The following is a 194,910-nucleotide window of genomic DNA, read 5'->3' as shown; positions in this document are numbered from 1 at the left end:
AGGCGTAGTCGAGCAGGTCAAGCTCGAATGGGCAGCACAGGTCCCATGGGACAACGTTTCCGCACAGGTTCACTATGTCTACAGGAAAGACCCCGCAGGAAACTTCAACAGGATCGCTGAAGTACCGGTCTCCGACGGAAAGTTCACCTACACCGATGACGGAACAGATCACTTCCCCCAGGACGGCAATACCTCTACTACCATACAACCCGACCAGGAGTATTGCTACCGCGTCGAAACGGCTGGGTCCTATAACAGTCCAAAGGTAAGGCCGGACAAGCTCTTCAACTTCTCACAGGAGCTCTGCGCTATACCTTCCGATACTTCCAAGCCATGCGCCCCCGTTCTCACACTCGCTCCCCTGGATTGCTCCAAAATGGAGCCAGGCACATGCCAGGACCAGGGATATACCAACGACCCCAAATGGACTTACCCCCAGACCTGCGATATCCAGGCAGTGACCGCTTACCGCGTCTATTTTTCAAGGTATGAAGGCGAAGAGTTCAAACTCGTGGGGACAGTGCCCGCCGCATCCGGCGCTGAAGGTGTTTTCCTCCACCAGGGCCTGTCTTCCTATGCAGGATGCTATTATGTAGTGGCCGTCAACAGGTTCGGTGAGGAAGGACCGAAATCAAATATCGTATGCAGGGACAACTGTGCCCTCATCGCTTTCCCAAATGCATTCTCGCCAAACGGTGACGGGAAAAATGATACCTTCAAGCCCATCGGGTGCCCGTCTTTCGTCATGTCGGTCAACTTCAAAGTCTACAACCGCTGGGGCGCACTGGTATGGCAGTCCAAAAACGCCGAAATCAACTGGAACGGCAAAAGCTCCGCAGGAACCGACCTCCCGGCAGGACAGTATTTCTACGAGTGCGAAGCCACCATCGAATCTACTACCAGGAACGGGAAAAGCACTACCATGAAAGGATGGATACAACTTTTCAGGTAAGCTTTCCGGGCAAGGCATAAAAAAAAGGGGCGTCGCCCCTTTTTTTTATGCCTTGCCCGGAAGTGATCCCTTCAGGATTTCAAGCGCTTCCTTATACCCCTCAACGATCAGCCTGGAAATATCTTCGCTGGTAAACCGCGTAAGATCCAACGCCGGTGGTTCATTGGGCCGGATCACCCTCACCGAAACATTTTCTCCTCTCAGTATCGCCCGTTCCGCATAAATTCTCGCCCACATGATATCCGAATTCACGTTTTGATTGACCGTTATATCCTTAATCCTCTGGATCAGGTTAACCAGGTTATGGGCATTGAACGCTTCCCGCTGGTACATTTCAAAAGCATGGCATGCTACAATCACCACTTCGGTGGCGCCGTCTTCAAAAGCAGGCCTGACGGGTATTACCTCGCGCAAAGCACCATCTACGTAAAGGTCACCGTTTTCCCCGATCCGGACCGGCGGCATCATCATGGGAATAGCGGAGCTTGCAAACAGAAAACCCATGTAGTCCGGGTCTGAAGGCGATACATAACGCATTTCGCCCGTGTTGATGTTGACTGCGCCTACCTTGCTCTTAACCGGAGATTTTTTGAGAATGTCCAGGTCGATTTCTTCCTGCACCAGGGCATGCAGCGGGGTCGGGTCCAGGAGCCCCTCAAATTGGCTCATCAGTGTATTTACCCCAAGGGAAACCCTTGAACGAAGCGTTCCTACCACCTGGGGACTGTTGATTTTTTTTATCCAGAATTCCATCAGGAGCCTGGCAGCCTGCTTCCAGTTTACCTTTCCGTCAGATTCCATTTGCCTGGACGCCTCATGGACCAGGAAGGTGGTGTTAAGCGCGCCTACCGATATCCCATAAATCATATCGGGTTCAAATCCGCTTTCGAGTACTGCTTTAATCGCTCCTACCTGATACGCCCCCTTCATTGAGCCACCGCCCAAAATCAATGCTTTCATCTGTAAAAAGGGTTTGAGTGATGAGCCGCCGCGGCGGACCACGGCGAGGTAAGGCGCCCCGGACCGCACGTCCTCCAGCTCATGCCTGCTTCATAATTAGAAAAAAATTAAAAACCTTTCCGGCGCCGACTACTCTGCTTTGGCGCCCAATAGCTGCAATAGCGGTCAACGGTTCGCAATATTAGAATGTTTTTGCTACAATCCGCACGATCTCCCACCCGGGCACGAGGTTACCCACCGCCCGCCGCGGCGGTCCATTCCATAGTTCACTCTTCGATTCCCAAAAGTTTTTTGCAACTTTGGGGGCGAATCGCCCTAATTGTCTTATGCCCCTTTCTATTAGCGAAATTCAGGAACCTATCGCTGCCGAAATGAAAGCTTTTGAGCCGAAGTTCCGTGAATTCATGAAGAGTGAGGTTCCGTTGCTCGATCAGATTATGAACTACATCGTTCGGCGAAAAGGCAAGCAGCTTCGCCCGATGCTGGTTTTTCTATCGGCCGGCGCTTCGGGGAAGATCACCGAATCTACCTACCGCGGCGCATCTATGATCGAGCTATTGCATACCGCTACTCTCGTACACGACGACGTGGTGGATGACGCCAACTACCGGCGGAGCTTTTTCTCTATCAACGCCCTTTGGAAAAATAAAATAGCCGTATTGGTGGGCGACTACCTGTTTGCGAAAGGATTGTTGCTGTCGGTCAATCATTCGGAACATACCATTCTGAAGCTGGTTTCCACAGCGGTCAGGGAGCTGGCCGAGGGAGAACTGCTGCAGATGGAGAAAGCCAGGAAACTGGATATATCCGAAGAGGTGTACTACGAAATCATCAAAAGGAAAACGGCGTCGCTCATTGCAGCCTGCTGCGCCGTGGGCGCAAGCTCTTCCGGTGCGGATGAAGACATGGTGCGCTTGTTCCATGAGTTCGGGGAAAATGTAGGAATTGCCTTTCAAATCAAGGACGACCTCTTCGATTATGGTGATCTGGATGTAGGAAAACCACTGGGTATTGACATAAAGGAACGGAAAATGACACTTCCGTTGATTTTTGCGCTCAACCAGTCAGATCGCAGTACCAAACGGAATATCATCGGAATTATCAAAAACGAAAGCCACAAGCCTGCCAAAGTCGCGGAAGTGATCGCTTTCGTCAAAGAAAAGGGCGGAATTTTATACGCCCAGGACGAGATGCAGCGCTACGTCGAAAAGGCCATGTCCATTCTCGATAAAACACAGCTTTCCCCCCCCCACAAAGAAGCATTACAAAAATTGGTTCTGTACACGGTCAAACGGAACAAATAGATAACTCCCCGACCAGGAAATCTTGAAATACAATTGCGATAGTGATGAGAAAAAAAATCCTGTTATTGCTGTTCCTTAGCGCAGGGCTCGTTTCCGCACAGCCCAAAAACAATCCTGCACCTGCTTCCGGCGACGTCCCCAGACCCAAGCTCGTGGTCGGGATTATTGTCGACCAGATGCGATACGATTACTTCTACCGCTACTATGAAAAATATGGGAAAGGCGGCATCAAAAGGTTTCTCCGCGACGGCTTTACGGCCAGGAACAACCACTATCATTATGCGCTTACGGTAACAGCGCCCGGGCATGCTTCGGTCTACACCGGTTCTGCGCCCGCTATTCATGGAATTGTCGGGAACGACTGGTACGATCCGATCACCAAAAGAGCGGTTTACTGCGTAGAAGACAGCACCGTAACGGTAGTAGGAAGCAACTCGGAAGGCGCCGGGAAAATGTCACCACGCAATCTGCTGGTATCCACCATCCCGGATCAGCTTAAGGTGGCCACCAATTTCCGGTCGCGAACCATCGGCATTTCCATAAAAAACCGGGGCGCTATTCTCCCGGCCGGCCATACTGCCGATGCGGCCTATTGGTTTGATTCCAAAACCGGGAATTTTATCACAAGCACGTTCTATATGAAGGAGCTGCCGGGTTGGGTAAAAGAATATAACGACAAAAAATATCCCTCGCAGTATGCGCAGAAAGGCTGGGAGACGCTGCTTCCGATTGAACAATACGAAGAAAGCACCGCGGACGACCAGGCATGGGAACGTAAAAATACCGGTGAAGAAAAGCCCGTTTTCCCGCACGCCCTGGCCGGCATTTCCGGGAATGTTTTCGGAACCGTCTCCTCTACGCCCTGGGGAAATACGATGGTAAAAGACATGGGACTCGCCGCCATTAAAAATGAAAAACTTGGCAAGAACAAATTTACGGACTTCCTCGCGCTCAGTTTTTCTGCAACCGATGCCGTAGGACATCAGTACGGCCCCAATTCTATTGAAGCTGAAGACGTTTATCTCCGTCTGGACAGAGATTTTGAAGAAATATTCAACTTCCTGGACGGGTGGGTAGGAAAGGAAAACTACACTGTGTTCCTCTCCGCTGACCACGGTGTAATGGAAGTTCCGGCATTCTGGAACTCCAAAAAATTACCGGCCGGCACCATGAGCGAAAGCAGTATTGTCAAAACCGTAAAAAGCGCCATGAAGGAGGCGTTTGGCGAAGGAGATTTCCTGAGAGCGGCGGAAAACTACCAGATTTACCTCAACCATGAAGAAATGGACAAAAGAGGGATCTCCCAGGATGCCGTTGCCAAAGTAATCAAAAAAGCACTGATCAGTGATCCGGCAATTGCCGACATTCTCAATTTGAAAAACCTGAACAACGAACAGCTTACTGATTACCAGTTGGGTCTGTATAAAAATCTCGTCAACGTAAAACGCAGCGGCGACTTACAGATCGTACCAAGACCGGGCTGGTTCCCCGGAAGCGGAATGGGGACTACGCACGGCTCGCCCTATAATTACGATACCCATGTTCCGTTTGCCATGTTCGGCTGGGGCGTCAAGAAAGGGGAAACCCTCCGCAGAACCTACGTAGCGGATATCGCGCCGACCATAGCAGCGCTTCTTCACACCCTGCCACCAAACGGCAGTATCGGAAACCCTGTGGTGGAGGCGCTGAAATAACCCGTTGTTTGTTTGAGCGGAAAGTTATTTGCCCAAACACCCTGGAGGGTGATTCATAAAAATCTATAGAATGCCAGTTGCTGAAAATTAGCAACTGGCGTTTTTTTTTTTGAGGTGGTGGGGGTCGGAAGGTGGAGAGTGGAGGGAGGGAGGAGGTGGGAGCCGGCCGGAGGGTGACACCGGACGGGTCATCCTGAGAAAAAAGTTTTTTGCGAAAACACCTTGTATCGGAGATGACAAATAGATGTTGTCAATGGAAGTCAATGGTAGCGCATCTGCCGGATGGTCATCCTGAATGGAACGCAGTGGAACTGAAGGATCTCCTGTTGCTGTAAAAAAGTCCTCTAAAAGGGATTGGGTGCAGGGACTGGGAGATCCCTCCACTGCGGTCGGGATGACCCTCCGGGTGGAGCGGCGCCAAACTTGTTGTTGTCAATGGTAGCGCATCTGCCGGATGGTCATCCTGAATGGAACGCAGTGGAACTGAAGGATCTCCTGTTGCTATAAAAAGTCCTCTGAAAGGGATTGGGTGCAGGGACCGGAAGATCCCTCCACTGCGGTCGGGATGACCCTCCGGGTGGAGCGGCGCCAAACTTGTTGTTGTCAATGGTAGCGCATCTGCCGAATGGTCATCCTGAATGGAACGCAGTGGAACTGAAGGATCTCCTGTTGCTGTAAAAAAGTCCTCTAAAAGGGATTGGGTGCAGGGACCGGGAGATCCCTCCACTGCGGTCGGGATGACCCTCCGGGTGGAGCGGCGCTATCCATCGTGTTGTCAATGGTAGCGCATCTGCCGGATGGTCATCCTGAATGGAACGCAGTGGAACTGAAGGATCTCTTGTTGCTGTAAAAAAGTCCTCTAAAAGGGATTGGGTGCAGGGACTGGGAGATTCCTCCGCTGCGGTCGGAATGACCGTCCGGTACGAATGACCATCCGGTACGAATGACCGTCCGGTACGAATGACCCTCCGGCGTGAGTGCCGTCATTCCGAGCGCAATGCAGTGAAGCCGAGGAATCTCCACCTCTATAAACCAATCCCCACCCTTCCCGCTTCAGGGTTACGCTTCCTTCCTCAATTCCGCGTAGTACCTGAAAAAATTAGGAATGGTTTCAATACCCTTATAAAAATTGAATAGCCCGTAACTTTCATTCGGTGAATGCAAGGCATCTATATCAAGACCGAAGCCCATCAGCACGCTTTTCAATCCCAGCACCTCCTCAAACAACGCAACGATAGGAATACTACCTCCCCCGCGCGTCGGGATCGGCACTTTCCCGAATGATGCCTCCATAGCCATTGACGCTGCCTTGTACTCCAGCGAGTCGGTTGGGGTAACATAAGGTAACCCGCCGTGATGGGGCTTCACTACCACCTTCACCGATTTCGGCGCAATCGATTCGAAGTGTTTTTTGAACTTAGCTTCAATCTCTTTATCTGTCTGGTTCGGAACAAGCCGCATCGAAATTTTCGCATAAGCCTTGGCGGGCAGAACTGTTTTAGCGCCTTCGCCCGTATAACCTCCCCAGATTCCGTTAACATCCAGCGTAGGCCGCACAGAAGTCCTTTCAATGGTTGTATACCCTTTCTCCCCTTCCACTTCGTCAATACCCAAATCTTGCTGATAAGCGTCCAGGTCAAAAGGCGCGTCGTTGAGCGCGCTCCTTTCCGCTGTGGTCAGCTCCGTTACCTGGTCATAAAATCCCGGAATGGTAATATGCCCGTTTTCATCTTTCAATGAAGCAATCATCCGGCAAAGCACGTTGATCGGGTTGGCCACTCCACCGCCGTAGACGCCGGAATGAAGATCCCTGTTCGCGCCTGTCACCTCTACCTCCACATAGGTCAGGCCTCTCAGCCCCACTTCGATAGAAGGAACGTCATTCGCGATAATGCTGGTATCTGAAATGAGAATAGTGTCGGCTTTCAACAAATCCTTGTGTTTCCGGACAAACTCGCCCAGGTGGTCCGACCCGATTTCTTCCTCTCCTTCAATCATGAATTTAACATTACAGGGCAGGTTTTTGGTAGCAACCATAGCTTCAAATGCCTTGACATGCATATAGAATTGCCCCTTGTCATCACAGGCTCCCCGCGCATAAATACGCTCATTCTTAATGACCGGGTCAAAGGGGGGAGAATCCCACAATTCATAGGGGTCCGCCGGCTGCACATCGTAATGTCCGTAAACCAATACGGTGGGGGCATCCGGATCAACTATTTTCTCACCATAGACGACAGGATGGCCTTCAGTCGCGAATATTTCGGCCCGGTCGGCTCCTGCCGCCAGGATTTTATCCTTTACAAAAGTAGCGGCACGCAGCATATCGGGCTTGAACTTGGAGTCGGCACTCACCGACGGGATCTTCAGCAGCTCTACCAATTCCTCAAGGAAACGCCCCTTGTGTTCGTCAATGTAAGCTTGAATAGACATATTTAGATTTGCTAATGAATTAAAATAGCGCTGAACACTCGTTCAGCGCTATAAAAATAACGAAGAAATAGCAGTTCCCTAACGCTTTCCCTTGTCTTTCCGTACAAAGAGCTTAACACGGTTTTCACTCCCGTTCAACAACCGGACGATGTTCTTCTGATGTGTAAAAACCACCATCAGGAACATTGCGAAACCGAAGATAACCAGGGAAAGCTCCGGCTTGCCGAAAACGCCCAGCAGCAACAGTACCGGGAAGGCCAAAGTTGCCAGAATGGAGCTCAATGAAACATATTGAGAAGCAATCAGCGTCAGGATAAAAATGGTAATGCAGAGCAGCGCCAGCTCCGGATGAATAGCCAGTACCATTCCAAGCAGCGTTGCAACGCCTTTTCCACCTTTAAAATTGACATAAACAGGAAAGATATGGCCGATGATAGCCACAATCCCGAATATAAACTGGTAAGTCAGTATCTGGTCATCGGTGATCAGCCCGAAATAATAGAGCAATACAGCCAACATGGTGGCGGTCCAACCCTTCAAAACATCAATCAACATCACTACTGTGCCTGCACGCTTTCCCAATACCCGGAAAGTATTGGTAGCACCTGCATTTTTACTTCCAAACTTCCTGACGTCAATGCCAAGGTAGCCGATCCCATACCAAACGGACGAAGGAATAGAGCCCAGAAGATAAGCGGCAATCACCATTAACAGAGTCATTAACAAAGACATAGACAAAAATTTTATTAAACCGGATTGTACCGGGTATGGATAATACGTCAAATCTACTCCAAGTCCGTCACAATACCATGCATTTTTAGCATTTTAATAAGATTTTAATTTGTCAGAAACCTTCTGCCTTCTCTTCTTTTTTGGTCGATTCTTTTTTCTGAGTGGTTCCTTTCGCCGTTTTCTTTACGGCTTTAGCCTTCCGTTTTGCCTGCGGATAGGTAGTATTAAACTTATCTACAAAAGCCATCTTGTCATCAGGTGAAAGCGGTACCAGCTGCATGTCTTTTGACCGGGCTTTTGTTGCCGAGACCTTGTCATTGAAGCCATAGTCCGAAGAAACTACACCCAACATATTTTCAGCATAGTCAAAGAAGTACCATAACTCCGGGGTGATTTCCAGTAACAGACTGAATCCCTCCTGGCCGGCGTCTGTCCGGATTTCTACAAGCCCCTCCGCCTGAGCGTTGATGTCATTGGTCCCCAGGTTGGAAATCCCCATCCGCTCCGAACCGTAAAAAGATTTGGTCGCTTCCGACCAGTGGAGGTTCACGCTTGACAGCACGATCGGGAGGTTAAATACCGGCGAGGCTTCGGTCAAAGGCTTGTGTTCCGCAGCAAGTTTGTCAGCGTACACTTTGGTGGCAGCTGACCCGATCAGGGCTTCCAGCTTTCCGAAAAGGCGTTCCTGGTTTTCTTCGGCCGGGTCATTATTTTGCTCCTCCAGGTTCGTCGCCACGATTTTGGCGGCCATATCAGGCAGGATGGGCGTCAAAGCAGAAAACCTGAGTCCCAGCAACGCGTTGACGTCCAGTCTCATGCTGTCAATCTGGGCCTGGCCTTTCCCGGCCGCCAGGACCCACTCCCCGGGGCCAAACCCGAGTTTCCCCGAAAAATTGAAAATTCCTTTCGTATCCTGGAACTCTAGTACCGTAGCAGGTGGCACAAGGGTATCGGCCGTGTTTTTCTGCGTAATTTTAAAGGACCTCGACTCACCATCGTAATGCATCTGGCCGGAAGCCGCAAAAAAATCCTGGTCCCTCGAATCATCCTTCGGAGAAAGAAAAGTCGGATAGATACCGCTTCCAAAACGGTAATGGAGACCGGCCGCAAGCGGGGCGCCTTCGGCATTTACCAACTGCGGATCGACTTTGAGAGAAATATTAGCCCCGGGCGCTTCTTTATAAGCAATCCAGGAACTTTCAAGAGTCGGACGCTCCTTTAACATCGGCCGGATAAACCCGTCCAGGTTAAGTGAGGGCCGGTTAGAGGCAAATAAAATCTCCCCTTTGTAAGCAATTCCCGGCGCCAGTCGAAGTTTATCGGTCTCCTCTATATGAGCGACTGCGGTCGTATAAAAGGTCTCTGCAGCCGCAGCTTTTGCTTTGCTCTCCCTTTTTGAAGAAGCCATTGCCGGCTCAGCCTTTTGCAGCTCAAAATTACCGAGTTTGATATCAAAAGTGTCTTTCGTCGCGGTGATGTACTGATAGACGGCCGACCCTTCCAAACTGTTTTTAGAATGGATTTTTATATCGGCGTTGTACATACGATGCGAAATGCCCATCGTATCTACAACGATCCGGGCCTTTTTAAAAGGCGTCAGCTGCCCGGTGGCATCGATGGTGACCTGCCCCTTATCCGGAACAATGTTCAGGCCGGTGGAGTTGACGTAAGGCACGCCGGAAACGGACATCTCCTTTTTATCGACCGAATAAACGGCATCGGTCCCGGTGAATTCGAGGCTATCCTGTTCGGGCATAAGTGAACGAAAAACCGCTGGTGCGCCACTGCTTTTCATCGTAATTTTTCGCGTTTTCGTATCCCATACCGCCGATCCGATCGACGTGTAGTAGTTGGCCATCGGCAGCTCGATACCGGAGGAATCTCCGGAAAACCCGTCTTCTTTTTTACTGAGCTGAACAACGCCCTTGTCAATAGAAAAATCAATATCAACCCCTCTGGCGCGAAGCAATGAAGCACCCTCCGCCTGCGCAGTTGCGTGCACGTTCAAAGTAGCATTGCCAGCCTGGAAACCGCCCTTCTTGAACTGGATATTTTCAGAAGCCAGCTCTGAATCGGCGCGTTTTAACACTCCATGCCCGAAAAGTCCCTTGGTTCTCAACACGAGCCCGCCTTCCAGTTTGGTCGTTCCGTTGTAAAAGTCGAACGCATTCCCCCGTGTCTGCAGTAACATGCTGTCGGCCTGAGGCAACCACGTCATAGTGAACTCTTTCAGATCAGCTTTCGGAAAATACACGCCCCCGATGGTGCTTTCGGTCAGCTTCGCGCTCTTTCCGCTTGCCACCAGGGAATCCGTTGCCAGGACCATCTTCTCCGCCTGGAAACTCCCGTTCAGGTAGTTAAGATTCCCCTCGCTCTGCAAACCGTTATAGTCCATTGAAAGCTTCGGAGCTTTCAAAAGTGCCTTCCCCTCGTAAATTTTTACGCCTTCCTTGGGCAGGGTGTACTCAAAACCCAGTGACGTATCCGGCATTGACTTCAGGTTTGTTTTCAGCATGGGCAGGATACCGGCCGAATGAAACTCACCTACAAACTCTATATCCCGTTTATCCAGCCCGCCCACATCCAGCTCGGGCACGCTGAAATAAACTTCTTTCGGGTAAGCCCAGGCGCCCCGCCGGGCCTGGTCAAAATGAATCACCACGCCGTCCGGGATATGGATCCGGGGAGAGCCCGTAGCACCCTTCTGCTGCCCCGATTTGTTCTTGGCGTCGCTGAGATAAAAAGTACCCGCCTTGTCGTACTTGATACTTCCGCCCACTTCACCGCCCTGTCCTTTGGCGTACTTGTCATGCGGCACATAGGTAATCGAGTCCATGTCCGTCATGTTGATAAAAAAGTCGTTATAATTGAACCGGATATTCCGTCCTGCAAACTTGAAATTGCTCGACTGCAACCGTCCGTTCATGGTAAAATCCCGCCCTTTTCCCATCACCATAATCCGGTCGCTGGGGCTTCCCTTTATTTTCAATGAGTCACTGATCGTAAACCGTTCCACGCCCCGGATGGTCATCAGCGTATCCTTCATTGAAATAGAAGCATTGACCAGCTTTTCATTGGACGGGAAAATGGAATTAAGCGTAAAGTTGTCGAAGTCGGCCTTGTTCGCATTGGCCATAATATAAAAAACAGCCCGCCTGGTAAGACCATATTCGTCAGTATCAGGAAAATACTGGAAGTACCCCTCGAGCGTAAGTCTTTCGAGCATCCGCCTGACAATGGGCGGCTGGCGTTTTACCAACCGCGCCAGCTCATCGGGATGAAAAGTTTGTTTTTTTTGCTGCTGCAGATATCCGGCCGCCGCCAGCAAAGGCTGGAAGCCGAACTCCTGGCTCATCTCCTGCAACCTGCCTTTCCTGAAGAAATCCATAGACTCCATCCGCAGCGGGATTTCGGTCTTTCCGGACACCATATAAAACTGGAACTCACCTTTTCCCAACTCCCACCGGGCCGATTCCGACCACACATACATTTTGTGGTAGGTATCAATATACGGGAGGGACGAAAATTCACCTTTCGACGGCCTGGTGAGATAAAGCTTCCCGGCCTCATCATCGTATCGGAGCATTACGCCCTGGTGGTAAACAGAATCAGCTCCCAGTGGAAGCGTAAATGTCGCCAATTCCGAAGAAACCTTCAAAGGAGACAATGAAAACCGCTGGCTGGTAGTTTTAAACACCGGTTTCCCTTCGAAACTCACTATCACCCGGGAAGGTTCGCCACTAAGGGAGGAGCTGAACATTTCGTGGCCTTGCAGGTAGTAGCCGCCCTGGTAGGCAATATTCTTGTTAAATTCGGAAAAAACTGCGTCATTCCTGTAGGAGATAAAGCGTGGAAAGCCGGTTGAGGGCTTTCCGGCGGCTTTCTTAATGCTTTTGTATTCGAATACTCCCGTCACCGGCGATTTCAGCCTGGCGTCGTGTATTTCAGTTTTTTCAGCTTTGAGAGTCGGTACGGCGGTTTTAAAAGCATAATCGGCGAGCTGTACATAAACCAGCGAATCCCCGGCTGATTTCCAGTCAAATCGCCCGCCGTTCCCTACAAATATGCCGTTGTGAAGCGAAACGCTCCCGGTGCTGGGGCCAAAAACAACTGAATCTCCGTGTGCAACCATCGCAAACGACGCATTTTGCAGATCCAGCAAAGCTCCTGCCAGCACCGGCAGCTCTGCTTTCGACGCGCTTATTGAATCACCGACAGGCGTATCCCAGCCGTCGGCTACCGGTGTCGCCGGCGCATCTTTTGCCGGGGCTTCAAACCTGAAACGGTACTGACCGGCGGTCAGGTACAGTTTGTTGAAATTGCTTTGGTACAAGAGCTTTTTCTCCAATACCAACTGCGTAGTCTGGAGCGCCTGGAGAAACTCTTTCGAATTGTACCGCTCGGCCGCATGATCAAGCGCGATCAGGAAACCGTTAACGTCACCCTGTTGCCCCAGAAGCGTCTGCACATTCGCTATAATCAGGTATAGCGCCGGCCCGGGTTTGTGGCCCTTCGCCGCCATGTTCCTGAACAAACTGATAAATTGTTGTCGCTGTGTCTGGTTGAGCCCGCTGTTCCATACACCCTCCAGTCCTTTCATTGACTGTATGTAGGTCGCGTTACGACTTCCTTCCATTACTTTGCGTAACTCCCCGATAAATACTTCCGCGTCTTCCGAGAACCGGATGTTCTGAGCCTGCGCCGGCCTGCCTGTCATCGCAGTAAAATAAAGCAGGAGTAAAAAGCTTCGGACCAGGGTTACCGGCCTTATTCCGGAGAAGTTATCGTTCATGCTCAATCGCCGTCAAGTGATAATGTAGTAGGTCATTTCCTGAAAGTCATAGTCGCCCATTCATTCCGCGTATTCATACCTGCCTGCCGGAGGCCCAATTTTTCTCCGCAGGCTTTAAGGGCTGGGGCATCGGCCTCGTAGAAGCCGCTGATCACCAGCCAGCCCCCCGCCTTCAGATGCTGGTTATAGTCAGCCATTTGTTCCAACAGGATATTCCGGTTGATATTGGCCAGGATGCCATCAAATTGCCTCGTCGCCGGTACGTCCGAAATTGTCCCGAGAAATACTTCGAAGCCCTCTCCGGCCTGGTTCAGCGCCACATTCTCCTTCGCATTTTCCACTGCCCATTCTTCAATATCAAATGCAAGTACTGACCTGGCTCCCAGCTTCTTACCTAAAATACCCAGTATCCCTGTTCCGCTGCCTACGTCCATCAGGTCCGCTCCTGCATGGGGTAAATTAAGCTGCTCCGCCATTACCAGCCAGGTAGTTTCATGGTGCCCGGTACCGAACGACATTTTCGGGTTAATTTGCAACTCATACCTGAACCGTTCATCCGGGGCATGGAACGACGCCCTTACCCTGATCTGATCCAACACTTCAATCGGCGCGTAATTGCTTTCCCACGTTTGATTCCAGTTTTCTTTTTCCAACGTATTTACCGAAAATGCTATTGCAGCCTGGTCCATATATTTGGATAAGACCCCTTTGAGCAGGTTTTCGTTGAAATACGCTTCGTCAATGTACGCATTCAGACCGGTGTCCGTTTCGACAAAGGACTCATATTCAATTTCAGCAAGCTCGGCAATCAGGATCTCTGTAAAATCCGGGTCCAGCTCCAGCGACACTTCTATGTAGTTCATTTTTGAGATGTGAGGTTTGAGGTGTGAGCCGTGAGCCGTGAGATTCCTCAAACCTCATGGCTCACAGCTCACACCTGAACAAATAAAAACCCGCGAATTGAATGCGGGTTAACCGGCACGAATGCCATTAAGCTATAAAACTAAGCAATTGGCTGGTTTACAACAATGCCTACGATTTCAGAATCACAATTTCGACGCGCCTGTTTTTCTGTCGCTGTTCGTCAGAGCCTCCTTTCGCAACGGGCCGGGTCGGCCCAAAACCTTTGGTTTCAATACGTTCCCCGGCGATCCCCTTACCGACCAGGTATTGTTTGACGGATTCAGCCCGCTGCCTCGAAAGTTCCACGTTCTTATCAAAATCACCAACACTATCGGTATGGCCTTCCACCCGGATTTGCAAATTCGGGTTTTCGGCCAGGATCCTCACAAAACCGTCCAGTTCCCCGAAGGATTCGGGAAGAAGTTTGTAAGAGGAAGTTTCAAAATAGATATTTTCCAGCGTAAAAGTCTTTCCTTCCGTCAGTGGAGACAAACGGAAATCGTGTTCAAACGTACGTTGTCCTGCCGGAGCTTCCGCGGGATCCAATTGCCAGATTTCATCGCCAAACCCCTTTGCAGACGCTTTGAAAGTATATATCTTACCCGGCTCGAGGGCAATTCTGAATTTCCCGGAGCGGGTAGTGATTCCGACCGTATCTCCCTCATCGACGAAACTGATGGTAGCAGCAATCGGTTGACCCGTTTCGCTATTGAGCACCGCGCCGGTCAGACCGTTAAGGCCGGCGTCGGCCCCGGGATTCTGCTCAGGAACCGGTTCTGCCGAAACGGCTTCGTCCTCCTTTTTTTCAGGCGCCGTTTTTTTTGGAGTTTTTCCCGGAACCGGATTCTTAATATGAATCCCGTAGAAATTCCAGGCCACTGTATTGCCCGAGCTCTTACCTTCATAAAAATCTATGATTTCGATCCCCGGCGTTACAGGCTCAAAATAGGCTACAAACTCAACGACCTCACCGGATTCCACCGACTTGCGTTCCGGATTGGTCGGAATACCTTCGGCCCGCAGGAATTTAAATTTGGTATTGATATCCCCGGGTTTGTACAGGCGGGTATTGGGATCGATCCATATCTCAGGCCGGTTGGATTCAGGCATGTAAAACCTGCGCAGCTGAGGCGGGATATTCCGCGGTGCGGCTTCCGGAGTTCCTTGTTTGTCTTCGAACCGGAGATAAATCGCGGTATGGGCTTTGGTTATTTCTACCCGTGTAATATGTACATAGTTGACACTGGCCTCTTCGACCTCCGGGTTATTGGTCACCACTTGCGCCAATGACGCGGATACAGAACCAGATACTGCCAGAAAGAAGATAAAAAAAAGCTTGCTTTTCATGAGAATGAGGTTTGAGTGATGAGCCTTGAGGTGCGAGGAAACTCATACCTCGCTACCCGGGCCTCACGCTTACCCCTCATAAACGCAAAAGGCGAAGTCTTAGTTTGTTAAAAGATGTTAAAACTAAAACGTCGCCTATCCCGCTAATTATCAAGCAATTAAAGAGCAATATTTACTCTTTTTGAACCCTTACGGCGTTGTCGCCCCGGGAGGTTCTCTCGGTTTCAAAAGACACCTTATCGCCCTCTGCTACCGGCTGTGAAAGCTCGTTTCTGTGGAAGAAGATTTTCTCTTTGGTTCTATTGTCAATAATAAAGCCAAAGCCTTTGTCACTAAAAAACGACACCACGCCGGTTTTCCGGGTTTCCTCAGGCGCAATGGGAGCAGCTCCCAGTTGTATGTCCTGGACGTTAATTTCTCTCTTACGCCCGGTCGGCGGCGGAACAGTCGTCAGGTTGCCGTTCTCGTCCACATAGGCCATCATTTCGTCAAGGCCCTTTCCTTTGTCGTTATTAAGCCTGCGCTCTTCAATTCTCTGGGCCTTGTCCTGTTTCTTTTTTTGTTTTTTTTCTCTTTTCTCCTTCTTTGAAAAAGTTTCCGCCATTGTTTGAAGTAAAAAAATGGTCAGCCGGACTAAGCCGGCGTTTTAACCACTTGCATGTTAAATCCTATCAGTTTCTGAATATTCTTTAAATCAACCCTTTCTTCTGCATCGCAAAATGAAATGGCCACACCGTTGTTGCCCGCTCTGCCGGTTCGCCCGATCCTGTGTACATAGGTTTCCGGTACGTTCGGCAACTCATAATTAATCACATGCGGTAACTGGTCAATATCGATCCCCCTGGCCGCAATATCGGTGGCAATCAATACATTAATCTTACAGCTTTTAAAATCCTCGAGCGCCCTTTGCCGGGCATTTTGAGATTTATTGCCATGGATAGCAGCAGCACCGATTCCTTTTTTGCCCAGCCTTTTCGCCAGTTTGTCGGCGCCGTGCTTGGTCCTGGTAAATACCAGCGAACGGTTCACCGTATTGTCGCTGAACAAACGGATCAGCAGGTCTGCTTTTTCGTTCTTGTCTACAAAATAAACCGATTGCGATACCGTCTGCGCGGTCGATGATACCGGGGTCACACTTACTTCGGCAGGGGTTTTCAAAATAGATCCGGCAAATTTCCGGATCGCGGGCGGCATCGTTGCCGAAAAGAAAAGCGTCTGCCTTTTGACCGGCAACTTTTCCAGGATCCGCTTCACGTCGTGCACAAAACCCATATCCAGCATGCGGTCGGCTTCATCCAGTACGAGCACCTCTACTTTCGTCAATTTGATGAACCCCTGCTGGTAAAGGTCAAGCAGCCGGCCCGGGGTCGCCACCAATATATCAACCCCTTTTTTCAATTGTTGTACCTGCTTCCCCTGGGGGACGCCTCCAAAAATCACCAGGTGGCTGAGTGAAAGATACTTGCTGTAAGTGGCGAAATTCTCGCCGATCTGGATGGCAAGCTCGCGGGTAGGAGTCAGCACCAGGGCACGAATGCCGCCGGTACCCGGCTTATTCTGCAGGTTCTGCAAGGTCGGGATCGCAAATGCTGCTGTCTTGCCGGTCCCGGTCTGTGCACATCCCAATACGTCTTTTCCCTCAAGAACATGGGGGATGGCACTTTGCTGAATGGGAGTTGCACTGGTATACCCGGCTTCACTGATTGCCCGCCGGATCGGGTCTATAAGATTTAATTCCTGAAAATTCATGTATCTGTTTAATGTTTAAGCGATGACCGCTATTGCGGAGCGCCCTGTGGGACAAGTCGTTTTTAGCTGCATAGACCAATGAGAACACCATTCTGGTGATCATACAAACTACATCCTTGAAACTCTTATACTGTTTAGCAGACCCGTTTAAAAAAAAGAAGTTCAGAAAAACGGCAGCCGGAAAAGCAATAACTGAGAAAGAGAATTTAATTCTAACCTATTTCAGAAGTAGCAGGACAGAGGCCTTGGTAAAACTAACCGTACACAAAGGTACGAAACATTTCTGTAGAAAGCTATTATGGTTGGTCCAGAATATATGCGGTCCAGAAAGCAGGATCATACTTCTCCCAGGCATGGCACCCGAAAGGCAGCTTGCCTTTTGTGATTTCCAGGGAAGCCGCCGGGCTTTTTTCGAAGGAGAATTCCAGCGCCGTCCGCCATTGCGGCAATTTCATAAAGGGCTTGAGCGGCTGCAGCCGGGTGCTGGCAAGCGAAAACAGCATGTCCTCGTTGCCTGGCCAGGCCGGGAAAAAAAAATTGTACAGCTTTATGAGGCGCTTCATGGCAGAAATTTTCCGCAGCGACAAGCCACCATTAAAGACCAGGCGATGAGAATCGAGCGCCTTGGCATACTGTGCAGCTTCCCCTTCCGGCAAACGTTCAAAACCCTGGTGCAGCGCAGGCGCGCCTACATAATCATATCCCCGTGCGCACCATTCAGCCAGCCGGTCTTCAAAAACATAGGCGTCAAGCTGATAGAGCAGCATATAGTCATAGTCAGCAAAAGCCTCATAAAACCGGGCCGAAATCATCAACCGGTTGTAGTCTGCTATACTTTTGAAATATCCCGGATCGAACCGTCGCTCAATGGCCCTGTTCCCGCAAAAATGCTGTATGGCCGCAAGATCCAGATCAGCCGGGGACAACAGTACAATAGGCCAGCTACCCAGTACTTCCAGGCACCGGCTGAGCGAAACCTTCTCAGCTTCTTCCAGAAACGGCCTGACCACAGGTATAACAACAACAGCTCGCAACATTTTCGCTATTCCAATAAATCCCCGAGAAAAGGCAGCCACCAATGCTCGCTGCTCAATACGTAACGCCCGCTGACCAGTTCCCGGAAAACCGGCGCCACACGAAGCAAACGATTGGAGGGCAAGCCGGCGCGTATTTCGAAGTGCTTTTGAAGATTGGCCAGCCCCTGCAGAGAAGCCGGCGTTATTCCGTCTATCGCCAGCAGCGCATGGTATACGTTCTTCAGCAGGGAAGAACGACTCAAAATAGGCGCCATTTTTTCTTTCCGCCCCCGCGACCAACGGTCTTTCATCGTCACCGGGTCTGATTTCTGCCCAAACCCGACCTGCTGACTGGCGTGTACCCGGTAAGAAAGAAGCGGCTGGTCAATGAAACCTATTTTATTCAGCACACCAAGTGCAAGCGCCATCCATGCGTCGTGGATATAGGGGCCCAGATGCGTGGGGAATGGTGTTAGCAGATCGAGAACGGACCTTCTGATCGCCAGGGTCGCTCCCGTCACCACGTAGTTCCTGAACAAAACTTCTTTTGCATTCCCTGCCTGCCAGACCGCCTGCCGGGCCTGGTTGAACCCGAAATTATCCCAGAGTCGATGCGGCAATTTCGTCCCGTCATCATCGATCAGGTTGGCATCGGAAAAAACAGCATCCAATTCCGGACGACCGGCCAGGAACTCTACCTGGGAACGCACTTTGTCGACACCCCAAACATCGTCCTGGTCACACAAAATCAGTATATCCCCCTTGCACAGCAAGAGGCATTTTTCAAAATTTTTGGTGGATCCGAGATTAACCTCGTTCTCATGAATATGCACCGGGAACGGTGCATTACGCGCAAACTCCTCCAAAATCTCCAGCGTTCTGTCTTTCGAACGGTCATCGCAAACTACGAGCTCCGATACGGGTTCGCTTTGCTGCGCTATACTGGCTAACTGTTGTGTCAGATACCTTTCACCGTTGTAGGTGCACATGGCAACCGAAACCCTCATTTATATCTAAAACAGTTTATTTCCGGCAATTGAAAAATTAATCCGCGAATCTACGAAACAATTTATCAGAATCCGACTCGCTTTCCGGGCACCCTGACAGTTTGCGGAATCCGGCGGCATTCACCTTCAACCCGCCAAGTATCAGCTTTATCCGGAACAGGTTCTGCTAATTATCGAAAAATAACGATCTTTGACGGCTTGTCGGGTCAGCGCTCGGGATTGAACGCTCTCCCCGGCTTGTACAGGCGTAAAAGCAGCATGAAAACGAAGGGGGTAAGAAAAAACAAAATTAATATTGTCACACTGGGTTGCTCGAAAAACCTGGTGGATTCGGAGGTTCTTTTCACGCAGTTGAAAGGGAACGGATATGACGTGGAACATGAGTCCAAAAAAGACGATTCCCAAATCGTTGTGATCAACACCTGCGGGTTTATCGACGGCGCAAAAGAGGAATCCATCGACACCATTCTCCGGTATGTAGAGGCGAAAGAACGCGGGTTGGTCGATAAAGTCTACGTAAGCGGCTGTCTTTCCCACCGGTACAAAGACGAACTTTCGGTCGAAATACCAAGCGTAGATGCCTGGTTCGGCACCAACGAGCTGCCGCGTATGCTTAAGACCCTAAAGGCGGATTACAAGCACGAGCTTGTCGGCGAACGCCTTCTGACTACGCCGGCACACTATGCCTACCTGAAAATTGCCGAAGGCTGTGACCGGCCATGCAGTTTTTGCGCCATACCGCTTATGCGGGGCAAACACGTTTCCCGCCCGGTGGAAGAATTGGTAAAAGAGGCGCACTCCCTGGCTAAAAAAGGCACAAAAGAGTTAATTCTGATTGCCCAGGACCTTACCTATTACGGCCTGGATTTGTACCGGAAGCGCAACCTTTCCGATCTTATGCAGCAGCTCGCCGACGTGGAGGGAATCGAATGGCTCCGGCTTCAATACGCCTACCCTGCCGGTTTCCCGATGGACGTATTAAAGGTGATGCAGACGCACCCTCATATTTGCCACTATCTCGATATGCCGCTTCAGACCGGCTCTACCGAGATTCTCCAAAAGATGCGACGTGGTATTACCCGTGAAAAAACCGAAGTACTGATCGACCGGATCCGTCAGACGATACCCGACATAGCGCTGCGTACTACCCTTATCGTGGGGCACCCGGGAGAAACCGAGGCGCTTTTTGAAGAAACCTACGAATTTGTCGAAAAAACGAGATTCGACCGGCTTGGAGTTTTCCAGTATTCGCACGAGGAAAACACCCATTCCTATGAATTTGAGGACGATGTCCCGGCGGAAATTAAGCAGGAGCGCGCCGATTCCGTAATGGATTTGCAACAACGTATCTCGTGGGAACTCAACCAGGATAAAATAGGAAAAACCTTCAAGGTGCTGTTTGATCGCAAGGAAGGCGGTTATTTTATCGGGCGCACACAGTTTGACTCGCCTGAAGTTGACAACGAAGTTCTCCTGCCCGCCCAATCCTATGTCCGGTTGGGTGATTTTGCCAACGTACGCATTACACATGCAGAGGAATTTGACCTGTATGGAGAATTGATTAACTAATACTAAATTTGTTCCGATTAGCGAAGGGACTACCCTTCTTCCAGTAGTTTTCCAGTAAACAACAATGATTCAGCGTATCCAGTCAGTATTCCTTTTAATAGTGGCGCTCGCCATGGGAGCCTTCATAGGGCTACCCGTGTGGCACAAAACAGCCACAAATGGCGAGCAAAGCATTTCTCTTGATGCTTTTACCATCAGGCATCAGCTCAACAGCGTCCAGGCGGAAGTAGAACCGGTATATTATCACCTGATTCTTGCTGTCCTTATAGCGGGAGTGGCGCTGTTCGCCCTTTTCAAGTACAGGAACAGGCTCCTGCAGTCTGCCTTGTGCGCCGTCAACTCCATTTTAATGACCGTCCTGCTCGCTTCCGTGGTGTACCAGACCATGTTCCGGGCCGGGAAACTCTTCGATCCCGAATCAAAAGGAGAGTATGAATACGGGTTTTATGCACTGGTGATCAGCATGCTTGCCAATGTGCTGGCCAACCGGTTTATCAGGCGCGACGAAAAGCTCGTTAAAGAGTCCAACCGTTTCCGCTGACCCGGTCATCACCGGTCATTGTACATCGGAAACAAGGCCTTCCCTGACCAGGTCGTGCAAGTGAACGAAGCCTTTCAACAGTTTTCCTTCCGTTACCAGAAGTTGGGAAATACTCTTCGACTGCATCAGTTCGAGCGCTGCAATGGCATCTGTCTCCGCTGAAACCGTTACCGGGTTCCGGGTCATGATATCGCAGGCCAGGAGTTCAAAAAGTTGGCCGGTGTCTCCCTGCGTCAACATTCTACGCAAATCGCCGTCTGTAATAATTCCCTGGAGGAGGCCATCGCCGCCAAGAACCGCGGTAACACCAAGGCATTTGGAAGTCATTTCCACAATTACCTCCCGCAGCCCCGCATGAAGCGGAACAACCGGGATCGGGTTGGAAGGGTAAATATCCGCCACTTTCAAATGGAGGCGCTTGCCCAGGGTTCCGCCCGGATGGAAAACAGCGAAATTCTCGGGGGTAAAATCGCGAAGCTCGGCAAGGCACAGCGCCATGGCATCACCCATCACCAGGGCAGCGGTAGTGCTCGACGTCGGGATTAAATTGTGGACATCCGCTTCTTGCCGGACAAAAGAAAAAATAACATGATCGGCATGCGTTGCCAGGTAAGACGAGCGGCTTCCGACCATCCCGAGAAGCGGAACCCGGAGTCGCTTCAAAAACGGGACCAAAGCTTTGATTTCAGGTGTATTGCCGCTTTTTGAAATGGCCAGAACCACATCATCCGCTCCTACCATACCCAAATCACCGTGGATGGCGTCAGCGGCATGCATAAAAATGGCGGGCGTACCGGTAGAATTGAAAGTACCTACCATTTTCTGGCCGATCAATGCGCTTTTACCAATGCCGGTCACCACGAGGCGCCCTTTGGCATGTAGAATTTTTTCGATTGCCTGGTCAAAATCATCGTCCAGGCATGAAACCAATCCGGAAATGGCTGCAGCTTCATCTACAATGACCCGCATTGCCACTGATTTGATTTTTTTTACTAATTTCAAACTAAAGTTTTTTTGTAAGAAAACACACAGGACCTGATGGAAATTAATGGCAAAGATATGAACTTTGAAAGGACTCATTTTTAGTATTAAACATGATAGAACAGGAAAACCAACCGGTACTCAGCGAATCCCTAAAAGCCAGGCTCAAAGAAGTTTTTGGTTTCAGTCAATTCAGAGGCGACCAAGAACCAATTATTGAGAACATCTTAAAGGGAAAAAACACCTTCGTCATTATGCCGACGGGTGCCGGAAAATCCCTCTGCTACCAACTCCCGGCCGTTGTAAGCCGCGGTATGGCGATTGTTATTTCGCCGCTGATCGCGCTTATGAAAAACCAGGTCGACCAACTTAGTGCTTTCGGTATCAATGCCCAGTTCCTGAATTCCACGTTGAGCAAAAGCGAGATGAACAAGGTGAAGAAAGATGCGCTCGACGGCACCCTGAAACTCCTGTATATCGCTCCCGAGTCCCTTAACAAGGAAGAGAACCTGGATTTCCTTCAGAAAATAGAAATTGCCTTCGTCGCCATCGACGAAGCACACTGTATCTCCGAATGGGGGCATGACTTCAGGCCGGAGTACCGCCGCATCAGGGGCATCATCGACAACGTGGGCGATCTTCCGATTATTGCGCTTACCGCCACAGCGACGCCGAAAGTACAGCTTGATATCCGGAAAAACCTCCACATGGAAGAAGTGGAGACCTTCAAGTCGTCTTTCAACCGCAAGAATCTTTATTACGAAGTACGTCCCAAAAAAGACGCCCGGAAACAATTGATCCAGATTATCCGGACACACAAAGGAAAATCGGGTATCATTTATTGTCTCAGCCGCAAAAAAGTGGAAGAGATCGCCGAGCTCCTGAAAGTCAATGATATCAAGGCGCTTCCCTATCATGCCGGGCTTGACGCCAGCGTCCGGATGAACAACCAGGATGCGTTCCTCAACGAGGAAGTGGATGTAATTGTAGCCACGATTGCCTTCGGAATGGGGATCGACAAGCCGGATGTACGTTTCGTGATCCACTACGACGTTCCCAAGTCGCTGGAAGGCTACTACCAGGAAACAGGACGGGCAGGGCGTGACGGCCTGGAAGGAAACTGCATCATGTTCTATCGCTACGACGATATCCTGAAGCTGGAAAAGTTTAATAAGGACAAAACGGTAACCGAACGCGACAATGCCAAGCACCTGCTGAATGAAATGGTGAGCTATGTCACGCAGGGCGTTTGCCGGAGAAGACAACTGCTCAGCTATTTCGGGGAGGTGCTGGACAAGGACTGCGGATTTTGCGACAACTGCATCCGGCCCACCGAAAAGATAAAAGTCCAGGATGAAGCCATCCTGGCCATTAACGCCGCCCTGCAAACCGGGCAGCGATTTGACGCGGAACATCTCGCCGGTGTTTTGACCGGCCAGGAAAACCAATACATCAAAAGTTACGAGCACAGCAAGCTGGATGTATTCGGAAAAGGGCTCCAGTTTAACGAATCACCTGAATTCTGGGCTTCTCTCTTCAGGCAATTGTTAATCCTCGGTTACTTCGAAAAAGACCTCGACAACTATGGCGTGCTGCGGGTGACAGAAAAGGGAGTCGTGTATTCGAATGACCCTTACCCGGTTACCATCAGCAAAGACCACGATTACGAAGCCGAAGGCGAAAACGACGTCCAGGAGAAAGAAGTTTCGGGCGAAGCAAGCGCCCACGCTTACGATGAGACCCTTCTCGGGATGCTGAAAGCGCTCAGGAAAAAGGTGGCGAAGGAGAAAAACCTCCCTCCGTATGTCATCTTCCAGGACCCGTCCCTTGAGGAAATGTCGACCACCTACCCCACTTCCCAACAGGAAATGGCACAAATAAACGGTGTGGGGCTGGGGAAAGTACAGAAGTTCGGCAAGCCTTTCCTGGAGCTTATCAACACGTATGTTGAAGAAAATGACATAGAAACGGCAAAAGATGTCGTCATCAAGTCAACAGTCAATAAATCAAAGATCAAGATTTACATCATTCAGCAGGTAGACCGGAAAATTAACCTGGAGGAGATTGCGGAGGCAAAAGGGATTGGAATGGATGAGCTGATCGAGGAGATAGAACATATCTGTTATTCCGGCACCAAACTGAATCTTGACTATTACATCAACCAGGTAATGGACAAGGACAAGCAGAATGAAATTTATGACTATTTCCTCACGGCTGAAACTGATAACATCGCACATGCGTTAAAAGAATTTAGCGGCGAAGACATTAGTGAAGAAGAGCTAAGGCTCATGCGCATCAAATTTCTCTCCGAACTCGCCAATTAAAATCAATGCTTTTAAAACAGGGGATATCCTCCTGTATTTCGTTAATTAACACTAAATGAATATACTTATTTTAGGTTCGGGGGGAAGAGAACATGCATTCGCATGGAAAATTGTACAAAGCCCGTTATGCGACGACCTGTTCGTCGCCCCCGGCAACGCCGGAACGGCGAAAATCGCCAGAAATCTGCCTTTCGCAGCCAACGATTTCGAAGCGGTAGCAAAAGCCATTACGGAACACCGGATTGATCTAGTCCTGATTGGCCCCGAAGAACCTCTGGTCAATGGTATCGTCGATTATATCAAATCATTACCCGAGCTGAAGCATGTGAAGCTGATCGGCCCCGATGCCATGGGCGCCCAGTTGGAAGGAAGCAAGGACTTTTCGAAAAATTTCATGCAGAAGCATGGAATACCGACCGCCGCTTCCCAGACTTTTACCCCTGAAACCCTCAGCAAGGGGCTGGAGTACTTGCAGCAGCACTCCCTCCCTATCGTATTGAAGGCCGACGGGCTTGCGGCCGGCAAAGGCGTCGTGATTGCCGAAACAGTAAAACAGGCAGAAGGAACGCTTGTTGAAATGCTGATGGATCGCAAATTCGGCGATGCAGGCAAAAAGGTAGTGATCGAACAGTTCCTGAAAGGTATCGAACTCTCTGTTTTTGTACTTACCGACGGAAAAAAATACAAAATCCTTCCCGAAGCAAAAGACTACAAGCGTATCGGAGAAAACGATACAGGCCTTAATACCGGGGGGATGGGAGCTGTTTCGCCTGTGATCTTCGCCGATGAAGACTTTATGCGCAAGGTGGAGGAGAAAGTAGTAAAACCCACCCTGGCGGGCCTGCAGGAAGAAGGCATCAAATACGTAGGTTTCATCTTTATTGGCCTGATGAACGTCAAAGGAGAGCCGTACGTAATTGAATACAACGTTCGCATGGGAGATCCCGAAACGGAAGTGGTGTTGCCCCGGCTCCATTCCGACCTGGTCCCGCTGTTGATAGCAGCCTCCAAAGGGACAATCGAAGACGTGGAAATGACCATTTCGCCACAGGTTGCGGTAACTACCGTCCTGGTTTCGGGCGGCTACCCCGAAGCCTATGAAAAAGGCAAGGTGATCGAAAACCTGGAAAAATGTGAGGACGTGATGACTTTTCATGCCGGTACCCAATTTAACGGGCAGGAAGAAATCGTTACCGCCGGCGGCCGTGTGCTGGCTGTGACCGGTATGGCGAATTCAATCGAAAACGCCGTGATGAAGTCTCAGAAAGCAGCGCACACGCTGCGTTTTGAGGGGAAATATTATCGAAGTGACATTGGAATTGACCTGATCCGCTACCGGGATTAGTCAAATAAACATACAGAACTATGGGATGTACCTCATGTGCCGTGGGCGGTTTCGCGAGCAGTGGAAAAGTAGCAGGATGTGCCAGCGGAGGATGCAGCTCGGGCGGATGCAATAAAATGAATTCCTTTGACTGGCTGAGTGATATGGATATTCCGCAGCAAATGCGGTTCAATATCGTCGAGGTTCGGTTCAAAGGCGGCCGGAAAGAGTATTTCCGCAATATCAACCACCTGGACCTGTACACCGGTGACATGGTGGTCTGCGAAATGACCAACGGCCACCACATCGGCTCAGTATCCCTGCAGGGCGACCTGGTAAGGCTTCAGATGAAACGGAAGCAGGTACCGGTCAACGACGATATCAAGAATATCTTCCGCAAAGCAAGTCAGAAAGACCTGGAAAAGCATACGCAATCGCTGGCGCGCGACCTGCCGGCCATGTACCGCACGCGTGAGATCGTCAGGGAGCTGAAGCTGAATATGAAAATGTCGGACGTCGAGTTCCAGTCGGACAATACGAAAGCCACATTCTTTTATTCCTCTGAAGAACGGGTCGATTTTCGCGAGTTGATTAAGGTGCTGGCCAATGAGTTCCGCGTACGGGTTGAAATGCGGCAAATCAGTCTCAGGCAGGAAGCCGGCCGTCTCGGTGGTATCGGCTCTTGCGGTAGAGAATTGTGCTGCTCTACCTGGATTAACGATTTCAAGAATATTTCAACTTCTGCAGCCCGCTATCAGAACCTGTCGCTCAACCCCTCCAAGCTATCAGGGCAATGCGGAAGGCTCAAGTGTTGCCTGAACTATGAGTTGGAGACCTACGTGGATGCGCTGAAAGATATCCCGAAGGTAGAGTCCACCCTGAAAACGCAAAAAGGCGAAGCTTCGCTTCAAAAGACCGACATTTTCAGGAAAATCATGTGGTTTGGTTTTAGCCAGGAAGCCAACTGGTACCCTGTTGCCATTCCCGACGTGATCAAAATCATGGAGATGAATAAAAAGGGGATCGTTCCTGAATCGCTGGAGGTCCTCGAGCCGCCTGTCCCCGTCAAGAAGGGAGAAAAGCGTACAGAAAACCTCAATGCCGACCTGGTAGGGCTTGATAAAAAGTACAACCAGGATCAGAAGAAAAAGAAAAAGAAAAAGCGAAATCCAGACAGGCAAAAGGCTGCTGCGGCTGCTAAAGAGAAAAAATCGGCAGAATGAACCCCTGTGTCCGAAAGCTGTGTAAAATAGCCGGGAAGGATAGCCGGACCATTTTGGGGCTGATGTCGGGTACCTCACTGGATGGCCTTGACATCGCCTTGTGCCGCATCAGCGGATCCGGGCCGGGGACGAGGCTGGAGCTGGAAAGGTTTACCACCGTCCCCTACGAAGAAAATATAAAAGCTGAAATCCGCAAGGTCTTTGCAAAGCCGCATGTCGATTTCCAGCTTATGTGCGTACTAAACCCGTTTATTGGACGGCTACACGCGAGCCTGATAAACGCGGCGCTCGCCGAATGGGGCATATTGCCTGACGAGATAGACCTCATTGCCAGCCACGGGCAAACCGTTTTTCATGCTCCACAGGCGCAGCACGGGTGGGGACAATATCCCAATGCGACTTTACAGATCGGCGACGGCGATCACATTGCCGTACAGACCGGGATCATTACCCTCAGTGATTTCAGGCAAAAGCATATCGCCGCCGGCGGTGAAGGCGCGCCACTGGCCGTATACGGCGACTATTTACTATTCAGCAGCGCGACCGAAAACAGAATCCTGCTGAATCTGGGAGGCATCGCAAATTTCACGTTTCTTCCGGATGGCAGCCGGCCTGAGCCCGTTTTCACAACCGATACGGGTCCGGGCAACACCCTCATGGACGGCCTTGCGCAAACCTGCCTGGGCCAGCCTTTTGATCCGGATGGAACGCTGGCTACCAGCGGCAGCGTAAACCCGCAGCTTTTATCAAGTTTGCTGACCAATCCCTTTTTCGGACAGCCTTTCCCGAAAAGCACCGGTCCGGAAGTCTTCAACGCCAGTTACGTGCAGGCGGCCCGGGAGCAAACCGGGACTACCGATATTGCCCCGGCAGACCTCATGGCTACGCTGGCAGAGTTAACTGCTGTCACTGCCACGGAAGCTATTCTGAAATGCATTGACGGGCATGGCAAAACCGTGGTATATGTAAGCGGGGGCGGCGCCAACAACCCCCACCTTGTCGCCACAATTGCAGAAAAACTTGGTGACATTCCGTTAAAGCCCATGAGCGACCTCGGTGTGCCCGGCGACGCCAAGGAAGCCGTACTTTTCGCCGTATTGGCCAATGAAGCAGTCGCTGCGCCGAATCCGGCGCCGGGCAGCCCAGAATTCGGCATTGGCCTTGGCAAAATTTCCCTGCCCGGATAAAAACAACCCAGAATTGGTATATTAAAAAAATGCAAGATATCGTCATCATAGGAGGTGGAATCGTAGGACTCGCGACCGGCTATCACATCCTGCTGAAAAAACCAGGCGCAAAAGTAACCATCCTGGAAAAGGAAGACCGTGTAGCAGCCCACCAGACCGGGCATAACAGCGGCGTTATACACTCCGGGCTTTACTATGCGCCGGGAAGTCTTAAAGCCACCAACTGTATAAGGGGCTATGAGATGCTGCTCGATTTTTGCCGGGAAGAGGAAATCCCGCACGAACTGTGCGGGAAAATTGTGGTAGCCACCACCGCCGACCAACTCCCGCAGCTCCGGAAACTGTATGACCGCGGAATGCAGAACGGTCTTACACAGAACCGTAAAATCAGTGAAGGCGAACTGAAAGAGATAGAGCCCCACGTCAAAGGTTTGGAGGGGATCTGGGTTCCTTACACAGGTATCATCGACTATTCGGAAGTAAGCAGGCGATATGCTGATAAAATTCGTTCGTTAGGCGGGGGAATTGCGTTTAACCGGAAAGTCACCGCTATCCGTCACGGTGAAGGGCAAACCGAAGTAATAACCGAAGGAGGCCAGGCCTACCCGACCCGGTTGGTAGTGAACTGCGCAGGTCTCTATTCCGATAAGGTAGCACAGCTTACACAACACGACCCGGTAAAGGTCAGGATTATCCCCTTCCGGGGTGAGTATTACCAGATAAAGCCGCAACGCGAGCACCTTGTCAAAAACCTGATCTACCCCGTCCCCGACCCCAACTTCCCATTCCTGGGCGTGCACTTCACGCGGATGATCGGCGGCGGGGTGGAGGCCGGTCCCAATGCAGTTTTCGCCTTCAGGCGGGAAGGCTATAAAATGAGTGACATTAATATCAAGGAAGTTTATGAGAGCTTCGCCTGGCCCGGCTTCCGGAAAGTGGTGGGTAAATACTGGCGTACCGGGCTCGGCGAAATGTACCGCTCATTGTCGAAAGCCGCATTTACAACTGCATTACAGGCGCTAATTCCCGAAATCGTGGAAGAAGACCTTGTACCGGGAGGTGCGGGTGTTCGTGCCCAGGCCTGCTCCTATGACGGCGGTCTCCTTGACGATTTTGCTATCATAGAAAATAAAACGGCTATCAACATATGCAACGCGCCGTCACCGGCGGCAACGTCTTCGCTTTCAATCGGAAAAACGGTTGCGGAAAAGGCGCTGACAAGGCTTTGAGTATCCGGAGGTGTGTGCGTAAGCCATTGCGGCCATAAACTCCCGGTATAATATCATACACCACCGCTTCCGCTCTTTGCCCGTTGGTGACAATCCGGTCGTTCCTTCTTCTCTTATACAGGAAGATAAAAAACGGTAAAAACCCCAGCAACGCCACGCTTATTAATAGAATGTTCAGCATGTTCATTCATTGTTTTGCACGCGTACTTTTTATTAAACTATTTTTTTATAACTTTTTCCAAGCTCCCGGCCAAATCCCCGGTAGCAAACTTTATTTTTTCTATACGTTCCAGACAACGGGTATCCGGTTTCGCTGCGGGGTTTTGCAAAAAAGATCTTACCAGATTAAAGGAACAATCATTATAATGCATGGCGGCATGGGATGCATTGGGCACCTGGCTTCCGTAAAACGGCTGCCGAAAATCCCCCCTGGTCCGGTACAAAATTAATTGAGACAAACCCGGTAAATCGGAGTGGTCGACCACCTTATTAGGGAACAACAAACCTTCTGAGCAATGAAAACTGACAGGCGTACATTCCTGACACAGGCAACCCTGGGGGCACTTCAATTGGGTATGCTGACCCGGCTTTACGGCCGCGAAACCGTTGTGCTGAAAAAAGGGGCGATGCCGCGCAGCTCACCGGAAAGGCAGGGGTTCGCGTCGCGCTCTATCCTTGACTTTGTCGAGGCGGTCGACACGCACAACCTGCACAGCCTCATGATCCTTAAGAACGGGCATGTCATTACCGAAGGGTGGTGGGCTCCTTATGCGCCGGAATACAAACATACGCTTTATTCACTGAGCAAAAGCTTCACTTCCACCGCCATAGGTCTGGCAGTCGGCGAAGGGGAACTCCATACCGATGACAAAGTCATCTCCTTTTTCCCTGGCAAGCTTCCCGCGGAAATAAGCCCTAACCTCGCGGATATGCGTATCAGGCACCTGCTTTCAATGAGTACCGGACATGCTAAAGACACCACCGGACAATTCAGGGAACCGGGTAATAATGACTGGGTGAAGGCCTTCCTTGCGCAACCGGTAACCCATCAGCCTGGAACCCACTTTGTATATAACAGCGGAGCAACTTACATGCTTTCGGCCATTTTAGAGAAGGTTACAGGACAAACACTGACTGCCTACCTTAAACCGCGCCTTTTTGATCCGCTTCATATCACCGATTTCGATTGGGAGACCGACCCGACCGGTACCGAAGCCGGAGGATGGGGGTTGCGGCTGAAAACGGAAGACATTGCGAGGTTCGGCCAACTTTACCTGCAGGAAGGCGTGTGGGACGGGAAAACCATATTGCCCGCTGCCTGGGTGAAAGAAGCTACCACAGCCCATATCATACAACCCGGCAAAGAAGAAGACAGGCCCGGCAACGACTGGCTTCAAGGCTATGGGTACCAGTTCTGGCGTTGCCGTCACAACGCCTACCGCGGAGACGGGGCTTACGGACAGTACTGCATCGTCATGCCGGAACACCAGATGGTAATTGCAATCACCAGCGAAACAGGCGATATGCAGAACATACTCAACCAGGCCTGGAAATACTTGCTTCAACCCGGACAAAAGGCCGGCAGCAATGAAGCGCTTCAGAGAAAGCTGGCCGCTCTTGCCCTGCCGCTTCCCAAAGGTAATCAGGAAGCAATTTCTGCCGCACACCTGAAGGGGGCCGGCTTTTCAGTCGCACCAAATACCCTTGGCATCAGCAGGCTAAAGATCGATCTCTCAAAAAAGGACGGCGTACTGTCGATAACGGACAAAAAGGGAAAGCACAACATCAGTTTCGGTCTAAACGGGTGGAAAGGAGGAGAAACTACCTTTCCCATCGAATGGCTGAAGCTCATTCCAACGGCCATTCCCGGTAATCCGCCGCTGTACACCAGTGCATCGGCTTCATGGAAAGATGACCGAAACTTCGAAATTATCTGCCGGTTTGTCGATACGGCACATTATATGCTCCTTCGCCTTACCCTGAAAAAGGAGGATGAAGTCGTTGCCGAATTTACGCAGAGCATTTCGCTCCTGGGCAACGACCCGAAACCCTATGCAACCCTGAAAGGGAGGAAACAGTTGTAACTTCCGCAGCTTCCTAAAAATCAACTTATAACCAACCTGTTCGTGAACCTCCTTTATTTCGATATAATCGGCAGAAGCGTAGCCGTGTATCTGTTCATGCTGCTGGCAATTCGGCTTACCGGGAAAAAAGAACTCTCACAACTCAATACTGCCGACGTGGTGCTTATCCTGCTGATCAGCAATTCCGTTCAGAATGCAATGGTCGGGACGGATACCAGCCTGGCCGGTGGATTAATAGCAGCCGCAGCCCTGTTTCTCCTTAACTACCTGCTGAAAAAATGGTTGTTTAAAAATGAAAAATTCCGCAGGCTTCTTAACGAAAAGCCCGAAATCCTGATTCATAACGGGAAACTGGATTTTGACATGCTAAGCAGGTTAAGCATTACCAACGAAGAGCTCCAGGAAGCAATGAGAGAGCATGGTGTAGAACGCTATGCCGATGTAAAGCTGGGAATGCTTGAATCTGACGGTAATATCAGCATCATCTCAGGTTCCGGGACCCTGAAACATACCCAGTTCAAACGCAAACACTCCCACAAAACCCTGGGTACACTCGACAATTAAGAGGCCGATTCGGCCGGTTACAATTATATAAAAATTTTATAAAGTAAGCGATTTGCTGTATCTTCAACCCTTATCCATCAACTTCAAAAAAGCATGTTCATTCCAAACTTTAAAAACATTTTTTCTCTGACTTTCGTCTGGCTAAGCTGTGCTTTTTCAGCAATGGGGCAGGCGCCTGTTAAGAGTAAATATGACCCCCACACGCTCTTTCACCCCCTCTATAATTCCCAGCCGGGAAATGAGTTCCGCGCTGCCAGCGGTACACCGGGGGCTGCTTACTGGCAAAACCGCGCGGATTACAAGATCGATGTAACGCTCGATGAAAACAAAAAAATGCTCAATGGTACGGTTGAGATCACCTATAAAAACAACAGCCCTGAAGAGCTACGGCACCTCTGGCTCCAACTGGACCAGAATTCTTTCAACACCGCTTCAAAAGGAGGTAAGACGACCCCGATCACCGGCGGACGTTTTGGAAACGTTGATTTCAATGGCGGCAATACGCTCAGCGAAGTAAGCGTGCAGCAAGGCAAAGGGAAATGGCAGGCAGCCCGGTACATTGTGGACGACACCCGTCTCCAGATACGCCTCGACCACCCGGTCCTACCCAAAGGTGACGTTATTAAAGTGAAAATAGGATTTTCCTATACTATTCCCGATTACGGATCTGACCGTACCGGTATTCTTGATACCAAAAACGGGACCATCTTCGAAGTGGCACAATGGTACCCGCGTATGTACGTATACGATGACATCGAAGGATGGAACGTTATGCCCTACCTCGGCGCCGGAGAATTCTATCTCGAATACGGAGATTTCGAATATGCCGTTACGGTGCCCTGGGATCATATCGTGGCCGGATCCGGCGAGCTGATAAACCCCGCTGAAGTACTGACCAGGGAACAGATTGACCGCCTGGCCAAGGCTTCCAAAAGTGACGCTACGGTGTTTATCCGGACTGCTGAGGAAGTAAAGGACCCTGCGTCCCGCCCCAAACAAAGCGGTATGCTGACCTGGAAATTCCGCTGCAAAGAAGCACGGGATATCGCCTGGGCAACTTCTAAAGCCTTTATCTGGGATGCGGCTAAAATGAACATAGCGGGTGACAGGACGGCGCTGGCACAATCCGTTTACCCCGAGGAGTCTGCAGGCGATAATGCCTGGGGACGGTCGACCGAATATGTAAAAGGTTCCATCGAATTCTATTCTCAATATGTAATGCCCTATACCTACCCGGTAGCTACCAATGTAGCCGGTCTGGTAGGCGGTATGGAATACCCTGGAATTGTATTCTGCAATTATTCGGCAAAGACCGACCGGCTATGGGGCGTAACTGACCATGAATTCGGGCACAACTGGTTCCCGATGATCGTCGGCTCCAACGAAAGGAAATACGCCTGGATGGACGAAGGCCTCAACACCTTTATCAATTTCCTGGCTACCGAAAATTTCAATAACGGCGAATACCGTAACGGGCGGTTCGATGACCTGCACCGCCTGGCACCCTCTATCTTCCGTGATTATGCCGATCCGATTATGACTATTCCCGATGTCATCCAAACCAATAACCTCGGCTGGGAAGCCTACTATAAACCGGCTATCGGCCTGAAGATGCTGCGGGAAATTGTACTCGGCAAAGACCGGTTCGACTACGCTTTCAGAGAGTATACCCGTCGCTGGGCTTTCAAACACCCGACGCCTTATGATTTTTTCCGGTCCATGGAAGACGCTTCAGGTGAAAAGCTGGGCTGGTTCTGGAAGGGCTGGTTCTTCGAGAATTACAAACTCGACCAGGGTGTAAAAGAAGTCAGCTATATTGAACAGGACCCGGAAAAGGGCTCAGTGATCACCATAGAAAACTACGAACAGTGGGCGATGCCGGTCACTATCGAGATTGAAGAATCAGACGGAAAAAAAACAAGGGTAAACCTGCCGGTAGAGGTATGGCAGCGGGGTAACCGCTGGTCATTTAAAGCCGGGACCCGCCTGCCGCTGAAGAGTGTCACCGTTGACCCCGACAAGCAGCTTCCGGACGTTGATCCGAGAAACAATACGTGGAAGCCTCTGAAATACGCGGCTCCAACCGCAAATTAGTACTTTTGACCTGCCTGCTCGTTGCGGGCAGGTCAAAACTCAAAAAGTCCCCGCGGTTGAGGCGCTTTCAAAACCTCCTTTTTCCATTGCCAGGTACAACAACCAGATGCAGGCGGCCATCGGGATATGGCTGATATCGTTAGCCTGGCACCAAACCCCCAGGCCCAGGCCCGACAAGTGTACAGCCCCGGCCAGGGCAGCCATCAAGATGGCATAGAAAACATAAGGACTTCCCGGGTTTCTCGTCTTTCTGTAAATGTAAAACTCCATTGTCCCGATAAGCAACAGAAGACTGTACATGGCATGATATTGGGAGACCATAAAATGCCGGAAGTAAAAGATCATCAGGACAAAAGCCGTAACACCAGTCAAGTTGATAACCAGCAGTCTCGAAAGTTGCTTTTGCGGCACCAGGCCTTCCAGCCTGTAGATCACACCCCGCTCATAAAAAGCGAGCGAAATCACACCGAAAATCCAGCCTGGCAGTTTCCCGGCCATGCCGGTTTTGTGCAGAAAACCGTGCCCCATCAGTCCGCCAAAGGCCGTGGCCAATCCCATAAATACCAGGAAAAAAATCGTGAGAAAAGCAATGCGCTGACGCCGGAAAGGCATCGAGCGTTTGCATGCGGCGACGCATACGCCCGTCATCATAAGGCTCGAGAGCACAGTAGACGGCTCCTGGATGATATAGCCAAACAAGTTTACACGGTGCAGTTCTTGAAAGGATTGCAATGCAGGCAAGGTAAGTCAGGTTAGGTTAATCGACAAGATCCGCCGACAATATACCCATTGTCTGCCACAACTGCATCAAAATTTGAGAAGAAGCTGACGGCTTTGGTCTAAACCTCCAGCAGCATCGCGCCATAAGAATACCCCCCGCCGAAAACGGTAACGATCAGCTTTTCTCCTTTTTTGAAGCGGTGGCGATTCTCCGAAAGTGCAATAGCACACCCTGCACATCCCGTATTCCCCAGCTCCTGGATATTAGAAATCAGCTTTTCTTCAGGGATGCCCATAGTACCGATGATATTCAGGGAAATCCGGTGGTTGGCCTGGTGCGGAATGATATAACTGATGTCTTCTATTCCCAACCCGCAGCGTTGGAGCACTTCCTGGCTTACTTTCGGCATATAGGTACAGGCGTGTATGAACACGTCTCTTCCGTAAGGCATTACCACGCCCCGCGTGTTGGGCCGCAGGACAACTGCCTCCATGGCCTTCTCATGCGTGGCGGCCCCGCCCGTTTTCAGGTCGCGGATAAAAATATCCTGTTCCGACTGCCGTTTTTTTGAAATAAGCATGGCAGAGGCGCCATCTCCCCATAAGTGGCCGGATACCGTATCGGTTTCGTTGTTATAGGCTGAATTATTATCCGACACCACCACCAGTGCCTTGGTCGCCTTATTCATTGCAAAATATCCTTGCACTACCTCGATGGCGTTGAGCAGCGAAGAACAGGCAGAAGATACCGACACAACGGGAATATCCGGGATCTGGAGCGCATGCTGGACGGCATGTGCCAGCGTCACGATAGTGTCATAGGGCGTATAGGTTGCGCCTACAATCAGATCAATCTCGTTTTTGCTGTAAGGGGCATCTTTCAAAAGAATCTCTACGGCATCCACCGCCATAGTCGACGTATTTTCCCCCTCCGATGTTCTCCTGCGTTCATGAATACCTGTTCTGGCAATAATCCAGTCGCTGGACAGGTTATTCAGTTTTGTAAAATACTCATTGCCAATAACTTCACTAGGCAGATAGTGGCTTATTTTATTTATGAACATCGTCACGCTATTTGACTCCAGTTGCTTTCGCAACTTTTTTCCCGAAAGTTAAATATTTCGTAGAATCCGTGGTATTTAATATTAAAACAATTCAGCAAATTATTTTAATAGGTAAACAAATAAGCCCGGATTGAAAATCTGCCGGTCGGTAGCTCGGAGGCTGCTGTATACCGGTTTCGGGGTATACAGCAGCCCTCGTAACCGGCTATTTATTTTCTTCGGATGCACCTGAACCCGCTGTCTCTTCATCGGAAGCGGTCTGCGCCTCGAAGAATTCCGGCAGCTGCTCGGACAGGATAGTATACCAGGCAAATACTTTCTTCATGTCAGAAGTATACACCCTCGATCTGTGGTAGTTCGGAAGCACCGATTCAAACTGGTCTCTTACTTCGGCATCAGAAGCTTTCTTGACGTCAAACGGCAGTTCACTCCCGAGCACCTCCCTGATTTTCAGAAAGAGGTCGGCCAACGGAATCGATTCACTCTCCTCATCATCTATGTATACCGACACATCCTTCAGAATAGACACTTTTGCGGAAGCTGCAGCCATACTGCGCTCGCGCCTGGCGTCAAGCGATTCTATAATAACGCCCGATCTGCCGGGTTTCAAAATACGGAACAGACCCGGCTTCCCGGAAATATTTGCCACATCCTGCAAAAAACCTGTCTCTTTTATATTCTCCTTGCTTTCACTCATGTTGATTAGGTACGTCAATTGAATTCAGGCGCAAATTAAAGGAAAGAAAATCCTTGAAACAACCTAAACTGCCCTGCTTTCGGTAAATAATTGATTGTAATCGTGTATGGCTTTTAACAGTTCGTCCCGTCCGTCGCGGCGTTCCGACGACGTCACAAAAGAAGCGGGTGCATCCTCCCAAAACTGCAGCATTTCCCCCAAATATGCCTTTACGGCGCGTTCCACCTCGTTTTTCTTCAGCTTGTCGGCTTTGGTAAAAACCAGGTTAAAAGGGAGTTCGTTTTCAGACATCATCTCCATAAATTCGAGATCCGATTTCTGAAGCGAATGCCTCAGGTCCACCAGTACAAAGGTACAAACCAGGTTCGTACGCTGCTGCAGGTAATCGAACGTCATCTTTTGCCATTTCTCCCGCTCCGACTTGCTTATCTTGGCATAACCGTAACCGGGTAGATCGACCAGGTACCAGGACTTGTCTATAATGAAATGGTTGATCAGCTGGGTTTTACCCGGCGTAGACGATGTCTTGGCCAGCTTCTCCCGGTTGGTAATCATGTTGATCAATGACGATTTCCCGACATTCGACCGGCCGATGAATGCGTACTCCGGAAGATCCGGGGGCGGGCACTTTTCAAATTCGGTATTGCTGCTTACAAAGCTCGCTTCCTTGATGATCATAAGTCGTCTGGTTCTTCAGGCTTCTCAGCCGGCGTCTTTTCTTTCATCGACACTCCTCCTGAAACGATCATCTTCATGATATCAGTACTCGAAGCGTCAATCAAAGTCACATTTTCTTTGGGCACAATCACCAATTGTCCTGAAAAAGCATAGGCATGCGGCAAATAAACCGCGAGATGATCGTGAATATCGAACTGGCTCAGGTCCTGCTGGGTGATAAAACCGAACTTTTTGATGCCGGAATCCTTGTAGACCGTTACCATCACCGGGTGGCTGAATTTCTTTTTGTCGCCGACAAAAGCCGCCATCAGGTCTTTAATAGAGGTATAAATAATATTGATAAGAGGGATTCTCGCTACGAACCGCTCAATCATGTGAAAAAATGAGATCGGGACAATGGTGGAAAAAATATATCCCAACAGTATGATCAGCCCGATGATAATAACCAGCCCAAGCCCCGGCAAATATACCGGGCGGTTGGTGCCGTCAATATCAAGCGAAACCGGCAGCAGCCCATCCAGCGTCTGGATTGCTGCCATAATAATCCAGATCGTGATATAGATCGGTCCTACCAGCAGTAACCCGCTCCCGAAATAGTTGAGTAATTTCCTGGCCATTTGCTTTCCTCCTGGCTAATAATGTCTTGTGTAACTACTTTCCGACGCGCAAATCTAAGAAAAACGGGCGAGTTTTAAATCCGGAACAGAATCAGCCGCGCCGACAACGGCTTTCCCAACAACCCCAGGCATGAGAAACCGGCAAACAGGGTGTGACGCCGGCCGCCAAAAAGCCGCACCTGTTCAATAATCAAAAATTAAGGATGGGATTAAAATCGAAAGGCCTATTTCTTAGGGCACTTCTTACAGCGCTTGCCTTTTTTCTTGTACGCTTTGCAACATTTTTTAAGAAGGCAACACTCCGAATCCTGGAGGGAGGTGAACGGAAAATAGGTCTCTGAAGACTGGTTGATTTCAAAATCCGGAATTGAATGCTGCATATCGCTGATCACAAGTTTAAAATCATTCAAAATTAGCAACTCTATCCGACATAAACTTACTTTTCAACAAAAAAATAATTTCGCAAAAACCACGCAAAACATTAAAAAACAATCACTTACCACAAAAAACACAGCCAGTTTCCCTGGCTTGTTTCCCGGCCATTCGCCTAATCAGGTAAACTGTAACTAAATTTGGACTTTCCGGACTAGGGAAATCGTGCCGATGATTTACTATTTACGTCCCTAAGCTCTTTATGTCGCAAGTTGCCTTTTAATGTTTCAAAATAGCCATGAGCCTCTAAGCTCACCGCTTAAACCTTTTTAAATTTATGAAAATTTTTGCCTGCCTGATCGGCGCCGCATTCGCCACCGGTCTGTTCGCCTCCTGTCAATCTTCCCAGCAAAAAGCCGAAGCAACACAGGAAACCGCTCTCCCCTGGAAAACGGGAGTAGCCCTATACTCTTTTAATAAATTTCCATTTCCGCAGACACTGGAAAAAGCAGACAGCGCGGGCTTGAAATTCGTAGAAGGGTTTTCTTTTCACCAGTTGGGGAGCGAATTCGACAACAAGACGCTCCTCAGCCTCAATGATGCCGAGATCGAAAAACTCAAGAAATTCATTGAAGGCAAAGGTTTGGCGATGCGTTCGATCTACGTTGCCGATGCCAAAACTCCCGAGCAGTGGAAGCATTATTTTGAAATGGGGAAAAAAGTCGGCCTGGAGTTTTTTGTAAGCGAACCCAGACCGGATGAATGGGACCTTCTCGACAGCCTGGGACAGCAATACGGCATCAAGACCGCTATTCACCAGCATGCAAAGGGAGAAAGTTACTACTGGCACCCGGACAGCGTGCTTAAAGCCGCAGAAGGCCGGCCATTTATAGGAGCCTGTGCCGACGTGGGCCACTATACCAGAAGCGGGCTCGACCCGGTAGCCTGCCTGAAAGCATTGGAAAACCGCCTGATCAGCCTTCACCTGAAAGACGTGGCCAAAGCGGGCGAGATAAAAACCGATTATGTTGTAATCGGGCAGGGCGTTCTCGACTTCAAAGGAATTGCAAAAGAGTTAAAAAGGCAAAATTTTGCCGGTTACGTTTATATAGAACAGGAAGCCAACTGGTTCCACAACCTCCCGGATGTAAAAGCCGGCTATGAATACTTTATGAAAGCAGCCAACAGCAGCAACGACGCCGCTACCACCGGCACGACCGAAGCACATCCCCAACTGGAGGGCATCAAACACATGGTTATTTTTGACCTCAGGCACGCGAAAGGCTCGCAGGAAGCCCGCAGCTTTCTGGAAGATGGTAAAAGCATCCTGAGTGCCATTCCTTCCGTTCAAAATTTTCAGGCATATGACCAGGTGAGTCCTAAAAATGATTTCACGTATGGCTTCTCGATGATCTTCAAAGACCAGGACGGTTACGAGGCCTATAACCAACACCCCGACCACGTTGCCTTCGTAGAAAACCGATGGAAACCCGAAGTGACAAAATTCCTGGAGATAGATTTCGAGGGGTTTGGAAGGTGAATCGGAAATCGGAAGTCGGAAATCGGAAGTCGGAAGTCGGAAGTCGGAAATTGGAAATCGGCCCGTTTGCTGTTGAGCAGGCGGGCTGATTGTTGATGAACGGAAAAGTGGTGGTAGATTTGGGCGAACCTGGCGGAGTTGGAGGCTTCGGACGGTTTTTTTGGAGGCTTAAACGGGGCCGGGGTAGCCGAACCGTAGAATTTTAAGGTAAAACAATCTGTCCGGAGACATGCGCAATAACGACCTCTTCCCGCAAATTGTCGAAATGGTAATCAGGCATCGCGGGCATTTCAAACGTGAATTGACAAGGGCTGACCGGTTGGGGGAAGATTTGAGAATGGATGAGTAAGCCCGGCATCAAAAAAGTCAGTAATACCCCGGTCCGCTTGAATCTCTCCCTCCCCATATCAAAAGTACCGATTTCCCACTTCCGAGTTCCGACCTCCGACCTCCGACTTCCGATCTCCGACTTCCCCCTTCCCTAAAATAAAAACCCTCCGCAAGCGCAGAGGGCTTTTATGAACAACTCATCCTATTTAAGATTTTTGCTAGCGGCCACCGCCTTCTGCGGCGCCTGCCGAGCCGGATTTCTGATCGTCATTGCTGATCGATTTGCCCCGGCGTTTCTTCTGCTGCTCCACGACTTCCATTTTGCCGAGCCGGTATGAGAAGTTAAGCCGGAAGCCACGGTTGTATCTAAAGTTATTATTGATCTGGGTGAATGTCGGGGTTTCCATTACTGTTTTCATGTTAAACCGCGGAGCAAAAAAGTTCTCCATCCCTAGGCCGATAGACCCGCGTTTATTTTTGAAGTCTTTCTTGATTCCCAGGTCATACATGCGGAAGCCCATTTGTGTTCCCTGAAGCTGCACTTCCTTGCCGCGCATAAAGCCGCCTCCCTGCAGGCCCCACCCGTTTTTGAAATTCAGCCCGGTGCGCAAACGACCTGAAAACACAAACCCGCTGTTATTGGCTGCTATTGTCGCGTCTGACGAATTGTTTGCCAGCGTTGCGTAGTAGCCGTCAACCCCGCCGCTGACTTCCCACATCTTGAACAGCGTGATACTTCCGTACAGGTTCATCCCGTAATTGCGTTTGGCCCCGATGTTTCCATAAGTGGTCGTGATAACACCGTCTTCAATAGATCTGATACTCTCAATCGAGTTATTGGTAAAGCGGGCAAATCCCGTTACATTGATATAGAGTGAGTTTTTGAAGAAACCGGTTCCGACTTCCACCTGGTCGGTAAGCTCAGGCTCCAGGTTGGGATTTCCTATTGAAATATTCTGAGGGTTGCTAGAATTGACGTTCGGATTCAGGAACTGGATTCCAGGCCGTTGCAACCGCCGGTTGTAGGATGCCTTAATGGTTTGTGCCTGCTTTTTCCCGAATGTTTTCGAAATATTCAAACTCGGCACCAGGTTTCCGTAAGACGACAGATTGAGGTCCCCCACTTCTTCCTGCCTCGCATTGATTGTCGTATATTCGTAGCGGGCGCCCGCCTTGAATGACCACTTGTCTTTTGTTGAAAATGTGTATGACAAATAACCGGCGCCTACATTCTGGTCATAGTCCAGCTGATCGGGCGTCCTCTCGTTCAGACCACCATAACGGATATCGCTGAACACCTGGCGGAAAATCCCTTTACCTCCGACTTCCAGCAACTGGTTTTTACCGAATGACGTCTGGTAGTCCGCCTGTAGCGTAGACTCTTGGTTGTGACTCCTGTTTTTATTAAAATCCAGCCCCAGGTAAGTCAGATCACTGGTAATCCCGGAGTAAACAGAAGCTTCATAGTCATTGGTCCGGTTGTTGCGGCTGAAGAGCGCCATGAGGCTCAGTTCTTCCGACGGCTTACGAAGCGATTTAAAATAATCGACATTCACATCCCAGGTCCCCGAAAGATCATCCGTTTTCACATTCCGGAAATTATTCGTGGTGACGCCGTTAAAAATATTAGCGGTATTCATCCCCTGGGTATTCCAGAAATTACGCGCTCCGTACCGAACGCCGGCGGCGAGGTAGGAATTTTCATCCAGGTCATAATCTGCCCCGAAATTGATGCTTCCGAACAGCATTTTATCCTTGCCCTCCATGGTCTGGCGTACGATCCGGTCTTCCGATTTGCTGGTCTGAATATTGTCCGAGACCGCCGGGATATTGTAATTCCAGCGCCCGAACCCGCCGAGGCTCATCCCGAGCTTGCCGCTGCGGTAGTTTCCGCGGAGACCCATATTGGACCCCCTGTTGCCAAAACCGGACATCACGTTGAGCGTACCGCCCTGTATTTTCGAACGCTTGGTAATAATATTGATAATACCGGCCGTTCCCTCGGCATCATAGCGGGCAGACGGTGAAGTAATCACCTCGACCGACTTGATCAAATCGGCGGGAATCTGCTTCAAGGCCTCCGCAACGCTGGTTGCTATTATGGTGGAGGGCTTGTTGTTGATCAATACACGGACATTCTGGCTACCACGCAGAGAGACGTTACCGTCCAAGTCTACAGTCAGCATGGGCACTTTGCGCATCACGTCGGTTGCGTCACCGCCCCGGCTGCTTATGTCCTTTTCTGCATTGAAGACCAAACGGTCGACTTTCTCTTCTACCAGCTGGGCCATACCTACTACCTGTACCTCATTCAGCTGAACGACATTACTGCCGAGTTGTATGGTTCCCAATTCTATGTCGGAACGCCTTTCTACCTTAACATTCGCTATTTCCTTCGAGTTGTAGCCTATAAACGAAACGAGCACTTTAAATTCGCCCTCAGCTACCTTGGTAAGGCTGAATTTTCCTTTTTCATCGGTTGTAGTTCCATCAATAGGGCTGTTGGTCTTTACATCCACCAGCGCGACGGCTGCAAATTCTACGGGACTTTTGGTGGTCGAGTCCACTACAACCCCCAAAATCTTGCCGTTCCCTTTGGGCGCTGTTGACTCCAGTGTACCCGGAATTCCAGGCCCCTGCTGCTGTGACGGTCTCTGACGGCCGCCCCATTCACCGCCACCTCCCCCTCCCGGTCGTCCTTCGCCTCCACCCGGGCGCTGCGCCATCGACTGAATGCTCAATAAAGCACAAGCAACCAGTGCCGGCGCTGTCAATCGTAATAGTTTCATAGATTCCTGCTAGGCTAATAGATAGTTTAAATAGGGTATAATTATTGCGTTCCCGTGACACCGGAAATCGAATAAATCATGGCTAACTCAACAAATTTGACTCATCTTTATAAGACTAACAATCCACAATAGACCGTTGCCCGAACTATACCGATAGTTTGAACGATTTAACCGACATTTCCCCTACTACCTCGCGGGCGGGAATTTCATCGGATCAAAAGCGTTTCCTATAGATAAACTTTGCCCCGAGATCTATTAACCCTGCCCCGGCTGCGGCATAATTCACAAATTGTACTACAATGTATTACATTTAGCCTCCAGATGAATGGGGCTCCGGGCTGCGCGATACAAATCATCGGTGGCCCGCCTCTCAAACTTTGTTGTATACGTGAAAATTTCCGCCGGCCACAAATACAGTAATATCTTCGCTCACCTGCTGATGTGGTGTTTGCTCGGCACTTTTCTCCTCCTGTGGCAACCACTCACCTGGCGAATCCACATTCCGGCAGAATTCTGGTACAAGCAGGCGTTGCTGCTTTTGTTCCTGGTAGCCCTGTTTTACACCAACACCGAAGTACTGATCCCCCGGCTGCTGCAGCAAAGCAAGATCCCCTTGTTTATTGTGATCAATTTTGCGCTGGCCGTCCTCATCTCGTTTTTGGTGGAACAGATTGAAACGCGTCTGCAGCTGCGGGACATAATGAACCGGGCTTTCCGGGCGGCGCGCGAAGGCGGCGTCATGAAACGCGAAGAGGTGGTTGACTATTTTTCCCTGCTTTTTACCCTTATTATCTTCGGGGTCAGCACCATCACCGCAACGGTACAGAGCTGGCAAAATAACCGTCTTGCGCGCGAAGAACTCGAAAAGCAAAAACTCGAATCGGAACTTTCATTTCTGAAGGCGCAGATCAACCCGCATTTCTTTTTTAATACGCTCAACAATATTTACGCCCTTACGCAGATCAACCACGAAAAGGCCGGGGCCGCCATACACAAACTATCCAGAATGATGCGTTACGTTTTGTATGACACGCTCCAGGACAAAGTGATGTTGAGACAGGAGATTGCTTTCCTGGAGGATTACGTAGAATTGATGAAACTCAGGCTCACCGAAAAGGTAGACCTGAAACTCCATATCGATGACGAGATTACCGACGTTCCCGTTGCGCCTATGCTTTTTCTGCCAATTGTTGAAAATGCATTCAAACACGGGACGAGTGCTACCGAGCCCAGCAGCATCGAAATATCAGTTACACAACCTCCGGGAGGTGTACACCTGATGGTCAGCAATACACTTTTTGCCGATAAAAACCGCTCGCTGGAAGAAAGTAACGGCATTGGGCTGACCAATACGAGCCGGCGGCTGGACATTCTCTACCCCGGTTGTTACCAGCTTCAAGTATCGGAGAATTCAAAAGAAAAGAAGTTTACCGTGTCTCTAAACCTGCAAGTGAATTGAAGCTGAACTGCATAGCTGTGGACGACGAGCCTCTCGCACTGGGACTCGTATGCACCTTCATCGAAAAGACGCCGTTCCTGGAGCTCGCCGGGAGTTTTTCAAATGGTGTGGACGCGCTGCAGGCCATTCAGAACGGGGGTATTGATGTCGCCTTCCTGGATATCCAGATGCCTGACCTGACCGGTCTGGAACTGGCCAGGATTTTGGAAAAGTCCCCGGAAAGGGCGCCTCGTGTTGTCTTTACCACCGCTTTCAATCAGTTTGCCCACGAAGGTTACAAGGTAGACGCGCTCGACTATCTTTTGAAACCGTTCAACTACGAGGAATTCCTTAAGGCGGCCACCAAAGCTCAGCAGCATTTCAGCCTGGTCAGGCGGGCGGAAGAATCGTCAGGACAGCTGGTCAGCCCGAAAGACAACTACTTGTTCCTGAAAGTCGAGTACCAGATGGTCAGGGTACTGTTCGAAGATATCCTGTACATCGAAGGACTTAAAGACTACGTAAAAGTTCACCTCGAAAGCAGCCTGAAACCCATTCTTTCACTCACCAGCCTCAAGTCACTGGAAGAAAAGCTAGCGGGGAAAGGATTCATGCGCGTGCACCGCTCCTTTATCGTGAACCTTGATAAAATCAGCGCGGTTACCAAGACCAGTATTTCGATCGGTACGGAAAACATACCGGTCAGCGAGCAATACAAAGAGGACTTCAACCGCTATTTGAGCCAATGGATGTAGGGAAATAACCCTTAGGGCTGGTATATTTGCCCGGCAAATATCTTTTATTGCCATTGTCTAAAATAAATACGATCTCAAAATGTTTCGTCGAACTTTCGTTAAGTCAGCTATAGGCCTGGCAGGGTTAGCTGCTGTCAACCCATTGCAACAGGGCTTCGCTGCCCAGCCCGCCAAAAACAATTTTAAGCTTCGTTACGCACCGCATTTCGGAATGTTCCAGAACAGTGCCGGCAAAGACCTGATCGACCAGTTAAAGTTTATGGCCGACAATGGGTTTACTGCACTCGAAGACAATGGCATGATGGGAAGACCTGTCCAGGAACAGGAAAAAATTGCGCGCGAAATGGATCGCCTGGGTATCAAAATGGGTGTGTTTGTAGTGGATAAAGGCGGAAATGGTGCCAATACCCTGGCCGCCGGTAAGAAAGAACATGTCGACATTTTCCTGGCGGGATGCAAACGTGCCGTTGAAGTAGCCAAACGTGTCAACGCCAAATGGATGACAGTAGTGCCGGGCGATTATGAGCGGTCCCTTCCCCTCGGGATTCAAACCGGCCACGTAATTGATGCCCTGCGCCGCGGCGCCGAAATTCTTGAACCGCACGGTCTGACGATGGTACTGGAACCGCTGAGCGACACGCCGAATCTTTTCCTTCGCTACACCGATCAGACCTATGAGATCTGCCGGGGGGTGAACAGTCCGGCCTGCAAAATTCTTTACGACGCCTATCACCAGCAAAAAAACGAAGGGCGACTGATTCACCATATCACACTGGCGTGGAGTGAAATCGGCTACTTCCAGGTGGGTGACGAACCCGGCAGAAAAGAGCCAACCACCGGTGAAATCAATTATAAAAATGTATTCAAATACATTCACGACCGAAGCAAAGCCGAAAAGCTAGACTTTATCATCGGAATGGAACACGGGAATTCGAAGCCCGGTAAAGAAGGTGAGCTCGCGCTGATAAAAGCCTATCAGGAGAGTGATAATTTCTAGAAATCGGAGATCGGAAATCGGAAATCAGGCGTTTGCTCCGATTTCCGATTTCCGACTGCCGATTTCCGACTGCCGACTGCCGATTTCCGTCCCCCTCTTACGCCAGGATCAGAACTGAATTTTCCTCGGCAGCTACTCCTGCTGATACGTACTTGTCAGCTCCCTGGTCATTGATCCATTTTTCCCCGTCCAACAGGTAGCGGAACTGATATTCACGGCCTCCGGCAAGCTCCAAAGCTCCCTTGTAAGAACCGTCTTTTTGCTTCTTCAATTTGGTCGCTTCCAGAGGATCCCAACCGTTAAACTCACCTAATACCGTCACCTCAGTAGCTCCGGAAACCAACTCAACAGGTACTGAGAATGTTACCTTATAGGCAGACTTGCTTTTGATAAATTGTTTCGATAGCGCCATTTTTTTGCGATGTTTAGTTTAACGGAGCAAATATACAATCCTTGAAACTATAATCACATGATAATCAAAACAATAGAATGAATTTATCTTGAAATAATTATACAACTACAATTTTTAGCCCGTATAGTGCAAAATACAGCTTAAAAACGGCAATTTTCAGGACAAACCGCCGCCTATATAGTTGACTTCGGGCTGCAGCCGTATCCCAAACCGCTCTTCCACAGACGCCTGGATTTTTGAGGCCAAAGCTTTTACTTCGCCCCCACCGGCTCCGCCCAGGTTGACCAAAACCAGCGCCTGCCGGTCATGAACGCCGACTCTTCCCTCCCGGTACCCTTTCCATCCGGCCGTTTCAATGAGCCACCCTGCCGGGACTTTGACCATATCACCCGCCTGCGGATAGCCGGGTACCGCCGGAAATTTTGACTTTAAAGTCTCGAAAACCGTCGCCGGGATTTCTGGATTCTTAAAGAAACTGCCTGCATTGCCTGTTTCGGCCGGATCCGGCAGCTTACTCCGCCTGATTTGTATAATCGCCCTGCTTACGTCCGCAATTCCGGGTTGCCCGGCTCCCATTTCCGCAAGTACCTTTCGAACATCACCATAGTCTATATGCACAATACCCGCCTTGCTCAGGTTGAAATCCACGGAAGAAATCACCCATTTATTTTTTTCTTCCTGTTTGAATATGCTGTCCCGGTAGCCGAACCGGCATTCGTCCCGGGAAAATATCCGGGTTTGCCCATCTTCCACCCGAACCGCTTCCAGCGCGTAGAAAACATCTTTGATCTCCACCCCGTAAGCGCCGATATTCTGAATGGGGGCCGCCCCCACCGAGCCCGGAATCAATGATAAATTTTCCAGCCCACCCCAGCCTTGGGAAACGGCAAAAGCAACCAGGTCGTGCCAGACTACTCCCGCACCAACCCGTAGCCGAACCTGGTCAGCATCTTCCTGAATGACCTGTATGCCCTTCAGCTCCATCTTCATGACCAGGTACGGGAGATCTCCCAGTAACAGAATGTTGCTTCCTCCACCCAATACAAAAGGGCTCAGCCCGCTTTCGCGCGCGAACCGTAAAGCCTCTGCCAATTGCCCGCCGGCCGTCACCCGGCAAAAAAAATCTGCATTGGCCTCTATTCCGAAGGTATTGTATGGTTGTAGCGAGTGGTTTTGAAAAAAAGATAATGCCACCTTGATGGGTTTTAAATGGAAATCGGTAATCAGAAATCGGAAGTCGGAAATCGGGCCGTTGATTGCCGGATTACATTCCGGTTTCCGATTACCAATTTCCAAAATTACGCTTTTCCGCAACATCTGTTGGCAGTCTGTAGCCAGGAGACTTTCCGATCTATGCGTTTTTTGTTACTTTTGCTCTTATGTATATTGTTAAAAACCAGGCCGGAATCTTAGGGGTGCGCTCTCATCTCGCGCTTTTGGGCTTACTTTGGATAGTGTTTTCGTCTTGTTCGAGCAATATCCTGTCGCGGAGCAGCACGAGCAACTACCAGGAAGACCTTGCCAAGGTTCGTCCCCATTACCCGTTCAAAAACGAGGATCTGATGGTTAAATCTTCTGCCCAGCCGGAAGAAAAAGCCGCCGCTTCCGCTCCTGAGAAAAAGGAAACATCCGGCAAGACCGTAGCGGTCACCTCCGAATTGGCCGACATTCTTCAAACTATCAATCAGCAAAATAAATCCGTCAAATTCATGCCGGGATTCAGGATACAGCTTTATGTAGGCAATATCCGTTCCGAAGCGGACGCTGCAAAAGCTTTCGTATACCGCGCCTTTCCGGATCTTAATCCCTACATCACGTTTTCACAACCCACCTACCGCGTAAAAATCGGGGATTTTATGAGTAAAGCTGCTGCCGAACATGTTTTGTCGACCGTTCGCCTTCAATATACCTCGGCTGTAGTCATTTCTGACAAGATCGAAATCGAAAAAGCACTTCTGCAATCAATGGCAGAATAATAAAATTCAATTGGGGTGCAACCATTTTACACCGATGAAAAAAGCACTAATAACCGGGATAACCGGGCAAGATGGCGCCTATCTGGCAGAGCTCCTTCTGGAAAAGGGCTACGAAGTCCACGGCATCAAGAGAAGAACCTCGCTGTTCAACACACAACGGATCGATCATCTCTATGAAGATCCGCATGAGACAAACCCCCGCCTTATCCTCCATTTCGGCGACCTGAGCGATTCTACCAATATCATCCGGATTATCCAGGAAGTTCAACCGGACGAGATTTACAACCTGGGCGCTATGTCGCACGTACGGGTGAGTTTCGAAGAACCCGAGTATACGGCCAATGTGGACGGCATCGGGACACTCCGTATCCTGGAGGCTGTCCGTCTTCTGGGACTTACTGGAAAAACAAGAATTTACCAGGCCTCTACCTCCGAGCTGTACGGGCTGGTGCAGGAAGTTCCGCAATCCGAGCGCACGCCGTTTTATCCGAGGTCGCCTTACGCAGTCGCCAAAATGTATGCTTACTGGATTACGGTGAACTACCGGGAAGCCTACCAGATGTATGCCTGCAACGGTATCCTGTTCAACCACGAATCACCGCTTCGCGGGGAAACGTTCGTTACCCGGAAAATTACCCGCGCAGTATCAAGAATCGCACTGGGCCTGCAGGAGAAAATCCACCTCGGCAATATCGACGCGCAACGCGACTGGGGGCATGCGAAAGATTATGTGGAAGCCATGTGGCTTATCCTTCAACAGGATAAACCGGAAGATTTTGTAATTGCAACCGGTGTAACTACCAGTATTCGCGAATTTGTCAGGCTTGCTTTTGCCGAAGTAGGGATTGAGCTGGAATTCAGAGGTTCCGGTGTAAATGAAACCGCGCACGTTCTGAAATGCAACAACCCGGAATACCAGCTGCCCGCGGGAAAATTGGTACTGGCCATTGACGAGCGGTATTTCCGCCCGACGGAGGTGGAATTGCTTATCGGGGATCCAACCAAATCAAAAACCAAACTCGGGTGGAAGCCGAAGTACGACCTTCAGGCACTCGTGGAAGACATGATGAAAGCTGATCTGGCGCTCTTCAAAAAAGACAGGCTTCTTGAGCAATCAGGGCATACTCCTATGAACTATTACGAATAGCGACTTTACGGGGAGTTGCCATAAAAGAGTGCGGCGCGGCCGGGGATCCCCGGCCGCGCCGCACTCTTTTATGGCTTTCTACTTTTTATTGAGTGTGATGGTCACCAGGGCGTAGCTAAGCGGTATCGTTTCACAGGTTCTCGTACCTACCGTAAGTAAAAACGGGTCAAGAGGCTTCCCATTGGTAGTCGCAGTAATCTTAACGCCGGTATCGCCGGATGTTTCATACGTAATGGCTTCGTCAATTACGACACTCGGAGCAAATAGCTGAAGATAATTCCTGATTTCACCTTGCAGCTTACCGTCTTCGGTAAAGGTCAAAGGAATGTTCCCGACCGTAGTAGTTCCTGTAACAATGCTGGCATTCCATGTACCGACAATCTGGGATTTAAGTGCCGTAGGTACACACTCCTTTTCTTTTTCATCTTTTTTGCAGGACACCGCGGCAATTGCCAGAACAAAAATCAAGAGGAAGTTTTTCAAAAGACTGAATGGATTTGCTTTCATGCTTGGGTTAATTTGAACATTTGATTTTATAGATAAACGTTTCGCCCTAATCTTATTATTGGACAACCGGCTAAAACTTTCAGACGACCTTTCAGGCGACAACATTAGTAAGCACCCCTATTTGCCCGATGGTAATCTGAATTACGTCGCCCGACAGGAGCGTGAAATCCGAAGGCGGGACAATCCCGGTTCCCGTCATCAGGTAAACCCCTGCGGGGAAAGACATTTCCCTGAAAAGATATTCAAGGAGCTCTTCGGGCTTCCGTTTCATCTGTGCAATGGTAACAGCTCCTTCGAACACCTCCTCCGCATCCCTGAAAATACCGATATGGATCTGGGTGTCCGGGCCGAGCGGTTCTTTCGGAACGAGAAGGCACGGGCCGATAGCGGTTGACCCGGAATAGCTCTTGGCCTGGGGAAGGTACAAGGGATTCTCGCCCTCAATACTACGCGAGCTCATATCATTACCAATCGTATACCCCACCAGCTTACCGGAAGAAGTCGCAAATAAGGTCAGCTCCGGTTCAGGCACGTTCCAGACTGAATCCATTCGGATGCGTACCATCCCTTTGTCCCCGACGGCACGCCAGGCCAGAGATTTAAAGAACAGTTCGGGCCGATCGGCTTCGTAGACGCGGTCATAAAAGCTGCCGCCGCCTGCCTTCTCCGATTCCTCCATCCTCGCTTCCTTGCTACGAAAATAGGTCACCCCCGAAGCCCATATCTCCTGGGTACCGATGGGTGCTGATACTTCAGGCATCTCCTCCGCACCGAACAAGACCGGTGATATAGACGCAATTTCGGCTTCCAGCCAGGCATAAAGATCATCCCGATTCACCACTTCGTCCCACTCATGCCGGTTTATCGGATAATAGCTTCCTCCCTTTTCGACTAATACTGAATTCTGAACTTTGTATAATTTCATTGCCGGTAATTTTCTGTTTAAAATTGCTCCGATTGGTATTAATAATACTACGATTAAATTAAAGGATACCACCCGTTCCACAGAATAGCGGGCCCGGATTCAATTTTATAACGTTACCCCCGACTCGCTAGTGTCATTCAGACTTTAAACTTACAAAAATGAGCTGTGATTCCGGTTTTCCTCCTTTTGTGAACTTGTCGTTAACCAGAAGTACCCCATTCCGGTACCGGGTGATACCTTCCCAGTTGCTTGTCCAGTATTTCTCCGGCATAGCATAACTTTTTTCTATTTTCACCCGTTTGCGGCCGACCCTGCAAACAACCAGCCTCGCAAACGGGCGCAAGCTCCCGTTACTGTTGTGAATCCATACACTGTCTTCTCCGGCCAGGCCCTCCTGGTAAATCGCTTCCGCTTTGAGCGGAAAAAAGTAGTTGATCGCCACGGTCCTGCGTCCCTTCCAACGCGTCATGTCAGTCAGGCGGAACGGCGTCTTATCTACCCGGACCGGCGTACGTGAAGCTCGTGCAACGTTAATCTTATAGGCATAGTTGTTAATAAAACCATTGAATTCATAGAAGGCAAATAACCGTCTCCCAAGCGGTACCAGCGCTTCGAACCCCGCATTGAAAACATGGCTGCCGTCAGGAAGCTTCGGCTTCGGAAGCGCCAGGACCCGTGAAGTGTCCAGTTCGAAAGTATGATTGCTAAAAATACCGGTAAGCAGGTAACCCGCGTCCGCGTCCATTGAGGACTCCACCGTCACGAAAAATTTATCTCCGGCAAAAGCGATTGATTCCAGTCCCTGGTAACCTTTTATACGCCTGGAAACCTCGTCAAGACCCGCAAGGTGGTGATAGGCAAAGTCTTCTATTACGGTATTGGTATCCGCCAGGCAACGGTCCAGCTCTGCCAGTTTCAGGCTATAAATTCCCTGTGTAGGCTTTTTCAGATGATCGTCACGGTTTTCGCAAAGCAGGAAAAGCCGGTCTCCGTGAATAGCCAGACCGGAAAACTCGCGGCTACCGGACCTCAGGCTGTCCGGTAGCCTTATCGGAACAACCTTTGGATCGGGGTGCTGCGCATAAAGACTGCCAACACCCAGGCAAAACCAAAAGAACACTCCGAATAAAAACCTGGAAAACATAAATAACGTCATGGAATGGTTGGCGGACCGGAATCCCTATCAGCGTCCAAATGTTGGAACTTCCTCACAAAATCCCAAAAAAGGCTGCCAATAGTTCCCGCGCAAAGCTCCGGAACTACCCATCCGTTGACGCGAAACAAAGAAAGCTATGGCGAAAAGGCCATAGCTTTACTCTTGTTTGCTAAACACAATTTACAATTTCTTCACGTTAACGGCATTCAGACCTTTTTTCCCATCCACAATATCATACTCCACCTGATCTTTTTCTTTAATAGTCAGGCCTCCAAGACCTGTTACGTGCACAAAAATATCTTTGTTCGATTCGTCATCCACAATAAAGCCGAAACCTTTAGCCTCATTGAAAAATTTAACAGTACCCGTTGGCATGATAATAAACTAGTAGTTATTTGTAAAATATAAAAGCGCTATGAACACAAAGAAACGAAAATTGTTTGGAAACAAAGACTTTTTGCAAAATTTTTTAGCACACCACCCTCAATTTTCCACCGCTTCCACTTGCGCCCTGTCCCCGCTATTTTTTCTATTTCCGCCGTCAAGTTATTAAATAACTGGGAAATAATAGTCAATTTTCCAGTAAAAAATAAAATAAACCCACCTAAATATACGTGTACCTACAAGAGACTCGTTTACCCGAAAGTTATTAAAAGGTAAATTACAAAAAGGTGAAACCGGGCTGGAAAGCGGAGTTGCCGACACCTAAAGAAAGCGGTTCGGGGGAAACCGGTTCGATCTTTTCCCGTTTTTCACTAAATTGGCTCCTCAATCGACCTATGAATGAGATGATACCGGTTCGCTATTTTTTGGAAGATCAGATTTTCGGGGTTTGTTCTGCTTTGGGAGAGAAGCTTCGGTTTTCTGCAAGCAGCATCAGGCTTTATTTTATTTACGCTTCCTTTCTTACGTTCGGCTCGCCCATCATTCTTTACCTTGTGCTTGCCTTCTGGATGGAGATCCGGAAGCACCTGAGACGCCATAACAGCCCTACTATCTGGGAGTTATAACAAAACCATGCCTTTTTAGCCTTAACGTGCCGGTGCCTGGCGGGTTTCAGCGGAAGAAACGGGAAGTTCCGGCCTGTAGTCAACAGAACCCTTCAATTCGGCAAAGGTATGCCGGCCGAGCCCAAAATACTCCCACACAACACTTTTGGGATAGAGTCTTACTTTTTTCTTCGGCCCTGAGGAGCGGAAAAGCCTGGGAATCAGGCGATAAAAGGCAAAATGCGCCTTAATAATGGCCAATACGTCGGGAAAAGCGCCCGCCGCTATGAACCGGAAACTCGATAAGCCGTCCAGGAAAAGCCTGATGCCGATTACCTTTACGCGATCGGCGCCACTCAGGTTTTTGTACAGCATAATCAGGTTATTCCGGTAGTTCAGAAAAGTTTTCCGGGGATTCGATTTATGCAGCGTGCCGCCCCCTACGTGGTAAACCCGCGAATGGCCGCAATAAGCAACCCTGTAACCTCTCTGCTTTAGCCGCCAGCAGAAATCGATCTCTTCCATGTGGGCGAAAAAAATCTCGTCGAATCCGCCCAGCTCTGCAAAAACTTCGGAACGAACGAAGAGACAGGCGCCGGTAGCCCAGAAAATATCCACTTCGTCGTCATACTGGCCGAGGTCTTCTTCCCGCGTATCGAAAATCCGCCCACGGCAAAAAGGGTAACCAAGGTAATCGAGGTGGCCTCCGGCCGCACCCGCATACTCAAAATGAGAGGGAAGATCGTAAGCACATATTTTTGGCTGACAGGCTGCAATATTAGGCTCCGCGTCCAAGAGGGCAATCACCGGTTCTATCCAGTTTTCGGTCACCTCAATATCCGAATTCAGCAGGATAAAGTACTCGGCACTTATCTGTTTCAATGCTCGGTTATACCCCCCCGCATACCCCTCGTTGGTATCAAAGGAAAGAGTCTGTACGGGAAGCCCCGCATCTTTCAGCCACTCCAGCGACTGGTCGGTAGACGCGTTGTCAGCCACCCACACCTCGAAACCCTCTGAATACCGGAGTACAGTCGGTAAAAACTTTTGCAGAAACGCTCTGCCGTTATAATTCAGTATAACGATCGCTACCTTGGTCATTGGGCAAACGCCTGGATAAACGCTTTGGAAGCCGCTACTCTATTACTGAACGCGTATGCCACAGGCTGTTACTTTAAAAAACTTCCCAAATCGAGGCCAGGGATACTTGGCAAAGCCCCCTGCGTTACACTTTTCAGGTGTTCCTTTATTTTGGGTTCTATAGTCTCAAGTGCTTTATTCACCGCTGCAACCACCAGGTCCTGCAACATTTCCGTATCTCCCGGCTGCACAATAGAAGGGTCTATTTCCAAAGAAATGAGCTTCTTTTGCCCGTTAACTGTCGCACGAACCATTCCGCCCCCGGACTCCCCGGATTCAGTTATCCCCGACAACTGCTCCTGGGCTGCCTGCATATTGGCCTGCAGGTCTTTCACCTTTCCCATCAAATCTCCTAAATTACCAAACATCTTGCTTCAATCCGTTTTATTAGAAATCAGTTTTGAGGTGTGAGGCGTTAACCGGGCTGTTTCACCCTAAATCTTCATAGCTCATCACTCCCAACTGTAAACCACAAAGATAACAGATTTGCAGTTTTTTGCCTGCCTGCCAAAAGTTTTTAAAATTTGAACGTTCCCTGAGTCTATATTTGTTTTTAATGCAGCAGGACTCATGACATCGGGCCGCATATAAACAGTGACAGGGAATTGCATTTCGGGGGCAGAAGCACAGATCGAGCAGTTTCCAACCTTACTTTCTTAAACGGAATATGGCAAACATTAATTTAGATCGAATAGAGGACGCGATTGAAGATATAAAAGCAGGGAAAATGGTCGTTGTCGTTGACGACGAAGAACGTGAAAACGAGGGCGACCTTATCTGCGCTGCGGAGTTTATCACTCCCGAAATAGTCAATTTTATGACACGTGAAGGCCGCGGCGTAATTTGTGTGCCTTTGACGGAAGCCCGGTGTGAAGAATTACAGCTTGATATGATGGTGACGCGCAATACCTCCAATCATGAAACTGCGTTCACCATCACGGTTGACCTGCTGGGCAACGGCTGCACCACGGGGGTATCTGCCAATGACCGGGCTAAAACCATTCTTGCCCTTGCTGACCCGCAGACCAAACCTGAAGATCTGGGGCGCCCGGGCCATATCAATCCGCTGAAGGCCAAGGACGGCGGCGTTCTGCGGCGGGCCGGCCACACCGAAGCGGCCGTAGACCTTGCCCGACTTGCCGGTTTGCGCCCGGCCGGCGTTCTCATAGAAGTGCTTAACGAAGACGGGACCATGGCCCGCCTGCCTCAGCTCCGAACTTTCGCGGACAAATTTGGCCTCAAACTGATCAGTATCAAGGACCTGATTGCATACCGCCTGTCAATTGAATCGCTTATCAGGCAGGAATCCCGGGTGGATATGCCTACTGAATGGGGACATTTCGACCTGATTGCCTACACCCAGACCAATACAGGGGATATCCACATCGCTATGGTCAAAGGAGAGTGGGAAAAGGATGAGCCGGTGCTGGTCCGCGTACATTCATCGTGCGTTACCGGCGATATCTTTGGCTCATGCCGTTGTGATTGCGGCGGCCAGCTGCACGCGGCAATGGAAATGGTGGAAAAAGAAGGAAAAGGGGTAGTGCTCTACATGAACCAGGAAGGCCGCGGGATCGGGCTGCTCAATAAGCTGAAAGCGTACAAGCTCCAGGAAGCCGGGCGTGATACCGTTGAGGCCAACGAAGAGCTTGGGCTTCCCTCCGATGCGCGGGATTATGGCGTAGGTGCTCAAATACTGCGCGATCTCGGGATTTCGAAGATGCGCCTCATTTCCAATAACCCTAAAAAACGGGTGGGCCTCATCGGATATGGCCTTGAGGTGGTCGAATGCGTAAGCGTCGAAATTGAATCAAACCCCCACAACCGGCACTACCTTCGTACCAAACGGGACCGGATGGGCCATAATTTTTTCAGTCTGGAACTGTAACACGCGCCCTCGGGGATACAAACTTCACCTGCCATGAAAGCCATCCTGTTTTTAATTTCTGCGGTGTGGCTGCTCCATATCCCGGCCTCTGGGCAAAACCGCGTATCCACCGGGGCGGTGGTGACCGAGTTTTCATCGAAGGCTGCGGGACCAGCCCAGGACATTTATGCCATTGATAAAACGGGCGAGGCGAGCCTCAACCTGAAAACGGGAGACGTCAGTTTCAAAATCCGCACCAAAAATTTCTCGTTGCCCAGGTCGCTCATGCAAAAGCACTACAACGAGCGGTACATGCAAACCGATCGGTTTCCCCTCGCTACCTTCCAGGGAATAGTACCGATCGCCAAAATACCGGCAAAAGACGGGGCAAAAGAAGCGGTAACGGTTACGGGCAGCTTTACCGTACACGGCGTCACTGCCAAACGGGCATTTGAGGGCACCATCGAAAAAAAAGGCGCCCACTACCTGATAGAGACCGCCTTCGAAGTTCGGCTGGCCGATCACAATATCGAAATACCAGTACTCTTTTTTACGAAAATAACCGAGGCTGTCCGGGTAAAAGTCAAAGCCGACCTTGGCCCCTGAAATTCCCTTCCAACGCTGCGAGACACAAAATTTCGGGAATTGCCAACAAATTCATAATTTGACTACGGGAGATTTCTCTTTGGGAAGAATCCTGTGTACGTTTGGTTTAAACAAAATCACCTACAAGTGGTCTAACCATCGTCCGATCATTTTCGGAGTTAACGGACTGGCCACGATATTGCTTTTTCATGCGACGCAGTTTTGTACTTTTCATGGTGGTAGCCCTGGTTTCACTAGGCGTGCTTTACCATGATTTACTTTCTTACGGCTGGGCACAGGCCAAAGGACAAATCCATATTCTCCGCAACACCAAAGAAGTTTCGGAAATCCTTCAGGACCCTGCCTATCCCGATTCTGTCAAGCAAAAAATACGCCTTATCCAGGAAATAAGACATTTCGGAATAGACTCCCTTGGCCTGGCCCCTTCTGAAAATTACACCACTTTCTTCGACCAGGAAGGGAAAAAACTAATGTGGCTGCTGACCGTCTCGGGACCCTATAAAGTAGAAGCCGTGAAATGGAAATTTCCCCTGATCGGCGATTTCCCCTACAAGGGCTTTTTTGACTCGACAAGGGCTTACGAGGAAAAAGCCGTATTTGCCAAAAAAGGATATGACACCAATATGGGTGAGGCCGCGGCATGGTCCATGCTGGGCTACCTGCGGGACCCCATTTTATCCGGCATGCTTGAAAAAAGCGAAGGCAGGCTGGCCAACCTGATCCTGCATGAACTGACTCACGGCACAGTTTTTGTTAAAGACAATATGGAACTGAACGAAAACCTGGCAAGCTTTGTCGGGGACTGGGGAGCGAAAAAATTCCTGGTTCAGAAATACGGGCCGGATTCTCCGCAGCTGAAAAAGTATTTGCTTCAGATGGAGTATCACGACGCCTGGGCCCGACACATGCTGCGGGGAGCTATGCAGCTCGACTCCCTCTACGCGACTTTCGGCAGGAGCCTGCCGGCAACTCAAAAGGCAGCGGCCAAAACAAAGGCGCTTCAGCGAATCCTGGCAACAGCGGATACACTATTGGGAGGACGGTTCCCGTTGGACGAGGAATCAAAAAAATCCGGAATTGCGCAGAACAATGCTTATTTTATCAGTTATAAAACATACCGGTCACAGCAAAATCAATTCCTGGATGAATTCATCAAACAGTTCGACGAAGACTTTCCAAAGTATCTGAAATATCTGAAGCAAAAGTATCCTACGTTATAACCACACACCGGAACAGGTTTTATGAGCAAGAAAATCCTGATTATTGTCTTCGCCATTATTGCGCTAGCCGGCATATTCTCTTTCACGAAAGTGGAAAGCCGGCAGGAAAAGCATTTTGATGTGGGCGAAAGAGTGGAATACCGGATTCACTATGGAATTATCAACGCCGCCGAAGCCCGGGTAGATATCGCCAAAAACCTGAGCAAAATTAATGGGCGTCCCTGCTACCGGATCAATGTGTTCGGGAGGACCACCGGTGCGTTCGATGTGTTTACCAAGGTGCGGGATACCTGGCGCTCCTTTGTCGACACCACCAGTATGGAACCTCACCAGTTTTACCGGAATATCCGTGAAAACAACTACCGGAAAGAAGAAACCACCTACTTTGACCGGCGAAGCAACAAAGCCAAAACGCAAACCCGCGATACGACCCGCATATTCAACGTGCCGTCCAACGTTCATGATATCATCAGCGGCTATTACTACCTGAGAACTGTAAATTTCAACGACAGGAAAGAAGGGGACATTATTGAGGTGCCCGTATTCCTTTCTGACGAAACTATCCGGATGCGGGTAAAATATGCCGGCCGGGACGTAGTCAAGACCAAATACGGCAGGATCAAAGTTTTCAAACTACATCCGCTCATGCCCAACAACAAGTTGTTCAAAGGTGAGAATTCCATTCGCATTTGGGTTTCGGACGACGAGAATAAGGTCCCGATCAAGATCGAGGTAGACCTGTTTATCGGCGCCCTTGCGATGGATATCAAACACTACAATGGCCTGCAGGCGGAGCCGGCCTGGTTTTAACTGGCTTTCCCCGGACTACCTGAAGTAGCTTTTTAGTTTGTGAACCGTCTCCTCAACCGACCGGTCGGTTTCGATCAATTCGGTAATAGACTGTACCGAGTGAATAATGGTACTATGGTCTCGCCCCCCGAAATGAACGCCAATCGATTTTAACGGCAGGTCAGTATATTCTTTCGCAAAATACACGGCTACCTGTCGGGGATATACGATTTCCTTCTTCCGGCTCTTGCTCTTCAGATCGGCTACAGAAATCTTGAAGTAGTCTGCCACGGTCTCCATGATGGTATCGATAGAAATCTCGCGACTTTGTTCGATAACGATATTACGCAGGGTATTCTTCGCAAGTTCGACGTCAATTTCCTTCCTGGTCAGAGACGCCTGCGCCATCAGGGAAATGATGACCCCCTCCAGCTCCCGTACGTTGGTACTTACACTGTAAGCAACATATTCAATCACATCATTGTCTATGAAGACCCCTTCGTGCTGAAGTTTTTTCTGTATAATCGCTATTCTGGTTTCAAGGTCAGGCGCCTGGAGGTCAGCGGTCAGCCCCCACTTGAACCGGGAAAGGAGACGATCCTGGAGCCCGTCCAGCTCTCTGGGCGGCCGGTCGCTCGTCATGATAATTTGCTTGCCGAGCTGATGGAGGTGATTGAAAATATGAAAAAAGGTATCCTGCGTTTTCTCTTTGCCCGACAAAAACTGTACGTCGTCAATCACCAGCACGTCAACCTTCATATAAAAATCGGTAAACGAAGACAGCGTATTATTCTTCAGCGCGTTAATAAACTGGTTGGTAAACTTCTCTGAAGAAACGTACAAAACCACCTTCTCGGGAAAATGGTTGTTGATATAATTGCCGATTGCCTGGACAATATGGGTTTTGCCCAACCCCACGTCGCCGTAGATCATGAGCGGGTTGAAGGAGGTTACCCCGGGGCGCTGCGCAACAGCAAACCCCGCTGACCGGGCGAGGCGGTTACAGTCTCCCTCTATGAAATTGTCAAAACTGTAATTCGGATTCAGGTAGGTATCCAGCTGGAGTGAATCCAGGTCCTTTGCCGGTTGCTGTGTATGCCGGCGCGGATCGCGCTCGAAATTATCGCGCTTGCCGGGGGCGGGGGTGATCGCCTTGGTCACGTTCATTGTGAGCGGTTTATGACGCTCATTCCCCGTGTCAACAATGATGGAATATTCCAACATACCATCCTTCCCTATGGCATAATCAAGCGCCTTCCTTAAAAGGTTGACATAATTATCCTCCAGCCATTCGAAAAAAAACTGGCTGGGCACCTGGATCGTAATGACCTTACCGATCAGCTTGACCGGCCTTATCGGTTCAAACCAGGTTTCATAACTCGCATAGGGAATACTCTCCTTTACCACCCGCAAACATCTTTCCCACACCATTTCCACTTCGCTCATTTCTGCCATCGCGGTATTTTTGAGAGGGTGTTGGGACATGTTGTTCAAATGCTAACTAATGGTTTGGATCGATTTCAATAATTGAAAGGGTGACGAAGTTAGCTATTGAAACGCCAGAAAGCAAACCACAAAAAACACGTAGCGGAATAATCCAAGATCTCTCCGGGAGAGATGCCAGTTCTACTTTGCCGCCGTCAAAAAAATGTAAAGAAAAAAATCAGGGCCACCGGCAAACGGCTCATCATCTGCGATGAACCGTTCAATAAAAACCATCGCCCGAACAGCACTATTATCACAACGCACTAATAAAGAGACGAATATAGCGTTATAGAGTTACTTATACCACGCGGTTTAAGTAAGCAGGAATAGCTGCCCCACCATTACTATGTATGCGACTTTCTTTTTGCCCTATGTCGTTTCGACATTAGGACTTCTGGCTATTCAATTGTACCGCCTCCGCCGCGACAGCTCCGATAACCGGAACCTGATCACGGTCCTCTCTGCCGTACTCCCCATTTCCTATTTTTTCTTTATTATCCTGTCTTTTTCGTCACCTGCTGCTTTTATCGACGACTTCAACCTGCTCGATAGCTTTCACCGCATGTTGACTGAAGATCATTTCACCGACCGTCTCCGGGCTTTTTTTGAACAGGTCAACGAGCACAGGTTTGCCTTCGAACGCGTGGTGATGTACCTGATCTACCTGGTCCGGGGAGAGCCGAGCCCCCAGGTACAAGTGATTATCGGCAACCTGTTCCTCTTCGGAATCCTCGGCCTGTTTCACCTTATTTTCAAACAAACCGGAAAGCCCGCCGCTTATTTTACACCGGTTGTCCTCCTGCTTTTCAGCCTCGTTTACTATGAAAACGTCTATTGGGCCATCGCCGCGATCCAAAATACATCGCTGATTTTTTTTGCCATGCTCACCGCGTTTGGCTTGTCGCTACAATCGGCAAAAGGAAAAGTTATCGGTCTCTCAGCCGCGTTGCTTGCCAGTTTCGTAAGCGGTAGCGGTATCGCCGTCTGGGTGATGGGCGCGCTGGTTATCGCGCTGCAGAAAAATTACCGGTTCCTGGTACCCTGGCTGCTCGCCGCCGCCTGCGTCGTCTCTTTTTATTTCACTTTCGACTACACATTTTTTCCGAAGGACCGGTCTGCACTCTGGCAACATCCCCTGAAGAACCTTTGGTTTTTCTTCAGTTTTCTGGGAGGTCTCTTCTATCAGGATATCGAGCACGGACATGCCCACAGATTTTACCCCGATGTTGCGGCTTCCGTGCTGGCAGGAAGTATGATCTTCATCATTTGCCTGTGCTTCCTCGTCGTCCTGGCTACAGGCAGGCTAAAAAGGGAAACAGGTAGCCTGAGCATTCTGGCGGGCATTATTCTCTTTCTATTTGCTACCGGGGCCATGCTTGTAATCAGCAGACCGGTATCCATTAATGTGATTTGGGGCGGAGAATTTCTGTCGCAGCGTTACCTGATTTTTGCGGCAGTACTTTGGGCAGCGGCCTACCTGGCCGTTCTTATTCTCGTTCGCAATACAACCGGGCCGGCTAAAGGCATTTTCGCGCTTGCTCTGGTAGGGTCGGTTGTTTTCAATCTGGGCTCCTACTACCTGTATATTCCGAAACTCGCCATTCACCACGCAACGCTGGAACTCGACAAGTGGTACACGGAAAACCAGGATGCCATGCTTCTTTCCTTTGGCGCAAAATATGAAGACCGGCTGTTCTGGAACCACCCGACAGCCTTCAGGAATCTCCTCGCCGACCTCCGCTCAAATGGCCTGTACGATCCCGCACAACCAGTCGACCCGCAAATTTTCCAGGCAATGGAGCATACCCTCGAGGCAGGAATTGTACAACCGCTCAACTGGAAAACAGCCTTATCCAAAAAAGAGGTTGTGGTACATGGAAAAGCCACCAATCCGCGTGTCACCGTCACCGTGGAAAGTACATCCGTTCAGGCGCGCCCGGTCTATCTTATTCTGCGTTCAGACCGGCGTTCTTTTGTTCTTCCTGCTGTTCCGGTACGTTCGGCTCCCCGGGAACTTCTGTCCCGGTTGAATTTCTGGTCGTCCCGGTATGCGTTTGAATTCCGCGAATTCAAATTCCCGGCTGGCGCCTACGCACTCTGGGTGGTCGGGGCGTATGACCGGGAGGGGCTCAAACCGGTCGACACCGGCCAGATCATCCACCTGCGGAGCGAACAGCCTTCTGAACTGTCCACACGGCCTGTCAATACTACGCCAGGCGCCATCTTAACCGATTAGCGCCTGGCGTAGAACGAAGTGCTTAATAACCCTGGTTCTGCACCAGGTAGCCGGGCAGGTTGGCCGCACCGTCAATAGCCGTTTGAGGAATCGGGAAAATTCTTTTGTTAACATCGGTCGACGTCTTTTCAGTCCAGGTACCTTCATATTTCCCGAACCGGATCATATCCGTCCTACGCACCATTTCCCAGTAAAGCTCAAAACCGCGCTCCCGTAAAAGCAGATCCAGGTTCATGGCCGTGAGCGCCGGGGCCGGTTTGGTGGCAGTGCGCGACGCCCGCACCGCGTTGACATCTGCCAGCGCACCTGCTGCATCATTGCTTTTTCTCAGCTTTGCCTCGGCACGCATCAGGTAAATGTCGGCAAGCCTGAGTATTGAAATGTCGGCCTGTCCTTTGTTCCTTCCGCTGTCCGAAACCTTACTAAACTCATATTTATGAACCCGGTAACCGGCGCTATAGCCGCTCCCTGCAGTCGTAAAATCAATTTGCTCCGTAAAATTAACGGGAAGATCCGGGCGGTTCCTGGTAAGGTTGGTTAGCCGCCCTACCTTCAGCTTACCGTCCGCACATCTCAGGAACACTCCGTTCACCCGGATTGCTCCATATTGCTGCCCGCGCAAAATCCCCCGGTTGATCCGGTAATCGGCGTCATTGATACAAGTGTCTGCGGGGTTGGAATATACGGACATATTCTGCTGATAGAACCTGGGATCTGCCGCCGCCGGGTCCACATTGCCATAAGCATCGACCCATGTGCGGTAGAAGTCGGAGGTAATGGCAGGTCCGTCGGTTCCGTTAGCTCCCGGAAACTGGGCAAGGGGAAACTGGTCGCCTGCGAGCGAAAAATAAGACAGGCGGTTATGCCCGTTCAGCTCGGGCCGTTGATCGATGGCAAAGATCAACTCTTTATTTTCGTGGTTATCTACTCCGAAAATGGAAAAATAATCGCTGGCCAGCTGATATTCTCCCGAAGAGATAATTTTATCGGTGTAGTTGATCACCTTGTCCATATCAGCCGCCTCAAACGAAAACTGCTGGGCATAGACGTTGCGGTAAACGGCGGCGTTGAGGTATAGGCGCGCCAACAGCCCCCATACGGCCGCCTTGGTTAACCTTCCGCTGCCAACGGTGGCCCGGTTCTGCAAAACCGGCTCTACAGCCAGCAACTCGCTTTCGATATAGTCAATGGCCTGCTGCCCTCTCAGGATTTCGGAAGTGGTAGCCGGGTTTTCCTTTTTAAATACCAGGCCGAAAAGGTCCAACGTCATCATCGAATAAAATGCCCGCATTCCTCGTGCTTCCGCTATATACAGATTGGTATTGGGATCGGGTAAGCCGGGTAAAGTCACCAGCGCGGTGAGCGACCTGGAGATCGACTGGACAAGGTAATTCCATGTATTGCCGATATTGGGGTCGGTGCCGGTGTAATTGTGGCTGTGCATGGCGATATATATCCCGTTGTCTCCCCAATCGGTCCCGCCGCGATAAGGGAGAATGGCCTCGTCCGTAGAAATTTCCTGCAGTGAAAAATAGGTCGTATGCCTGAAAAGTTCCGGCAGGTTGGCGTAAACCGGCACCAGCAAACCTTTTGCAGTTTGCTCGTCCGTAAGATTTGAGCTGAACGTTTCGTCGAGCACATTTTCCTCCAGGTCGGTGCAGGCATTGGTACTAAACAGCAGGCCGCCCAGAACAAGTATTAAAACACTTCTTTTCATTTCAACTAGTTTACAAATCCTACATTAACACCAAAGATGATGGTCCGGGCCTTCGGATAACTCAGGTAGTCGATTCCATACGACGAAACCCCGTTGATCGCCTTGTCGTTATTTACTTCCGGATCAAAACCGTTGTACTTTGTCCATACAAACAGGTTCTGCCCGGTTAACGAGAGGCGCAGCGACGACACATACTTAGCAATACCCAGTTTTTCAGGATTGAAATTGTATCCCAGGACGGCATTATTCAGGCGAAAGAAAGCCCCGTCCTTGAGGAACCGGGTAGATACGGGTGCAGAATTTGTAATCGACTCTTCCGGAAATTCAAGGGCAGCACGGGTGCTGTTAAGGCCTTTGGAGAGCCGCAGCTTATAAAAGTTCGCATTGGCGGTATTGTCATAGACTTTGTTGCCGGCTACCCCGTTGAAGTTCAGCGACAGGTCAAACCCTCTGAACCCGGCATTCGCCGTTAGGTTATACATTTGGGTCGGTACCGCTGTCCCGGCTGGAATGCGGTCACGGTCATTGGAGATTCCGTCGCCGTTGATGTCCCGGTACTTGCCGATTCCCTTTTCGTCAAACCCGATAAAATCCCGAAGGAAGAAAGTACCGATCGGCTCATTGTTGATATACCCGTTGATGGTAGACGAAGTGAGTCCCGAGCCGGATACCGAGCCCGAAGGAATCACCGAATACGGTGAATTGCTTACCCGGTTTTTCATAAACGTAGCATTCACGCCTATTCCGTACTTCCAGCCGCTTTCAGTAGATTTCCTGAAATGAAGGTCAAACTCCACGCCCTGGTTCCTGATTTCCATATCCGCTACGTTGGTCCAGAGCTTCCCGGCCGGCTGAACCGGGTCAGCCGGGATCACCTCGAGCAGGATATGGTTCGACACTTTGTTGAAATAATCGACGGTTCCGCCCAGGCTACCCTGCAGCAGGGTAAAGTCGAGGCCCACATCGGTTTGTGTTGACACTTCCCATTGAATGTTCGGGTTGGCCAGCCTGGTGTAGGTAGTGCCGGGGAAGAAGGGACCGGAGTTATCCAGCGGGTAGCTGGTCGAATTGCTGATGGTGGAAGTAAACAGGGCATGGGTAATTTTGGCCGGGATTTCCTGGTTCCCGGTCTGGCCCCAACCGGCCCGGAGCTTGAGATCGGAGAAAGGCGACGATTTCATAAAGCTCTCTTCAGAAATCCGCCATCCCAGCGAAAACGAAGGGAACACCCCGTACTTGTTATTCTTTCCGAACTTCGACGAGCCGTCTACCCGCACAGTTGCGGTGGCCAGGTATTTATCGGCCAGTTGGTAATTGATCCGTGAAAAGAACGACTGGAGCTCGTTTTCGTAAGCATAACCGGTCGGGCGGTTCCTGACCATTGTCAGATCCTGTCCGATTCCAGGGTTATAAATGGGCTCAATTTCAGTCAGCGGCAACCGGTCAATGCTGAAGGTACGCTCCTGTTCAAACAGACGCTGATAAGAATGTCCGACCAGCGCTGACAGCGAGTGCCGCTCCTTGTCCATTGTGTAGGTAAGATAGTTCTCTATCAATCGGTTGGAGTTCTTTTTACCCCTGGTTTCAAACCGTCCTTCGCGGTATGGTTCTTTGTTGGCCAGCGACTGGATGTCCTGAGTAGCCGTAGCATGATCGATACCGAAGTTGATTTTATACACCAATCCTTTCACGAGTCTAATGGACGGGCTGATACCAGCCACCACCCGGTTAATCCCGGTGATATCCTTTTCCAGCCTCAGGGGCAGAAGCGGATTGGTTCCGTCTGTGTATTGAAAAAGACTTCCGTCCGCCTCATAGGGAGGGTACGTCGGGTTTGCTGAAAGTGCTCCGCCCAGCATTCCTTCAATGGGCGGGCGCTGGTTCTTCATGTTCGTTGCGCTGATATTAACATCCACACTGATCCGGTCGTTCAGTATCTTCTGGTTCAGGTTAATCCTCCCGTTGTAGCGATCCATCGAATTTCCCTTCAGGATTCCTTCCTGTTTCTGCACGCCCAGCGAGCCGAAATAGCTGAAAGAACGGGACCCGCCGCTCATACTGAGATTGTGGTTGTGGGTAATTGCTTTCCGCGTAATCTCGTCCTGCCAGTCGGTATTACCGCCCTCGTCGATAAGGTCGCTTCCGCCCAGGGCTTTCACTTCTTTCCGGAACTCATCCGCGTTCAGAAGGGGCAGTTTCCGGGCAAGCGCCGAGAACCCGATGCTTCCGGAATAATTGATACTTGAAAAGCCTTCTTTCCCTTTTTTGGTCGTAATCTGGATCACGCCGTTGGCCCCTCGCGCGCCGTAAATAGCGGTAGCCGATGCGTCCTTCAAAACATCGATTGATTCAATGTCCTGCGGATTCAGGAAATTCAGCGGGTTCATCGACCCACCAGTACCGGCGTTGTCCAGAGGCAGCCCGTCCAGCACGAACAACGGTGTGCTGCCTGTCCGGACGCCCCCCGGTCCGCGAATGGTAATGCTTTGTGCACCGCCGGGCTCGCCTGAGGCAGAAGTTACATTCACCCCGGCCACTTTACCCTGCAACAACTGCTCCGGGGAATTGATAATCCCACTATTAAACTCACCGCTTTTCAGCGAGGTAACCGAACCCGTCACATCGCGTTTCACAGTACTGCCGTAACCCACTACTACCACTTCCGACAGATTGGACGCCTCCTCTTTAAGCCTGATCTCAATAAAGCCATTGTTCGCGGCCGTAGGTACGAAGGCCGCTACCGATTGTTTCTGAAATCCTATAAAACTGAAGTCAAGGTTATAAGCTGTGCCATCTTTCAGACCGGAAAATGAAAATTCTCCTTTTTCGTTGGTACTGCTTCCCTGTCTGCCCGCGCCTCCCGCTTCACTAATCATCACGGTTACTCCCGGGAGCGGCTCGCCGTCGCTTTCCGAAACTACGCGGCCACGTATGGCTTTTTCCGCCGTTGCCTCCGTTCCCGGATAGCTCCATGCAAAACCCAATGGCATTCCGAGCAATAAGACGTATAAAAAAAAGGCACGTCCCGGCGGATACCCGATTCGCCATCTAAAGAATTGGTAATTCGTTCTTCCCATACATTTGAGTCTTTTATTTTTGCTGATTTTCAAGCAGATTACTACAATACTACAAATTGTACTATTAAAATAATAAATGAAATAAATTTCATAGAATTGCAAACGTTTGAAATAATCATTCAAACGTTTGCAAAAAATACACCGCAATAATACCCCAACCTCCCGGCGCCACACAGCCGACGACATTATGTATATGTAAAATCTGCTGTGGCACTACCAAAGCTTGCCCGGTCCGAAAAAACGCTAGGTATATCTTGACGATAGTCGTTATTTTTGCGTCCGGTCGTGGTTAACAAGTTGTGAGGTGTGAGGGGTAAGCGAAGACAAGTTAACGCACCGTTGATAAATCAATCAGCCCTGAGCCCTGAGAAACCAGGCGTAAGCCCACACCTCACCGCTCATTGCTCAAACCTAATCGTACACATGAAAAAATTGCTTAACAGCACCTTGCTTCTTGCGCTTCTCCTGGTATTTAACCAGTGTGCGCTCAACAAATCGGTCCGGGAGGCTAAGGCGCTTGGAGATTGTAAATTCAGGCTATCGTCGGTAGACAGTATTTTCCTGGCGGGTATCGACCTCCGGGAGCTGAAAGAAATCAGGAGCTTCAAGGACATCGACCTCGGGCGTTATCCTGCCCTGGGCCTTGGTTTACTAAAAAAGGACATTCCGCTCAATCTTCAACTCAAGCTGGAGGCGCAAAATCCGACCAGTAAAATGGCCGGAGTGGAGCAGATGGAATACAAAGTGATCCTCGGGAAAAGTGAGATTTTCAGTGGTTTACATAATCAGAAAATACAGGTTTCACCTGGGACAGGACGCACCATAATCCCTTTCCACCTGAGCACAAACGCTTATGATTTCGTTATGAACAACCAGACACGTGACGATTTTGTTAATCTTTTGTCGGCCCTGACGAGCACAAAAGACTCAAAAGCGGTCAAGCTGTTGATCAAAATCAAGCCTACGCTTGCTTTCGGCAGCAAACAGGTCAACTATCCCGGTTATATTTCGTTTGAGCAAAACGTAACCGCCGACATGCTGCTCAACAAGTTATGATCCGGATCCGATGAAGCTTTATGTTGTCCCCACTCCTATCGGCAACCTGCAGGACATTACCTACCGGGCGGTCACGGTTCTGAAAGAGGTTCATCTTGTGCTTGCAGAAGACACGCGTACCTCCGGTAACCTGCTGCGGCACCTGGAAATTTCCAAGCCCATGCAGGCTTACCACATCCACAATGAGCACCAGACCCTGGCCAAACTGATCGAACGCCTTCAGAAAGGAGAATCGATGGCGCTTGTAACCGACGCCGGCACCCCGGCAATCTCCGATCCCGGGTACCTGCTCGTCAGAGCCTGCATCAAAAACGGGATCGAAGTGGAGTGCCTGCCGGGCCCGACCGCCTTTGTGCCGGCGCTCATAAATTCCGGGCTTCCAACCGACCGCTTCGTTTTTGAAGGATTTCTTCCGCACAAGAAAGGGCGCCAAACCCGGTTAACGGCGCTCAAAAGTGAGTCGCGCACGATGATTTTTTACGAATCGCCGCACCGGCTGCTCAAATCGCTCGAACAATTTGTGGAATATTTCGGCCCGGAGCGGCAGGTATCCGTTTCAAGAGAGCTGTCCAAACATTTCGAAGAAACTGCCAGGGGTACATTAACCGAAGTAATTGCGTATTTTACAGAAAAAACAATCAAAGGAGAAATTGTAATTGTATTAGCCGGTGATGCCAGATAGTAAACCCTTTCGTTTTCTTCCGAATACCTGCGTAGCCATCCTCTGCTTTTTCTTGCTGTTCGCGATAAAAAAGCCCCTTCGGGCGCAGGTTCCGGATAGCACGACCCAGGTCAGCCTGATTACTGTGGGCCCGGGAGACGATCTGTATTCAAGTTTCGGCCACAGCCTGTTCTGGTTCAACGACCAGGCAAAAGGGGTGGACGCATCCTACAATTATGGTGGCTTCAGCTTCCAGACGGAGAATTTCTACCTGAAATTTCTTCGGGGAACGCTCCCCTATAAAATTGACAAATACCCGCTCGCACCCCAGGTATACGGATGGCAGTATGAAAACCGCTCGGTGACGTTACAGGTGCTCAACCTTACCATTCCCCAAAAACAGAGACTTTATGCGTTATTAGAAGAAAACCTTCTTCCGCAAAACCAGGAATACCATTATCGTTTTTTTTACGATAATTGTGCGACACGACTCCAGGATCTCCTGATCAAAGTATGCGGGGACAGTCTTCGGTACGAGGGGTACCCAGGAGAGCAGAAGTCTTTCCGGGAATGGATTGACCAGTACGCGTACCGGCAAAAGCCCTGGGCGGATTTCGGAATGGACCTGGCGATAGGAAAACCCGCCGATAAGGAAGCTACACCCATGCAGGCCACTTTTCTGCCGGACAACCTCCACGACGCTTTTGCCGCAGCACAGGTAATCATCAATGGAAAACCCGAACCGCTGGTGAAAGGCGAGCAGGTAATTTTCAAAGCAGCCCCAAGAGCGGAACCGGGTTTTCTCACCCCCAAAGTCTTTTTCTGGCTGCTGGCATTGCTCGCCGGTTTGCTGACGCTCTGGCAAATAAAGAAAAACAAAATTCAGTTCACTTTCGACAAGATTCTGTTCTCGCTCTGCGGAATCGCCGGTATAGTCCTGCTGGCGCTTTGGGTGGGAACCGATCATGAAGACACCGTGTTAAACTGGGACATACTCTGGGCTAATCCGCTTCTCTTTTTTATAGCCGGAGGTCTTTCGGCACGCGTCAGGAAACCCTGGATTTCGATAGCGCTTATTGTCTATGCCGTTTTCCTGATTGCCGGAACCATCAATATTGACAAGCACAACCAGGTATTGATCCCTATCCTGCTGACACTGGTCATCCGGATATATTATATCAACAAAACTTTGCCGAAAATCCCCACATCATGAATTTAGAAATTATTACGCGGCAGGTAATGGAAATTGTCCGCGAAGCATCCGATTTCATACAAAGAGAGGCGCTTTCTTTCGCTGCCGAGAAGATCGAATACAAGGATTTCAATAATTTGGTATCCTATGTAGACAAAGAAGCTGAAAAGCTATTGGTCAGCCGCCTGCGACTGGTTTTGCCTGAAGCCGGGTTTATTACCGAAGAAGGCACTACGGGCGAGCCGGGTGATCCGGAAGCACTCAACTGGATCATCGATCCACTCGACGGCACTACCAATTTCATCCATCGCCTGCCGGTTTATTGCGTCAGTGTAGGACTGGCTCAAGGGAAAAACCCGATCCTGGGTGTGATCCATGAACCCAACCTGGACGAAATGTTCTACGGCTGGAAGGGCGGCGGCGCATGGTGCAACGGGACAAGACTTGCGGTTTCGACCGTACAGAAACTCAGCGACAGCCTGCTGGCAACCGGCTTTCCGTATCACAAGTTTGAGAAACATCACCTGTATATGGAAATCCTGGGCCTGCTGATGCAGAAAACACATGGTATCCGACGCCTGGGCGCCGCAGCCGTAGATCTTGCCTATGTGGCAGCCGGTCGATTCGAAGGATTTTATGAATACAACCTGCATGCCTGGGACATGGCGGCCGGCGTGTTGCTGGTCATGGAAGCCGGCGGCAAGGTAACCGACTTCAGCGGTGCCGATAATTTTCTCTTCGGCGGAGATATCATTGCCTGTGCCGCTCCACACCAGGAACTTCTCGACGTAATCAGCAGCCATTTTTAACAATTACCCCCTAACTCTCCGAAACTTTTAGTAGTTTGCCTGATAGGGAGCAGGTGTACCGGAAGTTCGCTCCCATTACCGCTTTTTTCAACCAGGTACGCTCACGAACGTGCAATATCAAAGCTATGGAAGACCTCAGATACCCGATCGGCAAATTCAAACCTCAAGACACCTACTCACCGGAAGAGATCAAGACCAATATACAGGTAATCAGCGCCATACCTTCAAAGTTTGTCAACCTCCTTTCGGACTGGCGCGACCACCAGCTTGATACGCCCTACCGACCGGAAGGCTGGACCGTCAGGCAGCTCGTTCATCATGTAGCCGACAGTCATATCAACGCCTATTGTCGTTTCAGGCTGGCGCTTACCGAAGAAAATCCAACGATAAAACCCTACCGGGAAAGCCTCTGGGCGACGCTTCCGGATGCGGAATCGGCGCCGGTGGAACTTTCACTCCAATTACTGAAATTTGTACATTACCGCTGGGTATTGCTGTTGAATTCGTTGGGCGAACCCGAGCTGGGCCGGACTTTTTTTAATCCCGGCACGCAAAAAACCACCCGGCTGGATACAGCAATTGCCTTATATGCGTGGCATGGAGAACATCACTACCAGCACGCCTGCCAGCTCGCGCTCAGGAAAGGCTGGTAACCCGAACCAACCGACACATACACTATGCTCAAACGTGGAATCAGAATTCTTGCAGTTGGCTTCGGTGTGTTTTTACTGTTGCTGACCCTCGTTACCGTCTGGGCGTACTACAACCAGGAAGCGATTATTGCCAAAGCCAGGCAGCAGGCGGAGTCTTCTCTCAACGGGAAGCTGGAAATAGGCGGTTTTAGCTTCAAACCATTCAGCTCCGTGCCGGGACTGACCTTCTCAATGTCCGACATCCGGTTAACCGATTCCCTGTTTCACACCCACCAGAAGCCGTTTGCCGATATTAAGCGGCTTGAGGTTACTTTCGGACTGGAAACCCTTTTTTTGTGGAATATTTCGATCCGGAAAATCCTGGTTGAAGAAGGGGAAGTCTTCATTTTTGTGCGGCGGGACAGCTATTCCAACACCTCCATTTTCCAGGTTAAAAAAAGGGAAGAAAAGCGCGACCACAAGTCCTTTGACGATCTTTTCAGCAAAGTAAACTCCCTCGAGCTACGAAACATTCACATGGCTTTCGCCGACTCGCTGAAAGAGAAATTTTACGGGGCGGAGATGCAGCAGGTTTCCGGTCACTACCGGTCTACCGCCACCGGCTGGGATGCTGAACTCACCGGCCCTGTCCATGTTGACCAGCTGGTTTTCAATTCCGAAAAAGGCGGTTTTTTAAAAAACAGGAACATCTTTCTGAACGCAGCCGTCCGAATAGACCACAACAGGGAACGCTTTTCGATACTTCCTAAAACCTATGTCCGGCTGGAAACAAAAGAACGGATAAATGTATCGGGGTCTTTCGCTACTTCCGGCTCGCAACGCCCCATGAATTTCCGCTTTAAAACCCACCGGATCCGGGTGCCGGTGGCCACCAGCGTCCTCGCTGATTCCATCGCTGTGAAAATTGACAAACTGGGTATAGACACTTATGTGGCGGCTGACGTGACGCTAAACGGGTTCCTGGGCGAAAAGAACCCCTGGGTGAATGTCAACTTCAAAACGGACACCTTCCGCTTTGCGACGGCCGTGGGCTATTTCAGGGGAATTAAAGCCAGAGGCCTGTATACCAACCGCAGCGACACACTGCTCGCACCCGGGCTAACCAACAGTGAAATTCGGTCGGAAAAAATAACGGGCTATTTCGAGAAAGTCCCGGTAAAAGGCTCGCTCAGGATTCAGGACCTCAGCGTGCTCAAAACCAAGGTGGTCATGCACGCAAGAGCCGACTCGGGCAGCCTGAACTCTCTGCTCGATGCGGACCGCTACCATGTTTCCAAAGGGGCCGTCGAGCTGGACCTGAACTTCGACGGGCAACTGATCAACCCGTACAATGCCGCGAAAGATAGCCTCAACGGCACTCTATCGGGAAACGCCCGGGTAACCGACCTTGCGATCGCTTACAAACCCAAAAAAATAAAACTGAGCCGGATTGAGAGCAATATCCTCATTACCCAGGATGATATTGTAATCCGCCGGCTTGATTTCTTTGACAACCAGAACGAGCTTTTCGTCAAGGGAAAGTTGTCGCACTACCTGCACCATTTACTCGGATCGAAAGAACCTGTAAAAGCCAGTCTTGACATTAATATCCCGAGCTGGAAGCTCAACTGGATAGAAGTCCTGGCAGAACAAAGCAGCCTGCAACGGAAAAAAAACGGCAAGAACTTTTCCCGCGTAATTGACCAGCTGGCCGGCGCCCTGGAAATTGACGCCAATATAAATGCGCGGCAGCTTTCCTACCACAGCTTTTCAGCCCGGAATGTAAGCGGCAGGCTTTCAATGACGCGGAACATAGCCACCATCAGCGGGCTCAGGCTCGATGCTTTCGGCGGTCACGTCACGCTCGACGGCAAGATGACCTCGCCCGAAAATGAAACCAGCCTGGCCAATTTCAGCGCAAGCGGAAAAGTACAACAGGCAGACGTAAGCAAGGTACTTTATTCGTTTGCTGATTTCGGCCAAAAAGCATTGTCGTCCAAAAATGTACAGGGCGTTCTGGACCTTGATTTTCGTCTCTCTTCAGAACTCAAACCCGACGTATCGCTCGTCCCGAAGTCGATGGACGGCCACCTGGACATAAGCCTGAAAGAAGGCCGCCTGATCAATTTCGAGCCATTTATCAAGATGAAGCGGATTATCTTTAAAAAGCGCCCGCTGGAAAATGTAAAAATCGCTCCCATCAGGAAGCGCTTCATCCTGCGAGGACAAGAGGTTAAAGTTGACATGATGCAGATTGAATCGAATGTGCTGACGCTTTTCGTGGAAGGGCAATACAGCTTCGGCAATAAAACGGATCTCAGCATCCAGTTCCCATTGAAAAACTTCAAAAAGAGAGACGAAGATTACGAATTCCAGGATTATGATGCAGACGAGCTCAGGTCACTCTTCCTGAGGGCGATAGACGAAAACGGAGAGGTAAATATCAGGATGGACAGTCGTAAAAAAGCACGCCGGAGGTTGTATCCCACCACCGTCGCTTCCGAAAAAGATTCCGCTGCAGTTAAATAATTTAGCGCTAGCTTTGTACAACTGTCCACTTAAGTAAAACGGATTATCATGCTTCAGTATCACGCATTGTTACAGCATATCCTGGACCACGGCACCCGCAAAACCGACCGTACCGGAACCGGTACTATCAGCGTCTTCGGCTATCAGATGCGCTTTGACCTGAAGGAAGGTTTCCCGTTGGTAACTACCAAAAAAGTGCATCTCAAATCAGTGATCCACGAATTGCTGTGGTTCCTGAAAGGTGATACCAATATTGCGTATCTCAAGGAAAACAACGTATCGATCTGGGACGAGTGGGCGGATGAAAACGGCGACCTCGGCCCCGTTTATGGTAAACAATGGCGCAGTTGGGAGGGCCCCGACGGCCAGTGTATCGACCAGCTGCAGCAAGTGCTGGACCTTCTTAAAAAATCGCCGGACTCCCGCCGCATTATTGTTTCGGCCTGGAACCCATCCGATCTTTCCAAAATGGCCCTTCAACCCTGTCATGCGCTTTTCCAGTTTTATGTGGCGCCCCCCGATGAAGGGGCCGGTCCGGAAGCAAGGGGCAGGCTCTCCTGCCAATTGTACCAGCGCAGCGCTGATGTATTCCTGGGGGTACCTTTCAACATCGCCAGCTATGCGCTGCTTACGCTGATGATCGCACAGGAATGTAACCTGGAGCCGGGCGACTTTGTATGGACAGGCGGTGACACCCACATTTACCTCAATCACCTCGAGCAGGTCAACCTGCAATTGAGCCGTGCACCCAGGCCGCTGCCGGTTATGAAGATGAACCCGGAAGTGAAAAGCGTCTTCGACTTCAAGTTCGAAGATTTTACACTTGAAAATTACAACCCCTACCCTGCCATCAGGGCACAGGTTTCCGTATAACCGGGTGATGTTGAACCGGATGAATTCCGGGGCTTGAAATTGCCCGTAATCTGTAAAGGAGAATAGTTTGAAAAACCCCGCCGGGATACTAACTTGCGGTAATGGAAAATTTTGTTGTTTCGGCCAGAAAGTACCGCCCTGTCACCTTCGATTTTGTTGTAGGCCAGTCGCATATTACCACCACGCTTAAGAATGCGATTTCTACCAATCACCTCGCGCAGGCTTTCCTGTTCTGCGGGCCCAGAGGCGTTGGAAAAACCACGTGCGCCCGGATACTTGCCAAAACGACCAACTGCCTGAACCTGACCAAGGATATTGAACCCTGCGGAACCTGCGAGTCCTGCGTCAGTTTCCAGAACAATGCATCCATTAATATCCATGAACTTGATGCTGCGTCCAATAACTCGGTGGACGACATCCGTAACCTTACCGACCAGGTGCGGTACCCGCCGCAAACCGGCAAATACAAAATTTACATCATTGACGAGGTTCACATGCTTTCTTCAGCGGCTTTCAACGCCTTTCTGAAAACATTGGAAGAACCGCCGTCTTATGCGATATTTATTCTCGCCACCACTGAAAAGCACAAAATACTTCCGACGATCCTTTCGCGATGCCAGATCTTCGATTTCAACAGGATTCAGCCGCGGGACATTTCCGGCCACCTGGCATCGATTGCTTCCAGGGAAGGCATCAAAGCCGAACCGGAAGCGCTCGAACTGATCGCCGAAAAAGCAGATGGTGGGCTTCGGGACGCTCTTTCCATGTTCGACCTGAACGTGACGTTCTCGAAAGACCAGACGCTCCGCTACAAGGAAGTGCTCGATAACCTGCACATTCTTGATTATGATTATTATTTCCAGATCGTCAATGCCTTCCTCGAAAGCAATGTTCCCAAAGCGCTGGTATTATTCAACGAAATCATACAGAAAGGCTTCGACGGGCACCTTTTCGTGGGTGGCCTGATGGAGCACCTGCGCAACCTGTTGGTTTGCAAAGACCCCCAGACCGCCGCGCTCCTCCAGGTTTCGGAGTCGGTCCGGCCGAAATACAACAACCAGGCCGGCCACACCTCGGTAAGCTTTTTAATCTCTGCACTCAGTGTGGCCAGCCAATGCGACCTGCAATACAAAACTGCGAAAAACCAAAGGCTGCATGTGGAAATTTACCTGATGAAGCTGGCTCATATAAGCCATGCTCTGGAACTTTCTGCACTGGGCGCCGTTGATGAAACGGCAAAAAAAAAAGCCCCTGAGCCTGTAGCCGTCCCGGAAAACCGCATGCCGGAACCGGTTGCTGCCGTTGCCGAAACTCCCGCCGCCCCGGCTCCATCCCCCCCCGGTCTTGTTGCAGAAGACCGACGGACTGCGCCGCAGCGCCCCGCCGGCAAGCTGAAAAGCGCCAGGTCGCTTCTTTCCGGACCTTCCGAGGCCGGTAAAACGGAAGAAAATCAGCAACCCGCCGAGGAACAGGCATTCGAGCAAAGAACCGATCTGCCCGCGCTGACAGAAAGCAGGCTCCCCGATGTTATACGTGAATTCCTGTCGCAAAGAAACAGCCTGGGGCTATCTACCTCCACTGAAGAAGTAGCTCTTTCCAGGCCGGTACGGTTTGACGGCGAAGAATTAAGCCTTGTTCTCGACAATGATCTGCAGCTCGAAAAGATCATGGAGATCAAAGGGGAGCTTATTCACTTTCTCCGTAACCGGTTTTCCGTCGGCAGGATCAGGGTGGAAGGCAGAGTGGCGCCTTCCGAAGTAAAGCGGGTACCTTACACCGCCAAGGATAAATTTGACTACCTTGCCGCCAAGAATGAGAACCTGCTGGAGCTAAAAAAACGCCTTGGCCTGGAAATTGATTTTTGATAGACGTGAGGTTTAAGGTATGAGGTTTGAGGCCTTCGCTACAACCCGAAGGCAAAACCTCACACCTCAAACCTCACACCTCAAACCTAATTAACTATGAAATTTGGCAAAATCGAAAATAGTGACCTTGTTGATTTCTCACTTCCTGCAGATCACCCGGATACAACACAGGTTCTGAAAACCGGTACAAAAGGGAAAACTTCCATTTACCTGGGTTGTGCCAAATGGAACCGAACCGACTTAAAAGGTTTCTACCCGCGGGGAACCAAGGATGAACTGGCCTATTATTCCACGCAGTTTAACAGCATTGAACTGAACGCTACGTTCTACAATAACTTTCCTGTCCCGACCATCCAGGGATGGCGGGAAAAAACGGGCGACGGTTTTAAATTCTTCCCCAAAGTCCACCAGGGGATCAGCCACTGGAAGAGGCTGAAAGATGCAAAAGATGCCACTGACGAGTACCTGGACGGGATTGCGCACCTTGAAGACAAGCTGGGCACTATTTTCTTACAGTTACCCGACAATTTCGGTCCTAAAAACTGGGAGACGCTGAGAGCCTACCTGGAGGCCTGGCCAAAGAATTTCCCGCTTGCCGTGGAGTTGAGAAACACCGGCTGGTATGACGGCTCCTGGAATACCGATCAGCTGTGGAATGCCCTTCACGATCTTGGTATTGCCCATATCATCACCGACTCAGCAGGCCGGCGAGACCTTATGCACATGCGCCTGAGCACTCCTACCGCCTTTATCCGCTATAACGGAGCCAACGTTGCGTCGGACTATACCCGCCTGGATGACTGGCTGGAGCGCCTCATTCAATGGATAGATGAGGGCATTGAAAATATTTTCTTTTTTATCCACCAGAATGTAGAGCAGGAGTCGCCGCTCTTGTCGGCGTACCTTATCGAGAAGCTGAACGCAAAGGCAGGGACTTCGTTGCTGGTCCCTAAAATGTCGTCGTAATTTACTCGGAATGAAAGCCCAGGTACCGGTCCGGACCGTTTGGAGGCGTTCCGTCGAGACATTCTTTTTCAGCAATTACTTTCTCGGCGTGCTCGCTGTGGCACTCTCCGTGGAGACCAACCTGCAACTTTCGCTGCCGCTCAATTCCGGGTACTGGTACCTGGTCGTTTTTTCCGCAGTTGTCCTGTATTACACCTACGCCTACGTCAGGGCATCGGATACCGGCGCATCCAATCCGCGTACGAAATGGTATGCGACGCATAGCATACCTGTCGGCATCAGCCAGGCGTTCCTCACGATCCTTTTGATTTGCGCCATAGCTGCTTTTGTCGCCCGGTATGGCCTTCAGCCCGAACGGGTCCCCGTGGCGGTCTGGTGGTTGGTAGCGCTTACCATTGGCGCAGCTGCAGCCTACTACGGCAAGCTCCCGTTTTTCGATCCGCGCCGAAAAGGCTGGACCAAAGCAGCTACCATCGGCTGGTGCTGGGCGGTAACGGTCAGTATAATGCCGCTGGTTGTACTCCAAACCGAGATGGGACACCTTGATCTTTCATACAGGCTTGCCGGATGGCTCTTTCTCAAGAATTGGATGTTCTGCAACATCAACGCTATACTCTTTGACATTAAAGACTATGCCGACGACTCCAACCGGCAGCTCAAAACCTTTGTTGTCAGATACGGGATCCGTTATACGATACTCTCGATTATTTTACCAATGACGCTCCTGGGCATCGGTGCATTTCTCTGTTTCGCCTATTACCGTGGGTTTACGTTTACGAAAATGCTGATCAACCTGATTCCGTTCCTGCTGACGTTGTTCGTAGCTTTCAGCCTCCATAAAAAACGTTCCATCCTGTACTACCTGATTGTCATAGACGGGATGTTGCTCATCAAAGCCCTGTGCGGGATAAGTGCCGTGCGGTTTGCGATGTAAAATTGAGGGGAAATCGGAAGTCGGAGCCGGCTCACGCCTCACCACTCAAACCTCACACCTCAATGAAAAAAGAAACAGACTTTAACCTGATCGCCCCGGTTTATTACCCGCTGAGCCGGCTCGTTTTCGGCGGGGCGCAGGAAAAAGCACAGGCCTGGTTTGCGCCTTCAGTAAGCCCTTCGGACAAGGTGCTTATTGTGGGAGCAGGAAACGGGGCCGCAGCAACTCACTTTCCCGAAAATGAGGTTTTCCTGGTTGAACCATCGTCCCGGATGATTCGTCTCGCGAGAAGAACAAACATGGGCAGAACAAAAATTCATTTTTACCAGGGTACTATTGAACAGTTTCTCGGCTCAAGCCACGAGACTTTCGACACAATCCTTACCGCATTTTTCTTCGATCTGTTCCCGCAGGAAAAAGCGGAAAAGTTATTCGTAATGCTCGATAAACGGCTCAGGACAGGCGGCACCTGGATCTTTGCAGACTTTCAGGCCGGGACAACAGGGTTCCTGCACCGGCTGCTCCTCAATACGATGTATCGTTTTTTTAGCTACCTCTCTCACATAACGGCTTCTGAAATGCCGGAAATGAAAAATTCCTGGAGAAGAAGCTACCACCTGTACGGGCAAAAGCACTTTTTTCACCGTCTGATAGTCGCGCAGCTATGGAAAAAAGACCGGCAGGAATACCAAAGTTCGCCTGCCGACAGTAGTTTCTCCCGCCGCTTGTGATTATTTTAACAGAACATCAATTTATATTCCGCCTTATGACAACCATTTCCCGGCGTAAGTTTGTACAGACTACTTTAGGACTTGCCCTGGCAGGCCCGGCAGTTACGAACGCCTTTGCAGACGTTCAGGCAAAGCGGCCGCTACTGGCCTTTTCCAGTTTAGGTGCTCCCAAATGGGATTTCGACACCATATTGTCCTATGCCGCTAAAAACCGGTACCAGGGCATAGAGCTTCGCGGTATCCTCGACCAGATGGACTTGCCGCTTTGCCCTGAATTCAGCACGCCCGAGCAAATTAAAGTCAGTGTAGCCAAGCTAAAAAAACACCGGGTACAGGTGGTGGGCCTCGGGGCTTCCGCCCGGCTCCATATAGCCGATCCCAAGCTGCGAAAAGAGAACCTGGATGAGGCCAAACGTTTTATTGACCTGGCCCAAAAAATCAATTGTCCTTATGTACGTGTTTTCCCCAACAACCTGCCGAAAAACCAGGACCGTGAAGAAACCATACAACTCATTATCAGCGGTTTGAAAGAACTCGGCGACTACGCAAAGGACAAGAAGGTCAAGGTACTCCTGGAATCTCACGGAGAAGTAATCGGCAAAGATCTGTTAAAGAGGATTATGCAGGCGTCCGAGCATCCCCATGTCGCACTTATCTGGGATATCTTCAATATGTGGTCCGTAACGGGGGAGTCGCCAACGGAAGTTTATGATGCATTGAAGAAATACATCGTGCATGTTCACGTCAAAGACGCCGTGAAAGAAAATGGCAAATGGCGCTATGTACAGGTAGGCAAGGGAGAGGCGCCGCTTAAAGAAGCCTTTTCCGCACTGCAGAAAGGAGGCTATAAGGGTTTTTACGCCTTTGAATGGGAAAAGAAATGGCATCCCACCATCGAAGAACCGGAGGTTGTTATTCCTGAGTTCCCGAAAGCAATGGAGGCACTGCTCTGACTAACGCAATAAGACGAAGCCTCAAACCGATTTTCCTGAGCACGGCGCGCCGGTAAAATAATCAAGGTGCCCGGGCTGCGCTTTCTCAACGGCTGCCCGGGCACCTTTTACATTACTCCTGGCCTGTTTTACGTACCTATGGTAATGGTTACCGGAGAATATGCTTGTAACCAGCCCTAAGGCTTCACAAAGAGGTCGACAAACTCGTGTACCGGTGTCTGAATAACCTTCGCCAGATCAAGTGATACCTCAGCAATACGCTCCTTCTGCTTCGACGCGAAGACCCGGTTCAGATTCACGTTGTACTTCGCCAAAAGCAACGGAATTCCATCCTTGCGCCGCCTTTTATGCCCGATCGGGTATTCCACCACTTCTTCGCCTATAACAGTTCCGTCATTCAGTGTAACTGTCAGCGCGTTCGCAATTGAGCGCTTCTCCGGATCATGATAGTCAGCGGTGAACTGTACATCCTCTTCCGTAAACATTTTGTCCCGCAGGACATCGATTCTGGGATCTTCAGCCACCGAATCTTCATAGTCAGCGGCGGTCAGACGACCGAAAAGAAGCGGAATCGCGATCATGTACTGGAGACAGTGGTCGCGGTCTGCCGGGTTATGCAGCGGTCCTTTTTTGTCGATAATCCGGATAGCCGCTTCGTGGGTCCTTATCTTCACTGACTGAATGTCCTCAGCAGTCTTACCCAGCGACTTTATTTTTTTGTGCAACGTCATGGCGGCCTCTACCGCGGTCTGGGAATGGAATTCGGCGGGGAAAGAGATCTTAAACAGTACATTCTCCATTACATACGACCCGTATTCCCGCTGGAACCTGAAAGCATTGCCCTTGAAAAGCACATCATAGAATCCCCATGTTTTAGCCGTCAGAACACTCGGGTACCCCATTTCACCGGTTTTGGCGATCAAGGCCAGGCGCACCGCACGGGAAGTGGCATCACCTGCCGCCCATGACTTGCGGCTTCCCGTGTTGGGAGAATGGCGATAGGTTCTCAACGAATGCCCGTCGACAAAAGCAAGCGAGACGGCGTTGATCAACTCCTCGCGGTTTAGCCCGATCAAACGGCCCACTACCGCTGTGGAAGCAAGCTTCACCAGCAATACATGGTCGAGCCCCACCTTGTTAAAAGAGTTCTCCAACGCCATAACCCCTTGTATTTCATGGGCCCTGATCATCGCATCCAGTACATCGCGCATCAGCAGCGGCGCTTTGCCACTGGCAACGGCGGTACGCGACAGCCAGTCGGCAACCGAGAGAATCCCGCCGAGGTTATCGGAGGGGTGCCCCCATTCCGCTGCCAGCCAGGTATCGTTAAAGTCCAGCCAGCGCACCATCACGCCGAGGTTAAAAGCCCCTTGTACCGGGTCGAGCTGGTAATTGGTGCCCGGTACCTTTGCACCGTTGGGCACAATAGTCCCCGGGACGATCGGCCCCAACAATTTGGTACAGGCCGGATAAGTTAAAGCTTCAAACCCGCAGCCGAGCGTATCGAGCAGGCAATAGTGGGCAGTTTCCCAGGCCAGGGGGTTAGTGATCTCGAAATTAAGCACATAATCCACCAGGTCAACCAAAACCTGATCCGGCTGCGGACGTTCATTTGAAATATGATTCGACATAGATAAAAGTTAATATTGAAAAGTGGCAAGCGGCTGCCTCCTTTATTTCCGGTCTTCAATTGGTACAAATGGCCGGTCGTCGGGGCCGGTGTAATTTGCGCTGGGGCGAATGATTTTACCGTCCATCCGCTGTTCGATTACATGGGCACTCCAACCGGTAATGCGGCTCACCACAAAAAGCGGCGTAAAAAACAACGTGGGGACTCCCATGAGGTGATAAGACACGGCAGAAAACCAGTCCAGGTTAGGAAACATCCGTTTCTGCTCCCACATCACTGACTCAAGCCGTTCTGCCACCTGGTAAAGATGGCGGTCGCCTGCTTCTTCCGAAAGATCCTCCGCCACCTTTTTAATCACTTTATTACGCGGGTCCGAGACGGTGTAAACCGGGTGACCGAAACCGATAATCACCTCTTTACGGCCAAGCCGTTCCTTTATATCGCTTTCGGCCTCATCGGCACTTGCGTACCTCGACTGAATATCAAAAGCCACTTCGTTCGCCCCGCCGTGTTTAGGTCCCCTCAGCGCCCCAATAGCCCCGGCTACTGCCGAATAGAGGTCGGATCCCGTTCCGGCAATCACCCGGGCAGTGAAGGTACTCGCATTGAATTCGTGCTCCGCATAAAGGTTCAGGGAAATCTGCATGGCACGTTTCCATGATTCGGAAGGTTTCTCACCGTGCAGAAGGTGCAAAAAATGCCCGCCGATTGTATCGTCGTCCGTTTCCACCTCGATTCTCCTGCCATTCTGAGTAAAATGATGCCAGTATAGCAGCGCGGACGGGAAAGAAGCCATCAGCCGGTCGGCTATATTGCGCGCCTCTGATACGGGATGTTCCTCTTTTTCAGGCACGATGCTGCCGAGTACGGAAACATAAGTTCGCAACACGTCCATCGGGTGAGCAGCTGCCGGGAGCTGTTCCAGTACATTTTTCACGATTTGGGGGAGCCCGCGGAGGCGTTTCAGCTTTTGAACGTACGCCTGCAGCTGCGCCCGGTTAGGCAGTACGCCATGGATAAGTAGGTAAGCGGTCTCCTCGAAAGTCGCCTTTTCAGCCAGATCAAGAATATCATACCCCCGGTAATGCAGTTCGTTACCATTTTTACCAACGGTACACAATGCCGTGTTACCTGCCGGAACCCCGGATAGCGCCACACTTTTTTTGGGCTTAAAAGAAACAGTTTCGTTGCTCATTGCGTCCTTTTTTCAGAATCAGATATTTTTTGGAATGCTAAACGGCAACGGTTACTGCCCGAAAAGCTTATCCAGTTTTTCTTCGTAAGCATGGTAACCAATGCTTTGATACAATTCGTCGCGGGTCTGCATCGTATCGACGACATTCTTCTGCGTACCTTCCTGGTAAATGGCCCTGTACACGTTTTCAGCAGCTTTGTTGGCTGCTCTGAAAGCAGATAAAGGATACAGAACCATTGCGACGCCCGCCTGCTTCAACTCTGCGGTGGTCCACAGCGGCGTCATTCCGAACTCCGTTATGTTGGCCAGAACGGGCAGCCCGGTGGCCTTTACAAATTCCTGGTAAACAGAAAGCTCATTCACCGCTTCTGCAAAAATAAAATCAGCTCCCGCTTCCGCATAGGCTTTCGCCCGCTCGAGGGAGCGGTCCAGCCCCTCCACAGCAAGCGCATCTGTGCGCGCTCCTATCACGAAGGCCGGGTCTGTGCGTGCGTCTACCGCTGCTTTCACGCGGTCGGCCATTTCCGACAGGGTTACCAATTCCTTTCCGGGTCTGTGCCCGCAACGCTTGGCGCCTACCTGGTCTTCTATATGAACTGCGGCGGCCCCGGCTTTTTCAAGGGCCTTTATGGTCCTGGCCACGTTAAACGCCGAAGGTCCGAACCCGGTATCGATATCCACCATCAAAGGTGTGTCCACCACATTGGTAATGCGTTCTACATCAATAAGCACATCGGCAAGCGCGCTGATCCCCAGGTCGGGAACACCCAGCGAGCCGGCGGCTACTCCGCCACCCGATACGTAAATTGCTCTGAAGCCCGCCTGCGTGGCAAGCAGGGCGTGATTGGCATTGATCGTTCCGACAATCTGAAGCGGTGCGGAGGTCTCCAGTTCCTTTCGCAACCTTGCGCCCGGCGACGCTGATTTTTCAATTGATGACATATTTTCGCCTTCTAGCAACAAAACCAATTCATTTTCAGGCGGCATTTCCGTCCGCCGCTTGAGGTTGCAAGATAACTCATACGGGCGGCTAAAGCGTATTTTATTTCCCTTTTTTGAGCCCGTCGGAGCGGATACCATTCGCTTTCGCCTGCCGGAAAACTATTTTACCCGCCCACCTTGTAACTTACTCGTGATGGTGGGTAAAACAGGCATTTAAGAGGAATCCATCCGTTTCTGGCTTTGAAAGAACACGCAAATGCTTTTACTTTGGAGTTTAGAAAACAACATAAATACCTATATTAAACTATGGAGATATCCGGAACTGTCATCGATATTTTGGCTGAGGTAAATGGTCAGGGGAAAAACGGAACGTGGCGCAAACAGGAGTTCATTCTGGAAACGCCTTCACAATACCCTAAAAAGGTGTGTATCTCTATGTGGGGCGACCGTATTGATCAGGCTAACCTGAAGCAGGGCGACGCTGTGACTGCCTCTATAGATGTGGAAAGCCGAGAATACAACGGACGCTGGTATACTGAGGTCCGGGCATGGAAGGTAGAAAAGAACGGCGGCGCGGGTGCTTCGGCGCAGGCGCCCGGGGTGGCTACGCCGCTGCCTCCGACTTTTACAGAAAACGCGGAAGACGATCTTCCTTTCTGACAGGTCGTCGGGTTTAACCGGTTTATGCGCCGGAATTTCCAGTGGAGATTCCGGCTTTTTTACGGGTTACTGTTCTGTATCCATTATGGCCACGAATTCACGAATAGGGGTGTTTTCATCTGTGGATTCGTGGCTTCTGCTGGTAGGTGCACCGCCCGGACGGTCTCATTCGGAGAAAGAAGTTTTTTTGCCAAAACACCTTGGAATAGAAATGACAAATAGATGTTGTCAATGATAGTCAAATAGTAGCCGGAGGCTACCGCCCGGACGGTCATCCTGAAGCGCAGCGCAGCGGAGTCGAAGGATCTCCTGTTGCTAGAAAAATCCTATTTAAAGGATTGGGTACGGGGAAAAGGAGATCCCTCGGCTCCGCTCGGGATGACGCTCCGGTCGGCGCGCCCATCCGTAGTATTGTCAATGGTAGCGCATCTGCCGGAGAGTCATCCTGAGAAAAAAGTTTTTTGCGAAAACACCTTGTAGCGGAGATGACAAATAGATGTTGTCAATGGAAGTCAATGGTAGCGCATCTGCCGGATGGTCATCCTGAGAAAGAAGTTTTTTGCGAAAACACCTTGTAGCGGAGATGACAAATAGATGTTGTCAATGAAAGTCAATGGTAGCCGGAGGCTACCACCCGGACGGTCATCCTGAAGCGGAGCGCAGCGGAGTCGAAGGATCTCCTGTTGTTATAAAAAGTCCTGTAAAAGGGATTGGGTACTGGGAGCGGGAGATCCCTCCGCTGCGGTCGGGATGACCATCCGGTTGGTGCGGCGCCAAACCTGTTGTTGTCAATGGTAGCGCATCTGCCGGATGGTCATCCTGAATGGAACGCAGTGGAACTGAAGGATCTCCTGTTGCTATAAAAAGTCCTCTGAAAGGGATTGGGTGCAGGGACCGGGAGATCCCTCCACTGCGGTCGGGATGACCCTCCGGGTGGAGCGGCGCTATCCATCGTGTTGTCAATGGTAGCGGAACGCAGTGGAGCCGAAGGATCTCACATTAATGGAAAAATTCTATTTAATAGAATGGATACTGGGAGCGGGAGATCCCTCCGCTACGGTCGGGATAACGGAGAATACTTTTGTACTATTCCAACAAATAAAATACGCTGGTGGTAAACTGTTCTTAAAATCTATAAATTCGATAGAGTATATATTTTAATTTCTCCTTCTTCTTCTACTTTTGTGACAAACAATCGGTTTTGCTTATGTTACCTCAGGAATTACTCACTTCGTTTAAAAACGAAGCACTGGCCGAAGAGGCTTTCAAGGGTTTGCGTTTAAGAAAAGGCGTGACATGCAAGAAATGCGGCGGCAGGCATCATTACTGGCTTGCGTCCAAAAAACAATTTCAGTGCAAGCAATGCCGTTTCAGGACCACCCTGCAAAGCGGAACCGTCCTCCAGGGCAGCAAGCTTCCGGTCTCCTATTTCTTTATCGGCCTGCAAATGCTCATGGAAAAAGGAAAACGAATCAGCATAGAAGAGTTCCAGAAAGAAACCGGCCACAAATATTACGACCCGCTATGGGATTTTGTTCATAAACTGAAGGATTACGTACGGAAAAACGAGCCAGAGGTTTTAGAAAAGGATTTTACCGAGGTGGTAGACACCTATTTCGTCACGCACCGGCAGGTTTCCTGAGTGGTAGCCACGAATTCACGAATGAAAATTGTTTCATTCGTGAATTCGTGGCCCACCCTCATTTAAAGAAAAATCCTTCCGGACTTATTTCCACCTTCACCGAATCCTGTAGAACACCGGCCTGGTTCGCCCGGATCACATGCCCGCTCTGAGTCGCACTGGGTGCCACTCCACCATAAATAAGTTGCGACACCGGGTCTGCGTTCAGCGCAGAGAATACCCGCGGGAAGATGGGCTTGTCGAGGGAAACAGAAGTTGCGGTCGTCGATATTGTATAAGTATTACCTATTTCCTTATAATTCGCATCGCGATAGCTCCATACAAAAACAATACCCTTCCTGTCTGCAGTAAGGGTTGCGGCGCCGATCTCATGGGAAAGCTCCGCACCGGGTTTGAGTGTAAGCTCTACCGCATCCGTACCTGGGTTGATACGATGAAAACGCGGCCCCTCTTTCACCCAAAGCTTCCCGGCAGCATCCACCCCGATCGGTGCAGGAATACCTTCGAAAGTGAGCGATTTCGTTACAACATCCGTGCCGGTGTCCACAACCGCAAGGCCATTCCCTGCAAAACGACCTATGTACACTTTGTTCTGATGCAACACCATCTCCTCGGGTGCCTCGCCTACCGAAATTTTACCGGTACTTTTGCCGGTCGTCGGATCAACTATGGTAATATACCCCTCTTTGTAGGTATAGTCGGGGTTGAAGCTATCCCAATTTGTAACATAGGCCTTCCGTTCGCTAACAGCCAGTACCGCCCGTGGATTCTCAATTTCAGGCGCTGTTAATTCTGATTTTACTTTCATCGTACCCGCCTCTACAAATGTAAGCTTATCCAGCCCGACGGTCATGTGATCAAACAGGATCATGCCTGTTCCCGCAACCTCGGTATAGCCCTCAATCCGCCCGTCTGCCGGAGGCAGCGCACCGGCGCCATTCGCCTGGTTAAAAATATTAAGCGATACTTCCCGGCTCCCTCTTTTGAGGAACGAGAGCGTCCCGTTGTTCTGTGAGAAATTTCCGCCGTTGATTACCAGGACCCCGTCTGTAAATTCCCCGGCCGCCGATGGCCCCTCCGGTTGATTGTCTTTACAGCCCAGAGTCAGCAAAGCGAAAGATGCTACGGCCAGCATTCCCCGTACATGGTTTTTCATAATAATGTGATTTATGGTTGTTTTGATAATATTTGTCCATCCAGCAACAGGCTCACATGATAGCTCCGCCCCGGCATTCCGTTTGACTTCACATTGAAATACAACTCATTCCCGGCATTCAGCACCCGTCCCTGGATGCGCACGCCCACCGGGAGGATATCCAGTTGATGTTCATACAAGACATTGAGCAACCGGTAAGCCGGCAGGTACTGACTATTGTCGGAAGTAGTATACCGTAAAGATTCCTGGTGCAATTGAAGCGTCAGCTTGCCTTTTCCGTACCCCCAATAGAGGCTCCAGTTCGCCAGCCAGAGCGGCACAAACCGAAGCTGCTTTCCTAGCACCTCCCTTGAATATGCGTCATAGGCCTTTTCCTGGGTACTTTTTGTGTAGCCGATGGCAGAATGAAAACCCGCCATCCATTTCCGGTTTCTGTACGACAACCGGCCGATGAATTCAGCGCCGCGCGATACCACCTGCAGAATGTTTTCCGCCCGGTAATTGGCTGCGGGATTCCAATAAATCCAATGGCTTACCTGGTTATGAAAGGCGTTTGCCCTGGCGCTGAACCCGAAATATTCACCAAATTCTCCTGTCACCTCTGTACCCGCCTCCTTGTTCCAGCCTGATTCGGGCCGGATCGCCGGGTTACCCAGGTCTTTCCAATAGCGCTCATTGAGCGTTGGTACCCGGTAGCTCCGCGCCACGGAAGCAGTCAGCTTTAAAAGGAAATTACGTTTTTTCAACACCGGGTATTCAAACCCGAACGAGGGCGTAAAAGGCACTCCATACCCTTCCACGAAGGCCTGCCTTGCGTTCAAAGCCAGCGACCACCCGGAATTCCCGGCCAAACGAGTGAGCAAGAATACGTCCCCGCGGCTTTCTCCTATCCTGCCGGCTTCGTAGCCCTTTACCCTTGCATCGAAATAGGCATACTCCCCGCCGGCTAAAAGCGTCAGGTTCATTTTATTGATATCAAAACGCCATTCTCTTTCTGCGCGCGTGCCGAACCGGCCCGTTCGGGAACGATCCGGTATTGAGTAATCGCCGGTGGCATAATCCACAATGTCCCGGATATAAAAACCTTTAAGCTGCCATTTCCCGTCGCCGTACCGGATCATGGTTCGCGCAGCACCCAGGCCTGTCAATTCACGTGCGGCCGGCGCGTCGGGCCAAAGGGTCATCCGGTTATCGCTCAGCCAGAGGTGGGCCGACCAGGTCTTCCCGTTCCGCCCCTGGAAAAACAGGTCCTGGAAAAGGCCTTTTTGAAAGGTGGTAGAAGGTTCTACTCTCCGTTTTTGAAAATAGGCAGCGGGATATTTATTCAGGTAGTCCGCCTGGTAATATTGGGTTTTTCCTGCGAACTGCCAGTTTTCACCGATCCGGGTCCGGTACTTCGCCACTCCCTGGAACATCCCGTTGCCAAAGCTGCCGTATTCCATCCCTGCTGTAAACCGAAGGCCTTCCTGCTTCATCGGGGAGTTTTCTATCAGCACACTGCCGCCAACGGCATCCGTTCCCAAATGAGATGCCCCGGCACCGTACTGGACTGCAATCCTTTCAAAGGACCCGGCCGGAACCGCAGAGAAATCGGTTTGTCCCAAACCCGGTTGGTTGATGTTCACACCGTTCCACAAAACGGCAGTGTGGCTGGCGGAAAGCCCCCGGAAAGAAAGGGTGGACAATTGCCCGTTCCCATAATTTCTGAAAGTAAGGGGAGTCGCATGGGTCAGTACTTCATCCAACCTCCGGAAAGCAGCCTGAAATAAAATAGCCGAATCAAGGTTCTGCACATACAGGCCCGCCTGATACCGCTCAGGAGCAATGCCGCGCACGGTTACTTCCCCCAGGGAAATGCTATCCCTTTGTGCGGACAAAGGACAGCCGCAGAGCAACAGCAACACACATGCTGCCAGGCAAATTTTCAAATCGGACAAGTACGTGTTGGAAAAAATTCCTACAATCGCCGGACCCTTCCTCCGAAGGCCGGCAAACCTACTTTCAGGCTGGTCTCCTGACTCGTCCCGTTCAGATGGGCCTTCCCGCAAAAAGCAGTGGCTGCAGATGTATCTGAATTGTATAGGACTTACAGTTGCGGGGACAGTCTCCGATTTACACGGAGTTCCCAATTAAGCAGGGCATCGGTGATGTCCTACACCTGGAAGCGGTGCAAAGTTAATAGTTATTATGAATAACCGGAAAATATCGGCAAAATGACCTTACCGGCTGTTGCTTTCCTAAAGGCTGGCAGTGGCACCGCCATCTACCGGAAGATTGATGCCATTAATACTTCCGGCAGCCGGCGTACTCAGGAATGCGACAGCAGCGCCTACATCTGCCGCTTCGGCAAATTTCCTTCCGGGAATAGTGGCCATTAACTCCGACGCAACCTGGTCTTCCGTCTTCCCCTGCTCGCTCGCCCTCATCTCGAAAACTGACTTCAATCTGGCGGTTTTGGTATACCCGGGCAGCACATTGTTTACGGTGATGCCGAATCTTCCCAGTTCATTGGCCAGGGTTTTTGCCCAGGCGGCCACCGCCCAGCGAATTGTATTCGAAACCCCCAATCCGGTGATGGGCTGCTTTACGGAAGTACTGATAACGTTGATGATCCTCCCGAACCCTTCCGCCTGCATATCCGGAACAAAAGCCTGGGCCAAATGGTGGTTATTGATGAGGTGCATCTGGAAGGTCGTCAACAGGACGCTTCCTTCGGCTTCAATCAGATTTCCTCCTTTCGGCCCTCCGGTATTATTAACCAGGATATGAACCGGCATACCCGTTGCCCTGATTTCGCTTATCGCCTGAAGAACGCTATCGCTGCTGCTAAAATCGGCTACAAAAACGCTGTGCTGCTGTCCGGCAGACGTATCCAGGGTAGCAATTGCCCGTTCCAGTTTCGCGCGGTCCCGGGCCAGCAACATGACATTGGCCCCGAGTTTCGACAATTCAACGGCCGAAGCTAGTCCGATACCTTGCGAACTACCGCAAACAAGCGCATTTCTTCCTTTTAGCTGAAGCTCCATAGTGACATTATTAAGACCTGCCGGCAAAAATAGTCAATGTGCAGTATTGTAAAAAGGCCCCCGGAATTGATTCCCGGGGGCCTCCGCAGACAGATCGGGGCTTTTCTTATTCGGAACGCCGGATAGAGCTACCGCCCGAACTATTCACGCGAATCTCTTTTGCGCCACCCGAATAACGGATGCTGCTTGCCCCGCTGGCATCGCCCGACAACCTGGCGCTGGCCTGTACGGAGGCTGAACTGGCTCCTGACGCATCAATTTCAACCTCTTTGACCGGGAATTTACCTGCTCTCAGGCTGCTAGCGCCGGAAATATCACCTCTCAATGAATTTGCCCGCCCGGAAAGCTCAGTGGAAGAAGCACCGGAAAGATCGAAATCAACCGTTTCGGCATCCAGCTCCAGTTCCAGCTTGGCCGCTCCCGAAACATCCAGGTCAAAATTGCCGCGGGTATTAAATTTGCCGGCTTTCATGCTTGCCGCGCCGGAGAGATCTATCCCCGACAGCTCGGGCATTTCTATCTCGAAATGCACGCCCTTGCGGTTACGCCCATTCTCTTTGTAGCGGATCGACAACTTGCCACCCGAAACCTTTGCTTCAAGATCATCCAGATCCCTGCGCTGCCCGGTGGCAACCACCCGGAAATTCTTACCTTGCTTCAGGTTGATTTTAAAAGCGCTTCCCATAGAGAGCTTTTCAAAATCTTTCACGTTGAAGGAACGGGTTTCTTCCTGGGCATAGGCACCGGCAACCACCGCCAGTACCATAAACAATAATAGGTTCAGCTTTTTCATGTGTATAAAAAGGTTTAAGCGGTGAGCTGTGAGGGGTGAGCTATTTATTCATCAGCTGTTTGTGTGCCGCTTGTAGCTAATACCTCAAAGCTCATGACTATTTCAATCAGAGATCCCTTACCTCACCGCTAATTTTTAACAGTTTGTACCAAAGACCGAAAGCAGCCCGGCAATGTTGCTTATTTTCTAAATAAAATTCCGGTTCCTCATCTCCGCGTTACACGGCTATTGCCGTTTTCGCGCTTCTCGAGGTTCTGAACCGTCCCCAGGTTGGCTCTGCAGGAACCCGATGCCTGAACATCCGCCTGGTTAATAACCGATTCGCGGGCATCCAGCAAACAGCTTCCGGACAACCCGGCTTTGAGCGTACTCACATTTCCCTTGAACCGCATCCGGGAAGCCCCGGTGAGTTCCAGTTCAACGCGGTCCGCATTTGCGCTCAGTTCTGCAGCCGACGCTCCCGAAAGCCTGACCCTGAGATTCTCGCGCTTTGCGAAATCGTCTGCCTTTAACTGCGTGGAGCCCGACAGTTCCACCGACTCCAGAAACGGAACCCGGATCACGACGCCAATACGCCCTTCAGGATCAGGAACATTTTTATCGCCGTCCGTCCTGTCAATACGGAGAATGCCATTTTCCACTTTAGGTGCCAAAAGCTCCACATTCTCTTCCGAGCCGTCGAGAGTCACCGAAAACTGGTTATCCTTCTTGACCTGAATCCGGTAGGCCCCTCCCAGATCAATTCCCCTGAATTCCGGAACTACAATTTGCTTGACGAATTCCCCCCTTTCACCCAGGTCAATACCGTCAAATGATTCCCCGCCATCCCATTCTGCCGAGGGGTTATCGGGTGCTTCTTCTTTCAAAAAAAACTTTTGCGGCAGATTCAGACAGACCAGGCCGGAATCAGGGATAATCGACCATCTCAGCATTTTCCAGTCCAGCTCCCGGTTCCAAAGGTCCATGTTCTCCATGTTTTTGGTAATATCGTAGTTGCGTCTCAGAAAGCCGAAATAGAAATTCCGTGACATGGCGAACGGCTTGTTATAAGGAACCTCCAGAACTGCGTAGATATGCTGGTTCCGGAAAGGAAGTGTTTCCGAAACAAACGGCGCGCCGGGAAAGTAAAGCGTGGAATCCATCCTTTCAACGTCATAAACAATCTTGCCTGCAAGGTCGCGTGCCTCCTGGCGGGTAGCGCCTCTTGCGTGGAAAATCTTCTCAAGGCCCACACTGTCCTTACGGTAGCTCCCTTTCAGGTTCACTTCTACATCAAGCGTCTTGCTGCTGTAGCTACCGTCCTGGTCAATAAAAAGGACGTGCTTACCGATCGGGTACCGGCTCACCTGTGAAAATTCCCCTTCCTCTACAAAATTTCTTTGAAACACCAGCCCGGAGGAAATAGCGCCGACAATGCTGAATATCATCAATCCGGCCATCACAATCCACACGGTGCTGCCCACCACTTTCCGATTCAGGAGCAACATCAATCCCAGGAAAAGCAATACCAGCAGGGGCACCGTAACAATGGTTGCAATAGAAAGGATCAGTACCCCGGGTGTTTCTTTTAAGATCAGGAATTCGGGCGGAAAGACGCCAAAGTCAGGCATATTGGCCAGTCCCAACAAAGCTGCGCCGCATACCAGCATCATCAACAGCCCGCTTATGGCGAGGCCGACCATAAAGATGCCGATCAGTACCCGCAGCACGGGACCGAGCCCCTTCAGTACGCGCCCCAAAGCATTCAGGATTTTTCCGAAGATCTGGAACGGTAACAACAGCAGGCGTTTTAAGTCGCTTTCACGCACCCGTTCCGATCCTTCACTCAGGTTTCTCCGGATTGTGCTGTCGATATTGGACAGCGTAATGGCTTCTCCCTGCATTTCCATTTTCTCGGTAAGCGTGTTGGCCACCGGCGCGATCGCCCAGAGAATAATATAGATAAGGATACCTATCCCAAAAAATAAAATAGAAATCACCCAGAGAAACCGCACAATACCGGTATCAAGGTTAAAATAGGACGCCAGCCCCGATGCAACGCCGCCCAATACCTTATTGGCGGGGTCCCGGTAAAACTTCCGGATCTTTGCTTCGTCTTCCAGGTTGGCCGATCCCGGAAAAGCAATCCACATGGCTATATACGCTACCATCAGGAAGCCGCCCAGAAAAGCAAATTCTTCCTCCTTGTGGAAATTCATGATGCCGCTGATGGGCACCATGCCGAATATACCCAACAGCAGGAGCAAGCGGACCCAAAGGGGGTCCATGGCGTAGTGATGGGCAATACCGGCGGCAACTCCACCCAGAATCTTGCGCTTCAGGTCACGGTAAAAGCGCTCTTTCGGCTTTTGCGGCCTCTGCTGCGGCTCATTTTCAACGGCCGGATCAGCCTGGCTTGCCGATGCTCCCGCCGCATGCAGCGGTTCGGAAATCAGGTCATCGGCATTTTCGGCGGCTTCAAAGTCAGTTACATTTCCCATTGCCTGAATCAGCTCACTCACGTCATCAATGGAAATAGCCTGCTTGTTCTCGACTTTCTGTTTTTGCAGGAAGCGCTCGGCAATACGCCCCTCGATGTCTGCAACAATCTCAGCACTATCGGCAAACGATGAAAAATATCGGTGCACGGAGCCGAGATACTGACGCAGCATGTCGTAACCGTCTTCTTCGATGTAGAAAATCTGGCCGGCTATGTTGATACTTATGGTCTTTTTCATGGTTATCCTTATTCCTTATTTGGTCTCCACCTGCAGGCAGGTCGGGTTATTTGTCCGTGTTGTTCTTTTGCGTTTTGTCGATTATGGAGGATACCGACCGCGACAGCTCGTTCCAGGTAGTCTGCATTCCTTCCAGAAAAATTTCACCCTCCCGGGTCAGAACGTAGTACTTTCTGGGCGGACCGGAGGATGATTCCACCCACTTGTAATCGAGAAAGCCGGCATTTTTCAGCCTGGTGAGCAGCGGGTACAACGTTCCTTCAACTACCATAATCCGTGCCGCCGTTAGCTCCTCCAGCATGTCGGACGCATATACCTCTCCCCTGGAGATGATATGCAAAATGCAGAACTCAAGGATCCCCTTGCGCATCTGCACCTGAGCATTTTCAATATTCATGTCATTCTTAATATGATGCTAACAGGCAAACCCGTCTTGCCCAAACGCCTTACTCCCGCGGTCATGTCTTTTTCATGGCTAAACAGATTCCACAACACGCATTTCCAGTAAGGATGGACAAATGTAGTAACAAGTACTTTGCTATGCAAGGTACTTGGTGATTTTTTTCTTGTAATACCTTGCCCGGCGGGGTTTTATGGAGTAAAATCCGCCACAAAAGAAAAAGAGGCCAGCAGTTAAAACTACTGACCTCCTTTATGGTCTAGGCAGAAATTAAATTAAGCCTTGGCCCTTTTAGTGTATTTACGCTTCGGCGCCGCCACATCCGGAGCTTCACGTAAGCTCAGGATAGATTCGATCACCTGCCTGTGTGTTACATAGTTTTCGTAGTTGGCCTTTGCAATCGCAAGGTCATCCTGAAGTTTGGAAATTTTCGCCTCGATGTCAGCAATGTGATTTTCCAGCTTTTTTGAAATTGATGCAGTTCTTGCCATGGGATTAAGTAGTTGTTTTAAACTTATAACCAAGTTTGAGCCTGCAAGTTATGAAATCTTTATAAAATCTTTCAATTCCAGACTTAATTTGCATATTACCCGGAAAATCATACAAACCTTATCCGTCTACTTCTTCGAAATATTAGTTGCTTTTTGCTGTGCTTTTAAGGTAAGTTCAGTGGCAAGAAAACAATTTTCCTGGTTTTGAGCGGTTTGTGTTCTGTTCACAACATCGCTCACCAATTGTTCGCCGAATGGCAAATGAACATTCTGGCAATCAACATACTCGACTCCCTTTCCATTGACAACAAAAAGATGGCTTCCTCCTTCCCTGCCTCCGATATCTATATTTTTCCGGACTTCGATATATCCTTCTGTTCCCAGCACAGTAAGCCGGCCGTCACCGAATGTTTTCAACCCGTCGGGCGAATACCAATCCACGCGGAGGTAACCGACGCCGCCATTTCCCCGCACCATTGCGTCACCAAAATCTTCAAGGCCCGGATATTGAGGATGATTCATATTTCCAACCTGGGAAGCCACTACTTCGGCAGAAGTAGAACCGGTAATATAGAGGAACTGGTCAAATTGATGACTGCCGATATCGCAGATTATACCACCATATTTCTGTTTATCAAAAAACCAATCGGCCCGGCTCGGCAAATTTGTCCGGTGCGGTCCTAACCCGATCGTCTGGACCACTTTACCTATAACACCTTGTTTTATAAGATCATACGCTTTTACCGTAGCTTTATTCTCCAACCTTTCACTGTACATGATCGCATAGATACGTCCCGTTTCCTTTTGCACTTTCCGGACTTCAGCGAGCTGCTTTAACGTAACGGCACCGGGTTTGTCCGACAGGAAATCTTTCCCGTGCTTCATTACCTGAATTCCAAGCGGCGCCCTTTCCACGGGAATTGCAGCACTTGTAACCAATTGAATGTTCTTATCTTCCAGAATTTCCCGCTCGTCTTTCACCAGTTTAACACCGGGATACCGCTTTTGAAAGTTGGCAATCAGTTCGGGTTCTTTGGCATAAAAAGCAGTCAATTCTCCACCGCCTTTTTTTAACACCTCTACCTGACCATAAATATGCCCATGGTTCAAACCAATAGCCGCAAACTTAATAGACGGGGCCACAGTTTTGTCGCCAATGTTTACACTTTTGTATTTTTCAATTGTCTCGTTTTTCAAAGGCTCAATAGCCGGCAAACTGATCAGGCCGGCGGCTACGCCTACTGACGATTTAAGGAAAGTCCTTCTAGAATTTTCGGTATCCATATCAAGGTTTAGAATTATACGTGGAAAGTATCAAATTAACGTCAAACTGGCCGGGCCCTGTCAGCGACCCAGCAGTGAATACAAGATTTCGGGCTCGTCGGTTGTGATAAAATCCACCCCGTTGTCGATGCACCATTGCATGTCTTCCTTTTTATTTACAGTCCACACATTGACTGTCATTTCAGCCTGGTGGGCTTCCGCTATCCAATTCGGATTTTTCTTCATGACACTGATGTGATAGTCAATCCCGTTAATCCCTGCTTTTTGCAGTGCCGCCGGGTTAATGTCACCATTCAGGTAAGCAATATTGGCTTTCGGATCCAATTCGTGAACCAGCTTGCAAACATCGTAGTCGAAGGCAATGTAATCTACCTTCTTTTTCAATTTTAATTTCTTCACAGTTTCAACGCATTTTCGCGCCAAAAGCAGCGAGCTCTGCTTTCCCATTTGCGAAGACTTTATTTCGAGCACCAGTTTGGTTCCCTTTTGACCGGCGCCGGCCTTCAGGTATTCCTCAAGCGTAGAAATGGGCTCCCCATTGGAAAGTTTCAACGCTTTGACTTTGCTGAATTCCGAGCTGTCGATAGAAACACCGTCGTGGCTGGCATCATGAACTACCACCATGTGGCCGTCGGCGGTCATTCTCACATCAAATTCGCTCCCTGTACAACCGAGCGCAACGGCTTCTTTGAGCGAAGCAACCGAATTTTGCGGCACCTTTGTATTCTTCCAGGCGCCTCTGTGCGCGATTACCGGGTTTTTCATTTTTTTTGATTGCGCATTACACCATGTAAATGCGGCGGAAGTCATACAAACCAAAACAAAGGGTAAAATCCTTTTCAGCATCATTTTTTGCGTTTATCAAATTTTGTTTTCAATACCTCTCTCCAGCCGTTCATTTTTTTTGGAGGCATCGCTCTGATGCAGCAGCACCAGAAGAAAAGCAATAGCCCCCACTACCAGCATCAGTATCATCTGGGATCCGTGAATAAAGGTAGCCAGCGTGATACCGTCCTGCTGACTGAGACCATAGAGCACCATTACATTGCCCACAAGCAGGTGATAGGCCCCTATCCCCCCCTGGGTTGGCGCAGTCATACCAACCGCTCCAATCACGAGTACCGTCAAGCCAGCCAGCCAACCAAGCTGCGAAGTTTCCGGGATACAGAAGAAAATGGCAAATGAGCTGAAATAATAGGAAATCCAGATCCCCAGCGTAGCCAGGATAAAAAGTCCGGGCCGTTCCAGTTTCCTCACACTCAGTAACCCGTCCAGCATACCCACTCCGAAATCCGCGATTTTCCTGAACAGCCCCACCGACAAAATACGCTCGCGGACCTTCTCGTTTTTCCAGATTAATATTCCTCCTGCGATCAAAACCAGGCCACCGCCGACCAAAACAAGGGCCAGGAGATTTGCCGAACCACCGGCACCACCGATTTTGTCACCGATGAGACCGGAAAAGAAAGTGCTCAACCTGTCGAATTCGAGAAAAAAATTAAGCATCAGCAGGATCGCAAGCATCAGGACATCAAAAATCCGGTCCGCAAGCACCGTGCCCAGGCTTTGGTTTACCGGCACGCCTTCCATGCGATAGAGCGTGCCGCAACGCGTTACCTCGCCCATCCGCGGCAAAATATAATTGGCGAAATACCCGGTAAGCAGACTGACAAAGCTCGAATAGACGGAAACCGACTTATCGAGCGGCCGCAGCAACATGACCCAGCGCCAGGCCCTGAAAAGGTGCGCAACCAAAGTGAGCACAAAGCTAAGGGCAATCCAGCGCCAGTCGGCGTGCATCATCCTCTCTTTCATTGAAGCGAGGTCGATATCTTTAAAAACAAACCATAGCAAGCCTGCCGCCAGTAGAAACGATACAAGATAACGGGCAGTTTTTTTCATTCGACGAAGTTGCTTAAAGAAAAAGCCAGGTAAAGTCAATCAATTCCGGTAATGTCTTCACCCCCGGTTTTGCCGGAAGATGAACAGTGACGGGCAAAATAACAACTTCCTTTTCTAAAATACGTAAAAAAACCTCTTTAGACCGAAATTTGGTCCAAAGAGGTTTCCTCCGATCAAAGTCAGGGAGATCCTTACTCTACAATCAGTTTTCCCTGCATCAGCGCATAGTGACCGGGGAAGCTACAGATATAAGTGTAAGTACCTTTTTTAGGCGCTTTGAATTCTACAGTAGTTGATTCGCCACCACCGATCAGCTTGGTATGAGCCAGGATTTTCGATGCTTCGCTTTTCGGAATATACTCGGTATCACGCGCCTGCGCTGCCTTCTGGCCAAACGACGCAACGTCGGTGCCTTGCGCAAGCAGTACGAAGTTGTGGCCCATTGCCGCCTTTGCCAGCTTACCGGTATGCTTCAAAGTCAGTTTGACAGATTGACCCGCCTTAACTTTAAGCTCCTTTTTTGTGAATTGCATTGCATCAGTACCTTCAAGTGTCAATTCCACTTGCTTTTGGGCTTGCGCCGTAGAAATCAGACCAACAAACGCCAGGATGGTTGCCGCAAAGAATAAACGAAACTTAGTCATTTTTTTAATTTTGATAAGGATTAAAAACTATTTGCGAATTAACATATAGAAACTTGCATATGCAAAACTATAGACGGCCAAGAGGCTTCAGGGTTTAACCACAATTGAAAAAGAATTATAGCTCGCAAAGACACCCAAGCCCCCGATCACGTTTGAATATACCAGAACAGGCTCTGCAAAAGGATTATCAGCCGCCATCTCGTGCTGGTCTATGGTACGGTGATATTGAAAATAATGCCGGTCGGTGCGATGTAAATTCAAAGTAATCCCGGTTACATGCGGCGGCTCCTCCTGTACCGGAACGCCGTTGTTCGTATAAAACACCGGGCGCTCTATTCTTACCCGGCCTGTAGGCGACTGCATAGTCCCGCCATTGGCATTCACGTCACTTTGAAATTCACTCCTGCCGAAATTGTCATCCCAGAACAGGGCAATGGTAACCTGTCCCCGGCGAACTACCGACTTCCCGTTTTCATCTGTAGTCAAGTAGCTCGCAATGGCATGGGCGGTGCCCGAAACCCGGTAGTAGTCTTCAGTTGCAGCGGGGTCGGGCCACGAAAACTGTACCGCCAGCGTGGTATCCTGTCTGCTGAAATTACCGCGCAGGCTTGCATATGAGGTATCTATCCGATAGGAACTGATTGCAGCAGGTACTTCAGGAACGGTCGTCCGGGCTTCAACACGCCGATTACCCTCTTCTACCACCAGGTGATAGGTATTTCCCGCTTTTATCCCTCCCAGCCGGAAAGGACGGATGGTGTAGGCCAGCAGTGTTGAGTCGAACGGAAGCGGGATCCCGTCGAGTTTTACGCTGGCACCACGCAGAACCTGCCTTTCATTACCGGTTTCCAAACTGAATATAGGTACGGACTCCAATACATATACCCTGATCAGGGTGTCTTGGGGGGATATAAAAGAATGAACCGACAGCTTTGCCTCGGCGCCGGCTATCTCCAGGGGCGAAACAACCTCTACCAAAGATCCGCACGCCGCCAGAAAGAAGGTGAGGGCCGTCGCAATGGCCCGGCTTGCCGGTTTCGCCCTCCGCCCCGAAAAACTAAAATTTAAATCCATAGCTGACAGAAGGAATAATCGGAAAAAGGGAATATCGTTTCAATTGATAGCGGCCTAAACCGTTATTATCCAGCGAATAGAAAAATGGATTCCGACGATTGTAGAGGTTATAAAACGAAATATCCCAAACCCTTTCGTACCGCTTTTTCTGTTTGATAAACTGGATCGAAATATCCATACGGTGATAAGGCTCTGCCCGGAAACTATTTTTTTCGCCGTAGTCGCTCACAATCCTGCCATAGCCGAAGGGCGCCAGACCTGGGTTCGCATAACTACTCCAGCCTCCGACCGGCATATGCGGCATGGTGCTGTAAGTGGCAACGGGTAAGGTCAGGGCATTACCCGTTCCGTAAACCCATACTGCCGAGAGGTGAATCTTTTTCGTCAGCTCGTAGATACCTACCACCGATATATCGTGGCGCCGGTCATACCTTGGGAAAAATATCTTGCCGCCATTCAGCTCCGGGAACTTCCAATAGGTCCAGGACAAAGTATAACCCACCCACCCCGACAGCCTGCCTGCCTTGCGCTGAACCAGGAATTCGGCGCCATAAGACCACCCCTTACCCGAAGTAACGCTGTTCTGCCAGTTCACATCGCTCGCACCATCTCCCTGGAACGACAAAAACGAAGCACCTTCCTTGTAATTAAGAATATCGTTCATGTGCTTGTAGTACCCTTCGAGCGTGAGAGTGATGCCCGGCTTTTCAAGATCCTTGGCGAACCCGGCCGCGACCTGCCGCGATTGCTGCGGCTTTACTTTCCTGGTGGTAGGTACCCAAAGGTCTGTCGGCAAACCCAGGCCCGTGTTCGACAGCAGGTGGACATATTGGTTCATTTCTGCGTAAGATGCCTTGAACGATAGCTTATCGGCCAGTTGCACAGCTGCTGAAAGGCGCGGTTCGGGTCGCAGATAGCGTATGGAGTCGGACTGATACATACTCAGCCGGAAGCCCGCGTTAAGCTTAACCCGCCCCCCGATTTGCCATACGTCCTGTACATACAGGCCGCTCTCGACAGAATTTTCCGGAGTAGTGGTCTGCCGGAGTGGCGTATCGACCAGGGAGCCGGCAATAACCAGCGCGGAAGGTGTAAACTGATGTCGTATCGCCTGCACCCCGAAACGGACGGCATGAGCGGGGTGCGGATAATAGTCAAAGTCGGATTTGAGCCCGATGTCCCGGATTCTGGAAAGATAGCTCAGGCTAAACTCCGTTTCGTCTTTGGTCCCGACATTCTCTGCAAAATAGTTATTGACGCCAAACTTGAAGCTGCTGAAAATAAGAGAGGTATTTGCAAATAATTTCGAGTTAAAAACGTGGTTCCAGCGCAGAGTGCCCGTTACATTTCCCCAATCAAGCCCGGCATGAAGCCGTCTTTCATCCCCTTTCTCCTTTACGGAAAATTTGTCCTGCCCCAGATAACCGCTTAGATAAAGTTTGTCTTTATCTCCGAAATCGTAGTTTACTTTTGCGTTCAGGTCATAAAAATAGTAGCCCGGATTTACCTTGTTCTCCTCTCCGCGCTGCTCGCGCGCAATGAAAGGCTTAGCTAATATATCAATATAGGTCCGGCGGCCGGAAACCAGGAAAGAAGACTTACCCTTTGACAAAGGTCCCTCCAGGGTAAGCCTGGAAGCCACCAGCCCGATACCACCTTCACCCTTTAATTTCTCCTTGTTCCCCTCTTTCATGTTCATCTCCAGAACGGACGAAAGCCGCCCTCCGAATTGAGCCGGAAAGCCGCCCTTCGTTAACTCCACGCTTTTCAACGCGTCACTGTTAAAGATGGAAAAGAAGCCAAACAGGTGATTGGCATTGTAGACAATGGCTTCGTCTAGTATAACCAGGTTCTGGTCGGGACCGCCGCCGCGTACATACAGCCCGGCCTGCCCTTCGCTTCCTTTCTGGACCCCGGGCATCAGCTGCAGCACTTTCAGCACATCTTTTTCCCCCATAAATCCCGGAATCTTCTTTACCTGCGCAATCGGGACTTCTATTTTACTCATTTGCGGTACCTGGCTCACAAACGCCTTTTGCCTGGCGGCAGAGACCGTAACCTCCTTTAATTCTGTTGCAGAAACCAAAGACACATTGCGCGTCAGGTTTTCGTCGGGCAGCCAGGAAAAATGCTGCGAAGTGAAGGCAACAGAGGAATAAGCAATCTCCACCGTGTCTTTTGAAACGGGCAGCGTGAGTGAATAAAATCCGTAATTATTGCTTACCGTACCGAAAGAAGTCCCCGGGACATACACCGAAACGCCTGGAAGCAGCTCCCCGCTGCCGGCTTCCTTCACAAACCCGCTGAGGGTCACTGAGCTTTGTGCAAAAAGAAGCCCCTGGCTGATCATCAGCCCCCAAAAAAACAGAAAACACTTCACCCGATGCCCAATATGGATTTACAACAACAGAAGCAAATTCTTAATATACGAACACTATCTTGCCGAACTGCTTTCCTGCTTCCATACGCATCATCCCGTTCCTTATCTCCTCAAAAGGAAGCACTACATCAATCACCGGTTCCAATTTCTTTTCTTCCACAAATGCGAGCATGGCCGCAAAATCCTTGGGCGACCCCATGGTGCTGCCGAGAATAGACAGCTGCTTAAAAAACACCTTGGCCGGGACCAGGTTGGTAATGTTCCCGACTGTGCCGCCATAAAAACAGATTCTCCCGCCCGGAGCTGCCAGATCGGTCAGCCGGTGAAACTCGGGTCCGCCGGCACTGTCAATAATAACGTCGAAATATCCCGACTTCGGTGCGCCCACCCTGGTCAGCGCCTCTCGATGCCAATTTTCGGCCCGGTAATTAAACCCGCCTTTGGCGCCGAGCAAAACAGCTTTTTCAATCTTGTCTTCATTGCCGGAAGTCACCCAAACTTCTGCTCCGGCCGCCACTGCGAACTGGATCGCAAACAAGGCAACGCCCCCTCCTGCCCCGGTTATCAGTACTTTTTCGCCACGCTTCAACCCTGCCCTGGTCATCAGGCTCCGCCAGGCAGTCACGCCAGCCAACGGCAAGGCAGCCGCCTGCTCAAACGACAAATGCGCTGGCTTATCGGCTATGTAATCCACCCGAACCTTTACATACTCTGCAAAAGTCCCCCAAGCTTCCAATCCGAGTATAGTAAACCCGGGACCGTAATGAGTTTCCGCATCTCCCCAATCATGCCCCGGATTGATGATGACGCTTTTCCCGATATGGGTTGCATCCACGCCTTCTCCGACCATCGAAATAATTCCGGCGCCGTCGGAACCGAGTATAGCGGGCGCGTAGGCCCTGGGGTAAAGCCCTTTTTGGATCCAGACGTCGCGGTGGTTGAGAGAGGCGGCCTTCACGGCCACGAGCACCTCCCCCGAAGCAGGCAACGGCTGATCTACTTCTTCATACACCAATGGCTCGTGGAGCGCTTTCAATACGGCTGCTTTCATTCCTGTTTCAATGCTTTTAAAGGTCCATGCCGGATTTCGATAACAGGCCCGGCAACCTGACATCCGGTGTAATAATAAATGAATGCAGCATGAATCGCAAAACCAATTGCGCCGGCAAACCGCGAAGAGGATGTTCACCCGTTCAGTTTCCTCCCCGCTTCGATCGCTTTCCTGACACTTGATCCGTTGGTATCGAGAAGATTCTTCGCCGTATCGGCGTCCACTTTCAGCTCATCCATAACCATGGTCACCGCGCGCTGCACCAATTTGTAATTGGTCAGCTGCATGTCTACCATCTTGTTGCCTTTGACCTTCCCCAACCGGATCATTACCGATGTAGACAACATATTTAATGCCAGTTTTTGGGCGGTACCTGCTTTCATACGGGTGCTACCGGTCACAAATTCGGGCCCTACGACGATCTCCACGGGGAACTCCGCCGATTTCGCCACCGGTGAACCGCTGTTGCACACGATGCAGCCCGTGAGCACTCCGCGGCGGCGCGCTTCATCCAGTCCGCCGATCACATAAGGCGTGCGTCCCGATGCCGCAATGCCCACAACAGTGTCATTTTCGTTGATATGATATGCCTCCAGATCTTTCCAGGCCTGATCAGGGTCGTCCTCAGCATTTTCCACTGCCCGGCGGATCGCACCGTCGCCGCCGGCGATAATCCCGATGACCAGGTCGAACGACACCCCGTAGGTAGGCGGGCATTCAGAGGCGTCGACAATACCGAGACGCCCGCTCGTTCCGGCGCCTATATAAAAGAGACGCCCGCCCCGCTCCATGCGCTCTACTACCGCCCCGACCAGCGCTGTCAATTGCGGAATTGCTTTTGAAACTGCAAGCGGCACGGTCTGGTCTTCCTTGTTAATATTGTTGAGCAATTCCCCCACGCTCATCCGATCAAGGTTTTCGTAGTGTGACGCACCCTCGGTGGTCAAACCTGACATTCGACTATCCATCTTTATTTATTTATATTTTTCTTTAAAAAATAAGCGCCGGCACAAAAATATAACTATCCGTAACAAAGGTCTCGCTTCACCGGGTGATTTCCGTCACAATAAAATTCTTGAATTTCATCAACCAATACAATAATCTATTGAAACACCACTGTTGATACCATAGAATGGCAGCCTTTGGCGCCGGAATTACGAGGCGCCGCACCCAGCCGGCACGTGACCGCCAGTCGCTTGAAAACTTAGAAAATATCGGGTTAAGCCGGGCATCCAACCAACTTCCTTCAAAAACATCAAAATAATTAAAATAACATTTGGAAAATAAGAACTAACCCACCTTATTTGTGTCAAGATTAAAAAACAGCGAAATTTCGCTAATCTACTTTTCCGAAATCCATTGTTAACATGATCCGGCTACTACCCATAGGTCTTCTACCCGTCCCACCCCAGCGGTGGTGAGTGTGACTTATTGGTTAAACCAGACGCCTCACTCACAATCAGCCGGGTGAGGCGTTTTTCTTTCAAACATTTCAAGATAATGTCGAACGAACTTAACAAGTATTCCAAAACACTTACCCAGGAGGTTACCAACCCGGCCGCCCAGGCCATGTTGTACGGAATTGGCCTCAAAGAAAGCGATTTAAAAAAACCCCAGATCGGGATTGCCAGCACGGGCTACGAGGGAAACCCCTGTAACATGCACCTTAACGGCCTTTCCGTTTATGTTAAGCAGGGCGTTCAGGCAAGCGGCGAGCTGGTTGGGCTTATTTTCAATACCATTGGCGTTTCCGACGGTATGACCAACGGAAATGACGGAATGCGTTACTCCCTACCCAGCCGGGACCTGATTGCCGACTCTATTGAATCGGTGGTAGCCGCCCAATGGTACGACGGCCTCGTAGCGGTGGTAGGTTGCGACAAAAACATGCCGGGCGCTATCATGGCCATGGCCAGGCTGGACCGCCCTGCGATTATGGTCTACGGCGGGACCATCCGTTCAGGTCATTATAAGGGCCAAAGCCTTGACATTGTATCTGCATTTGAAGCTTTGGGCAAGAAATTTGCCGGCAATATCTCCGATGAAGATTTCAAAGGGGTTATACAAAATTCTATTCCCGGTCCGGGCGCCTGCGGTGGCATGTACACCGCCAACACCATGTCGTCTTCCATAGAAGCCATGGGCCTGAGCCTTCCCTTCAGCAGCACTTATCCGGCTACGCATGAAGGCAAACAGGAAGAGTGTAAAAAAATCGGGGCAGCAATGAAAAACCTGCTTGAAATGGACCTCACTCCTTCCAAAATCATCACCCGTAAATCCCTTGAAAACGCCCTGACCGTGGTAATGGCGCTGGGCGGCTCTACCAATGCAGCGCTTCATTACCTGGCTATCGCGCGGGCGGCAGGCATTCCGTTAACCCTCGACGATATCCAGAAAATTTCGGACCGGGTTCCTTTTATAGCCGATCTGAAGCCAAGCGGCAAGTATTTCATGGAAGACATGCTCTCGATAGGCGGTGTGCCGGCCGTCATGAAGTACCTTCTGAAAGAGGGATTGCTCCACGGCGACTGCCTCACAGTTACCGGGAAAACCGTCGCCGAAAATCTTGAAAACGAAAAAGATCTCGATTTTGAGGCACAGAAAATCGTATTCCCGCTTTCAAAACCCATCAAAAGCTCGGGGCATATCCAGATCCTTTACGGAAATCTTGCACCAACCGGCGCAGTAGCCAAAATAACCGGCAAAGAAGGGCTTCATTTTCACGGAACGGCCAAAATATGCGAGCATGAATCCGAAATCATTTCAGCGCTTGCCAACGGGGAAATCAAACCCGGGCAGGTGGTAGTCATCCGGAATGCAGGCCCTAAAGGCGGCCCCGGTATGTCGGAAATGCTGAAACCTACCTCCGCCGTGATGGGGGCCGGGTTGGGCGACAAGATCGCGCTGATCACAGACGGCCGCTTCTCAGGCGGAACCCACGGTTTCGTTGTGGGGCATATCACTCCTGAAGCATTTGAAGGCGGACCGATCGCGCTCGTAAAGGATGGGGACGAGATTACCATAGACGCCACCACCCGTGAACTGACACTGCATGTGTCGGACGAAGAACTCGCAACGCGGAAAGCTGCATGGGTACAACCGGCTCCCCGGTTCACAAAAGGAGTGCTGGGCAAATATATCCGCAACGTAAAATCGGCCAGCGAAGGTTGCGTGACCGATGAAGCTTAACCGAAGAAGTAAAGACATTCTACCGACCACTAATTCAAAAGAGTAATGGACTTAAAAGAGAAACAGGAAGCTACGACTTCCTTAAATTCAGACTCTCAGGATCGTGCGGTTCAACCCGCGCCGACCGCGGTAATTAACGGATCGCATGCGGTAATCCGCTCCTTGCTCGCAGAAGGAGTCGATACCATTTTCGGATATCCCGGCGGCGCCATTATGCCGGTTTACGATGCCATTTACGACTACCAGGACCAGATCAACCATATCCTGGTACGCCATGAACAAGGTGCCGGTCACGCTGCCGAAGGCTATGCAAGGCTTTCAGGTAAGGTAGGCGTCTGCCTGGTAACTTCAGGCCCGGGGGCTACCAATCTTGTTACGGCCATTGCCGACGCCATTATTGACTCAACGCCAATGGTTTGCGTAATCGGACAGGTAGCAAAACACCTCCTCGGCACCGACGCTTTCCAGGAAACTGACGTAATGGGCGTTACCATGCCGATTACGAAATGGAACTACCAGATCACTTCCGCCGACGAAGTACCGGAAGTGATGGCAAAAGCCTTTTATATTGCCAAATCAGGTCGTCCGGGCCCGGTGTTGATCGACATTACCAAAAATGCCCAGCTCGAAATGATGAACAAACCGTTTACGTACGCCCCTTGTACGACTATGGTGAGCTACCGTCCGAGGCTGATGCCCAAATCAGAACAGATTGAAAAGGCGGCTGCGCTTATTAACGCCGCAAAGAAGCCGTTCCTGTTTGTAGGCCACGGGGTCCAGATCTCCGGAGCTGAAAAGGTATTGCTCAAATTCATAGAAAAAACCGGCATTCCCTGCGCCTCTACCCTTCTTGGCCTGTCGTCTGTTTCTGTTGATCATCCCCTGTATATGGGCTGGCTGGGCATGCATGGCAATTATGGCACCAACGTTCTGACCAACCAGTGCGACCTCATTATCGGTGTAGGGCTGCGTTTCGACGACCGGGTTACCGGTGACGTGAGCAGGTATGCGAAACAGGCCAAGGTGGTGCATATTGAAATTGACCCTGCCGAAATTGACAAAATCATCAAGGCCGATGCGCCGGTCGTGGGCGATGCCAAGGCAGCCCTCGAAATGCTGCTTCCGCTTGTGAATGCCGGGTCTCATCCGTCGTGGATCGCCGAATTCGGAAAATATGCCGAAATGGAAGACCGGCAAATCACGCAGCCTGAGCTTGCTGCAACCACCGAAAAAATCAAAATGGCGGAGGTAATCAGGAGCCTTTCCGACAAAACCGAAGGACAGGCCGTAATCGTAGCAGACGTAGGCCAGCACCAGATGATGACCGCCCGCTACTACGAATTCAAACGTCCGAATTCCTTTATCACCTCGGGTGGACTGGGTACAATGGGTTATGCGCTGCCTGCGGCATTCGGCGCCAAGGTGGGCGCGCCTGACCGCGACGTCTATACCTTTATCGGGGACGGGTGCTTCCAGATGACCATCCAGGAGCTCGGTACCATCGCTCAGAGCGGGCTGCCGGTAAAAATCATCATCCTCAACAACAATTTCCTGGGTATGGTGCGCCAGTGGCAGCAACTGTTCCACCAGAAACGATATTCTTTCGTAGAGCTTCAAAACCCCGATTTTATAACCATCGCAAAAGGGTTCGGGATTGACGGCCATACTTGCGAGAAGCGGGAAAACCTGTCCGAGTCGCTCGACAAGCTCATCTCCTCCGACACGGCATACCTGCTCGAAGTGCTGGTCGAAAAAGAAGAAAACGTTTTCCCGATGGTCCCGTCCGGCGCCTGCGTGTCCGACATACGCCTTCAGTAGCGATCATCTATCTCTCGAAATCCCATATTTAAAGTTCTCATGTCACAGCCTTTTTCAGCCGCTACCGGCACGACCTATACCCTCTGTGTCTTTACCGAAAATACGGTCGGCCTGCTCAATAAAATTACCATTCTTTTCAGCAGGAGAAGGATTAATATAGAAAGCCTCACGGTTTCCGAAACCGAAAGAAAGGGGGTTTCCCGGTTCACCATTGTCATCCAGCACGAGATCCGGGAAGAAGTCGAAAAACTGGTGCGGCAAATCAGGAAGGTCATCGAAGTGCTCGCCGTGTTCGGGTACCTCAACGAAGAAGTGGTCTACAACGAGATCGCGATGTTCAAAATCTCAACCCTCAGCGGCGCCAAACCCCTTGATATCGAGGTGATCAACAAAATCTATAAAGCATGGGTCGTATATTGGGGGCTTGATTATGTGGTGATTGAAAAAACAGGCTCGTTACCGGAAATCCACGACTTCTTCAACTATATCAAACCGTATGGTATTCTTGAATTTGTCCGTTCGGGCCGCGTTGCGGTCAGCAAGTCGTCAAAAAGCCTCGACGACTACCTGCCCGAGGCCGAGTGGGAGTATTATTTGTAGGACCAACCGTTAATGACCGCCCGTATCAACCGTCCTTTATTGCTTGCCTGCTGCGCTGTTCCCATTGTGATCTTCCTGTGGACAGTGTTCGCCATGAGCACCAACACGCCTTTTCAGGACGATTTCGACGCGCTCCTGGAACCGGTGCTCCTGCTGCACAGCCAGGATTTTTTGTGGGCCGGGTTCTGGCGGGCACTTTATCAACAGGACGATGAACGACGGATCGTAGTGGACAGGCTGATTGCTTATCTCCTCTACACTTTCAACGGGGAGCTGAACCTGAAACTCATGGTGATTGGCGGCGCCCTGAATCTGCTGATTGTCCCCGCGGTATTGTATCGTTGGTTCAAATCAACAGCTACCAGCCTGGTTTTGATGGTACCCATAGTATGGGTGTTGTTCAATATCCAGTTCTATGAGACCATTTTCTGGGCGATGATCCCGTTCCAGCACCTCGCCGTTTTTGTCTGGGCGATCCTGACGATGTGGCTGCTGACCCGTGGTACCCGCGCCACGCTGCTGGGGGCGTTGGCGACGGGCCTGCTCACCATTTACGCTGACGTCTCGGGGAATTTTATTCTTCCTGCAGGGCTGCTGGCGCTCGCTGCCCAGTACCGTTGGCGGGAAGCAGCGATATGGCTGCTGGTGCTCGGTATTGTGTCCGGATTTTACTTTACAGGGCTGGAAATGCCGGCGTACCGGCCTAAATTTTCTGACAATTTTTCCAACCCCTTCCAGATTGTTCTGGTATTGATCACCCTCTTTGGCATCTGGGCCGATCCCGGTCCCACTTTTCCGATGCTTTTCAGGGAGGGCCTATCTCTGGCATTCGGCCTTGCAGGCCTGATTTTTGTGCTGCAATTACTGGTAAAAGAGGTAAAGAATACCGTTGTCAGGAAAAATACACTCAAAAAAGACAGTGCTTTTCTCTGGGGAACACTCGGCTTTATCACAATTGTCCTGCTGGTGCTTGCGTCCGGACGAGCTTCGGAGGGGTTGGAGACTTTTTTCAATCCCCGCTACCGGCACATGTACCTGTTCTGGATCATTTTCAGCTATTTGCTCGCAGTCCGCTACAACCCGGTATGGTTCCGCTCGTCTGTGGTACAGAATACCCTAGTAGCCGGGTCCGTACTTTTCTGCGCCAATGCTTACCTGATGTATTGGGGTGGGCTGGACAAGTACCGGAAGACCTTTCTGATTGACGCCTACCAATGGTACCATAACCGCTCGCTTCCTTCATCACCAATTTATTTGTCGCTTCGCAAACGCGTCGACGATATTTATGAAGGCGTATACAAACAGGGCATCTATCACCCGGAAAAATACCCTTTTGAAACGCTTCCGGACGCGCCGGTTGAAGGCAAAATCGAAGTTGCGCTTCACCAGGCTGATGGCGGAGTGGATGTTTCAGTCGCGAACGTTGCCCGGGGTATGGGAAAAAATGACGGCGCTTACCTGATCTTCAGGGCGGATAATGGCGAAACGCATATATTGCCCACCTATCACAGGCAGCGCCCCCTGCACCGCCTTCTTCTCGACGGAAGCTATTACTATCCCGATGCGCAAATGGACCGGTATGCTACCGATTATTTCAAATCCAAAGCGTTTGAGGTAGAGGTAGGTATAATCGAAGGAAAAAAACAGTACCGGCTGATTACCGGAAAACAGCTACGTTTGTAGACCTAAATTTGTATTCGAAATATTTCTAATCACTAAACAAGTATCTCAAAAATGGCAAAGTTGAACTTTGGAGGAGTGGAAGAGGATGTAGTAACCCGTGAAGAATACCCACTGGAGAAAGCGCAGGCGTTCCTGGCGAATGACACCATCGCTGTAATTGGTTATGGGGTTCAGGGACCCGGCCAAAGCTTAAACCTCCGTGACAACGGTATCAATGTAATCGTTGGACAAAGAAAAGGCGGTAAAACCTGGGATAAAGCCGTTTCGGACGGTTGGGTTCCGGGAGAAACGCTTTTTGAAATAGAAGAAGCACTGGAAAAAGCCAGCATTATCTGCTACCTCCTTTCTGATGCAGCACAGATTGAACTCTGGCCGACTGTGAAAAAACACCTTACTGCCGGGAAATCTCTTTATTTCTCACACGGCTTCGGTATCACTTACAAAGACCAGACCGGTATTGTACCTCCTGCCGATGTTGATGTATTCCTGGTTGCTCCAAAAGGTTCAGGAACTTCTCTTCGTCGTTTGTTCGTGGAAGGAAAGGGACTTAACTCTTCTTTCGCCGTATTCCAGGATGCTACCGGTAAAGCACGCGAAAAAGCTATCGCACTCGGAATCGGCGTAGGTTCAGGCTACCTCTTCGAAACTGACTTCTACCGCGAAGTAACCTCTGACCTTACCGGTGAGCGCGGCTCTCTGATGGGGGCGATCCAGGGAATCTTTGCCGCTCAATACGAAGTGCTCCGTGAAAATGGCCACTCACCTTCCGAAGCATTCAACGAAACAGTAGAGGAGCTTACTCAATCCCTGATGCCGCTGGTAGCAGAAAACGGGATGGATTGGATGTATGCCAACTGCTCGACTACCGCACAGCGCGGTGCACTGGACTGGTGGAGACCTTTCCGTGACGCGACGAAGCCTGTTTTCGAAAAACTTTACAACTCAGTGAAGACCGGCAACGAGGCAAAAATTTCTATCACCCGGAACTCACAGCCTGACTACCGCGAAAAACTGGAGGCTGAGCTGAAAGAACTCCGTGAGTCTGAAATCTGGCAGGCAGGTGCGACTGTCAGAAGTCTGCGCCCGGAACGCAACTAATCTCCTTCTTCGGAAACCGCATCAAAAGGTTCATCATCTTCGATGCGGTTTCCGGAATCTACTTCTTCATCAATATGCGCTCTTTTCCTGAAGCCGGAAACAGTGAACAGCCTTCACTTCAAGGCATATTAAAGGCATCTCACCGGTTAAAAGACGTCATTGCCCACACCCCGCTCGCGTTCAACGCCCATCTCTCGGAAAAATACGGGGCCAATATCTATCTGAAACGGGAAGACCAGCAAATTGTCAGGTCCTACAAGGTCAGGGGTGCCTACAACAAAATGGCCAGCATTCCCAAAGCAGATCTGCTTCGCGGCGTTGTATGCGCAAGCGCCGGCAACCACGCCCAGGGAGTAGCGTTCGCCTGCCGCAAGATGGGAGTAAAAGGGACCATCTTTATGCCTACTACGACTCCGTCACAAAAAATCAGGCAAGTCGGGATGTTTGGCAAAGAATGGACCAACGTACGGCTTTGGGGCGATACTTTTGACGATTCATACAAGGCTTCTCTCGCATTTTGCCAGCAGGAAAACGCAACCTTCGTTCACCCTTTCGACGATGTTCATGTAATAGAAGGCCAAGGTTCCGTCGGGCTTGAGATCCTGGAGCAATCGGAATTCCCGATCGACTATCTGTTGCTCCCTGTCGGCGGCGGCGGTCTGGCCTCCGGCATCGGGATTGTTTTCGGGGAGCTTTCTCCGGCCACCCAAATTATCGGCGTGGAGCCGGAAGGAGCGCCTTCACTCACCCGCTCCCTGTTGGAGGGAAAAGTGACCGAACTTACCGAAATTGACAAATTTATTGACGGGGCTGCGGTTAAAAAAGTCGGCGATCTTACCTTCACAATTTGTCGTGATGTATTGAACGAGGTGTTGCTCGTTCCGGAAGGGAAAGTATGTACGACCATCCTGCAGTTGTACAACGAGGAGGCGATCGTGGCGGAACCGGCAGGCGCGCTGAGCGTAGCGGCCCTGGACCTGGTCAAAGATAAAATCGAGGGCAAAAACGTAGTGTTGGTGATCAGCGGCGGCAATAATGACATTACCCGTACAGAAGAAATCCGGGAAAGGTCAATGCTCTACGAGGGACTTAAACACTACTTTATTATCAGTTTCCCGCAAAGAGCAGGCGCTTTCCGCGAATTTCTGAATGTACTCAGTCCCAATGATGATATCGTCAGGTTTGAATACATCAAGAAAACCAACAAAGAGCAGGGGCCTGCGCTGGTAGGAATTGAACTACAAAAAAAGGAGCACTATCAGCCGCTTGTAGACCGGATGACCGACGCCGGCATTACATTTGAATACGTCAATGATCAACCCGATCTGTTCCGTTATCTCGTGTAATCGCGGCAGCATTTCAGCATGTAGACCGAAATAGGTCTAGGAAAATAGCTTTGAATTCCATTACCTTTGAAACAGGAAAGGGAGTCCCCTTATACACCGTATATTCTGTTTTTAAGGCTGATAACGATTGTTAACATTCCTACGGGATTTATTCCCGCAGGAGCGGTGTTATCCGTTTGTCCAAGTTAGAACCTATGCTAAAAATCCATCGGCTCTGCCTCATTTTACTTTTGCTTTCAAGCTTTTCCGCAAGCGCCCAGTTTCAAAAACATGCCCGCTTCGAGGTAAGCCCCGCCACAAAAGAACTGAAGACCGGCGACCAGGTTGACCTGGTTTTCCGGGCTACCATAGACAAGGACTGGTACTTATACTCCTCTGACATTGACCCTGAGTTAGGGCCCACCCCCACGTCCGTCACCATTGAGCCGCACCCGTCTTTTGAGCTGGTCGGGAAGCTGAAGCCCGTCGGCGCCCAAAAGAAGTTTGACAAAATATGGGATGCCGACATCACCTTCTTTGAACGCGTAGCCACTTTTCGGCAAACTGTTAAGATCCTTCAGAAAAACCCCGTAATAAAGGGGGAAATCGGGTTCCTTACCTGTAGCAATGTCTCCGGCATGTGCGTACCCGGAGATGAGGCTTTCTCCGTCACGTCACTCCGGGTATCCGATGCACCCGCCACCGCTAAACCGGCAGCCGATATTGCCCCTGCAGAACCGGTAGCGCCCCCCATAGCGCAGGCTACTCCTGCACCGGATGCCATTGATACTGCAACAGCCGTTCCACCGGCCGACACGGCAATAGCTCCTGCCCCGGCCGCATCGCAAACGACAGAAACCGCTCAGCCGCTTCCGGCATCAGGCGGTGACTCCGGCTCGCTGTGGGGCTTCGCGCTGGCCGCATTTCTGGCCGGCCTCGCCGCGCTCCTCACGCCCTGCGTATTCCCGGTCATCCCTATGACTGTAAGCTATTTTACCAAGCAAAAAGACGGCCGGAAAAAAGCGCTTCTGTATGGCCTGTTTATTATACTGATCTATACCTTCATCGGCGTTATCGTTTCAAGGATAAACGGCCCGGCCTTCGCCAACTTCCTGAGCACCCACTGGGTACCCAACGTCTTTTTCTTCCTGGTGTTTTTCCTGTTTGCGCTTGCTTTTTTAGGGATGTTCGAGATTGTCCTCCCAAGTTCGCTGGTAAACAGAATTGACGCCAAAGCCGACCAGGGGGGAATTGCCGGCGTATTTTTTATGGCGTTTACCCTTGTGCTGGTCTCGTTCTCATGCACCGGCCCCATCGCAGGCAGTATCCTGGTCGCCTCTGCCGGCGGGCAAATCCTGAAGCCTATCGTTGGAATGGTGGCCTACTCGGCGGCATTCGCCATCCCGTTTACCCTATTTGCGCTATTCCCCGGCTGGCTGAAAAGCCTGCCCAAATCCGGAGGATGGCTCAATACCGTCAAGGTAGTGCTCGGCTTCCTCGAGCTGGCACTGGCACTCAAATTCCTCAGCATAGCCGACCAGGTGTACCACTGGCGCATACTCGACCGCGAAATTTTCCTGGCTTTCTGGATTGTAATCTTTTCCTTCCTGGGTTTTTACCTGCTCGGAAAAATCAGGACACCGCACGATTCCCCGGTTGAAAAAATAAGCGTACCCCGCATTATTCTTTCCGTCATTACCTTCGCCTTCGTTGTTTACATGCTACCCGGGATGTGGGGTGCACCGCTTAAAAAGCTGGCCGGGTACCTGCCGCCGCAAACCACGCTCGACTTTGATCTGAGTCGTAGTGTTTCGTCGGAAGGCGCAGCGGCGACGGGCGAAACCGTCAAGTACGCAGAGCTTTTCAAACTTCCCCATCAACTGCAGGGCTTCTTTGAGCTGGAACAGGCGCTGGCGCATGCCAGGAGGGTTAACAAACCCGTATTTATCGATTTTACCGGCCACGGCTGTGTAAACTGCCGGGAAATGGAGGCCCGGGTATGGAGCCATCCGGACGTGCTGGAGCGACTAAAAAAAGATTTTGTAGTAGTGGCGCTCTATGTCGACGATAAGACCACGCTACCCGAGCAGGAATGGTATACTTCCAATTTTGACCAGCGGGTAAAAAAGACCATCGGCGCCAGAAATGCAGACATACAGATTGTACGATACAACAACAACGCCCAACCTTACTACTGTATCGTTGACCACGACGGGAAACTGCTTGTTCCACCCACCGGTTATGATCTGAGTTCCGGTAATTTTGTCACGTTTCTTGAAAAAGGGAAATCGGCTTTCCATTCACCGCAAAAATGATGCGCCTCGCCGAAATTACGGCTGCAGGCGAAATAAGCCCGTTCTAAAGTGTTAATTTACATTATGCTCAGGAGAAAAGGCGGGCCAGTATCAGCAGGATGACAACCGCAGCAATCAGGATGTGCCATTTGTAGTAAAGCATCCTGATTTTCAAAATCTTCATACGTGAATCAAGCGGCTCTTCATTAACCTGCCCGATCGAGGAACGGATTCTTCCCCAGATCGAATTGACCTCCTCCCCCGAAAGTGCGTTGGGAGAACGCCAGTCGGAGGCGCCACGGACCAATTGGGCTGCAGTCCTGACGGTTTCACGTTTCTCCGGGAATTTTTCAAGCCATTTTTCCCAGAATGCGCGGATAGGCGCATCTTCAGGGACAACCACCCACCTGATGAAGAGGCGTTCCATAGCCAACTCCTCTGCAGAATATTCAGAAAACGGTTTCATCGGTGTTGGTGGTAAGTGCTTCAACTGATTCAAATGAGTAGTGTATCCTGAAATTTTTATAACGCCGGAATATTAGCACGAAAACTAGCGAATTAACTGTTAAAGGGCCGGATAGTATGAATTTACTGATGCAAATTATCAAAGCGCCCGATCCTGCAGCCGCCGCCGGCAAGGGAGGACCAACGGGAGATGCCAGAAGATGGCATAATTCCGGGAACAGATACCCGGGACACTATTGTTGGCAAGAGAGCGTTCTTCTTTCGACCAGAATATCAGTTATGACCAGATTTTTTGCCGGGTTACACGTTATAACGGCATTCATTTGCTGCGCGGCAGTTACGGGTACCGTCCAGGCCCAGAACCGCAAGGCGGAAATTGAAAGCTTCAGGAAAAAACAACAGGCTACCCTGACGGAACTTGAAGATTCGCCCCTGCATCCGGAGGACACGGCTTCGATTACGTACTTCCCCCCCGAAGAAGATTTTGCCGTAATGGCGCGGATAGAATTGTTAAGGGGAGAAAAGCCCTTTGAAATGCCCGCTTTCGATGGCAGTACCAAGACCTTCGTCAGGTACGCGATCCTGCATTTTCAACTCAAAGGCAAACCGCACCGGCTTACCGCATTCAGAAGCGGCTTCGGTGCATTGGCCGCGCTCCAACCCACGTATTTCGTACCCTTCAGGGACGAAACCAATGCTGCAACCACTTATGGCGGCGGTCGCTACATGGACGTAGCTATCCCTCCAGGCGCCGAAAATATCCTGCTGGACTTCAACAAAGCCTACAATCCGTGGTGCGCCTATGCAGACGGCTTTCGTTGCCCCATACCGCCTGCCGAAAACACCATTTCGCAGGCTGTAGAAGCGGGAGAACGAAATTATCGGGGAACACGGCGTTCGCGGAATAGCGCGCAACATTGACCGGGCTGATTTTCACCCGTCTGGCGCTGACGTGTCTGCAGCCATCGGATTGTTTTACCGGACAATTGTATTGTTACTTCTTTTCCACAATGTAAACTGGCCTGCTTTTTTAGAATATTATATCAGTTCATCGGGGGTTTTGCTGTATTAGTTTGCATAAAATCTCCCTATCAGGTGGATTATTAGTTACTTTGTATTGTAGTTATCAAAAAGAAAAATTCACATATGGGCTTAAAAGGTCTTGTTGATTTGTGGAGCCACCGGTATCGTAAGTACTCGCACATTTCAAAAGCCCATCTATATGGGAATCAAGCCATTAATGAATTCCGAAGGTTCAGGAAACGGAATCCCGGGATAAAAATGGTAGCGGTGGTACGGACCGAACATTTCGGGGACATCGTTGCGGTTGAGCCTTTGTCGAGAGAAGTGCGTAACCTTCATCCCGACGCGCATGTCGTTTGGTTTGTCAAGCCGGTTTTCAGAGAACTCGTGGAAGTAAATCCACATATAGACGAAGTATTTCCGGAATTTTGTGTGACACAGCGTGAAGTCATACTGAAATCAGGCGTATTTGACCATGTGTACGAACTTCAGTTCAGGAACAATAACCATTGCCCAACCTGTCAGAAGTTCTACGACAACCCGATTGCGGTAGCGAAAAATATTGACGTATTCAACTATTTTGAATTCGGCAACCTCCTGGAAGTCTTCGCTGAGGTCGGCGACCTGTCCCTCCCGGCAGATCAACAGCCCAGGCTGTATTTACAAGAGTCTCATTTACAAAAGGCGGCATCGCTCGGGCTTCCACAGGGGTATATCGTGGTACACTGCCAGTCTAATTTTGCGCCCAAAGACTGGCCTGCCGAAAACTGGGAAAAACTGGTAAAATGGCTTATTCAGCGTTACCGTTGTACGGTTGTTGAAGTAGGGCTCAAAAGCAATCTCAATGTCGATGACCCGCGGTATGTTAATTTGACCGGCCGGCTTTCGATACTCGAAACCGGGGCGGTAATCCGCGGCGCAGACTTTTTCATCGGCCTCGACAGCGGGCCGGCCCACCTGGCCAACGCCGTGGAAACCTACGGCTTCGTCCTCATGGGAACGTTGGGTAATTTCGAAACTTATAACCCTTATTCAGGAAAATTCGGATCGGGGGAAAATTGTACCATCATACGGGAACCGGGCAAACCCTGCGCCGAGCTCAGCCTTGAGCGCGTAACCCGATCGATACGAGACGTACTGCCGTCTGAAGTAGTGAGCTGACCAATAACATTCCCCATTGAACAAGCATATTATTTACCTCGCGATATGAGCTACAACAGAGAACAAAAACAAGACCGTAAAAACCTCCTTTGGGCTGCCCTCGCCATCCTGGCCCTGCTCAATGTCTTGTTGCTCTATTTTTTTTACCAGGAGCGGAAAGAGAACTCGACGAAAGATTCGGTCATAGCCGCGCGGATGGAAGAGGTATTGACCACCAAAAGCAAACTGGACTCTATTTCGGTGCAACTCGATATCAAGATTGCCCAGATTCAGCAGCTCGGCGGAAGGGTCGATTCGTTGCTCTCTATGAAAGCGCAGCTTGAAAAAGACAAGCAATTGCTGAAAGACCGGAATAGCTTTTCTGTCAGGAAGTATGAGGAAAGGATAAAGGGCTATGAAAGCATGCTGGCTGAAAAAGACCAGGAAATTGCGAGCCTCAGGCAGGAGCTTGGAACGGCAACCGCAAAAAACCAGGAACTATCGGAGCAGATCTCCGGATTGCAGTCTGAAAAAGAAGAGCTAGGCGACCAGATCGACGCGTTCAGCACCAGAACGGTAGAGCTGGAAGAAAAAATCTCGCTGGCCTCCGCCCTGAGGGCCGAAAAGATACAGGTAGCTGCCATATCGGAAAAAGGGAAAGAACGGGAGGGCGGAAGCTACCGGTCGAAACGCATCAACCAGCTGAAAGTGAGTTTTGAACTGGCGGAGAATGCCGTGGCGCAGGCCAACGACAAAGAGATTTACCTCCGGGTGCTCGATCCTGACGGTGCGGTTCTTTCGGATATGGCCACTGGATCGGGCTCATTTGTTTACCACGAGCGGGAGACCATTTACAGCTCCAAACAGAAAGTAGCTTATAAAAACACCCGTACACCGGCGTCTATCATTTACGGTCGCGGTGGGGTGCCGCTAAAAAGCGGCAAGTACGTCGTGGAACTCTACGCCGAAGGTTACAAAATCGGCCAGGGCGACTTCTCGGTCAAGTAAGTCTTTCTCCGGCCCCGGGCCGGAGCCGTTTCCAGAAAAAGCATCCAGGCAACCAACTTTTGAATCAGGAGTCACTTTTTGAAGAGGAAATTACGCTTTTTGCCGATGTCATTCTACCCGTGCCCGTACCCAGGCTCTTCACTTACAGGGTACCGCGGGAAATGTCGGCTGACCTGGTACGCGGTTGCCGGGTAGTCGTACAGTTTGGCAAAAACCGGGTGCTCACTGCCCTGGTGGAGCGTATTCACGACACGCCGCCCACCCATTACACCGCCAAGTACATCCTGGAACTACTGGACCAACAACCGCTTGTTACCAGCTTCCAGATAGCGCTTTTTAAATGGATGGCGGAGTACTATATGTGCGCCGTCGGGGAGGTTTTCAATGTTGCGCTCCCTTCAGGCCTGAAAATTACCAACCAGTCAAAAATTCAGTTCAACCCGGACTTTGACTATCCCGAACTGCTTACACAGGAGGAGAGCTTCCTGATGGAGGAAGTAAAAAGGCACGGTATGCTGACCTACGAGGAGCTGGGACGGCTGGCTGAGCGCAAAAATGTCACGAGCCTGATCAAAAGCCTGATCAGCAAGCGCGCCATAATCATTTTTGAAGAAATCAAGGAAAAATACCAGCCAAAAACCATCGCGAAAATCAGGCTCGCCTCCCCGTACCAGGAAACCGAAAAGCTGGAAGAGCTCGTGAAGTCGATCGAGAAGAACACCAAGCAGCTCGATATTATTTTCCGGTACCTCAGCTATCAGCCGGTATTTAATAACCCCGAACTCAACCTGAAGGGGGTTGAAAAATCCATCTTTACACAATCGGACAGCCTGTCAGCAAGCGCCTTGGCGACCCTGATCCGGAAAGGTATTTTTGAGCAATTTGAAGCCAAAGTCTCCCGCATTGCTGACGCTCCTCCAACTGAGGCGCTGCAGTCGGTTGAGCTTTCTCCCGGCCAGCAAAAGGCTTCGGAACAAATCCACGAATTGTTCAAAGAAAAGTCGGTCGTATTGCTGCACGGCATAACCGGGAGCGGTAAAACCGAAGTTTTTATTGACCTGATCTCAAAAGCACTCAGGAGCGACGTGCAGGTCTTGTACCTGCTTCCTGAAATAGCCCTCACCACCCAGATTGTCTCCCGCCTGCAAAAGGTTTTCGGCAACAAAATGGGCATCTACCATTCGAAATTCTCGGACAATGAACGGGTTGAGGTATGGAAAGGACTGGTCGAAGGGAAATTCCAGTTTGTGATCGGCGTCAGGTCGGCCATTTTCCTGCCCTTCGACAACCTCGGCCTCATTATTGTGGACGAAGAGCACGAAAGCTCCTACAAACAGTATGACCCGGCTCCGCGGTACCACGCCCGCGATGTTGCCGTAATGCTGGGTTTCATGCACAAGGCAAAAGTGCTGCTCGGCTCTGCAACGCCCTCACTGGAGAGCTATTACAACGCCCGGAGCGGGCAGTATGGCCTGGTGACCATGACCGAGCGCTACGGCGCTGCAACCCTGCCCGACTTTGTGCTGATTGACATGAAGCAGGAAAAGAAAAAAGGGAACGTGAAGGAAGAGTTCTCAACTATCCTGCTGGACTCGATCAAAAAAAATATCCAAAACGGTGAGCAGTCCATCCTTTTCCAGAACCGGCGGGGCTATGCGCCCTGGCTGCAATGCGAGGACTGTGACTGGATTTCGGCCTGCCAGAATTGCGATGTTACGCTTACCTACCACATGCGGGAAGCGGAGCTTCGGTGCCATTACTGCGGTCACCGTGAAGCGGTTCCGCGCACCTGCCCGCATTGCGGGTCGGCACGGGTGAGAACGATGGGTTACGGCACCGAAAAAATAGAAAGTCAGTTGGAAATTCTGGTCCCCGAAGTACGGGTGCAGCGGATGGACCTGGACACTACGCGTTCGAAAAACGCCTATTCGACCATTATCCGGAATTTTGAAGAAAACAATGTCGACGTCCTGGTGGGTACGCAGATGGTTACCAAAGGCCTTGATTTCGACAATGTAAGCATGGTAGGTGTTTTCGACGTAGACCGCCTGATCAATTTCCCTGAATTCAGGGCGACGGAACGCGCGTTCCAACTAATGACGCAAGTGAGCGGAAGGGCGGGCAGACGGGCAAAAACCAAGGGGAAAGTGCTCATTCAGACTTCCAACCCGGGGCAGGAAATTTTACAGTGGATCATCGCGGGTGACTACAATGCGATGTACCAGACGGAAATAGCTGAGCGGGCCGGCTTCGGTTATCCGCCTTTTACCCGGCTTATCAAACTGACCGTCAAGCACGAAGACCTGGATACAGCGCTGCAAGCCGCGAAGATTCTGGCCGCCGGGCTCACCGAACAACTCGGAAAGACACGCGTCCTGGGGCCGGAAGCCCCGCTGGTCAACCGGGTCCGGAATCGCTTTTTGTTGGATATACTTATTAAACTTGAGCGGGAAAAGGTTAATTTTAGGGCTGTAAAATCCCTGATACAGGAAAGAGTGAACGAAATACTGGCTGACAAGACCAGGAAACACCTTCAGATTGTGATAGATGTGGATCCGGCTTAGCCAGAGAGGGGTAAATAAGCAGAGATTTTTGTCCGCCTTTTCAAACTACCATCCCAGTAAATAGCATCCAATTTATTCTCATGACACTCAAAAAAACTAAAATTGTTGCCACCGTCGGGCCGGCTTCCGAGTCCCTGGAAACCCTCGTGGCTTTGGCAAAAGCAGGTGTAAACGTTTTTAGGCTAAACTTCTCGCACGGCTCCCACGCCGAACATCTTGAAAGAATCAAAAGAATACGCCAGATTAATGAAACACACGGTTTCAACCTATGCATCCTGCAGGACTTGCAGGGACCGAAAATCAGGATCGGGAATGTAGAAGAAAAGTCGGGCGTATTGATCCAGCCCGGCCAGAAGCTGACCTTCACCAATGAAAACGTAGTTGGCACTTCCGAGCGCGTGAGTACTCCCTATGACGGTATGTACAACGACGTAAAGGTCGGCGAAAGAATCCTGCTGGACGACGGCAAGCTGGAGGTAAAAGTGACAGAAATTGTCGGCTCCGAAGTTATCACTGAGGTGGTATATGGTGGTTACCTGAAATCAAAGAAAGGCGTAAACCTGCCCAACACCTTGGTCTCCATGCCTTCTGTAACCACCAAAGACTACCAGGACCTCGAGTTCGGACTTGAGAACGATGTCGAATGGATTGCGCTTTCATTTGTGCGTAAAGCCTCTGACATCGAAGCGGTTCGCGAATACATTAACGCCAAAGGCAAAACTACCCGGATTGTAGCCAAGATTGAAAAGCCCGAGGCGGTTGAAAATATTGACAGCATTATTGCCGCTACCGATGCGATCATGGTAGCCCGCGGCGACCTTGGCGTGGAGCTTCCGGCCGAAGATGTGCCGATGATCCAGAAAATGCTGGTCGAAAAATGTAACCGCGTAGGGAAGCCGGTCATCGTAGCAACTCAAATGCTCGAAAGTATGATCGAAAATCCGAGGCCGACCCGGGCAGAAATCAATGATGTGGCCAACGCGGTCCTTGACGGTACGGATGCCGTCATGCTGAGCGCGGAAACTGCTTCCGGCGACTACCCCGTCCTGGCGGTTCAAAACATGACCCGTACCATTGAAAGAATCGAAGAACAATCAAACTCGCTTTATTTCAAGTACCATGCGCAGGTTAACGAAGACCCGAACGCCCCGGACCTACTTTACGATAACGTAGTAATGAGCGCATGCCGCCTGGCCCGGGATACCAAGGCTAAGGCGTTGATCGGGATTACGAATTCCGGTTACACAGCCACGAGGCTCTCTCACCACCGCCCCAAAGCTCATCTCTTTATATTTACGTCGAACAGAACTCTCATGAATACGCTCGGCCTGTATTGGGGGACGCGGGTTTTCTATTATGAGACCGAAGAAAATATCTCGACCGACGAAACGATAGACGCGATTAAGCGATTCCTGGTAGACCGCGGTGAGCTTGTAGAAGGCGATGTGTTTATTAATACTTTGAGCATGCCTATATCCAAGGTACGTAAAACCAATGCTTTAAAATTGAGTATTGTGTAACCATACTTCCTCCCGTAAACAAAAACGCCGGCCTGCTGCCGGTGTTTTTGTTTACGGGGTGCATAAAAAATACCACCGGCTGCATTCGCTATAATAACGGGAGATTCAGAACGAAGCCCCGGTGATACTCACCATTATAGACAAAATTTTCTAAAAAAAATTCAGTAAGATTCGTTCCTGACCGGCTTAATGGTTTTAACAACACAGACAGTTCTTCGCCTGAAACCTATACAGCACCAGGGGCATATTTTTCTCACCTAATCAGAATATCAACCAAAACTGCCAGGCAGATGTTAAAAGATAAATGCAATTTGCTTCTCGTATCGCTCGGATTGATGCTTCCTTTCTCGGGAACCGCGCAAAAAGTAACGCCTTCAAAGGAGGACATCACCAGTCTTACTGCACTTTGGAAGGGAGAAAGATCTCCGGACGGGCGTCCGCGGGTATCCGACGAACTGCTGGAGCGGCTCCGGAATATCTCCCTGGAAGAAGCCTGGGGGGTTCTCCGCAATAAAGGCTACCACAACCAATACGAAGGGAATTGGACCATTATACACCCGGACAGCGCCATGAGCGGCAGAGTAGTTACCGCTCAATACATGCCCATGCGGCCCGACTATCATGACATGATCAAGGAGGCCGGGAAAAAAGACGGGCGCGGCCAGGCCGGGTTCACCAATTCCTGGCCGATCGAAGTATTGAAAGACGGCGATGTCTACGTAGCTGACGGCTATCAAAAAGTTGTTGACGGAACGCTTATCGGCGACAACCTGGGAAACTCGATTTATGCGAAATCAAAACGGGGCGTGATCTTCTATGGCGGTGTCAGGGATGTTGCCGGCCTTACCCGCATAGAAGGGTTCAACGCCTGGCACAAGGGAGAGGACCCCTCTTTTATCAAAGACATGATGCTGGCCGGTATCAATGTCCCGATCCGCATCGGGCGTGCAACCGTGCTGCCCGGAGACGCCGTCCTCGCTAAAAAAGGCGGCGTAGTGTTCATCCCCGCGCACCTGCTGTCGGAAGTGGTGATCACCTCGGAAATTACAGCGCTCCGCGATGAATTCGGCATCAAACGGCTGAAGGAAGGCAGGTACTCGCCCGGCGATATCGACAGCCAGTGGAGTGAAGCCATCCGGAAGGACTTCCTGGATTGGCTGAACAAATACCCCGGAAAACTCCCGATGTCCAAAAAAGAGCTGGACGACTACCTCAAAGAACGCAATTATTGAGCTGCAGATCGGGGGCCGATCCGCTGAACAGTAACAGGCGATCCTCACCCTTGTCTGACCCCTTGTATCGCTCGTTTATATCTTCAGTATTTACTAACAACCTTTAATTTCTGCAGAATGAAAAGTATACTGACTCAGATTATAGAACAAAACAGGGAAGTCGAACGGCAGGAAAGGGCTGAGGCGGAATCGCAGATCGGCGATCCTTCAACGAAAAACGACCGGCGGAATTTCCTGAAAAGAGGCCTGGCGGGAGGGATCGCGCTCGGCGGCTTTATGGCAATGTCCGTGGAAGATACCGTGGCGCAGGCTACTTCCAAAGTAAGCCGCGCCTCCAAACCGTCGGAGCTAAAAATAACGGACCTCCGCTACTGCATTGTACAGAATGTGGGACGGACGCCCATCATCCGTATCGATACCAACCAGGGGATTTATGGCCTGGGCGAAGTACGCGACGGGGCGGACGAGCGGTACGCGCTTATGCTTAAAAGCAGGCTGCTGGGGCAGAATCCCTGTAATGTGGAGCAAATGTTCAAGGTCATCAAACAGTTCGGGCATCATGCGCGCCAGGCAGGCGGGGTTTGCGCGGTAGAGATGGCATTGTGGGATTTATGCGGGAAAGCCTATGGCGTTCCGTGCTGGCAGCTCCTGGGCGGCCGCTACCGCGATAAAGTAAGGCTTTACGCCGACACGCCCGAATTCAAAGATCTGAGCACTTTCCAGGAGCGGATAAAATACAGGACCGTCACCCAGGGTTATTCCTGGCTGAAAATGGATGTATCCATTGGCCTGCTGCGTAACATGCCTGACGGATTGGTGAACAACGAATTCTGGGGCGGTGCATACTCCCAATGGGGCGGGGACTGGCATTCCTACGCGAATACCAAACATCCCTTTACTGGCGTCCAAATCACTGAAAAAGGCATAGAATATATGGCGGGCGTGGTAGAATCGGTCAGAAAAGTGGTCGGCTACCAGATTCCGATAGCCACCGATCACTACGGGCATTTTGATCTCAACAATAACATCCGGCTCGGAAAAGCGCTTGACAAATTCCGACTGGCATGGTTTGAAGACATGGTCCCGTGGGAATACACCGATCAGTGGCGCCAGATTACAGAAGCCCTGGATACCCCTACCCTTACCGGCGAGGATATTTACCTGAAACAAGGATTCAAACCCCTGATCGATGCCCATGCAGTAGACATCGTCCACCCGGATCTCGCCTCTTCAGGCGGATTGCTGGAAACCAAGCGAATCGGGGACTATGCCGAAGAAAACGGGATTGCAATGGCCATGCACTTTGCCGGGACCCCGGTCAGTTTTATGGCCAACGTACATTGTGCGGCGGCTACTCAGAATTTTCTCGCGCTGGAGCATCACTCCGTAGACGTAGACTGGTGGGAAAGCCTGGTAAAAACCACCGATGGCCGTAAGCTTATCGAAAAAGGCTACGGTGTTGTCCCCCTGAGCGCTCCCGGGTTGGGAATCGAATTGAACGATGAGGTGGTGAAACAACACCTGCACCCCAAGGACAAAAGCTATTTTGCTCCTACCACGGAGTGGGACGATGTACGTTCTCACGACCGGTTGTGGAGCTAAAGTGGAGTAAACCGGGAATTCTATAGGATGACCATCCGGACGGTATTATCCGGATGGTCATCCCGACCGCAGTGGAGGGATCTCCCGCTCCCAGTACCCAATCCCTTTTAGAGGACTTTTTTAGCAACAGGACATCCTTCGACTCCACTGCGTTCCGCTACCATTGACAACAACAAGTTTGGAGCCGCACCAACCGGAGGGTCGTCCCGACCGCAGTGGAGGGATCTCCCGCTCCCTGCACTCAATCCCTTTCAGAGGACTTTTTTATAGCAACAGGAGATCCTTCAGTTCCACTGCGTTCCATTCAGGATGACCATCCGGCAGATGCGCTACAGGATGACCGTCCGGGTGGTAGCCTCCGGCTACCATTGGCTACCATTGACAACATCTATTTGTAATCTCCGCTACAAGGCGTTTTCGCAAAAACTTCTTTCTCGAAATGACAGGCCCTTGCAGGCTATTCCTCCGTTCTGAAACTTTTGGTGATCCAGCCTCCGCCGATTACATCGTCGCCTTCATAAAAAACAGCGGCCTGTCCCGGCGCGATTCCGCTCACTGCATCATGGAAATTCACCGTAATTTTATCGGGACCTTCCTGTAAGAGAGTGGCAGGCGCACCTTCGTGCTTGTATCTCACTTTCGTTACAGAGTCAATCGTTCCTTCTATTGCCGGGTATTTCTGAAGGTTGAGCCGCTGGACAACCATACCGTCTTTATAGAGATCGGGCATGTCACCCAGCACTACCTCGTTGGTCTCTTTTCTTATCTCGGTTACGAAGACCGGCCTGCCAAGTGCTATTCCCAGTCCTTTACGCTGACCGATTGTATAAAACGGGTATCCCTCGTGCTTTCCAAGTACTTTCCCGTCTGTAGATATAAAATTTCCGCCGGCGACTTCAGCCTCCAGAGTCGGGATTCTTCGTTTGAGGAAGCCGCGGTAATCGTTATCAGGCACAAAGCAGATTTCGTAGCTTTCTGATTTGTTCACCAATTCCACAAAACCACGTTCTCCGGCCATCTCCCTGATCTCTGTTTTCCTGAGGTGCCCGAGGGGCAGCTTGGTACGTTGCAGACTTTCCTGGGAAATCCCCCACAGGACATAGCTTTGGTCTTTTGTCGAATCAATTCCCTTGGAAATTACATGCCGACCATTTTCCTGCCTGATATTGGCATAATGACCGGTAGCAATAAACTCGCAGTCCAGGCGATCGGCCCGGCGCAAAAGGGCGTCCCACTTGATATGCGTGTTGCACAACACACAAGGATTCGGCGTTCTGCCCTCCAGGTACTCTCCGGTAAAATGATCGATTACATAATCCCCGAATTCGTTCCGGATGTCGAGAATATAATGCGGGAACCCCAATTGAACAGCGATGTTCCGCGCGTCATTGATGGAGTCGAGGGAACAGCACCCGGTTTCTTTTTTTGTGCCGCCGCTACCGGCATAGTCCCATGTTTTCATGGTCATGCCGATCACTTCGTACCCTTCTTCGTGTAACATTACAGCCGCAAGCGAGCTGTCGATTCCGCCACTCATGGCGACAAGGATTCTTCCGTTTTTACTCATGGATCAATCTGCGAAGGTTCAAGGCCTTCCGACTTTTTATAGATTAAAAATACACCTGCTCCGATTTGAAAATTCAGAATCAGGGCAGGTGCGTCCCCTAAAAGGGAATATTTACGGTAACAAAATAACCGGTTGTTAAGTTCTCCTTACAACTTCGGCCCGACGGAATCATATACCACCACTCTTTCCCAGAGATAAGCGTAGTCCTCTACAAATTTCACATGCGTCGGATGCGTCTGGTAGGTAGCTTCCTCTTCGCCATTGTTGAATACCAGCAACCAGGATATGGCATAGCTTCTGTCAATAACGGGACGGGTGGTGTCGGCCGGGTAGCCGATGTGAGCCGTAATATAACCGGGAATATCAATCAACGTATTCAAGCCCTCCACCAACTTATTTTTGTCGGCTTCACTGCCGGGATTTTTCATCCAGAAAAATACATGATGTACAAAAAGCCCGGGTTTAGATGATTCTGCCATATCGCTGTCTGAAAATAATTACTTGTAAAAAAAACTATTTCTTTTCCGGGAACGGGATGACCAGTTTTTCTCCCCGCTCGGCGAAATTTTTGTTCTTGTTGTTGGCCCGCATAATCAGATCTACGCTTACGCCGTATTTCTTCCCAACCACCCTCAAAATATCGCCGGGACCTACCGTATGGACGGCCTGTACCCTGACATTGACCTTCTGTCCCGACTTGAGCCCCCCTTCCTTTATAGAGGGATTCAGGGACTTCAAGGTTTGTTGGGTCAGGTTATAGCGGGTAGCTATACTACTAATGGTTTCACCCGAAGCAGCGGTATGCACATAGGACTTCCCGTCTGTTGATTGCGCAGCGGGAGCCGCCGAAGCCTCACTTTTCTCCTCCTTTTTAGGTTCGGATTTGGCTTCCTGCCCGGCCGAACCAGGCACAGGAGCCGGTCCTGAGGCATTGGCATCGATCTGTGAAGGCTGATCGTAGGCCTCCAGGGAAACCACTTCCTGTTTTCCGTCGGTATTGGTTACTTCGTTGGTATCACCCGGATCGTCAGTGAGGTAATCATAGCCCACAAACAGTAGCGCAACAACCAACGCCGTCAATATAAACAGCGTAATTACCGGGAGCTTAGACTTCTCGACCGGGCGAACATTGCGTTTTTTTTGTCTATCGTCTTCCATAATAGCCTGATTCTATATCTGATCAAAACCCTTGCAATTAAATGGATTTTTTCAAATCTCTGTTCATTTCTACCACCTTCTCTTTCAGAGACTCCTTGTAGTCGGCCAGCCTTGCGGCGACCTCGTCGTTGGAAGCACCTATTATCTGCGCAGCCAATATACCGGCATTCTTCGCACCGTTGAGTGCCACGGTAGCTACCGGAACGCCGCCCGGCATCTGCAGGATAGAAAGCACGGAATCCCACCCGTCAATTGAATTGCTCGACAGAATCGGTACGCCGATAACGGGCAACGTGGTCAGAGAAGCGACCATTCCGGGCAGGTGAGCGGCTCCGCCCGCGCCTGCAATAATGACTTTCAGACCACGCTCACGCGCAGACCGGCCGTATTCCACCATTCTCTCCGGCGTCCGATGCGCCGATACCACTTCAATCTCAAAAGCAATGCCCAACTCTTCCAATGCATCTCCGGCCTCTTTCATGATCCTCAGATCAGAAAGGCTTCCCATAATGATCCCTACCATTATTAGCTAGTTTATACGATCTGATTTATTTCTCTATGCAGGTGCACCGATCAGCTGATCACCCGGATATTTGATTTCACAAAATCCACCTTTTCGGTAAGCAGCTCCAGATTTTCGCTCATCACCGTCACGTGGCCCATTTTACGGAATGGCTTTGTAATCTTTTTACCATACAAAAAGGGGAATACCGCCTTTTCCGCCAGGAGCTTTTCTATTCCTTCGTAACGGGCGGGACCTTCAAACCCGGGCTCTCCCAGCAAATTAACCATAGCCGCCGGCGAAAACGAGCTGGTATCACCGAGAGGAAGGTCGAGGATTGCCCGCCAATGCTGCTCGTACTGCGAGGTAACATTGGCTCGTATCGTATGGTGCCCGCTGTTGTGCGGCCGTGGCGCCACTTCGTTGACCAGCACATCACCCTCTTTTGTGAGAAACATTTCTACCGCAAGCAGGCCTGTTATACCCAGTGCTTCTGCTACCTCAACAGCCAGCGTAACGGCCTTGTCTTCTACTTCCCGCGTGACAGATGCAGGTGCGAACAGGTATTCCACCAGGTGTTTTTCGGGGTGAAATGCCATTTCCACAACCGGGAAAGTCCTGACTTCACCGCCGGGCCTCCGGGCGACGATAACCGCCAGCTCCTTTTCAAACGGAATGGCTTTTTCCAACACGCCAGGCGCATCGAACGCCGATTCGAAATCGTCGGCAGTTGCAATTTTCCTCACGCCCTGGCCATCGTACCCGTCTTTTCCCAGTTTATGAAATGCAGGCAGCATAGCCGCGTTTGAGCGGACGTCCGCCCTGCTGTCGGTCAGCACAAATGGAGCCGTCGCAATCCCGTGATCCTGGTAGAACTGCTTTTGAACCCGTTTGTCCTGTATAATACGGAGGACAGACGGTTGCGGATATACTTGTTTCCCTTCTTTCTCCAGCGCCTCGAGCGCATCTATATTGACCTTTTCAATCTCGACGGTAATCAGGTCGAGGCCTTTACCGAAGGCATATACGGTATCAAAATCCTGGATGGAGCCCTGTTGAAAGTGAGGCGCCAGTTTACTGCAGGGGGCATCCGGATCTCCGTCCAGAACGCTGATGTCCAGATTCCAGTCCACTGAAGCCTGCAACAACATCAATCCCAACTGCCCGCCGCCCAGGATACCTATTTTCGTAGAAAGCATGAAGTACTTATATGTTCTATTTCTCTGCAAAAATCGGCTAAAAAGCGGAGAAGAAAAAAATATACCTTCAAATCGAGATTTGGTACTGAAGCACCACCGCGCTTTTGCGCCCCTTCTTTTGCAGCGACGGCCCGTCACCAGCCTCATTGGCAAAATAGGGCCTGCTTTCATAATTGAGGCTCCACTTGCCTTTGTGACCATTGACAAGCCAGTTGAGCCCGGCATTCCAGACGTTCATTCTGCCGCTTATCCGGTCGTAATCGGCGCTTTGCCAGGAAACATAAGGCATCAGCGTGCCCTGGCTTCCCAGCAGGTCATCCCGGAATTTATAACCTGCCTGAGTATACACTACGCTTCCGTTTCCGAACATCGGGAAGGCATTGCCGTGGGTACCGCCCGCACCTGCAAGCGGCTTACCGGTTCCGGTTGCGGGGTTCATGATCCCGTTAAAGCGAAGATATCCTTTACCGTAGGAAGTGCCATAATATCCAAAATAGGCCGATAAAGCTGCCCCGTTACTCTCCCGGATCGGTTTATCCAAAAACGCAGCTACCGACCACAGCAACATATCATGATAAACTGTGTCCGCGCCTGCTTTCCGCCAGGTGGCATTCTTTTGGCTGATTACGCCGGCTTCCAGGTTCAGCACCCGCCGCTTTCCCAGGTAAGTCCCCGTCATGTATCCAGGCGTGGTATTGTCTTCCGTGTCCCAGAAATTATAAATCAGCATACCTTGAAAAGATTTGGCGAGGCGACTGCTCGTAAAAACCGAATGTTCGCTTATCCCCGCCGTAGCCGCGCCGTTGGTTTCTATCGGGAACATGTCGGCCACGCCCACCCGGTAGTTGAATTTACCCACCTGACCGCGGGAGTAAATACTTAATTTCCTGTCGAACTGATCGATCTGATCCACTGTTGCCTGCGCAAAAACCGGCACGTCCGTAGTCATAATAGAACCTACACTGGGTTGACTGAACCTTGATAGCCCGTTGACTACCGTCAGCCCGCCTCCGATCCTAACGAATTGCTCCCCTCTCCGCCACAAGTCATATTCACCGACCGCATCGTGAAAAAAAGCCGCAATTTTCCGGTTCTGGGTAATTCCGGCCGGCGCATTGGCCTGGTAGGCGGCTGTCCGGTTAAAATTGTTCATCCCGAATTGCATGTAAAGAAAGACCCGGTCGGTAACCTGTCCGTACATCTGGATGCGGGTTCTTCTTAGTCCGAAATCCAGTGTCTGATTTTTGGGATTTCCGAATACAGTAGTGCCCGGATTGCTTTCGTTGAGCCGCACCCACGTTTGGTTAAGAAACACGAATCTGAAATACTGGCTTCCCGATTCGTTCAGATTAATGCGGAGATCTTTGTTGAAAAAAGACTTTGCCGGGATTTCGTCCGGAACATTTTTTGCTGCCGTCTGGGAAAATAAAAAGAATGGCAGGCACAGCATCCCTGTTGTGAGCAAATATTTCATAGGGTAAAGAGATGTCGGAAATCAGAAATCGGCTGCGCTGCATTAGCCGCGTCGTGTAAGCCGCTCGCTACACTGATTCCCGTTCACACGCTTCAGCTTTCCGATCCCTGATTTCCGATTTCCGATCTCAGACAGCTGACGCTTACAATTATTTTTCCGGCGTATACAAGGCTATAAGGGCCTTCGTTTGCACAAAAAAACAATTTATGTCGGAAAAAACATTGCAAAACATTAAAAAAACAAGGGATATTGTACTTAGTAAAGAAAGACGAACTTAAAAGCCCGTATGCTAAAACCCGTTGCGTCCCAGCCTTCAATTTTCCCGTTTGGCTTAAGAATCGACGAACCCGTGGCCACCGTCACCGATCTGGCGGTAGCGCTGGTTTGCGGTTATGCCTATGTACAAATGGGGCGGAAATACCTGCATTCCCGCGCGCAGGTACATTTCAGGAACTACTTCCTCCTGGTCGCAGTCGCTACCACACTGGGCGGGTTGATCGGGCACGGCTTTTTGTACGCGTTCAGCTTCGCCTGGAAACTTCCGGGCTGGCTGGTCGGCATCGTGTCCGTATCGCTCGTTGAACGTGCAGCCATTTCGCATGCGCGGGGCCTGATCCGGCCCGGAATAGCACGCTTTTTCCTGGCGCTCAATATTGTCGAAATGGTTGCCATTCTGGTTATTACCATAGCAACCCTCGATTTCAGGTGGGTGGAATACCACAACGCCTACGGATTGATAGTCAATGTGGTCGGGTTTCACGGGTATGTCTTTTACAGAACCCGCGACAGGGGCAGTCTTATTGTGTTGGGCGCAGTCGTCATCACCGCTGTAGCATCGGTGGTTTTCACACGGCACATTTCCTTACATCAGTGGTTTAATTATATCGACCTGAGCCATGTTCTTTTGGCAATAGCCGCCTATATTATGTACCTGGGCGCAATCAGACTCGGTCGTCACGAGAAATCATTACAGCCGAACTCTCCTGCGCAAACCGAAGCGCACGGCCGGTCATAAAGCCCCCTGAAAACAGCTCGTGCTATTTTCCGCGCTGCCACCTGGCTGCAGCGGCTTGCGCATAAGAAAGGAATCCGGCTGCCGCCCGCTCGTAAGAAGCATCACCTTTCGAGACCCCGTTTTCGTCCAACACGTCCTGGGTATACTGGGACTCGAAAATTTTTGGCGAAATAACCGAATCGCCGTTCAGGACATTAATAATTTTACCCAGCATGGTACTCATTTCAATACAGGGCAATCGGCCGCCTTTGCCATTTGACACCCCGGCAAAAGCAAAAACCCGGTCGTTAAACAAAGTATGAAAATGCCTGCTTCCCAGTTGGTGGTAAGCATTGATCAGCTCGCCGCCGGTCATCCAATTATATTCCGGGACAACAAACACCACCAATTCCGCCTGTGCCCAGGTGGTGATCAGTCGTTGCTGAAATACGGTAAGGTTCGATGGGTCCAAATCTCCCCTGCCGACGAGGGGAATGTCCGCATCTTCGAAGTCCACCAGCGACACCTCGTTTCCATCGACATCGGCGGCGATACCCGACAGGAATTTCGCCACCTTCAGGGAATTGCTTCCTTTCCTTGGAGAAGTACAAATGACTGCAATTTTCATTTTTCTGCTTTTTAGGTTTCCGAACGTCTTACCAGATCCGCTAAAGTTTCAATCCAGATCGGCTTGTCGTTCAGGCTCGGTACGAGGTCCCAGCGCTCGCCGCCGTTTTCGAGGAACAATTCTTTATACTCCTCTCCTACTTCCTCGGTAGTTTCCAGGCAATCCGCTACAAATGCCGGGGAAAATGCGAGAACGGACTTCACGCCATTCTTTGCAAGCGCTTTGACAACATCCTCGGTGTAGGGCTGAATCCACGGGTCTTTTCCCAACCGCGACTGAAAGCAGGTGGTCACGCTTTCTTCCTTCAAATTCAGCTCCCTCACCAGTGCCCGGGTAGTGGCATAGCTTTGCGCCAGGTAACAATGCTGGTTTTCTGCGGTGATGGCCTTCCTGCATCCGGCTTTTTCGCAGTCGTGCCCGCCGACATAGGCTTTTGTCAACTGTCTTTCCGGCAGGCCGTGGTAACTGAATACAAAGTGCTCGTAGCGGTCGCGGGTCAGAAAGGGCTGCGCCGAATCCGCGAAGCCCCGGATCACTCCCGGGTGGTCGTAGAAGCTGTTAACGAACCTGATATCCGGTATAATCTGCCATTGGTTGACTATCCGCATTACCTCTTCGTGTACGGACCCCGTAGTCGCCGAGGCATACTGCGGGAAAAAGGGGATCACTATGATACGGCCAATATCAGCGCGCCCGGCGAAAGCCGATAATGCGCTCTCGATAGAAGGGTTCTGATAACGCATTCCCAGCTTTACCACGTATTGCCCGCCTAGCTTTTCCTGTAACAATTTTTCAACCGCCAGGCCGTATACTTTCAGCGGTGAGCCTTCGGCAAGCCACACTTTCTTGTATACCGCAGCGGATTTGGGAGCCCGGAACGGCGCGATGATACAATTCACCAGAAACCACCGCGACAAAAAGGGGATATCGATTACCCGACGGTCCATCAGGAATTGCCGCAGGTATTTGCGGACGTCGGGGACGCTTGTCGAATCCGGGGTCCCGAGGTTTACCAGTAATACGCCCGTTTTGCCTAATATGCCTGAGTTCATTGATTCGGATCTAAACTTGAAGAACATTTGGAATAAACTTTCGACCTTAAACTGCCAAAAGCCGCCATATCCCGGTAATAAAAAACAAAACCAGCCCGACCGGCGTCAGGACCTTCCAGCCGAGATAAATCAGCTGGTCCACGCGCAACCTCGGCAAGGTCCACCGGGCCCACATTTGGACGATCACGGCAAGGAGTGCTTTCAGAAGCAGCCAGCCTATACCGGTTACATAGCCCGCCAACGTGCCGGGTGTTCCGCTGGTCCAATCGGCCAGTTTCAGCGGCCCGATATTCGGAAGCGGAGTGTTCCAGCTTCCCAAAAACAAAATTGCCCCCAGAAGCGATACCAGCAACATCATACCGTATTCCGCCAGCATTAAAACTGCATAGCGCATACCGGAATATTCCGTCTGAAAACCGCCTACCAATTCCGATTCACCTTCCGGGATATCAAATGGTGCGCGGTTACATTCCGCAAGGGAGGCGATGAAAAATACGATATACGCCAGGAAAAGAAATGGGCTTCTGAAGATATTCCAGGTCAGGAAACCACCTACTTCCGTGACGTCTATTCCAAGATCCTTAACCCCGAACAGGTAGTTAGGCTCGGCGGTATAAATTCCCTGCATGAAACTGATGGCCTGCAAATCAAGCGACTGGCAAAACATGACGACACATAAAACCGACAGCGTCATCGGGATTTCATAGGAGATCATCTGCGAAACCGCGCGGATGGCGCCTATTAACGAGTACTTGTTGTTTGACCCCCAGCCCGCCATCAATATCCCGAGCACGTCGACTGCTATAATCGTCAGAAGGAAGAAGACACCGACTGACGCGGTAGAGCCGCGCAGATCAGGCGCCAGGGGCAATACCGCAAACCCGGCGAAAACCGAACAGAAAATAACAAAAGGAGCGAGTAAAAAAAGCTTTCTATCGGCTGCTTTCGGGACGATGTCCTCTTTTAAAATCAGCTTGATTAAATCGGCGAACAATTGCAGCAGCCCCCATTTCCCGACTTCCATAGGACCCATCCGGTCCTGGATAAAAGCAGAAACTTTTCTCTCCAGGTAAACACCCACAATTACAAATGCGGGCACCATGACAGCGAAAACGAATAATGTATAAGGCACTTCTTAAGAAGCTTTGCAGGGATTCAATTACCCAGGCAAAAGTACCGAAAATGTAGCACATGCGACCGAAAATATAGCATATGCTTCGAAAATATAACAGATATCGGCTATATGGCCGGAAAATCTGTCAAAAGTCCCCGCGACCTACAACACCGACTCTACCAACCCCGGCACCAGGCCAAAAAGCAACGTAGCGACAGTAGCCCCAATCAGCAGTATTTTAAAGAACGGCGCTACACGGATCTTCCCGGTTTCTCCTTCTCTCATATAAACCGCGATAATCACACGGAAGTAGTAAAACAACCCCACTACGGCCATCAGGATAGCAAACACCAGCAACCACACCATACCACGCTCTGCGGCTGTACTGAATACTAGGAACTTGCCCCAGAAACCCGCGGTAAGCGGTATCCCGGAAAGTGATAACATAGAGACGGTCAATACAAAAGCCAGCAATGGGTTCTTCTCGGCCAGCCCATTGAAGATTTCAAATGATTCATTCGGCTGTCCGTCCTCTGTAAGCGGATATACTTTTGACACCAGGATCAGTACTCCGAAAGCGGTAATGGTAGCCAGCGAATAAGCGAGCGAATAGAACACGATGGCGGTCGACGATTTCTCGGTAAGCGCAGTAAGTGCAATCAACAGGTAGCCGGCATGCGAAATACTTGAATAGGCCATCATGCGCTTGAAACTCTTCTGAGAGGCGGCAGTAATATTACCGGTCAACAGGGTCAGTACGGTAATTACCGCAAGCACACCCCACCATTCGCCCTGAATTGATGCGAACGACTCGGAAAGAAGACGGTAAATCGCAACAACTCCGGCCGTTTTAACGACCGTAGACATAAACGCCGTAAAAATAGTCGGTGACCCCTCGTAAACATCCGGAGTCCAGAAATGGAAAGGAGCTGCGGAGACCTTGAACAACATGCCGATAAGCAAAAGAAACAAACCGGCATAGAACAACGGAGTCTGGCCGCCGTTGGCAGAAGCGTAGCTTTTGAAACCCGACAGCTCGAATGAACCCGTCGCACCGTAAAGCAGGGCTATGCCAAAAAGCAGGATACCTGAGGCGAAAGCGCCCATCAAAAAATACTTCAGGGCAGCTTCGTTGGAACGCAGGTTTCTCTTCTCACTACCTGCCAGCACGTACATCGCAATTGAAAGGATTTCAAGGCCGATAAAGAACATAATCATGTTCTCGAAGCCGATCATCACGAGCGCACCAACGAGCGAAAAAATCATCAATGCAAAATACTCGGCCGGCTGCGCTTCTTCGTCATCCAGGAACCCGCCGCTCATAGCCATCACCATAAAGGCCGAAAGCAGGGTAATAAAACCGAATGCTATGGTCACATTATTGACCCGCAGCATATCGAAGAAATAAAGCAGCTGTCCTTCACCCCAATCCACCAGGCCGCTCAGGAAAGCGACAATCACAAACAACAATGCCGACGGCAATAGCAAATTCTTTGACTTGGACAGTCCAACGAACAAAGTGGCCATGCCGAAAACGGACAATAAAATAATTGGATACATATTCTATTTGCTGTTGACAGTACCCTGTCTTCTTTATTTCTTTTATTTAACCAACCGGCGGGCACAGTAAGTGCAGCCGGCATATTTTTCTTAATGAGTTGCGACCACCTGGAGGATGTGGTTCACAGCAGGCTCGGTAATTTTCAGGAAGAAATTAGGATAAACACCTATCCAGATCACCATTACCACAAGTGGCAATAAAACCGCCTTTTCTGTTGCATCCAGGTCTGAAAAACCCGTTGTGAGCTCGCTTTGCTGCCCGAACATGGATTTCTGGAAAAGCCTCAGCATGTATACCGCCCCAAGGATAATACTGAGTCCGGCAACCGCTCCAATCCAGTTGTTGTACTGAAATACACCCGACAGCAAGAGAAATTCTCCGACAAACCCGTTGGTAAGCGGCAATGCCACGCTACCCAAGAGAATAACCAGGAACGCTACCGATAACTGAGGCGCGCGTTGCGTGATGCCTCCAAGCTCGCTGAGGTAGCGGGAACCGGCCCGGGTAAATATAATTTCAATAACAAAGAACAGGCCTACAACGTTGATCCCGTGAGCAAGCGACTGGATAAGCGCCCCCTGTAAGCCATTTGCACTGGCGGTAAAAACGCCTGCCGCCATCAAACCGACGTGCGCAAAGGAAGAATAGGCAATCAGCCGCTTCATATCGCGCTGCTGGATGGCGATAATGGAACCGTAGATAATCCCGATTACTGACAAGACAATGACCAGTCCGCCCCAACGATCGAGGCCCAGGGGAGCAATAGGCAACAGGAAGCGGATCAAGCCGTATACACCCATTTTGAGCATAATACCGGAAAGCAGCATCGTAGCCGGTGTCGGCGCCTCCACATAGGTATCCGGTTGCCAGGTATGAAAGGGGAATACAGGCATTTTAATCGCGAAAGCGAGGAAAAACGCCAGGAATACCAGCGACTGCTGCCCTGCGGTCAGGTCGAGGTTATAAAATGCATGAATGTCCGACGAATGATAACCCGGCGTCTGGAAATACAGGTAAATCAGTGCCACCAGCATGAAAAGACTGCCGAACATGGTGTACACGAAAAACTTGAAAGTGACCGGCCTTCTGTTCTCTCCGCCCCAAACGGCCGCCAGGAAATAAATCGGGATCAGCGTCGCCTCGAAAAAGAGGTAAAAAAGAAATGCATCCGAAGCCACAAACACCCCGATCAGCGCAGCCTCCATAAAAAGGATCAGCGCGTAGAAAGCCGGGGCATTCCGGTACGAGCGGTTAAACGTGGAAAGAATGATTAGCGGTGTCAGAAAAGTCGTCAGAAAAACAAGCAAAAGACTGATTCCGTCTATTCCCCCGGAAAAAGAAATCCCCATGGATTCCAGCCACGGATAGCGGAAGGCAAACTGCGTACCCGCTGCCGGGTCAAACTTCTGCCAAACATAAAGCGTCGCGCCGAAAGCCGCCGCAGATCCAGCCAAACCAATGGTCTTTGCCGACTTTTCCCCACCGAAGCAGGCAAGCAGGGAGGCAATGAGCGGGATCAATATCAAAACCAACGTAAGCATAAATATCTGTCTATAACACTAATATTGACGCGGAGCGGGGCCCGGCTTACAATAAATCCTTTAACAGTGAATGATGTCTGACCACCAGGTTCCAAAACAGGATCAGGACAATTCCCAAAACCATAGCGAAAATGTAGTATCCTGTAAACCCGGTCTGCAGTTTCCTGAACCTGCCCGATAGAAAAGCCACGGCCGCGCCATACCCTTCCACGAACAAATCGATAACAAATTCGCCAAAACTCCAGAAGATGTCCGACAACACCATAACCGGCCTCACAAAAACGGCATTATACAATTCGTCAACATAGTATTTGTTGTAAACCAACTTCTCGATTCCCTTTCTCTCCACTGATTCCGGAGCGGGCCGCGATTGCCGTTGTACATACACCACATAAGCCGCGATTGCAGCGAGCAGCGCTGCCGCAACCGAAATACCCATCAGCATATACTCGGTTGAATGGCTCAATCCAAGCGGGCCGAACATCTCAGGATTAACCTTACGCGCACCGTCGAACAACGGATCCATGAACGCCGACAGCCAGTTGCTTCCATGAAGTGCTTCCGGTACACCAATAAAACCGCCGACTGCGGACAGAATGGCCAGCACAATCAGGGGGATCGTCATAGAAGACGGAGACTCGTGCAGATGGTGTGCCTGCTCCTTTGTGCCCCGGAATTCACCGAAAAAGGTGAGGAAAAGCAGCCGGAACATGTAGAAAGAAGTCATAACGGAACCCAGCAAACCCAGTCCCCATAACAGCTTGTTATGAACGAAGGCATGAGCAAGAATCTCGTCTTTGGAGAAAAACCCGGCAAAAGGCGGTAGCCCGGCAATAGCCCAGGTACCAATGAAAAATGTCAAAAATGTAACGGGAAGATGCTTTCTCAAGCCTCCCATCGAACGGATATCCTGCTCATTGGACATGGCGTGAATGACACTTCCCGCTCCCAGGAATAGCAATGCCTTGAAAAAAGCATGTGTAATTACATGGAACATGGACGAAGAGTAAGCCGCCACGCCTAACGCAATGAACATATACCCGAGCTGGCTGACAGTTGAATAGGCCAGCACTTTCTTGATATCATTTTGAAGCAACCCTATTGACGCGCCCAGTAAGGCGGTAGCCGCCCCTATAATCGCAACGGCTTCAAGTGTAGCCGGAGCAAGCGAATAGAGAATATTGGAACGAATTACCATATAGATACCGGCCGTCACCATGGTAGCTGCGTGGATCAGTGCCGAAACAGGTGTAGGACCAGCCATCGCATCCGGTAACCACGTATACAGCGGTATCTGCGCCGACTTGCCCATAGCACCCACAAAAAGAAGCAGGGTAATGGTCACAATAACAGGATCGCCTACCGAAAATGCCTGTGCCTTGCTGAAGATTTCGGAGAACTCCACAGAACCGAACGCCGCAATGATAGCGAAGATACCGAGCAGGAAGCCCAGGTCACCGACACGGTTCATGATAAAAGCCTTTCGGGCTGCGTCGTTGTAGCTGGTGTTTTTATTCCAGAACCCGATAAGCAGGTAGGAACAAAGCCCGACGCCCTCCCATCCGATGAACATCATCACATAGTTGGAACCCAGGACCAGCAGAAGCATGAAGAACAAAAAGAGGTTGAGGTAGGCCAAAAACTTACCGAAACCCGCGTCATGGCTCATATAACCCACCGAATAAATATGGATCAACGACCCTACTCCGGTAATGATGAGCAGCATCAGCAGTGAAAGCTGATCAATCTGAAAAGAAAACGGTATGTTAAGCGTTCCGACCGAAATCCAGTCAAAAACAGGCACAACCACCGTTTGCGACCCTGCGGCCTGAAAAAGGCTGAAGGTATAAAGTGAAAGGCCAAAGCTTCCCAAGGCCGCCAAAACCGCTAAAATACCCGCAAGAGAATTAGGTATCCGCTTGAATCCCAGCCCGTTGATCAGAAAACCGACAAACGGCAGCAAAGGAATCAGTAGAAGTAAAGATACTGGCATAGCAATTTAAATTACCACTTAAGCTTTTTGAGGAATCCAATGTCCGTGTTCCGGGTATTCCTGTAGATCATCACAATAATAGCCAGTCCCACAGCCACCTCGGCAGCAGCTACAGCCATTACGAAAAAAACAAATACCTGGGCATTCGGGTCGGATCGGTAGGAAGAAAAAGCAATCAGCAGAAGGTTTACTGCATTCAGCATCAACTCAACGGACATAAAAATCACGATTGCATTGCGGCGGGTTAAAACTCCGACGATGCCGATAACAAACAACGCAGTACTTAAAAACAGATAGTAGTGCAACGGCACCATTTTGATCACCTCAGGGATATCCGGAGGAGTCATGGGAAATGGGAACATAGTTATTCCTGATAATAAAGTACTATTTCTTGGTTAGCAATGACCGTAATCAATACGCCCGGGCAAATTTAGATATAAATACAGCTTGCGCCAACAGTTATTATTGTTGTTTCAAGCTTTGCAATCTAATTTCTGTAAGCTTTCGCTTGGTATCCAGCGAAAAATCACCTTTAAGCATCCATTCAAAGTACGAGGGCTCACTTTGCAGCACATCCAGAACGCGCTTCCCCGAATGCTTTCCGAAGTTAAAAATCACGTTGCCTTTTCCATCAAACACCATTCTGCCTGCATAATCCACCATCCTGGTAGCAGTAAGCGCATGCAGCTTATTGATATCATTGACGATCGGCTCAATCATTTCGCCATTCTCGCCCTTGATTTGTACACCTGCATAACGCTCTACCTGTGCGCCCAGAATTTCATAGGTAGCCAGTGTATCCGCTTCCGCCGAATGTGCATTTAACAGTTCTTTACCGCAATAGAAGCGGTAGGCTGCCGAAAGGTTCCGAGGCTCCATCAAGTGGTAAATACGCTGAACATCCACGAGTTTCCGGTGCTTCATTTCTATGTCAACACCTGCTCTCAGGAACTCCTCTACCAGTAAAGGTACATCAAACCGGTTGCTGTTAAAACCGGCAAGATCGCAGCCTTCAAGGAATACGGCGATTGTCCGTGCCACCTCCTTGAAAGTCGGGCAATCTTTGACATCCTCGTCATAGATACCATGAATCAGGCTGGACTCAACCGGGATAGGCATTCCGGGGTTGATCCGCCAGGTTTTCACTTCATTCTTGCCGTTCACCAGCGCTTTCAGGATCGAAATCTCCAGAATCCGGTCGCGAACAACATTGATCCCGGTTGTTTCCAGATCGAAAAATGCCAACGGCTTTTTCAGGTTCAGTTTATGCATTTCTTTATTTTTCCACTTGATTCCGCACATTTACCGGCTACCGTGGGCCCTGTCAGGCCGGTCCCTGTTCCGGCAATGTCGTTTTGCTGTCCGGATTCAGCGCTGCGAAATTAACAGTTGCAATGAAAAAGGCCAATATTTGTTTCAGGTTCGACCTGCGACCTCCAATTATGTATCCATTATAAATAGTTCCGGCAAAAGCGCAAAGCTCCTCACAACCGGGCCGGAGGCAGGCGATTCCTGAGTTTGTACCGTTTTGAAAATACCGAAATAGACGGCCTTTCTTTTACATTGAAAAATTAATTCCCTAATTAGGGGCCGGACTTAAGGAAGTAAGTTTCCGCGAGGAGAGAATCTCCGAAAGAATGACCACTAAACCCCTTTTATGAAACCTTTTGTTTTCCTTTCAGTACTCTGTTTGTTTTGGAGTGCTGCGAACCTGAATGCCCAGAAAGACCCCAAATGGGATGATACGGCCTCCAGGGACTGGCCCGTTGAGGCAGTGAAGGTCAGCATTCCGTCAAGCTCCGACGGCACACCGCAAATGGCCTATTTTTACAAAGCGCCCGGCGCAGGTCCGAAACCGCTTATTGTCAGCCTTCACTCCTGGAGCGGTAATTACCAGCAAAAAGACACGCTCATACACTTTTGCATAACCCGCGGTTACCATTACATTCACCCTGATTTCAGGGGACCGAATAACCGCGAGGCTGCTATGGGTAGCGACCTGGTGATCAGCGATATAGACGATGCCATCGGCTACGGCCTTTCCCAGGCCAGCGTTGACCGGAACAATATCCACGTAATCGGTGTGAGCGGGGGAGGCTATGCTACGGTGCTTGCCTATATGAAATCAAAACACAATATCCGGAGCTTCTCCGCTTATGTCGGCATTTACAACCTGGTAGACTGGTATTACGAATCGCGTGGCCGTAACGCCAAATACGCCGGTGATATCGCCGCGGCCACTTCCGGAAACCGTGATCAGCTGGACACCAGGGAAGCCAAAAGACGGTCGCCCCTTTTTATGGAAACGCCCGTACAGGAAAGAAGAAACAGCCGTCTCAACCTCTATTGCGGTATTCACGATGGTTACACGGGCTCCGTTCCCGTGAGCCAGACGTTGAACCTTTACAACAAGCTGGTACGGGATTTTTCAGGCGAAACAGTTGCCGACGCAGTCCCGGAAACCCTGATAAATACGATGGTCAGAACAAGAACGCTACCGGGGAATGCCGAGACCGGCACCTTTATGGGCCGAAAAATCATCTACAAAAACCAGTTCAAAGACCTGGTTCGACTGGTCGTGTTCGAAGGCGGGCATGAAATGCCGCCGGGTGACGCACTGGCCCATGTACCCTCGAAGACCATCCTGGCGATCGGCGATTCGAACGGCGCCATGGACAACGGCTGGGTAGACCAGCTCCGGCTCCTCAGAAATGCAGACCGTGTGATTAACACCTGTATTTCAGGCAACACAATAGGATTCGATAACAACGGCCAGGCGAAGCTGAATACACTCAAAAACATTGAAACTTATCTCCGTCAGGCGGAAGGCCCGCTGGATGCGGTCGTAGTGATGCTCGGCACCAACGACTGCAAGGCTGAGTTCGACGGCCGGTTCAACGAAATCTCCGAAAACCTGGATCAGCTGATTGAAAAAATCAAGGGAGAGGTCCGGCGGAACCCCGGTCTGGGCACTCCCAAGCTCTGCATTGTTTCCCCGCCTCCTTACGGGGCAGACGCCGGGCTTGCCGCTAAATATCAGGGTGGAGCGGCCCGCGTAGAAAAGCTGTCGGAACAATTCGGGAAAGTTGCCGCTAAAAAAGGTGTACCCTACCTGGATACTTACAGCCAACTAAAACCGGTTTTCTCCTATCTCACGCAGGACGGTGTACACCTGCTTCCGGCAGGGCAGGTACTGCTTGCGTCCATTCTTGATGAAAACCTGTCCGGTATTTTGGGAACGCCTGGTGCGAAGTAACAGCAGGCGGCCGGCGAAGCACGATTATACAAAAATTTCCCCGGCCCGGAGCCAGGGAAATGACCAGTCAAAAAACTGCTAAAACGGGGCGGTAGTTCTAGTGGTGCCCTTCTTCTGTTTTAACGCCGTTGAAGTAAGCAACGAAGGTGATGATAACGCCTAAGATGCCGACAATCATGGTAAACAAATCACCGAATACCGCCAGAATCGTCACCAGGATAAGCAAGACTGCGACGTTCAGCCACTGAGGTAGCTCTGCTTTTTGCGTATTATTTTCTGCCATTTCTGAACAAATAAAGTAACTTCGAGCCAAAAGTACTGAAAAAATCCCGAAACCAGCATGTCATCTGAACAAGATCACACAATTGAATTACACGAAGGAGTTTGGCTTGATTTGAATCAGCCGATTTTTTTTCAATCTACCGATGGAAAACCCGGCCAGGCACGTACCCTGGTCAAATTGCGGGCACAGGAAGAGCAACTTGAGGTTCAGTTTTCCTGTCTCGACGATCCCCATTGGTCCTCAAATACTTATACGGAACACAACACCGATCTCTGGCGACAGGAGGTCTTCGAAATTTTTATAGCCGCAGGCAACCAGGTGCCACACCGTTACCTGGAGCTGGAGATCAACCCGAATAATGCCTTCTTTGCCGCCTGGGTCGAAAACCGCTCCGGCCAAGGCCCGGAAAAACTGACGATGCTGACGCATGAGCAGCACGGTATACGTCACAGCGTGGAAACCGCCGCCGACCATTGGAAAGGAAGCATCCATATTCCCCTTGCACTGCTTGGCACAGACAATAGCGCGGGCTACCGGCTTAACTTCTACCGGATTGTTCTGCGCGATAAGCCCGCGGATCAAAACTGGGAATGCGCCCCCGAAAATTGCGATTTCCTATGCTGGCAGTCCACCCTGAGCGGTGACCAGCCCGCCTTCCACCGGCCCAAGCATTTTGGTTCGCTGCGTATTGCGACCGGGCAGGAGTAGAATCGGAGAGTGGAAATCGGAAATCGGAAATCGGAAATCAGAACTCGGAAATCGGAGATCGGAGATCGGAAGTCGGAGATCGGAAATCGGAGGTCGGATTTGAGTGATCGGAAAATCATCCCCGACGGGCAGCATAAGTCTCGCATTAAAACGGGCCGATTTCCGATTTCTGATTTCCGAGTTCTTAGTCCCCAATTCTCAACCCCCGCTTCCATGAAACTTTTCCATTGTTCGAACTGCGACAACCCGCTATATTTTGAAAACACGCGCTGTCTCGCATGCAACTCGGAAGTCGGGTTTCATACCAGGCATCTCGCGATCATCACGCTCCGGCGTACCGACGACAACGAGATCTTTCTGAGCGACGATTTCCCGGAAGAAAAACTCCGCTTCTGCAGCAACCAACAAACGGTCGGCTGCAACTGGCTTGTAAACGCCGGCAACGGCGATGGCTTCTGTGTATCCTGCAAGCTCAACAAAACCATACCCAACCTTTCCGAGCCGGATAATATAACCCGCTGGCAGCACCTGGAAGCAGCAAAAAAAAGGCTGATCTATTCCCTGATGAAACTGAAGCTACCCTTTCGGGGGGACACCCGCTCCCAGGACCGTGGGCTGCAATTCGAATTCCTCTCAAGCGACCTGGCCGGAAGACCGGTAATGACCGGCCACCTCGACGGACTGATCACCATCAATATTGAAGAAGCCGATGAAATTCAGCGGCACCTGACCCGGATCCGGATGAAAGAAAGCTACCGAACGGTATTGGGGCACTTCCGGCACGAAACCGGACACTATTACTGGAACCGATTGGTGAGAGATTTCGGGATACTTTCTTCATTTCGGGCGCTTTTCGGAAATGAAGAAGCAAATTATACCGATGCCATTGAGAAGTATTACCGTGAAGGGCCGTCGCCAGGCTGGAAGGAATCATTTATCAGCGAGTACGCCTGCGCACATCCGTGGGAGGACTGGGCCGAGACTTTTGCCCACTACCTTCATGTAACCGACTCGCTGGAAACCGCCTGGTCCTTCGGCCTGCAACTTACAGCCGAGAAAAGTGATCAGGCCGGCGAGACAACCGGAGACCCGTATGAAGAGAAAGATTTCCGGAAAATGATAGCAGTGTGGCTGCCCCTATCCATTGCCATGAACAACATGAACCGCAGTATGGGGCACAATGATTTTTATTCTTTTTACCTCTCGGCCCGGTCCCTTGAAAAACTGTCATTTGTTCATCAGCTATGCCGACAGTGGAAAAGTCAGTTCTCATAGGTGCTATCGCCGCTTGTCAGAAAAGTGGCTAACGCATACCAACCACCGCCAGCATCCGGCCGGTTACGCCGTTTTCCTTCCGGTGAGAAAAGAAGCGGCCGACGTCTTTTACCGTGCAGTAATCTGATACCTCAACAGATTTATCCGGTAGTCCCGCTTCGAGCAGCTGCCTTTTATTCGCCCGCTTCAGATCAACCAGGTACTTTTCTTCCATACCGGCGGGCTTCACAAAATCAGCCGCAAAATTCGAGGCGACTTCGGGTCCCACTTCGAATGAATCAAACCCGATTGCCGCACCAATAGCAGCTATGCAATCTTTCGGGTCCACACCATACCGGCTCCTCATAACAGAAAGCGTTTTGCCGGTAATACCAAGCACCGTTCCTTTCCATCCGGCGTGGACAGCCGCGATCACCCGCTTCACCGGATCACAAATCAGGATGGGTACGCAATCTGCAGTGGAAACCGCCAGGAAAACGCCGGGCAAATCAGTAACAAATGCATCATACCCTTCAAAATAGCCGGGTGCGGTGACACATTTTATCCCGTCGCCATGAACCTGGTAACCGGTGGCTACACCGGCTTCCGAAGTTCCGAGGGCTTCCCACAACAATTTCCTGTTCTGCGTCACCCGCTCACTTTTATCGCTGGTATTCAGCCCAAGATTCAGCGATGTGTACGCCCCGGAGCTTACGCCGCCGAGACGCGTGCTTTGCGCCATTACCAGCCAGGGATAGGGCGCCACCAGATCGGGCCTTTCTAAAACAGGTTTCATTCTTCCGGGGAATTTTTGAAGGCAAGCCCCGCTTCGCTCAGCGCCGCTCTCAGCTTGGGTATTGAACCTGGGCCCATACCATGAAGACCCAGTATTTCCTTTTCACTATGACCGGCCAATTGGCTCAGAGTCAGAATCCCGGCATGCAGCAGCGCATTTCTGGCCGGCGAGCTCAAAATGGACAGGAAGCCGTCTGCAGGCTTATTTTCTTTCTCGCAAACAGGACAGGTCGGGCAATCCGTACTTTTTTCGTACCGATGTCCGTTCGGGCAAACTCTGGTTGTCTTCGTTCTGTTTGACATAATGTAGTTGGTTGTCATTACGGGAAAGAAGTTTTTTTTGCCAAAACACCTTGGAATAAATGACAAATAAATGTTGTCAATGGAAGTCAAAGGTAGCCGGAGGCTACCGTCCGGGCGGTCATCCTGAGCGAAGCGCAGCGGAGTCGAAGGATCTGCTTTTGCCACTAAGAAGCCTGGCGGAATAGATTGAGTGCAGGGAAAGGGAGATTCCTCGGCTACGCTCGGAATGACCATCCGGTAGGAGTGACCATCCTATACCTCCTTTAATTCCTGAACAGCAAGCCAGGCCATCAATCCCGGACCGATGGTCAGCGCCGATTCATCTATATCAAATGTTGGGGTATGCACACCGGATACAATTCCCCGCGCTTCATTCCGGGTGCCTAAGCGGTAAAAACAAGAATCCACTACCTGCGAATAGAAAGCAAAATCCTCCCCGGCCATCCACAAATCAAGGTCAATAACATTCTCCTCGCCCATGTACTGCACCGCAGCACTTTTGGTGCGGCGGGTCAATTCAGGTTCGTTCTTCAGGAAGGGGTACCCTTTCACTACCTCCAGGATACAGGTCGCTCCCATTGATTCCGCTATCCCTTCTGCCATTTTCCTGATTCTGGTCAAGCCATCTGCGCGCCATTCTTCGTCCATACACCGCCACGTCCCCTGGATCGTCACCTCGTTGGGAATAACATTGGTCACCCCGTCGGCGATAAACCGGCCGAATGACAGCACCGAAGGGTTCGACGGCTTCCGGTTCCGGCTAATAATTTGCTGGAGGCCTACGATAATATGCGAGGCAATCAGCACCGGGTCAATCACCTGGTCCGGCATTGCGCCGTGGCCGCCTTTTCCTTTTACCGTGAGGAAGAGCTCATCGGTGCTCGCCATATACATGCCTTCCCGAAAACCGATTTTACCCACAGGTATGTTGGGCGCGACGTGCTGCCCCAGCATGCTGTGCGGAGCCGGATTCTGCAAAACACCTTCTTTGATCATCAAAGAAGCTCCACCGGGCGCCTTCTCTTCAGCCGGCTGGAAAACCAACTTCACCGTCCCTTCAAATTCATTCCTGATCGCGTTGAGAATTCGCGCGGTAGAAAGCAGCGAAGAGGTATGAACATCGTGGCCACATGCATGCATTACACCCGGCCGGGTAGACTTATATGGCACATCATTGGCTTCCAAAATCGGTAATGCATCCATGTCAGCCCGTAAGCCGATGACTTTTGACGCAGGGTTTCTGCCCTCAATTACCGCCGACAATCCTGTACCCGCAATTCCCTCAACAGGATTCAGGCCGATCGCCCGCAATTCCCGCGCTACAAATTCAGCGGTTTTAAATTCCTCAAATGACAGTTCAGGGTTAGCATGAAGATGCCGACGATTTTGCACCGCATCGGCAGCGTACTGTTTGGACAAGTTTTGTATCTTTTCTAAAACACTCATGATCGCGCGTTCGAAGTAATTTTGATAATAATCCGCTCTTTTAAGCCTGAACCGGATAGGCTTTCCGCTGTTCATCCCGGTCGGCAGGCGTTACAGCAAAAATAAGGAGATACCCTGACTTTTAGCCAATTTTCAACAACACCTTCCCGGTGTTCCTGTTCGATTCCAGGTACCGGTGCGCGGCCGCCACTTCCTCCCAGTCAAAAACCCGGTCGATTACCGGTACCAGGGCGCCGGAGATGAATCGTTCGCCGGCAAATTGCCAGAACGATTTCGTAAGCTCGATCTGGTAAGTAAGTGTACGCGATCTCAGCGTGGTCCCCAGGATACGCAATCTTTTGAAAACAATTTGCCCCACATTGACTGCTTCCGAATTCACGCCCCCCATTACCGCGAGCATCACGAGGCGGCCGTCAGGCTTCAACAGTTTAAGGTTTTGTGCAAAATAACCTCCGCCGATCGGGTCAACTATTACATCCACGCCACCTGAAAACTTACCCACTTCATCCCAAAAATTTTCATCCCTATAGTCAAATGCCGCAGCGGCGCCAAGCGAGAGGCATTTGTCATGCTTTCCCGCCGATGCCGATACCAGAACTTCTGCCGCCATCTCCCTTGCGAGCTGGATGGCGGCCGTCCCTACCCCGCTGGCGCCTGCGTGAAGGAGCACTTTTTCGCCTTTTTGAAGATCTGCCAGCCACCGCAGTGCCTGATAGGCTGTCAGGAAGACCTCCGGAATTGCGGCACACTCTTCAAAAGTCATGCGATCCGGCATGCGAATGGCCATGCTTTGATGAATCACCGCCTTTTCAGCATAAGCGCCGCCCGGCACCAATCCAAAAACCCGGTCTCCCAATTCCCAGCCGGTCACCTGAACGCCTTTTTTCACTATAATGCCTGCAAGCTCCAGGCCCAGAATTGAGCTGGCCCCTACCGGCGGCGGGTACTTTCCTTCACGTTGTAGTACATCTGCCCGGTTGAGTGCCGTCACCATCACCCGGACCAAAAGCTCCTCCGGTCCCGGCGACGGTTCCTCCGCCGGACCCAGGAAAAGCTGCTCCGCTCCTCCGGCTCCGTGTTGTCTGACCGCTATCAAAACTCGACTCTATAGCTCAAAACCGGAATCAACCCGAGCTGATCCCGGACTACAACTTTTTTCTGGTAGGTATCGTAATAGCTGAATGCCTCATTTTTGGTATTGGAGACATTCTGAATATCAATTGCCAGGGTGGTGTTTATTTTCTCACGGTTGGTTTTCCAGTACACACGCAGATCGGGCCGGAAATAATCCTTCATCTGGAGTGTATAAGACTGTGAAACCCGGTAAACTGTTGTGCCCGCCGCAGCCGACGCAGTCACGTCCACCGGAGTATCCCTGAAGCCGCCCAGCCAGGTTATTTTCGCATTAATTCCCCATACGTTATTTTTAGCGGTGCGTATTTCCTTCCCACCGGTGGCAGCGAAGGTATGGTTGCCATTGAACCTGGTACTTCTCCAGTTTCCTGATACGCCTTTGTACCTTGAATCATAAACCGAACCCGATACCATGAGGTAAAAGTCCTTTGCGAGATAAGTATTCCAGGTTGCTTCAACGCCCATGTTCCGGCCGAGCCCTTTATTAACGAGGGCATAAGTCACACTGTTCTCTACCAGGTTCAAAACGGAATAGGTCGGCACGGAAGACGAGACCGGGACATTTGAAATCTCCTGGTAATACCCCTCTACCTTGAGTGATGAATTCTTCAAGAAACGATACTCATAAGCCACACCGTAATGCCGGGCCTTGTTGAGTCCCAGGTTCCTGTTGTTATTTGAGACGCGCGACCCCAGAGAGAGGTAAGTTTGAGGCGTCTGCGCCTGGCTGTGCCAGCCGTATGACAAGCTGATCGTATTTCTCGGCGCCACCTCCCATTTTAAGGCGCCCCGGGGTTCCACCGAGCTCTTTCCATTGAACCCGAAATAAAAATAATTCACACCGATTTCAGTGCGGAACTTCGAGGTCGGCGACCATTGCCAGGTGGCATAGGGCATGAAGGATGTAACTTCCATTTCACCGGATTGGGTATTCACTTTCAGCTTGTCGGTATCATGGTAAAGATAGGCTCCGGCCAATATCCTATGCTTTTCGTTCAACCTGTGGTTCAGTGCGGTGGTAAATGCCAGCTTTACTTTTTGAATTTCATCAAGGTCGGTTGACAGAACCTGTTGCGGGTCGGCCGGGTTGAGGTGAATTCCTTCACGCTCAGTGCTCAGCCCGGAAGCCGCCAGTGTAGAGCGGATAGACGTCTTCCTGGAGAGCGGCAACGTATGGGTGATGCCGGCGGCGCCCATCCGGTTTTTGTAGGTAATATTGAAAGCGTCTTTTTCGACCTCCCAGTTCGCTACGTCCTTATCCGCTGAAAACACGTTTTTACTGGTCCCCCCCACTCCGAAAAGCGTAAACTCGCCTGCTTTTTTTGTGGGAAGGCTTACATTAAATGAAAAATCCTGGAAAGTCATCTTCTCACCGCCCAGGCTTACCCCCATAGCAGACAGGATGCCGGTAAAGGAATACCGGTAGTTAGCAAGGTAAGAAGCCTTCCCGTTTTTTGAAAAAGGGCCTTCCGCTGCCAGATCCAGGCCGATAAGGCCCGCCTGCGCTGTGAATTCATTCTGTTCGTTATTGCCTTTCCTGAAACGCATGTCCATAATACCGCCCATTGCATTGCCATAGCTGGCCGCGTAGGCGCCGGTAAGAAAATTGGTAGTTCCCAGTAACTGGGTGCTGAGAATATTGACCCCGCCGCCCGACTGGGTTGCCCGGTCACTGAAAGTACCGGCATTGGAAAGATGGTTGGGGTTAACAATTTCGACGCCTTCCAGCCGCCACTGGGTCGTATTGGGTCCGTTTCCACGCACCACTATGCCATTGGCCTGGTCATCGGCTACGGCCACACCCGGCAGCGAAGCCGCCACACGCGCAGGATCAAGGTAGGTAGCGGCGTAACGAAGCGTTTGTTCGTTGGTAATTTCGTAGGTATTGTTGAGATTTTCGGTTTTCATATAGTGGACCACCACTTCGTTCAGCGTAGTATCGCCTGGTGTGAGATAGAAGGTAATTACCTGCTCCTTCCCTCCCTCCAGCAGAATTTCCGGCTGAACAGTTGTTTTATACCCGACAAAACTTGCCTGAACCAGATAACGCCCCAATTCCACCTGATCGAACCGGAAAGCTCCGTTCTCGTCCGTGGAGGTACCCAGGGTCGAATTTTTAATAGTGACGGAAGCTCCCGGGAGCGGACTGTGCGAATCGCCGTCCAGAACCAATCCCCGGATAGTCGATGTCGATTTTTGCGAAAAAGCAATCGTTGCGGAGAGGAGAATAAAAGTAAGAATTCGAAACATGTTGATTTGTTGTAATGATAAATGTGCAGTTTTAGCGACTCCAGTTGTTAAACGTTACGCTAAACCGGGACGATTTGTTTTGGAAAGGACGCTTTTTATGCAGCCCGCCGGATATTAGGATCCCAACCGATGGCTAAACGTGGTAAAATTGGATACAAAAATGTCGATAATGAGAATGATTTAAAAGGAAATCTATTTTTTTGGATTTTATTAGGGTAGGTTTGAGGGGTGAGGGATGAGGTTTGAGGGGTGAGGGGTTGGAGAACCCGACGCGCAGTATTTCCTTTCCACTTTCAATATCCGTCTAACACCTCACTGCTCAAACTAACACCTCACTGCTCAAACCTCACCCCTATGAAACAAATCGGGCTCCTTTCCGACACACATGGATACCTTGATGAGGCTCTTTTCGGGTATTTTGAAAATTGCGACGAGATCTGGCATGCAGGTGACATCGGCACGGTAGCGATTATCGAAGCGCTGCAGGCTTTCAGGCCGACCCGAATGGTTTTCGGGAATATCGATCATCACGAAATCAGGCAACTGGCCCCGGAACATCAAAGGTTTGAACTGGAAGGGCTGTCAATTTGGATGACGCATATAGGAGGTTACCCTCCCCGGTACAATCCCGCAGTCCGGCGCTCGCTGCGTCAAACCCCGCCCGACCTGTTTATTTGCGGACACTCACACATTTTACGCGTAATGAAAGACCCGGCCTTCGGGCAAATGCTCTACCTTAATCCCGGCGCAGCGGGCCGGGAAGGCTTCCATCATATGCGCACCGCCCTGAAGTTTACACTTGATGCCGGGCGCGTAAAAGACATGGCGGTAATTGAGATGGGAAAGAGAGGCCAAATCTGAACGCTCAGGCAGGCACTACCGCCTGTCAGAAGTTGCTGACTCCCCCTGCAAATTGTGGAATTTTGTAGAATTGATTCTTAACAAGGCGTTTCGGTCGCCTGAAGGCCTCTTTTTGCGCGGAATCTTGCATTTTTTCACTTTTTAAAATATAACGGACAGGTGTTTCCGCCACCGTTATATTTTACACAGTTTTCTACAAATCCTGCCCTCCGGCCCGTTTTCGGGCTTTCTCTAAATATGGCATAGTTTTTTCCCTATCCACGGCAACAGTAAATCTTTGTCTGTTTGATCATTAACAAAAACTCACAAATCGCAAAAGATGAGCACTCAATCAGAAAATCAAACTTCTGCTCCCTGGATCCTGGTAGGCCTCCTGGCACTTGTTGCAGGTATCTTCGGCTTCCTGTTCTTCCAGCAAAAGGGAGACCTGGCTACGCAACAAACAGAAATTGTAGCGAAAGCAAAAGAAATAGCTTTTACCAAAACCAAGCTTGATTCTGTTTCCCGCGCTTTGGATGAAAAAATTGCCGAAGTAACCAGGCTGGGCGGCAACGTCACCGAATTGGAATCAGTTAAAGCAAAACTCGAGGCAGACCTGGCCCAGCTGAAAAAAGGAGATCGCGTAGAAAACAGGAAGTACCTGGCCAAAATCAAAAACTACGAGAAATTCCTTGCGGAAAAGGATACGGAAATCGCCGCCTTGAAAGAAGAGAACGAGCGTTTGGCTTCAACCAACGAAACCCTGAACAGTGAGATCGGCACCTTGAACGAGGACCGTGCCAACCTTCAGCGCCGCCAGCAGGAACTGACCGATACCGTTAGCCTGTTCAACCAGGAAAACCGCGTACTGACTGAAAAAGTCAACCTCGCATCTGCCTTGAAAGCCCAGAATCTCAATGTAACTGCAATCAATTCGAGAGGAAAAGAAAGGGAAAAAGACAGCTACAAAGCACGGAAAGTCGACAAGATAAAAGTAGCTTTCAACCTTGCTGAAAACCCGCTTACAAAGCAGGAAAATAAAGAAATTTACATGCGCGTTCTTGATCCGGAAGGAGCCGTGCTAGCGGATGAAGCCATTGCCGGCGGAAACTTCACAACCGTATCAGGCGAAGATTCGAAATACACCACCCGCGAAGTGGTAAGCTATACCAATGACAACCAGAAGGTGGAAATGGTATACGATTACGCCGCACAATTCCGCCCCGGCAAGTACAATGTTGAGCTTTACTCCGAAGGTTACAAAATCGGTACAAGCAACATCGTAATCAGATAAATTTCATAATCCACACCCCGTACCATTCGGTACAACCACAGGCGATCGGTTCCGGAACACCCGGGCCGGTCGCTTTATGCTTTGCCCTGCTCTTTGATAATGTCGATATAGCGCGTAAGCTCGGCCGCGCGTTCGGGCGAAGTTTCGGGGTAAAACAAATCCATCTTCTTTAGCTCGTCACCGATGATTTTCCCGACAATCAGCCGCATATTCTTTTTGTCGTCCGCAGGGATCACGTACCAGGGACATTTTTCGGTAGCCGTTTCATTAATGCAGGTTTCGAACGCCTGCTGGTAAGCATCCCAGTAATCTCTTTCTTTTACGTCCCCCTCTTCAAACTTCCAGTTCTTGCCAGGGTCCTGTATTCTCTCAATCAGCCGCGCGCCCTGTTCCGCCTTGGAGACGTTCAGAAAAAACTTAATTACGCGGATACCGTTCCGGTACAAATATTTTTCAAAATTCTTAATGTCTTTGTAGCGGTTCTTCATCACCTTATCTACATCCACCTTCAGCTCGTCGGGCAGCAGCTGGCCTTCCCTGAGAATTTCGGGATGAACCTTCACCACCAAAACTTCTTCATAGTAGCTCCGGTTAAATATGGTAATAGAGCCACGCTCGGGCAGCGCGGCGGTGGTCCGCCACATAAAGTCGTGCTCCAGCTCCAGCGAAGTGGGCCGTTTAAAGGAATGGACCCGGATTCCCGCCGGATTAACCCCTGACAGCACATGCCGGATCGTGCCATCCTTGCCCGCCGCATCAAGTGCCTGAAACACGACCAGCAATCCGTACCGGTTGTGGGCGTACATCATATTCTGCAGTTCATCCAGGTCATGAATCGACTCCTCGAGCATTTTTTCATACTCCTTCTTGTCGTCATAAATGTCCTTGATCCGGGTTGCGGCTCTACTGATTTCAAAGGGCGTTGAACCGTCCGCCAAAAAATCTTTTCTGTTGTACTTTCCCATGAGCAGCTACTGAAAGTTTCTGGTTAAAAATTCATTCAATTTCCGGACGGCCCGGGCACGGTGACTAAGCTCCGATTTTTCCTGCAGCGACATTTCGGCAAAGGTCTGCTCCGAGCCTTCGGGCAGGAAAACCGGGTCGTATCCAAAGCCGTTATTTCCACGTTCTTCAGGCAGAATGGTACCGTTCACAATTCCTTCAAAGGCGTAAAGACGACCATTCAGCATCAGCGTAATCACCGTAATAAAATAGGCGCTCCGGTCGCTTTTATCAGCAAGTTTCTCCCAAACCAAACGAATATTATCCTTGTCATCCCGCTGGGGGCCTGCATAGCGGGCAGAATATACTCCCGGCTCCCCATTCAGAGCCGGTATTACCAGCCCGCTGTCATCGGCAAAAGTATCTATCCCATACCGGTCCCATACGAAGCGTGCTTTGGCTTCGGAGTTTTTCTGAATGGTATCAAAAGGCTCCTCGATTTCGTCATAGCAGCCAATATCTTCCAGCGTAACCAATTTAACGCCTGCGCCAAGCGCCTGCTGTACTTCTTCTAATTTGTGGCGATTGTTGGTTGCAAAACACAATGTAAGCATGATTTATCTTCAATTATGTAAAATCTGGAGAAGCCGTCCTTCGCCTCCACCCGAACAAATGCTAATCTGCCGTTATTTTTCCGGTTTTTTCTATTTTATCTCTACCATCATGCAAAAAAAATCCCCTGCGCAATGCACAGGGGACTCTGCAAATTATCTTCCGGACCTATTTCTTAGGCGCGGCCGCTTTCGGCTGCGGCGTCACATTCAACAGTTCTAGATCAAAGCGAAGCACAGAATTCGGCGGAATCGGGCCTGAACCATCCGGTCCGTAACCAAGAGCCGAAGGGATCAGCAAAATTCCTTTTTCTCCTTTTGACATGCCGATCAGACCTTCGTCCCAGCCTGGAATTACCATTCCGGTACCTACGTTAAACTCAAACGGGTTACCATCACGGCCGGGCTGCTGCGAGCCGTCAAATACCGTGCCGTCAAGCAAAGTTCCTTTGTAGTGTACGGTAATTTTGTCACCGGCTGCCGGCTTCGCCCCTTCTCCGGGCTTTGTCACAATATAGTAGAGACCGGAAGCACTTCTGGTCGCCTTGCCGGTCAGGCTTGAATCGGCGAGGTATTTTTTAATAATCTCCTCGTCAAGTCCTTTTTGTTTTTCAACGTCTTCAGCCCGCGTTTTCTGAAATTCTTCCGGGGTTTGCGCATTTAACAATTTAACACGGAACACCAGGTCCGATCCTTTCTTGATAATAGGGGGAAGCGGTTGGTGCATCTTGGCGAACATGCTATCGGCATTCACGTAAAAAGTGGCGCTGTCACCAACTGAAAGCATACCAAGCCCTTCTTCAAAGCTTCCTTTGAATTCCGGCTGCTGGTACATCATCCTGATCGGGTTCTTGCTCTTGTAGGTGTCGTTCAACACTGAATCTTCGCTGTTTTTCAGCACCAGGTGAAAAGAAACCACGTCACCCACTTTCACCTGACGTCCACCGTCTTTATGTTCGTGCAGCTGGTATTTCAAACCACTTTCGGTAACCTTTGTCTTATATTTGTCACAACCGACCAAGGCCAGAGCAGCGAATAAAAATACGACAGATGTAGCTTTTAAAGTCATTATTATTTTAAGATAAGTATACGTTTTTGGCGATTGTTTTGAAAACGGTATCAGATGGCTAAAAAAAATAGTCCGGGTGCAAATAATCCCGGGCTACTTCTTCACAGCATTGAGCTGCTCCTGATAGTGCGGCAAAATTCCTAAAAATTTTTCAATTGTTGCCGATAAACTTAAATTACTTCTTCCGCCTGAAGCATTTTTATGCCCCCCGCCTTCAAAATGTGCGTGTGCAAGCTCTCTCACCGAGAAATCGGCTACGGACCGGAACGATATTTTAACTTCGTTATTCCTTTCGATGAATAAGGCAGTCATCACGACTCCCTCAATCTGAAGGCCATAATTCACAATACCGTCGGTATCCCCGGTGTTAGACTGGAAATCTTCCAGCGTTTTATGGGTGAGCGTCATAAAAGACGTCCGGTACTCGGGTAGTACCCGGATAGTCGACAGCGAATGTCCCAGCAAATGGAGGCGCGAGAGCGGGCTATTGTCAAAAATCAGCCGGTGCACCTTGTCCACCTCAATCTGATACTGCATGAGGTCGGCTACCAGCAGGTGAACTTCCCGGGTGGTATTGTTGTGCCTGAAAGATCCCGTATCCGTCATTATCCCGGCGTAAAGGCACTCCGCTATTTCAGTATCCATGAGGCTTTCGTCCCACTCCCGGATGCACCGGTAGATAATTTGCGCCGTAGCCGCGGCCGTCACATCCGAAACCAGGAAAGTTGCAAAAGGCTCGGGGTCCAAATGGTGATCAATTACCAGGACAGGCGCTTTGCTCCTGGTAATAAACGGCGCCAGGTCCTTCAACCGCCCTATCGAAGAGAAGTCCAGACATGAGATCCATTCTGCGGAATTGATCGCCTGGATACTTTCGGCCCGTCCTCCCTTCCGGTCTTCAAAATTCAGCACGTCAGCGCTGCCGGTCATCCATTTCAGGTTTTCAGGGATTTCAGTCGGGCTGATAACGATCACCGTATGGCCCAGCTTTTTCAGAAAGGCCGCCCATGCCAGCGAAGACCCCATGGCATCTGCATCCGGGTCCCGGTGCATGGTAACCACCACCCGGGCCGGTCTTTGTAATAAATGTCTTACGACATCAGTAAGGTAAGCCACAAAATTTCAACTTTAGATTTGAGCACCCGCAAAGCTACGAAACCCCGCCGGTATCCTTATATTTTCACCTGGGTTACTCTGAAATCCCCTCCAGGGCAAACAGGAAGGCATATTCAAGGGCAACTTCTTTCAGGTAATCAAATCTCCCGGATGCCCCTCCATGCCCGAATTCCATATTGGTCTTAAAAAGAATAAGATGATCGCCCGTCCGGGTTTCTCTGAGCTTGGCCACCCACTTCGCCGGCTCGAAATACTGGACCTGGCTATCATGCAATCCCGTGGTGACCAACAGGTGGGGATAATTCAGAGGCCGAATGTTTTCGTAAGGCGAATAACTTTTGATATAAAAATAGGCGTCTTTCTCCTTAGGATTCCCCCATTCATCAAATTCGTTCGTTGTAAGGGGGATGCTCTCATCCAGCATGGTATTCACTACATCTACAAAAGGGACATCGGCAATCACCCCGTTCCACAGTTCCGGTTCCTGGTTGATAACCGCGCCCATCAACAAGCCGCCGGCGCTTCCGCCCTGCGCGTACAGATGTGCCGGCGTTGTATATTTTTGTTCGACCAGGAAATGCGCACAATCAATAAAATCGTTGAACGTATTTTTTTTGTTCATCATTTTACCTTCCTCGTACCAGTAGCGCCCCATTTCCTCACCACCCCTGATGTGCGCAATCGCAAATGCGAAACCGCGGTTCAGCAGGCTCAGCCGGCTGCTGCTGAAACCCGCGTCCATGCTAAGCCCGTATGAGCCATAGGCGTACAACAGAAGCGGTGCATTGCCGTCTTTTTTAAACCCTTTTTTATATACCACCGAAATCGGCACCTTTTTGCCATCCCGCGAGGTAGCATACAAGCGTTCGGTTTCGTAGTCGGAGGCGTTATAACCGCCGAGCACCTCCTGCTGTTTTTTCAGCTCCTTTTTACGGCTCAGCATGTCATAGTCGTAGGTGGAATTCGGGGTGGTCATGGAAGTATAATGATAGCGCAGGCCGGCGCTCGCATAGTCCGGGTTAGCACCGGTATAAGCATCATAGGTCGGCTCGCCGAAATCGAGGTAATGGTCGTCTCCGCTCACCCGGTTGATGACCCGTAACTGCACCAACCCGTTTTTCCGCTCCGACAACACCAGGAACCCTTTGAACACGTCCACTTCCGACAAGAGCACTTCCGCGCGATGCGGAACGACTTCCTTCCATTCCGTAAACTCCGTCTTGTCCAGCGGGCACTCCATGAGCCTGAAATTCTTTGCATTCCAATTTGTAAGGATCAGGAACCGGTCTTCAAGCGGGGTGATGCTATAAAGGACATCTTTCCTGCGCGCGGTGAATCGTTTGAAATCCCCGGCAGGACGGTTGGCATCCAGGTAATAATATTCGGACGACAGGGTTCCCGACGAACCGATCACAATGTGATTGCCCTCCTTCGACTTACTCACGCCGATGTAGTTCGTATTGTCCTTTTCGTGGTAAACCGTAACATCGTCAGCAGCCCCGCTGCCCAGAACGTGGCGCTTTATTTTCTCGCTCAAAAGCGTTTCAGCATTTTTCGAGGTATAAAAAAGCGTTTTGTTATCGTTTGCCCAGGCTGACCCGCCAGAGGTATTTTCAATGCTTTCCGGAAAAATCTCCCCGGTTTCTATATTTTTGATGTAAAGCGTATACTGACGCCTGGAAACCGTATCCACGCCGAAGGCCATGAGACGGTTGTCAGGGCTTACATTGAACCCGGTCGCAGCGTAATAGGCGTGCCCCTCGGCCATTTTGTCTACGTCTGCCAGTACCTCTTCTTTTGCATCGAGCGAGCCTTTCTTACGGCAATATTTGAAATATTGTTTCCCGTCTTCAGTTCTCGAATAATAGTAATACCCGTTTTTGAATACCGGGACACTTTCATCTGTTTCCTTGATTCTGCCCTTCAATTCTTTGAAGAGGCTGGCCTGGAAGTCCGCGGTCCCGGCCATCATTTTCTCCAGGTAGGCATTCTCGGCTTCCAGGTAATCTGTTACTTTACTGCTATCCGGTCCCTTTTTAAAAAAATCGATCATCCAGTAATAGTTGTCGGTCACGGTATCTCCGTGAATCGTGCGGATGTGAGGGATTTTCTCGGCTACGGGCGCGGCAACTCCTTCCGGCCATTGATGCGGTTTTCTATTCATTTTGGGAGATTGATTACACGCTGCGGCGGCTATAAGCAGCACCGGCAGCCAGACACGGGTTTTCATATATAATTAAGGTGTGAGTATTCAGCGGTCAGTTAGCCGGAGGATCAGGCCACACCCGGTAACCGGTTTCTGTCCGCCGGACCGATTTCCGACTTCCGATTTCCGACTCCCGATTTCCGGTCACTACCACTGTTTTTGGTTTGGCACGAATCGGGACAAAAATAGACACATTTCAGGTTGAAATGAATGCATCGTTCCGAGTTTTATATTCTTTATAAATAAAGCTTTCCCCATTTGAGAGCTTACCCAAATTAAGTAGTATTGAAGTTTCAAAACAGCCCGTTCCCGTTATCTGTAAGTGGCTCTATTAGGAATGAAGCCGGGAAAAAATTAGCAAACAAGCTTAACAAATATCACAAAGATGACCAAAATCAACAGGAGGGAAGTCATGATCAGGCTTTCCGCGGTATTAGGGGTAGCTTTTACCGCCCCGCTGCAAGCCGGCGTTCTGGGCGAAAAGATATACTCCGGACCTTCCGCACCCGTTACTCCGCTACAGGAAAAACTGGTTGCTGAAGTGGCCGATGTAATCATTCCGGCTACTTCGACCCCCGGCGCGAAAGCCGCCGGCGTTGAAAATTTCATTTTACGGGTAATCCGCGACTGTTACGTTCCGAAAGACCAGGAAGCATTTTTCGCAGGACTGGACCGGCTCGACAAAAACGCGGTCAGCAGATTTGGAAAAGCCTTTTCGGCATTGTCGGCTGATCAGAAAAACACAATTGTGAGCGATGCGGTGACCGGTGATAAAGATTTTTTCCAGCTCCTGAAAAGCCTGACGATCACCGGTTATTTTACTTCGGAAGTTGGCGCGACACAGGCCCTTGACTACCTGCCGGTTCCAGGCCGTTTTGAGGGGTCTTACCCTTTAAAGCCCGACCAAAAGGCATGGGCGCTATAGAGGCGGCCTTCCTTTTTCAAAACTGTGCGCATTGTTACCACTCCAAGAATATCAACCATGTACCTGAATATTGACGCAATAAAAGACATTACCTATGACGCTATTGTCATTGGCTCCGGAGTCTCGGGCGGATGGGCCGCCAAAGAGCTCACAGAAAAGGGTTTGAAAGTTCTGATGCTTGAAAGAGGCAAGCCTCTTGAGCATGTGAGCGGCTACGAAAACGCCCTGAAAGCCCCCTGGGAAAAGAAATACAACGGGCGGCTTACCATTCGGCAAAAAGAAACGCATCCGTTCCTGTCGCGGGACTATCCCTACAATGAGATGACCGAAAAGTACTGGATGAACGACATGGAGGCCCCCTACGAAGAAAAAAAACGGTTCGACTGGTTCCGGCCGGACATCGTAGGCGGGAAATCAATCATGTGGGGCCGGCAGTCCTACCGCTGGAGCGATCTTGATTTTGAAGCGAACCTGAAAGACGGCATTGCCATTGACTGGCCCATTCGCTACAAAGACATTGCACCCTGGTACAGCTACGTTGAGAAGCATGTCGGCATCTCAGGAGAAAAACTGGGCCTTCCACAGCTTCCCGACAGCGAATTTCTACCGCCAATGGACATGTACTATGTCGAAAAGGAGGTAAGAAAAAGGCTTGAAAAAGAATTTCCGGGCCGTACCATGACCATCGGCAGGGTGGCCAACCTTTCAAAGGCTTCGAAAATTCAGCTGGATCAGGGAAGGGCTTCCTGCCAGTATCGTAACTTGTGCTCTCTGGGCTGCCCTTACGGCGCTTATTTCAGCACACAATCCAGTACCCTGCCGGCGGCCGTCAAAACAGGTCGTCTCACGCTGCGTCCGAACAGTATGGTGAGCAGCATTATTTATGACAACGGATCGCAACGCGCGAAAGGCGTAAAGGTGGTCGATACGCAAACCCTGGAAGAGCGCGAATTCTTTTCTAAAATCGTGTTCGTATGCGGCGGAGCCATCGGGTCTACGGTAACGCTCCTGAACTCTACCTCCAGCCGTTTCCCGAACGGGCTTGGCAACGACTCCGGGGAACTCGGTCACAACCTGATGGACCACCATTTCAGAACCGGCGCAAGCGGCACCTGGGAAGGCGGAGCGGATACCTATTATTTTGGAAGGCGCGCCAACGGCATTTACATTCCGCGCTACCGTAACTTTGGAAATGACAAGCGGGACTACCTGCGGGGCTTCGGTTTCCAGGGAGGCGGCAGCCGTTCCGGCTGGCAACGCAACATAGCGGAGCATGCTTTCGGCGCAGAGCTGAAAGAAGCGCTGACCAAACCGGGAAGCTGGTCCATTGGCTTCGGCGGGTTTGGCGAAACCCTTCCCTACCATGAAAACCACATGTACCTCAACAAGGATAAGAAAGACAAATTCGGGATTCCGACCGTAGTATTCGACGCCGATCTGAGGGAAAACGAGCACAAGATGCGCCAGGATATGAAAAACGACGCGGCCGAAATGCTGGAGCGGTCCGGGGTGAAGAATGTGCGTACTTATGACAACGGGTCTTACCTGGGAATGGCGATTCATGAAATGGGCACCGCGCGCATGGGCCGGGATCCAAAAACATCCGTTCTCAACGCATTTAACCAGGTTCACGCCGTTAAAAACGTATTCGTTACGGACGGGGCATCGATGACCTCGGCGTCATGCGTGAACCCGTCGCTTACCTACATGGCGCTGACTGCCCGGGCAGCCGATCATGCTGTGAAGGAATTAAAGCGCAAAAATCTTTAAACCGGCAATTCTGAAGCCGCCGGTCAGGCGGCTTCAGAATTTGTTTCATCACGAAACGCCCCGGTTATACCGGCTTACCTGCATTTCGTTTTAGTATTTCCCATGAACAAATGTGTATTCCTCGACCGCGATGGCGTCCTTAACCAGGACCTGGATGGGTATTTGTACCAAACTCACCTGGTCCGCTTCCCCGAAGGCGTCAGGGAAGGTCTTTCTCAACTGAAGCAGGCCGGCTTCCTGCTCATTGTGATCACCAACCAGGCCGGAATTTCAAAAGGGCTTTACGGTCCGGAAGAAGTCAGGCAGGTACACGACTTTCTGAATACCGCTTACGGAAATGTCCTGGATGATCTTTACTTTGCTCCCGAGCACGAGGCTTTCACAACCCGCTCACTGAGCCGTAAACCCGGTTCGTTACTCATTGAACGCGCTATGGCCCGGTATCGTATTGACCCGCGCCTGTCATGGATGATCGGCGATCAGGAACGCGATGTTACTGCAGGAAATAAGGCTGGGGTAAAAACAATATTAATTAAAAATACTGCCGTAGCCACCGAGGCGGACCTACGCGTAGCGGACTTCAGCTCAGCAGTAAAAGCGATCCTGGAGGGTGGGTATTAAACCCGCTGTGCCACTCCTTCAGCAGGAGCCTTGGGCGCGCTGCTATAGGCCGGGCAAGTCTTCCTTGAACAAGCGCCAAGCGCAAGCAAACCGCCCAAAGTAAGTAGCAAAAAAGCCTTTTTCATCGTCTGGGTTCTGTCTGATGAGAACAATATTCCAATACTAACGTTTTATTTTTGAATTAGTTGCCTTTTTTCGGCTTTTTTTGCCACAGCCCCTTTCTCCTCAACCTCCGCGACTTCCTCCGGGCGCGGCTCTTCCTGCAGCTTTTCCATCTTCTTTTCCACAAAGGCCCGGTCCCGGCCATAGCCTAAAATCTTCAGCATCGATTCACTGTCCTGGGCATCGGCAAAAACGCGCGTTACAATTGCTCCCTCCTCGTCCCGGTCGATCAGCACATGCTTGGGAGCGGGTATCAGGCAATGCTGAATGCCCCCGTAGCCGCCCAACGATTCCTGGTAGGCACCTGTGTGAAAGAATCCGATATATTGGGTCTCATCTTCCGTGAAAATGGGCAGGTACAGATCGGAACTGTGCATTTCCGTGTTGTAAAAATCCTGAGAATCGCAGGTGAGTCCGCCAAGATTAACCTTTTGATAAGGGTTGTCCCAGTTGTTGATCGGCATCATGATATACTTCTGGTTCATTCCCCACGAATCCGGCAGATGCGTAATAAAAGAGCCGTCAATCATGTACCACAGCTCCTTATCGTTCTGAAGTTTCTTATCAATCACCTTGTACATTACGGCGCCGCTCTCCCCGACCGTGTAACTCCCGAACTCGGTGAATATGTGTGGCACCGGTACATTGTTCTTGTTGCAGATCCACTGGATATTCTCCACAATTTCGTCCACCATCTGCTGGTAGTCATAGTTGGAAGTCAGCGATGTCTGAATGGGCAGACCACCACCGATATCGATAGAATCGAGTTCGGGGCAAATCTTTTGCATTTCGCAATACTTGAACATGAAACGGGTAAGCTCGCTCCAGTAGTAGGCGCTGTCTTTAATGCCTGTATTGATAAAGAAATGAAGCATTTTGAGGTTAAACCTCGGGTTAGGCTTGATTTTTTCCTTATACAGATCCAGCACATCGTTATAGCGAATGCCCAGCCTCGAAGTATAGAAAGCAAAATTCGGCTCCTCGTCCGTAGCGATCCTGATCCCGAAATTAACCGTTTCGGCATTCGTCAACTGCTCGTAGGACTCAATTTCCTTAAGGTTGTCGAGAATCGGTATGGCATTGAAGCCCTCGTTAATCAGCTCGCTCAGGTATTGGGTATAAAGCGGGCGTTTGAAACCGTTCGCCAGGATATAAGTCGACTTGGTGATGTGCCCCGTCCGGTACAGCTCCCTGATAATGGGTATATCATAGGACGAAGACGTTTCAATATGGATGTTATGTTTCAGCGCTTCCTCCAGTACGAAGCTGAAGTGAGACGATTTTGTACAATAACAATACGTATAGGTACCCTTGTAGTTATGCCGCTTGAAGGCATTCCGAAAAAACATCCGGGCATTTTCTATGTGCTCCCCTATTTTTGGCAGGTAAGTCAGTTTCAAAGGTGTGCCATGCTCGTTGATAATATCCATCAACGGTACATTATTGAACAAAAGCTGATTGTCCTCCACATTGAACTCCATAGTGGGAAACTCAAATGACTGCTGGATCAGATCAATGTAACTTTTCATCGCTTGCTTAACAACTATTTAACAATACCCTTCAGCCGGCTACCTCACCGCTGATACCTCTCTCATACACCCGGTAAACCTCATGCGCCACCTGTCTAAAAAAGAGCACGAAATTCAAGATAAATACCAAATTTTACAAACAACAGTTCCCTTACTTTTCGTCAATTTTCAGGGCAATGGGACGGGGGCGACCGGAGGGCTGAAATCAAGAGTCAAAAATCTGAAACCGGGAAGCGGTTTAACCAATTTCCCGGGGAGGCTGATTTTCCGCTTCCGATTTCGGGTCACTCCGTAATCACATAAAAACCATCATAAAGTACAATTAATGAACCAAACCAACTACGAGCGTTCGCAAGCCGGCTACAAAAGGAAGTACCGTCAGCTCAATCAAAAAAGGGCTTGTCATAGGACAAGAAATCACGCATAAACCTTGTAAAGAACAAAATAATATGAAAACTTTGTAGGCTGAAAAACCGAAAGGACTTCTTACCGAACCACAAAAAATACAACAAATTAACTTACCATGTCACTAACGAACTTCCTTTACCGAGGTTTCAGAACCCGGTAAGCGCCGCCCGGCATCATTGTTTTCTTTTGCATTTCCAAAACCCTGGTTAAGTGGCAACCGAGGCGAGTACGTTGTGCATACAGATTTCCTGCCTGTTCAAAACACTGCTTCAGGTAAATTAAATTATTATGAAATAGCCGTAAGGTGTGAGGGAGGAGGTGTGAGGTGTCGGGTTAACGATAGCACCCCGGCCGGTAATAAAAACCGGTCATACCCAATATCAACCCCGCTCCCGGCTCACGTCTCATGGCTCAAACCTCTTTATACACATGAAACACCTTCTTTACCGCCTTTTTCCCTTAGCGATATTACTCGTATGGGTCGGGAAGGCCGAGGCCCAGGACGCCTTTTCGCTGGAAGAAGCGGTTCAATATGCGGTTCAGAAAAACCTGAACGTCAAAAACTCGCAATTGGACGCCATCTCGGCCGAGGCCAGGATCGGGGAAACCAAGGCAATTGGCCTGCCCCAGTTGTCTGCCAACTTCGGGTATACCAACAACCTGATTATCCAGCGTTTCTTTGTGCCGGCCAGCACCTTTAACCCATCTGCTCCCGAAGGTTCTCCTCCCGTTGCGATGGAATTCGGGATCCGGAATACAGGTATGGCCAGCGCCACGCTCAACCAGCTGCTTTTCAACGGATCTTACTTCGTCGGACTGAAAGCGGCCGCCACCTATCGCGAACTCGCGCAAAAGAATGCGGTCCAATCAGCGGTCAAAGTATCCGAAGCAGTTCACAAAGCCTATTATTCCGTACAGGTCGCCCAACAGCAGGCCCAGATCCTGGACCTTAACATCAGCCGGCTCGACACAATGCTCCATGAAACAAAGGCTTTGAACCAGAGCGGCTTCGTGGAAAGAATTGACGTAGACCGTATTGAAGTGCAGCGTAACAACCTGCTTGCCGAGAAACAGAAAGTCACCAACCTGATCGACCTGAGCAAGGCCCTGCTGAAATTCCAGATGGGGATGCCCCAGGAATCGCAGATTATGCTGACAGACAGCCTGGACCCCGCCCTCAACCTGGAAGAATTCAGGGCGCTTGTCAAAGACGGGGAACAGCCGGTTTACTCGAAACGAATCGAGCATTCTCTGCTGGCAACGCAGGGAAAGCTGGCCGAGCTGGATATAAAAAACGTCAGGAGCGGCTATCTGCCGGTGGCAACCGCCTCGCTCGGATACGGGTATAACGCGGGGCAAAATACGTTTGGCAGCCTGATAACCAAAAAATGGTTTAACAACGCTGCATTCAATTTCAACCTGCAAATTCCGATTTTCGACGGCCGGTCCAAGCATTTCCAGTTGCAGCAGAAAAAGGTAGCGCTCGAGCAAATCCAGAACAACTCCCGCCTGCTGGAGCAGTCGATTGACCTGGAAGCAAAGCAGGCAAGCGTCAACATATCGAACGCATTGGAAACGCTCGGTACGCACCAGCGCAATATCGACCTCGCCAAAGAGGTGGTACGGGTATCCAAAATCAAATACCAGGAAGGCGTAGGTTCGAACATCGAGGTAATCAATGCCGAATCGTCGCTGAAAGAAGCCCAAACCAATTTCTTCGCTGCTCTCTACGATTTGCTGATTTCCAAAGTCGATCTGCAAAAAGCGCTTGGCGAACTCTATCACGAAACCAAATAATAACCGGTTCTGCAAAGAACTGAAACACTCTAACTCCATGAGACTTATGTCACGTTCAGCTATATTCATGATACCGGTTGTCGCTTTGATGGCAAGCTGCGGCTCACCAAAAAAAGAAGGACTTGAAGGTAAAAAAGAAGAATTGACCGACCTGAAAACGAAGCGTGGCGAGCTTGAACAGCAGATCAAAACGCTCGAAGCCGAGATTGCGAAGCTCGACACCACCAAGCGGTCGGAAAACAAGGTGAAGCTCGTTACGGTTTCGCCGCTTTCCGCACAGCAGTTCAAGCACTACATCGATGTACAGGGAAGTATTGACGCCAAGAACAGCGTACTGGTAACCCCTAAAACCCCCGGCGCGGTTACGGCTGTACTGGTAAAAGAAGGTGACGCCGTGCGTGTCGGGAGTGTAATTGCCCGGGTAGACGACAGCATTCTAAAAGAAAGCCTGGAAGAGCTGAAAACCCAGCTCACACTGGTGAACACCTTGTACGAAAAGCAAAAGTCACTTTGGGACCAGAAAATCGGGACGGAGATCCAGTACCTCCAGGCAAAAAACAACAAAGAAGCCCTGGAAAAAAAGCTGGCTACACTCAACACTCAACTCTCGCAGTCTACTATTGTCTCGCCAATCAGCGGTACAATTGATCAGGTCAATATCCGGGTAGGCGAAATGGCCCAGCCGGGTGTAGGGGTTGTACGGGTAGTGAACCTGGGAAATCTGAAGGTATCCGCCAAAATAGCCGATACGTTTGTCGCCAGCGTAAAGAGAGGAAACGAAGTGATTGTGAAGTTCCCTGACCTGCAGCGCGAGTACACTGCCAAAGTCACTTTTGTGAGCACTACTGTTGACCCGCTTACCCGTACATTCACCATAGAAGCCGACCTCCCGAACAGCAAAGACCTCAAGCCTAATATGATGGCACAGGTACAGGTCAATGACGTAACCAGGAAAGACGCACTGGTCGTTGATCAGAACTTCGTACAAAGCACAGAAAAAGGAAAGGTGGTTTTCGTGGTAAACCAGCAGGGAAATACCAGGACAGCTTCTGCGCGAATTGTAGAAACAGGCCTGAACTACGACGGGAAGATAGAAATCCTGAGCGGGCTGGCCGCCGGCGATCTGGTGATTACACAAGGTTACCAGGAAGTCGTAGACGGACAGGCCGTGTCCTACTAGACCCCTGCCCTAACCTGAAAAACCCATCAAAATCTTGAAAATTCTATGAAATTCAACGAATATAAAACCTTGGGGTTCACCAATTGGTGCGTAGAAAACAGGACGACCATCTATATTTTTACGTTCATCATCACCCTGGCAGGTTTTATGGTTTACAGCAACCTGCCGAAGGAACAGTTTCCGGACATCAAAATTCCCCAGATCTACATCAATACGGTATACTTTGGTACTGCTCCTGCAGATATAGAGAATACCATTAACAAACCGATTGAAAAGCAGCTTAAATCGCTGAATGGCGTTAAAAGAATAAAGTCCAACGCCCTGCAGGACGTTTCTGTGATTCTTGTCGAGTTTACGCCGAACGTAGAAGTCGAAGACGCCTTGCAGCGTGTTCGCGACGCCATTGACAAAGCGAAAAGTGACTTGCCGCAGAACCTGGATACAGGCCCCACCGCTCAGGATGTAAACTTCTCGGAATTCCCGATCATGAACGTCAACATGGCGGGTAATTTCTCTCTGAAGCAACTCAAAGAATTTGCCGAAGACCTGCAGGACGGGATCGAAGCACTTCCCGAAATTACCCGGGTTGACATTCTCGGCGCGCTGAACCGTGAAATCCAGATCAACGTCAACCTGCCCCGGATGCAGGCTGCCGGCTTGTCGTTCTATGACATTCAGTCGGCGCTGCAAGGTGAAAACATCAACATCTCCGGTGGCGAGCTGAACGTGCATGGCGTACGTCGTACGGTACGCGTGAAAGGCGAGTATACCAACGTGGTAGATATGGCCAATATGCGCATCCGCACCGCCACCGGCGCAGTAGTCAGGCTGGGCGACGTAGCCGAAGTAATCGACAGCTTTGAAGAGCAGCAGGATTTTGCCAGGCTCGACGGCAAGTCGGTCGTTACACTGAACGTGATCAAAAGGTCGGGCGAAAACCTGGTAGATGCCTCCGATAAAATCCAGGAGATTATCGAAGAATACAAGGAAAACCGGTTTCCGGCAGGGCTTGATATTAAGATTACTGCCGACCAGTCGGTGCAGACACGCGCCGACATCCACGATCTGATCAATACCGTAATCCTCGGCTTTATCTTCGTGGTGTTTGTACTGATGTTCTTCATGGGGGTACGCGATGCTATCTTCGTTGCTATGGCCGTTCCGCTTTCCGCATTGGTCGCATTTGTATTGATGCCAATCGTAGGTCCTGTTTTCGGAACGAGCTTTACCCTTAATACCATCGTACTTTTCGCCTTTCTGCTGGGGATCGGCCTTGTGGTAGACGATGCCATCGTGGTAATAGAAAACACGCACCGGCTCTTCAACGATCACAAGGAATGGACCATTCAACAGGCTGTAAAAGCTGCTGCCGGGGAGGTTTTTGTACCCGTTTTATCAGGTACGCTAACGACCATCGCGCCGTTTGTGCCGCTTTTATTCTGGGTGGGAATCGTGGGTGAATTCATGAAATTCATGCCGCTTACCCTGATTATTACCCTGGGCGCATCACTTTTTGTGGCCTACGTGATGAACCCTGTTTTCGCAGTTTCCTTCATGGGCAGGCATGCGGAAGAAAAAGCAAACTATGACTACAGTTTCAAGAGCATCAGAAGGGCTATTGTCATCATGGGTGTCGCGGCGCTCCTCGGCTACCTGATCGACCGCGGGATAGGTAACTTCATGGTTTTCCTGATCGTCCTGTTCCTGTTCAACCATTACCTGCTGACGCCGAAAGTATTGCTCCCCTTCCAGGAGAAATTGCTTCCGGCTTTGAAAAATGGTTACGGAAAGCTGATCACCTGGCTCCTGGTAGGATGGAGACCCGTATTTGCGATTGTGGGAATGTTGGGATTATTCATAGTCACCTTCATCATCGTATCTATCGCCAAGCCTGAGGTTGTCTTCTTCCCCAGCGGAGACCCCGACTACGTCTATATCTATAACAAGATGCCTGTCGGTACCGACGCGCGCGTGACAGACTCGCTCACCAAAATTATTGAAACGCGGGTATTTGACGTACTGGAAAAAGAGGATGCCATGAGCATCGTCAACTCGGTAATAGCCAACGTCGGTAAAAACGCCGGTGACCCTTACAACCCGGACCGGTCTGCCACTCCGCACAAATCCAAAGTGACCGTAGCTTTTGTGTACGGCACGGAACGCGGCGGAAAATCGACCCAGGTGATCCTGAACAAAATCCGTGAATCGCTTTCCAATATTCCGGGAACCGAAATATCCGTCGAAAGGGAATCGACCGGTCCGCCGACCGGGAAGCCCATTTCCATCGAAATTACTGGGGACGACTTCGTAGTCCTGCAAAAGCTGGAAAAGGATGTTATGGCGCGGATCAGCGAATCAGGCATTGAAGGTATCGACCAGCTGCGTTCCGACCTGGTTACGAACAAGCCCGAAGTGATTATTGATATTGACCGGGAAAAGGCACAACGCGAAGGCATAAGCTCGCAGCAGGTGGCGATGGCCATCCGGACCAGCCTTTTCGGTCTTGAGATCTCTAAATTCCGGGACGATAAAGACGAATATCCCATTATGCTTCGCCTGGAAAAGGCCGACAGGGATCACATTGAGAAGCTGATGAGCCTGAATGTGGTATACCGTGATATGAATATGGGCGGCGCATTGCGGCAAATTCCGATCACATCGGTGGCCAACATTCGTTATTCCACAACATTCAGCCAGATCAACCGGAAAGACCAGCGAAGAATCATCACACTGGGTTCCGATGTGGTGCCGGGTTATAATGCCAACATTATCGTGGGCCAGATCAATCAATTGATTTCCAACATGGAAATCCCGAACGGCTACGTGATTTCTATGGGCGGTGAACAAGAGGAGCAGGCCGAATCGATGGCATTTCTCGGAACGGCATTTCTGGGCGCAATTCTCCTGATTTACCTGATCCTGGCTACTCAATTCAACTCGGTAGTGAAACCTTTCATTATTTTCTTCACAATTTTGCTTTCGCTGATCGGTGTCTTCCTGGGTTTTGTGATTTTCGACAAAACCTTCTCGATTATTATGTCGGGGGTGGGGATAATCGCGCTTGCCGGGATTGTGGTAAAGAACGGGATTCTACTGATTGAATTCATTGACGAGCTTCGGGACCGGGGTGTGCCCATGCGGGAAGCCGTAATCGAAGGCGGATCTATCCGGCTTACGCCGGTATTGCTGACCGCTTCGGCGGCAGTGCTCGGGCTAATCCCGCTGGCATTCGGGATCACGATTGACTTCGTGGGGCTGTTCCGCGATCTTTCACCGCACCTGATCATAGGCGGTCCGAGCGCCGTTTTCTGGAATATCCTCGCCTGGACCATCATTTTCGGGTTAACTTTTTCTACCATCCTCACGCTTGTTCTGGTACCTTGTATGTACTACCTCAACGAGAAAATCCGTGACAAATGGTTCAGGAAGAAGCCTGAGATGGCTTAATTGATCCGGTACACCAAAAAAGCCCCGGTCGCCTGTGCGACCGGGGCTTTTTTAAACCCTGTCGGAGAACTCTTTCTCAGTGAAAGAAATCTTTCATTTTTTCAAAGAAATTCTTCTCATTCTTGCCCGGTTTCGGGGCAAAATTGGCCGAATCACGTAATTTCTCAAGCATAGCCTTCTCTTCCGCCGACATGGTTTGCGGAGTCCAGATACTTACGTGAACCAGCTGGTCACCTTTTGCATAACCATTCAGGTCTTTGATTCCTTTGCCTTTAAGGCGGAGAATTTTACCCGATTGCGTGCCTGCCTCTATGTTGATTCTGGCTTTGCCGTCAATAGTGGGGATTTCCAGGGTGGTACCGAGCGATGCATCCGCGAAGTTGAGGTGCAAGTCAAAGACTACGTTGTTCCCGTCGCGTTTCAGCATTTCGTCTTCCTCTTCGTCAATCACGATGAGCAGATCTCCGGGAATTCCGCCACGCACAGGAGCATTTCCTTTGCCTGACATTGACAACTGCATCCCCTCGCCTACTCCGCCCGGGATATTCAGCGTAATCATGTCGTCCTGCATCAGGCGTCCTTCACCGGCACAGGATTCGCACCTTTCCTTCACAATCTTCCCCTCACCGGCGCAGGTCGGGCAGGTGCTGGTAGACACCATCTGCCCCATAATGGTATTGACCACCTTACGCACCTGGCCTGAGCCATTACAGGTGGTACAATTGGAGAGGCTGGTTCCACCCTTAGCCCCGTTTCCGGAGCAGGTATTACAGCTTACATAGCGTTTTACCTTTATCTTTTTCTCGACGCCATTTGCCACTTCCTTAAGATTCAGTTTCAATTTGATCCTCAAGTCAGTTCCTTTCCTCCTCCGCTGGCCTCCGCCGCCAAAAATATCACCGAACGGACTTCCTCCGCCGCCAAAAATATCGCCAAACTGGGAGAAAATATCCTCCATCGTGAAGCCACCGCCAAAACCGCCGGCTCCGGCTCCGCCGTTCATCCCTGCATGACCGAACTGGTCATAACGCTGGCGCTTTCCTTCATCACTCAGCACACTGTACGCTTCGGCAGCTTCCTTGAATTTCTCTTCGGCTTCTGCGTCTCCCGGGTTTTTATCAGGATGAAACTTGAAGGCCAGCCCCCGATAGGCTTTTTTAATCTCGTCGGCGGTGGCGGACTTGCTCACTCCGAGTACTTCGTAGTAATCTCTTTTCTTCGACATATTTAAAGACGTTCAGACACGCTATACCCCTACCACTACTTTGGCGTAGCGAATCACCTTGTCATTAAGGAAATATCCTTTTTCAAGGACCTCGATAACCCTCCCTTTCTGATCTTCGGAAGGAGCCGGGAATTGCGCAACTGACTCATGCAGATCGGCGTCAAACGGCTCCCCTTTGGCTTCCATCGGCTTGAGACCCTCGCTTTCAAGCGTACGGAGAAGCTTGGAATAGATCAATTCGATCCCCTCTTTCACGGCATCCAAACCTTCTCCCTGTCCTTCAAACGCCGCCCGCGCTCTTTCAAAATCATCCACAACCGGAAGCAATGATTTCAGCAAACCGGCATTTGCGGTAGAAATCAATTCGAGGCGTTCCCTTGAGGTACGCTTCCGGAAATTTTCAAACTCAGCATACAAACGCAGGTACTTGTCTTTAACCTCGCCGATCTCCTGTCTGGCTTCTTCAAGCGGATCTGCTTCGGCGTTTTGCTCTGTCGTCCCCTCGCTCTGTTCGCCGGACGTGTTGTCAGATACTTCTTCGGAGCCTCCGGCACCAGGATTCAGCTCCTCCTCGTTTACCTTATTTTCAGCCATAATTGTCTCACTAAAACTATTTTTTCAATTCGTATCTACTGTTAAAAATCTTTGCCAGCGCTTTTTAACTGACAACTTGACACAAAATTGTAACTTTGAGTCATGACGGTCGACGATCTCACGCAACAGCAACGCAGCATCCGGGTAAAGGAACTGGCGCAATCCGTCGGTTTCGACGCCTGCGGGATCTCGCGGGCAGGCTTCCTTGAAAAAGAGGCTCCCCGCCTCGAAAAATGGCTGCGTGAGAAGAAGCATGGCGCCATGTCCTGGATGGAGAACCATTTCGACAAAAGACTTGACCCTACCAGGCTCGTCGAAGGCTCAAGGTCGGTCATTTCCGTTTTGCTGAATTATTTCCCTGAAAAACCCCTTCCTTCGGAACCCGCCGACTACAAAATTTCGAAATATGCCTACGGCGAAGATTATCATTTTGTCCTGAAAGACAAGCTGAAACAACTGGTAGAGCTCCTGCGGGAAAATTTCGGCACCGTTGAGGGGCGCGCATTTGTCGACTCCGCGCCGGTTATGGATAAGGCCTGGGCGGAACGCGGGGGACTCGGCTGGATAGGTAAGCATACCAACCTGATTACGAAGCAAAGCGGCAGTTTTTTCTTTATCGGGGAACTGATCGTTGACCTGGCGCTGTGGCCCGACCAGGCCATCGGGGATTTTTGCGGCACCTGCACCCGCTGCATCGACGCTTGCCCTACCGATGCCATTGAGGCGCCCTATGTGGTGAACGGGAGCAAATGTATCAGCTATTTCACCATCGAGCTGAAAGACGCCATACCTGATGAAGTCAGCGGTCAGTTTGCTAACTGGGTGTTCGGCTGCGACATCTGCCAGGATGTTTGTCCGTGGAACAGGTTCTCCCGGCCGCACAGCGAGCCGCTCTTTCACCTGAACCCCCAGCTCAGCCAGTTCAGCAAGTCCGATTGGGAAGAAATCTCGGAAGAAGTGTTCCGGGAAGTTTTCAGACGATCACCTGTAAAACGCGCCAAACTGGAAGGCTTGAAAAGAAACATCGCCTTCGTCAGGGAAAAGAAAAACCGGTGACCGCTGTTTGCAACTGCCGGATCACGGTCTGTGACCCGGTCCGGCTAATTTTCCTGTAATTCCAGTTTAAGGAAATGCCCGGTGTAACTGCCTTTTTTCCTGGCAACCTCTTCGGGAGTACCGCTTGCAATCACCCGCCCCCCCTGGCTCCCCCCTTCGGGCCCCATGTCAATGATATAGTCGGCGACTTTGATTACGTCCAGGTTATGCTCGATAATCAACACCGTATTCCCTTTCTCAACCAATTGCTCAATCACCTGCAAAAGCTGGCTGATATCACGGAAATGCAGCCCGGTAGTAGGCTCATCCAGAATGTAAAGTGTACTTCCGGTATCTCTTTTTGACAGCTCTTCGGCAAGTTTGACACGCTGCGCCTCACCTCCGGACAGCGTAGTGGCATGCTGGCCCAGGGTAATGTAGCCCAACCCCACATCAAACAGGGTTTTCACCTTTCTCAATATCCGCGGGTGATTCTCAAAAAAATCCAATGAGGCCTCTACCGTCATATCCAGCACGTCGGCAATCGACTTGCCCTTGTACCTTACTTCCAGCGTTTCGCGGTTGAACCGCTTTCCCTTACAGGTTTCACAGGCCACATGTACATCGGGAAGAAAGTCCATCTCGATACGCTTCATACCGGCGCCTTCACAATCTTCGCAACGCCCGCCCTTCACATTAAAGGAAAACCGGCCGGGTTTGTAGCCGCGGATTTTAGCCTCAGGCAGTTCGGAGAATAAAGTCCTGATTTCGGAAAACAAGTTGGTATAAGTTGCCGGGTTGGAGCGCGGCGTGCGGCCAATCGGCGACTGGTCTACTTCAATTACTTTATCGATATTTTCCAAACCCGTGATGCTCTTATAGGGCAGCGCCTCACGCCGGGAACGGTAGAAATGCTTGCTGATCAGCGGGTGCAGGGTCTCATGGATGAGCGAAGACTTTCCGCTGCCGCTCACGCCGGTAACACAGATAATTGTCCCCAGCGGCAGACTGATATCGACATTTTTGAGATTATGCCCGGTACTGCCTTTCAGTTCCAGGAACTTACCATTTCCTTTTCGCCGGGTCGCCGGCACCCTGATCTGGTCCGAACCGTTGAGGTAGCGGGCGGTGAGCGAGCCGTTGGCGATAAATTCCGTCGGGGTACCCGTTCCGACGACCTGGCCGCCATGACGACCTGCCCCGGGGCCTATGTCGAGGATATAGTCGGATGCAAGCATCATGTCCTTATCGTGCTCTACCACAAGCACGGTATTCCCGATATCGCGCAGATTTTTCAGCGACTCGATCAGCTTGACATTGTCCCGCTGATGCAGGCCGATACTCGGCTCGTCCATGATATACAGTACTCCCGTCAGCTGGGTACCAATCTGGGTAGCGAGCCGGATCCGCTGGGCCTCACCCCCGGAAAGCGTTTTCAGCGCCCGGTTGAGCGTGAGGTACCCCAACCCGATGTCCAGCAAAAAGCCGGTTCTTTTCCTGATTTCTTTCAGTACTTCATGTGCAATCGTACGCTGCCGGTCCGACATCCGGTCTTCCAGCCCAGTCATCCAGGCGGAAAGCTCGCTTACGTCCATGTCGGAGAGCTCCGAGATGTTTTTGCCGTCAATCTTGAAGAAAAGAGATTCTTTTTTCAGCCGTGCGCCGTGACATTCGGGGCATTCGGTTACCACGAGGAAATCTTTCAGCCAGTCCTGAATTTTATCAGACCCGGTTTCCTGCTGCTTTCTCAAAAAACTGATAATTCCTTCAAATTTGGTATCCCAATCGGTTCCGGGGTACTTTTTTGACGGCACCGGTATCGGGTCCTGGCTGCCATGCAGGATCATGTCAATAATTTCCTGCGGGAATTTGGAAAGCGCAGTAGTCAGGTTCAGCTTGTGCGGCTTAAGAAGGGCCTCCAGCTGCTTGAAAATCCAGGCGTCACGGTACTCGCCCAAGGGCGCGATACCACCCCGGCTAATGGTCAGGGTCTTGTCGGGAATAACGGATTCTTCGGTTATTTCTTCGGTAAGACCGAGTCCCTGGCAAACCGGGCACCAGCCATAGGGTGAATTAAAAGAGAAATTGTTAGGCGCCGGGTCGTCATAGCTAATGCCGGACTCGGGGTCCATCAGGTTTTGGGAAAAATAATGAACTTCCTGGTGGTCATCCAGGAGCATCAGCGCTCCCTTCCCGTGTTTAAAGGCAATATCAAGCGACTTACCTAAACGATAGCGGTCTTCTTCCTTCGGGATCACCCGGTCTATTACAATTTCCACGTCGTGAATCTTGTACCGGTCAAGCTGCATTTTGGGCACAATATCCTGCACTTCGCCGTCAACACGCACCTTGTTAAACCCAAGGCGCGCAATCTGGACAAACAACTCGCGGTAGTGGCCCTTCCGGCCTTTCACAACCGGTGCAAGCAGGGTCACTTTCCTGCCGTTGTATTGCTGCAGAAGATGACTTACGATCTGATCCTGCGACTGCTTGACCATTTTCCGGCCGGTGACGTAGGAAAACGCTTCACCGGCGCGGGCGAAGAGGAGCCTTAGAAAGTCATAGATTTCGGTGACAGTCCCTACCGTTGAACGGGGGTTCCGTGAAGTCGTCTTCTGCTCGATGCTGATTACCGGCGAAAGCCCCTCGATTTTATCCACGTCGGGCCGTTCCATCTCGCCGATAAAACCCCTTGCATAAGCCGAAAAGCTTTCCATGTACCGCCGCTGCCCTTCCGCGTAAATCGTGTCAAACGCAAGAGACGATTTTCCGCTTCCGCTGATACCGGTCACCACTACCAGCTTGTTGCGGGGGATCGTCACATCGATATTTTTCAAATTATGTTCCCGTGCTCCCTGAACTACTATCTGTTCATGACCGGTAAGCTCTATGTCGTTCAAAATTACTGTCGGTTGTAGATGGTCAATGGGCGGATCAAAGCATCCGGACCCGTAATTTCCTAACGCAGCCTGGCTCCGGAAAATTCCCGGGACCAGGCTGTGTCTTTAGCATACCAATAGAAACGTCTTGCGGGGAGAAATTTCCAAACCGCTCCCGGTGTATAACTACCGGAGAAGCCGGGTCAGGCTACCGATTTAAGAAGCGCCAGCGACGATTTCTCAAATTTCTCCTGCGCGTAGTCAAGTGTAACGGTAAACGTTTTGACGTCTGACTGGGAAGGCAGTTCGAACATGGCGTCGGTCATGATAGACTCGCAGATTGACCGCAATCCCCTCGCACCCAATTTGTACGCGACGGCCTGCTCGACGATATAATCCAAAACCGAATCTTCGAAAGCGATGTCAATTCCTTCCAGCGCGAACAGCTTTTTATACTGCTTGATCAGCGCATTTTTCGGCTCGGTCAGGATCTGGCGCAGTGCCTGGGCATCAAGCGGGTTGAGATAGGTAAGCACCGGCAGACGGCCGATCAGCTCGGGAATCAGACCAAAAGATTTAAGATCCTGGGCCGATATATACCGCATCAGGTTCTCTTTGTCGAAAATTTCGATAATCCTGGAATCATTACTGAAACCGATAGGACGCGTGTTGATCCGCTTGGCTATATGACGGTCAATGCCTACAAAAGCGCCCCCGCAAATGAAAAGGATATTCTCGGTGTTCAGCGCGATCATTTTCTGATCGGGGTGCTTGCGTCCGCCCTGGGGAGGAACATTCACGATAGACCCCTCCAGCAACTTCAAAAGCGCCTGCTGCACGCCCTCGCCGCTCACGTCCCTGGTAATAGAAGGATTATCGCTCTTACGGGCTATTTTATCAATTTCATCTATATAGACGATCCCACGTTCCGCCTTTTCAACGTCGAAATCTGCCGCCTGCAGGAGACGGGTCAGGATAGTTTCCACGTCTTCACCGACATACCCGGCTTCGGTTACGGTGGTGGCATCGGCTACACAAAACGGCACTTCCAGGATACGCGCCAGCGTTTTGGCCAGGTAAGTCTTACCGGTACCCGTCTCGCCGGCCATGATAATGTTCGACTTCTCAATCATCACATCATCCGCGTCGGCCGGTTGGGTAAGGCGCTTATAATGGTTATAAACGGCCACGGACAGCGAGCGTTTCGCCTCATCCTGCCCGATTACATATTGGTCAAGAAAACGTTTTATTTCTACCGGCGGAATCAGGTTCAGCTTGGGCAATTTTTTCCGGCCCTTCTTTTCTTCTTTGCTTCCGAACTCCTCCAATACCACCTGATGCCCCTGCTCGATACAATTGTTGCAGATATGCGCATCGATGCCGGAAAGCAACAATTCTACTTCATTTTTACGTCGCCCGCAGAACGAGCATGTCACTGATGCCATATTGTAAGATTATTCAGTTATAGCGGTTTTTATTACAGCTACTTTTATCCGGTCCGCCAGTTTATAAATTCCAGCAAAGTTCGTTTTTTTTGTCGCTTTATCCAAATGACGACCGAAACAGGATCCCCTCGTCAAAGCGTTGCTGATGAGGGAGTATCGGATAAAAAAACACGCTCGTTTCAGGAAATGTCTTTTTCTTCCTTTTTTGCCCGCTCCCAATACTCATCCATTTCGGCAAGTGACATTTGGTGAAGGGCTTTACCCTCGGCCCGCGCGTGGGTTTCCAGGTAGCTAAAGCGCCGTATAAATTTCCGGTTAGTCCGCTCAAGCGCGGTTTCAGGGTTAAGGTCCACGAAACGGGCATAGTTAACCAGTGAAAACAAAACGTCGCCGAACTCGGCTTCCGCGGCCTGCTGGTCTACCGGTTGCCCTGAATCGGGACTGATCAGCTCCCTGAATTCCATGATTTCTTCCGACACCTTCTCCCATACCTGCGACTTTTCCTCCCAGTCAAAGCCGGCCCCACGGGCCTTCTCCTGGATGCGCATGGCCTTTACCAAAGCAGGCAACGATTTGGGAACGCCCGCCAGCACCGACTTATTTCCTTCCTTGAGCTTTAATTGCTCCCAGTTTTGCTTTACCTGGTCTTCGGTATCTGCGGAAATGGTAGCCCCTGTTTCATCCGGATAGATGTGTGGATGTCTTCGGATCAGCTTCTCGCAGATCGCATTTAATACATCAGCTATGTCAAAGGCTTTGGTTTCGGAGGCTATTTTGGCATAGAACACCATGTGTAAGAGGAGATCTCCCAACTCCTTCTTAACTTCATCCAGGTCCTGGTCGAGGATTGCATCGGAAAGCTCGTAAGTTTCCTCGATGGTAAGGTGCCGCAAACTCTCCAGGGTCTGTTTCCGGTCCCACGGGCATTTCTCCCTGAGCTCATCCATAATGGTAAGCAGTCGGTCAAAAGCGGCCAACTCTTCGCTGCGTCTTTCGTTCGGTGACATCGGCTTTCGTTTATCTTGCAAACAACAGGCGGTAAAGCTAATCACAATCGGCCGTATTGCACGCAGCCTTCGACTTACTGTTGAAGCGAATTCTTCAGTACGCAGTACTCGGCCAGCAGCGCCCAGCAATGGGCCTCGCATTCCCAGTACATATGAAACCAGCCGGAATGCGCAACCCGGTAGAGCCACCGGTGCTCGTAGGCCGTCAGCAAGCCTGCAATAAAAAACCAGAATCCGTCAAAGGTACGGGCTGTGAACTTTTCAAGATCAATTTCGGGCGGCCTGATGCCGAAACGCAGAAGCGAGGTGGAGAGCAATACCCGGTCCATTGGATGGAGGTCTGTCTCGAGCAGGACATGGCAGGTATCGATGAGTTCCTGCTTTACCCGCTTCAGAATAAGCGGGTCGAATGCCGCCATCAGCCTGGTCACGTGATAGATAATCAGGGGCGTCCGGGGGTATTGGTGAGCACATCGGAAAGGTTCGTGCCTGTAACGACCGGATTCTATAACGGAGCGGATATAAAGGAGGCTGTCCTGATCGTGCTGATTAAAAGGCAGCTTATATTGATAGATACAATACAGGAGGTTGCTGAGCACGCAGACGTCGAACTCTATATACATATTTTTCCCGAACCAGGTGGAATACGCGCGCAGCTTCCGGTATTCAGGGTAGGTATTTTTTATCCAAAGTCGGGTTCCGTTCGCATGGGCCGCAAGCTTTTCTTTCAGCCACAACAGCTCATCGGAGGCAGGGTTGCCGGTCAGGTAGACCATAGCGGTATCGTCCGCATCATCCGGGATCCTGAAATGATCGAAATGCCTGAACACATACCCGTTTGAAAAGTGGTCAGTAGGCCGGGTCCTCCAGAAATTGTAGGTCTTTAAGCCGTCTTTATTCTGAAAAGCGGGGTAGTTGATAAGGATGCGCGCATTGATTTTCCGGATGAGCTCCCTTAGATCATCGCCCTCTATGTCCTTTTCCAGGGACTGGAGCGTAAAGGCAGTGATTACCGAAAAAAAGAGATTGGTATCATCGCGGCGATACCCAAGCCTGCGATTGGTCCGATACGCGGGAAACAAACCTGGCGGAAAGTTACCCTCTCCGCCAGATTGTAAAGATGCAATATTCTCCAGGATTTTTCGGAGCACTAGTTTTGCTTTTTCAGTTCCAGATATTCCATGCGGGTAATGCCCTGGGTTTCATTGGTTATCTGAACCACCACCGCGATACGGGGCGCATCGCCAACTGATCTGAGTAATTTATTACCCACCGCTTTGATTTTGATTTTGTCCCGGCTGGCTTCTTCCTGGATATTCATATCAATCGCCAGGGAACGGTTACCGACTTTTTTAGCGTCGTTCAGGATATAATTGTTAATGAGCTCTCCAATCGTCCCCTGGTTATATTTGTCACGGATTTTATAGTCGATTTCAAAGCTGGTGTTGTTGCGCGCGCTCACGCTCCAGTTGTGGAAAGCAGTTTTTGCCCCTTCCGAAAGCTCAGTCTGATAAGTCCCGTCGTAGCTGAAATCATTGAGTTTCGGATCTTCATCAATCACGTTGCTTACTTTCTGAAAACTCACCTGGTCGGGCGTACGGGCCGTTTTGTTATCCGCACCCACATATTCAAGCGAGACATCTATCCGGGCGGCGCCATCGCCTCCTTTCAGCAACCTGCCCTGACCGCTCAACCGGACCTGGCTGCCGCTTACGGGCACCGATTCGTTAATAGAAAAAGCGGAGTCCGCGGTAATTTCAACGTTTTCCAGGAAATAAACCTCTTTTTTCTTCGAAAGCGTACCCTGGTTGCCAAATTTGTAAGTGTCTTCAATGTAATAACCAATGCCGAGGCGGTTGTTGGCCTTTCTTGTTACGACCCATACATAAAACGAGCTGCGGTTGTCTTTTACCGGGTTGGTATAATAAACGCCCACGAATCCGTCCGCCCGGTTGGGCCCAACGCCCGAATTGTCGTCTTTACAAGCTCCGACAATCAATATTAAAAGTAGAAAGGCCAGCTTCTTCATAATTGATAGAAAAACTTTGTTCGTAACAGGATTCAAAACGGAATTTTAAGCGGGTTGTTATTCCCGGTCGGAGAGGTATGTTAAAAAAATGTGCCAGCCACCGGTTCCCCGTTAAAATCAACATTTCGAAAACCCGCTACGTCGAATAAAAAGTATATTTGTCGAAGGGCCCTGTCGGCCTCCATTTCGATATTCAGTATGAAAAAATTTGCGACCAGAGCGATTCACGCGGGCTCCGAGCCCGACCCGACCACAGGTGCGGTAATGCCGCCTATTTATCAGACCTCCACGTATGCGCAAAAAAGCCCGGGCAACCACAAAGGCTATGAGTACTCTCGTATGCGGAACCCGACGCGGCATGCCCTTCAGACCGCGTTGGCAGACCTTGAAAACGGGAAGTGGGCTTATTGCTACGCAAGCGGAATGGCTGCGATTGACGCAGTGCTCAAGCTGCTGCGACCGGGGGACGAGGTGTTGGCCTCGCTCGATTTATACGGCGGGACTTTCCGGATGATGAAGCTGATTTTCGAGCCCTACGGCATCATCTTCAAATTTATAGATCTGAAAACACCCGGCCTGTTTGAAAAAAGCATTACGCCTGCCACCCGGATGGTCTGGATGGAAAGTCCCTCCAACCCGCTTTTAAGAATTACGGACATTGCCGCTGTTACTCAAATCGCCGGCAAAAAGGGGATTATCAGCGTAGTAGACAGCACTTTCGCGTCACCCTATCTTTGCAACCCGCTTGATTTAGGCGCCGACATTGTGATGCATTCCGTCACCAAATACCTGGGCGGCCATTCCGACGTGATTATGGGCGCTCTGATCGGCAAAGATGAAAACCTGGGTCGCCAGCTTGAATTCCAGCAAAAAGCAACGGGCGCCGTTCCCGGTCCGCAAGACTGCTTCCTGGTTCTGAGAGGGCTTAAGACCCTTCATCTGCGAATGCGCCGGCATTGCGAGAATGCGATGGCCGTGGCAGAATGGCTAAGCGGGCACAAGAAAGTTGGCACCGTTTATTACCCCGGATTACCCACCCATCCCGAGCACGAACTCGCAGGAAAACAAATGCGCGGGTTTGGCGGTATGGTCTCTTTTGACGTCCGGAAGGAAGCCGGAGCAGATGCAATCGGTACCATGGAAAAACTGCAGCTTATAACGGTTGGCGAATCGCTGGGCGGGGTAGAGTCGCTTTGTGCCTATCCGCCCAAAATGAGCCATGCCACCTTTTCACCTGAGGAAAGAGAAAACATGGGAATTCGTAACACCCTGATCCGCCTCAGTATAGGCGTAGAAGACGTGGACGACATTATCACTGATCTTGATCAAGCACTCGGAGGTTAATGAGTTACCTGTCCTTCAACAAAGCCTCTATCCGCGCGGTCACCCCGACCGACCCTTACCACCGGAAAGCCAGAGAGATCTGTCTTTCGTGGCTGGACGGCGCCGCGCACTTTTCCCTACATACCTCGGGATCGACGGGCTTGCCCAAAGAAATCGTAGTGAAGCGGGCCCAATTACAGGCGAGTGTAAGGGCAAGCGCCGACGCGCTGTCTCTGCAGCCGCATTCCCGCGTGCTTGCCTGTATAAATATTAACTATGTCGGGGGATTTATGATGCTGATACGGGCAATGGAGCTTGACTGGGAAGTGGTACTCGTTCCTCCTGTCAGCAACCCCTTGCTGGATCTGCCTGCCACGCTCTCTTTCGATTTTGCAGCCCTCGTACCGATGCAGCTTGCCGAAATTATTTCCAATGAACGCACCCGCGATCTTCCCCAAAAACTGGGGAAAATTCTCCTCGGCGGCGTAGGCCTTACACCGGCCCAGTACGACGCCTTTCAAAAGCTCGGGCCGGAAATCTATCTCGGCTACGGCATGACTGAAACCGTGTCGCACGTAGCCCTACGCAGCCTTTCAGACGCTCATGATGCCCCCTACCGCCTCACCGGAGACCTGGAAATCGGGACCGATGCCCGGGGTTGCCTGTATCTCCGCGGCGCCGTGACCGATTTTGAGCTGGTCCAAACGAACGACCTCGCCATGGTATCTGCCGATAGAAAATCATTTAGAATACTCGGACGAATTGACAACACCGTAAATTCGGGCGGCATCAAAATGCAGCTGGAAACACTGGATTACCAGTTTGGCGCTGTTTTCCGGGAAGCCGGGATCAGCAACCGTTTCTTTTTCTGGAAAATGCCCGATCCCCGTCTGGGTGAGGCGCTGGTACTCGTGGTAGAAGGGGAAAATACGCTGCAAAAGCAAATTAGGGCCCTTGTTGAAGAGCATCTGGAACGCAACAAACGCCCCCGAAAGATCTGCTTTACAGAATTGTTTTTGATGACAGGAAGCGACAAAGTAGACAAATCCCGTACCTTTGACACCTTATCCGGGCCGGCAGCGGCCGACAATATTTCCGTATCATGACGCTCCAATCGAAACAATACCAGGTTAACATCCAAACCAACCCGACCATTCCGCCGCCCTATGCGCATACCTGCAGGATCGTGGTAGACGAGAACCCGGCGTACCTGGTTCTGTCTTACAAATTGCGCTATACCGAACGTGATGAGCTGACCGAAGATGAAATTCTGGATGAGGGGTTTTCGATGGATGACGACTTTAGCTGGAGCGGCAAACTCAATAAGGTATGGAAAGAACAGTTTGAATCCATTTTAAAAAGTACACGCCTTAATACACAGCTGTCTTCCAGCAGCGACTACGCCATCGAAATCAGGACAAAGGAGGGCGATAGCGAAGAAAAGGGCTACGTATCCAAGAGAGAAACGCAGCGATGGGTCTACTTTATCCAGGAAATAAAGCAGGCGATATTCGAATCCGAAAAAATTGAGGTTCCCCTTGCCATCGAATACCGCAGGATCGAAAACAAACGTGAAACGAAGGTCTTACTGAACGGGGTTTTCCTGGATCGTAGTTTTACAATCCGGGTGGATGACCGACCGGTTGAGCAACTGGATTGGAGCATTCTCCAGCATACCATCGACCTGATCTTTAACGAAACCGAAATTGACTACGAGGAACAGCTGAACGGCCGGCCGGTTCAGGACGGTCACTACCTGCAGCTTCCGGGCCTGGGTTGGTTCCAGCTGGAGGTTGGGATCACCGCGCGTTACGACGACATTTCAATATTGGAAAACATCGTCAAAACCATGGAAGCGTTCATTAAAGGCGAGGGCGGACGCCTATTGAACGGCAAGTAGCTTTGCCATTTCGCCGGTTAACTCGCGGAGACGCTGCACCGGCAGAGAGGCCGACGGAGTTGCCGTTGTGAAGCTCCCGAGGTACCGGTAAACTTCAGCAATATCTGATTTTGCCAGTTCCAGTGTAGGAATGCCGGGGAAATCCGAGCTAAGTATTACCGTTCCTTTTATCTGTAGCAAATTGAAGGCACGCCTGAAGTATACGCTTTGCTTCGTCGTGATCACCACATACAGCTCGTTGTTAGCGATCATCTCTATACCCTGCAGCTTTTGAGCCAGAACATGGCTATCCTGAACGGGCAGGTCGCCGGGATTCTCAAAGAGCCTGACCCCCAGCTGCTGGTTATTCAAAAGTTTACGCAGCACTTCAGCCAGGTCTTTCGGTTCACCGGCCTCCACAACTGCCTGGGGCGCTTCAGTGCTTTTTACCTCTCCGGCAACCGGTTCGGATGACCGGGCCGGTGATGGTTCAAAAAGATCCATTTGAACGTTGCCGGCAGGCATAGCGCCCTCCCGAACGGTCCGTTCCGGAGATGGTTCAGGATTTTTTACCGGTTCAGGCATAGCCGGGTTCAGTTTGAGTATCGTACCGGGCGCCAGGCTCCGGCCCCTTTCCCTCAGGTTTTCATTGAGCAAGTGCTCCACCTCTACCCCGAGCAGGTCTGCCATCGTGTCGAGGTAGATCTCATTCGGATTTGCCCGCGCCTCTTCGTAGGCACCCAGCAACGAGCGTTTGATCCCGATTCGCTCGGCGAACTGTTCCTGTGTAAATCCTTTGAGTTTCCTGAGGTACCTTATGTTGTCACTTACCGTGCTCATTGTCACTAAACTCGACAAAAAAATCTGATATTGCGAATACTACGCTGCAAAAGTTAGTATTTTTCTGAAATAAACCATGCTCCGGGCCGATTACTTCCGGCATTGGTCACCCGTTGAACCGGGAACGCGTTTTCCAGGCAGCCCGCCCACCCAAAAACATCGATATGAATACGCAACCGAACATCGAAAGGATTTCCAAAAACGATATCGCAGCGCTGTTCGGCAAGCAGAAGGCAAATGCCCCTGCGGTTGGGCGCACAAGCTATGCCGAGCGAAAGAAGAAGCTCGCGCGAATGCTTGATTACCTGTCGGACCATGAGGCGGAAATCAGGCAGGCTACCTACGCGGACCTGCGCAAGCCCGCCAATGAGGTGATGTTGTCCGAAATTATCGTTCTTACTACGGAGCTTCGCTATCATATAAGGCATCTGCGCCGCTGGATGAAGCCCCATTCCGCCCCCGGAACACTGGTGACATTCGGAACCGAAAGCTGCATCCGGTATGAACCAAAGGGTACCGCCCTTATTATTTCGCCCTGGAACTACCCCGTCAGCCTGGCCATAAAGCCCCTTATTTCGGCAGTAAGCGCGGGATGTACCGCCATTATCAAACCTTCCGAATTCACGCCGAACTCGAATGCTTTTCTAAAAAACTTTGTAAGCAATCTTTTCAACCCGGAAGAAGTTGCGGTACTGGAGGGCGATAAGGAGGTTGCCTCGGATTTGCTGGAGCTGCCCTTCGACCACATTTTCTTCACGGGCAGCCCGGCAGTGGGTAAAGTAGTCATGCGGGCCGCATCGGCCCACCTCACATCTGTTTCGCTGGAGCTTGGCGGTAAATCGCCGGCCGTTGTTGACGAGACCGCCGACGTAGTCGCGGCGGCTAAAAAAATTGTCTGGTCAAAATTTCTGAACAACGGCCAGACCTGTATAGCCCCTGACTACGTGCTGGCACACCGGAAGATCACCGACAGGCTGCTTTCGGAGATATTGAAAGCTATCCAGGCCTTTTACAATCCTGCGGGCGCGGGTATTCACCGCTCTCCCGACTATGCGCGGATCGTCAATACGAGACATTTTCAACGGCTGAAAACCCTGCAGGAGGACGCCCTTCAAAACGGTGCCGAACTCTATTGCGGCGGTTATTGCGACGAAAACGATCTCTTTTTCGAACCTACGGTGCTCACCGGGATAAAGCCTGAGATGGCCTTGATGCATGAAGAAATCTTCGGCCCACTTCTTCCGGTTATTTCCTATGATTCTTCCGAAGAGGCGCTTGCCCGTATCAACGCAGGGCCAAAGCCGCTGGCGCTCTACCTATACAGCCGGAATGAAGACAATATAACGCTTTTCATTTCGCGCACGAGTTCCGGAAACGCTCTGGTAAATGAGGCGCTTGTACAATTTCAGCACCCGGAGGTCCCCTTCGGTGGAATCCAGAACAGCGGACTGGGCAAAGCCAACGGCTTTTTCGGCTTCCAGGAATTCTCCCATCCGAAAGGTATCATCAGGCGCAGGTTCGGTACCATCAGTTTTCTGTACCCGCCCTTCTCGGCAACAACGACAAAAGTTTTAGCTGTTATCAGAAAATACTTCTGATTTACGGATAAACTTCTTTTTTAGCAGCACGGAGGGTGTTGGTCAGGAGACCGCAGATAGTCATCAGCCCGACGCCGCCGGGAACCGGGGTAATAAAGCTGGTTTTCGGGGCAACATCGCTAAAATTCACGTCGCCCTTTATAGAAAATCCGCTTTTTTTCGAAGCGTCTGCCACACGGGTAATGCCCACATCAATTACTACGGCGCCGTCTTTGACATAGTCCGCGGTAACGAATTCAGCCCTTCCCAATGCCACGATCAGGATGTCAGCCGAGCGGCTTATCTCTTTCAGGTTTGTAGTCCGGCTATGGCAAATGGTAACCGTACAATTACCGGGATTATCGTTACGCTGCATCAGGATACTCATGGGCAACCCGACTATCTGGCTTCTGCCGATTACCACACAATGCTTACCGGATGTTTCTATCCCTGACCTTCTGAGCATTTCAATAATGCCGAAAGGCGTGGCAGAAATGTAGGCGGGAAGCCCCTTGCACATACGCCCCACGTTTACAGGGTGAAAGCCATCCACATCCTTCCGGTAGTCTACAGCCTCCATCACACGATTTTCAGAAATATGGGCAGGCAATGGCAACTGAACGATAAAACCATCAATGTCCTCATCCTCGTTGAGTAAATTGATCTGGTCAATGAGCTCGTCTTCCGAAATCGATGCGTCAAAACGCCTCAGCGTTGATTGGAAGCCGATCTCTTCGCAGCTTTTTATTTTTGAAGCCACATAAGTCTCGCTGGCTCCGTCTCCCCCTACCAGGATAGCCGCCAGGTGCGGCTTTTTACCCCCCTTCGCTACCCATTCGGCTGTCTCCAGCCTGATCTCGTTTTTAATAATGGCCGAGAGCGCTTTCCCGTCGATCAATTGCATATTAGAAGATAAGTTTCAATCAGTTATTAAAAATCAGGCCGACAGCCCCTCAATCAGCATGTCTTTCAACTGCTGCATCCCCACGGTAGCTTTTTCCTGGATAAAGCTCATATTGTCTTTAAAGGTGATTTCAGGCCGGTGGACATCGATCACATAGATAGGGGTCTGCGGGCGGGTGTACCTGAACAGCCCGGCCGCGGGATATACCACCAGCGAGGTGCCGATAACGATAAAAATATCGGCCTGTTCCGCTATTTCAATGGCGGGAGACATATTCGGCACTTCTTCCCCGAACCAGACAATACCGGGGCGCAGCTGGCTTCCTTCCTCGCAAAGGTCCCCCGCTTTCAGCTCCCAGCCGGCTATGTCGTATACCAGCGACGGGTTTTTGGTACTTCTGGCCTTAAACAATTCTCCGTGGAGATGTAGTACCTGCGTGGAGCCTGCGCGTTCGTGAAGATTATCCACGTTTTGCGTCACGACATGCACATCAAAAAATTGCTCCAATGCAGCGATGGCATAGTGAGCCGCATTGGGTTCGACTTCCAGCGCCTGTTTTCTCCGCTGATTATAAAACCTGAGCACCAGCTCCATGTCACGGTTCCAGGCTTCAGGAGTTGCAACATCCTCTATCCGATGATTTTCCCAAAGTCCGTTGGCATCCCGAAAGGTTTTTACACCACTTTCGGCACTTACCCCTGCCCCACTCAGTACGACTACTTTTTTCTTCTCCATCGAGATTTCAGGTTGGTTTATTCGGCCAGTTTGAGAATATCGTCATAAGTCAGCGAAGCCGGCTCTACCCCTTTCGGAATTTTGATATTCCGCTTACCAAATGCAATATAAGGCCCATAACGGCCATTCTGAATTTTCACATTCGCATTTTCCTTAAACTCTTTGATGATCTTGTTCGATTCCGCTTCCCGCTTGGCTTTAATAACGCCAATACTCTCTTCCAGCGTAATGGTCTCCAGGCTAAGGCCTTTCCGGAGGGAGTAGTATTTCCCGTCGTGTTTCACGTAAGGCCCAAAACGGCCTTTCCCTTTCGTTACCGGCGAACCTTCAAACTCACCCAGCCCGTCGGAAGATTCCGCAGCCCGTTTCTCTTCTATAATTGCAATCACTCTTTCCTCGTCAACCGTGTACGGGTCGTCAGCGGGGGTCAGGTTGAAATATTTCTCGTCAAACTTCACATAAGGACCATACTTCCCGATGTTGACCACGATCGGCTTATCTTCGAAAAAGCCAACTTCCCTGGGCAATTTGAAAAGGGCCATCGCCTCGTCCAGGGTAATGGTTTCTATGAGCTGTCCCTTCATCAGGTTGGCGTACCGGGGCTTTTCTTCTTCTTCCGCTTCCCCCAGCTGGACATACGGCCCGTACTTTCCAATCCTTACCGATACTTTCCGGCCGGTGACCGGATCTTCACCCAGTTCACGCGTAGTCAGGCTTCTGTCAAATTTCTCGCTTTCTACCGTTGCCACCTGGTGATGGAAGCTTTTGTAAAAATTGTCAATCATTTTTTGCCAGGGCAATTTCCCTTCGGCAATATTATCGAAATCTTTCTCCACGTTGGCGGTAAAAGAGAAATCGATGATGTCTTCAAAATTATTGACCAGGAAGTCATTGACTATGATGCCGGCGTTGGTCGGGAACAGCTTGGCTTTTTCCGTTCCGTAAGTCTCCTTCTTGAGCCCTTCGGTTACAGAGCCGTTTTTTAGTACAAATTCCTTGTAGTTCCTTTCAAGCCCGGGGCGGTCCTCTTTCAGAACATACTCCCTTTTTATTATCGTCGAAATCGTAGGCGCGTAGGTAGATGGCCTGCCGATCCCCATTTCTTCCAGCTTCTTAACGAGGCTCGCCTCGGTGTAGCGGGCGGGCGGGCGGGTAAAACGCTCGGCGGCCCGCAGCGTATTCAGGTCAAGCACCTGGCCTACAGACAGCGGCGGAAGCATTCCCTTCTGCTCCTCGTCATCTGCCAGATCCTCGTCGTTCGACTCCAGGTATACTTTCAGGAAACCTTCAAATTTAATCACCTCACCTTGCGCTACCAGCATTTCGGACGTAGTGGAAATGCCGATCGTAGCGGTAGTACGCTCAATCTGGGCGTCTGCCATTTGGGAAGCAATGGCCCGTTTCCAGATCAGCTCATACAGCCTTTGCTCATTCCGGTCCTTGCTCACCTGTACATCGGAGAACTCGGTAGGCCTGATGGCCTCGTGCGCTTCCTGGGCGGACTCGGATTTCGTTTTATAAATACGCTTGTGATGGAAATCAGCGCCGTATTCCCTCACAATCTGGGTCTGCGCCTTGCCAAGCGCTTCCTGCGAGAGGTTGGTGGAGTCGGTACGCATGTATGAAATCTTACCGGCCTCATACAGTTTCTGAGCCACCACCATGGTCTGCTGAACAGAGAAGCTCAGTTTCCTGGAAGCTTCCTGCTGCAGGGTAGAGGTTGTAAAAGGCGGCGCCGGTGTCTTTTTCGCCGGTTTTGTCTCCAAACCGTTGATCGAGAAAGTAGCGGTGCGGCATTTTTCGAGGAATTCTCGCGCTTCCGACTCCTTTTCAAAATTCTTCGGAAGCTCCGCCTGAAGCACCTTCCCGTTTCCAAGGTCAAAAACGGCAGTAACTTTAAAGCTGTTTTTACTCTCGAAAGCATCCACTTCGCGCTCACGCTCAACGATCAGCCGCACCGCAACAGATTGCACGCGGCCGGCTGAAAGAGACGATTTGCCTATTCGTATTTTTTTCCACAAAACCGGCGACAGCTCATAGCCGACGAGCCGGTCGAGCACCCGTCGCGCCTGCTGGGCGTTCACAAGGTCGATGTCGATAATACGGGGCTGCTCAATCGCTTTTAGCAGTGCACTCTTTGTGATTTCCCGGAACACGATACGCTTAGTGGTATCGGGCAGGTTGAGCGCTTCCTTCAGGTGCCATGAAATGGCTTCCCCCTCACGGTCGTCGTCAGTTGCCAGCCATACCTCGGCATCTTTGGCCAATTTTTTCAGCTCGTTCACGAGCTTCACTTTGTCACCCGAAATCTCATACACCGGCTGATAGCCCGCTTCGACATCCACTCCCATGTCATGCTCGGGCAGATCCCGAACGTGACCGAAACTGGACTTCACCACAAAGTCATCACCCAAATAGTTTTCAATAGTCTTGGCCTTAGCCGGCGACTCCACTATTACCAAATTCTTTGGCATAAAACAATATCAGATTTGGTGTTGTACCACTTGAAGGAGAGATTTTCCCGCCCAAATATAGTAGGTAGTCCTTGACAAAGGAAAACCATTTTATCAAAAGAAGTCTGAAATACCAGCAGGAAGTTATCGCGGAACCGTGGATCCGACTGCTTTCCGATTCACTTTTTGTAAAGAAATGAGTACATCCCGGCACCAACTGCCTATAATTAATTATACTTAATCTAAACTTGTACAAAATCACATTTTTTACCGGCCTGTAACGTCAAGATTTAGAACGATACGGATTGAATTATGTAATTTTACCACTCTTAAAATAGTGATATAGCGATCAATATTTAGTTATGGCGTTTGACATTGATATGATTAAGGGCTTTTATGCCCAACTCGGAGAAAGAGTAGAAGCTGCACGAAAAATAGTAGGGCGGCCACTCACCCTAAGCGAAAAGATCCTGTACGCTCACCTCTGGGATAAAACTCCAACCCAGGCCTATACCAGAGGTGCTGATTACGTTGATTTTGCACCCGACCGGGTAGCTATGCAGGATGCAACCGCTCAGATGGCCCTTCTTCAATTCATGCAGGCCGGACGCCCGAAGGTAGCGGTGCCTTCCACCGTTCACTGTGATCACCTGATCCAGGCGAAAGTAGGGGCGGCAGTAGACCTTGCGGTTGCTAACAAGGAAAGCAAAGAGGTTTTTGACTTCCTGGGCTCCGTCTCGAACAAATATGGTATCGGTTTCTGGAAACCCGGAGCAGGTATTATCCACCAGGTGGTACTTGAAAATTATGCATTTCCCGGAGGAATGATGATTGGTACCGATTCGCACACCGTTAATGCCGGTGGTCTGGGTATGCTGGCGATCGGCGTAGGTGGCGCAGACGCCTGTGACGTGATGGCCGGGCTGCCATGGGAGCTTAAATTTCCCAAGCTGATTGGTATTAAGCTGACCGGGAAGCTCAACGGCTGGACCGCACCTAAAGATGTTATCCTGAAAGTTGCCGGTATCCTGACCGTAAAAGGCGGAACAGGCTATGTAGTGGAATATTTTGGCGAAGGGGCTACTTCCATGTCCTGTACCGGGAAAGGCACGATCTGCAACATGGGTGCAGAGATCGGCGCTACGACCTCTACATTCGGCTACGATGATTCTATGGAACGCTACCTGCGAGCCACCGACCGCGACGATGTTGCCGACGCAGCCAACCAGGTAAGGCAACATCTGACCGCCGATCCGGAGGTTTATGCAAATCCTGAAAATTATTTCGACCAGATTATCGAAATCAACCTTTCCGAGCTTGAGCCACACCTTAATGGTCCGTTCACGCCGGATTTGGCCACGCCTATCTCAAAAATGAAGGAAGAAGCCGTCAAGAACGGCTGGCCATTGAAAGTAGAATGGGGGCTCATCGGATCCTGTACGAACAGCTCTTATGAAGACCTTTCCCGCGCGGCTTCTATCGCGAAACAGGCCGTAGACAAAGGTCTTGCTACAAAAGCGGAATTTGGCATCAACCCCGGTTCGGAACAGGTTCGTTATACCGCTCAGCGCGACGGCCTTCTCGGCACTTTCGAGAAACTGGATGCTACAATCTTCACGAATGCCTGCGGACCTTGCATCGGTATGTGGGCGCGTGTCGGTGCGGAAAAAGCCGAGAAAAACACCATCGTTCACTCTTTCAACCGCAACTTTGCGAAAAGAGCCGATGGTAACCCCAATACTTTCGCATTCGTAGCCTCCCCCGAGCTGGTGGCTGCACTTGCGATTGCAGGCGACCTGTCGTTCAACCCGCTGACCGACACATTGATCAACAGCGCCGGACAGCCGGTCAAACTGGATCCGCCTGCAGGTGATGAATTGCCAAAATCCGGTTTCGACGTGGATGATCCCGGTTACCAGGCTCCTGCCGTAGACGGAAGCAAAGTTGAGGTAGCGGTTTCTCCTACTTCCGAGAGGCTACAGCTTCTGGATCCGTTCACGCCGTGGGAGGGCACCGACCTGAAAGGTCTCAAGCTTCTGATCAAGGCAAAAGGAAAATGTACGACGGACCATATCTCTATGGCCGGCCCGTGGTTGCGCTTCCGTGGCCACCTTGACAATATTTCCAACAACATGCTGATCGGGGCTGTTAACTACTTCAACGAAAAAACAGACCTCGTCAAGAACCAGCTCACCGGCGATTACGGTCCTGTACCCGCCACCCAAAGAGCCTACAAGGCCGCCGGAATCGGAAGTATCGTTGTAGGTGACGAAAACTATGGCGAAGGTTCATCACGTGAGCACGCGGCGATGGAACCACGCCATTTGGGAGTCCGGGCTGTTCTGGTTAAATCATTCGCAAGGATTCACGAGACCAACCTTAAAAAGCAGGGGATGCTCGCGCTGACGTTTGCCAATAAGGACGATTACGATAAGGTCCGCGAAGACGATGTGATTGACATTATCGGGTTGACCACTTTCGCTCCCAATACACCTTTGACGATTGTGTTGCACCACAGCGACGGAAGCCAACAGGAAATTCTTGTTAACCACAGCTACAATTCGCAGCAAATCGAATGGTTCAAAGAAGGCGGCGCACTTAATATTATCCGTAAATCGGTTAAGGCGTAAGCCAATACCGATTTTGAGAATAAAAAACGCGGTCTCCCGACCGCGTTTTTTATTCTCAAAAAGAACCACAAAGGGCGTAGAGAGCACAAAGACCAAGAGTTCTCTGTGCCCTTTGTGCTCTCCGTGGTTAAAAAACATACTCGGGATTTTATATAACCACAAAGGTATTATGTTTGAAAGGGGCTAATATAAAGAAGCATAAGCTGATATTCTTTTAGAGTA

At 50.5% G+C, this 194,910-nt stretch carries 159 protein-coding genes and 1 riboswitch; of the genes, 75 read left to right on the top strand and 84 right to left on the bottom strand.

The window, feature by feature from the left end; all coding sequences use genetic code 11:
• Window positions 1–952, top strand: a 952-nt coding sequence (locus ABD852_RS08325) for a T9SS type B sorting domain-containing protein (protein WP_345027814.1), incomplete at its 5' end; no start/stop codon positions are given.
• Between the two features lie 45 nt (window positions 953–997).
• Here the strand turns inward: ABD852_RS08325 and ABD852_RS08320 are convergent.
• Window positions 998–1,912, bottom strand: coding sequence for a patatin-like phospholipase family protein (locus ABD852_RS08320; protein WP_345027813.1), 915 nt, complete (start codon window positions 1,910–1,912; stop codon window positions 998–1,000).
• Between the two features lie 326 nt (window positions 1,913–2,238).
• Here ABD852_RS08320 and ABD852_RS08315 point away from each other — a divergent pair, with 326 nt between their 5' ends.
• The 4 genes from ABD852_RS08315 to ABD852_RS08300 all read left to right on the top strand — a co-directional run bounded on the left by ABD852_RS08315 (window position 2,239) and on the right by ABD852_RS08300 (window position 5,695).
• Window positions 2,239–3,216, top strand: coding sequence for a polyprenyl synthetase family protein (locus ABD852_RS08315; RefSeq protein ID WP_345027812.1), 978 nt, complete (start codon window positions 2,239–2,241; stop codon window positions 3,214–3,216).
• A 44-nt stretch (window positions 3,217–3,260) separates the two neighbouring features.
• The gene (pafA, locus tag ABD852_RS08310; protein WP_345027810.1) at window positions 3,261–4,910 is read left to right on the top strand and encodes an alkaline phosphatase PafA; all 1,650 of its coding nucleotides are present in this window, start codon (window positions 3,261–3,263) and stop codon (window positions 4,908–4,910) included.
• 295 nt (window positions 4,911–5,205) lie between these two features.
• Entirely contained in the window at window positions 5,206–5,352 is a 147-nt protein-coding gene (locus ABD852_RS08305) for a hypothetical protein (RefSeq protein ID WP_345027809.1), read from the top strand.
• 196 nt (window positions 5,353–5,548) lie between these two features.
• Window positions 5,549–5,695 carry a hypothetical protein gene (locus ABD852_RS08300; RefSeq protein WP_345027808.1) on the top strand — a complete coding sequence of 49 codons (147 nt, stop codon included), beginning with the start codon at window positions 5,549–5,551 and terminating at the stop codon, window positions 5,693–5,695.
• Window positions 5,696–5,969: 274 nt separating this feature from the next.
• Here ABD852_RS08300 and ABD852_RS08295 read toward each other — a convergent pair whose 3' ends face one another.
• The 9 genes from ABD852_RS08295 to ABD852_RS08255 all read right to left on the bottom strand — a co-directional run bounded on the left by ABD852_RS08295 (window position 5,970) and on the right by ABD852_RS08255 (window position 18,889).
• A complete protein-coding gene (locus ABD852_RS08295; RefSeq protein WP_425568787.1) occupies window positions 5,970–7,343 on the bottom strand; it encodes a dipeptidase in 1,374 nt (457 codons plus the stop codon).
• A 78-nt stretch (window positions 7,344–7,421) separates the two neighbouring features.
• Window positions 7,422–8,075 carry a glycerol-3-phosphate 1-O-acyltransferase PlsY gene (gene plsY / locus ABD852_RS08290; RefSeq protein ID WP_345027807.1) on the bottom strand — a complete coding sequence of 218 codons (654 nt, stop codon included), beginning with the start codon at window positions 8,073–8,075 and terminating at the stop codon, window positions 7,422–7,424.
• 112 nt (window positions 8,076–8,187) lie between these two features.
• Window positions 8,188–12,867: a hypothetical protein gene (locus tag ABD852_RS08285; RefSeq protein ID WP_345027806.1), complete on the bottom strand. Its 4,680-nt coding sequence runs from the start codon at window positions 12,865–12,867 to the stop codon at window positions 8,188–8,190.
• Between the two features lie 32 nt (window positions 12,868–12,899).
• Window positions 12,900–13,730: a 50S ribosomal protein L11 methyltransferase gene (gene prmA, locus ABD852_RS08280; protein ID WP_345027805.1), complete on the bottom strand. Its 831-nt coding sequence runs from the start codon at window positions 13,728–13,730 to the stop codon at window positions 12,900–12,902.
• 169 nt (window positions 13,731–13,899) lie between these two features.
• Complete coding sequence (locus tag ABD852_RS08275; protein ID WP_345027804.1) at window positions 13,900–15,117, bottom strand: OmpA family protein; 1,218 nt, start codon at window positions 15,115–15,117, stop codon at window positions 13,900–13,902.
• A gap of 172 nt (window positions 15,118–15,289) precedes the next feature.
• Window positions 15,290–15,721 carry a cold-shock protein gene (locus ABD852_RS08270; protein WP_345027803.1) on the bottom strand — a complete coding sequence of 144 codons (432 nt, stop codon included), beginning with the start codon at window positions 15,719–15,721 and terminating at the stop codon, window positions 15,290–15,292.
• A 29-nt stretch (window positions 15,722–15,750) separates the two neighbouring features.
• Window positions 15,751–16,866 (bottom strand): DEAD/DEAH box helicase, encoded by a 1,116-nt coding sequence (locus tag ABD852_RS08265; protein WP_345027802.1) that lies wholly within the window; start codon window positions 16,864–16,866, stop codon window positions 15,751–15,753.
• A 296-nt stretch (window positions 16,867–17,162) separates the two neighbouring features.
• Window positions 17,163–17,903 carry a DUF5672 family protein gene (locus ABD852_RS08260; protein WP_345027801.1) on the bottom strand — a complete coding sequence of 247 codons (741 nt, stop codon included), beginning with the start codon at window positions 17,901–17,903 and terminating at the stop codon, window positions 17,163–17,165.
• Window positions 17,904–17,908: 5 nt separating this feature from the next.
• A complete protein-coding gene (locus ABD852_RS08255; protein ID WP_345027800.1) occupies window positions 17,909–18,889 on the bottom strand; it encodes a glycosyltransferase family 2 protein in 981 nt (326 codons plus the stop codon).
• A gap of 258 nt (window positions 18,890–19,147) precedes the next feature.
• Here ABD852_RS08255 and rimO point away from each other — a divergent pair, with 258 nt between their 5' ends.
• Window positions 19,148–20,458 carry a 30S ribosomal protein S12 methylthiotransferase RimO gene (gene rimO, locus ABD852_RS08250; protein ID WP_345027799.1) on the top strand — a complete coding sequence of 437 codons (1,311 nt, stop codon included), beginning with the start codon at window positions 19,148–19,150 and terminating at the stop codon, window positions 20,456–20,458.
• A 64-nt stretch (window positions 20,459–20,522) separates the two neighbouring features.
• Window positions 20,523–20,999 (top strand): DUF4293 domain-containing protein, encoded by a 477-nt coding sequence (locus ABD852_RS08245; protein ID WP_345027798.1) that lies wholly within the window; start codon window positions 20,523–20,525, stop codon window positions 20,997–20,999.
• A 15-nt stretch (window positions 21,000–21,014) separates the two neighbouring features.
• Here the strand turns inward: ABD852_RS08245 and ABD852_RS08240 are convergent, their stop codons facing one another.
• On the bottom strand, window positions 21,015–22,001 hold the full coding sequence (locus tag ABD852_RS08240; protein WP_345027797.1) for a KpsF/GutQ family sugar-phosphate isomerase: 987 nt from the start codon (window positions 21,999–22,001) through the stop codon (window positions 21,015–21,017).
• Window positions 22,002–22,093: 92 nt separating this feature from the next.
• On the opposite strand from ABD852_RS08240, the gene recQ reads away from it, so the two are divergent.
• The 8 genes from recQ (at window position 22,094) to ABD852_RS08200 (ending at window position 34,009) form a co-directional block, all read left to right on the top strand.
• Window positions 22,094–24,304 carry a DNA helicase RecQ gene (gene recQ, locus ABD852_RS08235; protein ID WP_345027796.1) on the top strand — a complete coding sequence of 737 codons (2,211 nt, stop codon included), beginning with the start codon at window positions 22,094–22,096 and terminating at the stop codon, window positions 24,302–24,304.
• Window positions 24,305–24,359: 55 nt separating this feature from the next.
• Window positions 24,360–25,649 (top strand): phosphoribosylamine--glycine ligase, encoded by a 1,290-nt coding sequence (gene purD / locus ABD852_RS08230; protein WP_345027793.1) that lies wholly within the window; start codon window positions 24,360–24,362, stop codon window positions 25,647–25,649.
• Window positions 25,650–25,669: 20 nt separating this feature from the next.
• The gene (locus ABD852_RS08225; protein WP_345027790.1) at window positions 25,670–26,851 is read left to right on the top strand and encodes a PSP1 domain-containing protein; all 1,182 of its coding nucleotides are present in this window, start codon (window positions 25,670–25,672) and stop codon (window positions 26,849–26,851) included.
• Complete coding sequence (locus ABD852_RS08220) at window positions 26,848–28,038, top strand: anhydro-N-acetylmuramic acid kinase (protein WP_345027789.1); 1,191 nt, start codon at window positions 26,848–26,850, stop codon at window positions 28,036–28,038. Before ABD852_RS08225 ends, ABD852_RS08220 begins: the two co-directional genes overlap by 4 nt.
• A gap of 29 nt (window positions 28,039–28,067) precedes the next feature.
• Window positions 28,068–29,267, top strand: coding sequence for an L-2-hydroxyglutarate oxidase (gene lhgO, locus ABD852_RS08215; RefSeq protein ID WP_345027786.1), 1,200 nt, complete (start codon window positions 28,068–28,070; stop codon window positions 29,265–29,267).
• Between the two features lie 515 nt (window positions 29,268–29,782).
• Window positions 29,783–31,351, top strand: a complete 1,569-nt coding sequence (locus ABD852_RS08210; protein ID WP_345027785.1) for a serine hydrolase domain-containing protein — start codon at window positions 29,783–29,785, stop codon at window positions 31,349–31,351.
• 42 nt (window positions 31,352–31,393) lie between these two features.
• Complete coding sequence (locus ABD852_RS08205; protein WP_345027784.1) at window positions 31,394–31,915, top strand: DUF421 domain-containing protein; 522 nt, start codon at window positions 31,394–31,396, stop codon at window positions 31,913–31,915.
• Between the two features lie 162 nt (window positions 31,916–32,077).
• Window positions 32,078–34,009 (top strand): M1 family metallopeptidase, encoded by a 1,932-nt coding sequence (locus ABD852_RS08200; RefSeq protein WP_425568788.1) that lies wholly within the window; start codon window positions 32,078–32,080, stop codon window positions 34,007–34,009.
• 39 nt (window positions 34,010–34,048) lie between these two features.
• Here the strand turns inward: ABD852_RS08200 and ABD852_RS08195 are convergent, their stop codons facing one another.
• The 5 genes from ABD852_RS08195 to ABD852_RS08175 all read right to left on the bottom strand — a co-directional run bounded on the left by ABD852_RS08195 (window position 34,049) and on the right by ABD852_RS08175 (window position 37,785).
• Window positions 34,049–34,741 (bottom strand): DUF6962 family protein, encoded by a 693-nt coding sequence (locus ABD852_RS08195; RefSeq protein ID WP_345027781.1) that lies wholly within the window; start codon window positions 34,739–34,741, stop codon window positions 34,049–34,051.
• Between the two features lie 107 nt (window positions 34,742–34,848).
• Window positions 34,849–35,793: a 3-oxoacyl-ACP synthase III family protein gene (locus ABD852_RS08190; protein ID WP_345027779.1), complete on the bottom strand. Its 945-nt coding sequence runs from the start codon at window positions 35,791–35,793 to the stop codon at window positions 34,849–34,851.
• 205 nt (window positions 35,794–35,998) lie between these two features.
• Complete coding sequence (locus ABD852_RS08185; RefSeq protein ID WP_345027778.1) at window positions 35,999–36,490, bottom strand: DUF5606 family protein; 492 nt, start codon at window positions 36,488–36,490, stop codon at window positions 35,999–36,001.
• 63 nt (window positions 36,491–36,553) lie between these two features.
• Window positions 36,554–37,168 carry a ribosome biogenesis GTP-binding protein YihA/YsxC gene (yihA, locus tag ABD852_RS08180; protein ID WP_345027777.1) on the bottom strand — a complete coding sequence of 205 codons (615 nt, stop codon included), beginning with the start codon at window positions 37,166–37,168 and terminating at the stop codon, window positions 36,554–36,556.
• Window positions 37,165–37,785: a DUF502 domain-containing protein gene (locus tag ABD852_RS08175; RefSeq protein ID WP_345027776.1), complete on the bottom strand. Its 621-nt coding sequence runs from the start codon at window positions 37,783–37,785 to the stop codon at window positions 37,165–37,167. Before ABD852_RS08175 ends, yihA begins: the two co-directional genes overlap by 4 nt.
• A 709-nt stretch (window positions 37,786–38,494) precedes the next feature.
• Between ABD852_RS08175 and ABD852_RS08170 the strand changes: the two genes are divergently transcribed.
• Window positions 38,495–39,697 (top strand): Dabb family protein, encoded by a 1,203-nt coding sequence (locus tag ABD852_RS08170; protein ID WP_345027775.1) that lies wholly within the window; start codon window positions 38,495–38,497, stop codon window positions 39,695–39,697.
• A gap of 548 nt (window positions 39,698–40,245) precedes the next feature.
• Here the strand turns inward: ABD852_RS08170 and ABD852_RS08165 are convergent.
• Window positions 40,246–42,816 carry a TonB-dependent receptor gene (locus ABD852_RS08165; RefSeq protein ID WP_345027774.1) on the bottom strand — a complete coding sequence of 857 codons (2,571 nt, stop codon included), beginning with the start codon at window positions 42,814–42,816 and terminating at the stop codon, window positions 40,246–40,248.
• A gap of 388 nt (window positions 42,817–43,204) precedes the next feature.
• On the opposite strand from ABD852_RS08165, the gene ABD852_RS08160 reads away from it, so the two are divergent.
• From ABD852_RS08160 to ABD852_RS08150, 3 genes are all read left to right on the top strand, one after another.
• Window positions 43,205–44,275, top strand: a complete 1,071-nt coding sequence (locus tag ABD852_RS08160; protein WP_345027773.1) for a sensor histidine kinase — start codon at window positions 43,205–43,207, stop codon at window positions 44,273–44,275.
• A complete protein-coding gene (locus tag ABD852_RS08155) occupies window positions 44,272–45,009 on the top strand; it encodes a LytR/AlgR family response regulator transcription factor (RefSeq protein WP_345027772.1) in 738 nt (245 codons plus the stop codon). The genes ABD852_RS08160 and ABD852_RS08155 overlap by 4 nt, the downstream gene beginning before the upstream one ends.
• A gap of 79 nt (window positions 45,010–45,088) precedes the next feature.
• Complete coding sequence (locus ABD852_RS08150; RefSeq protein ID WP_345027771.1) at window positions 45,089–46,006, top strand: hydroxypyruvate isomerase family protein; 918 nt, start codon at window positions 45,089–45,091, stop codon at window positions 46,004–46,006.
• A 97-nt stretch (window positions 46,007–46,103) separates the two neighbouring features.
• On the opposite strand, the gene ABD852_RS08145 is transcribed toward ABD852_RS08150, so the two are convergent.
• Together ABD852_RS08145 and murB are read right to left on the bottom strand one after the other, a co-directional pair.
• A complete protein-coding gene (locus ABD852_RS08145; protein ID WP_345027770.1) occupies window positions 46,104–46,418 on the bottom strand; it encodes an isoamylase early set domain-containing protein in 315 nt (104 codons plus the stop codon).
• A 156-nt stretch (window positions 46,419–46,574) separates the two neighbouring features.
• Entirely contained in the window at window positions 46,575–47,612 is a 1,038-nt protein-coding gene (gene murB / locus ABD852_RS08140; RefSeq protein ID WP_345027769.1) for a UDP-N-acetylmuramate dehydrogenase, read from the bottom strand.
• Between the two features lie 185 nt (window positions 47,613–47,797).
• On the opposite strand from murB, the gene ABD852_RS08135 reads away from it, so the two are divergent.
• The gene (locus tag ABD852_RS08135) at window positions 47,798–48,394 is read left to right on the top strand and encodes an SPOR domain-containing protein (protein ID WP_345027768.1); all 597 of its coding nucleotides are present in this window, start codon (window positions 47,798–47,800) and stop codon (window positions 48,392–48,394) included.
• A 34-nt stretch (window positions 48,395–48,428) separates the two neighbouring features.
• Window positions 48,429–49,541, top strand: coding sequence for a GDP-mannose 4,6-dehydratase (gene gmd, locus ABD852_RS08130; RefSeq protein ID WP_345027767.1), 1,113 nt, complete (start codon window positions 48,429–48,431; stop codon window positions 49,539–49,541).
• 78 nt (window positions 49,542–49,619) lie between these two features.
• Here gmd and ABD852_RS08125 read toward each other — a convergent pair whose 3' ends face one another.
• The 4 genes from ABD852_RS08125 to ABD852_RS08110 form a co-directional block, all read right to left on the bottom strand.
• Complete coding sequence (locus ABD852_RS08125) at window positions 49,620–50,048, bottom strand: hypothetical protein (protein WP_345027765.1); 429 nt, start codon at window positions 50,046–50,048, stop codon at window positions 49,620–49,622.
• A gap of 91 nt (window positions 50,049–50,139) precedes the next feature.
• The gene (locus ABD852_RS08120) at window positions 50,140–50,973 is read right to left on the bottom strand and encodes a fumarylacetoacetate hydrolase family protein (RefSeq protein ID WP_345027764.1); all 834 of its coding nucleotides are present in this window, start codon (window positions 50,971–50,973) and stop codon (window positions 50,140–50,142) included.
• 133 nt (window positions 50,974–51,106) lie between these two features.
• Entirely contained in the window at window positions 51,107–52,129 is a 1,023-nt protein-coding gene (locus ABD852_RS08115) for a hypothetical protein (protein WP_345027763.1), read from the bottom strand.
• A gap of 180 nt (window positions 52,130–52,309) precedes the next feature.
• Window positions 52,310–52,504, bottom strand: coding sequence for a cold-shock protein (locus ABD852_RS08110; protein WP_345027761.1), 195 nt, complete (start codon window positions 52,502–52,504; stop codon window positions 52,310–52,312).
• Window positions 52,505–52,917: 413 nt separating this feature from the next.
• Between ABD852_RS08110 and ABD852_RS08105 the strand changes: the two genes are divergently transcribed.
• Window positions 52,918–53,139 (top strand): PspC domain-containing protein, encoded by a 222-nt coding sequence (locus ABD852_RS08105; RefSeq protein WP_345027818.1) that lies wholly within the window; start codon window positions 52,918–52,920, stop codon window positions 53,137–53,139.
• A gap of 21 nt (window positions 53,140–53,160) precedes the next feature.
• On the opposite strand, the gene ABD852_RS08100 is transcribed toward ABD852_RS08105, so the two are convergent.
• Both ABD852_RS08100 and ABD852_RS08095 read right to left on the bottom strand, forming a co-directional pair.
• A complete protein-coding gene (locus ABD852_RS08100; RefSeq protein ID WP_345027760.1) occupies window positions 53,161–54,219 on the bottom strand; it encodes a glycosyltransferase family 2 protein in 1,059 nt (352 codons plus the stop codon).
• Window positions 54,220–54,287: 68 nt separating this feature from the next.
• On the bottom strand, window positions 54,288–54,626 hold the full coding sequence (locus tag ABD852_RS08095; RefSeq protein WP_345027759.1) for a YbaB/EbfC family nucleoid-associated protein: 339 nt from the start codon (window positions 54,624–54,626) through the stop codon (window positions 54,288–54,290).
• A 299-nt stretch (window positions 54,627–54,925) separates the two neighbouring features.
• On the opposite strand from ABD852_RS08095, the gene ABD852_RS08090 reads away from it, so the two are divergent.
• The 4 genes from ABD852_RS08090 to ABD852_RS08075 all read left to right on the top strand — a co-directional run bounded on the left by ABD852_RS08090 (window position 54,926) and on the right by ABD852_RS08075 (window position 58,761).
• Window positions 54,926–56,146: a bifunctional 3,4-dihydroxy-2-butanone-4-phosphate synthase/GTP cyclohydrolase II gene (locus ABD852_RS08090; protein WP_345027758.1), complete on the top strand. Its 1,221-nt coding sequence runs from the start codon at window positions 54,926–54,928 to the stop codon at window positions 56,144–56,146.
• 33 nt (window positions 56,147–56,179) lie between these two features.
• On the top strand, window positions 56,180–56,731 hold the full coding sequence (locus tag ABD852_RS08085) for a YceI family protein (protein ID WP_345027756.1): 552 nt from the start codon (window positions 56,180–56,182) through the stop codon (window positions 56,729–56,731).
• 188 nt (window positions 56,732–56,919) lie between these two features.
• Window positions 56,920–57,951 (top strand): aminopeptidase, encoded by a 1,032-nt coding sequence (locus tag ABD852_RS08080; RefSeq protein WP_345027755.1) that lies wholly within the window; start codon window positions 56,920–56,922, stop codon window positions 57,949–57,951.
• Between the two features lie 21 nt (window positions 57,952–57,972).
• Window positions 57,973–58,761, top strand: a complete 789-nt coding sequence (locus ABD852_RS08075; protein WP_345027754.1) for a DUF3108 domain-containing protein — start codon at window positions 57,973–57,975, stop codon at window positions 58,759–58,761.
• A 15-nt stretch (window positions 58,762–58,776) separates the two neighbouring features.
• Here the strand turns inward: ABD852_RS08075 and dnaA are convergent, their stop codons facing one another.
• The gene (dnaA, locus tag ABD852_RS08070; protein WP_345027753.1) at window positions 58,777–60,225 is read right to left on the bottom strand and encodes a chromosomal replication initiator protein DnaA; all 1,449 of its coding nucleotides are present in this window, start codon (window positions 60,223–60,225) and stop codon (window positions 58,777–58,779) included.
• A 346-nt stretch (window positions 60,226–60,571) separates the two neighbouring features.
• Between dnaA and ABD852_RS08065 the strand changes: the two genes are divergently transcribed.
• Window positions 60,572–62,461 carry a hypothetical protein gene (locus ABD852_RS08065; protein ID WP_345027752.1) on the top strand — a complete coding sequence of 630 codons (1,890 nt, stop codon included), beginning with the start codon at window positions 60,572–60,574 and terminating at the stop codon, window positions 62,459–62,461.
• A 22-nt stretch (window positions 62,462–62,483) separates the two neighbouring features.
• On the opposite strand, the gene ABD852_RS08060 is transcribed toward ABD852_RS08065, so the two are convergent.
• On the bottom strand, window positions 62,484–64,178 hold the full coding sequence (locus tag ABD852_RS08060) for a RagB/SusD family nutrient uptake outer membrane protein (RefSeq protein ID WP_345027751.1): 1,695 nt from the start codon (window positions 64,176–64,178) through the stop codon (window positions 62,484–62,486).
• Window positions 64,179–64,183: 5 nt separating this feature from the next.
• A complete protein-coding gene (locus tag ABD852_RS08055) occupies window positions 64,184–67,168 on the bottom strand; it encodes a SusC/RagA family TonB-linked outer membrane protein (protein ID WP_345027817.1) in 2,985 nt (994 codons plus the stop codon).
• Between the two features lie 510 nt (window positions 67,169–67,678).
• Here ABD852_RS08055 and ABD852_RS08050 point away from each other — a divergent pair.
• The 12 genes from ABD852_RS08050 (at window position 67,679) to ABD852_RS07995 (ending at window position 80,456) form a co-directional block, all read left to right on the top strand.
• Window positions 67,679–68,311 carry a hypothetical protein gene (locus ABD852_RS08050; protein ID WP_345027750.1) on the top strand — a complete coding sequence of 211 codons (633 nt, stop codon included), beginning with the start codon at window positions 67,679–67,681 and terminating at the stop codon, window positions 68,309–68,311.
• Window positions 68,312–68,321: 10 nt separating this feature from the next.
• A complete protein-coding gene (gene rsmI / locus ABD852_RS08045) occupies window positions 68,322–68,993 on the top strand; it encodes a 16S rRNA (cytidine(1402)-2'-O)-methyltransferase (protein ID WP_345027749.1) in 672 nt (223 codons plus the stop codon).
• The gene (locus ABD852_RS08040; protein ID WP_345027748.1) at window positions 68,983–70,185 is read left to right on the top strand and encodes a lipoprotein N-acyltransferase Lnb domain-containing protein; all 1,203 of its coding nucleotides are present in this window, start codon (window positions 68,983–68,985) and stop codon (window positions 70,183–70,185) included. Before rsmI ends, ABD852_RS08040 begins: the two co-directional genes overlap by 11 nt.
• The gene (locus ABD852_RS08035; RefSeq protein WP_345027746.1) at window positions 70,182–70,973 is read left to right on the top strand and encodes an inositol monophosphatase family protein; all 792 of its coding nucleotides are present in this window, start codon (window positions 70,182–70,184) and stop codon (window positions 70,971–70,973) included. The genes ABD852_RS08040 and ABD852_RS08035 overlap by 4 nt, the downstream gene beginning before the upstream one ends.
• 35 nt (window positions 70,974–71,008) lie before the next feature.
• A complete protein-coding gene (locus ABD852_RS08030; protein WP_345027745.1) occupies window positions 71,009–71,626 on the top strand; it encodes a YfiT family bacillithiol transferase in 618 nt (205 codons plus the stop codon).
• A gap of 24 nt (window positions 71,627–71,650) precedes the next feature.
• Window positions 71,651–74,134: an AsmA-like C-terminal region-containing protein gene (locus ABD852_RS08025; RefSeq protein ID WP_345027744.1), complete on the top strand. Its 2,484-nt coding sequence runs from the start codon at window positions 71,651–71,653 to the stop codon at window positions 74,132–74,134.
• Between the two features lie 48 nt (window positions 74,135–74,182).
• The gene (locus tag ABD852_RS08020; protein WP_345027743.1) at window positions 74,183–75,007 is read left to right on the top strand and encodes a thymidylate synthase; all 825 of its coding nucleotides are present in this window, start codon (window positions 74,183–74,185) and stop codon (window positions 75,005–75,007) included.
• Between the two features lie 101 nt (window positions 75,008–75,108).
• The gene (locus ABD852_RS08015; protein WP_345027742.1) at window positions 75,109–76,872 is read left to right on the top strand and encodes a DNA polymerase III subunit gamma/tau; all 1,764 of its coding nucleotides are present in this window, start codon (window positions 75,109–75,111) and stop codon (window positions 76,870–76,872) included.
• Window positions 76,873–76,968: 96 nt separating this feature from the next.
• Window positions 76,969–77,838 carry a DUF72 domain-containing protein gene (locus ABD852_RS08010; RefSeq protein WP_345027740.1) on the top strand — a complete coding sequence of 290 codons (870 nt, stop codon included), beginning with the start codon at window positions 76,969–76,971 and terminating at the stop codon, window positions 77,836–77,838.
• A gap of 10 nt (window positions 77,839–77,848) precedes the next feature.
• Window positions 77,849–78,772: a UbiA family prenyltransferase gene (locus tag ABD852_RS08005; protein WP_345027737.1), complete on the top strand. Its 924-nt coding sequence runs from the start codon at window positions 77,849–77,851 to the stop codon at window positions 78,770–78,772.
• Window positions 78,773–78,834: 62 nt separating this feature from the next.
• The gene (locus ABD852_RS08000) at window positions 78,835–79,503 is read left to right on the top strand and encodes a class I SAM-dependent methyltransferase (RefSeq protein WP_345027736.1); all 669 of its coding nucleotides are present in this window, start codon (window positions 78,835–78,837) and stop codon (window positions 79,501–79,503) included.
• 35 nt (window positions 79,504–79,538) lie between these two features.
• Window positions 79,539–80,456, top strand: coding sequence for a sugar phosphate isomerase/epimerase family protein (locus tag ABD852_RS07995; RefSeq protein WP_345027734.1), 918 nt, complete (start codon window positions 79,539–79,541; stop codon window positions 80,454–80,456).
• Window positions 80,457–80,632: 176 nt separating this feature from the next.
• Here the strand turns inward: ABD852_RS07995 and ABD852_RS07990 are convergent, their stop codons facing one another.
• The 3 genes from ABD852_RS07990 to prpB are packed head-to-tail and all read right to left on the bottom strand — an operon-like array spanning window position 80,633 to window position 84,223.
• On the bottom strand, window positions 80,633–82,087 hold the full coding sequence (locus ABD852_RS07990; RefSeq protein ID WP_345027733.1) for a bifunctional 2-methylcitrate dehydratase/aconitate hydratase: 1,455 nt from the start codon (window positions 82,085–82,087) through the stop codon (window positions 80,633–80,635).
• Window positions 82,088–82,129: 42 nt separating this feature from the next.
• A complete protein-coding gene (gene prpC / locus ABD852_RS07985; RefSeq protein WP_345027732.1) occupies window positions 82,130–83,281 on the bottom strand; it encodes a bifunctional 2-methylcitrate synthase/citrate synthase in 1,152 nt (383 codons plus the stop codon).
• 51 nt (window positions 83,282–83,332) lie between these two features.
• Window positions 83,333–84,223, bottom strand: a complete 891-nt coding sequence (gene prpB / locus ABD852_RS07980; RefSeq protein WP_345027731.1) for a methylisocitrate lyase — start codon at window positions 84,221–84,223, stop codon at window positions 83,333–83,335.
• Between the two features lie 306 nt (window positions 84,224–84,529).
• Between prpB and ABD852_RS07975 the strand changes: the two genes are divergently transcribed.
• From ABD852_RS07975 to ABD852_RS07965, 3 genes are all read left to right on the top strand, one after another.
• The gene (locus ABD852_RS07975) at window positions 84,530–84,883 is read left to right on the top strand and encodes a DUF3127 domain-containing protein (RefSeq protein WP_345027729.1); all 354 of its coding nucleotides are present in this window, start codon (window positions 84,530–84,532) and stop codon (window positions 84,881–84,883) included.
• 613 nt (window positions 84,884–85,496) lie between these two features.
• The gene (locus ABD852_RS07970) at window positions 85,497–85,637 is read left to right on the top strand and encodes a hypothetical protein (RefSeq protein ID WP_345027727.1); all 141 of its coding nucleotides are present in this window, start codon (window positions 85,497–85,499) and stop codon (window positions 85,635–85,637) included.
• A 453-nt stretch (window positions 85,638–86,090) separates the two neighbouring features.
• On the top strand, window positions 86,091–86,525 hold the full coding sequence (locus ABD852_RS07965) for a transposase (protein ID WP_345027726.1): 435 nt from the start codon (window positions 86,091–86,093) through the stop codon (window positions 86,523–86,525).
• A gap of 58 nt (window positions 86,526–86,583) precedes the next feature.
• Here the strand turns inward: ABD852_RS07965 and ABD852_RS07960 are convergent, their stop codons facing one another.
• The 15 genes from ABD852_RS07960 to murQ all read right to left on the bottom strand — a co-directional run bounded on the left by ABD852_RS07960 (window position 86,584) and on the right by murQ (window position 104,411).
• Window positions 86,584–87,681: a YncE family protein gene (locus ABD852_RS07960; RefSeq protein ID WP_345027725.1), complete on the bottom strand. Its 1,098-nt coding sequence runs from the start codon at window positions 87,679–87,681 to the stop codon at window positions 86,584–86,586.
• An 11-nt stretch (window positions 87,682–87,692) separates the two neighbouring features.
• Window positions 87,693–89,618 (bottom strand): TonB-dependent receptor plug domain-containing protein, encoded by a 1,926-nt coding sequence (locus tag ABD852_RS07955; RefSeq protein ID WP_345027724.1) that lies wholly within the window; start codon window positions 89,616–89,618, stop codon window positions 87,693–87,695.
• A 50-nt stretch (window positions 89,619–89,668) separates the two neighbouring features.
• A riboswitch (cobalamin riboswitch) is annotated at window positions 89,669–89,858 on the bottom strand.
• Window positions 89,859–89,918: 60 nt separating this feature from the next.
• Window positions 89,919–90,707, bottom strand: a complete 789-nt coding sequence (locus ABD852_RS07950) for an SDR family oxidoreductase (RefSeq protein ID WP_345027722.1) — start codon at window positions 90,705–90,707, stop codon at window positions 89,919–89,921.
• Between the two features lie 106 nt (window positions 90,708–90,813).
• Complete coding sequence (locus tag ABD852_RS07945) at window positions 90,814–91,500, bottom strand: head GIN domain-containing protein (protein ID WP_345027721.1); 687 nt, start codon at window positions 91,498–91,500, stop codon at window positions 90,814–90,816.
• 206 nt (window positions 91,501–91,706) lie between these two features.
• Window positions 91,707–94,217 (bottom strand): PspC domain-containing protein, encoded by a 2,511-nt coding sequence (locus ABD852_RS07940; RefSeq protein WP_345027719.1) that lies wholly within the window; start codon window positions 94,215–94,217, stop codon window positions 91,707–91,709.
• Between the two features lie 46 nt (window positions 94,218–94,263).
• A complete protein-coding gene (locus tag ABD852_RS07935; protein WP_345027718.1) occupies window positions 94,264–94,614 on the bottom strand; it encodes a PadR family transcriptional regulator in 351 nt (116 codons plus the stop codon).
• Window positions 94,615–94,892: 278 nt separating this feature from the next.
• Window positions 94,893–95,108, bottom strand: coding sequence for a hypothetical protein (locus ABD852_RS07930; protein WP_345027717.1), 216 nt, complete (start codon window positions 95,106–95,108; stop codon window positions 94,893–94,895).
• Between the two features lie 126 nt (window positions 95,109–95,234).
• Entirely contained in the window at window positions 95,235–96,392 is a 1,158-nt protein-coding gene (locus ABD852_RS07925; RefSeq protein ID WP_345027716.1) for a Gfo/Idh/MocA family protein, read from the bottom strand.
• A gap of 60 nt (window positions 96,393–96,452) precedes the next feature.
• Window positions 96,453–97,157 carry a glycerophosphodiester phosphodiesterase family protein gene (locus tag ABD852_RS07920; protein ID WP_345027715.1) on the bottom strand — a complete coding sequence of 235 codons (705 nt, stop codon included), beginning with the start codon at window positions 97,155–97,157 and terminating at the stop codon, window positions 96,453–96,455.
• 96 nt (window positions 97,158–97,253) lie between these two features.
• Window positions 97,254–98,294, bottom strand: coding sequence for a lysylphosphatidylglycerol synthase transmembrane domain-containing protein (locus tag ABD852_RS07915; protein WP_345027714.1), 1,041 nt, complete (start codon window positions 98,292–98,294; stop codon window positions 97,254–97,256).
• 191 nt (window positions 98,295–98,485) lie between these two features.
• A complete protein-coding gene (gene azu / locus ABD852_RS07910; protein ID WP_345027713.1) occupies window positions 98,486–98,938 on the bottom strand; it encodes an azurin in 453 nt (150 codons plus the stop codon).
• Between the two features lie 87 nt (window positions 98,939–99,025).
• A complete protein-coding gene (locus ABD852_RS07905) occupies window positions 99,026–100,012 on the bottom strand; it encodes a DUF4249 domain-containing protein (RefSeq protein ID WP_345027712.1) in 987 nt (328 codons plus the stop codon).
• A complete protein-coding gene (locus tag ABD852_RS07900; protein ID WP_345027816.1) occupies window positions 99,996–102,362 on the bottom strand; it encodes a TonB-dependent receptor in 2,367 nt (788 codons plus the stop codon). Before ABD852_RS07900 ends, ABD852_RS07905 begins: the two co-directional genes overlap by 17 nt.
• A gap of 70 nt (window positions 102,363–102,432) precedes the next feature.
• Window positions 102,433–103,443: a zinc-binding dehydrogenase gene (locus ABD852_RS07895; protein WP_345027711.1), complete on the bottom strand. Its 1,011-nt coding sequence runs from the start codon at window positions 103,441–103,443 to the stop codon at window positions 102,433–102,435.
• Between the two features lie 134 nt (window positions 103,444–103,577).
• Window positions 103,578–104,411: an N-acetylmuramic acid 6-phosphate etherase gene (murQ, locus tag ABD852_RS07890; protein WP_345027710.1), complete on the bottom strand. Its 834-nt coding sequence runs from the start codon at window positions 104,409–104,411 to the stop codon at window positions 103,578–103,580.
• A gap of 532 nt (window positions 104,412–104,943) precedes the next feature.
• Between murQ and ilvD the strand changes: the two genes are divergently transcribed.
• The 7 genes from ilvD (at window position 104,944) to ABD852_RS07855 (ending at window position 115,471) form a co-directional block, all read left to right on the top strand.
• A complete protein-coding gene (ilvD, locus tag ABD852_RS07885; RefSeq protein ID WP_345027709.1) occupies window positions 104,944–106,632 on the top strand; it encodes a dihydroxy-acid dehydratase in 1,689 nt (562 codons plus the stop codon).
• A gap of 45 nt (window positions 106,633–106,677) precedes the next feature.
• Window positions 106,678–108,450, top strand: coding sequence for a biosynthetic-type acetolactate synthase large subunit (ilvB, locus tag ABD852_RS07880; protein WP_345027707.1), 1,773 nt, complete (start codon window positions 106,678–106,680; stop codon window positions 108,448–108,450).
• 39 nt (window positions 108,451–108,489) lie between these two features.
• A complete protein-coding gene (ilvN, locus tag ABD852_RS07875; protein WP_345027704.1) occupies window positions 108,490–109,050 on the top strand; it encodes an acetolactate synthase small subunit in 561 nt (186 codons plus the stop codon).
• 12 nt (window positions 109,051–109,062) lie between these two features.
• Window positions 109,063–110,733 carry a hypothetical protein gene (locus ABD852_RS07870; protein WP_345027703.1) on the top strand — a complete coding sequence of 557 codons (1,671 nt, stop codon included), beginning with the start codon at window positions 109,063–109,065 and terminating at the stop codon, window positions 110,731–110,733.
• A 51-nt stretch (window positions 110,734–110,784) separates the two neighbouring features.
• Window positions 110,785–111,831: a ketol-acid reductoisomerase gene (gene ilvC / locus ABD852_RS07865; RefSeq protein ID WP_345027702.1), complete on the top strand. Its 1,047-nt coding sequence runs from the start codon at window positions 110,785–110,787 to the stop codon at window positions 111,829–111,831.
• A gap of 74 nt (window positions 111,832–111,905) precedes the next feature.
• Window positions 111,906–113,177: a threonine ammonia-lyase IlvA gene (gene ilvA, locus ABD852_RS07860; protein WP_345027700.1), complete on the top strand. Its 1,272-nt coding sequence runs from the start codon at window positions 111,906–111,908 to the stop codon at window positions 113,175–113,177.
• A 194-nt stretch (window positions 113,178–113,371) separates the two neighbouring features.
• A complete protein-coding gene (locus ABD852_RS07855; protein ID WP_345027699.1) occupies window positions 113,372–115,471 on the top strand; it encodes a protein-disulfide reductase DsbD family protein in 2,100 nt (699 codons plus the stop codon).
• A gap of 67 nt (window positions 115,472–115,538) precedes the next feature.
• On the opposite strand, the gene ABD852_RS07850 is transcribed toward ABD852_RS07855, so the two are convergent.
• Window positions 115,539–115,916, bottom strand: coding sequence for a hypothetical protein (locus ABD852_RS07850; RefSeq protein WP_345027698.1), 378 nt, complete (start codon window positions 115,914–115,916; stop codon window positions 115,539–115,541).
• Between the two features lie 278 nt (window positions 115,917–116,194).
• On the opposite strand from ABD852_RS07850, the gene ABD852_RS07845 reads away from it, so the two are divergent.
• The 7 genes from ABD852_RS07845 (at window position 116,195) to ABD852_RS07815 (ending at window position 126,004) form a co-directional block, all read left to right on the top strand.
• The gene (locus ABD852_RS07845; protein WP_345027696.1) at window positions 116,195–116,836 is read left to right on the top strand and encodes a DUF1684 domain-containing protein; all 642 of its coding nucleotides are present in this window, start codon (window positions 116,195–116,197) and stop codon (window positions 116,834–116,836) included.
• Between the two features lie 360 nt (window positions 116,837–117,196).
• Complete coding sequence (locus tag ABD852_RS07840) at window positions 117,197–118,099, top strand: glycosyltransferase family 9 protein (RefSeq protein WP_345027695.1); 903 nt, start codon at window positions 117,197–117,199, stop codon at window positions 118,097–118,099.
• A 45-nt stretch (window positions 118,100–118,144) separates the two neighbouring features.
• On the top strand, window positions 118,145–119,086 hold the full coding sequence (locus ABD852_RS07835; protein ID WP_345027694.1) for a hypothetical protein: 942 nt from the start codon (window positions 118,145–118,147) through the stop codon (window positions 119,084–119,086).
• Between the two features lie 59 nt (window positions 119,087–119,145).
• Window positions 119,146–121,650: a replication restart helicase PriA gene (gene priA / locus ABD852_RS07830; protein WP_345027693.1), complete on the top strand. Its 2,505-nt coding sequence runs from the start codon at window positions 119,146–119,148 to the stop codon at window positions 121,648–121,650.
• 80 nt (window positions 121,651–121,730) lie between these two features.
• Entirely contained in the window at window positions 121,731–123,170 is a 1,440-nt protein-coding gene (gene pyk, locus ABD852_RS07825) for a pyruvate kinase (RefSeq protein WP_345027692.1), read from the top strand.
• Between the two features lie 335 nt (window positions 123,171–123,505).
• Window positions 123,506–124,402 carry an RraA family protein gene (locus ABD852_RS07820; RefSeq protein ID WP_345027815.1) on the top strand — a complete coding sequence of 299 codons (897 nt, stop codon included), beginning with the start codon at window positions 123,506–123,508 and terminating at the stop codon, window positions 124,400–124,402.
• Window positions 124,403–124,519: 117 nt separating this feature from the next.
• Window positions 124,520–126,004 carry a mandelate racemase/muconate lactonizing enzyme family protein gene (locus ABD852_RS07815; protein ID WP_345027691.1) on the top strand — a complete coding sequence of 495 codons (1,485 nt, stop codon included), beginning with the start codon at window positions 124,520–124,522 and terminating at the stop codon, window positions 126,002–126,004.
• Window positions 126,005–126,461: 457 nt separating this feature from the next.
• On the opposite strand, the gene mnmA is transcribed toward ABD852_RS07815, so the two are convergent.
• From mnmA to ABD852_RS07785, 6 genes are all read right to left on the bottom strand, one after another.
• Complete coding sequence (mnmA, locus tag ABD852_RS07810) at window positions 126,462–127,571, bottom strand: tRNA 2-thiouridine(34) synthase MnmA (protein WP_345027688.1); 1,110 nt, start codon at window positions 127,569–127,571, stop codon at window positions 126,462–126,464.
• A 146-nt stretch (window positions 127,572–127,717) separates the two neighbouring features.
• Complete coding sequence (locus ABD852_RS07805; protein WP_345027687.1) at window positions 127,718–128,050, bottom strand: Dabb family protein; 333 nt, start codon at window positions 128,048–128,050, stop codon at window positions 127,718–127,720.
• A 34-nt stretch (window positions 128,051–128,084) separates the two neighbouring features.
• Window positions 128,085–128,729, bottom strand: a complete 645-nt coding sequence (locus ABD852_RS07800) for a LysM peptidoglycan-binding domain-containing protein (protein WP_345027686.1) — start codon at window positions 128,727–128,729, stop codon at window positions 128,085–128,087.
• A gap of 37 nt (window positions 128,730–128,766) precedes the next feature.
• Window positions 128,767–129,252, bottom strand: a complete 486-nt coding sequence (gene purE, locus ABD852_RS07795) for a 5-(carboxyamino)imidazole ribonucleotide mutase (RefSeq protein ID WP_345027685.1) — start codon at window positions 129,250–129,252, stop codon at window positions 128,767–128,769.
• A gap of 50 nt (window positions 129,253–129,302) precedes the next feature.
• On the bottom strand, window positions 129,303–130,430 hold the full coding sequence (locus ABD852_RS07790) for a 5-(carboxyamino)imidazole ribonucleotide synthase (RefSeq protein WP_345027684.1): 1,128 nt from the start codon (window positions 130,428–130,430) through the stop codon (window positions 129,303–129,305).
• A 67-nt stretch (window positions 130,431–130,497) separates the two neighbouring features.
• On the bottom strand, window positions 130,498–131,904 hold the full coding sequence (locus ABD852_RS07785; RefSeq protein WP_345027683.1) for a hypothetical protein: 1,407 nt from the start codon (window positions 131,902–131,904) through the stop codon (window positions 130,498–130,500).
• Between the two features lie 286 nt (window positions 131,905–132,190).
• Between ABD852_RS07785 and ABD852_RS07780 the strand changes: the two genes are divergently transcribed.
• Window positions 132,191–132,919: a DUF6962 family protein gene (locus ABD852_RS07780; RefSeq protein WP_345027682.1), complete on the top strand. Its 729-nt coding sequence runs from the start codon at window positions 132,191–132,193 to the stop codon at window positions 132,917–132,919.
• Window positions 132,920–132,941: 22 nt separating this feature from the next.
• Here the strand turns inward: ABD852_RS07780 and ABD852_RS07775 are convergent, their stop codons facing one another.
• From ABD852_RS07775 to ABD852_RS07740, 8 genes are all read right to left on the bottom strand, one after another.
• Entirely contained in the window at window positions 132,942–133,526 is a 585-nt protein-coding gene (locus ABD852_RS07775; protein ID WP_345027681.1) for an NADPH-dependent FMN reductase, read from the bottom strand.
• An 11-nt stretch (window positions 133,527–133,537) separates the two neighbouring features.
• Window positions 133,538–134,578 (bottom strand): ferrochelatase, encoded by a 1,041-nt coding sequence (hemH, locus tag ABD852_RS07770; RefSeq protein ID WP_345027680.1) that lies wholly within the window; start codon window positions 134,576–134,578, stop codon window positions 133,538–133,540.
• A 46-nt stretch (window positions 134,579–134,624) separates the two neighbouring features.
• The gene (locus ABD852_RS07765; RefSeq protein ID WP_345027679.1) at window positions 134,625–135,710 is read right to left on the bottom strand and encodes a complex I subunit 1/NuoH family protein; all 1,086 of its coding nucleotides are present in this window, start codon (window positions 135,708–135,710) and stop codon (window positions 134,625–134,627) included.
• 144 nt (window positions 135,711–135,854) lie between these two features.
• Window positions 135,855–137,252, bottom strand: a complete 1,398-nt coding sequence (locus tag ABD852_RS07760) for an NADH-quinone oxidoreductase subunit N (RefSeq protein WP_345027678.1) — start codon at window positions 137,250–137,252, stop codon at window positions 135,855–135,857.
• Between the two features lie 90 nt (window positions 137,253–137,342).
• Complete coding sequence (locus ABD852_RS07755) at window positions 137,343–138,794, bottom strand: complex I subunit 4 family protein (RefSeq protein WP_345027677.1); 1,452 nt, start codon at window positions 138,792–138,794, stop codon at window positions 137,343–137,345.
• Window positions 138,795–138,840: 46 nt separating this feature from the next.
• A complete protein-coding gene (nuoL, locus tag ABD852_RS07750) occupies window positions 138,841–140,787 on the bottom strand; it encodes an NADH-quinone oxidoreductase subunit L (RefSeq protein WP_345027676.1) in 1,947 nt (648 codons plus the stop codon).
• Between the two features lie 11 nt (window positions 140,788–140,798).
• Window positions 140,799–141,149, bottom strand: coding sequence for an NADH-quinone oxidoreductase subunit NuoK (gene nuoK / locus ABD852_RS07745; protein ID WP_345027673.1), 351 nt, complete (start codon window positions 141,147–141,149; stop codon window positions 140,799–140,801).
• 100 nt (window positions 141,150–141,249) lie between these two features.
• Complete coding sequence (locus ABD852_RS07740) at window positions 141,250–142,059, bottom strand: exonuclease domain-containing protein (RefSeq protein ID WP_345027669.1); 810 nt, start codon at window positions 142,057–142,059, stop codon at window positions 141,250–141,252.
• Window positions 142,060–142,444: 385 nt separating this feature from the next.
• On the opposite strand from ABD852_RS07740, the gene ABD852_RS07735 reads away from it, so the two are divergent.
• Entirely contained in the window at window positions 142,445–144,043 is a 1,599-nt protein-coding gene (locus tag ABD852_RS07735) for an SGNH/GDSL hydrolase family protein (protein WP_345027668.1), read from the top strand.
• A gap of 97 nt (window positions 144,044–144,140) precedes the next feature.
• Here ABD852_RS07735 and ABD852_RS07730 read toward each other — a convergent pair whose 3' ends face one another.
• The gene (locus ABD852_RS07730; protein WP_345027667.1) at window positions 144,141–144,326 is read right to left on the bottom strand and encodes a hypothetical protein; all 186 of its coding nucleotides are present in this window, start codon (window positions 144,324–144,326) and stop codon (window positions 144,141–144,143) included.
• Window positions 144,327–144,383: 57 nt separating this feature from the next.
• Here ABD852_RS07730 and ABD852_RS07725 point away from each other — a divergent pair, with 57 nt between their 5' ends.
• Both ABD852_RS07725 and ABD852_RS07720 read left to right on the top strand, forming a co-directional pair.
• Window positions 144,384–145,034, top strand: a complete 651-nt coding sequence (locus ABD852_RS07725; protein WP_345027666.1) for a carbohydrate-binding family 9-like protein — start codon at window positions 144,384–144,386, stop codon at window positions 145,032–145,034.
• A 213-nt stretch (window positions 145,035–145,247) separates the two neighbouring features.
• Complete coding sequence (locus ABD852_RS07720) at window positions 145,248–146,309, top strand: zinc-binding metallopeptidase family protein (protein WP_345027665.1); 1,062 nt, start codon at window positions 145,248–145,250, stop codon at window positions 146,307–146,309.
• Window positions 146,310–146,337: 28 nt separating this feature from the next.
• Here the strand turns inward: ABD852_RS07720 and pgeF are convergent, their stop codons facing one another.
• Both pgeF and ABD852_RS07710 read right to left on the bottom strand, forming a co-directional pair.
• Window positions 146,338–147,084 carry a peptidoglycan editing factor PgeF gene (gene pgeF / locus ABD852_RS07715; RefSeq protein WP_345027664.1) on the bottom strand — a complete coding sequence of 249 codons (747 nt, stop codon included), beginning with the start codon at window positions 147,082–147,084 and terminating at the stop codon, window positions 146,338–146,340.
• Window positions 147,081–147,386, bottom strand: a complete 306-nt coding sequence (locus ABD852_RS07710; RefSeq protein WP_345027663.1) for an RNA polymerase alpha subunit C-terminal domain-containing protein — start codon at window positions 147,384–147,386, stop codon at window positions 147,081–147,083. The genes pgeF and ABD852_RS07710 overlap by 4 nt, the downstream gene beginning before the upstream one ends.
• Window positions 147,387–147,445: 59 nt before the next feature.
• On the opposite strand from ABD852_RS07710, the gene ABD852_RS07705 reads away from it, so the two are divergent.
• On the top strand, window positions 147,446–147,571 hold the full coding sequence (locus tag ABD852_RS07705; RefSeq protein ID WP_345027662.1) for a hypothetical protein: 126 nt from the start codon (window positions 147,446–147,448) through the stop codon (window positions 147,569–147,571).
• A 67-nt stretch (window positions 147,572–147,638) separates the two neighbouring features.
• Here the strand turns inward: ABD852_RS07705 and ABD852_RS07700 are convergent, their stop codons facing one another.
• From ABD852_RS07700 to ABD852_RS07690, 3 genes are all read right to left on the bottom strand, one after another.
• Window positions 147,639–148,832 carry a M20 metallopeptidase family protein gene (locus tag ABD852_RS07700; protein WP_345027661.1) on the bottom strand — a complete coding sequence of 398 codons (1,194 nt, stop codon included), beginning with the start codon at window positions 148,830–148,832 and terminating at the stop codon, window positions 147,639–147,641.
• 121 nt (window positions 148,833–148,953) lie between these two features.
• On the bottom strand, window positions 148,954–149,928 hold the full coding sequence (locus tag ABD852_RS07695; RefSeq protein WP_345027660.1) for an NAD(P)H-quinone oxidoreductase: 975 nt from the start codon (window positions 149,926–149,928) through the stop codon (window positions 148,954–148,956).
• Window positions 149,925–152,216, bottom strand: a complete 2,292-nt coding sequence (locus ABD852_RS07690) for a TonB-dependent receptor (protein WP_345027659.1) — start codon at window positions 152,214–152,216, stop codon at window positions 149,925–149,927. The genes ABD852_RS07695 and ABD852_RS07690 overlap by 4 nt, the downstream gene beginning before the upstream one ends.
• Before the next feature lie 354 nt (window positions 152,217–152,570).
• Between ABD852_RS07690 and ABD852_RS07685 the strand changes: the two genes are divergently transcribed.
• Complete coding sequence (locus ABD852_RS07685) at window positions 152,571–153,077, top strand: metallophosphoesterase family protein (protein ID WP_345027658.1); 507 nt, start codon at window positions 152,571–152,573, stop codon at window positions 153,075–153,077.
• 319 nt (window positions 153,078–153,396) lie between these two features.
• Window positions 153,397–154,350 carry a hypothetical protein gene (locus ABD852_RS07680; protein WP_345027657.1) on the top strand — a complete coding sequence of 318 codons (954 nt, stop codon included), beginning with the start codon at window positions 153,397–153,399 and terminating at the stop codon, window positions 154,348–154,350.
• 74 nt (window positions 154,351–154,424) lie between these two features.
• Here ABD852_RS07680 and ABD852_RS07675 read toward each other — a convergent pair whose 3' ends face one another.
• The 5 genes from ABD852_RS07675 to ABD852_RS07655 form a co-directional block, all read right to left on the bottom strand.
• Window positions 154,425–155,315, bottom strand: coding sequence for a polyphosphate kinase 2 family protein (locus tag ABD852_RS07675; protein WP_345027656.1), 891 nt, complete (start codon window positions 155,313–155,315; stop codon window positions 154,425–154,427).
• A gap of 6 nt (window positions 155,316–155,321) precedes the next feature.
• Complete coding sequence (gene rdgB / locus ABD852_RS07670) at window positions 155,322–155,906, bottom strand: RdgB/HAM1 family non-canonical purine NTP pyrophosphatase (RefSeq protein WP_345027655.1); 585 nt, start codon at window positions 155,904–155,906, stop codon at window positions 155,322–155,324.
• 166 nt (window positions 155,907–156,072) lie between these two features.
• Entirely contained in the window at window positions 156,073–156,972 is a 900-nt protein-coding gene (locus tag ABD852_RS07665) for an FKBP-type peptidyl-prolyl cis-trans isomerase (RefSeq protein WP_345027654.1), read from the bottom strand.
• A gap of 93 nt (window positions 156,973–157,065) precedes the next feature.
• Entirely contained in the window at window positions 157,066–158,088 is a 1,023-nt protein-coding gene (locus ABD852_RS07660; protein ID WP_345027652.1) for a DHH family phosphoesterase, read from the bottom strand.
• 73 nt (window positions 158,089–158,161) lie between these two features.
• A complete protein-coding gene (locus tag ABD852_RS07655) occupies window positions 158,162–160,318 on the bottom strand; it encodes a S9 family peptidase (RefSeq protein ID WP_345027651.1) in 2,157 nt (718 codons plus the stop codon).
• A 361-nt stretch (window positions 160,319–160,679) separates the two neighbouring features.
• Here ABD852_RS07655 and ABD852_RS07650 point away from each other — a divergent pair, with 361 nt between their 5' ends.
• The 3 genes from ABD852_RS07650 to ABD852_RS07640 all read left to right on the top strand — a co-directional run bounded on the left by ABD852_RS07650 (window position 160,680) and on the right by ABD852_RS07640 (window position 163,610).
• Entirely contained in the window at window positions 160,680–161,219 is a 540-nt protein-coding gene (locus ABD852_RS07650) for a gluconate 2-dehydrogenase subunit 3 family protein (RefSeq protein WP_345027650.1), read from the top strand.
• 57 nt (window positions 161,220–161,276) lie between these two features.
• Window positions 161,277–162,989, top strand: a complete 1,713-nt coding sequence (locus ABD852_RS07645; RefSeq protein WP_345027649.1) for a GMC oxidoreductase — start codon at window positions 161,277–161,279, stop codon at window positions 162,987–162,989.
• Window positions 162,990–163,091: 102 nt separating this feature from the next.
• Complete coding sequence (locus tag ABD852_RS07640; protein ID WP_345027648.1) at window positions 163,092–163,610, top strand: D-glycero-alpha-D-manno-heptose-1,7-bisphosphate 7-phosphatase; 519 nt, start codon at window positions 163,092–163,094, stop codon at window positions 163,608–163,610.
• Window positions 163,611–163,780: 170 nt separating this feature from the next.
• Here ABD852_RS07640 and ABD852_RS07635 read toward each other — a convergent pair whose 3' ends face one another.
• A complete protein-coding gene (locus ABD852_RS07635; RefSeq protein ID WP_345027647.1) occupies window positions 163,781–165,301 on the bottom strand; it encodes a type III PLP-dependent enzyme domain-containing protein in 1,521 nt (506 codons plus the stop codon).
• Between the two features lie 837 nt (window positions 165,302–166,138).
• Here ABD852_RS07635 and ABD852_RS07630 point away from each other — a divergent pair.
• Genes ABD852_RS07630 through ABD852_RS07620 form a run of 3 tightly spaced genes read left to right on the top strand, consistent with a single transcriptional unit; the run spans window position 166,139 to window position 172,133 of the window.
• Window positions 166,139–167,506, top strand: coding sequence for a TolC family protein (locus ABD852_RS07630; RefSeq protein ID WP_345027646.1), 1,368 nt, complete (start codon window positions 166,139–166,141; stop codon window positions 167,504–167,506).
• 46 nt (window positions 167,507–167,552) lie between these two features.
• Window positions 167,553–168,686, top strand: coding sequence for an efflux RND transporter periplasmic adaptor subunit (locus ABD852_RS07625; protein WP_345027645.1), 1,134 nt, complete (start codon window positions 167,553–167,555; stop codon window positions 168,684–168,686).
• Window positions 168,687–168,731: 45 nt separating this feature from the next.
• Complete coding sequence (locus ABD852_RS07620) at window positions 168,732–172,133, top strand: efflux RND transporter permease subunit (protein WP_345027644.1); 3,402 nt, start codon at window positions 168,732–168,734, stop codon at window positions 172,131–172,133.
• A gap of 76 nt (window positions 172,134–172,209) precedes the next feature.
• Here ABD852_RS07620 and dnaJ read toward each other — a convergent pair whose 3' ends face one another.
• Complete coding sequence (dnaJ, locus tag ABD852_RS07615; protein WP_345027643.1) at window positions 172,210–173,358, bottom strand: molecular chaperone DnaJ; 1,149 nt, start codon at window positions 173,356–173,358, stop codon at window positions 172,210–172,212.
• 21 nt (window positions 173,359–173,379) lie between these two features.
• A complete protein-coding gene (locus tag ABD852_RS07610) occupies window positions 173,380–173,952 on the bottom strand; it encodes a nucleotide exchange factor GrpE (RefSeq protein ID WP_345027642.1) in 573 nt (190 codons plus the stop codon).
• Between the two features lie 102 nt (window positions 173,953–174,054).
• Between ABD852_RS07610 and queG the strand changes: the two genes are divergently transcribed.
• Window positions 174,055–175,008 (top strand): tRNA epoxyqueuosine(34) reductase QueG, encoded by a 954-nt coding sequence (queG, locus tag ABD852_RS07605; protein WP_345027640.1) that lies wholly within the window; start codon window positions 174,055–174,057, stop codon window positions 175,006–175,008.
• A gap of 44 nt (window positions 175,009–175,052) precedes the next feature.
• On the opposite strand, the gene uvrA is transcribed toward queG, so the two are convergent.
• The 5 genes from uvrA to ABD852_RS07580 all read right to left on the bottom strand — a co-directional run bounded on the left by uvrA (window position 175,053) and on the right by ABD852_RS07580 (window position 182,347).
• Complete coding sequence (gene uvrA / locus ABD852_RS07600; RefSeq protein WP_345027639.1) at window positions 175,053–177,887, bottom strand: excinuclease ABC subunit UvrA; 2,835 nt, start codon at window positions 177,885–177,887, stop codon at window positions 175,053–175,055.
• A gap of 182 nt (window positions 177,888–178,069) precedes the next feature.
• Complete coding sequence (gene clpX, locus ABD852_RS07595; RefSeq protein WP_345027638.1) at window positions 178,070–179,311, bottom strand: ATP-dependent Clp protease ATP-binding subunit ClpX; 1,242 nt, start codon at window positions 179,309–179,311, stop codon at window positions 178,070–178,072.
• A gap of 179 nt (window positions 179,312–179,490) precedes the next feature.
• Window positions 179,491–180,318 (bottom strand): nucleoside triphosphate pyrophosphohydrolase, encoded by an 828-nt coding sequence (gene mazG, locus ABD852_RS07590; RefSeq protein WP_345027637.1) that lies wholly within the window; start codon window positions 180,316–180,318, stop codon window positions 179,491–179,493.
• 74 nt (window positions 180,319–180,392) lie between these two features.
• Window positions 180,393–181,400 carry a hypothetical protein gene (locus ABD852_RS07585; protein WP_345027636.1) on the bottom strand — a complete coding sequence of 336 codons (1,008 nt, stop codon included), beginning with the start codon at window positions 181,398–181,400 and terminating at the stop codon, window positions 180,393–180,395.
• Between the two features lie 68 nt (window positions 181,401–181,468).
• Window positions 181,469–182,347 (bottom strand): hypothetical protein, encoded by an 879-nt coding sequence (locus ABD852_RS07580; protein ID WP_345027635.1) that lies wholly within the window; start codon window positions 182,345–182,347, stop codon window positions 181,469–181,471.
• 198 nt (window positions 182,348–182,545) lie between these two features.
• Between ABD852_RS07580 and ABD852_RS07575 the strand changes: the two genes are divergently transcribed.
• From ABD852_RS07575 to ABD852_RS07565, 3 genes are read left to right on the top strand one after another with little or no spacing between them, the layout of a single operon-like run.
• Entirely contained in the window at window positions 182,546–183,691 is a 1,146-nt protein-coding gene (locus tag ABD852_RS07575) for a trans-sulfuration enzyme family protein (RefSeq protein WP_345027634.1), read from the top strand.
• Complete coding sequence (locus ABD852_RS07570) at window positions 183,691–184,776, top strand: AMP-binding protein (protein WP_345027633.1); 1,086 nt, start codon at window positions 183,691–183,693, stop codon at window positions 184,774–184,776. Before ABD852_RS07575 ends, ABD852_RS07570 begins: the two co-directional genes overlap by 1 nt.
• The gene (locus tag ABD852_RS07565; RefSeq protein ID WP_345027632.1) at window positions 184,773–185,570 is read left to right on the top strand and encodes a hypothetical protein; all 798 of its coding nucleotides are present in this window, start codon (window positions 184,773–184,775) and stop codon (window positions 185,568–185,570) included. Before ABD852_RS07570 ends, ABD852_RS07565 begins: the two co-directional genes overlap by 4 nt.
• On the opposite strand, the gene ABD852_RS07560 is transcribed toward ABD852_RS07565, so the two are convergent.
• Window positions 185,553–186,389 (bottom strand): helix-turn-helix domain-containing protein, encoded by an 837-nt coding sequence (locus ABD852_RS07560; RefSeq protein WP_345027631.1) that lies wholly within the window; start codon window positions 186,387–186,389, stop codon window positions 185,553–185,555. The two genes, ABD852_RS07565 and ABD852_RS07560, sit on opposite strands and share 18 nt — an antisense overlap.
• Before the next feature lie 164 nt (window positions 186,390–186,553).
• Here ABD852_RS07560 and ABD852_RS07555 point away from each other — a divergent pair, with 164 nt between their 5' ends.
• Entirely contained in the window at window positions 186,554–187,987 is a 1,434-nt protein-coding gene (locus ABD852_RS07555; RefSeq protein WP_345027630.1) for an aldehyde dehydrogenase family protein, read from the top strand.
• Between the two features lies 1 nt (window position 187,988).
• Here the strand turns inward: ABD852_RS07555 and ABD852_RS07550 are convergent, their stop codons facing one another.
• Genes ABD852_RS07550 through topA form a run of 3 tightly spaced genes read right to left on the bottom strand, consistent with a single transcriptional unit; the run spans window position 187,989 to window position 192,079 of the window.
• Window positions 187,989–188,870, bottom strand: a complete 882-nt coding sequence (locus tag ABD852_RS07550) for a bifunctional 5,10-methylenetetrahydrofolate dehydrogenase/5,10-methenyltetrahydrofolate cyclohydrolase (RefSeq protein ID WP_345027629.1) — start codon at window positions 188,868–188,870, stop codon at window positions 187,989–187,991.
• 33 nt (window positions 188,871–188,903) lie between these two features.
• On the bottom strand, window positions 188,904–189,605 hold the full coding sequence (locus ABD852_RS07545; protein ID WP_345027628.1) for an SIR2 family NAD-dependent protein deacylase: 702 nt from the start codon (window positions 189,603–189,605) through the stop codon (window positions 188,904–188,906).
• Window positions 189,606–189,622: 17 nt separating this feature from the next.
• Window positions 189,623–192,079, bottom strand: coding sequence for a type I DNA topoisomerase (gene topA / locus ABD852_RS07540; protein WP_345027627.1), 2,457 nt, complete (start codon window positions 192,077–192,079; stop codon window positions 189,623–189,625).
• 341 nt (window positions 192,080–192,420) lie between these two features.
• On the opposite strand from topA, the gene ABD852_RS07535 reads away from it, so the two are divergent.
• Entirely contained in the window at window positions 192,421–194,688 is a 2,268-nt protein-coding gene (locus ABD852_RS07535) for an aconitate hydratase (RefSeq protein WP_345027626.1), read from the top strand.
• Window positions 194,689–194,910: the final 222 nt, after the last annotated feature.

It is taken from the genome of Ravibacter arvi (assembly GCF_039540405.1).
Taxonomy (GTDB): domain Bacteria; phylum Bacteroidota; class Bacteroidia; order Cytophagales; family Spirosomataceae; genus Ravibacter; species Ravibacter arvi.
The sequence above is the reverse complement of the archived record's forward strand: the minus strand, read 5'-3'. Positions and strand labels throughout refer to the sequence as shown.

What these genes read in the sequence shown, in the direction of transcription:
- ABD852_RS08320 (WP_345027813.1), bottom strand. Translation starts at nt 1,912, where the DNA reads ATGAAAGCATTGATTTTGGGCGGTGGCTCAATGAAGGGGGCGTATCAG.
- ABD852_RS08315 (WP_345027812.1), top strand. Translation starts at nt 2,239, where the DNA reads ATGCCCCTTTCTATTAGCGAAATTCAGGAACCTATCGCTGCCGAAATG.
- pafA (WP_345027810.1), top strand. Translation starts at nt 3,261, where the DNA reads ATGAGAAAAAAAATCCTGTTATTGCTGTTCCTTAGCGCAGGGCTCGTT.
- ABD852_RS08305 (WP_345027809.1), top strand. Translation starts at nt 5,206, where the DNA reads ATGGAACGCAGTGGAACTGAAGGATCTCCTGTTGCTGTAAAAAAGTCC.
- ABD852_RS08300 (WP_345027808.1), top strand. Translation starts at nt 5,549, where the DNA reads ATGGAACGCAGTGGAACTGAAGGATCTCCTGTTGCTGTAAAAAAGTCC.
- ABD852_RS08295 (WP_425568787.1), bottom strand. Translation starts at nt 7,343, where the DNA reads ATGTCTATTCAAGCTTACATTGACGAACACAAGGGGCGTTTCCTTGAG.
- plsY (WP_345027807.1), bottom strand. Translation starts at nt 8,075, where the DNA reads ATGTCTTTGTTAATGACTCTGTTAATGGTGATTGCCGCTTATCTTCTG.
- ABD852_RS08285 (WP_345027806.1), bottom strand. Translation starts at nt 12,867, where the DNA reads ATGAACGATAACTTCTCCGGAATAAGGCCGGTAACCCTGGTCCGAAGC.
- prmA (WP_345027805.1), bottom strand. Translation starts at nt 13,730, where the DNA reads ATGAACTACATAGAAGTGTCGCTGGAGCTGGACCCGGATTTTACAGAG.
- ABD852_RS08275 (WP_345027804.1), bottom strand. Translation starts at nt 15,117, where the DNA reads ATGAAAAGCAAGCTTTTTTTTATCTTCTTTCTGGCAGTATCTGGTTCT.
- ABD852_RS08270 (WP_345027803.1), bottom strand. Translation starts at nt 15,721, where the DNA reads ATGGCGGAAACTTTTTCAAAGAAGGAGAAAAGAGAAAAAAAACAAAAA.
- ABD852_RS08265 (WP_345027802.1), bottom strand. Translation starts at nt 16,866, where the DNA reads ATGAATTTTCAGGAATTAAATCTTATAGACCCGATCCGGCGGGCAATC.
- ABD852_RS08260 (WP_345027801.1), bottom strand. Translation starts at nt 17,903, where the DNA reads ATGTTGCGAGCTGTTGTTGTTATACCTGTGGTCAGGCCGTTTCTGGAA.
- ABD852_RS08255 (WP_345027800.1), bottom strand. Translation starts at nt 18,889, where the DNA reads ATGAGGGTTTCGGTTGCCATGTGCACCTACAACGGTGAAAGGTATCTG.
- rimO (WP_345027799.1), top strand. Translation starts at nt 19,148, where the DNA reads ATGAAAACGAAGGGGGTAAGAAAAAACAAAATTAATATTGTCACACTG.
- ABD852_RS08245 (WP_345027798.1), top strand. Translation starts at nt 20,523, where the DNA reads ATGATTCAGCGTATCCAGTCAGTATTCCTTTTAATAGTGGCGCTCGCC.
- recQ (WP_345027796.1), top strand. Translation starts at nt 22,094, where the DNA reads ATGATAGAACAGGAAAACCAACCGGTACTCAGCGAATCCCTAAAAGCC.
- purD (WP_345027793.1), top strand. Translation starts at nt 24,360, where the DNA reads ATGAATATACTTATTTTAGGTTCGGGGGGAAGAGAACATGCATTCGCA.
- ABD852_RS08225 (WP_345027790.1), top strand. Translation starts at nt 25,670, where the DNA reads ATGGGATGTACCTCATGTGCCGTGGGCGGTTTCGCGAGCAGTGGAAAA.
- ABD852_RS08220 (WP_345027789.1), top strand. Translation starts at nt 26,848, where the DNA reads ATGAACCCCTGTGTCCGAAAGCTGTGTAAAATAGCCGGGAAGGATAGC.
- lhgO (WP_345027786.1), top strand. Translation starts at nt 28,068, where the DNA reads ATGCAAGATATCGTCATCATAGGAGGTGGAATCGTAGGACTCGCGACC.
- ABD852_RS08210 (WP_345027785.1), top strand. Translation starts at nt 29,783, where the DNA reads ATGAAAACTGACAGGCGTACATTCCTGACACAGGCAACCCTGGGGGCA.
- ABD852_RS08200 (WP_425568788.1), top strand. Translation starts at nt 32,078, where the DNA reads ATGGGGCAGGCGCCTGTTAAGAGTAAATATGACCCCCACACGCTCTTT.
- ABD852_RS08190 (WP_345027779.1), bottom strand. Translation starts at nt 35,793, where the DNA reads ATGTTCATAAATAAAATAAGCCACTATCTGCCTAGTGAAGTTATTGGC.
- ABD852_RS08185 (WP_345027778.1), bottom strand. Translation starts at nt 36,490, where the DNA reads ATGAGTGAAAGCAAGGAGAATATAAAAGAGACAGGTTTTTTGCAGGAT.
- yihA (WP_345027777.1), bottom strand. Translation starts at nt 37,168, where the DNA reads ATGATCATCAAGGAAGCGAGCTTTGTAAGCAGCAATACCGAATTTGAA.
- ABD852_RS08175 (WP_345027776.1), bottom strand. Translation starts at nt 37,785, where the DNA reads ATGGCCAGGAAATTACTCAACTATTTCGGGAGCGGGTTACTGCTGGTA.
- ABD852_RS08170 (WP_345027775.1), top strand. Translation starts at nt 38,495, where the DNA reads ATGAAAATTTTTGCCTGCCTGATCGGCGCCGCATTCGCCACCGGTCTG.
- ABD852_RS08165 (WP_345027774.1), bottom strand. Translation starts at nt 42,816, where the DNA reads ATGAAACTATTACGATTGACAGCGCCGGCACTGGTTGCTTGTGCTTTA.
- ABD852_RS08150 (WP_345027771.1), top strand. Translation starts at nt 45,089, where the DNA reads ATGTTTCGTCGAACTTTCGTTAAGTCAGCTATAGGCCTGGCAGGGTTA.
- ABD852_RS08145 (WP_345027770.1), bottom strand. Translation starts at nt 46,418, where the DNA reads ATGGCGCTATCGAAACAATTTATCAAAAGCAAGTCTGCCTATAAGGTA.
- ABD852_RS08135 (WP_345027768.1), top strand. Translation starts at nt 47,798, where the DNA reads ATGTATATTGTTAAAAACCAGGCCGGAATCTTAGGGGTGCGCTCTCAT.
- gmd (WP_345027767.1), top strand. Translation starts at nt 48,429, where the DNA reads ATGAAAAAAGCACTAATAACCGGGATAACCGGGCAAGATGGCGCCTAT.
- ABD852_RS08125 (WP_345027765.1), bottom strand. Translation starts at nt 50,048, where the DNA reads ATGAAAGCAAATCCATTCAGTCTTTTGAAAAACTTCCTCTTGATTTTT.
- ABD852_RS08120 (WP_345027764.1), bottom strand. Translation starts at nt 50,973, where the DNA reads ATGAAATTATACAAAGTTCAGAATTCAGTATTAGTCGAAAAGGGAGGA.
- ABD852_RS08115 (WP_345027763.1), bottom strand. Translation starts at nt 52,129, where the DNA reads ATGACGTTATTTATGTTTTCCAGGTTTTTATTCGGAGTGTTCTTTTGG.
- ABD852_RS08110 (WP_345027761.1), bottom strand. Translation starts at nt 52,504, where the DNA reads ATGCCAACGGGTACTGTTAAATTTTTCAATGAGGCTAAAGGTTTCGGC.
- ABD852_RS08105 (WP_345027818.1), top strand. Translation starts at nt 52,918, where the DNA reads ATGATACCGGTTCGCTATTTTTTGGAAGATCAGATTTTCGGGGTTTGT.
- ABD852_RS08100 (WP_345027760.1), bottom strand. Translation starts at nt 54,219, where the DNA reads ATGACCAAGGTAGCGATCGTTATACTGAATTATAACGGCAGAGCGTTT.
- ABD852_RS08095 (WP_345027759.1), bottom strand. Translation starts at nt 54,626, where the DNA reads ATGTTTGGTAATTTAGGAGATTTGATGGGAAAGGTGAAAGACCTGCAG.
- ABD852_RS08090 (WP_345027758.1), top strand. Translation starts at nt 54,926, where the DNA reads ATGGCAAACATTAATTTAGATCGAATAGAGGACGCGATTGAAGATATA.
- ABD852_RS08085 (WP_345027756.1), top strand. Translation starts at nt 56,180, where the DNA reads ATGAAAGCCATCCTGTTTTTAATTTCTGCGGTGTGGCTGCTCCATATC.
- ABD852_RS08080 (WP_345027755.1), top strand. Translation starts at nt 56,920, where the DNA reads ATGCGACGCAGTTTTGTACTTTTCATGGTGGTAGCCCTGGTTTCACTA.
- ABD852_RS08075 (WP_345027754.1), top strand. Translation starts at nt 57,973, where the DNA reads ATGAGCAAGAAAATCCTGATTATTGTCTTCGCCATTATTGCGCTAGCC.
- dnaA (WP_345027753.1), bottom strand. Translation starts at nt 60,225, where the DNA reads ATGTCCCAACACCCTCTCAAAAATACCGCGATGGCAGAAATGAGCGAA.
- ABD852_RS08065 (WP_345027752.1), top strand. Translation starts at nt 60,572, where the DNA reads ATGTATGCGACTTTCTTTTTGCCCTATGTCGTTTCGACATTAGGACTT.
- ABD852_RS08060 (WP_345027751.1), bottom strand. Translation starts at nt 64,178, where the DNA reads ATGAAAAGAAGTGTTTTAATACTTGTTCTGGGCGGCCTGCTGTTTAGT.
- ABD852_RS08055 (WP_345027817.1), bottom strand. Translation starts at nt 67,168, where the DNA reads ATGCCATTGGGTTTTGCATGGAGCTATCCGGGAACGGAGGCAACGGCG.
- ABD852_RS08050 (WP_345027750.1), top strand. Translation starts at nt 67,679, where the DNA reads ATGAAAAAATTGCTTAACAGCACCTTGCTTCTTGCGCTTCTCCTGGTA.
- rsmI (WP_345027749.1), top strand. Translation starts at nt 68,322, where the DNA reads ATGAAGCTTTATGTTGTCCCCACTCCTATCGGCAACCTGCAGGACATT.
- ABD852_RS08040 (WP_345027748.1), top strand. Translation starts at nt 68,983, where the DNA reads ATGCCAGATAGTAAACCCTTTCGTTTTCTTCCGAATACCTGCGTAGCC.
- ABD852_RS08035 (WP_345027746.1), top strand. Translation starts at nt 70,182, where the DNA reads ATGAATTTAGAAATTATTACGCGGCAGGTAATGGAAATTGTCCGCGAA.
- ABD852_RS08025 (WP_345027744.1), top strand. Translation starts at nt 71,651, where the DNA reads ATGCTCAAACGTGGAATCAGAATTCTTGCAGTTGGCTTCGGTGTGTTT.
- ABD852_RS08020 (WP_345027743.1), top strand. Translation starts at nt 74,183, where the DNA reads ATGCTTCAGTATCACGCATTGTTACAGCATATCCTGGACCACGGCACC.
- ABD852_RS08015 (WP_345027742.1), top strand. Translation starts at nt 75,109, where the DNA reads ATGGAAAATTTTGTTGTTTCGGCCAGAAAGTACCGCCCTGTCACCTTC.
- ABD852_RS08010 (WP_345027740.1), top strand. Translation starts at nt 76,969, where the DNA reads ATGAAATTTGGCAAAATCGAAAATAGTGACCTTGTTGATTTCTCACTT.
- ABD852_RS08005 (WP_345027737.1), top strand. Translation starts at nt 77,849, where the DNA reads ATGAAAGCCCAGGTACCGGTCCGGACCGTTTGGAGGCGTTCCGTCGAG.
- ABD852_RS08000 (WP_345027736.1), top strand. Translation starts at nt 78,835, where the DNA reads ATGAAAAAAGAAACAGACTTTAACCTGATCGCCCCGGTTTATTACCCG.
- ABD852_RS07995 (WP_345027734.1), top strand. Translation starts at nt 79,539, where the DNA reads ATGACAACCATTTCCCGGCGTAAGTTTGTACAGACTACTTTAGGACTT.
- ABD852_RS07990 (WP_345027733.1), bottom strand. Translation starts at nt 82,087, where the DNA reads ATGTCGAATCATATTTCAAATGAACGTCCGCAGCCGGATCAGGTTTTG.
- prpC (WP_345027732.1), bottom strand. Translation starts at nt 83,281, where the DNA reads ATGAGCAACGAAACTGTTTCTTTTAAGCCCAAAAAAAGTGTGGCGCTA.
- prpB (WP_345027731.1), bottom strand. Translation starts at nt 84,223, where the DNA reads ATGTCATCAATTGAAAAATCAGCGTCGCCGGGCGCAAGGTTGCGAAAG.
- ABD852_RS07975 (WP_345027729.1), top strand. Translation starts at nt 84,530, where the DNA reads ATGGAGATATCCGGAACTGTCATCGATATTTTGGCTGAGGTAAATGGT.
- ABD852_RS07970 (WP_345027727.1), top strand. Translation starts at nt 85,497, where the DNA reads ATGGTAGCCGGAGGCTACCACCCGGACGGTCATCCTGAAGCGGAGCGC.
- ABD852_RS07965 (WP_345027726.1), top strand. Translation starts at nt 86,091, where the DNA reads ATGTTACCTCAGGAATTACTCACTTCGTTTAAAAACGAAGCACTGGCC.
- ABD852_RS07960 (WP_345027725.1), bottom strand. Translation starts at nt 87,681, where the DNA reads ATGAAAAACCATGTACGGGGAATGCTGGCCGTAGCATCTTTCGCTTTG.
- ABD852_RS07950 (WP_345027722.1), bottom strand. Translation starts at nt 90,707, where the DNA reads ATGGAGCTTCAGCTAAAAGGAAGAAATGCGCTTGTTTGCGGTAGTTCG.
- ABD852_RS07945 (WP_345027721.1), bottom strand. Translation starts at nt 91,500, where the DNA reads ATGAAAAAGCTGAACCTATTATTGTTTATGGTACTGGCGGTGGTTGCC.
- ABD852_RS07940 (WP_345027719.1), bottom strand. Translation starts at nt 94,217, where the DNA reads ATGAAAAAGACCATAAGTATCAACATAGCCGGCCAGATTTTCTACATC.
- ABD852_RS07935 (WP_345027718.1), bottom strand. Translation starts at nt 94,614, where the DNA reads ATGAATATTGAAAATGCTCAGGTGCAGATGCGCAAGGGGATCCTTGAG.
- ABD852_RS07930 (WP_345027717.1), bottom strand. Translation starts at nt 95,108, where the DNA reads ATGGCAAGAACTGCATCAATTTCAAAAAAGCTGGAAAATCACATTGCT.
- ABD852_RS07925 (WP_345027716.1), bottom strand. Translation starts at nt 96,392, where the DNA reads ATGGATACCGAAAATTCTAGAAGGACTTTCCTTAAATCGTCAGTAGGC.
- ABD852_RS07920 (WP_345027715.1), bottom strand. Translation starts at nt 97,157, where the DNA reads ATGAAAAACCCGGTAATCGCGCACAGAGGCGCCTGGAAGAATACAAAG.
- ABD852_RS07915 (WP_345027714.1), bottom strand. Translation starts at nt 98,294, where the DNA reads ATGAAAAAAACTGCCCGTTATCTTGTATCGTTTCTACTGGCGGCAGGC.
- azu (WP_345027713.1), bottom strand. Translation starts at nt 98,938, where the DNA reads ATGACTAAGTTTCGTTTATTCTTTGCGGCAACCATCCTGGCGTTTGTT.
- ABD852_RS07905 (WP_345027712.1), bottom strand. Translation starts at nt 100,012, where the DNA reads ATGGATTTAAATTTTAGTTTTTCGGGGCGGAGGGCGAAACCGGCAAGC.
- ABD852_RS07900 (WP_345027816.1), bottom strand. Translation starts at nt 102,362, where the DNA reads ATGATCAGCCAGGGGCTTCTTTTTGCACAAAGCTCAGTGACCCTCAGC.
- ABD852_RS07895 (WP_345027711.1), bottom strand. Translation starts at nt 103,443, where the DNA reads ATGAAAGCAGCCGTATTGAAAGCGCTCCACGAGCCATTGGTGTATGAA.
- murQ (WP_345027710.1), bottom strand. Translation starts at nt 104,411, where the DNA reads ATGGATAGTCGAATGTCAGGTTTGACCACCGAGGGTGCGTCACACTAC.
- ilvD (WP_345027709.1), top strand. Translation starts at nt 104,944, where the DNA reads ATGTCGAACGAACTTAACAAGTATTCCAAAACACTTACCCAGGAGGTT.
- ilvB (WP_345027707.1), top strand. Translation starts at nt 106,678, where the DNA reads ATGGACTTAAAAGAGAAACAGGAAGCTACGACTTCCTTAAATTCAGAC.
- ilvN (WP_345027704.1), top strand. Translation starts at nt 108,490, where the DNA reads ATGTCACAGCCTTTTTCAGCCGCTACCGGCACGACCTATACCCTCTGT.
- ABD852_RS07870 (WP_345027703.1), top strand. Translation starts at nt 109,063, where the DNA reads ATGACCGCCCGTATCAACCGTCCTTTATTGCTTGCCTGCTGCGCTGTT.
- ilvC (WP_345027702.1), top strand. Translation starts at nt 110,785, where the DNA reads ATGGCAAAGTTGAACTTTGGAGGAGTGGAAGAGGATGTAGTAACCCGT.
- ilvA (WP_345027700.1), top strand. Translation starts at nt 111,906, where the DNA reads ATGCGCTCTTTTCCTGAAGCCGGAAACAGTGAACAGCCTTCACTTCAA.
- ABD852_RS07855 (WP_345027699.1), top strand. Translation starts at nt 113,372, where the DNA reads ATGCTAAAAATCCATCGGCTCTGCCTCATTTTACTTTTGCTTTCAAGC.
- ABD852_RS07850 (WP_345027698.1), bottom strand. Translation starts at nt 115,916, where the DNA reads ATGAAACCGTTTTCTGAATATTCTGCAGAGGAGTTGGCTATGGAACGC.
- ABD852_RS07845 (WP_345027696.1), top strand. Translation starts at nt 116,195, where the DNA reads ATGACCAGATTTTTTGCCGGGTTACACGTTATAACGGCATTCATTTGC.
- ABD852_RS07840 (WP_345027695.1), top strand. Translation starts at nt 117,197, where the DNA reads ATGGTAGCGGTGGTACGGACCGAACATTTCGGGGACATCGTTGCGGTT.
- ABD852_RS07835 (WP_345027694.1), top strand. Translation starts at nt 118,145, where the DNA reads ATGAGCTACAACAGAGAACAAAAACAAGACCGTAAAAACCTCCTTTGG.
- pyk (WP_345027692.1), top strand. Translation starts at nt 121,731, where the DNA reads ATGACACTCAAAAAAACTAAAATTGTTGCCACCGTCGGGCCGGCTTCC.
- ABD852_RS07820 (WP_345027815.1), top strand. Translation starts at nt 123,506, where the DNA reads ATGCTTCCTTTCTCGGGAACCGCGCAAAAAGTAACGCCTTCAAAGGAG.
- ABD852_RS07815 (WP_345027691.1), top strand. Translation starts at nt 124,520, where the DNA reads ATGAAAAGTATACTGACTCAGATTATAGAACAAAACAGGGAAGTCGAA.
- mnmA (WP_345027688.1), bottom strand. Translation starts at nt 127,571, where the DNA reads ATGAGTAAAAACGGAAGAATCCTTGTCGCCATGAGTGGCGGAATCGAC.
- ABD852_RS07805 (WP_345027687.1), bottom strand. Translation starts at nt 128,050, where the DNA reads ATGGCAGAATCATCTAAACCCGGGCTTTTTGTACATCATGTATTTTTC.
- ABD852_RS07800 (WP_345027686.1), bottom strand. Translation starts at nt 128,729, where the DNA reads ATGGAAGACGATAGACAAAAAAAACGCAATGTTCGCCCGGTCGAGAAG.
- purE (WP_345027685.1), bottom strand. Translation starts at nt 129,252, where the DNA reads ATGGTAGGGATCATTATGGGAAGCCTTTCTGATCTGAGGATCATGAAA.
- ABD852_RS07790 (WP_345027684.1), bottom strand. Translation starts at nt 130,430, where the DNA reads ATGCTTTCTACGAAAATAGGTATCCTGGGCGGCGGGCAGTTGGGATTG.
- ABD852_RS07785 (WP_345027683.1), bottom strand. Translation starts at nt 131,904, where the DNA reads ATGAAATATTTGCTCACAACAGGGATGCTGTGCCTGCCATTCTTTTTA.
- ABD852_RS07780 (WP_345027682.1), top strand. Translation starts at nt 132,191, where the DNA reads ATGCTAAAACCCGTTGCGTCCCAGCCTTCAATTTTCCCGTTTGGCTTA.
- ABD852_RS07775 (WP_345027681.1), bottom strand. Translation starts at nt 133,526, where the DNA reads ATGAAAATTGCAGTCATTTGTACTTCTCCAAGGAAAGGAAGCAATTCC.
- hemH (WP_345027680.1), bottom strand. Translation starts at nt 134,578, where the DNA reads ATGAACTCAGGCATATTAGGCAAAACGGGCGTATTACTGGTAAACCTC.
- ABD852_RS07760 (WP_345027678.1), bottom strand. Translation starts at nt 137,252, where the DNA reads ATGTATCCAATTATTTTATTGTCCGTTTTCGGCATGGCCACTTTGTTC.
- ABD852_RS07755 (WP_345027677.1), bottom strand. Translation starts at nt 138,794, where the DNA reads ATGCTTACGTTGGTTTTGATATTGATCCCGCTCATTGCCTCCCTGCTT.
- nuoL (WP_345027676.1), bottom strand. Translation starts at nt 140,787, where the DNA reads ATGCCAGTATCTTTACTTCTACTGATTCCTTTGCTGCCGTTTGTCGGT.
- nuoK (WP_345027673.1), bottom strand. Translation starts at nt 141,149, where the DNA reads ATGTTCCCATTTCCCATGACTCCTCCGGATATCCCTGAGGTGATCAAA.
- ABD852_RS07740 (WP_345027669.1), bottom strand. Translation starts at nt 142,059, where the DNA reads ATGCATAAACTGAACCTGAAAAAGCCGTTGGCATTTTTCGATCTGGAA.
- ABD852_RS07735 (WP_345027668.1), top strand. Translation starts at nt 142,445, where the DNA reads ATGAAACCTTTTGTTTTCCTTTCAGTACTCTGTTTGTTTTGGAGTGCT.
- ABD852_RS07730 (WP_345027667.1), bottom strand. Translation starts at nt 144,326, where the DNA reads ATGGCAGAAAATAATACGCAAAAAGCAGAGCTACCTCAGTGGCTGAAC.
- ABD852_RS07725 (WP_345027666.1), top strand. Translation starts at nt 144,384, where the DNA reads ATGTCATCTGAACAAGATCACACAATTGAATTACACGAAGGAGTTTGG.
- ABD852_RS07720 (WP_345027665.1), top strand. Translation starts at nt 145,248, where the DNA reads ATGAAACTTTTCCATTGTTCGAACTGCGACAACCCGCTATATTTTGAA.
- pgeF (WP_345027664.1), bottom strand. Translation starts at nt 147,084, where the DNA reads ATGAAACCTGTTTTAGAAAGGCCCGATCTGGTGGCGCCCTATCCCTGG.
- ABD852_RS07710 (WP_345027663.1), bottom strand. Translation starts at nt 147,386, where the DNA reads ATGTCAAACAGAACGAAGACAACCAGAGTTTGCCCGAACGGACATCGG.
- ABD852_RS07705 (WP_345027662.1), top strand. Translation starts at nt 147,446, where the DNA reads ATGACAAATAAATGTTGTCAATGGAAGTCAAAGGTAGCCGGAGGCTAC.
- ABD852_RS07700 (WP_345027661.1), bottom strand. Translation starts at nt 148,832, where the DNA reads ATGAGTGTTTTAGAAAAGATACAAAACTTGTCCAAACAGTACGCTGCC.
- ABD852_RS07690 (WP_345027659.1), bottom strand. Translation starts at nt 152,216, where the DNA reads ATGTTTCGAATTCTTACTTTTATTCTCCTCTCCGCAACGATTGCTTTT.
- ABD852_RS07685 (WP_345027658.1), top strand. Translation starts at nt 152,571, where the DNA reads ATGAAACAAATCGGGCTCCTTTCCGACACACATGGATACCTTGATGAG.
- ABD852_RS07680 (WP_345027657.1), top strand. Translation starts at nt 153,397, where the DNA reads ATGAGCACTCAATCAGAAAATCAAACTTCTGCTCCCTGGATCCTGGTA.
- ABD852_RS07675 (WP_345027656.1), bottom strand. Translation starts at nt 155,315, where the DNA reads ATGGGAAAGTACAACAGAAAAGATTTTTTGGCGGACGGTTCAACGCCC.
- rdgB (WP_345027655.1), bottom strand. Translation starts at nt 155,906, where the DNA reads ATGCTTACATTGTGTTTTGCAACCAACAATCGCCACAAATTAGAAGAA.
- ABD852_RS07665 (WP_345027654.1), bottom strand. Translation starts at nt 156,972, where the DNA reads ATGACTTTAAAAGCTACATCTGTCGTATTTTTATTCGCTGCTCTGGCC.
- ABD852_RS07655 (WP_345027651.1), bottom strand. Translation starts at nt 160,318, where the DNA reads ATGAAAACCCGTGTCTGGCTGCCGGTGCTGCTTATAGCCGCCGCAGCG.
- ABD852_RS07650 (WP_345027650.1), top strand. Translation starts at nt 160,680, where the DNA reads ATGACCAAAATCAACAGGAGGGAAGTCATGATCAGGCTTTCCGCGGTA.
- ABD852_RS07645 (WP_345027649.1), top strand. Translation starts at nt 161,277, where the DNA reads ATGTACCTGAATATTGACGCAATAAAAGACATTACCTATGACGCTATT.
- ABD852_RS07640 (WP_345027648.1), top strand. Translation starts at nt 163,092, where the DNA reads ATGAACAAATGTGTATTCCTCGACCGCGATGGCGTCCTTAACCAGGAC.
- ABD852_RS07635 (WP_345027647.1), bottom strand. Translation starts at nt 165,301, where the DNA reads ATGAAAAGTTACATTGATCTGATCCAGCAGTCATTTGAGTTTCCCACT.
- ABD852_RS07630 (WP_345027646.1), top strand. Translation starts at nt 166,139, where the DNA reads ATGAAACACCTTCTTTACCGCCTTTTTCCCTTAGCGATATTACTCGTA.
- ABD852_RS07625 (WP_345027645.1), top strand. Translation starts at nt 167,553, where the DNA reads ATGTCACGTTCAGCTATATTCATGATACCGGTTGTCGCTTTGATGGCA.
- ABD852_RS07620 (WP_345027644.1), top strand. Translation starts at nt 168,732, where the DNA reads ATGAAATTCAACGAATATAAAACCTTGGGGTTCACCAATTGGTGCGTA.
- dnaJ (WP_345027643.1), bottom strand. Translation starts at nt 173,358, where the DNA reads ATGTCGAAGAAAAGAGATTACTACGAAGTACTCGGAGTGAGCAAGTCC.
- ABD852_RS07610 (WP_345027642.1), bottom strand. Translation starts at nt 173,952, where the DNA reads ATGGCTGAAAATAAGGTAAACGAGGAGGAGCTGAATCCTGGTGCCGGA.
- queG (WP_345027640.1), top strand. Translation starts at nt 174,055, where the DNA reads ATGACGGTCGACGATCTCACGCAACAGCAACGCAGCATCCGGGTAAAG.
- clpX (WP_345027638.1), bottom strand. Translation starts at nt 179,311, where the DNA reads ATGGCATCAGTGACATGCTCGTTCTGCGGGCGACGTAAAAATGAAGTA.
- mazG (WP_345027637.1), bottom strand. Translation starts at nt 180,318, where the DNA reads ATGTCACCGAACGAAAGACGCAGCGAAGAGTTGGCCGCTTTTGACCGA.
- ABD852_RS07580 (WP_345027635.1), bottom strand. Translation starts at nt 182,347, where the DNA reads ATGAAGAAGCTGGCCTTTCTACTTTTAATATTGATTGTCGGAGCTTGT.
- ABD852_RS07575 (WP_345027634.1), top strand. Translation starts at nt 182,546, where the DNA reads ATGAAAAAATTTGCGACCAGAGCGATTCACGCGGGCTCCGAGCCCGAC.
- ABD852_RS07570 (WP_345027633.1), top strand. Translation starts at nt 183,691, where the DNA reads ATGAGTTACCTGTCCTTCAACAAAGCCTCTATCCGCGCGGTCACCCCG.
- ABD852_RS07565 (WP_345027632.1), top strand. Translation starts at nt 184,773, where the DNA reads ATGACGCTCCAATCGAAACAATACCAGGTTAACATCCAAACCAACCCG.
- ABD852_RS07560 (WP_345027631.1), bottom strand. Translation starts at nt 186,389, where the DNA reads ATGAGCACGGTAAGTGACAACATAAGGTACCTCAGGAAACTCAAAGGA.
- ABD852_RS07555 (WP_345027630.1), top strand. Translation starts at nt 186,554, where the DNA reads ATGAATACGCAACCGAACATCGAAAGGATTTCCAAAAACGATATCGCA.
- ABD852_RS07550 (WP_345027629.1), bottom strand. Translation starts at nt 188,870, where the DNA reads ATGCAATTGATCGACGGGAAAGCGCTCTCGGCCATTATTAAAAACGAG.
- ABD852_RS07545 (WP_345027628.1), bottom strand. Translation starts at nt 189,605, where the DNA reads ATGGAGAAGAAAAAAGTAGTCGTACTGAGTGGGGCAGGGGTAAGTGCC.
- topA (WP_345027627.1), bottom strand. Translation starts at nt 192,079, where the DNA reads ATGCCAAAGAATTTGGTAATAGTGGAGTCGCCGGCTAAGGCCAAGACT.
- ABD852_RS07535 (WP_345027626.1), top strand. Translation starts at nt 192,421, where the DNA reads ATGGCGTTTGACATTGATATGATTAAGGGCTTTTATGCCCAACTCGGA.